The organism is Paenibacillus polymyxa M1 (assembly GCF_000237325.1).
Lineage (GTDB): Bacteria > Bacillota > Bacilli > Paenibacillales > Paenibacillaceae > Paenibacillus > Paenibacillus polymyxa_C.
The window spans coordinates 5,663,871-5,864,546 of the sequence record NC_017542.1; the positions used below are offsets into that span (position 1 = coordinate 5,663,871).

Sequence of the window (200,676 nt, forward strand, 5' to 3'; positions counted from 1 at the left end):
CAGCACTGGCTTTTTCCCGCTTGGATTGGATCAGACGTACCGTATCGCAGGGGAGGATCAATGGCTTGTAGGCACCTCGGAAGTTCCGCTGGTCTCGTATTACAGCGGAGAAATTGTGGACGTTACAGACCCGATTCGGCTGGCGGCGGTATCCGTATGCTTCCGCAACGAGGTCGGCTCGGCCGGAAGGGACGTTCACGGACTGTATCGTGTGCACCAGTTTGCCAAGGTGGAGCAGGTCATCATCTGTGAGGCGAGCTTGGACGCTTCAGAGCAGATGTTTCAGGAAATTACGCGTAATGCGGAAGATCTGCTTCAACTGTTGGAGCTGCCTTACCGCAAGATGGCTGTCTGTACAGGCGATATGTCGCAAAAAACCTACAAGCAGGTGGACATTGAGACATGGATGCCTAGTCGACAGGCTTACGGCGAAACACACTCGTCGTCCCAGCTGCTTGATTTTCAGGCGCGTCGTTCCAACATCCGGTACCGTAACGCGGACGGCAAGCTTCAATATTGTTACACACTCAACAATACAGCGGTCGCTTCGCCTCGGATCTTGATCCCGCTGCTAGAGCATCACCAACAAGAGGACGGTTCGATCCGCATTCCAGAAGCTTTACGCCAGTATATGCCGCAGCATATGGATTTTTTGCGTGTGCCCACGTCATGAAAATATGGGCACACTCTGAAGAAGCGTAGAGACAAATGAGTAGGATTTCCTCACAGTAATAAACAACAAAAAAGACGAAGGACAACGATCCTTCGTCTTTTTTTAATGTCTCACTGCGCTTCTGCTTCCCATGCACTGGCAGGACCAAAAAATTCATAGTGGATATCCGATGCAGGGATATTCCACTCCTTCAACAGGCCGTATACCGATTGCATGAATCCCACAGGGCCGCAAAAGTAATATTGGGCATTACGTTCCGGTATTACGGATTGCAGCCAAGCCAGATCCAAACGTCCTTCCTTGTGAAAAGCCTGGGCTAGACGATCCTGCTCGGTTGGTCTGCTGTAGCACCACCGAACGGCCGCCTGTGCATGTGTGGCGACCAGCTTTTCCACCTCATTACGCAGAGCATGGTTATCTCCGTTGACCGCTGCGTGGACAAAGGTGACGGGCCGATCTGGAGCAGACTTCACCAAGGAAGCCAACATACTGACCATCGGGGTTAGCCCGACTCCACCGCTAATCAATACAACAGGTCTGCGATCTGTCTGATCCAGCGTAAAATCACCCGCAGGTGCAGACACCCGCAGCACATCGCCCTCCTGCACCTGCTCATGCAGATACACAGATACTTTACCCGCTGGGCGAGACCCGACGGCGTCCTCGCGTTTTACGGATATCCGGTAGTAAGGTTGGCCCGGTGCATCGGAAAGGCTATACTGACGGATGTGGGTGTTATGTTCACCCGGGATCTGCATCTGCAGACTGATATATTGCCCAGGCTCGAATGCAGGCAGCACCTGTCCATCCTGCGGCACCAGATAAAAGGACGTAATCTGGTCGCTTTCCTTAACCTTTTTCTGCACAACAAAGTTCTTGAAGTCTGACCAGCCTCCCTGCTGCTGTTCAGCGTTCTTGTACATTTCAGCTTCCACATCTATAAATACATTCGCAATCACACCATAGGCTTCGGCCCATGCGTTGATGATCTCATCTGTTGCTGCATCCCCTAGCACGTCCTTGATCGCAGCGAGCAGATATTTCCCGACGATAGGATAATGCTCTGGCTTAATCCCCAAACTACGATGCTTATGTGCAATCTGACGTACCACCGGAAGAATTTCCTCCAGACGGTCAATGTGCTGTGCAGCCGCATATACAGCATTGGCCAACGCACCTTGTTGACGCCCTTGCTTCTGATTCGCGTGATTAAATATATTGAGAAGCTCGGGATGGGCCTCGAACATCATCTGGTAAAAACGCTTGGTGATCGTAGTTCCGTGTACCTCCAAAACAGGTACAGTCGATTTAATCGTTGCAATGGTTTGCTCACTTAACATCGTAGTATCCCTCTTCTCTCCAAAATAAGATGAACAATAGTTGTTATTAACATAGTTCCCTTTTGTTAACCCTCAATTAAAGCAAGTATACCCACATAAAGCAATCGTTTATGTGATTCCAGTCACTTTAAATTTGAAATAATTCATGAACGTGTCAATGACAAAGCGCACAATCACAAACAATTCTGATATAAGTGACGAGCTTCCCTATATACCTATTTCGTATGTAATGATCAAATTTGTTCTTTCTTCTAACAGCAGTTTACCATTCTAAAGACTTCAATTTATTCCACTTGTAAACGCTTCCAATTAAGATAAAATCAAAGATGAGGTGCCGGACAAGCCCTTCTGGCCCATCCTATCCGTGTTAAAGGAGGCAGATGATATCGTGAAGTGGATCAGCAACAGCAAATCGTTAGCCGCATGGATTTGTATTATACTCGCAGTGGTCGGTGCAGGTCTTCAACCTGATGCGGTACATGCCAATACTACAGGCGTTACGCAAGCAACCTATGGGAGCGAGATGAACCCATCGCTGAATGGTATAGACGCCGCTAATGCAGAACTTTCCTTGAATGCAATAGCAAGCACAGCCATTACGAACGGAACAGATTGGAAAGACACCGCAGGTAACCCGATTCAGGCAAACAGCGGAAATATCCTAAAAGTAGGCTCCACTTATTATTGGTACGGCGAGCATGCCGAAAACTGGAAATTTGAAAAAGTGAACGTATACACCTCGACCGATTTGAAAAATTGGTCCTTCCGCAGTAGTATTCTCACCAAAGATTCCGCCCCTGAGCTGAATTCAAGCAAAATTGAGCGTCCCAAAGTCATTTACAACAAATCCACCGGAAAATATGTATTATGGGCACACTATGAAAATGGCACGGATTACTCACTCGGTCGCGTAGCTGTCGCTACCAGCGATACACCCGACGGGAATTTTACTTACCAAGGCAGCTTCCGCCCGCTGAATTATGAGTCTCGTGATATGACGGTATTTACGGATACTGACGGTAGCGGCTACCTCATTACAGCTTCCCGTAAAAATGGCGGCGCCAACGATACGATGGCAATCTTCAAGCTGACGGCCGATTATACAGGTGTGCAGTCGTTCGTTGGCTGGATTTTTGAAAATGGCTATCGTGAAGCCCCCGCTGTTGTGAAAAAGAATAACACCTACTACCTGTTTACCTCACAGGCATCCGGCTGGTATCCGAATCAGGGTGCTTATGCAACCGCCAGCTCCATGACTGGAAGCTGGTCTGCTTTGTCGCCTTTCGGAGATCCGGCGGCTTATGGCTCGCAAATCCACTCCATCGCCACAATTACAGGCAGCACTGGAACCAGCTACATCTATATGGGCGACCGCTGGAACCCGCTCAATCTGAGCGATCACAAATTCATCTGGTTGCCACTGACCTTGAATGACTCCAATAAAACGGCTACTCTGAACTGGTACAGTAGTTGGGATCTGGATGCTGCCACAGGCAAGGTCATCCTGCCGTCTCTTGTGAATCACGCGCAAGGCAAAACGGCGACTGCCAGCTCAGCCGCATCCGCTTCTCCAGCTTCACTGGCGAACGATGGCAATCCCCAAACCTCATGGAAAGCTACATCTGCATCCTGGCCTGCATGGTGGCAGGTCGATTTGGGCAGTACCAAGACGATTAGCGAAGTGGATATTTCATGGTTTATGTACAAAGGATCTGAAGCATATTATAAGTATAAAATCGAATATAGTACGGATGGTGTTCATTATTCCACCATTGACCGCACAAGCAATACCACATATGGCTTTACCAGTGACAAAGTTAACTTCCAAGCCCGTTACGTGCGCATCAATCTTGTTAATGCGGTGTTATTTAATAATCCAAACAACTGGTACACCCCAACGGTGCATGAAGTCAGGTTGCTTGGTCATTAACTTGCTTCATTAAAAAAGAACAGGCAGGAGAATCCCATATTAGATAGGCTTCTTCTGCCATGTTTGCTTTACCACCTGTTTCGTACTCATTCGCTCAACGTATCCGATTTACTGTGGTAAACACAAATTTATCATACCGATGCCGTGAGAATGAGTATTCAAACGGTATACCCGTATCCAGATAACCTACCTGCTCAATTTCTAAAACCGGATCATCCGCACCACAATCCAAATGTTCCCAATCTAGCTCGGTCGACTTGGACGCACGGATGGTACGATGTGAACTGACAATATTAAGGCCCAGCTCCTCCTTAATATGTTTGTACACTGAGCCGTGCAACACCTGCTCGGTAATACCGCTGATCAGCTTGGTAGGCATGTATGTGCGCTCTATCACATACGGCTCTCCTTCTACAATACGCAGACGGACTACATGATACACAGGAGAATTGGCATCAATAAATAGATGCGCCGCTACCTCTTCAGATGGAAATTGAACGTCAAAGGCTATGATTTTACTTTTGATTTCTTTCCCGCGCAGTACGTTGGTCAGCCCCAGCATTTCATTCACAACGACATTAACCGGACCATTGTAGACCGATTTGACGATAAAGGTTCCGTGTCCTCTTTTACGATTCAACAGCCCTTCCGACACCAATGTATCCAATGCCCTCTTAATCGTCATCCGACTTACCCGGAACTCACTGGCCAGTGAAATTTCATCGGGGATCGGATCATCACTGCTATAGGTCTTATCTATAATACGCTTCTTGACCTCTTGTGCAATCCGTTGGTATTTATTCATCTGTCTACCACCTGTACTAAAATTTGTTTTATGTCAGCATTTTACCAAAAACATCGGTAGCGCTGGTTCTTTTGGTTCTGCAGGCGGGGACATCGAGGTATTATGGTATAAGTAAGTATACCGAACAATATACTTTCTCACCAGCAGTATACAGGGGAACTTGGCTCGGTGATAAAAAAAGGTGGTCCAGAGGACCACCCACCACCTTAGAATCCGTTATTTTCGATCACTTGCTTGAACCAGTGCCCACTCTGTTTAACGGATCTTTTGCCTTCGTTCTGAAGGTCGACAGATACGAAGCCATAGCGATTTTTATAAGCGTTCGTCCAGGACCAGTTGTCCATAAATGTCCATAAGTGATAACCTTTTACATTGGAGCCTTCTGAGATGGCACGTTGGACCCATTTGAGATGCTCACGGATAAAATCAATGCGATAGTCATCATGGATCATGCCGTTCTCATCCCTGAATTTTTCCTCGCCTTGAACACCCATTCCGTTTTCTGATATGAAGCATTCAATGTTTCCATAATTCTCCCTGACGTTGGTCAGAATGTCGTAAATGCCCTTCTCATAAATCTCCCAGCCTCGCATCTCATTCATCTTACGACCAGGCATGGCGTAATAATCGAAGAATCGTTCCGGCACAAAAGGCGCATCTGGATTCGGAAGACTTTCGCGAGCCTTGACTCTGCGCGGCTGATAATAGTTAATCCCCAGCAGGTCCACAGTGCCTTGACGTATAATCTCCCGGTCTCCGTCTTCCATGTTTGGTACGAATCCCTCTTGGCGTAACAACTTTACGAGCAAAGGATTAAATTCTCCCGTCACAGATGGGTCTAAAAAGGAACGGTTAAAGAACGCATCGCATATTTCAGCAGCCTGCACGTCTGCAGGGTGCTGACTACGCGGATAAGTTGGCGTCAGGTTCAAAATAATACCAATTTTGCCCTTATAACCGCCTTCTTTGTAAGCCTTAATGGCACTCGCGCTCGATAGCAGGGTATGATATCCCACCTGTACAGCTTTCCCGAAATCCACTTCATTTGGATAGTGGAAATCGTACAGATAGCCGCCTTCCACCGGGACAATCGGCTCGTTATGTGTAAACCATTTGGCTACACGATCCCCGAATAGCTCAAAGCAAGTGTTAGTGTAATCCACGTAAGCTTCGACCGTCTCCCGGTTTACCCAGCCTCCTTTTTCCTGTAAAGCCATCGGCAAATCAAAATGATACAGATTCACAAACGGCTCAATCCCCGCCTCATGCAACTCTGCAATGACGGCATTATAGAATTGAACCGCCTTCTGGTTCAATTCACCTCTTCCTGCTGGAAACAGGCGTGACCAGGAAATGGAGAACCGGAAGGAGTTATGGCCAAGCTCTTTCATGAGTGCAATATCTTCTTTGTAACGAGTATAGAAGCGGGATGTATCGCCAGGTCCCACCCCGTCATAAAAACGGTTTGGCTCCTGTTCAAACCAATAATCCCAGATGTTCGGTCCTTTTCCGTCTCCCTCCACGGTTCCTTCTGTCTGGGTCGCCGAGGCTGATGAGCCCCACCAGAAGTCGGATGGAAAACAGTATTGAATGGCTTGCTGCTCTGTATCTTTCATTTCGGTATGATTCACAGCTCTACTCCTCTCTCTTTTGCAATGAATAAGCCGCTAGTTCAGGCTCATTCACACTACATTCCAACAGTTTGATCCTTACCTGCAATGGCTGCTTGGTTAATCTCCTCTTCCTGCTCTTTACGGACGTTCATTCGATCAATAAATTTCAGGAATGGGAACCAAATGACAAAAACGACAGCCATATTAAACAACTGCAGTACGCCTCCCATTAGAGATCCCGTAGCCATCATTCCACTAAAGAACAACGGCATCGTCCAAGGGACCTGTATTCCGTTAGGCGGTGGTACAAGCCCGGTGGACATCGCGAAGTAAGTAATCAGCGTAACGATCATTGGAGCAATGACCCATGGGACAAAAATAAGCGGATTCATCACAATCGGCAAACCGAAAATGACGGGTTCATTGACATTGAATAGACCTGGTCCAATGGCCAACTTACTGACCTGCTTCAATTGCTTGCTCTTTAGAAAGATCAGAATCGTGAGCACGACTGCCAGTGTCATACCTGTACCACCGATACCTACGGTATAAATATCCACAAACTGCTTGGTGATAATATGCGGCAGTTCTGCTCCTTTGGAGTACGCTTCGTAGTTTTCAAGTGCCAGCGTATTCCAGATCGGTTCCATGACTGAGTTGATAATAATCTGACCATGAAGCCCAAAGAACCATAAAAGCTGAACAAAGAAAATAGCAATTAATGTAGGTATAATACCACTGCCCAAATGCACCAGAGGTGCCTGTACAGCATGATAAATCAGATCATGCAGGTTATTATGAAGAGTCAGTGTAACTACAACATTAACGATCAAAAATATGCCCAATGTGATACACGCCGGAAGCAAAGCGGCAAACGATTTGGCAACAGCTGGCGGAACGCCTGGAGGCATTTTGATAACAATGTTCCGCTGTGTCACTCTTCGATAAATTTCAGCAGCTATAAAAGCAACGATCATGCCAAGGAACATGCCTTTGGCCCCAATCCGATCCAACGGAATGACACCAGCAATCGTGGCACCGTTTTCTTGTGTCAGCACAAATGGGGTGAGCATCAAGAAGCTGACCAACGCGATCATGCCGCCGAATATAGGCTCGACCTTATAACTTCGGGATAAATAATAGCCGATCCCGACAACTACGAATAAGGTCATGATGTTCAGGGTGGCACTCGGCGCAATGTTCAGCAGACTGTTAAAAGTCGCATAATTACCGTCCCCCATCCACCCTTTGAGAAACGGCAGATTGATAATAACGACAATGATGGAGCCAAAAACTGTTAATGGAAATGACAACATAAATGCATCACGCAGTACAGTAAGATAGCGGTTGTTGTTCAGTTTACCGGCAATAGGTATCAGTATCCGGCTTAATTTTTCAAACAAAGCCTATTCCTCCCCGCGAAGTGACTTGCATCAATAGGGTTGCAAGCATTTCATGTCCCAAAATTCACAATTTTACAGGTCCTGCTATAAACTTCTGGATTTGAACAGCTCCAGCAGTTCTTTAACCAGATCCTTCATGGTCACCGTGGACATCAGATGATCCTCGGCATGCATCAGAAGGAGCGAGAAGGGAGTTTGAGTACCTCCCGCTTCCTTCTTAACCATTTGAAAATGGATATCATGTGCAGCACGTAAATCTTGCTTGGCTTCTTTGAGCAGTTCGTCCGCACCTTCTACATTTTCATTTCGGTATTCAGTCAGCGCTTGAATTACTTTACTGCGAGCGCTTCCACTGTGAAGAATAAGTTGGAAACTAATTTGCTCTTCCGTCAGTTCAGCTATATTGATCTTATCCATTTTTGCGTTCCACCAGCTTTACGGCCTGTTCATAGGCTTTCTTACCGTCAACCATTCCGTAGGCCATCATGTCGATCACTTCTACATGAATACCATATTGAGATGCTTCCTTTTCCAGTTGTCCTTTAAGAAAACTCATTTGCGGGCCAATCAATACCGCGTCAGCCTTAGCCATATCTTCTGCCGCCTGATCTTGACCTACTGCCCAAATTTCAGCCTCATCTCCAATGGACTTAGCATATTCCTGCATCTTGGTAACCAGCAAACTTGTAGACATACCTGAGCTGCACGCCAGTAAAATTTTCTTCATGATTATTCCTTCCCTTCAAGGTCTGATTGGATGATAACTACTAGAAAACGTTTACAGCGTAATTATAAATCCGCTTTTCGCATTTGTCTATACATTTAACATATATGTATAGACTTTTTTTAAAATGACACATTTTCTTCTTTTTTTGAAAAATGAACTGATATTATCTTAAATCTCTCAATAATAATCGTTTCTCACTATAAGAGATGTGCGAGGCTTAGCGAGCAGCGGCATCAAGCACTTCAGGATTGCACGCAGGATATATGAGGAAGCACCCAGAACGCTACGTTGCTGCGGTACTACCGGAGCTTCGCTTTGAGGATGAACAGTTTTGTCTGCCCAGTTTCTGTTTAGGTATAGTGATCGACTCGACTATGAGTTTTCATAAAAATACGGTACACGAACTGCTACGAGTGGCTTCAGAGGAAGTCCGCATTTTTCCTCTGACCGATTTAACAGGCACTCGTTACGATCTGCTAGATCGTTTGATTCTTGAGCTGGAGGCAGAAGGCTTACGGGTGACGGAGGCCAAGGTCCCGTATGAGTTTATGCGTAACGGCAACTCTCTGTTGAGCATCCGAAAGATGTAGGTCAGGTTTAGAGCTTTCACACACTGAAAATTAGAAAAAATTTGAATATCAAGAAACATTCCTACATTTTTATCGTCTATATTATGGAAGGCCTTACGTATGAGGGCAGAATTCTTTGAAGCCCGAAGTTAAAATCAACTCACAAAGGAGCTTATGCATGTTGAAAAAGTTAGGATTAGCTGCATTGATTCTGGTGACTAGCCTCTCCGTTATGGGAACAGGTTGGGCCGCATCCAGTACAACAACCATTGAAGTCTCTAAAACCGCTGTAGATTACAACATTGCTCGTCCTTCAAGCGATGGTGCTTTCCATGATGGCTTATTGGCCGCTGAAACATCTGCCGGAAACCTTGTGTATTACAATACCAAAGGACAAAAAGCTTTCTCTCTTCCCGCCGAGCTTAAACCTATTGGTGATTTTCAAGAGCAACGAGCTGTAGTCAAAAATACAAAAACCAATCTCTATGGATACATTAATACCAAAGGGACACTGGTTATTCCTTGCCAATATACCGAAGCCAATGTCTTTTCCGAAGGCAAAGCCAAGGTCACAATAGCAGACACCAAAGAAAATGCAATTATAGATCGAACGGGAAAAATCCTTTCTCATTTTAAAGAAAATGTGGATTCAGAATATGTATTTACAGAAGGTCTGGCTCTTGCCTATGCCCCTAACACTGGGAAGATTGGTTTTGTGAATGCTTCCGGTAAACTAGCGATTCCTTATCAATATAAATACAGCCGTAGTTTCTCGGATGGCTTGGCTATTGTTCAAAATAGCAAGGGGCTATACGGTTATATCAATACGGCAGGCAAAGAAGTCATTCCACCTCAATACAAATCCGGCGGAGACTTCTCGGAAGGATTGGCCCCAGTACAAAATGCCAAGGGTAAATGGGGATTCATCAATAAACAGGGAAAAGTCGTGATTCCCTTTAAATTTACGGATGCACAGGATTTTAGCGAGGGTCTGGCCAGTGTGAAAAATGCGAAAAATGAAGTTGGGTTTATTGATAAAACCGGAACATTGGTCATTAAATATCAACAAAAATATGACGTTACATCTCCATTCAAGGAAGGCATTGCTTTAGTCGGTAAACAAGCAAACTCATCCGTTTCGGACGGAAAATTCGGTTACATCAATCGCCAAGGTCAACTGCTGACCAAGCTTGAATACAGATCGGAATCTTCTTCCTTCTCTAATGGTTATGCTGTTGCTTTTATCAAGCCAGGCAAAGCCTTCATTGTATCTAAACATTCTGTTTCAAAATAAAAAACAACCCTGGAGGCAGATCGAATGGATCTGCTTCCAGGGTTGTTTAGATTGCCAATATCTCAAAACCACTTAGTCGTGTGTATAGAATTTTACGCCAGGCAGATCAGCTGCCACCCAAGAATAATTAATAGTATTACTGTTGTAATTTTTGGTCCCCGCCTGAGCGATCTGTACTTCCTTCAAGATCGTGATCGATGATCCCTTCGGTCTGACGACTACGACATGACCATGTCCGTCCGCTTTTTTGATCCCGATGGTAGGGTACCCGAGATTTGCTCTTTTTTGAGCATCCTGAAAAGTTACAGGGGACCAGCCCGGCACCTTTTTATTCAGTAAAGCATCAGCCATTTGATTGGCTAAGCCACCTGGCAAGGAAGCCGACATCGCAGCCATCACATCTTGCGCGAAAATATTACATTTTGTTCCACCTACCGGTGAATACTTTTTGTTCGTTTCTACCTTAAAACCATCGATTACAGATGCGTATGTGCTTGCACTTCTAGCCATTGAAAATTCCCCCTGAATATAAGTTGTAGAGGAAATGACGGAGTCGCTTGAACATCTGAATGGCTCCACATTCAATTGATGTTGGCCTCAATTCCCTCTCAACTATTAGGGTGATTTCCGGCTTACTTTAACAACGCAATACCACAGAAAATGAACTTTTTTTATATTTCCTATTCAGATTCCATTCACAGTGATAACCAGGGCTTTTGCTTGATTAATCATCACTTAGTTGAAGACTTTCTTCACTGATTACGGTTGGAACGATAAGCTCAGGAGTAGTCGCAGGCTTAGCGGGTGTAAAATAGTCTGCAATTCCCACCATAACAGCAATGCCAATAAACAGGACGATCCAATTACGATTCTTTTTCATCATCTGTACCTCTCATTCTTCACTGCGCCCGTTCAGCCACTTGAACCAGTGGAGCAAATGACTGAATCGGTATTCATGCTGGGAAGCATACGTCCATACCTCTGGCTCTTCACCAGGTTCCCTCCAGACGAGCATGGAAAAGTGACCTTCTTTCTCGCTTGCAACCGACAGCAGCGAAAGACGATCATCCCCGAATCGGTAAGGCGCCGATTCTACCCAGTAATTTCGCATATCGCTGATCCAGCTGCGAAAATGCTGTGTACCTGCGATTCGCAGCACTTCATCAGGAAGGAGCAGATGCTCATGGATGTCCTTCCAATCCCCTGCATATTGGTACCGCGCTGCCAACATTGGACTGAGCGGTCTCACTTTGCCTAGAGCCAACGTAGGGATGCAGGTGACGGGAACGACCGGGCCAATACGCTGGATAGCATAAGCACGGGCTTCCTCCTCACTCATCCCGTAGGACATAGCCTCCACGAGAAAATCATTCCGCCTTACACCAAATTGATACTGATACTGTGACATTTCATCCTGTAGCTCCAATACCATATCCTGTGTCGTATCTGTTCCGATCATTCCCAAACACCTCTCATTCCAAAATATAGTCGTGCAATTCCTGTTGCGCTCGATACTTAGCCCAATTGAATTCTGGCCAATTCGATTCTTCTCTCGTCATGCTCATCAAGCGGGCTTGTAAAAACTCATCCAGCGCTCCATGTTCCTTACGGCTAAAATCAATCAGCAGCGGAATCGCGTCCGCTGACAGCTCACTCAAATATTCCTTGTCTATCACCGATGTTGTACGATACCGTTCGAGATTATTTTCAGCTATCCGTACATCAATGCCCACATAGTTCACGACGACATAGGCGATTAGAGCGAGTACAATATAATATTTCGCCAGCGGAAGCTGGCGGACATGAATGCGCACAGCTGCAACGAGCAGCAGCAAGCCTAGAAAAATCATAAATGCGTGTACCAGATAGCGGATATACGTATAGCCGTATGCTTCTTCGTACATGACCAGCCGGGTATATCCCGAGTACAGCATCACACCCGAACAACCAACGAGTATGTACAGCAGGCCGCTGTTCAATGTTTGCACTATACCTGAGCCGAATTCAGTCCACTTCAATACACTGATCATCAGCACAAAGTTGATACCTGTTACCATAACCAGCTCCCCGAATCCTCTTCTCGCATATTCAGCATACGAGGTTCCTTCTGGCAAAGCCCCTTCCCATGCACCAAACAGATATCCGAACTGCAGCACGACGAACACAACATACACCAGATTCATGACAATCAGCACTGTAGCGGTAATGACAGGATCAAACTTGATCGCGACCGGCTCGTGGTAAGGTACTGCTACTGCTGGCTGAGCCTCTCTCTCCGTATTCCGCGGAGCAGGCTGTACAAATCCCCACAAGTAACAGAAAAAACAGAAGGTAAAAAAGCAGGTCCAAATCAGCCGCGGCAAACCACTCCCAAAGGTCAATGTACCAATCCATGCGGGTATGCCTGATAACAACTTTTCGAACATCCCGTCTGCCGAAGCCAGCAGAGATAAAATAATGAGTAGCAACGGCAAGGCAATAAGTAGACCGATTATCACTTTACCCAATACACGCTTACGCTCATCCTTTACATTCCGAAAGGCTGCCGTCTTAAACATCCGAAACGGGGTCACGATATGGCGAAAATTTTGATAAAACCAATGGCTTAGCGCCTGACCGATAATACCGACTTCCGACCAGCCATGCCTTTTTTCCCCGAACAGCAACACCATATGCACGCTAATCAGAGCAGCTATAGCCAGGGCATTTAACACATAGAAGATCGGGTTATCGAACAGCACATATGTCAGTGCCAGCATCATAATGACCACGAACAGCAGACGTCCTATCCATGAAACGGGCCGGCAACTATCTCGATTAAAGGAATACATATACACGTAAAATACAATAACAAAAATAGGCATAGACACGCCCAGCCCATGTCCGAAGAACAGATATTGATGAACCAGCGCCAACACAATAGCGCCAGCAAAGGCGGACAACAACGACGCTTTCGGCAAAGACGATCCACTCATCTTGTCATGCATGGTAAATACCTCCACAACTATGCTTTATAACCCTTATTGTAGATGATAAAATAAGAAGATAAAGAGAAATTAATTGAAATAAAATTTCCTATTTTATAAAAGCAGTTACGCTTTTACTCAAGCATAGGGGAAACGGAGCATTCCTGAATGAAACTTCACGCCCAATTTTTACGGCTTCACTCCCACGCAGCTGACGACAGGGACGAGAACCATGCCATAGAGACTACGCTGGATGAGCTGGCGGCTATTTTTGACTGCACCCACCGCAACGCCTTGATGATCATTCAGAAAATGGAGCAGCACGACTGGATACAATGGACTCCCCGCCGAGGCAGAGGCCGCCGTTCCAGTCTACGCTTCCTCATTCAGCCGGAAGACATTGCCGTGCAATCCATGATGCAAGCCATAGACCGCCATGATATCAAACGCGCATTGGATGAAATCCGAGCTCATTCACGCTCCTCCACCATGCAGGAGCATTTACAAGGCTGGCTGCTGAATTATTTCGGGCATCACGCAGAGGTGCGCAGTGATCAGCAGCAGATCGACACGCTGCGTTTGCCTATTCGCCAGCAGCTCTATACGCTGGACCCGTTGTACTTGAACTGGCTCGCCGAGTCCTTCGTATCCAGCCATGTCTTTGACGGGCTGGCCCGCCGGGCGAACGAGAGCGGCGAGATTTTGCCCGGACTGGCGCACGCTTGGGAAGTGGACACTACTCGTACGCAGTGGACTTTTTTCCTGCGTAAAGAAGTGCTGTTTCATAACGGCAAAATACTGACCGCAGAAGACGTCGTTTATACCTTTGAGCGACTGAGCCGGGCGCCGGGAAGGAGACTTTACCATTTTATCGTCCGGCAAATTCAGCACGTTCAGGCGTTGAGTCCGACGATGGTACGCTTTGTACTAAAGGAGCCGAACGAGCTATTTCTATCCTTCCTGTGTACCAGCCGGGCTGCAATTGTACCGCGTGAGCTTAATCAGGTGGGTGAAGCCGCATTTGGCGTCCGTCCTATCGGTACAGGGGCCTTCAAGGTCACGGAAATGAACGAAAGCCTGTGCCTACTTGAGGCTTTTGCACCTTATTTTCAAGGTCGTGCTCATCTAGATCGGGTGGAAATCGTCCAACTCCCGTGGGCAACTAAGCTGGAATCGTCGGATATGGAAGACACCGCTTCCTCTTTTCACATTATTCATAATCCTATCCTGGCAAGAGACACGGATACCGCATGGAGCCAGATTCACTCGGCAGCTTCGGTGCGCAAATTTATCACATGTAACACACACAAGGACGGACCGCTGCGCAACCCGGAAATACGTGCTCGGATTGTAGCATGTCTGGATCATCGCCCCCTTCCTTCAGCAGTGGATTCATCTAACGCTAACGATTCATGTGAACCACTGGCGGCGTTGCAAATTGCCACCATTCCTGAGTATAGAGCGGATGCAGAACGGGTCGCGGCCCAGCTCGAATCCTGTGGATATACCTGTAACATCGTGGCCGCATCCATGAATGAATTTAAAAGTTCATCGATTCGTATGGAGTCAGACTTAATCATCTTTTCTCTGTTTCGTGACCGTGATGAGCAATTGCGCCTGTTTGATCTGTATCTTAATGTATCCGGACATGTGGAGCCGCATAGCCGCGTGGATATCGAAAGACTGCTGCGCGAAATTGCACGGGAAGCTGATCATACCGTCAGAGCGCAGCAATTTGAACATATCGAAACTCGGCTCATGGATGAGCACCAGCTGCATATCTTATATGAAAAGCCCGTTCAAACGGCATATCTTCCTACTGTACGCGGCGTATCCTTTAACAGCCAGGGCTGGGTGGATCTGCGTCATGTATGGTTTCCGCCTGCCCAGCTCCCAACTCCTCTCACTTGACGGCAAGGAAGCTCCTTCAAATGCACTTCCAAATAAAAAAGGTATCCTCTTCTTCATAAGAGAATACCTTTTTTAATGTTATCCAGACCCTCTATGCGAATGGTTCAGGAGATGACAATGCCCATCCCCCCAGCCCATGACTGTGGACATCGCTTGGGTCTTCTATAGGAGGGGTGACGGGTGGAAAATGCAATAGGATAAAAACATTAAATGCGAGCAGAGAAAAAACGATCTTTTTTATCATGGATGTACTCTACCTCTCCAAGTAAGTTTTTATACTCCTCTTTGTCCTCAGAAGTGGCAGTATGCCGATACTTTTCAAATAGTCCTACACATTTGATGGTGACAGGATTACCATTCAGCACGACGGAATAGGAAAGGCTCTCGAGCAGGAATTTCATACCTTTGGAATAACGATGTTTGTTGAGATCGTAACAAGCCATCTCTGCCAAAAATCGTGCATAGAGATCTGCTGACATTTGCTCGGTATAGGTGCCTACCTTGGCATGCTGATCTGCAAATGCCTCAATTTGTTTTTCAAAGTGTTGCAGTACATGATCTACATTAAAATCATAACGGTTGGCCGCTACCATTATTTTATGTAACCCCACTAGAATTTCGCCTTCATTTTTTTCCAAATAATCTACATACTGTGGAATTACATCCAAGCTGCCGGACATCAACTGATACAAATACCCGTTGGCCTCAGCCCAGTTGCTACAAAGAGCCTTCAGACGCCGAGCTTCTTCCGTATCCTCTTGCACCCAGCTCAAATCCGAATACAGGGATACATATTCCAGCGCTTTCTGATAATCCCCGCGCTCATCCCACACCCCGGCACGCAGCACATAAGAGTATACAATATACATAAATAAAGGACCCTTAGGTTCCCTGCCACGCTCTGATTTTCTGGTATTTCCGTATTTTTGCTCGTATTGTACTTTGGCTTTTTGAGCCATTTTTTCAGCAAACCATTCTACTTTATCCCAACGCCGCAAGGAAGCATACGTATTAGCCAAGTCTCTTAAGGCATCTAATTGGTCTGCTTCGCCCAATCGCTCCACAAAGCTTTCAAAATGTGTAGCTGCCCATAAATTCTCATCCTGATCATCGCCAACGGTAATCGTAAATAAACGGTATTGGCAGAGCGCCAGCCGCTCCGAATGTTGATACTTCTCACTTTCCGCGACATTCTTGTAAATAATGGCCGCAGCCTCGAACCTACCTTCGCTGAACAATTCCTCCGCTGTCTCAAATAAAGCCGGGGCGTATATGAGATAGTCCATCATAAACTCCACGACTTGCTTAATACAATCCAATTTATTCAGCTCTGCACAGCGATGCAAAAAGGGACGAACCCGTCGCCAATTCGGTGCCGTATTCCGTATAAATTCATCAATGTATAGCTCATAGAGGCTCCCTTCTTCAAGCCCCATGCCTGCAGCAATCCGATCCAGCAACAGCATCGCAATTGGCCGGTTTCCGTTGATAATGGCACTAATCGTACCTGCATTAATACCTGTCTTCTCCCCAAACTTACTAATCGTAATTCCTTCTCGTCTGATGTACTGCTCCAGCTCTGCGCGAATAGTGGTTGTTTCCTTCAAATCAGGCACCCCCAGGGATAACTTGCATGATTTCAATACAAAAAAAGAAAATTCCCGTGAATATTCCCTTAATTATACAAAAGAAAGCCCACTTAGCCAACTGCATCAGTACATTTATATCAAAAAATTCAATAATTCTCCGAATTGCCGTATACTACAGAGGCGAGCTGAACAGCTACACCCAATCGGTCGCAGGAAAGGATACGACAAATGGACAACACCCCAACTATAGAACAACAAATTGCACAATGGATGGTCGCGCAGATCCGTGAAGTGGGCACTTTGAAACAAGAAGATGCCATTGCATATGTACGCTCTGAATATGGAGAGCAGTATGTGTTTATAAGCGAACATGGTCATGTCTCTTTGGAAAAAGAAATCAAAAAGGCATTTCGCAAGCTACATGGTGGCCGAATCGCCTGGGATCGTGATGCATTCCTCTGGGCCTGGACTTAACAAGCAAAAGCATCTGCTATCGGCAGATGTTTTTTTGATGATTTAACCGTAGATCCTCTGGAGTCGGCTAATTTCCTCCTTCACAAACTGTCGGAGTATTGCAGGCTCCACGATTTCAACCCGGCCGATCCAATCCATCGTATCGCGACAAGCCGCTTCATAGCTATACATGTTAACGGTTACAAGGAAGTGACTGCCCTCCTGCACAGACTGAATGATTTCCATCCTTTTCGCTAGTATTCCAGCTTGCTTCTTAGTCGTTCGGATCAGAACAGGATAGTATTTTTTCTCTCTACAAAGCTGCTTAAACGTGCTTTCTTGCCTCATCCAATAATGTTCCAGTGAGAAATCTCCAGGAACCTCAAAGACTTCGGCAGACGGCTGAATCTCTATAATTCGCTCACACTTAAAGGTCCGAATCTCCTGCCCGACTTCACAAAAGGCAATAAGATACCAATCTCCCTTTTTCACCACAAGTCCATAGGGATGTACATCGCGAGAAGAACAAGAGCCGTCAGCTTTCTCATACTGAATAGTTACTTTATAGGACCCCCACACTGCCGCTCTCACGGCTTCCAGGCAAGGAATCGCTACACGTTCCGTCCACCACGGTGTATCATCAAAATAAAACCGCGCTTTGGCTTTTTGAATATCGGACTGATATGGGGCCGGCATCGTCTGTTCCAGTTTGAGCAAAGTATTCTTTAACTTCAAACCCGATTCTGTGGACCCGCCCGTATAAATGCCCATCCCCGTTAAATACAACTGAATGACATCCCCGCCATTCAACTGTTTCAGATTCGCTGTATAACCGTCCATTAAATAAATTCCGCCCTTCGGGCCGGATGCGGTAACAATCGGAACTCCGGCTTCAGCCAGAAGGTCGATATCCCTGTAAATGGAGCGTACAGAGGTTTCCAATGCCAACGCCAATTCCCTGGCCTTCATTCTCCCTCTAGATTCGATACATAATAAAATCGCGATTAAACGATGCAGTCTCACAATCATACCTCCACAATAGATGGTTAACCCGAAATGAAAAGATGATGCAAAGATTGTTGACACCCTGTTGGCAACAATAGGTGTGTATCATAGAAGTAAAGGGGTGTAATGGATGATGAATATTGGAATTTTGGGGACGGGATTCGGCTCGTATCACGCCTCACTGTTAAACAACCATCCCAAGGTAAACAGACTCATTGTATTTGGAAGGAACGAAACCAAGCTGCAAAAATTGAAAGAGGAGCTAAACGTAGAAGTCACACAAAATATAGAGGATATTCTGCTGGATCCGGACGTGGGTATCGTCGATCTATGCCTGCCCTCCCACCTGCATAGGTCACATGCCATTGATGCGCTAAAGCACGGGAAGCATGTATTTTGTGAAACACCGGTTTGCTTTCATCTCGAAGACGCTCTTCTTATGCAACAAGCTGAGAAGCAATATGGCAAAAAAATTCTGGTCAACCAGTTCATTAAGTTTGATCCTGCCTATACCTATCTGTACGAGGCTTATCGCCAACAAAAATACGGAAAACTCATTTCCTTGTCCTTGAAAAGAGAAACCCCTCCCTTGTGGGGAGACCTTGGACTAAGCTCCATCCCTACGCAGTTCATGATTCATGAACTGGATTTATTCACCTGGCTATGGGGTCCCTGTGATCCATATACAGTGTGGGGCACAGAGGTAGTCCATCCCGAACAGGCACAGGTTCGGGCTTACTATCAGCATCGGGATGCCTTCACAGAAGTCAACGCTTCTTCCCATATGCCGAAAAGCTATCCTTTCACGGTAGCCTATGAGGCTTATTTTGAAAAAGCCAAACTGGTATTTCATGAGAGTGACGAAAACGATCCTTTACCCACCGCATTATTTGAGTATACCGCATCAGGACAGCAAAAAATCAACCTCGAATCTGCCAATCCATACGAAAAAAGTTGGGATCATGCACTTGAATGCTTTGGCGGACATGCAGAATGCCTCATTCCTCTGGAGTCGGCTGTACAAGCACTGGAAATGGCCATTGAGATTAAAAACTGGCTGGAGCAGGCTCGGCGTTAGCCGGTATGTAGCTGGCACCTACGGAAATCAGCTTCCTATCAGGAAGCTGTATCCGCAGGCAAGGACACTTCGTCCGCGTAGTTCGTTGCCATAATCTTGGCTACCCCGGCCGGGTCTGTCGTCTGTCCCAACGCCCACATCATTTTCGTCACCAGCGCTTCCGTTGTCATGTCATAGCCCGGAATAACACCCTTCTCCAGTACCTTCTGACCTACCTCATAAATCGTCAGGTCCCCGCCCTCATAAGGACATTGAGTTGTGACGACAATACTCATACCGTCCTTCATCAGCTCCTCAATTTTGCTAATGAGGCTTCTTTCTTTAAAAGGCACGCCCCCCATGCCAAAGCCCTCAATGACGATACCTTTATAGCCCAAACTCTGAATAGCATCGAAAATCGCGGGATTCGTACCTGGAATCAGCCTGAGCAGAAATACTTCAGCAGCATACCCGTCATTGTATGGGTGACGAACGGTATCACGATTTGCAAATACACCCTCCGTATAGACCACCTTGCCGTTCTCCACGAGACCTACGTACGGATAGTTAATACTCTCAAAAGCGTTATAGCTGCGTGTTCTGATTTTCGAGCTGCGACTACCGTTGATAATTTTGCCATTAAACACGACAAAAACCCCTGCCACCTCGCCACATGCGGTCAGGAATGAGTCAATTACATTTTTTTTGGAATCACTGTGCTCGGCCAATATGGATACCTGCGAACCTGTCACCACAACGGGTTTGTCCACAGTCCCCAACATGAAGCTCAGGGCTGAAGCTGTGTAAGCCATCGTATCCGTGCCATGGGCAATAACAATACCGTCGTATTGATCGAGCGAACGATGTACCATCCGAGCGATGGAAGCCCAATCCTCTGGTTGTGTATTGGTGCTATCAATGCTCATCAGATTGCAGGCATCAATCTCACATATTTCCTGAAGCTCCGGAATTTCAGCCAAAATATTTTCAGCCGATTGGGTTGGAGTCAGGCCGTTTTCCTGATAGGAGGAAGAAATTGTTCCTCCGGTATTAATGAACAGAACCTTTTTCATTTGCCAATGTTCCTTCCCGATTACAACTTCACTTTATTGTTCTTAGAATTTATCATGAATAAGGGTGATTAGCTACTTTGCAACGGAAAATAACTTCGAATGTAAGGCTAAAAAAGCACGACAAAACAAGCGCCGACTTTCCTGCCTACCGCGACTTGTTTAGCGTGCTTTTTACGATAGTTGCAATGAATCTACAGCACTGCACATACCTTTAACCCATTCACGTACTTTTATGGCGATGCTGGCTGGTCCTGTAACGTTCTTTGCCCCAAAGCTTTGCCCAAGAATTGTCGTGTCCGTTCTTCCTTCGGATGATTGAAAAACTGTACCACCGGCCCCTGTTCCACGATCGCACCATGCTCCATCAGCACGACCCGATCCGCTACATCCCTCGCAAAACCAAGCTCATGCGTAACAATAATCATCGTATTGCCTTCACTCGCCACCTTTTGAATTACGGACAGCACTTCATCCACCAGCTCAGGATCGAGTGAGGAGGTTGGCTCATCGAACAACAACACCTGCGGATTCAGCGCCAAAGCGCGGGCAATCGCAACACGCTGCTGTTGTCCACCCGAAAGCTGGGCAGGATAATAGGTCATACGATCCTTTAACCCGACCTTTTCCAAAATGCCTTCACTGATCTCCCTTGCCTGCTTGCGATCCATCTTTTTCACACTGGTCAGACCAATCATCACATTGTGGAGTGCATTCAAATTTTTAAACAGCTGATATTGCTGAAATACCATTGCCGTTGCCATCCGCAATCCGAGAATATCCTTTTTTCCTGCCTTGGCCGCATCTACCTTCAGACCGTCTATTTCAATGATACCGCTGGTCGGCTGTTCCAAAAAATTAATGCTGCGCAGCAGAGTAGATTTCCCCGATCCGCTTGGTCCCAGGATGACCACGACTTCTCCCTTGCCCACCGTCAGGTCTATGCCCTTTAACACATGATGCTGCCCAAAATGCTTATGAATTTGATGAAGTTGAATCATGCCCTTATTCACTTCTTTCGTATATTCGGATACGCTTCTCCAGCACAACAAGCCCGCGCTCAATAATGATGCACACCAACCAGTAGATCAAAGACACCGCAACATATACCTCAAAAAAAGCCAACGCTCGCGCGCCCATAATTTTGGCCTGTCCCATCATATCGACGACACCAATCATAAAAATAAAAGATGTATCCTTCACTGTACTGATCAGTGTGTTTCCCAAATTGGGCAAAGCCACCGTTAGCGCCTGCGGCAATACAATTTTGAGCATAATCTGTGTTTGGCTCATGCCGATGGAATTGGCAGCCTCAAATTGTCCCCGATCGACTGAATGAATCGCTGCCCGGAATGTCTCCGACAAATATCCTCCAAGGTTCAATGAAAATGAGAGCAACGCAAACAGCTCGGGCGGAATGACATAGACATTGAATTGCTGCAAGAAGCCATATTCGTTCTGAAAATAATACAAAAACTTGGGTATTCCGTAATATACGAGAAACAGCTGCACAATGAGCGGTGTTCCCCGGATGTACGAGACATACAACGTAGACAAGGGCGCCAAGACAGGCACCTTGTATATCCGGATTAAGGCCGTAGCCAACCCGATGATCGCACCCAGCAGCATGGAGACAAACGCAATCCATAATGTAACAGGGAGATACTCCACGATCTGGGGAAGGCTTTTCAGCATATAATCTAAATCAAACAGCTTTTCCATAGGAACCCCACTCTACTTTTTACATTGTTATTACTGAGGAATAAATTCTCCGCCTGTCCACTGTTCAGACAATTTTTTCAGTGTTCCGTCCGCTTTAAGTTCTTTAATAATCGGGTCGATTTTAGCTTTCAGCTCCTCACCCTGCTTATCCTTTTTGAACACCAGATTGATATTATCGCTTTGCACAGGCTCGCCCACAGCTTCCACCTGCAAGCCTTCCTTCTTGATCGTTGCTGCGGCCATCACTGGATCATTCACATAAGCATCCACTCGGCCATTTTGCACGTCTTGGAGGTTATCGGACGAAGTGCCTGTATCGTTATATTTTAAAATAATTTTGTTCCCGTTCTTCGCATTATACTGCTCTAGCAACTGCGTATAGGAATCCCCTACCGAGGCGGCTACCTTCTTGCCTTCCAAATCCTTGAGAGAATGGATATCCGTTCTACCCTTTTTCACAATAATAACCGACTGAGCGGAGAAATAGGACTCATCCGAGAACAGATATTTCTTTTCACGCTCCGGATTTTTGGCAACTTCATCTGCGATGATCTGAACTTTATTCGCATCCAGCGCAAGGAATATCGCATCCCAGCCAGAAGGTACAAATTCAATCTTATAGCCGTCCAGCTTCTTATCGATCTCCTTGACTACTTCCACATCGTATCCGGTCAGCTCGTTTTTATCATTCGTAAAAGCAAACGGCGGGTAGTCATTTTGTGTCCCCACATAGAGTACCTTATCCCCTGATGCCGCTTCCTTCGAGGAACATCCACTCAAAGCACCCGTTAATAACACAAGAGATAGGCCAATCGCTGCTACTAAAGCAGATTTCTTCATAAGTGATATCCCCTTTTGAAATCCAAGTAATTTACTATGATTTTATATTATAACGAGTTATTCAAATAATACAACTAGCAAATTTCATTTCGATTATCTAACCAGATATTGCACAAAAAAAGACCCTTGCGGGTCAGTTGTTATTCATGAAGTGGAAGACGGTCTGCAGGGTGCTCCGGCAAAATGGACGAAATTAAACGTTGCACAGCCGGGTGAGCAGATTCAAAAATCTGATCTTTCTTATCACAGTGCTCGATTAATCTCCCCTGTTCCATCACAGCGATGCCATCACAGACGGCGTAAGCCGCTCGAATATCATGCGTGATAAACAGATATGACAATCCAAATGAAGTTTTCAGCTCTTCCAACAGGGATAAAATGCGCATCTGATGAACCATATCCAGACTGCTGACGGACTCATCCAGCACGATCAGCTTGGGTCTGAGCGCAATCGCCCGTGCAATATTAATCCGCTGTAATTGTCCACCGCTGAATTGGTGCGGATATTTATTCCGATCCTCCGGCTTGAGACCCACCCGCTCCAGCAGGCCTTCTACCGTTCTTTTTTGTTCCTGCACTGATAACCGCTCGTAATTATCCAAAGGCTCTCCGACAATCTGTCCGGCGGTCATGCGAGGGTTTACAGCAGAATAGCAGTCCTGGAATACAACCTGCATATCCCGTCGCAATCCCCTGCGTACTTGAGGACTTCCATTATAGATGTCCTGACCCTGAAACAGTACCTGACCCTCCTGCGGCTTCTCCAGCCCCAGAATAACCTTGCCCAGCGTGCTCTTCCCCGCTCCGCTGGTTCCCAGCAGTCCCAGACAAAATCCGCTCTCTATGGTAAGCGACACATCAGTGAGCACAGGGAGACGTGATTCGGAGCGGCCCAGCCATTTGCGCTTTCTATAGCTATGAGTTACTTCCTTCACTTGCAGCACACGCATTCGCTCCCCTTTTGAAAGTATCCAACAGACAACTAATCGCCCTACTGATTTATGCCCTGAAGGGACAACTTAGGTCTGGCCTGCAGCAGCATTTTCGTATATTCATGCTGTGGCTGGTCGAACAACTGAAAAACCTCTGCCTGCTCAACAATACGTCCCCGCTGCATCACTGCCACTTCATCCGCCATTTGGGAGATGACACCCAGATCATGCGAGATCAGCAAAATAGACGTGTCATATTCCGTACGCAAGCGATCCAACTCTCTCAGCACCTGTAGCTGATTAACCACATCGAGTGCCGTTGTCGGTTCATCCGCAATAACCACTGCTGGCCGCAGGCACATGGAAATGGCGATCATGACCCGTTGCAGCATCCCGCCACTCAACTGAAACGAATAACGTTTCATCAGCTTGGCTGGATCAGGCAGATTCATATTTTCCAGAGCCATTATGGCAAGATCGCGAGCCTGCTGTTTGGTTAATCCGGTATGCGTGCGGATCGTTTCCATAAACTGATCCCCAATCGTATATACTGGCGTAAAAGCTCTCATCGGATTTTGCATAATAAAAGCGATTTCCTTGCCCCGAATGCGGCGCATCTCCTCAGTTGCCATTCCGTTCAACTCACGACCGTTCAGACGGACACTGCCTTCCACATCCATCGTCTGGCGATCCAGTAACTGGAGAAGCGCGTTACAGGTTACTGTTTTGCCGCTCCCACTCTCGCCGACAAGACCCAGAACCTGCCCCTTTTTCAGTTCAAAATGGATAGGTTCTAGTAGAGATACCGCCCCTGCATCAGTTTTGAGCTTTACCTGCAAGCCGCTGACCTCCAGCACCTGCGTCTTGGCCGTGTCATTCATCGTTGTCCCCACTCCTGTTTTACTGACGTTTGGCAATCCCGTATCGGTCGGACAGCGTCTCCCCCAATATATTGAAGGCCATCACCACCACCAGAATCATGATACCCGGATAAATCATTAATTCCGGATGACTGCGGATGTATCCCGTTCCCTCATGAATCATGGCTCCCCATTCAGGAGTCGGCGGCTGGATACCTAGACCAAGGAATGACAACGCGGAGATATCCATAATCGCCCAGCCCATCTCCAGCGTACCAATGATTACAATCGGCCGCAGCACATTTGGAATGATGTGCCGCCGGATAATGGCCCCTGAGGAGGAGCCGCTAATCCTTGCGGCCGCTATAAAATCCTGCTCTTTCAGACTGACAACCATATTGCGGCACATTCGGGCATAGTACACCCACTGCACCAGCATCAAGGCAAACAGCACCTGCATGAGACCCGGCCCAAAAATACCGACAATGCCGAGCACAAGCACCAAGTTGGGAAACGCCATAATGCCTTCGCAAAACCGCATCAGTACACTATCGACCCAACCGCCCAAATAACCTGCAATTGATCCGATTACAACACCGATGCTTAGCGAGGACAGGAAAATTAATGTCGCAAAGCCAAGCGAAATTCGTGCTCCATACAGCAGCCGGGATAGATTACACCGACCCAGATGATCCGTTCCCAGCCAATACTCTTTTGAAGGACCTTCCAGCTTATGCAGTAAATTGACCTTAACGGGATCATGGGGAGCCAGCCACGGAGCCAGCGCCATTATGATAAAAAGGGCTGCCAGCACGACAGAGCAAACCACGATTACCTTTTGATCCTTGAACATTTTACGCAACCTTATCATCACTGCTCTGCTCGTCCCTTCGAGGAAATTCGGGGGTCCATATACAACTGCACCAGATCAACGAGCAAATTGCATACGATGAACAGGCATGCCGCCAGAAACACATAGCATTGTATGACGGGAATATCCCGGTTAAAAATGGCTTCCACAAAATAACGGCCAAACCCAGGCCATGAAAACACCTGCTCCACAATAATCGTTCCAGTCAGCAACTTGCCCATATTCATGCCCATACTTGTTATTAGCGGAGTCATAGCCATTTTGAGTATGTGCTTGAGCATAATCACCCGCTCGCGTATTCCTCTAGTTCTGGCATACAGTACATACGTTTCCTGAAGCTGTTCCAGCACACTGGATCGCAACAGACGCGTATATAAAGCAATCAGAACCAGCGACAGAGTCAACGTCGGTAACACCAGATGCTGCCACGTTCCCCGACCCTCTACAGGTAGCCAGTCCAATCGGACAGAGAAAAAGAAGATTAACAAATATCCCAGCCAGAACTGGGGAATTGACGCCCCGAAATACGAAATCCCCCGACTCAGTATGTCGATCCAGCCATTTTTACGCATCGCCGCCAATACACCTAACGGGATGCTCACAACGATGGATAGTGCCATGCTGCTTAATGCCAGCTCAACAGTGGCAGGCAATCGAGCCTTCACCTCATCCCACACTGGCTTGTTGGTCAGATACGAAGTACCAAAATCCAACCGACTGATTCTTTGAATTGTATGCATATACTGTGTCAGCAATGGCTGATCCAGTCCGAACTCATGTCTTTTCTGCTCCAGAACTTCCGGGGTAGGATAAATATGAGCAGCCGTCAAATAAGCTTCAGCCGGATCAACCGGTGAAATGTGAATGAGTGCAAAGGTAACGAGGGTGGCAAAGAGAACAATAGGAATGACCGCTACCATTCGCTTCCCGATATAGCTAATCATAAGTTGTCCTCCTATCCTATAAATTAACGTTACCTCACCGTTTCAGTTGCTTTCCAATTTCAATTCCCTCAAATGGATTCTCATCCCGATTAGCTGGGAAAACAAAGTTAGTAATTTTTTTCTGATACACTGCCGTTTTCTTAATATACGAAATAGGCACAATGGCAGATTGCTCTTGGAGCGTCTTCAAAATCGAAGCATACAGTTCTTGACGCTTGGTTTCATCTGTCGATGAGAGCGCTTCGTGTACTTGCTGATCCAGATCCTTCTTCATGGGAAGGGCGCTCAGCACCTCAGAAATTCCGAAGCTCTTCTTGGCAATAACATTAATAAAGGAATGCGGATCATAAGGCGCACCATAGTTGTACCAGAAATACAGATCAAACTGGTTGGATCTAAGCCGCTTGATTTGAACCGTCAGCTCCAGTCCGGTCAGATTCACTTTGACACCCAGCTCTCCCCATTCGGCCTGAATGGTTTCAGCCATCGCCTTTTGGATCGGATCGGTCTTGTCGAAAATCAGCTCAAAATCCATCTGTTGTCCGTCTTTCTCCCGTACTGTGCCGCCTGCGGGCAGCTTCCAGCCAGCCTCATCCAACAATGCTTTGGATTTTTCCACATCATAGCCTATTGGCTGTAAGTCCACATTTGTATATGGGTAGTTTTTGGATAAAACCGTATCCGCTGTTTCCTCCAGCCCTGAGGTTACGCCTTCCACCATCGCCTGCTTGTTAAATCCATGCTGGAGTGCCAGACGTACCCGAAGGTCTGCCAGCTTGGGATTGGACGAGTTGAGCAACAGGCTTCTTGTGCCAACAGGCTCGGACAGCGTAGTAACATACTGATTCGTGTCGCGAAGCTGTTTGAAAGCATCCAGGCTAATAACACCCTCTCCATAAATCAGATCCAGGTCGCCTTTTTCAAAGGCCATTACACGTGTTTCACCATCGGGAATAATTTTGACCGTAATTTTGTCCACCTTCGGTGCAGTACCCCAATAATTCGGATTACGCTTAAAGGTTGCATACTCATCCTGCTTGTATTCATCCAGCATCCAAGGTCCTGTACCTACAGGTTTCTTAATTCCTTTGGACGTATCACCATCATCCGGGAACCCGGCTTCACCCAAAAAACGGAACGGGCGAACGACAGACAGATCTTGAAGAACCGGGTAGTATGGCTCTTTGAGCGTCATTCGGAATGTACTGTCATCTACAGCTTCAGTTTTGTCGAGAACGCCTACTATACCAAGCCAGCTATGCGTTTTCTCATTTTTCATAATAGCGTCAAAGTTCTTTTTGACAATCGCTGCATTAAATAGCGTTCCATCGGAAAATTTCACACCTTTACGCAGCTTAAACGTATATGTCTTGCCGTCCTTGGATATGGTCCAAGATTCAGCCAAAGCAGGCTCCAGCTTGCCTCCTTGCTTGTAGCTGACTAACGGCTCATAAATCATGGATTGTGCAAAAAGTTGGGAAGGGTTGTATACGTGAGGATTCATTGTACCAATGTCCCGTGGCCACGATAGCGTGATCGACTTTTCATTGGCAGCTCCGTTAGTAGAGGTGGATGCAGGTGTGTTCTCCTGCTTCGCGCAGCCCAGAATAACGGATAATAAGAGGAGTGTCACCAACATAAGGGTGGCAGTCTTGCGGTGTCGAACGGACATCAATGTATTTCCCCTTTTCTATATATGTGATAATGATTATCATAATCATATTTAGAATAGGTACCACATTATATTTTGTCAACAATATTCGGCAAGCAGAGCTATTATTTATTTTGAATTTTTATAATATTGAATTTATGGATTAATCCGCCAATGTTTGAAATAGGGCACGCGTGTATTCATGCTTCAATAGTTCTTCATCCCAATCCTCAAATATTTCCACGATCTCTCCCTGAACCATGACGGCAACACGATCACAGAACGTACGGGTGGACTGAAGATCATGAGTGATAAAAAGATAGGACAGCTGGCGTTCGAGTTGCATTCTTTTGAGCATGTCTAGCACGGAAGACTGGGTTGTCGTATCCAGATTGGCGACCGATTCATCGAACAGGATGATTTCTGGTTCAACCGCCAACGCCCGAGCAATGCACACCCGCTGTTTTTGTCCACCGCTTAGCTGTGCAGGGTATTTTCCCAGACTGTCAGCCTCCAACCCTACCGATTCCAGTAAGGAAAGGCAGATATCCAGCGCCCTTACCTTTCGCTTAGGAAAATAGTTACGGATCGGCTCCATCAAAATATCTTGAATGGTCATACGGGGATGCAGTGAAGAGGCCGAGTCCTGCGCAACCAACTGGATTCGTTTGTACAGATGAATATCCTTCATCCTTCTAGTATGTATGGGCCGGTGATCCAGCCAGATTTCCCCCGAGGTCAACGACTCCAGCCCCAGAATACACTGTGCCAGCGTACTTTTGCCACTTCCGCTTTCTCCAACCAATCCAAGGCATTCTCCCTGTCGTAATTCCAGACTCACTTTCTGTATAGCCTGCTGCTCACTCTGTCTCGTGTTGAACCAGCCTTTTCTCCGTCTGCGGACAGGGTAAGCTTTGGTGACGTTCTTCAATTCCAGTATCACGGTTGCATCCTTCCTTCCGGGGTCATCTCCAGCACCCGATCTGCTATGCGGCTTATCCCCTGACGATCATGTGAAATTAACAAAATCGTGAGATCGAAATCTTCCCTCAACTGTAGAAGCAAGGCCAGAACCTTGTCGCGGTTAATAACATCCAGCGCTGTAGTAGGCTCGTCGGCAATAAAGAGGCGCGGACCAGAGCTTAACATTGCAGCCAGCAGTACCCTTTGGCACATACCTCCGCTTAGTTCAAAAGGATATGATGACAGAATATGCTCAGGATCGGCAAAACCGACCTTGCGGAGCAGAGAACACAAATAGGATTCCTGCCCTGGAATAGTACGGCCTCCAGCCAGCTCTGTGACACGATTTAGCATCAGCCGCATCCGTGACAGCACACCCTGGGGCTGCGATGCAGTGTGGGACGGGGCAGCATCAGCTTGCCCCAGCTCCTTCTGGGCGCGCATCAGGCGCCCCCCGTTCAGTCTAAGCGTATCCGTCAGCTGGGCACGGACGGTACGGATCGGATTCAGCCCGCTCAGCGATTGCTGAATGAGCAGGGCAATTTCCCCACGGCGCAGTCTTTGCCAGCGCTGTTCATGGAACGGGATAATGTCTTCCCCGTTATAGTAGATGCACCCTTGCGTAACACCAACACCTGGGTCCAGCATACCCGCGATTGCGTGTGCGGTCAGGCTTTTGCCGCATCCACTTGGCCCAGTCAAGGCTACAATTTCCCCTGGGTAGACGGAAAAGTTCACATCCCGTAATAGCGGTTTGCTTTCGCTTCCGCTGGCTCTTACACCTGTACGGCAAATCTCCAAATGTTCCACGTGTAACAACGGTTTTTGCATGTATGCTTGCTCTATCGTGTCCTTTCGCCCCGTGACTGGTCGCTCCCCCACTATTTTGCCGCCTCCTTTTCCGAAAAATGATCACCCAGAAGCTGGCAGGCAAGCACAAATAGCATAATCGCCAAACCCGGGAAGATCATAACATGCGGAGCCACCTGAAAATACGAGGTTGCATCATGCAGCATCACACCCCACTCTGGCTTGGGCGGCTGTACACCCAGTCCAAGAAAGGAGAGCCCAGCGATCATTAACACCACGCGTCCGATATCCCATACCGTATAAACCAACAATTGCGGCCATACTTGTGGCAATACATAACGCCTTAGTATGCGCACGTGTGAATTACCGAACAAACGGGCATACCGTACATAGTCCTCCTGGCAAGCTTTTTGAACCAAACTACGGATATAGCGGACATAGCCCGCCCACCGTACCGCAATAATCGCTAGAGTCATGTTGACGAAACCCGGCCCCAAAATACCCACAATCGCTACCGTTAAAATAATATCAGGAAAAGCCAGTACGCCGTCGATTCCCCGCATAATCAACTGATCCACGCGCCCTCGCACATAACCAATGAGCAAGCCTGTGGGCAGACTGATACACAGCGTAGCTACCGTAATCGCACAAGCGATTAGCACACTCGTCCGAATCCCGTAAATGAGCCGTGACAGCACATCCCGACCCAGATGATCCGTACCAAAAGGATATTTCCGACTGGGTGGTGCCAAACGGTTCAGAAGATCCACATGCAGAGGATCATGAGGGGCGGCCCATGGAGCCAGCAATCCGAGCAGCACGATCAGGCCAAACAGTGCGCCCCCTGTCAGCAAGCTTCCTCTAAAGGAAAGCCGTATCTTTTTCATTTTCAGCTTCCCCCTTAACGCAAACGCAGCCTTGGATCTATCACCGTCTGGACCACATCCACCAAACACTGAACACCTACAATTAAAAATGCAGCAAACATAACATATCCCTGAATCACCGGGTAATCCCGCTGCGTAATTGCATCTATAAAATACTTGCCCAACCCTGGCCATGAAAAAATGGTCTCTACGATGACGTTACCTGCCAGCATAAATGATAGATTCGTACCTAACAGCGTAACCATTGGCAGAACGGCATGTTTAAATAGCTCAAAAAAGAGAATATGCATACGGGAAAAACCGCGAGCCCTCGCTGCCTTCACAAAATTGCGGTCACTCAGCTCCAGCATTTGAGCGCGCAATACACGAGCTTGCACCGTTCCCAATCCTGCACCAAGCGTCAGCGCTGGGAGTACTAAATGTGTCCAGTCCTCCCTTCCCATGGATGGGAGCCAGCCCAAGCGAACGGAAAATAGATAGATTAGCAGAAAACCAAGCCAAAAAGAAGGGATCGACGATCCTAGCAAAGCGAACAGCCTGCCCAGACGATCTAGTGGACCGCTGACTTTTAGCGAGGCAGCCAGGCCCATCCCAAGCGTAAGCACCGTCATGACGGCAAAGCCCGCCAAAGCTAGCTCCACCGTAGCGGGTAGTCTGCTCCACAGTTCGTTTAGCACCGACTCCTTGGACACATATGAGGTTCCCCAATGTCCCGTGAACACATCCCGCAGCCAGTTCATATATTGAATATGAAGCGGCTCATTCAAGCCCAGTTCGTTTCGCAGCGCGGTCAGCGCCTCCCCAGAAGCAGGAACATTATGCGCGGTGAGCAAAATGAGGGCAGGGTCACCAGGGGCCAGCCTCATCAGTACAAAAGTCAGCGTGGATACAACGAATACAATGATGGGCAGCTGCGCCACACGTTCCAGTATAAAACGAATCATAGGATACGTAGCTCGTTATTCCGCAATATCAGATTGCGCTGTAATGTAGTAATACTCGATCGGATGCGGCGTAAAGCCCTCTACCCCTTTTTTCACGCCAAACACATTGTCAGGGTGTACAATGAACGACTGCGGCAAGTCTGTATTGATGATATCCAGCGCTTGCAGTGTTACCGCATTACGCTGTGCGGTATCCTTTGCCAACTTCAGGCTGTTAAGAATATCCTCCAGCGGTTTGGAAGCATAACGGCTTACATTAGCTTCACTTGTAGAGGAGTAGAACATGTCCATAAAATACTGCGGTTCCCCTGTATGGGCCGTGAGCATGCTGTACATAGCAAAATCCCAATCGTTTTTGGTCAACGCCTCGTCGATATTTTCCACCTTGCGAATTTTGACCTGGATTCCCTCATTCAGCAACTGGCTCTGAATAACCTCAGCCATGACGGATAGCTCCGGACGCTGAGGGAAGGTCAGCAGCGTAACCTCGAATGGCTTGCCCTGCTTGGACCATGTGCCTTGGGCATCCTTTTGCCAGCCATCCTTCGTCAACAACTGCTCTGCCGTTCCGTTCAATGCTTTGCGCTCAATCTTACCGAAGGGAAGGATACTCGGAAACGGGCTGCTTGCCTCCGTACCGAAGCCCCTCATGACGGCGCTCACAATGGATGCGCGCGGAATCAGACTGTCCACCACCTTACGGTTGGTCGCATCCTTGAACACAGGCGATTCCATGTTGTACACAATCATATGGGTACGCAAGGACGGAGCCGACAGCACTTGTAGCTTGTCGTTCTTTTTTAATACCCCTGCGTTATCTACCGGAATATCCGTCGCTACATCTACCTCACCGGATTGCAACGCCATCAGGCGCGAATTACCGTCCGTAATGAATTTCATCGTTGCTTCAGCCAGTCGTGCCTTTTCGCCCCAATATCCGTCATAACGCTCTACGACCAAGGATTGATCCTTGTTAAAGGCTTTGATTTTAAAAGCACCTGTCATTGCAGGGTAGCTCTGCTCATCTTTCATGGATTCCACATCCAGCACGATTGTTGACGGATCAGCCAGATTGGATGCCAGCGCTGCATTCGGTTGGTTTGTCGTAATTTTCAACGTCAGCGGGCCATTTACATCAATGGACTTCACATCCAGTAAATCCTTCGCCAGGTGACTTTTCTCGATAGAGCGCAGCAAAGATGCTTTTACGCTTACTGCATCCATACTCTTTCCATCATGAAAAGTGACCTTATCCTGCAAGCTGAACGTCCACACGTTAGGACTGTCGTGCTTCCATTCCTTGGCTAGCCAAGCCACAGGCTCCAACTTTTCATTCAAACGAATGAGTGTCTCACCGGCACCGGAACGCATCACATCCCAGCTATTGTCTCCATGCGGATCGACGCCTGACGGTTTCCACGTATACGCCATCACCAGCTTTTTACCTGCTGGAGTCTGTTGTGCAGGCGTATTCTCACCCTTGCCTGAGCTATCCTCCGTCTTCGTGGCTGTGCCGCATCCCGAAAGAGCCATAACTGCCATCAGCAGCAGCAATCCTGTACATATGAACCATGAACGCCTATTACGATTGCCTATCATCCCACATGTCCTCCTCTATCTTGTAAAATATCGTATAAACCTAACGCAAAACGCGAAAAAAGCATTCCCAACCACTTGACCAGCAGTCAGAAATGCTTTCATTATAAAATGTCAAAACTCACCTCAAAGCCAACTCCAAAAACATAGAAGGGATCAGATCGGTTTCAGACATTCCGTATGCAGCACGCCTAACCACCTCCCCAGCATCCCGTGGGTCTGACAGTGATGTCAAAACAGGCAGGTCTCCTGACTCCAGGCTTATCTTTCAGGCCTTCCCGGTTCCTCACAGTTCCAGTGGCTATTCTGAAAGCTCCAGCAGTACCCTGCTGATGCCTGTTTACAGTGGCGGGTCCGTGTCGGAATCTACCGAACTTCCCTTTTAAGTGAACACGCTCAACAACTATCTACATCGTCTCAACAAAACCTCGTATATAGAGTTGTCCGGCTCACACCTGTTTTCTTCCTTTATTCCTTTTTATTACGAATTAGGATTATCTTATTTTGTTGCTACTGGCTTGTCAACAAATGCAGCGTAATATTTTAAATTTGAATGATACGATGAGAATCAAGGCTGTGACTATTCATTGCATGCACGCAATTCACGTGCTAAAATTAGGTATAGAGATATCCACCGTATCCGTATACTAAAAAGAGCCTTCGCCGCGCCAACGGCAAAGACTCCTAGGATTTGAAAGGCTGTGGATCACCACGGCGCGCTAAATGCTTAGCTAAACCCACCGTTAGGCGCCTAACCTAATCAAGCGGTGGGTTTTCGCTTGTTCCGAAATTTCCGACGCAGCCAGCGATAAAGTTTACGAATACTAAACACCAGGCTTAGTAACGTAACCATCCAACGCAACACATCGTAGCACGACACAAGTGTGACCATCGGCTTCACCCCCTTTCGGGAAGCTGCGCCATGGTCCGAAAACATCCACCACTATAATCCGCTCTGGGTAACCCCATGCCAAACAGCCGGAAAAGAGGCTACGTCCTCTTTCCGGCTGTTTTTATCTATTTCCTATTCATCAAACCTTCTGTGGAACCTCCGAGACATTTACGCCTTTGACCGATTCACCCTGTTTTCTTGCCAAAACGATGTTCAAGACAATTGCCGTAATCGAGCCCGATACAATACCATTTTGCAGCAGCATTTTGGCAAAGCTAGGCAGTTGGTCAAACATTTGCGGCAGAACAGCTGAGCCTAGGCCTACAGCAATACTGCATGCTGCGATCAGCAGATTGCTTTCCTTCCGCAGATCTACTTCTGACAAAATAGACATACCTGATGCAGCAACCGAGCCAAACATGACGATCATTGCCCCGCCCAGCACAGCGTTAGGAATCACTGTCGTCAAGGCAGCCAGCTTAGGCAGCAAACCGAGAACGACCATGATGCCGCCCGCAGCAAAAATAACGTTACGCGATTTGACGCGAGTTAGCGAGATCAGACCCACATTTTGCGAGAAGGCCGTGTAAGGGAACGCATTAAAAATACCGCCCAGCATAATCGCAAGCCCCTCCGAACGAAGTCCATTGACGATTTGCTTTTGTTCCACCTTCTGATCAATCGCTTTACCTACTGCCAGATAAACCCCCGTAGACTCGACCATGCTGACAATATTGACGATAATCATCGTGCATACCGCCATAATGCTGAATTCTGGCTTACCAAAATAAAACGGCTGCGCAATACTCACCCATGAAGCATCCGCTACGGGAGCAAAGTGCACCATTCCCATCACATAGGCGACTACAGTACCTGCGAACAGACCAATAAGTACGGAAATCGAGCGTAAAAAGCCCTTAGCTACTCGATTGACAAGCAGAATAACCAGTAGTGTAACCAGTGCCAGCAGCAAATTACGCGGCTGTCCAAAATCCGCGCTGCCCTGACCACCCGCTACATTGTTCATCGCCACCGGAATAAGGGATAGACCGATAATCGTAACGACCGAGCCGGTAACCACTGTTGGGAAAAAGCGTAACAGTTTGCCATATAGCGGTGCCGCAAGCACCACAAATATACCGGACAAAATGATGGCACCGTACGCTGTCGCCAGATTTGAGGTCGAAGCAATTGCGATAATGGGTCCTACTGCCGTAAACGTACAGCCCAAAATGACAGGCAATCTACTTCCAAAAAAGCGTGTGCCCATAATCTGTAATAATGTAGCAATCCCGCAAGTGAATAAATCAGCAGCCACTAGATAGGCCATCTGGGCTGGCGTCAGGTGAAGTGCTCCCCCTACAATCAGAGGAACAGCAATGGCTCCGGCGTACATCGCCATGACATGCTGGAAGCCCAGCGCAAATAATTTTTGTTTACTTAACATCCCACATTCTCCTTAACGGGAGGAATCACCATGCCAGCTTCCTCTATAAAATGGACTTCGCCCGGTGCCATGGAAGCGATACGCGCAAGAGAACGTACGGCAATGCCCCTTTGCTCCAACAACCCGCGGCCTTCCTGAAAGCTCTTTTCAATTACACAGCCGACTCCGGCCAGTTCCGCTCCTGCTTCCTTCACAATATCCGTAAGTCCGACCAAAGCTGCACCAGTAGCCAAGAAATCATCCACGATCAGTACATGGTCGCTAGCATCGAGATATTTTTGGGAAATGCTCACCTGATAGGTTTCCTGCCGAGTGAATGAATGAACCTCTGCGAAGTATACCTGTTCATTCAGCGTGATCGCCTTCTTCTTCTTCGCATAAATGAACGGTACCCCCAAGGCAATAGCAGTAGCCATCGCAAATTGAATACCACTAGCTTCAATGGTAAGTACCTTGGTAATCGGAGCATTGCCGAACAGGCGTGCGAACTCCTTGCCAATCTCCAATGCTAGTGCTGTATCCACCTGATGATTCAAAAATGAATCTACCTTTAACACCGTATCGGATAAAATCTGTCCCTCTTGACGAATACGTTCTTCCAAAGCTTTCATTATGCGAATATCGCTCCTCTGTACTTTAAATAGAATAAAACCTGCTAAAACCAAAAAAGGACAAGCTCCCTTGAGTCGTTTCTCAAGTGAAGCCTGTCCTTGGGGTCGTAATCCCTGACGGATTGGCGCACAAATAAAATGCCCGCATTCATCCGAAGCTGATGCGCTATCACTCATAGTCGGACGATTACAGTGGTCATCCGGTAGAAACTTTTGGGCCATATCCCCAATATTATACGAGTCATATGAAATTGATATCTTGTATACTACACCCTCTGGCGAGCGGTTTCAAGACTATTTTTCATACAAACAGCGGCATTTGGAGAACCTTCCACAATTTGAATATCGCAGCAACACACCGATCCCTGTTTGAGGTATATATATAGTAAAAAGCAGATGTTAAAAAACGCAAAACCACACAAAACAACATTTAATTTTATTTTTATTTTTAAATTCAAAATAAAAACCAAAAATACGCTTCCGTTTATGTTGACTACACAGACAAACGGAAGTAGTATGGAATTAGTTAAGAAACAAAAGGCAGACTTTCGGGCTGCCAGGACTTCACCATGCAAGGAGATTAGATATGAACAACTATCTTGCTGTTGATATTGGAGCTTCAAGCGGAAGACTCGTCAGTGCAACCCTACAAGGTGAACAAATTCACTTGCAAGAGCTTCATCGTTTCAACAACTCCTTTACTGAGAGGCACGGGCACAATTACTGGAATATAGACAATTTATTTGATGAGATCATTCAAGGACTGCAAAAGGCTAAGCAAAATGGGATTGAATCCTGTACGCTCGGCATTGATACATGGGCTGTAGATTACGTGTTACTTCATAAGGAAGGTCATCGCATCCATGAGGTGTACGCATACCGCGATGCACGCACTCTACAAGCCCCCGATAAGCTGCACCAGCTCATCAGCCGAGAGGATGTATATGAGAAAACGGGCATCCAGGAACTAAACTTTAATACCTTGTATCAGCTGTTCGTCCATGATCCAGAACAACTCGCCCAGGCAGATAAAATATTGATGGTTCCCGATTATCTGTACTATCGCTTGACTGGCATTATGGTCAATGAAATGACCAATGCATCCACGATGCAGCTTCTCAACGTAAACACCCGAGAATTTGATGAGGATCTGCTCTCCCTGCTCCAGCTTCGGCGCGATCAATTTTCGGAGCTGGCTGAGCCTGGACGCGTCCTGGGCCCCATTTTGCCGGAGCTTGTTCGGAAGTACGATCTTCCAGACTGCCAACTCATCCTTGTGCCTACGCACGATACCGCCTCAGCGGTTGCAGGTGTTCCATCACCGCGGGAAGAGTCTTGGGCTTATATTAGCAGTGGAACATGGTCGCTACTGGGTATGGAACGATCCCAACCCTTGAATACCAAGATAGCTATGCAGGCGAACTACACCAATGAGTGGGGCGCTTACGATATGTACCGTTTTTTGAAAAATATTATGGGCTTATGGATGATTCAGGAGGTTAGAAGAGAGGGAGGCTCTGCACATAGTTTTGCTGAATTGGCCGAATTGGCTTCAGCAGAGACACCATTTGTCAGTCTCGTCCTCTGCAACCAGTCCTCATTCTTAAATCCAGATAGTATGACCCTTGAGATTCAGAGGTTCTGTGAAGAAACCGGGCAGCCTATCCCGCACACACCTGGCGCGCTTGCCCGCTGTATTTTCGACAGTCTGGCCTTAAGCTACCGGGATGCCCTACATGAGCTACAACGTTTAACAGACGAAACGATTACCCGATTGCACATTGTCGGCGGAGGCGCAAACAACGAATTACTATGTCAGCTAACAGCCGACCTTTTAGAAATCGAGGTTCAGGCAGGACCTTCCGAATCGACGGCCATCGGCAATATTGTCGTGCAATTAATCAGCTCTGGTGCTCTTGGAGATCTGAAAGCTGCTGGCCGAACCATAGCTAACTCCTTCCCGACTCGGCTATATGAGCCGCAATCAGTGGAAGGCATGAAAGAGCTTCTGGATCGCTGGGAACGCCTCAAAATACAAGCAACATCCCCTACTCACATATCTCAATAAAGGAGTAAAGTCATGAACGAAGCCATTGAAGCGAGTTATAACGAAGCGAAAAAGCTGTATGCCCGCCACGGTATTCAGGTGGATGACGTTTTACGGAAACTCTCACAAATTAAAATATCACTACATTGCTGGCAGGGAGACGATGTGCAGGGTTTCCTGTTCAAAGATAAACAGCTTAGCGGGGGCATTGCCGTAACAGGCAGCTACCCAGGTAGAGCAGGCACGCCTAATGAGCTGCGTCAGGATTTAGAGAAAGCTCTATCGCTCATCCCCGGTAAACACAAGGTTAATCTGCATGCGATCTATGCGGATACTACAGAACAAGTAGATTTGGATCAACTGGAGCCACGCCATTTTCAGAATTGGTTAGACTGGGCCAAACAGCAAGAGCTTGGACTTGATTTTAATCCGACCCTGTTCTCCCACCCCAAAGCGGAGGATGGCTTCACACTAAGTCACAAGGACCCGGATATTCGCGATTTCTGGATCACACACTGTAAAAAATCACGCAGGATTGCAGAACATTTCGGTAAAGAACTCGGTCAGCCATGTGTCACAAACCACTGGATGCCAGATGGTTACAAGGATACCCCGGTGGATCGCTTGGCTCCAAGAGAACGTCTGCGGGACGCTCTGGACGAGATTTTCAGTGAGGAAATTAGTGAAGATTACAACATCGATGCAGTTGAAAGTAAACTGTTCGGCATCGGTTCGGAAAGCTATGTCGTCGGCTCTCGTGAGTTCTATATGGGTTACGCCCTGACACGGGGTAAATCTATCTGTCTCGATTCCGGTCACTTCCACCCGACAGAAGTCATTTCGAACAAACTGTCCTCTGTGCTGATGTTTACCGATCAATTATTGCTCCATGTCAGCAGACCTGTTCGTTGGGATAGCGATCATGTCGTGACAATGGACGACGAATTGCTGGACATTGCCCGTGAGCTGGTTCGCGGTGTGCTGCTCTCCCGCACTCATATCGGCCTTGATTTCTTTGATGGGAGTATTAACCATGTGGCTGCTTGGGTCATTGGAACACGCAACACCATCAAAGCGTTGCTTCGCGCCATGCTGGAACCGATTGAGGAACTGAAAAAGGCCGAAGAGGAAAGAGACTTCACGACACGCCTTGCCTTGGTCGAAGAGTTTAAATCCTATCCGTTTGGGGCTGTATGGGATTACTATTGCGCTCAAAACGGCGTTCCCGTTCGTGAGGAATGGCTAACCGAAGCTAAAAACTATGAACAACAGGTCCTGCTGAAACGATAAACTACTGCACTGATAATTTTATATTCATATCATCCAAAGGGAGAGATCATCCATGACTACTGTGCTGGAGAATCAAAAAGAACGAAAATCAGGACTGGATATTCCATTTGTTCGAGAGATGGCGGAAATTACGCAAAACATGTGGAAATTCGGCTGGGATGAACGCAATGGAGGCAATGTAAGTTATATTCTGGATGAGGCCGAGGTTGCCAAATATATTGATATTCAAAAAGTCATTCGAACGATTAAACCCGCTTTCCCAGTGAATGAACTGGCAGGCAAATATTTTATCGTCACTGGATCAGGCAAGTACTTCAAAAACGTTATTGCCGATCCGGAAGCCAATTTAGGAGTCCTGCGTGTATCCCAAGATGGTGAGCAGTTAGAAATTTTGTGGGGCCTCAAGCATGACGCGGTTCCTACCAGCGAATTTCCATCTCATTTTATGAGCCACATTGAACGCTTGAAGGTCGATCCTAACCATCGGGTTGTGATCCATAATCATGCCACTCATGTCATTGCCATGACCTTTATTCATAGTTTGGACGAAAACAAATTCACCAAAACGCTGTGGGAAATGTGTACCGAATGTATCGTAGTCTTTCCAGACGGTATCGGTGTAATCCCTTGGATGGTGCCAGGCTCCAGCGAAATCGGCCGCGAAACAGCGAAAAAAATGAAGGATCATCACGCTGTATTATGGCCTCATCACGGCATTTTCGGAACAGGTAGCTCCATTGATGAAGCGTTTGGCCTGATTGAAACAATTGAAAAAGCAGCACAAATTTATATGCTGATTGCTCAGCATGAGATCAAGCAACGGATTACAGATCAGGAATTGGCCGATCTGGCTAAAGCCTTTAATGTTACCCCAAAAGAAGGAATCCTGAACGTATAGATATAGGCTAATCGTATAGCACCGAACTCTATAAAGCTCCACGGCTCGTCTCTTACCAGCCATGGAGCCTTTATCATGCATATCTGAATGCTACTGGATTCGAATGTTTTACCCATGACACGATCCGACAGCAGGTATAAACAGTATCCTCTATAAACCGATTTAATTTTATAACCCCAAATTCCAATGAATTAACTTGTAATTACACTTTCCTTTATATACAATAAAATCAAAATTCCCTTATCTCCACCAAAGGAGAGGTGACAATATGAGAAGAACAAAGAATGAAGATCACTTCGACATCGTGGAAGACCATTATTTCACAACAACCGAACTGGAAAAATCCAGTGCTATTTGGCCGGTCAGACTGGGTATGGATATTTCGAAAACAAGCTGTCATGTCGGCCCCAAGGCTGTCCCTTATTTTTATTTTATTTTTGTACTTGAAGGGCAGGCTGAGTTCATTTATAAGGAAAAGAAGTATCGTGTCCAAAAGTCTGACTTATTCTGTTTCCCCCCCCATCTTGCCCATGAATATTACACCAACCAAGAGCACCCGTTACAAAAGGTATGGATTGCCTTTGAGGGACCAAAATCACTGGCGCTACTCGAGCGGATCGGGATTACCCCCTCTAAGCCATTTATAGCTAACGCAGTGAGCGAGGACATCCTCGAACTGATCTCCAACCTATTTTCCATCGTCAACGACCACAACAGACAGGGCAGCGATCTGGCCCGCTTAATTACACTACACCAGATCTTCGAGGAGTTGTCCCGCAACACATCTGGCGCTCTGCGCAACTCTGTATGCTCTGATTATTGGCTCCAGCAGGGGAAAGATTACATCGAAATGCATTATTGTGACCGTGTTACAATCGAGCAAATTGCTGAGCATGTAGGTGTGGATCGTGCGCATTTTTCACGTAAATTCCATTCCACCTTTCTCATATCCCCCGCCAAGTATTTGCAAACTCTCAAGATTAACGAAGCCAAAAGATTGCTGGAACAAACTACTTACAATTTGTCGATTATCGCCCAATCCATCGGATATACCGATATGTCCACCTTTTCCAAAGCATTTAAGAAAACAGCAGGAATCCCACCCCGAGAGTATCGCTTCCGGCATCAGTCCCGGCAAGAGATCCGCACTGCCAACGCTTAGTCGGAATCCAGTAATGATACAGGAGAACCACCATCATACGGCGGCTCTCCCTTTTTTATGACCTGATCCTAATTTGTACTTGGTTCTGAGCGCTATCAACGCTATAATAAGCATCAAACCAACAGGAAAGGTACGTGAATTCCATGCTGCGATTCAATGCTATACGTACAGGTTATCTGCTGGGCATCTCACTGATACTGGCTGCGATTATTTATTTTTTCGCCTCCAATTGGGGCGGACTGGATCGAACAGTCAAAATCGTGCTAGCTGTTGCGCTTATTGTTTTGTTTTATGGCTTATCTTTTGTATTTGCACGTATACGTGCTGTTCCCGGGCAACAAGCTTTTCTGTCCAATATATTTCTGGTGGCTGGCTGTGTAGCCTTCGGCGTTTCCGTGGCGTTGCTCGGTCAAATTTACAACTCCCATGCGGACAGCTACGGGTTGTTTTTCATTTGGTCAGTGCCGGCTTTACTGCTTAGCTGGATTACCCGCTACAATCCTTTATATATGCTGTCTTATGTACTGATTCATTTGGGGGTATGGCTTTACTTCTATCCAACGATGCAAAGCCCGTCTTATAGCCAACTGGAATCGTTGTCCATCGCTGGAGTGTTCGCAATATTCAATCTGGTGCTATTTCTATTGACGTTCCTTCATCGTATACATTCGGCTCCACTACAATATATGAGCTTTACTGTTCTCCATATAGCTATGTTGGCGATGACCAACTCCTTTGCATTCGATGGATATGGCCTGATCATGAATATACCGCATATCGCTGTGATTGCTTTAGGATTTTATATATTTATCAAGGTTCGGCTGAATAAAACGTTACTGACCTTGAATGCATTGGCGCTTTCGGCGTTTGCTGTCTTTAAATTTATAGAGCTGGCAGAGACGTACTCTTCATCACTATTCTTTGTTTTCGGGTTGATCTTTGTGGCACTGCTATTGACGGGTAACGTATGGTTTTTCCGTTATTTAAATCGTTTGGGAAAGCCATCTCCGGATGAGACAGCCGTCCCTGAGGAACATAGCAGTGAGTGGATCACCAAAACCGTATCTCGCATAATCAAAGTGGTTGGAGTGCTGATTGGCAGTATATCTCTCATCGGACTGATTATGATTAGCACGAACGTAAATCACACCGAATATGTACTGCTGGGCGTGTCTTTGCTGCTAATGATTACGATGATCGTCATACCAGAGTCCAAGCTGGATCCTGTAATCCGTTATACGCTGCTGACCATCAGCTATATTACCGGCCTGGCGGCCATTCTATGGTCAGATCAGACGCTACTTTCGGTATTATTTCTGATCGTTTCCATCGCCGGATGGTTTCGCTCCAAGGGGAAAAGGCAGCGATTTTTTGCCTATACTTTTGTAAACCTGAATATGGCAACTGTTTTGTTTCAACAGTATCAAGAGTGGGATGGCTGGAACTGGACCTATAAGTTCATCATCTTCGCCCTGTTCGCTCTCAATGCCGTCTTATACGGGCTAAGCTACTTTAGACCCAAGACAGAGCTAAAAGGACATCTTCGGGATAGTTCATTATTCTTCAGCTTATTGTTCCTGTTTTGGACAACGTTTTTCGAGGATGTCATTCCACACTCTTATATGTTCATGAACATTTTTTATTTTGTTATCGTTACATGGATGGTCTTTGCCTTTATCCGTCACAAACAAAAATCGGAGGCTATTACGAGCGTTGTATTCTGGTTTATTTTTATCGGCTTCAAATACTATGATTTATTGTGGACGCTGCTGTATAAATCTTTTACACTGGCGCTACTGGGGATCATTATACTGGGAATTACCTGGTGGTTCGATCGACGAATGGCCCATAGCGGCAAAACAGCGTTCGATGCCGACCACCGCAGCTTTAGCTTTATGCGCTTAAGCCCGTTACTCATTGCCATTGTCATTGTGCTACAGCTAGGAATTATCGGCTATCAGACGGCGAGAAGTGAAACCCTGCTCGCCACAGGTGCCTCCGTTAAGCTCAAGCTGGCTCCTATAGACCCGCGCTCCCTGTTGCAGGGCGATTATGTGGCACTGAATTACGATATTTCTACCCCTCCTTCCAAGAACCCTCTTCAGGAGAAGGATTGGAACCGAGGCAAGGTTAAAGTCGTTCTCACACCAGATAGCCAAGGAGTATACATTGCTGATCGTCTATATCAAGATGGCGAGAAACTTGCCCATCATGAAATTGTTCTCAATGGACAATGGAATGGTTCTCGTATTCTGTACGGTATTGAGAATTATTTCATTCCTGAAGGAACTGGACGTACTGTTGAACAGAACGCTCATTACGCCTATATTCGGGTCAGCCGCAATGGAGACGCGTTGCTGGAACGTTTGGTGGAAAGCTGATCTGGATTGGCAAAGAGGTGGAGAGGTAGAGGTATTGAACGAAGCGGGGCTTTAAAAATTTATTTGTACAAAAAGCAGGCTGAACCAGGTTGCTCCATTGCTGGAGCATAATTTGGTTCAGCCTGCTTTTTCTTTTTCGGCAATGGAGGAAAACTCAATGATAACCTTTCCCTAAAGTTTATCCTCGTTTATATCTCTCTCGACCATGCCACGATTTCTTTAATATCCTGCGGCTGAGTCCGACAACAGCCACCAATCATACGCGCTCCTGCTTTATACCACTGCCGGGCACTCTGTCCGAACGTTTCTGTACAAGTATGGCCCTGCCATGTCTTGGTGACCGGGTCATATTCCTCCCCCAGATTGGGATATACCACCACCGGCTTGTCCGTATGGCTGTGTATTTCGTGAATAAGAGATGGAATGAATTTGGGCAACGTGCAATTGATCCCTACCGCAGCTACCTGCTCATGCTCATTCAGCCACTTTGCACATGCGGCGACAGACTCGCCATTACTGATATGCTGCTCATCCTTTGCACTAAAGCTGATCCAGGCATACGTACCGGGGAATTCCTTCAGCAAGCGGGCAATAGCCTTGGCTTCCACCAGGCAGGGTATCGTTTCACAAGCTAAAATGTCTGCTCCCGCCTCGATCAGAGCTTTCATGCGCGGCCTGTGAAACTCCATAAGCTGCTCTTCGCTCAGCTTGTAATCACCGCGATACTCTGAACCATCAGCGAGAAACGCTCCATAGGGTCCGACAGAGGCCGCAACCAGCGGCTTGGGACGATGCTGCTGACTTGCAGTAGCCGTCACATCGGCCCAAAACTCATCTCGTGCCTGTAAAGCAATCTGCACCGATGACTGAATCAGCTTCAACGCCTCATTTTCGCTTAGCCCTCGTTGAACGTAGCCTTCCACAGTGGCCTGATAGCTCGCCGTAATCGCACAGTCTGCCCCAGCCTCAAAGTAATCTCGATGTACACGCTTGATCGAATCCGGATATTCATAGAGTATTTTGGCCGACCATAAGCTATCGTTCAGATCATGCCCATGACGTTCCAATTCAGTCGCCATTGCGCCGTCCAGCACGATCAGCTGAAATTTGTTCACTATACGTTGTATCGGATTCATGCGGCCCCTCCTGCTTGTCTAATCTATTTAACCCACTGACTAGGTTGGATTTAATTTTTTATATTATAGCATGTATGTTGATGAGCACCTTACATTTACATCCTGATGTGACGTATAAATTTTTTAAATTAGTTTCATAAGTTAAATTAATTAGATATTGTTCTTTTTTTCACAAAGTTTTTTTACTATAAAGGTGCAAACCAAACACTTTGGCCAAAAGATCAGGGAATTGCATTGTCACATTTTGCATCGGCATTTATGTGAAAAAAGGTACAAGAGAGGATTTTATCTATGTCTTTACTAGAAATGATTACAGCGACCTTAACAGATAACAGTATTGTCAGTTCTATCGCTTCTACCGTTTTTATTATCCTGCTCGGCTTCTTTTGCCGCAAGAAGGGGATTTTTACCGCAGCCGTAGGAAAGATGCTATCTAAGGTTGTTCTCACTGTGGCTCTACCAGCACTAGCCTTTAATTCTTTCATGCAGGATATCAATCCTACAATATTAAAACAGGGCATGAATGTTTTAATATGGGGGATTCTCATTTATATCATTCTCATCTTTATCTCCAAGCCGTTCTTCCTGAGCTACAACAAGGATAAGCAGGATGTTTTGCGGGTACTAACCATTTTCGGTTCTACTACTTTTTTCGGAATTCCCATTGTCGGTGCCATTTACGGTCCTACTGGAGTGATGTACAGTTCCATTTTTAATATAGGCTACCGCATTTTCTTATATTCTTATGGCTATATCAAAATGAGCGGCTTAAAAATGGAGCTTAAAAATCTCAAAACTATGTTTTTGAATCCGATTGTTATTGCGACTTTTATAGGCTTGTTTGTTTGGTTGTTCCAGGGTTATTTACCGCAAATGAGTGTGGCTACAGAGGATGGGACCATTCAGCAGTTTGCTTTTCTAAGAATTGATCAAACCGCTGTCTGGTTGTTCAAGCCCATGACCTACCTTGCCGGACTAGCTTCTCCATTGGCCTGGTTATCGATTGGTTCAACTTTGGGTGAAATCAGCTTCAAGTCGGCAGCTACAGACAAGACATCATGGTATTACAGCCTTGTTAAAGTTTGGCTGGTACCTATTGTGAACATCGTTTTGCTGGCTTTGTTGACCATATCTCATATTCTGTCGGTCGATACTGTCGCTTTATCTACCATTGTCATTATGATGGCTACTCCTACAGCTACCGTAGCCGCAGCCTATGCCATCAGTTTTGATAAGGAAGCTGTACTAACTTCTAATGCATCGCTTCTATCAACTATTACTTCCGTCGTCATGATTCCGGTGTGGATTATTACGCTCAATGTCATCGATAAAATTGGAATTTTCTAAATCAGGGGGAAAACAACATGTTAAAAATCATCTGCTATGGTGCCCGTTCATATGAGAAGCCCTATTTCCATGAGCTTAATAAATATAACTTCCAGCTAACGCTGGTAGAAGAGCTGCTGACCTCCAGCAATGCAGAACTGGCCCAGCATCACGATGCTGTTTTGTTAAGAGGAAACTGTGCTGCCAATCGGCAAAATCTCGCAAAATTCAATCAGTACGGCATTCAATATATTTTCACCAGAACCGTCGGAATCAACCATATTGATTTGGATGCCTGCAGCGAATTTGGAATGAAGGTCGCACGTGTGCCATCCTACTCTCCGAATGCTATCGCAGAGCTTTCCTTAACTCTTGCTATGATGCTGCTCCGTCACACTGCTTACATGACTACCAAAAGCTCTTTCAAAAATTTTATTGTGGACGAGCATACGTTCAGCAAAGAGATTCACAATTGTAAAGTTGGGATTATCGGGGTCGGTCGCATCGGCCTGACGGAGGCCAAATTATTTAAAGGATTAGGAGCTTCTGTTATCGGCTATGATGTGTACCAATCCGACGCAGCCAAGGCACTCATTCCATTCACAACCTTGGATGAACTACTGGCAGAGAGTGATATCGTCAGTGTGCATGTTCCTTACCTGCCGGGACAGAACGACCAAATGATTAATGCTAGCTTTTTAGCGAAAATGAAAAAAGGGTCTATTCTCATCAATACCTCACGTGGGGAATTACAAGATAACCAAGCCATTCTGGATGCTTTGCTCAGCAATCATTTGGAAGGGTTCGGAACAGATGTCTTTCCTAAAGAGGAAGAACTATTTTTTAAAGCATTTGACCCATGGCAAATGCTCCCGGACCCAACGATCCAGAAGCTTGTGGAGCTGTATCCAAGAGTGTTGGTCACACCTCATGCCGGCTCGAATACCGTTACTGCGTTATCCAACATGATTGAAACCAGCTACGCAAACTTCCATGATATCATTACAACTCATTCTTCGGACAATCTGGTCCCACTTCCTGTTCTCGCTATGAAATAGTGTAGGAAGCTTGGCACACTCATTGGACAGTAAAGAACCGCTATCTCCAGGTCATACTGGAAATGGCGGTTCTTTTATATCCGAATTGATCTGATAGAGCATTAGCGGCCTTCCAATCTTGTGGTATTCTATCGATTCAATCAGAAAGCCATCGTCTACCAGGAACTGAATATATTTTTTGACTGTAATACGGGACAAGTCCACTTCTCTGGCTAATGTTTCAACCGAAAAAGGTCCGTCCAGCTCTTGAATACTCTTCAGTATGGTAGTCATGGTCAGTTTGGACAAGTTTTTAGACAGATTTTTCGATAGATTTGGGGATAGTTGTTTAGCAGGTTTTTTCTTTTCTACACCCATAGGCTCTTCTTTATTAAAATATTGATCAATGACAGCTTGATTAATTCCGTTCCCTTCCTCCATCACCGTGGCCAAACGCTGGATTTTCTCAACAGCCAGCTTAAAGCGTTCGAATGTAAAAGGCTTAATTAGATAGTCTGCCACTCCATAGAAAACAGCTTCCTTTACCGTTTGGATATCTTTTGCAGCCGTAATTAAAATAACCGAAGCATGGTACTGCTGCTCCTGCATATGGGATAACAAGGTTAATCCACTTTTCCCGGGTAAATAAACGTCCAGCAATACCAGATCAGGTGTGAACTTCTGAAGACAATCCTGTGCCTTCTGGACAGTATCTGCTTTACATACCACATCCAAGTTGTCCATACGCTCAATAAACTGTTGATTGAGCTCAGCAACCATAGGATCATCCTCAACAATGAGTACCTTCATTCACTCGTCACCTCCAATGTACAGGGCAACTCTACATAGATACTTGTTCCCAGACCAGGTTGGCTGTCAATCTCAATGATGCCCTGGTGATTGTCCACCATGGTCTTAACCAGATTCAAACCGTACCCCCTGTCCTCTCCTTTGGTTGAGAAGCCATGCTCGAATATTCTTTGTTGCATTTCAGAGTCAATTCCCATACCATTATCCTTCACTTTCAAAATGAACACATTTCCCTCACACTCATAATTCAATTTCAATTCAATTTTGCCGGGTTGCCTTTTTTGTAAAATGGAGTCTATCGCGTTGTCAAAAAAATTGCCCAATATGTGTATGACATCATGAACAATGTCCTGCATCTCTAGATTGGATACATTCGAGCTTTCTTCCAGTAACACCGAAATATTCTGCTCGCGTGCTTCGTTGATTTTCCCCATAATAAAACCTGCTAAAGCCGGAACCTTAATCCTCTCTGTTAGAAAGCCTACTTCATTTTGATACCGGTGATTTAGCTGCTGAATATACTGACTGACTTCTTCATATTTCCTCATCTCAATCAGTCCGGAGATCACGTGCATTTTGTTCATAAACTCATGCGTCTGTCCGCGAAGAGAGTTAATATAATATTTTGTGCCACTCAACTGATTGCTAAGATGAATCATCTCGGATTGGTCGCGCAGTGTAGCAACTGCCCCAAAAAACTCATTTTCTACATGTATAGGGGTTACTGTCGCAATGACTTCTATACCATTCACATAAAACGAGCGGTCCTTGATCTTCTTCTTACTATCAAACACTTTCTTGAAGAGCGCGTTATAAAAGTTGGTATCGATCTGCTCGCCAATCGGGGCTTTTCTGTCTTGATTCGCCAGTTGGTACTTGGCCTGAGCTTCCTTGTTCATAAGCATAATTTTCTTGTCAGCCGAAATGGCTATAATTCCTTCAGCGACCTCATTTTCAATAATTACTTTTTCACGTAATCGTGTTGCTATCTCTTGTGGTTCCAGACCAAATAAGATCGTTTTGATTTTTTGTGCCAGAATGATCGCGCCCAGAACTCCACTAAAGAGTCCCAGCATCAGTCCTCCAAAAATGGTATACTGCGCCTGCATCAAATCATGATTTAGCGTTCTCATGGTCAGTCCTACACATACAATGCCAATGACCTCTTTCTGTTGATTAAATATCGGCGTAAAATAACGGTAGCCTTGGCCTAAAACACCGATATTTTCAGAAAAATGTCCCTGACCGGATAGTGCTTTTCTGGCATCGTCCAAATCAGAGAATGGCTTGCCAATCATGGTTTCATTCGGATGGGAAAGCCGAATTAAATCGTGGTTCAGTATGACTACAAAATCCACATTAACGTTATGCATTACTCCAAGAGAATAGTCTTGGATCTGCTTCACAGGGACTCCCTGCTCAACATTACGAATAACATCGTTGTCACTGGCAACCACCTTGGCAATACCTGAAAGTTTTTCCTTCGTATTATCAAAATGCTTGTTAATCACGAAATTACGAATGAGAAGCAAGGATATAATCAAGGAAATAATAATAACTAAAACAACCAAAATAATAATCATGAATTGTAGCGAAACTTTGAATTGTCTTCTCGGTTTCAACTTACCTTTTAACCGCAACCCTATCACCCAGCTTCTTTATCAAGCTCTCCAATGGGAAGAAGAGCCTATCTTGCCCCTATAACCCCTTTTTATTCGACATCGTTTGACAAAATCCCTTCTTATTTTACAAGCTTTACGCGCCCCATTAGTGGATAACGCAGCCTTTATCTGAAATAAAACAATATGCTGAATAAGGAAAGGTCAATTCTCCATAATAAGGACGTATACCTGACGAAAGGGAGGATAACGGATGATTGACAATCTCGAGAGCAATTACGACTGCGCTCATGCAGGAGAAGACCTTCATCAACTCAAGCAGGAGCTCGCTACGCTTCAGGCCCAAGGTGCCAATGACCAGGCATCCAAGGAAGCCATTCATCGGCTGGAAAATCAAATTTCGTTCATCTTGAACAAATGCGATATTAACCATTAGTCAAGTCTGTCTGGTTCGGTAAAATAAAATACAAAACCGGCTTGCCTTAGAAGACAAGCCGGTTTTGTATGCTCAAGTTTATACACATATGAGTGCTAAATTTACAAAATTCCTCGTATCTCATCCAACGACTGCACCTTTTCCTGCTGCATCCATTGTTCTAGCCCATATACCAACTCAGCCCCTGCATGTAAATGGACAAAATTATACGTTCCCACCTGAATGGCGGCGGCCCCTGCCATGGTGAATTCAATAATGTCCTCCACAGAGCTGATCCCGCCCATCCCGATCACAGGAATGGATACCGCCTGCGCCACCTGGTGAACCATGCGCAAGGCAATCGGCTTGATTGCCGGTCCGGAAAGGCCTGCATACGTGTTGGCGAACACACTGCGGCGCCGACGTATATCTATTTTCATTGCAGAAAATGTATTGATCAGCGAAACCCCGTCGGCGCCTTCTTCCTCGCACATAACCGCCATCTGCGTGATGTTCTCTGCATTTGGAGACAGCTTGACAACTAGCGGAAGCGCCGTCACATTGCGCACCTGACGCACCACCTCCCGCGCTACCTCTGTCTGGATACCAAATTGCATTCCGCCCTGCTTCACATTGGGGCATGAAATGTTCAATTCCAGCATGTCAACGCCTCTGCGGTTCATTGTACGGCGTTTTTGCGCGTTTTCCGTAATCATGGCTACGGCCTGTACGTATTCCTCCAGATTGGAGCCGCCCACATTGGCAATAACAGCCGTATTCCAGCGAGTCATGTCATCCAGTTCATCCTTCAAAAAAGCCGCCACACCCGGATTTTCCAATCCTACACTATTCAGCATACCGGATGCTGTCTCATGTATTCGTTGCCCCGTATTCCCCGCCTTCGGATGAAGGGTTAGTCCCTTGCCGACGATGCCGCCGAGTAGCTCAGGAGAATAGAATTCTGCATACTCACGCCCGAACCCAAACGTACCGGATGCCATGATAATCGGGTTTTTGAACGGTACACCTGCTATATTACACGCCATGGAGATCATCGAACTCCACCTCCTCCACCGGGAATACAGGCCCTTCCTTACATACCCTCCGATTGCCTCCACGGGTACGCATGGTGCAGCCCAAACATGCGCCAATACCACAGGCCATATGTCTTTCTGTTGAAATATATAAGCGGGACGCTGTACCCGCCGTTTTCAGCGCGAGTGCTTGCAACATCGGAGTTGGCCCGCAGGAAAACATATTCGCATAGCGAGCAGGTTCGACCTGTTCGACGATGCTCCCCCCTACCTTGACCTCTACAGATGCTGCCGCAGCCTCGAACGCTTCAACCCCGAAGGCCTGCTGTGCAAACCCCAGATAAACGTCTGCATGCGGGTAATATTTTGCAGCCAATAACAATGGTGCTGTACCCATGCCACCGCCGATTAAAGCCAAACTGCCCTCAACCTGCGGAAACCCGTTTCCAAAGGGTCCTTCCAATTGAATCTCCTGACCAGGCTGTAATTGGGAAAATAGATGGGTCCCCTCTCCAACAACCCGGTACAAAAAGGAAATGCTCTCTTCCCCAATATCATAAATGCTGATGGGTCTGGGCAGCAGTGGGTAACCATTCCCGCTGCGCAGCATGTAGAACTGACCCATCTTCCCCTTAAATTTCCCCTCTATCTTCATCACATAAATGCCCGGAACGAGCGCCACATTTGAAATTACGTTAGCCATATAACCCCTCCACTAACCACTCACTATAACGTAAAAGCAGCAACTATTACGTGACTATTTTCACATTTACAGTTGACGTTTTGTTCGATGGTTCATGTATACAAAAAGCGTACTCCTGTTAGAGAGTACGCTCGTATATTTTAACTAATAGCTTCGCGCTCCGCATTGCGGCTGCTATTGGCATCCTTGCGAATTTGCTTGCTGCGCAGCTGTCCGCAGGCCGCATCAATGTCGACTCCGTGCTCCAGCCGAACACTACAGCTAATACCTTGTTTTTTCAGAACATCATAGAAGCCAGTAATCGATTCCGACTCACTCCGCTGGTATTGACTATGCTCATCCACCGGATTGTATGGAATCAGGTTCACGTTCGCCAGATTGCGACGATGGCCCACCAGCTCAGCCAGTTCGAGCGCATGCTCCTTACCGTCATTAACATCCTTCAGCAAGATGTACTCCAGCGTAATCCGACGATTGGTTTTGTCCAAGTAATAATCAATTGCCTGCATGAGCTTCTCAATCGGGATCGCCCGGTTGATCTTCATAATGCGGGTACGAATCTCATTATTCGGAGCGTGGAGGGAGATCGCAAGATTGACGTGCAGATCGGAATCAGCAAATTCAATGATTTTATCGGCAAGGCCACTTGTGGACACGGTAATATGCCGCTGCCCAATCGCCAGCCCTTTATGATCCTTAATGACCCGAATGAAATCGGACAGGTTCACAAAGTTATCAAACGGTTCGCCAATTCCCATTACCACAACGTGACTGACCCGGTCGCCCGGACGTTCCTGGTCCAGATACAGCTGCACCTTCATAATTTGTCCTACGATTTCACCACTGGAAAGGTCACGGCTCTTCTTCAACAGCCCACTTGCACAGAAGCTACATCCAATGTTGCATCCCACCTGCGTCGTCACACATACGGATAATCCAAACTTATGCCGCATTAATACCGTCTCAATCAAATTACCATCCTGCAAACGGAACAAAAACTTGACCGTCCCGTCTGCTGATTGTTGCTTCACATGTTCTTCCAGGGTTTCAATAGAGAAGTTCTCTGCCAACAGGCGAGTACAATTCTCATGAACCTCTGTCATCGCCGCAAAATCAGTAATCCGTTTCCGGTACAATGCGTCCCATACCTGCAATGCCCGAGATTTTTTATATCCATGCTCCAAGAGCCATGCTGTCAATTGGTCTAGCGTTAATCCATAAATGGATTCCTTTTTCATGTTCGATCCTCTTTTCAGACGTTAAAATTCGTATTTCTATATATAAACCCTAGCCATCACGACTCGTCTCAACTATCATTGCATCATAGCATGTTTGAGCGCTCTGCGCTATTCAAACACTTCTTGTATTGTCCCAAATTTTAATTATGAACACAAGGGGCAGGCTGATGATATCCTGTTCGACAAAAGCACGCAAAGACAGGATGACGGACACCGTGAATGATATGATTACAACCAAGGAAGGTGATGTGGTTGGAATGGTTGCTTCGGATCAAGAACGCACTCGATCTAATGGAAGAAAGAATGCAGCAGCCCCTTGATATTGATGAAATTGCAAAGGCGGCCTACTCGTCGCCCTTTCATTTTCAACGGATGTTTTATATGCTAACTGGCGTTACGGTAGCAGAATATGTGCGCAAACGTCGATTGACCCTGGCTGCTCAGGAATTGAGTCTTTCTACCACCAAAGTACTGGATGTTGCGTTCAAGTACGGATATGATTCCCCCGAATCTTTTTCTAAAGCGTTCCGAAAGGTACACGGTATTTCTCCCTCTGAGGCCAGAAACCCGGGAGTGAACCTGAAAGCCTTTCCACGCATCACCTTCCATCTATCACTGAAGGGAGATCAGGAAATGGATTATAAAATTGTAGAGAAGGCGGCCTTTACGGTCATTGGGAAGTCCATTCAAGTTACTACTAAGAACGGTGAAAACCTTCGGGAAATCCCAAAATTCTGGGATCAACTTAACGCAGATGGCACATCGGATCGCATTCATGCCTTGGGGACAGGCGATGATATCCTCGGTATATGTCTGGACATGAAGCACGGTGAAGAAACGTTTAGCTACCTTATCGCCGCAGAGGGCAGTGAAGACGTAGCAGCCTCGAACGGATTAGAAGCCAGAACCATCCCGGCTGCAACCTGGGCCGTGTTTACATCCATCGGCCCTATGCCTCACTCGATCCAGAAGGTATGGCAAAGAATTTACCAGGAATGGTTCCCTGCCAGCAACTATGAGCACTCAGGCGGGCCTGAGCTAGAAGTATATACCATGGGAGATACTCATGCTGAGGAATACCGAAGTGAAGTATGGATTCCGATTACGAAAAAATAAACAAACGAACCGGCTGCCTATTGCAGTCGGTTTGATATCGTATGCTCACGACAATTGCCCAAGCTCCTGCTTTAACACAGAATATAGCCTTGAGCTTGCCAGCTTCAGCGGTGCCTCGTTTGCTTTACAAAGAAGACCAAAGGTCATATCGATCAAGCTGCCGCTTAATTGCCTCACTGCTGTTCCTGCCGGGACAGGATGGACTAGAATTTGGGGCACAAGGGCAATCCCTAATTCACATTCCACATAAGATTTTAGAGCCGTCATGCTGCCAATTTCCATCGTGTCTAACGTAGTTATTCCATGTTCCTTCATGACCATTTCAAGTTTGCGCCGATAAGGACAGATGGACGACGTAATAAGTAGGCGATGCCCCTGTAAATCTGCGGGTCCAATGCACTCCTTTTCTGCAAGAGGGTGATGTTCAGGCATCAAAACTACAAAATTCTCCTTAAATAAAGGTTCAAAATATAGCTCTGTACCCAAATCCGGGGCAGAGCATAATGCGATGTCCACATCCCCTTGGAGTATACGCTCGCTTAATGTAGGTGTATTCCCAAACTCAACAGAAACCCGAATGTGAGGGTAATGGTTTAAGAACCGCTTTAAAATTTCGGGTAGTCGGTAACTAGCGGTCGGTTCAGTCACTCCTATACGAATGTCACCTGCGGTTCCCTTTTGCAGGTTCTCCATATTTTCCTGCAGTTGCTCCATGTCTTTTACAATGGGCAAACTCTGCTCATAAAACATCCTGCCAGCTTCAGTTAACTTTATTTTCTTGCCCCGCTCAATTAGTTGAACTCCTAGATCGGATTCCAGCTTTTGTATTTGCATCGTCACAGTGGATTGCGCATAATTCAACGCTTCCGCCGCACGCATAAAACTCCCGTAATTCACAATCATCTGAAATGTTTTGAGTGCTTTAATATCCATTCTCCTACTCCCAAGTCGCTTGTTTAATTCAAGTTTATTGAATTACAAGTTCAGTTAATTCAATTATACAAAATATAATACATCCTCTACAATGATCCATAACAGATTATATTACTTTTCTCACACAACACTAACGAGTTGGCTAAGGAGCGGATATACATGGATTTACATCAAAAAGCAGCCCTAGTTACAGGCGGCGGTACAGGAATTGGGAGAGCCATATGTATGGAATTAGCAGATCGAAAGGCTACTGTAGTCGTAAACTATTCCCGTTCTAAAGACGATGCAGAGGAAACCGTACGTATGATACTTGAACAGGGAGGAAGTGCAATTGCATTACAGGCAGATGTTTCCCAAGATCGGGAAGTTCGGGATATGGTCGAGCAGATTGTTCAGCAATACGGCACGGTTGATGTACTGGTGAATAACGCCAGCATTACACATCATATTCCAATGGACGATCTAGAGGCCGTTACGGAAGAGGTGTGGAATGATCTCTTGGCTGTCAATGTGAAAGGCATGTTTTACTGTGCTAGAGCCGTAGCTCCTTATATGAAGCATCGTCAACAAGGAGCTATCGTCAATCTGGGAAGTATAGCTGGACAAACAGGGCTAGGTTCCTCACTACCCTATGCAGTATCCAAAGCAGCCGTCCACGGGCTGACCAAATCGTTAGCACGATCCCTGGCCCCTGATATTCGAGTCAATTGCATCGTGCCAGGCGCGGTGGCGACAAGATGGTGGGCAGGTAGGGAAGAACAAATGAAACAATTGGCTCCTCATCTGCTGCTACAGCGCATTTCCACACCTGAGGATATTGCCAGCATGGTCTGCTCTGCTTTGGAACAGGAAGCCATGACAGGCCAGATCATTACGGTAGACAGCGGACAAACGCTATAAAGGTACTGAGCTTCTGGGTAAAAAACAAGCCGCCTTCTCAGACAGAAGGCGGCTGTTGAGCTATCGAATACCGTCGTTAACTACGTTTTTGCCTAATGGCATCCCCATACTTGTACCTTTCACGAATCTAACAAATAAATAGCGAACAAGCGGCCCTACAATGCAGAGCTGTAGAGGAAAAGCAAACGCAAAATTCTTAACAACTAAAGATAAGTAATTTTTAAATAATGAGCCTTCTGAAAGACTATTAAAAAAGTAAGCCGTCCCCAAACCATAAAGTGACATACAGAGAACCATGCCAATGACCATACAACATGAAAGGGATAGAATTACAAATAGCCTTTTGGATTTGTCGTACGGTAATGAGAAGGCTATTTTCTTTGCTACTGGACCGACAATACATAATTCCAATACGAAAGCAGTGATAAAACATAAAATAAATTGAAGAAGCATTGCCTTTAGAGACATGGTGCCAATCAAGCCATTTGTATATAGATTATACAATGTCATGAATACGACCATCCCCAAGCACATCATTAAACCAAAATAAAAATTTTCCTTCTTCGTTGTTGGCAATTCCATCATCCCTTCTTTTGCTTTGCTAATTATATAAATAGTCGAAACCCTCACATAAGTGAACATTTTGTGAACAATTCGATAGACACTCTCTTTTAACACAAAAAAGGCATCGTTCATCTCAACGATACCTTGAAATGTTGCCGTTCTGATATTAGAGTGCTGCTTTAAAATACTTTATCCTAATGATGATGAATACGACGTTTGTTTCTCAAAATGTTGCGAATCATCTTATGATTAGGGAGCTGCCTGAATAACATATGTCCGGGATGCGGATTGGCCTCGATAATCCAGATTTGGCCACTCTTCTCAACAGCAAGATCAATGCCCAGCTCGCGAACCGGATGATTTTTGTCAATCGTGTCGGCAATAATTCTAGAAAGCTCGATGATCTGGTCCAAAATCTCTTTCATTTTTGCTCTGTCATTTTTAAAAACCCTTAAAAGCACTTTGGATAACGGCGCCGCATGTCCTCCCTTCCGATAATTGGTAACCACTTTTCGGGGTGCAGCGACACGACCGGTTACCCCTGAGATAACCCATTCCGAGTCTGGCTTTTGCATATACACTCTGGCATCAAAAATCGAACCTTTGTACTTGGCTAACTTGAGTCCTTGCTGTACCAAATAACGACGATGAGGTCTTCGGTAGCTTCTAATTGCTCTTCTTACGGCGTGGGATCTAACGACTCTGCGACTGGAGCCGCAACGAACTTCATATCTCCTCCCTACCTTTTTCGCGCGTATGATGCCGGTTCCCCCACTCCCATAATTAGGCTTGATGAAGACTGTGCGATAGGTATCCAGCATCCGTAAAGTCCTTGCATTCGTAATCCAGCGGGTTTCGGGCAAGTGCGAGCGTAAAATGGGATGTTGTTGCATTTCCTTGTATTGAATCATCTTTCCAATGGGCACGAATATCCCTCGATTCTGTTGGGTTTTTGCACACACTACATGAATATGCATCTATATTCTATCTTGGTAACGGCGAATGCCACAGTTTGCTATGTAAGAAGCGAATCTCCTATTTCCTATGTCGAGCCTCCTTTGATTTCAAAAGATAGATGGACAATGTATCTTTACATGACGGGGTTATTGTAAATGCCTATAAAGTTGATTCCAATAATATATTAGACCAATAGCAATTCTGGATATACGATGTGTATAAAATAACGTGAGGAGGAATGTTAACGTGTCTGTTTATGATTTTCAAGCAACCTTAATCAACGGGAAACCGATTGAATTCTCAAACTATAGAGGTAAGGTTCTCCTTATTGTAAACACTGCCAGCATGTGTAGCTTCTCCAGTCAATTCGCTGATCTGCAAAAGCTCTATGAAAGACGGAGGGAACAAGGTTTTGAAATCCTTGCGTTTCCTTGTAACCAATTCAATGAAAAAGAGCCGGGTAGCAATTCGGAGGTTCAGACATTCTGCCAAAATAACCATGGATTAACCTTCCCACTATTTGAGAAGACGGATGTAAGAGGTTTATCTGCTCATCCTTTATTTCAATATCTGACCCAACAGTCACCTTTTCAAGGCTTTGATACCCAGACCAAAGACGGTCAATGGATGGATGATTTCCTACGGGATAAATATCCAGAAATATACGTCGGCGACGGTATCAAGTGGAATTTTTCCAAATTCCTGATTAACCGTGATGGCCATGTAAAAGGCAGATTTGAAGTAACAACAGCGCCCTGTGCTATTGATCCTGTCATCGAATCGCTATTGTAGTTTTTCTGGTCACTTCTTTGGATTCTTTAAAAAAATGAGTATCAAATGACAAAAATGAATATTTGTCATTTGATACTCATTGTGTTATCCTGACTTCAAGGAGGTGACTCACACGGTAAGTTAACCGTGTCTCTATGGAAAAATCCTCAGATATACTGACCAAGGAACAGATTCTCATTGCTACAGAAGACACACTTAGGCGTTTTGGTGTAGCCAAGAGCTCCGTGACGGATGTTGCCAAAGTATTAGGAGTAAGTCACGGCACTATTTACCGACACTTTAAAAGTAAAGCCGAGCTTCTTGAAGGCGTGACCGAAAAATGGCTAAATGAAAAGATAATCGATCCGTTAACGGAGATATGCCAGGATTCATCTGTGCTAGGAATACCGCACTTAAAACGATATATACAGACCTTGATCGAGCTTAAGCAGTATTATGCCCGCGATGACGAGGAAATGTTTGGGATGTATACTCGGGTCACCGAGCAAGCCGCGGATTTAATCGACCAGCATATCGCCCACATTGTGGATCAGCTCGCTGACATTATTGCGCGCGGGGGCATCACAGTGGATCAACCCACCCAACTGGCACGTACACTTTTCTATGCCACAACCCGTTTCCATCATCCCGCACATGCTTACGAATGGAAAAGTCCGGCGATTGAGCGGGAGTTTTCGGAAGTGTGGATGCTTTTAGAAAAAGGGATATCTTAAACTATATAGAAAGAAGGCCAAACACATATGAAGCATTTGGATGGGAAAATAGCAATTATCACTGGCTCATCCAGGGGAATTGGACGTGCCATTGCTGAGCAGCTGGCTGATCTAGGTGCTGCTGTAGTTGTCAATTATGCCAACAGTCCGGATAGAGCTAAAGAAGTTGTAGCAGGCATTATTCAAAAAGGCGGAAAAGCCATAGCTCTCCACGCTGATCTGGGCAAGATGAGCGATATTGAAGCCTTATTTACCAATACGATTGCTGAATTCGGCAAAGTGGATATTCTGGTTAACAATGCCGGGCTGATGATTACCAAACCTCTGGCTGAGGTGACCGAAGCTGATTTTGACCAACAATTCGCGCTGAATGTAAAAGGTACCTTCTTTGCCTGTCAGCAAGCGATGAAATACATGGAGAATTACGGGAGAATCGTAAACCTCTCCACATCCGTGATCGGACAAATGTTTCCGGCTTATAGCGTATACGCGGGTACGAAAGGCGCGGTGGAGCAATTTACCCGTCAGCTAGCCAAGGAGTTCGGAAGCAGGCAAATTACGATCAATGCCGTGGCTCCCGGCCCTGTCAACACAGAGCTTTTTCAAGCAGGAAAAACAGAGCAGCAGATCGAAGGCATGAAGAAAATGAATGCTATGGGTCGTCTCGGTGAACCGGAAGATATCGCTGATGTGATTGAGTTTCTGGTCAGCGCTAAATCGCAGTGGGTTACCGGACAGACCATCCGCGTCAATGGCGGGTTCATCTAAAAGCTGGAATACATGAAATGGAGGCTATACACGTTCATGATATTACACAAAGGCGAGACCTTATTTCGACAAGGGGAAACTGGCCCTTTATATCACTTAAAAAGCGGCCTGTTAAAAATTATCCGAGTCCATGAAGACGGCTCGCAAATTTTAGTTAATGTAATTGTGCCCGATGAAATCATCCCGCACCACTCCCTCATCAGTCCCAATCCCTATTATGGTACCGCGATGGCGCTGGTCACCTCAGAGATTGAGGTTCTGTCGCAAAAAGAATGGTACCTGAAGCTGGAGCAGGACCCGGCTCAATGTCGAGCCATCGCTTTGCAGCTACAGGATAAGCTACGCATGATGCAACAACGAATTGACCAGCTCACAGAGGTATCGCCTGCCGAGAAGCTTCGGAAGCTTCAACGCTGGTTCCACTCCTACATCGCACCCGCTACGTTAACAGACGTACTGACGCAGGAGGAAATCGGGCAGTTCATCGGGCTACGTCGGGAGACGATCAACCGGCTATTGCGTGCTTCAAGCGCTCCATCTGCAAAAGATGGTGACGATAATGCATCTCGATGAGTCTAAACCACTCTCCCGCATTCAACGCGCCAAATCCGGGATGAGGAGAAGTAGACGACCCTGTTGATTTCTCAACGGTCGGCTCAATCTCTCTCATTTTACGGATCACCACATTCAATCCTTCTGCAATCTCTTCTTTGCTCGTCGGTTGGGGGGGAGTATACTGCGGAGATGGTGGGACTTGGATACGTATGGGTGGATAGCTTCCCAAGTTAAATGCGGCTGTGCCCGCCTCCGTTTTAGTCCCTTTTTCCCCATTAGACTGTAGACAAAGATCTATGTTCCTAAGATGCATATAAAGAGCAGAGTTCACCAAATGAAGATACATTTGTCCAAGCGACCATTGTCCCTCCTGCGGTGTGTACTGCAATTGCTCCAGGCTAAAGCTGTCCAATTCAAGAAGATAGTGCTGTACCGTTTCTTCAAAACGCTGTAATGTTTCGCTTGTATTCATATAGTAAATGCCCCTCTCTATCAAAGTAGCTTTACTATACAAGAATGCTACTGACAGCATTATGTCAGTAGCATTTCAACATTTTTTCCACTTCTGTCCGGACACGCTCGCGAAGCGATTCAGGCTCCAGCACTACCACATCTGCGCCCCAACCAAGTATCCATGATAGTAATTCCTCTGGGTGTCTAACACGGAAAAATACATGGATTCCATCCTCACGCTCCTCCATGGACTCCATGTAAAAATGGTTCGCTTCCTTCACTTTATCTACAATATCCGAACGGATTTGTATGTGAACATTTATGTGGCGGTCATCAGCTTGCTTATAATCCTGCAAATTAAAATCAATAGGCAACTGATAACCGTCCTCCAGCATGATCAGATCGTTCATACGCGACAAACGGAAATGGCGCAGCTGTTGCCGCAATTCGCATTGTCCAATCAAAACCCACGAACCATGCAGCAGTACAAGACCATAAGGAGCGACCACACGCACACTTTGGCGATTCCCGTCAGCCTCTGGCATTTTTTTGGAGTAACCAAACCGAACCTTCTGTTTAGCCAATACAGCGATGCGCAGCGTTTCCAAATAGGCTTTCTCTGTATGGTTTGTTCCTTTACCCACCGCCAGCAGTCTGATAGTCGTTCGCACCTGGGCAACTTCCCTGCGAACGCTCTCTGGTAAAATAGCTTCGATTTTTCTGCGTGAAGTTTGCGCCTTCATGCCATAGTCTGTATCAAATTTTTGTTCGACAAAATCTGTTCCGATTAGCAGCGCTACAGCCTCTTCTACAGTAAAGCTTACAGGAGGCAGGAAGTATCCCTCCATCAAAGAATATCCAATACCCGGTGCTCCTACAATCGGTACGCCCGATTCGCTGAGAGCCTGAATATCCCGATAGATCGTTCTCACACTCGTTTCGAAAATCGCCGCTAAATCCTCGGCCCGTATAATATCCTTACGTTGTAACTCTAGCAAGATAGCCAGCAAGCGGTCGGTTTTGTTCATACTATATCGCCCCGTCCTTGAGAGGATCTAAATGCACGAATTTAAAAGAGCAATAAGGGCAGTGCACTACTGCGGCTTATTGCTCTTTTTTTATAAAGTAGCTGCTTGTTGCTTTGTTACTTATAAAACACTTTTTCAACGTTATATTTAGCCTTTTGCGAATTGATGATGTAGGTTTCATAAATTTCACGATCTACCGCATCTTCCACAATACAGACCTCAATAATCGCCACTTCTTTCCGATTAGCCTTGATCGGCGATACGTTATCTTCAAAATGCTTTTTGATTCTGGGTCTTAACTTTCTTGCTTTACCAACGAACAGTAATTCCTCCTGTGCATTGTAGAACATAAAGATACCAGCCTTATCTCTAGGAATCAGGTGGAAATCTGTAAATCCATAAATATGGCTGAGCTCAGGGTTAACCTGTTTGGTAATTGTGATATCCGGAGTTGGAATCGTTATATTAATCACTATGTCACTTCCTCATTCTATATAGGTGTAAATATTACCACAAAGATGAAGGTAACACCATTCCATAAATTCCTGCCCCATTACTAACAGATCGGGAGGAATTTTATGATTTCCCTACTATGCGGAGTAGGTTGGTTTCCGTTACAATATGTCAGTGTGATTCTGGCATCGGCAGATTGACACGTACTTAAATATTATTGGAGGCTTCTATTTTTTCATGCAAAATGAATCTCATTCTAACGTAAAAATCATAACGGCCGATCCGAGCGCGATCGGCCTGTTTGGCTTGGCCATTGTAACGCTTGTAGCTTCATCCCAAAAGCTTGGTCTCACCGAGGGCTTGAGCTTTATTATTCCTTGGGCTATCTTCCTGGGTGCCTTTGCACAGCTGTTTGCCTGCATTCAGGATGCAAAGCATAACAACACCTTTGGCATGACGGCATTTGGCGCTTACGCCTTCTTCTGGTTAGCCGTAGCTAGTAGCTGGATGATTAAAATGGGCGTATTCGGCTCAGAGCTGGCATCAGCGGTGGATGGTAGGCAGCTCGGCGTTGCCTTTGCCGGCTATCTCATCTTTACGCTCTTCATGACCATTGGAGCAATGGAGACGCACAAGGTTCTATTTTTTATTTTTGTGTTGATTGATTTTCTGTTCCTCGGCCTTAGCTTCGATGCATTCGGCATCGCCCCAGAGGTGTTCCACACCATCGCCGCTTATGCTGAAATGGGCATTGGCCTACTCTCGCTGTACGGTACAGGAGCTGCTGTTCTGAATGCACATTTTGGCCGTACATTCCTGCCTGTAGGACGTCCTTTCGGCATCTTCAAACCACGTCCTTAGCTGCATATGTATGCCCCCCAAAGCCACCTTTCGCGCCGATCCGCGTTAAGACAGCTTTGGGGATATAAGGCTGGAATTACTCGGCTTGCTACTAGATGCTGCTTATTAAAGTTAACTTGAAGTCAAGTGCTGCCTTGTGTCGCTGTATCTGAACTAAACTGCCAAGTATAATATTGGTATAATAACAAAGTGAAAGGGGATGATATGGTTGAGAAAACGGCTGAACAATGGAGTTAATTGCACGCCGACTAAAGGCTGTCCGGTGGAAGTAACCTTAAGCATTATCGGCGGAAAGTGGAAAGGAATCATTCTGTACGAATTGCTGGGTGGAACTAAGCGGTTTCAAGATCTGCGGCGGGCACTTCCCACGGCCACTCAAAAAATGCTGACCCTCCAACTACGAGAGTTAGAGGCAGACAATCTCATTCACCGTGAAGTTCATCACCTTGTTCCGCCTAAAGTGGAATACTCGCTAACCCCGCTCGGAGCTTCGCTTGAGTCAATACTCACCCAAATGAAGGCTTGGGGAGAACGGTTTCAGGCCGAACATCATCTCTCACTTTTCAAACCTGAAATAACGAACCGGTGTAATAAATGAAACTGAGGATAAAAAAAGTGCCTAATTTACAATCTCCGCGTGTCGGATTAAGCTAAAGATGCTCGCCGGCGAAATCCTAGGACGTATGATCACCGTCCGACATACAGAGGAGAATAGATATGAGCGCATATGTTATCGTAGATATAAAAGTAGAGGAAGAAGCTGTTTTCAAACAATACGCAGAGCTAGCAGATGCGCTGCTGCAGGAAGTTCCGGGATTCCGCAACCTTACGCTAGATCCACAGCCCGAGACACTGGAAGGCACATGGAAGCCGTCAATAGTCGTAGTTCACGAATTCCCGACTTACGAGGCTGCCAAGCAGTTCTATTATTCCGATGACTACGCGCCCTTAATTAAGCTGCGTCAATCAGGAACTCAAGCTAACGTTATTCTGGTTAACGGAAGAGCATAAACTTCTGTTCTGCTACTTTTCATATACTAGGACAATTCGCACTCGAATTAGGTAACTAGCTTGTTTTATTTCATACTCATTAAATAAAACAAACTCCTACGTCCTATTAAGAACGTAGGAGTCTCTAGTACAATGGAAAGAATGTAACCGCAACCAATATATCAACCGCCTCCGCCAGCATCTTGTTCTCTCCCGGATGAAGGTAACACCATCCCATAAAATTATAGAGTGTCCCCTCCGACAGGCTTCATCGTTTTCTCCGCCATTCTGTCGAGTATCCAGACTAGTACCCCCACGGCAAGAGTGGCGATGACCGCCATAATTACTGTTCCGCCTACATGTAGCAGCAGCACGGGAACCCACAGCAGTCCAAGTATACGATGGACGGTTCGCATCCACTTGTTACGTACTTTATTAATATAGAAGCCGTATCCGGAGATAGCCAGCATAATGGCAAAAGCCGCCAGTCCGGAGTAGGTTTTGTGATCTTGAAGTTTGGTAATCAGGAAATAGACGCCATGAACGGCAATAAGAATCAAGGTCGCCCAACCCAGCAGTTTATGCAAGGAGTGAAACAACTTTCCGGCCTTTCGAACCAACATTGACGGCGATCTCAGTTGCTTCTTAAACCAGAACCAACAGAAAGGGGCCGCCCCAAGAAAAACGGAGATCGTGCCCAAGGTATTAAATATTTCCCCGTTGCCCCCACCACCTTTTCCGCCGGGACGTCCGCCCATGTGCTCTGGTACATTGCCGCCTCCCGGAGGTCGCATGCCAGGCTTGCCGCCGGAAACCGAGGACATGTAGTAATAGTAGATTACGAGTAGAGCCGCTACCGTAACTGCGATGATTGCCGGAATCCAAACCGTCTTTTTCATCTTTGTTTTCATTGTTATGCATCCTCCCCGGGAAAATTGCCTTGATTGTACCCGGTCAAGCTGAAAACAAGATGGAAGCTGGCTGAAAGTATCCCTTTTTTGGGTATATAAAATCATACAATGATAACAATGTATACAATAATTGTAATCAAAGGGGTGCTTGTGAAAATGAAACAAGACGAGTGTCGTACGACCTTCCCGCAATTTCCAGAATCGTATTGGTTAGCTTCAACTGACGTCCCCAATTTCCCCAAGCTTAATGAAGATATTCAGGTGGATGTTGCTATTGTAGGTGCGGGGATCACCGGTATTACCACTGCTTATTTACTTTCTAAAAAAGGACTACACGTCGCAGTCGTTGACGCAGGGCGGATACTTCATGGAACAACGGGCCATACCACCGCCAAAATTACCGCACAACATGATTTGATCTATAGCGAGTTCCTCTCACATTTTGGTAAAGAGAAAACCCGACTCTATTATGAAGCTAACCGCGATGCTCTTGAATTCATCAGACAAACGGTAGAAGAGTATCATATCGATTGTCAATTTACAGAAGAAGATGCCTACGTTTATACATGTGCGGATACGCATGTGGAAAAAATCAACGACGAATATAAAGCTTACAAGGAACTTGGCATCCCGGGAAGTTATGTCGAACAAACGCCTCTGCCCTTTTCAACTAAAGCAGCTATTATGATGGCAAACCAAGCTCAGTTTAATCCGATTCCTTTCTTAAGGTATCTAGCCAATCAAGTCATCCGGCAAGGCGGGAAGATTTATGAACAGACCACCGTTGTGGGTGTGGATAAAGGAACCCCCTCTATTATTAATACAAGCGACGGGCACAAGATTACCTGCAACTATGTCGTATCCTCCTCTCATTTTCCGTTCAATGATCCAAACAGTCTTTATTTTGCGCGATTGCATGCCGAGCGGTCTTATGTACTAGCGGTCAAGACGGACAAAACCTATCCGGGTGGTATGTACATAAGTGCGGAAACCCCTAAACGTTCGCTTCGCTCTGTACTAATAAACGGTGAACCGATGGTCATCGTCGGTGGCGAAGGCCACAAAACGGGTCAAGGAATCTGCACATTTCAATACTATGAAGCTTTAGAAAAGTTTGCAGAGCAAACATTTGGATTAAAGGAAATCGTCTATCGCTGGTCGGCACAGGACCTGTACTCGTTAGACAAGCTCCCTTATATCGGGCAGGAATTATCCGATGTTTCTAACATCCTCGTTGCTACGGGTTATAGAAAATGGGGGATGACCACAAGTGTCGCGGCGGCTTTATTAAATACGAATCTGATTACCAGAAGGGAAAGCCCGTATCGGGATCTTTTCTCCCCTTCAAGATTCCATGCAGACCCTGACATTAAAACATTTGTAACACAAAATGCGAATGTGGCGAAGCACTTGATTGCCGGTAAGCTGGAAATCAGCTATAAAAAAGCCGAAGAACTCCAGCAAGACGAAGGGGCAGTCGTCCGGGTAAACGGCAAAAGAGCGGGCGCCTATCGAGACCCACAAGGAGCTTTGCACCTGGTGGACACTACGTGCACCCATATGGGCTGTGAAGTTGACTGGAACGAGGCCGAAAGAACATGGGATTGCCCATGTCATGGCTCACGCTTTTCATATCAAGGCGAAGTAATTGAAGGACCCGCTAAAAAAGCACTTGGCAAGGTTGAAGCCGAATAGCACGATCCTTTCGGAATAAACCTAGTTATGTTCTGGACAACATACCTTCTAGAATCATAAAAGAAAGGTGAGCCTATGATAAGCCAACAGCCTACATTAGCGGCGCATGAGTCCCTAGAGATCCATGAAGTGCTTAACTTCAAAACGTTATGTTTAGCAAAGTCCAAATTAATGCAGGGCTTAGTATTCGATCAAGAGCTAAAGGATTTAATGGAAAAAGATGTTCAGCAATCTATTCAGGCTATTGCCGATTTGCAAGCAATCTATGCTAAAGCACCGTTTCAAGCGCCTGTTCCTGACTTCCGCCCAACACCAATTTTAAATTGAGGTGAATGATGTGACACCTAACCAGACCCAGTCCGCTAAAATGGATTATGTGGACCCAAAAAACTCATTAAATATGCCGGAAATGGCAGACACGACCCTTGCAATGGATTTTCTGGTTCGCGTCAAGGAAGGGGTTCGGAACACAGCAATAGCTTTGACAGAAACTGTCTCTACCGATGCCAGAACCCTATTACGTAATCAACTGCATCAAGGCATTGCGCTTCATCAGGAAATTACCGATCTTATGGTACGAAAAAAATGGTTTCATCCCTATGATCTGCAAAAGCAATATCAATTGGATCAACTGTCAGCCAATAAGACGGTGGACATCAGTAAAATGAAACTGTTCCCAGACGATACCACCCGCAAAGGTATGTTTGATCGCACGCCGGACGAACATATGGGAGGAAACCAGGCATGAAAGCAGTGACCTACCAAGGTATCAAAAACGTTGTGGTTAAAGATGTTCCGGACCCGAGTATTCAAAAAGCCGATGATGCGATTATTAGACTGACAACAACCGCTATTTGTGGTTCAGATCTGCATCTCATTCATGGAATGATTCCGAATCTACAAGAGGATTATGTAATTGGGCATGAGCCGATGGGGGTTGTAGAAGAAGTCGGCAGCGGCGTAACCAAATTGAAAAAGGGAGACCGCGTGATCATTCCGTTCAACATCGCGTGCGGTGAATGCTTTTATTGTAAAAACCAATTGGAAAGCCAATGTGATCATTCGAATGAGCATGGAGAAATGGGCGGTTTCTTCGGCTACTCCGGGACAACTGGTGGATATCCAGGTGGACAAGCTGAATATTTGCGTGTGCCTTTTGCCAACTTTACTCACTTCAAAATTCCGGAGAGTTGTGAACATCCTGACGAGAAGCTTTGCCTGATTGCTGATGCCATGACTACTGCATTCTGGAGCGTCGATAATGCCGGAGTGAAGGATGGGGATACCGTCGTTATTATCGGCTGTGGACCGGTAGGTCTGTTAGCGCAAAAGTTCGCCTGGTTCAAAGGGGCTAAACGAGTCATTGCGGCAGACTATCTCGATTATCGTCTGCAACACGCGAAGCGCACCAATCACGTGGAGATCGTGAATGTGGAATCGCAAGAAAACGTCGGCAACTACCTCAAGGAAATAACCAAAGGAGGCGCGGACGTAGTTATTGACTGCTCCGGCATGAGCGGCAAAATGTCTCCGCTGGAGTCCTTGGCTTCCGGACTTAAGCTTCACGGTGGAGCTTTAGGAGGATTGGTCATAGCTACACAGGCTGTCCGCAAAGGCGGCACCATTCAAGTTACCGGGGTATACGGCGGTCGATATAACGGTTTTCCTCTGGGAGACATTTTTCAGCGAAATGTTAATTTGCGTACTGGACAGGCTCCTGTGATTCACTATATGCCTTATATGTATGAGCTGATCGATACGGGGAAGGTTGACCCTGGGGACGTTGTCACACACGTTATTCCGCTAAGCGATGCCAAACGGGGGTATGAAATTTTCGATACCAGACAAGACAATTGCATCAAAGTTGTACTTAAACCTTAACTATCTATTGGACTGGAGGCAAATGTCGTATGGTGTATGGCCTGCACGAAACACTTGAAGTCCATGAATTGTCAGCATTCAAAACAGTGTGCCTTACCAAATCTAAAACAATGCAAGCATTGATCTCAGATCCGGTCCTCAAAGCTATATTGCAAAAGGATGTTGACCTAACAACACGGCAATTGCAAGAGTTGGGTAACATTTTAAATCAAGCCTCGTCATCACAGGAGGTAAAACAATGAACATACTCTTGGAGCATTTGACCGGACTAAATATTTTAACCGACCAAGTGATTGCTGCCGATTTCTTAAACACCGCCAAAAGCGGTGTGAGAAATTACGCCATGGCTGTAACGGAAGCGGGAACTCCAGAAATTAAGGCTATGCTTACAAAACAACTGGATGAAGCTATTGATATGCATGAGCAAATCTCAACGTACATGATCGAACGCGGCTGGTATCACCCATGGAACGTAAACGAGCAGCTGTCGATGGATCTGCAAAATATCAATACCGCATTGCAAGCTCCTGTTTTGTAAAAGGATGCCTTCGACATTATACGAAGCACGTTCTTGCGTATATATAAAGCCCCCAAAGCCGTCCGTTACGCTGATTGGCGTTAAAGACGACTTTGGGGGTTATTTCGTGGTCCTCATTATTCCGCTTGCCAATTTGGCATCCGCTCTGCCGGGTAACGAAGGCCCGCTGCCATTCCTTTGGGGATGATTGCGTTAATAGTCTCCATTTCCTCTGCGGACAAGCCCACATTCACTGCTCCTGCATTTTCCTCTAAATACGTGACCCGTTTAGTACCGGGAATCGGTACAATTCCCTCTTGCGCAAGCAGCCAGGCCAAAGCAAGCTGAGAAGGCTTGACTCCTTTTTGAGCCGCAAGATCCTTAACATGCTGCACGAGATCCAGATTCTTCTGGAAATTCTCAGGCTGAAAACGCGGCACCGTGCGACGGAAATCATCTTCTGCAAAATCATCAAACTTCTGAATTTGCCCACTCAAAAAGCCGCGGCCCAGTGGACTGTAGGCCACAAATTCGATGCCCAGCTCCTTACATGTGGGTATAACCTCATCTTCCGCTTCCCGGCTCCATAAGGAGTATTCTGTTTGCAACGCTGTAATCGGGTGTACCTTGTGAGCACGTCTGATCAGTGCAGGAGACGCTTCGGATAGCCCCAGATAGCGGACTTTACCCGCTTGAACCAGATCACTCATCGCCCCTACTGTTTCTTCAATAGGCACATTCGGGTCAACACGATGCTGATAGTACAAATCAATCACATCTACACCCAATCTTTGCAGGCTGCGATCACATGCCTGTTTTACATATTCAGGACGACCGCTGACACCCATGAATCCCCCATCCTCCCCGCGCATAATGGAGAATTTGGTAGCCAACACTACCTCATCCCGGTGGCTGCGCAGGACTTGACTGATCAGTTTTTCATTTTTCCCCACACCGTACACATCGGCTGTATCCCAGAAGTTGATCCCCAGCTCCAACGCACGATGAAGTGTTTTGATCGATTCCTGATCATCCAACTCACCATAATACTCGGACATCCCCATGCAGCCCAGACCCAGAGCAGATACTTGAAGCTCGCTGTTACCCAGTTGTTTCTTTTTCAATTCTATCACTCCCAAATTGTCAGAATAGTTACGTATTTCCTAATCACCACGTCACACCCAGTATGTTACTACTTAAAGTTAACTTTAAGTCAAGTGGTTTCTTGTATATGATGTTTCAAATTTTTTTAGAAAAATTTGATTTCCGGGTTGTAAAAGACAGCTGTAAATTTCCTATATATATGAGAAACGAATTATCGCGCGAGATTCTGTTTCAAAATCATCTAATTGGAGGTTTCCCATGCCAGCAAACTACTCTTACACCAAAACGTCTGATGGTTTCCATGTGATCATTACGCCAGCCTCGAATATTCAAAATAAAAATATTCGAAGCCGGATCACACAGCAAACCGATTACGGGATTAATGGGGGCTTCTTTTACCCTATCAGCACCACAAAACCACCAACTCAAGGTTTATCCATGGCGGTGACACCTAATAACACTCACGATATTAAGGCAAATGCCAAAGAGAATAGTCGAGGTACTGCATTTATTTTTACGGAAAGCAACAAAACAAAAATAGGGATTACCCGTACTTCAAGTCTGACGGATCTCAAAAAACAAATGGGAACGGCCATTAAGTACAAATCCATTATTAGCGGCGGTAGTCTGTCACTGAAGAATGAGGAAGAAGTATGGCTCAAGGAGCTGAAAGAGATTGAAAATTTCGATCTGAACGGAACCTTGCGATACACCGAATCCATCGGACGGACAGGCTTGGGCTTCAAAGTCGTCAATAACATTTGGCAGGTCTACCTGGTTGTTCATGAAAATGCGACGCTCAAACAACTTCGCAACTATTTTATCAAGCAGGATTGCTTCGAAGCCATTCTTCTGGATGGTGGAGGCTCGTCCGGCATTCAGGTCAAAAATTCTGCAGGCACTATGGTCAAATATGAGCAAACACGTTATATCTACAACATGGTAAAACTTGTAAACATCACCTAAGTCTTATGACGTGCTTCCATAAGAGTAAGGAGGCCTTACTGGCCTCCTCTACAAATTATCCAGCACGACCACTTCCAATGCTAGGAAAACAGGTGTTGCAGGGTACACATAGGAGATTTCAATGGATTGCCCCACCTGTAATTCTGCCGGACGGATTAATTGCCTCCGCTGACCATCCATCTGCTCATAAATATGTGTATCTGGAACGGATATATAGACCGATTGGATAGGCTTCTCCGTTGGATCTTCACTTTGAGATAGTTCTTGAGCAAATTGAACCGGCTGTTCAAATTGGATCAAATAGTCCATGCTGGGGGCTGCCAATGGTTGTTCGATCTCTTTATCCATTTTTTCGATGCTTTTAATTTTAGCACGCCCCGTGTATACCGTTGTGCTTTCCAGCCGTTCTAAATCAAAAATGGATTGAGCCACCACTTCATTTGTATGAGGTTGTTTAACTGGCGACGCCGATTCCGTTTTAGAACATGCCGACAATAAGGCTGATACAAGTAAGACTAGGACAAAAACTCCTTTTCTCATCAGTGATCCTCCCTAATCTGGTTTATCATTTGCGACTTACTAATAAGACGTGACAGGAACAATTTGGTTGCTTTCATCATGTATTCATCCATTACTATTTCGAAAGGTGTGTAGTTTATATGTTAAAAAAACTCGCTCTAACAGCTCTTGCCGCATCAACACTTCTAGTGGGGAGCTCCATTACGGCAAGCGCCGATTCTGCCGTGAATTACGACCATTTGCTTTCAGCAGGGACCACTAACGCTTACTTGGCTATGGAAGATGGATCTTCATTTTACGCAACGGGAAGTAACGGCAATGGCAAGCTCGGCGTGGGCGCTGGCGGAGGGAATAATAAAACAAGCCCGATGCAAGCAGATGTATCTGACATCGCTATGATTGATGCTGGTGATTTGCACTCAACCTTGCTCAAAAAAGACGGAACGATCTGGTCTTGGGGTTTTGCAAGTTACGGCGAACTAGGAACAGGGAACAAGCGGGATACGGCAAGAGTCCCTGTTAAAAACAAATATATTGATAATGTTAAGGAAGTGAGAGCAGGAGGTCAATTTACACTTGCCCTCAAAAATGACGGTACGGTGTGGGCTTATGGAGAAAACAACTTTGGGCAACTGGGCATTGGCACCAAAGGAGTTTCCGCCTTTTCCGTTAAGCCTGTCCAGGTACAAGGCTTAGAAGATATTGTAGCCATTGACGCTGGTGACAGTTTTGGCGCAGCTCTAGACAAAAATAATCAGTTATGGGTATGGGGGCGTGGTTATGATGGCGCTCTGGGACAGGACGATAAAGAAAACCAGCTTACCCCTGTTCAATACCGAATTGATGATATCAAAACCTTTACCGCTGGAGCTGACCGTATTTATGTATTAACGAACAGCGGGGAAGTATACGCTTCGGGTAGCAATACTTCTGGTAAGCTGGGGGATGGAACCTCTACCTTTAGAAGATCACCTGTATTGATCAACATTTCCGACGTAAATAGACTGAAAGCAGGCAAAACCCAAACTTTCGCGCTGAAAAATGACGGAACTCTTTGGGGTTGGGGAACTAATAATGAAGGACAGGTAGGTGACGGGACCGATGTATTTTCTGTTAAAGTCCCATCCCAAGTTGTAGATGACACTAACACGCCACTAACCGATGTAGTAGCATTCAGTGCAGCAGGAACCCACTCCCATGCTTTGACAGCCGATGGGACGGTCTGGTCCTGGGGATTTAATAGAAATGGTGAACTGGGAATTGGCAATACCAAGCAACAAAATGCAGCCACTAAAACCAACTTCCCGAATCCATTTTCAAAATAAGCATAGCTCTTCCGTGCTTCTCAATCTAAAAGAAGCCAAAGTAGCAGTTCAATCAACTGCTGCTTTGGCTCTTTAATTTTACTTAGGAGCTGCTTATTACAAATAAGCCTATGATTATGTATGAACAGAAGCGCTTCACAGCTTCTGAAAGATAGTAAGGAAATTCTTTTACAGAGCTAAAGCCTCTTCCGTAATCTTTTTGATATCAATGGATGAAGGCGTTTCTTCCTTTACCATATCTGGTAGGATATTTTCCAAAAAATATTCAACGCAGTGTAATTGAATATTCTTGATTTTTACAAGCGCATTACGGTACATCACGATAAATTCCTTTTCGGTATTCCCCCGCTGAAGCTCGGCAAATGCTTCATACACCTGATCCATTTTATCCGCTACTTCTAAAATTAAACCTTCAACAGAATCATCTTTACCTTCTCTTAGCTGTTTGCGGAAAATCGCTTTAAAATCCTCGGGAATATTCTCTTCAATAAAATACTCAATCATACCTTCTTCGACCTGCTGGATTAATAGCCGCAGTTCCTTGGAGGAATGCTTAACAGGCGTCTTAATGTCTCCAATAAAAATCTCCCCATAATCGTGACTGCTGGTAATCTCGTATAGTTTTTTCCAGTCAATGCAGACACCGTTTCTCTCTTCAATATCAGCTAGCGTTTTGGCATATTGTACTACTTTCCAGGAATGAGCCGATACACTATGTTCCTCGAATTTAAACTTGCCCGGACAACGGATAATTCTTTCCAACTCATTTAGCGATCGAAAATAGGTGTGAATCCCCATCCATGCATCCATCCTTTTAACGGTATGAGATTGTAGATATAAACCAACTATAAACCTCAACTATTAACAGCAGATTATCGCAATATCAAGTTGATTCAACCCCATATAGCACATAAACAAATTTTGCTATACACTTTATATAAAAAAATTAAAAAGTGGTGAAATCGTTGTTTAAAATCTTGCTGATTGAAGATGATGAAACTTTGTTCCATGAAATAAAGGACAGGTTAACTCAATGGGCATATGATGTGTACGGTATCCAGGATTTTAGTAAAGTCATTCAAGAATTCACAACGATAAAGCCTGATCTGGTCGTGATTGATATTCAATTACCGAAATTTGATGGTTTTCATTGGTGTCGAATGATTCGATCCCACTCTAACGTCCCGATCATCTTTTTATCATCGCGGGATCACCCTACGGATATAGTGATGTCAATGCAGCTTGGAGCGGATGATTTTATCCAAAAACCGTTTCATTTTGATGTACTGATTGCAAAATTACAGGCGACACTTCGCCGTGTATACAATTACAATACAGAACCTGTTTCCCTGAAAACATGGCGTGGAGCGACGGTCGATTATGAAAAAAATGTAGTAGCCAATGAGGCTGGCTCCATCGAATTAACCAAGAACGAGATTTTTATTTTGAAGCTGCTGATTGAACAAAAAAATAAAATTGTCGCACGAGAGGAATTAATTAAAAGCCTCTGGGATGATGAACGTTTTGTCAGCGACAATACCCTGACCGTCAATTTGAACCGCCTGCGTAAAAAATTGGACGAGCTGGATTTGGGCCGTTTCATTGAAACGAAAGTGGGGCAAGGCTACATGGCTACAGAAGAGGCACCTGCCTATGATTAAAAAATATCTGAGGGAAAGGTTGAGCTGGATTCTACTGTTTGTGTGTCAGCAATTCCTGATCCTGTTCATCGCTTATGTGGATGCAGCAATTCCATTAATGCCGATCCTTTATATCGTCTTCTTATCTATGATGATTTTCTTGGTTTTTTTAATCATTCGCTATCTCAAAGAAACTAAATTCTATACCACATTAGAAGAATGGGAGAGCCCTCTAGAACTAACAGGTATAGGCGAACCAGAGAGTCCGTTTGAGCAAATCATTGAACAAAAAATCACTGACCAGACCGAACGGTTACAACAGATCATCTCGCAAAATCAACTAACACTTGAACATGAAAAAGATGAACTACTATCCTGGATTCATGAGGTAAAAACACCTTTAACCACCATGCATTTGATGATTGAGCGGTTGGACGACAAGTCCCTAAAAGCTCAGTTAACCTATGAATGGCTACGAATTCACTTACTGCTGGATCAACAGCTCCATCACAAACGCATATCTTTTATTGAAAATGATCTATATGTCGAGCAAGTGGATTTAAAATCTCTGGTTTTTAAAGAAATCAAAGCATTACAGTCATGGTGCATCCAAAAAGGGATCGGTTTTGACATCCAACTTGAGCAAATGGAAGTGCTAAGTGATGCCAAATGGCTGGCTTTTATCATCAGACAGCTCTTAACCAATGCCATCAAATATAGCGATGCCAGCGATATTATCATTCACAGCTATGAACAAAGGGATCGAATACAGCTTGAGGTCCAAGACTTTGGGCGCGGTATTGATCCGAAGGATATACCTCGTATTTTCGAGAAAGGTTTTACATCCACGACCCAACATTCTGATCATACTTCGACGGGCATGGGGTTATATTTAACGAAAAAGGCAGCGCAGTCCCTGCTCATACATATAGATGTGCACTCCAAACCGAACATGGGTACTACCTTCACTTTAATTTTCCCCAAACGAAATGATTTCGTAAGTATGATGAGCATGTGACAGAGATGTCACATGCTTTTATATACTGTTCGCCCAATCAAAGGAAAATCATCGGCACGATTTTTATAATAAGGCTACAAGAACAATAAGGAGTGCATCGAAGTGAATATTTTAGAAGCCCATAAGATTCACAAAAGCTATGGTAATAAGCTAAATATGCAGGAGGTTTTGAAGGGAATAGATATCGTTATTGAAGAAGGTGAATTTGTCAGTATTATGGGAGCCTCCGGTTCAGGTAAAACCACACTGCTAAATGTCCTCTCCTCCATTGATAAAGTGAGCCACGGTTCCATTAAGATCAATGATATCGAAATGACGAAAATGAAAGAAAAGCAACTGGCTGAATTCCGCAAAAAGCATTTAGGCTTTATTTTTCAGGAGTATAATCTGCTGGATACGCTCACCGTGAAGGAAAACATCCTCTTGCCTCTATCTATCACTAAAACGCCTAAAAAAGAGGCTAACCGAAGATTTCAGGAAGTCGCTACAGAACTGGGGATTTATGAGCTCAAGGACAAATACCCCAATGAAATCTCGGGCGGGCAGAAACAGCGTACATCTGCGGCTAGAGCGTTTATTCATGAGCCTACTATTATTTTTGCCGATGAACCTACGGGTGCGCTTGATTCGAAGTCGGCATCCGATTTATTAAACAAGCTGGGTCAGCTGAACCAAAAGCGCAAGGCAACGATTATTATGGTCACGCACGATCCGGTTGCAGCCAGCCATTGCAGCCGCGTTATTTTTATTAAGGATGGGCAAATGTATACGCAGCTTCATAAAGGCGTGCAGGAGAGACAAAGCTTCTTCCAGGATATCATGAAAACCCAAGCGGTCTTAGGCGGGGTTCAACATGAACATTAATCTACTCATTCTTAAAAATCTGAAAAAAAATCTGAGCAATTATTATCTCTATGTTTTTGCTCTCATTTTCAGTGTTGCGCTCTATTTCTCCTTCGTCACATTACAGTACGATCCCTCCATGGATGAAGTGAAGGGTTCTGTTAAAGGTGCAGCCTCCATACGGGCAGCTTCTGTTTTACTGGTCGCTATTGTCTGCATTTTCCTTATGTATGCTAATAATATTTTTATAAAAAGACGTAGTAAAGAAATTGGCTTATTTCAATTGATTGGAATGACAAAAAACAAAATTTTTCGCATTCTAAGTGCTGAAAACTTAATTTTATACTTCGGTTCGCTTTTCGTCGGAATAGGGGTTGGATTCTCCTTTTCCAAACTAGTGATCATGATCTTATTTAAGACGACGGGTGTCGAAGCCATTGCCACTCTATATTTCTCTAACCAAGCACTGACTCAAACACTCATCGTTTTTGTTGTCATCTACTTACTGATCATGGTCATGAATTATTCTTTTATCAAAAGACAAAGTATTTTGTCCTTGTTCCGAGTGACCTCAACCACCGAAGGGAAAATCAAGAAAATAACGATCTTTGAGATGATCATCGGGATCATTGGCATCTCGCTTATCGCCTTAGGTTACTATGTTTCCTCCAGATTATTTGGTGGAGATTTTACATCCTTAAATGAACTATTTATGGCGATGGTGTTTATTTTGGGCTCTGTCATCATCGGGACATTTCTTTTTTATAAAGGATCCATCCGCTTTATCTCCAATATCATCAGAAAAAGCAAAGGCGGATATTTAAACATCCATGAGGTGCTGTCCCTCTCATCCATTATGTTCCGCATGAAATCCAATGCTTTGTTGTTAACCATTATTACGACAGTATCGGCACTTGCTATCGGTTTACTATCCTTAAGCTATATCGCCTATTATTCTGCGGATCAAGCAGCTGAGGACAATGTACCTTCCCATTTTGCCATGACGAATGTGCCGGATGCGGAGAAATTCAAAGCGTTACTTCATCAGCATGATATAAAGTATCGAGAAAAGAAAATTGAAGTCATTCAAGTCAGTGTGAAGACAGCACAAATTATGGAGACTCCTATGGAACCATTAAATGATGGTACGGATTCCATGACACTGCCTGTCATTAGCGACCAATCTGTGGAGGGTACGGATGTATCTCCAGGCCAAACGGTTTTAACGGGCTATAATGATATGTTACAGAAATTCATGTCCTTGAAAGACTTTGGACCCTTGGATTTGAAGGGAAAAACAGAAGTCATACCTCAACAATATGTGGGTCTAAAAAGGGATTATGTCATTCCTTACTATTTTACAGCCGGGGGGCTACCCACTGCCATTGTAGATGAAACCATCTTTGAGCGGTTAAAAAAAGACGTAAATCCTAAGATTCAGAAGAAGTCATCCCCATATATTGGAATTGATATACTAAATGAAGCACAGATCAAAGAGGCCGATCGACTGTTTGCAGCTGCGAATTTTAACGATCAACAAACATCACAGCTTGAAATGAGCAGCAATCAGAAGAGAAATATGGGAGTGATCATGTTTGTTGTTGGCTTTTTGGGACTGACCTTTCTCATTACATCAGGCTGTATTCTTTATTTTAAGCAGATGGATGAGAGCGAAGACGAAAAGGCCAATTATACTGTATTGAGAAAGTTAGGCTTCACCCAAAGTGACCTGCTGCGAGGCATTAAAATAAAACAACTCTTTAACTTCGGCATTCCGTTAGTGATTGGCCTATCACACAGCTATTTCGCCGTCCAATCCGGCTGGTTCTTGTTTGGAACCGAAGTTTGGATGCCTATGATCATCGTAATGGTACTGTACACTGCCCTATATTCCATTTTTGGAGTTCTATCCATTCTGTACTATAAAAAGGTCATTAAAGCAGCTTTATAATCAGTCATACGCCCAAAAGTCTCTGGCAAAAAAGTGCCAGGGGCTTTTCCAAATATTTGAGCATTTTCGTTCCTGCGTGTACAATAAAATAACTATCATCGTAGCCCCAAAGGGGGAGAGCATATTTTATTATTACTCATCAATGGCATCGGCATTATAGCGAATATTATACTCGGTTCCTCTGTAGGGGTGGCTATTATCGTAGGAATCGTCTTTTTCCTGATCGGCTTCCCTGAGTTTAAAAAATCGCCCAAACTCACGAAAAAGGCTAAAAAAGATATCACTTATATTATGTCAACATTATTAACGCTTGTGATATTCGTAGTTATCGTTTCTTGGAATATTCATACTTCAGGTGACCTGTTTCTTGAAGGTCCGCTAACACCGCAGATGAAGCTTCACTGGGGGCAAAAGGTATTGATATTGGGGTTGGTGGAAGGTCTATGGGCTGTCATCAGTCTAAAATGGCTGTTGCCCATCTTTTTTGATCCGCTAGATCTCAGTAAGAAGCAAATCCTTGTTTTAGTGAGCGGGATTGCACTTAGTATGATTTCAGGCATCTATGCGATGCTTGAAGCAAGTTAAAAAGTCTCGCCCTTCTCTGTTAAGGAACAGGAAGAGCGAGACTTTGTTATTGATGGCTTCCCTCTAGAGAGGCTCGTGTGAATGCTTAGCGCAAAGGCTCAAATCCCTCTGCTTGCTTCAGAATCTGCTCAATTTCCGCGCAGGTCTCCGGTTGCAGCGTCATCTCGACTGCTTTCACATTCTCTTCGATTTGTGCCGGTTTGGTAGCCCCAATCAGTGCAGCGCTGATACCCGGTTCTCTCAGAATCCAGGCAAGCGCGAGTTGTGACAGGGTGACACCCAAATCCTTTGCCAGCTTGTCCAGTTCCTGAACACAGTTGAGAACGGTATCGTTCATGTAACTGCTGATGACACTATTGACAGAGGCATCAGCCCCGCGACTCCCCGTCGGTATAGGTTGTCCCGGTTTGTATTTACCCGTGAGGATGCCTTGGGCTAGAGGTGAAAATACAATTTGGCCGATGCCTACCTGCCCGGATACGGGAAGGACCTCATGCTCGATATAACGCTCGAACATATTATAGATCGGCTGATTGGCAATCAGCGGCCGCAGATTCAGCCTTTTTCCGATACCATAGGCATCCGTGAGCTGGGCGGCACTCCATTCACTGACCGCAGCATACAAGATCTTGCCTTGAGCCTGAAGATCATCTAGCGCCCGCAGTGTCTCTTCCAACGGAGTATCTGGATCATAACGATGGCAGAAGTACATGTCGATATAATCCGTGCCGAGCCGCTTCAAACTCGCCTCACATTGCTCCATAATATGCTTGCGTGACAGCCCCCTGTCATTGGGACCGGAATCCATAGGAAAGAATACCTTAGTAGAAAGCACATAGCTCTCTCTCCGATAAGGCTTCAATGCGGCTCCCATAGCCTTCTCGCCTTCTCCACGGTTATACGCGTTCGCGGTATCAAAAAAATTAATCCCAAGTTCAAAGGCCTTGGCAATACAGGTATGAGCTGCTTCCTGTTCGGCGGCCGTACCGTACGTTAACCAGCTCCCCAGTCCGATTTCACTAATTTTAAGACCGCTGTTGCCTACATTTCTATATCTCATATCTACTCCTTCTTTCATAAGAAGCTTGCATTTTTATATATCTTAACATGTAAACCCTTTCATTAAAACAAATAATAAAGGACTCTTGGAGTTACATGAAGGACATCTACCACCCTACTTGTTAGGGCAGTAGATGTTTGTCACCTCATCATTTCAAATCATACCTACTCCATGCTTCCTTCAGGGAAAAGCGCATCATATGCAGGACAAGGCAGTTTGTCGAGAAACTCCTGAAGCTGCTTCGGCTTATTTTTGTAAATATCCTTTAAGGATGTTCCGTTATAGATATTACCGATGACTACAGGATGGCATAGTTCACAGATTAGGATGTCCCCGTTCCCGTGCAGATGGAGCTGTTTTTTACCATCAACACAGTTGGAAAAGTATACCCTCGGTTGCTCCTTGAAGCCCAGCGCCTCAGCAAAACGGTCCATACAGGTAAAATACAACACAGTATCGTCTTTTTTATGCGCAATCAGGTCATGAACGGAACGGACAAGTGCTTCCTTGGTGGAGATCGCGTTCCAATTCGTATGATCCATCACGATGCTGTTTTGGATTTCATGGATGCGTACACCGAGTTCGTAAACCTTTTCACTGATCGCTGGCATGTTGTTCTGCGTCTCTTCAAATAACAATGTCTCCAGCACCGTTTCCAGCTTGGCTTCGGTACACAAACGGATATTTTGAATGATTTTCTCATACATACGAGGGTGAACATGATAATAGGCTGCATATTTATCGGCATCCGTGAAGTTAAAGGAGATATGAATATTGGAAAGCCCTGCGTCACGCAGTTTCTCAATTCGTTCAGGGCTAAGCAAGCTCGCATTGGTATTAAGCTGGGTTGCAATTCCCTTGCTCGAACAGTGAGCCACGATGTCCAGACAATCGTCATACTTTAAGGTTACTTCGCCCCCGGAAAGTCGCACACGTTTTAACGTTGGAATGTCATCAATAATACCTATGACCTCTTTGCTGCTGATGCATTGTCCGTCGTTCCGCTGATATGCGCAGCAGTAATCACACTTGAAGTTGCAATTAGAGGTGACCCCGACTTCCAGTCCCTCCAGCTCGTAGATGCCCGGCTTTTCCAGTTCAAGTGCTTTATATTTGTTCTCTATACTCAATTTCTTATAATCCTCCCGATCTCAGGCTTGTGTCTTGAATTCCCTTGAGATTATACAGAATGGGATGGGTTTGTAGATATGACATTGGTAACGGCAGGAGTTTTAGAGTCTATTCTCATCACATATTGACATGTGGTATTGAATATCCCCAAAAAACATCCAAATTAGTGCAACAAAAAGGAAACTTATTCCGTCTCTTTATAATGTGCAAATAATAGTACTAATGAGGAGGATTTTTAAAGAAATGAAAAAATTGTACAAAGCAATCTCTACAGCAGCACTTGCAGGAATCATCGGCGCTCTTCCGGTAATACCGACTCATGTCTATGCAGCAAGCTCTTCTGTCAAGAGCACTACCACAAGCTCATCTACTGTAAATGCATCTACACCATCAGACAGTACAGTTATTAAAAATGCTCAAAAGAAATTACAGGAGATTACAGGTAAGAAACTGGAGCTCGTTTACAAGCAAGCTTCAGGAAATGAAATCGAATTAAGTGTTAAAGGGCAAGGATTTGATCAAGTTTCTACCGATAAAAATGGGAATATAACGGATGCCCATGTCGAAGTAGGTAATCGCACATTCATGATTAAAAATAACAAGTTAGATCATACCGTAGAGGACGTTGACACGAGCAAGGCAGACAAGACAGCTCTGAAAGCGGCAGAAGGCGTGTTTGGAGCTCTTGACGGAGTAACCAAAGGAAACCTGAAGCACATCTCCCTGATTGCGAAGGGAAATAAAAAGGTTTTTGAATTTATGTTCCAAAACGGTGATAAGGAAAGCCCTGTTTGGATTCAGGTCGAAAAGGGCTCCAATCAAGTGATGTCGATCAATACCAGAATTCTCGCAGACAAGCTTTTCGGAAAAGACAAAGCAGAAGTCGATAAAGTAGAGCAAAAACTGAAATCATTCTCAGAAGATCAAATTCTGGAACTGGCCCAAAAACAGGCTAAAGAACTGCTAAACGTTGATCTGACCGGATATAAAGTGATTAAGAATACGCAAATGCACGGCAGAGTCACTTTTGAAAAAGATCATTCACCTAAGCTGAGTGGAGACTTTAATTCAAAAGGTCAGTTTTACTCCCTTAAGGTAGAATATTGATTCTTAACTGGTGTAAGTGCCTCCTCAACAATTGTGATCAATATGTGAACTGGGCATAGTTCTCATTTCCAAATCCATACTGAATATATCTATTGGTAATGGAGGCGGAAGATCGTGAACAAAAGGATGAATCTGCTTATGTTCAGCGGCGATTATGATAAAGCAATGGCTGGACTGATTTTGGCCAATACAGCTCGGGAGTTGGATGTCGAGGTTACAATGTTTTTTGCATTCTGGGGATTATCATTGGTTCGTGATCCCGATAAAATGACGCTTGAGGACAAGACCATTTACGAGAAACTTATGGATTTGATGACTCCTAAAGGACCTGAGGCCTTACCGCTGTCCCATATGAATTTTAGCGGTCTGGGCAAGCTGATGCTGACGGAAATGCTGGAAGATAATGAGGCACCGAAGCTGATCCATTTCCTGAAGGGAGCCCGGAAGAAAAACGTCAAATTCTATGCCTGCAAGCTATCGGTGGATATTATGGGTTTTAAACCAGAAGAATTCATCCCTGAACTGGAAATTATCGAGGCCAAAACGTATCTAAAAGACGCCCTCGAGTCGGATATGCAGCTTTTTATCTAATATATACTCATGCCTTATCCTGCTATTGGATGAGGCTTTTTAATTTGACTAAATGATGACATTCGCCTAATTATTTTAACCTATCCTCGCCTACCTACGTACCCTAAGAAGACAGAACGACTTGGGAGGCGCCGTATGCTCATGGCTCGAATCGGAAGTAGTAACTGTAGGTATCAGCCTTCTAACGAGGCTCATTTCCAAAAGTATCGCGAGAATACAATCGGTTATCACCAGACCTTTGAATCTCCATATGGGCTTAAAAAGCTGATTTATGCGGATTGGGCAGCCAGCGGTCGTCTGTATGGACCCATCGAGTCGAAAATAGCTAATGAATTAGGTCCATTTGTGGCGAACACGCATACGGAGTCTAATTTGACAGGTACTCTGATGACCCAAGCCTATGAAAAAGCAAAACAAATCATTAAGAACCACGTTCATGCCAACGAACATGATATCATCCTATTCGCCGGGTCTGGGATGACAGGTGCGGTGAATAAGCTTCAGCGACTATTAGGATTAAAAATACATGAAAAATTAAAGCCCCTCTACCCCATCGCCGAAAAAGACCGCCCCGTTATTTTTGTTACACACATGGAGCATCATTCCAATCATATTTCCTGGGCAGAAACCATTGGAGACGTTGTGTGTCTCCCTCCGGGCCCCGGAGGAATAGTCGATCCAGCTCATCTCGAACGACTGCTGCATCAATTTCGGCATCGCCCGATCAAGATTGGCGCTTTTACCGCCTGCTCCAATGTTACAGGGTTCGAAGTGCCAATTCACCAACTATCCCGCAAAATGCATGAACATGGTGGCGTATGTTTCATCGATTTCTCGGCAAGCGCACCTTATGCGGAGATCGACATGCATCCTACAGATCCCCTTGAGAAACTGGACGGGATTGTATTTTCTCCTCACAAATTTCTTGGTGGCCCCGGTACAAGCGGCGTTCTCATTATGGATTCGCGGCTGTGTCTTCATTGTGCTCCCGATCAGCCCGGGGGCGGCACGGTAAGTTGGACCAATCCCTGGGGTGGATACGAGTATAAAAATAGTATTGAAGCCCGTGAGGATGGCGGGACCCCCCCTTTTCTACAGGCTGTTCGAACCGCGCTCTGTATTCAGTTGAAGGAACAAATGGGATACAGCCGCATGTGGGAGCGTAAAAAGGAGCTGACCTCATTATTGCTAAAAGGCTTGGGCATCATACCAGGTCTACACATTTTGGGAGGGAGCAGCCAAGATCGACTGGGAATCGTTTCTTTCGTTGTCGGCCATATTCACTATAACCTGATTGTAAAACTACTAAATGACCGGTTTGGCATTCAGGTCCGAGGTGGCTGTTCATGTGCTGGGCCCTATGGACATTATTTGCTGGGCATCGACCAGCAAGCTTCTAAGCAAATGACAGAGCTGATTCATGCGGGGAACTTATCTCGAAAGCCGGGCTGGGTGCGTCTGTCGCTTCATCCCATGATGACCAATCAGGAAGCCTCTTATATTGTCTCTTCCATACGGGCTATCGTGGAAAACATCATAACCTGGCAAAAAGATTATACCTATCAACCGGAATCTAACGAATGGCGATCTATGAATGAACATAACAAAATGGACATCAGCAAATGGTTCAACTTTAGCAATTAAGAGACTCTTGTCCGTTTCCTTCTTTCAAAATACTCATAAGCTACACTGTAAGATTACTATATGAGGAAAGAAGGGGCGACAATGGGTCTCAATTTTCGCAACAGCACCAATGCGGCTATCTTTGTAGTTTTTGCCTATCCGGACTTCAGCTGTACTCCTGTTAACTACTCCAAAGCAGGCTGGTATCGCGTGAACCCCGGTCAAACTATTCAAGTATGGAGCGGCTTCGCCGGAGGTAATACGTTTTTCTATTACGCCGAGGATGATTTTGGACGTACATGGCAGGGTTCATACTTCACTCAAGTTCCTGAGAATGCCTTCGATTGGTGCTGGGATACAGGCTGTACCACTTGTAGAAACGTGGGACTGCGGAGAATTGCGGTTAGCCCGTTCGTCTTGAACTATACTATCGACTTTATAAGAAGCAGCAGCCAAAGAAAACCTGCATCAACCACACTCCGCATGACGCTGCCTTCCAAAGCAACCCAAGAGAAACCTATCTTGCGCAGAGTTCCTGCCAAACCTAAGAGATTACAACAAGGGAAACCTCAATTACAGAAACGCATCACTCATAAAAAACGGACAAAATAAAGAATGATCTGAACTCACCTATACAGATTGTTTAGAACCCATACAGAATTATTTAGAACCAAAAAAGGAGCGACCTCCTTACACGGTCTGCTCCTTTCTCTTTTCTCTATGCTGAGGTCAATCCGCTTATTTGCTCTCAGATTCCCACTTGGATATCTCTTCACGCACCCGTGGCGCTACCTCTGTTCCCAATAACTCAATAGCTCTCATGACATCATCATGCGGCATCGTGCCGACGGGCACATGCAACAGAAAACGTGTAATGCCCACCTGTTTACGGAGATGAATGATTTTCTTGGCAACTGTATCGGGATCGCCTACATACAATGCTCCTTCAAAGCTGCGCGCGGCATCGAAGCTGGAACGAGTATAAGGACCCCAACCGCGTTCACGCCCAAGCACATTCATGCTCTGCTGAGTGGAAGGGAAAAACTTTTCAGCTGCAAGCTCGGTGGTCTCCGCGATAAAACCATGCGAGTGGGATGCAACTGGAAGCAGCGATGCATCATGACCTGCGTGCTTAGCTGCCTTTTTGTACAACTCCACCAATGGTGCAAACTGCATAGGACTTCCTCCGATAATGGCAAGCACCAACGGCAATCCAAGCAAGCCCGCACGAACCACAGATTCCTGATTGCCTCCACTCCCGATCCATACAGGCAAAGGATTTTGCACCGGACGCGGATACACGCCTAAATTGTTGATCGCAGGCCGATGTCCGCCTTTCCAGGTTACTTTCTCAGACTCCCGTATTTTCAAAAGAAGTTTCAGTTTTTCATCAAACAACTCATCGTAGTTATCCAGGTCATATCCAAACAACGGGAACGATTCGATAAAGGAACCTCGACCTGCCATAATTTCAGCTCGTCCATTCGAAATACCGTCCAGCGTAGCAAAATCCTGAAACACACGCACCGGATCATCCGATGAAAGCACCGTAACTGCACTGGTTAGGCGAATTCGTTGGGTCTGTGCCGCAGCAGCAGCCAGTATAACAGCCGGAGCAGATGCCGCATAATCTTTACGATGATGCTCTCCCACGCCGTACACATCCAGTCCTACCTGATCAGCAAGTACAATTTCCTCGACCACTTCACGTATCCGTTGTGCGTGACTGATAACCTCACCGGTTTGGGGATCCGGTGTTGCTTCTACAAACGTACTTATACCTATCTCCACTTGTCTTACCCCCTATTGTATGTTTCATTTTTCATTCGGTTGCTTTCGAAGCAATCATTTTAAAAACCGATATCTTTATATTGAACCTTTTTGATATCTTTTTCAAGCTCTCCTTTTCTGAGTTTGAAAATCAGGCGAGAGAAGTGTCGAGATCTGCGCAGGAAAAGCAGTCTCTTTGTCGAATTATGGTATGGAGTAAATAAGATTTCCATCCCCACACCATGAAAACAACAAGGAGGCGCATACATTTATGGCTTTTGTTATTAATAATTTAAAGGATAACAGCAATGTTGCCATCACTGACCAATTAGGTGGATTTACGGTACTGGAATACATAACAGATTTGAGTTGCACCTCGGTTGCGGCTGCGAAAGACAATTACTATATGAGCAAAAGTAACATGCGCCGCAAACAGCTCATGATCGAAATCAATAATAGTGAGATTATGATGAGGGCAGGTGCCATGCAATATACTGTAGGCAGCATGGAAATGACTACCGGTGTAAAAGGCGTCGGAGGCTTAATGCGAAACTTGGTATCCGGTGCTGTAACGGGGACAGGTGCCATTAAACCGCACTATAAAGGCACGGGAACCATCATGCTGGAGCCTACCTATCAATATATTTGGCTTATTGATGTCGATAATGATGACATTGCCATCGAAGACGGATTGTTTTTAGCTTGCGACGCCACACTGGACATATCCGTTGTTGCACGTAGTAATCTTTCCTCTGCTGCACTGGGCGGAGAAGGGTTATTTAATTTAAGCGCCCGTGGAAAAGGAGTACTGGCACTTCAAGCGCCGATCCCTTCTGATGAAGCGGTCGTTATAGAATTGCAAAATGATGTGCTTAAGGTGGATGGTAACTTTGCCCTTATGTGGTCCAACACCCTACAGTTTACCGTCGAAAAATCGGGGAAAACCAAAATGGGCTCGGCCGCTTCCGGCGAAGGGCTGGTTAATGTATACAGGGGAACAGGAAACGTGTGGCTGGCACCACTATGACATCTATATGGGCATGAGCATTGGAAGCCCAATGATGCCCAATGCTAATAAAAAAGGAGAAGCCCTCGGCTTCTCCTTTTTTAATCCTCATGGAACTGAACAGTTTCTCTGCTATATACTTTAATTCTTTTTAACAAACTCCGATTTTAGCTTCATTGCTCCAAAACCATCAATTTTGCAATCAATATCGTGGTCGCCTTCCACCAGACGGATGTTTTTTACTTTGGTGCCAATTTTCAAGACGGAAGAGCTTCCCTTCACTTTAAGGTCTTTAATGACAGTTACAGAGTCACCATCCTTCAGAATGTTACCATTCGCATCTTTGACGACTTTTACGTCTTCACTGCTTTCAGTTTCTGACTCGGCAGACCACTCATGGGCGCATTCCGGGCAAATGAACAGACTGCGGTCCTCATAAGTGTACTCTGAATTACACTCAGGACAATTTGGCAAATTAGACATGGTATTATGTACTCCATTCATTTTTTATTTCTATTCCAAGCCTACCTTGGAGTTCCCTACAAGTATATTGGATAATCAGTCGCGGTTCCACTTATGAATGTAACTAAAACGGATGCTAACCTTTCTAGGCAGCATCCGTTTTGTACGACACGTTTATTATGCTTGGATTTGCTTGACCAGTTCACTAATTCCTTGCTTAAGCGGCGTCAGGGGACGCTTCAACAGCTTCTCAAAATCGTTGCTTACGACATCCAAGGCTCCTTCACGAATCGCTTGTTGAATGCCTACCACAATAGGAATGGCACCTTCCGGTACTCCCGCACCGAGCATGATCTCGGCATACGCAGCATCGTCTACCTGCTGTACAGGAACGTCCTTACCCAGGACCTCAGCAAGTATCGCTGCCAACTCTTCTTGGGTAATCGGCTTACCAGAGAGCTCGTAGATTGTATTCTCATGTCCTTCGCCAGACAACACGGCTGCAGCCGCTTGCGCGTAATCAGCGCGGGCAGCCCAACCTACTCTACCGGACCCTGCTGAGGTTAACCATGGTGCTCCCGCGAGTACGGATTGGATCGTGCCTGCTTCATTCTCAAGATACCAATTATTACGCAAGAAGGAGTAAGGAATACCTGACTCACGAATGAACTCCTCCGTAATACGATGTACGGGTGCAAGGAATAGAGTGCTGTCAGCGGCATTGGCCGCACTGGTATACGCGATGAAGCCTACTCCCGCACGCACAGCAGCATCAACAGCCGCTTTATGCTGGCGAATTCTAGTATCATTATCCCCGTCTGCGGATATAATCAACAATCGATCTACACCAGCAAATGCCTGATCCAGCGTTTCTGGCTTGTCAAAATCGCCATGACGAACGTCAACGCCACGATTACGTAACCCCTCTGCTTTTTCCGGATTTCTTACGCTAACAATAAGGTCTTTTGCCGGGACGGATGCAAGCAATGTATCTACCACAATGGAACCCAGTTGCCCCGTTGCTCCTGTTAATGCGATTTTCATACGAAATCCTCCATTCGGTTTTTATTTACTTTTATATAGTAACTAAAAATATGATACATGTCTAATTTAGAGTCTAAAGGTATGCTTTTCGGGTAAGGGTTGGTAACCCGGACTTTCCCCAAAGAGAGGAATATGTGTATGAAGAAAGCTATGGTCATTGTAAATCCCTCTTCTGGCAAAGAGGAATCCCTCCAACATGTCAGAAAGGTAGAAGAAATTCTACGTGAGCAAGGATACGCCGTTACAGTCAAAGAGACGGCACAAGAACTTGATGCCACCCGTTTTTGCGTCACTGCATGTCAGGAGACTTATGATCTAGTCGTTTCCCTCGGTGGAGATGGCACGCTTCATGAAACCATTAATGGTTTCATGGATCAAGCCCATCGTCCAAAACTAGGGGTCATCCCGCTTGGGACCGTCAATGATTTTGCCCGTGCCTTACAAATTCCGCTAAGTCCTGAACTGGCGATCCGTACACTCACTTCTGCTCGCGTGAAAGCCGTAGATATGGGTCTCTTAAACGGTCGAATGTTTGCCAATGTTGTTGCCACTGGCTCGCTTGCCGAATCGCTATCCGCTGTGTCGTCAGACGATAAATCCATGTTTGGTACATTTGCCTACTTTAAAGAAGGTTTGAAAGAACTTATCAATCATCCTGTCCATCCGCTTATCGTCCGCTATGATGACAGGACTTGGGAAGGCGAATCCCCACTCTTTCTTGCTACTTTAACCAACTCAGTTGGCGGATTTGAGAAACTGGCGCCCGGGGCGGCTGTTGATGATGGCCTGCTTCACTGCTTTATTTTCAAAAACCTTAATATATTGAACACGGTGACGGCCAGCATAAGCTTATTTTTAGGCAACCTGAAAGATCATAGTGATATCGTTTACTTTACTGCAAAGCATGTAAGTGTCAGCTCTGCAGAACCGGTCAGTACGAATGTAGATGGTGAGGAAGGACCCTCTTTGCCTATCGAGCTTGGTATTCTGGCGCGTCACATCGAGGTAATTGTGCCTGAGGAGTCTGAGTAATACGGTGCTTATCCTCAGGCTTGAGGCTCATAATCGCTCAATTTCCCCTCGTAGATCAGATGGAATCGGTCACTTTGCCGAAAATCGTCTGGTGTAATAAGGGCGGGCAACTTGTTCCATATTTTGATGCCGGATCGCTGTAAAATTTCCGCGACAAATTGCGAACAAAAATAAGAATTACTGAACTCGACTGGTTCTTTGAGTGCAACGCCAATTAATCCCAGTAAGTTATACATATATTTTTGCCGACTTCGGATAAATACATGTAAAACTCTCTTCATTTTCTCGACTTCACGGTCGGTTACTTGAAGCTCGTAGATGACACATGTTGTATTCGGAAATCTGCTGTATGTACCTGTCTTAATATCCTCTTTCACGAAACCACCATCCAGAGGGTTAATGGGGGTCTTTCTCCCGAAGCTGTATAACTCCGAAAGTTCTCGGTTGAAGGAAATGGAGGCGTGATTGTATGGTGCTCTTGTATAGCTTTTAATGACTCTCGTCAGAAACGTTCCCGTATTCGTAAGCAAGATAAAAACCGATTGATCAGCTACCATTTACGAAACTTCCCCTTATCAAGTTTGAATTATTCCTTCATAATAACATAGGACCCCCTTCAGGGAATCCTATTTCGCTATAAGTTGGTGAGTCGCAATGGACAGTTCGTTATTAACGTTAACCCTTATTTGTATAGCCTTATTAATCATCCATCTAATTTATATAGTGGTAGTCAAAACACAGCCAAACAAAGACTATGCAGCTATTGGACTTCGCATTAAGACCTGGTGGGGCATGTTCTTTATCTTTTGCCTGGCAACACTTTTTAATCCGATCGTTTCACTGCTTTCCTTGATGGTGCTTACTTTCTTTGCGCTAAAAGAATACTTCTCCATGATTAGATCCAGAAAAGCTGACCGCAGGTTGTTTTTATGGGCATACTTGGCGATTCCTGTACAGTTTTATTGGATTTATATCGGGTGGTATGGGATGTTTATCGTCTTTATCCCTATCTATGTATTCTTGCTGCTACCGCTCCCGCGATTGATCAATAAAGGAACCGTTGGTTTCCTACGTAGTGTCAGCTCGACTCAATGGGGACTCATGCTGATGGTTTTTGGACTGAGTCACCTGGCTTATTTTCAGTTTGCTGCGCCGCAATACGGAGCAAAACTTGTACTTTTTCTAGTGGTACTGACACAGCTCAATGATGTCGCACACTATCTGGCATCGCTCTATTTCGGCAAGCGGAAAATCGTCCCGACATCCAATCCCAATATAACTTGGGAAGGCTTTGCATTCGCTTTTCCCGTAACCATAGCGGCTTCCTATCTAATCTATCCGTACCTGACGCCGTTTGATCTGAAATTTGGGATTATTTTCGGTATGTTGATTAGCTTGAGCGGTTTCTTCGGGAGCTTAACGGTTTCCGTGCTGAAGCGAGATTTATTAATCGGCGATGATAATAAGTTCGATGCTTTGAAAAAAAGCTACTTAAGCCGGGTAGATAGCTTGACCTACACCTCGCCCGTCTTTTTTCACGTGATTCGTTATTTTTTCGACTTTATGTAGCAATATGTTTTTCTTCATCGCTCCACGATACTCTGCTTGCTTCTCACCGTTTTCATTTTGGTTAGCCGGGGTAAGTACTACTGTACCGCAAGCGGTCCTTATCCTAGAAAACAATCTTGAGGAGGCGTTAGAAATGGCAGAGCATAATCATGTTGTGAATAAGGAAGGCGAAGTGGCCCTGAACAAGGTAGATGACGCATTAAATCGGATAGACGACAGCAAAAAAGATGACATCTTGGGCAGCTTTGATTCATTCAAAAGTTATTTGAGCGACAAAATTGAAATGGCTCAAAAAATCGGCTTGAATGAAGAAGTGATGGCAAAAGCAGCTGAGAAGATCGCAGGCTATCTGGCAGCCAAGGAAGAACCGCGCAATAGCGAGGAGAAGCTTCTTCAGGAATTGTGGAAGGTAGGGGACAAAGAGCAGCAGCACGCGCTTGCCCACATGCTAGTACGTGTGGCTCAATCCTCGTAGAAATATTTAATTTATGAAAAACAATATTTTACTATAAAAGAGCAGTCTATCCTTAGATGAGGATAGACTGCTCTTGCGTTTACTATCGTTGCAGCGCGTTCCGCTAATGATTACAATATGTTCTGCTTAACGCATGGAATTAATGCACCTGAGTCAGTAATTGATATGCATCTTCCTTGGTAGTAACCGCCAGAAGCGCTTCTCTAAAATGGTCGTCCATCAGCTTACGAGACAGCATTTGCAGCACCTTCAGATGGGCATTGTCCTTACTATTACGCGGAACAGCAATCATGAAGATCAGTTTCGCTTCACTTCCGTCCATACTTTTCCAGTCCACTCCGCTCCGCTTCACCCCAAAGACCACGCTTGGCTTCAGAACAGCTTCCGATTTACCGTGAGGAATGGCAATATTCATTCCAATGCCTGTGGAGCTTTCCTTCTCTCGGTCCAATATAGCCTGTTTAAAACCACTGGCAGAACTTACGGCTCCATTTCTCTCAAGTGCTCCGATCATTTCATCAATCACGGCATCCTGTGTCGTTCCTTCCAGATCCAGATTAATCAGATCCATCGTTACAATATCTGTCAACTTCTCAATGTGAATGGCTTGCGAAGATACCTCGGGCTCGTTATTTGCAATCGCTGAAGCTGATGACTCGGCGGCAGTCGTAGTCATCGTAGATTGTTCCGTTACTGCGGCAGAATTTCCAGATGTCTCTTCTCCAGCAACAGCCGGATTTGCAGTTGCAATATCCCTTTTCAGCAGACTCACCAGGATAACTGAGACGGCTGCTCCGACAATAACAGCAATGAAGAACATGAACACATTGTCCACTGCACCAAGAATGGCTACAATCGGTCCACCATGAGCTACCTTATCCCCTACATTTCCCAACATCGCAATGACTGAACCGACCATAGATCCTGCCATGATACTAGGAATAACACGCAATGGATCTTGTGCAGCGAAGGGAATCGCTCCTTCAGTAATACCGAATAATCCCATCGTGAATGTAGCTTTTCCGGCTTCGCGTTCTGCTGGTGCAAATTTACGCTTGTTGATCATTGCTGCAAGTCCCATTCCAATCGGTGGAATACAAATCGCAACGGCGATCGGTCCCATAATTTCGTAATTTCCTTCACCAATCATGGCCGAGCCGAATAAAAATGCTACTTTATTGACTGGACCACCCATATCAAAGGAGATCATCGCACCTAAAATCAGTGCCAATAGAATTGAACTTGTACCTTGCATACCTGCAAGCCAACCCGTCAAAGCTTCAAACAATTGTGCGACTGGAGAACCGATGATAAAGACAAAGATTAATCCTACAATTAAAGATGACAACACAGGGATAATAATAATAGGCATGATCGGCTGTAATGCTCGCCCAACCTTCATTTTCCGAATACCCAGTGCAACATAACCCGCCAGGAAACCAGCGATAATTCCGCCGATAAATCCGGCTCCCGCCTCACTTCCATAAAAACTGCCGTTCGCAGCAATGAATCCGCCAACCATACCCGGTGCAAGCCCCGGTCTATCCGCAATACTCATCGCGATGAATCCAGCGAGGATTGGTATCATAAAGGTAAACGAAGCCGAACCGATATCCTGAACCGTCTTCCAAAATGAACCGTCCGGTATAACCAGACCGCCTGGTGTCTTCTCACCGCCAATCGTCAACGCAATGGCAATGAGCAATCCCCCAATGACAATAAAGGGCACCATATAGGATACACCATTCATCAAGTGGCGGTAGATAGGATTCTGCTTCGGTTTATTCTCCTGTGAGCTAGCTTCGGAGGCACGTGACTCTGCCCGGTACACAGGCACATTCCCCTTCATCACCCGCTGGATCAATTCTTCCGGACGGCGAATCCCATCTTGTACTCCAACGACCAGCAATTTCTTGCCGACGAAGCGGTCTTTGACCACCGTCTTATCCGCTGCAATAATAATGCCATCCGCTTCACGGATCTCCTGCTCCGTTAGTTGATTTTCTACTCCAATGGAGCCTTGTGTCTCGACCTTCATCTCGATACCCAGTTTGGCTGCTGCCTTTTGCAGATTCTCAGCTGCCATATACGTATGTGCAATTCCGTTAGGACATGAGGTTATCGCTAATATCTTCATAGTCATTCCCCTTCTCTCTGATGTTTCCGCTTACATTGATAGTATAACCGCCTTTTTTGCTGTTATCGGGCGAACTTTTTACCGGAACTTTCGGAAAAATAGAATAATACGGACAAAAAAACAGGACTTATAGATAAGTCCTGCTCCTAAGCACGGCTTTTAATTTTAGTTTATCCCTTTAGCTTCCCTAATAGTCTCATCGCATCGGTCTCCTTAGATAAAGCATGAACTAGAGCTGGCTGCTCACTGATTAGGGACAATTCCTTAAATAACTGCCGCATTTCTTCCCGCCCATCCTGTTTTACCGCAAGCAAGAACACAAGCTCTACTTTCTCGGTTCCCCAAGTAAGTGGCTTCTTTAAAGTAGCGACTACAATGGAGGACTGCCTTATCCACTCTGAGCCGCCATGCGGGATGGCTATGCCTCCCCCAATCGTCGTAGCTGACATTTTTTCTCGCGCCAATACGCTGTCCACATATCCTGTCTCCACATATCCTTTGTCCTCCAGTATTTGCGCCAGCTTAGAAATCAATTGTTCCGGACGCTGCACTTCTTGCTGGGGAAATACTAAAAAAGGTGTTGTGTACTTAAAAAATACAGATTCATCTGCGACTCTAGGTTCCGGCTCATCCATTCGTCTGATCACTTGTTCCAGTTGACGCTCATCCTTGGCATCCAGCAATGGAGAGACGAGAATGTGCGGAACGCTCAGCTCTGGAAGAGCTACGGTTGTAATGATGAGATCCACCTCCTGGGTTGCCAGATAGTCCTGGACTTCTGCCTTAGAAAGGGTTGTCTCCACATGTACAGCCGGAAACTTACGTTCCACCTTTGTGCGCAGTAGCTGGGACATACCGATACCCATGTGACACACGATGATGGCTCTCTGAGGATGACTCTCTTTCTGGTGAAGTCGCTCCACAGAAGCCTGAAAATGTAGCGTTAAATACGCCGCTTCCTCCTCAGGGAACGATAACCGGACCAAATCCCCTACCTCTTCCAGCGTAATAATAACCCGGTCGAACATGTAAGGATACATCTTCTTAATCTCAGTCAGCATAGGATTGGACACCGTCAAACCATATTGAAGCCGGTTCAGGGTCGTATATAAATGGACCTTCAACCCTTTCAGCAACATCTTATCCTTGGAAAAGTCAATCATATTCAGCTCCGACATCCGCCGGACTAACTGCTCAATCAGCTTAGGCAAAAGCGGATGGCTGTCTGCCAGATCGCTTTGTTTGCCCTTTCTATCCTCTTGCTGGTAACGGAACTTTCCGCCCAGCAAATGCAGGGTTAGATAGGCCGTTTCTTCCTTGGAAAAAGGTACGGAAAACAGCTTTTGCAGCTGCCGTAAAAACGAAGTAGCCCATGTAAATTCGGCCTTCTCCTGCAAAAAGGCAATGTCTTTCTCGGAGAGAGAGATGGGCTGTCCCAGCTTGGTTCGTTTGACCATTAAGAGAATATGGAGCATTAAACCCTCAAAAGCTTCATCAGTAAAGCTGAGGTCATGATGCTTTTGAAATGCTTTTAATTCATAATTGATGGTTGCAATCTCGTGCGGCTCAAACTGCTTGCGCATCATCTGTCCTGTTAACTCAGGACTATCAATCAGCTGATTCATCCGCGCCAAAGCGATCCGCTTGTTTTTCTCTGTGCCTTGAATGGTCAAGCCTACGCGCTGCTTGGTAACCAAGGCAAGATCAAAGCTGTGCAGCCAGTCATCAATCTTCTCCATATCTCTACGGATCACCGTCTTGTTCACATAATACTGGGAGGCCAGATCTTGTATCGTTACAGGCTTGGCATCCATCAAGAGCCGATAAGCGAGATGCAGCACCCTCTCCTCATCCGATTCATGCTGGGCTGTACTCTCGCCTGCATACAGGCGGTGAAATAAATCAGCCTGCTCCGCTTCACTTATCTCCAAATAAATACCTCGTCCCGGTCTTCTCACCAGATTTGCATCGGAGTGCTTGACTAGATATTCTTCAATTACTTTTAGATCGTTTCGAATCGTCTTTTCTGAGCAATCCGTTTGATCGGCCAGATCCTGCACTAACCACAGTCGGTTCGATTCAGTTAACAACTTGCGGAAAATTTCTACTTGCCTTTTGTTCATTCCAATCTCCTATCTTCCAAAATAAAGAATGTTCAGGCATATCGGTTTATATTTCGTTAGCTTTATATTAGCTTATCGATATACTAATTGTAACCCTACAGCAACATACGGAGTGTATAATAAGACAATCCAAATATACTGGATTTTCAGGAGGAAGAACAGTGATCACCTATTTGAGATGCAATGAAGTCAGCATGGAGCACATTTCGCAGGCATTTTCGCTCGGATTCTCAGACTATTCCATTCGCCTGACCATGGAACAGGACGATTTCGCGGCACGTTTTTTCGGTCCAGAGGGTAATTCACGGAGCCACTCTTTCCTTGCCATGGATGAAGATCAGCCAATCGGCTTGATTCTCGGCGGTATCCGGCAGTTTGACGGGTACAAGACCATGCGTTGCGGTACGCTATGCATCGGTCCAGCTTACCGTGGCCAGGGTATTAGCAACAGGTTGCTCGAATTGCATAAACAAACGGCCATCTCCGCGGGCTGCCAGCAGCTATGGCTCGAAGTCATCAGAGATAATCATCGAGCTGTTCAATTTTATAAAAGGCACGGCTATCAGGCACGCTATACGCTGAAATATTATAACGCTATGCTCCCATCGGTCTCTCCCGCTCCTTCATCTTCGTACACTCTTAAAAAACTTATGTTTGATGATGTCGCAGATTTCCGTACAACCCTCACCGACTGTCACATCCATTGGCAAAGTGACACACCTTATTACGCCAACAGCACACAAGAAGTTTTTCTCGGCATCTATGCAGTCGATCAAACCCGACTCGGCATGATTGCTATGGGTGCTCAAGGTAAAATCAACTTTCTTTGGGTCGATCCCAAACATCGAAACCAAGGCCTTGGACGTACCCTACTTCATAAAGCGGCAGAAACCCAAAAGGTCGAGAAGGTATATATCTGCCTGTCCGACAATAACTCCCTTGAAGGCTTTATCCAAAAGGTAGGCTTCTCTAAGGACCCTATTGAGCAGTATGAAATGTATATACCCCTTCATAGATAATTGATATATTCTGATTTAACGAGTGCGCACATGCAAAGATCATCATATTTCCCCAACGTAAATTCATACTGGGACAGGATTCCTTCCTGCCGAAAGCCTGCTTTTTCAAGCAAACGCAAGGATTGCGTATTCTCCGGCTCTACTAGTGCCTGAATGCGGTTCAAGAGGAGGGTATTAAACCCATAGTCGATTACAGCTGCAAGTACCTCTGACATTAACCCTTGGCCCCAACAGGCTCTGGACAATTCATAACCCATTTCTGCTCGGTGATGACGTTGATCCCAGTTATGAAATCCGCAAGAACCGATGATTTTACCGTCCTTCGTTTGAAGAGCCCAGCGAATTCCCTGATCTGTCTCAAAAATCCGATCATACCAACGGATCTCTTCCAGTGCCTCTTCTTCAGACTCAAATGGGCTCACTCCATAAAACTTCATCACCTGTTCATCTGAAAAGTATTCCAACATGTCCTTGCTGTCCGTCGCTACCATTTTCCGTAATACAAGACGTTCGGTTGTTATAACCGGAAACTCACCTTTCATATTCTCACCCCTGTCCCCTTGTTCACTTTCGCCAGCTTTCCATTCATACCTACGCCTCCTAGTTCAATATTCGATTTCATTACTTTCTTCTTCCAATTATAAAGTAATTGAAAGAATACCTCTAAAGGGATATTTATAATTAGTTCTTTGTTTATAGAATGTTTTCCTAAAAATGGATGATAAAAAGACCGTTATATAAGGAGTGTGTCTTAAATTATGGAATATTAAAATGAGGTGTACGATTTGGAAGACCAGCACATATCACAGAATTCACAGGCAACAGCAAGAGAGAGGTACATTCGGCATGGGCAAAACTATGGAGAAACAAACAGAATGGCCGAAATATCAAAAACCTACGGTTCGTCTATTTTGTTTAGACGTTGGGGAGCAACGATTTTTGATTTCATATTTTTTATAATCGGTTATATTTGTTTTTTTATCTCGGTCATTCAGGTAACAGACAGATGGTTGTTGCCTTTAGCGATTGCTTCCCGTTGCATTCTGATTATAGCTTTCTTCTGCTATTATTTGCTTTTGGAAGGTTACACAGGCTATACGCTTGGCAAATTCGTTTTTCGTATTAAGGTGGTTAACGGAGAAGGAAACCCTCCTGGTTTTCTTAAATCACTCATTCGCACGCTGCTCAGGTTAATAGATACCAATCCATTGCTAATGGGTTCACTACCTGCTGGTATCAGCGTGTTAGTAACTGCATCAAGACAACGAATTGGTGATTTAGCCGCAGGTACATATGTGGTAAAGGTACGGGATTTAGAGCCGATTAGCAAAAAGGTAATGAGATGGTCGCTCTTTATATTTTTTACCGCAATGGTGATTTTGGGAGCCTCGTTTGTAAATGCTATTTTTGTACTGGCAAACAGTTACGAGTCCAATGAAGCTCCGGTAAGCAAGCAGGAACAGAGCTATGTAAGTAGAGATGGAAGATTTCAAATCTCAGCCCCGTTAGACTGGTCAACAGACCCGGACTGGGAAGGAAAAGCAGATATTGCGATATTCAATCCCTACATTCAAAAGTCTGTTATCGTACGATCCAATTCGAAGGAGAAATTGGGTAATGTAACGCGCCAGTACTACACAAAGAAAATCCAAAACAATATAACCAAAGAGTTTAATCTCTCTACGGTAGGACCTTCATCCAACACCACGATTCAAGGATATCCTGCCACTCAGTTCACGATTAAAGGACAGAAAGATGTAGACCGTTATGTCACCCATGTAGCTATTATTGAAACTGAAAATAATTTCTATCAGATCATCGGTTATACACCTGCATCAAAATATAGCCGTTTAAAGAAAGAACTTCATGACATTACCTATAGCTTTCGTGAGGTTCGACCATAGGCAACATGACTAGCAATGAGAGAATACGACGCAAAAAACAGGCGCTCCTTGGAGCCCTGTTTTTTTGCATACAACTACTCTTGATATCTATGATAAAATAGGCTGACACGTTCAGCGCCCTGCTCTATTATATTGTTCAGATGCACAACGAATTGAAAACCCTTTCAAAAATGCGATATAGTAAAACACCTTACATCACTAGATAAAGGAGGAGTCCTGATTTGTTTCCGCTCTCCGAAAGACAAGCCCAAGACATCGTAGACAAAATGATGAAGGATATTCCATACAACATCAATATTATGAATGAACGAGGCATCATCATTGGCAGCGGCGAGAGTGAACGAATCGGAACCATTCACCAGGGGGCTGTTCAGGCGCTCGAAACCGAGAAAATGATTGAAGTGTGGCAGGACGGACATTACGAGAAAAAGGGAACCAATGAACCAATTGTCATTCATCATGAGCTAGTCGGTGTCATTGGTATTTCAGGCAATCCTGACGAAGTGCGTCCTTTTTGCAATATTGTTAAAACTACGGTGTCTCTTCTGATTGAACAGCGCATTTCCTTGGAGCATTTGGCCCACGAGGCCAACCGTAAAAAATCCGTACTGGAAATGCTGTTAAATCATCAGGGAGCCTACACCCAAAAAATAAAAAAAGAAGCTGCTCAATATCACATTGATTTGCTTCTCAAAACTTCGGCTGTATATGTAAAGCATCTTCCTTCAGATCCTGCTCATTTGGCCGAGTTATCCAATATATTGATGCAGCACCCATCCTTTCGGATGGAGGAAGACAGTTATCTCATCCTGATACAAAATCAGGAACCAACCGCCAAACTGTTGGAACCACTTGTACGCAGCCATCCCGATGTGCTGCTTGCCATCAGCAGACAAGAACACAGCATTGCCAATGTTTATATGCAAGCCAAGTCCGCTATGAATGTTTTACTAGCACTGCGTCCGCCTGTGCAGATCGTTTCTTTTGTTGAAGTCGAATTTCTGGTCAAATTAAGCCAAACCAACCTGACCAACACGATTCATCTGGTTAGCAAGCTGGAAGATACCGTGGATTTGCTGGATACGCTGCGAAGCTTTATTAACCATAACGGCAGTGTCTCCTTCACCGCAGATGAATTAAACATTCACCGAAATACACTGCAATACCGCCTGAAGCGCATCCATACCTTAACTGGCAAAGATCCCCGGAATCTCCTTCAGCTTTTTGAGCTTACGCACGGCTTATTGGCGCTGTATCAATAAACTGCCGGATCACGCGAGAATCCGTTCATTTCTCATTGAATTGAAGTACTCTTGCGATATTCTCGCACGTACGCTCTACATTTTGCGGTCCTTCGGCCAGCAGCTTACCCAGCTCCGAGGCTCCCGGCACGATGCCAAACACTGCATCTATTCCTTCCTTGTACAGCGTGTCGATCCCTTCCCCGATATAACCTGCGACCGCAATGACCTTTTTGCCGGATTGTTTGGCTGCCTGAGCTACTCCGTACGGAGTTTTACCGAATTTGGTCTGAAAATCAATGCCGCCTTCCCCCGTCAATACGATATCGGCCGTGGCTAGCTTCTGCTTTAAGCCAGTGTATTCAATCACGATTTCAATGCCTTTTTGCAGCGTCGCCTGAGTAAAAATCAATAAGCCCGCACCCAAGCCACCTGCTGCACCTGCGCCCGGAAGATCGCGTACATCCTTGCCCAGCTGCTGCTTCACCATATCCGCATAATGGGCAAGATTGGCATCCAATTGCTGCACCATTTCTGGCGTTGCCCCTTTTTGCGGGCCGAATACACGGGATGCCCCATGCTCTCCGCAGAGCGGATTTGTCACATCACAGGCTACAATCAATTGCACCTGCTGCAAGCGGTCGTCCAGGGATGAAATATCAATACTAGCCAGCTCGCCCAGGCTGCCGCCGCCACGTGGAAGAGGATTGCCTGCTGCATCCAGAAATTTAGCCCCTAGCGCTTCTGCCATACCTGTACCGCCATCATTCGTTGCGCTTCCGCCAATGCCAATGATAATTTTCCGAATTCCCTGGTTCAGACACTCACGGATTAACTCTCCCGTGCCGTAGGTTGTTGTCTTTAACGGGTTTTTGTTGTCCTTATTAACCAGATGGATTCCGCTGGCAGATGCCATCTCGATTGCCGCAGTGGTGCCGTCTCCCAGCAAGCCGTATGCCGCATTTACAGGTTCTCCAAGCGGTCCGGTCACCTCCATGTAACGAAGCTGTCCGCCTGTCGCATCCACCAGTGATTGTACCGTTCCTTCACCGCCGTCTGCCATCGGAACGTGGACATAATGGGCTGTCGGATAGACCTTGCGCAGCCCTTTCTCCATTGCGATGCACACTTCCTTTGCCGTCATGCTTTCTTTAAAAGAGTCCGGTGCCAGTACAAATGTTTTCTCTCTCATTTTGTCACCCCATCGTGAATATTAAAGTATAAATCCATATATGATTGTTGCTACAATCGCCATAGTTCCGCCCACAATAGCCTCATAAGGGATCAATCCCATCCGTTGTTTAATGCTCATTTTCATGCTGTCTGCCGTAACGTGAAAATAGTTGCCCTGTGGTAAGGAATCAATGACGGTAGCTCCTGTATGCACCATTACAGCGGCGGCTAACGGGGCAGTCCCCATGTTCAAAATGGCTTCCCCAAACGAGCCAGTCGCCAAAATAACGCCCGTCGAGGTCGACGCTGTGGCAGCCGCCATCAGAATCCCTGCAAGCGGTGCCAAAAATGTGCCAGAAACTCCCGAAGCTTCAATCAAGCCAACTACCTGAGCAGATAAATTGGAGGCAGAGATCAGACCCGCAATCCCGCCTGCACCGATCAAGATAAGCACGGTTGCCGTCATTTTATTCAAACCGGAAGCCGAATACTTCAGAATATTGCGCCCTTGTCCCATGGCCAGCATACCCACAATCCCGGCAATCGGCAGAATGTACATTGCGTCGACCTTGAAATTCGACAGTGCTTCAATGCCAGAGATGGAACCAATCGGGTTAATCATCAGCAAAATAACGGCTACCACCGGAGCTACAATTGCCCGTCCCAATGCCGGGTACTTCGACGTATCGACATCACTATCCATAATATCCTGTTCGGATACCTTCACGCCCTTGTTTTTTAACATAGACGCCACCAGAACAGTCATGATTAATCCGCATATCGCGGGCACCACACCCGCCAACATAACGTGGCTTAAATCCAGATTAAACCCGCGTGCTGCCGCAATCGTATTGGGATTTGGAGAGATAATATTTCCCGCCTTTCCGCCTCCAGACAAGGCCAGCAGGAGAGCCAGCTTGGAAATCCCCATTTTGTTCCCAACCGACAAAGCAATAGGTGCCACGATTAGCACTGCGACGGGAATAAATACGCCTACTGCTGTAATAATCATCGTCGCTAACGCTAGGGCAAGGATCGCTTTACTGCCGCCAAACTTCTTTACAATAGCCTGTGCAATTGTCTCCGCTGCCCCAGACTCCATCATCACGCCTGCTAATACACCGGCCGCGAGCACACGAATGACCGTCCCCATCACACTTTGCGTACCACTAATTAACACGCTGATCGTTTGCTCCAGATTGGCTCCGCCCAATAAAGCGCCTACAATAGCTCCCAAAAATAAGGCGTAAACCGGATTCAGCTTTCTCAATATCAAAATAATTGCAATAGCCAGCCCTGCCAGAGCTCCTATCCAACTGATCGTTAACCCTTCCATCTGTCTAACCCCCCGGGCAATTTTTGATTACGCTTTCATTATATCGATTGCAGAGTGTGAATTATATTGAAGAACAGACGAAATTGATTGTGCATTTGCACAAAAAAACCGAACTGGCTTACAAAAATAATCTAATGAATACGCTTGCAAATTTAAAATTTTAGATTATAATACTTGTATACAAGTATACTTGATTGATGAGAAGGTGAATTTATGGTTCAGTCCAGTGAATTCTTATATCCCTCCAAATGGCTTCTAAAAGCCTCTGCTGGTGATCGTGTAACATCCGAGCTTAGAATGCGCATCATTTCTGGTGCAATTGAAAGCGGTACCATATTATCTGAAAATAAATTGGCTGCTGATTTTGCTGTAAGTCGCTCACCTATTCGTGAAGCGTTAAAAATACTGGCTTCCGAAAATATCATCCGCTTAGAAAGAATGGGTGCCGTTGTTATGGGGCTATCAGAGAAAGAAATAGAAGAAATTTATGATGTTCGTCTACTTATAGAATCCTTCGTATTTGAACGTCTTATAAAGATGGACACTCATGATTTAGCAAAGGAACTTAGTAAAATACTCGAAATGATGAAAGTAGCGGTCAAATACAGTGATGCCGATGAGTTTTCATATCAAGATGTCTTGTTCCATGAAACGATTATTCGTGCAGTTAATCATTCATACATCCTGATGATCTGGAATAATTTAAAGCCCGTGATGGAAAGCCTCATTCTTTTGTCCATGCGTATGCGCTTCAAAGAAAAGTATGAAGACTTTTCGCGGATTGTAAAAAATCATGAGCTTTATATTGAAGCAATCCAGGCAAAAGATAGAGACCTTATGATTAAGTCTTTACATGTAAACTTTGATGATGTTCAAGGTAAAGTAGAAGACTTATGGATGTCCCAACAACTGCTGTCCAAAGGAGTCGTGCCACCAAATGACTAACTACATGTTAGGTATAGATATCGGAACCACCAGTACAAAAGCTGTTTTATTTAGTGAAAAAGGCGAAGTTATCCAACAAGAAAATATCGGGTACCCGCTTTATACACCGGATATAGCTACAGCTGAACAAAACCCCGAGGAGATTTTTCAGGCAGTCCTACAAGCGACTTCGAATATCATGAAACATCACTCACAAAAAAAGCTATCGTTTGTTTCATTTAGCAGTGCTATGCATAGTGTCATTGCAATGGATGAACACGACCGCCCACTTACACCTTGTATCACTTGGGCAGATAATCGCAGCGAAGCGTGGGCACATCAAATAAAAGATGATTTGAACGGCCAAGAAGTCTATAGACGAACAGGAACACCCATTCACCCCATGTCACCCTTAACTAAAATAGCTTGGATTGTGAATGATCTTCCTGAAATCGCTATCAAGGTTAAAAAATATATCGGGATTAAAGAATATATTTTCAAAAAGCTCTTTGATCTATATGTTGTTGATTATTCCCTGGCTTCAGCCATGGGCATGATGAATCTCGAAAAGCTGGATTGGGATGAAGAGGCCTTAAAAATTGCGGGGATAACCCGTTCCCAACTATCTGAGCTCGTACCCACAACCAAAATATTTACCGACTGTAATTCAGTTTTAGCAAAAGAGATGGGTATCGATCCACAAACACCATTTGTCATTGGAGCCAGCGATGGGGTTCTCTCTAATCTAGGTGTCAATGCGATACGAAAAGGCGAAGTTGCCGTCACCATTGGGACAAGCGGTGCCATTCGAACCATCATAGACAAGCCACAAACAGACGAAAAGGGAAGAATATTTTGTTATGCGTTAACGGAAAAGCACTGGGTCATTGGCGGACCGGTAAATAACGGCGGGATGGTCCTTCGCTGGATTCGTGACGAGCTTGCCTCATCAGAAGTAGAAACAGCCAAACGACTAGGAATTGATCCATATGATGTGTTGACTAAAATTGCTGAACGCGTAAGGCCAGGATCTGATGGATTGTTATTCCACCCCTACCTCGCTGGTGAACGTGCACCCTTATGGAATCCAGACGTACGTGGCTCATTCTTCGGTTTAACGATGTCACATAAAAAGGAACATATGATTCGCGCAGCCTTAGAAGGAGTCATTTACAATTTATACACCGTATTTTTGGCCTTAACCGAATGCATGGACGGGCCAGTGACCCGAATCCAAGCTACAGGAGGCTTCGCAAGATCGGATGTTTGGCGGCAAATGATGTCTGATATATTCGCATCTGAAGTCGTCGTTCCAGAAAGCTACGAAAGTTCTTGTCTAGGAGCTTGTATTTTAGGCTTGTACGCCACCGGAAAAATCCAATCATTTGAAGTCGTCTCTGAAATGATTGGCAGTACCAACAAACATGCACCCAAAGAAGAAGCAACCAAGGAATATAGAAAGTTGCTGCCGATTTTCATTAACCTATCCAGAGTATTGGAAGACGATTATACACGGATTGCCAATTATCAAAGAAGCTTAATTAAACACTAAAAGGATAAATACAGGGGGTAATTACAATGCCATTAGTCGTTGTAGCGATTGGAATTTTAGCATTACTCGTTTTAATCATGGGCTTCAAATTAAACACCTTTATTTCCCTAATCATTGTATCGTTCGGCGTGGCCCTAGCCCTTGGAATGCCCTTAGAGGAAATTGTCAAAACCATTGAAGCCGGATTAGGCGGAACACTAGGCCACTTAGCGTTAATCTTTGGACTTGGGGCGATGTTAGGGAAGTTGATCGCTGATTCTGGGGGGGCCCAAAGAATTGCCATGACCCTCGTTGACAAATTTGGTGAAAAAAATATTCAATGGGCGGTCGTAGCCGCTTCATTCATTATCGGAATTGCGTTATTTTTTGAAGTAGGATTAGTATTGTTAATTCCAATCGTATTTGCCATTTCAAAAGAATTAAAGGTTTCTATCTTATATCTCGGTATTCCGATGGTCGCTGCTTTGTCCGTCACACACGGTTTCTTACCACCACATCCAGGACCAACCGTGATTGCTGGTGAATATGGCGCGAACCTTGGTGAGGTTTTACTTTATGGCTTCATTATTGCTATCCCAACCGTTATTTTGGCTGGTCCTGTATTTACGAAGCTTGCCAAAAAACTCGTACCTGCTTCATTTACGAAAACCGGTAACATTGCCTCTTTAGGTGAACAGAAAGTATTTAAGTCTGAGGAAACTCCTGGATTCGGAATCAGTGTATTTACTGCAATGCTTCCTGTCATTTTAATGTCGATTGCTACGATTATTACTTTGCTTCAAAAAACAATGGGATTTGAGGATAATAGTTTACTGGCAGCGATCCGTTTTATTGGTGATGCATCAACATCCATGTTGATTTCCTTGCTGGTTGCCGTCTACACCATGGGAATCGCAAGAAAAATTCCAATCAAAGATGTAATGGCATCTTGTACAACTGCTATTACTCATATTGGGATGATGCTCTTGATCATTGGGGGAGGCGGAGCCTTCAAACAAGTACTCATTAATGGCGGCGTAGGTGACTATGTAGCCGATTTATTCAATGGAACTACATTATCACCCATCCTGCTGGCCTGGATCATCGCTGCAATCTTACGTATTTCCCTGGGTTCTGCGACTGTTGCAGCTTTAACAACCGCTGGTTTAGTAATTCCGATGTTAGGACAATCCGACGTTAATCTTGCTTTAGTCGTGCTTGCCACAGGAGCGGGTAGCTTAATAGCTTCACATGTTAACGATGCCGGGTTCTGGATGTTTAAAGAGTATTTTGGTTTAAGCATGAAAGAAACCTTTGCCACATGGACATTGCTTGAGACCATTATTTCTGTAGCCGGATTAGGATTCATCTTAGTACTAAGTTTATTCGTATAAACCATGATTTCCGGGCGGTAGATCCCCCACTTATCTTTCTTAGAATCCTCTAAGTCGATAAGTGAGGATCTACTGCCTCTTTACAAACTGGAGTGATATTATACTTTTTCATTTTTGGACAATTGAACTGGTTACTTCTGTTGTTCCTTTGGCCTCACCATGTCCTGCACCAAATAGGTTCAATACCACCACGCCAATAACAATTAAAGCAATCCCTACGATACTCCCTGTATTGATTTTCTCCTTCCAAATCAATACTGAAATCACCGTTGTAGCAACAGCCCCCACCCCTGACCAGATGGCATAGGTCATATTAAGAGGAAGTGTCTTGAGGGTTAGTGAAATAAAGAAGAAAGAGATTACAAACGCGACAATCGTGAATAGAGTGGGATACAGTCTCGTAAAACCTTCTGAAGCTTTAAGCATTGAAGTACCAATAAGCTCACTAGCAATAGAGATTGCCAAGAAAAAATAAGCCATCATTCATTCTCCTTTATATATGTCTTTAATTCTTCTATAATTTTTTGCTTCAATTCTTCATTGGGAAGAGCAAGTCCAAACATTTCGGCAAACCACAAACCGTCTATAGCTAATCGGACAATCGTAGAACGGACCGGGTCCAATTCGTCGTTTTCGATTTTATTTTGGATATTTGCATACTCATCCTGAAGCAGCTTGAGCATTTGAGGGTTCGTAAATTGTGCTGCCGAGAGAGCGGTAAATAGGTCACTTGCGTCCTGATCCCCGGAAAATGACGTATTCATATAAGCACGAGTCCATCTACCTTGGGAATGTGTATCGTTTTCTGCCCTTTCATTAAATTCGGTGATAAAGCTGGTCGATAGCTGTTCAACCATCCCCAGAATCAATTCATCTTTATTCGGAAAATGGTAAAGCAATCCTCCCTTACTTACTCCCGCTTTCTTAGCCACCGCTTCTAACGTTAATTTTTCTACTCCTTCTTCTTGTACAATTATAGAAGCCGCTTTAAGGATTAATTCTCTTTTTAATGTTTTTTTAGTTGTATTCATTCTGATCACCACCCATTTTACTATACCGTCCAGACGGTTTTGTTTCAATCAAAAGATACGTTTAAGCTAAATAAAAAGAAGCCTTGGGCGTGTAACATTTCAGCCAAGACTTCTTCAAATAAACAACTACCCAGCCCGGATATTTAGCAAAAGTCCGCATCTGTTGGGTTTTAAGTGCCACCTATAGCTTATCTCTTCAGATACTGTCTCAGCCATTGGAGCGCAGGACGTTCCGTGCCGTTAGAGTTCAGCAGATGTGTACCATCTTTCCAAGTTTGTCCTTGGATATACCCCCAAAGCGTAACTCCCTTCACTGAGGGGTTTTGCCAAAGGACTGGAAACTTCTCTTTGTATCTGGCAAGTTGAGTATTATCATCCCCAGTTATATCCAGTTCCGACACATAGATCGGTAACCCGGTCGCCGACAGCTTATTTAGTACAGTATTCATCGTGTTGACTGAGACGTTGTCCATACTGAAATGGTGGCATTGAATGCCAATACCGTCAATCAGGCCTCTACTCTTGAGCTGATTAATAATATTGACATATTGGTCGGCTAAAGAAGGGTCGTTGATAATACCATAATCATTTATATGCAGTTTGGCATTCGGGAAAGCTTGTCTAGCCTGTTGAAACGACCATATGACCCAATCCCATCCGGTCGACCCGTCACCACCAATGGCATTGCGGTAGGACGGCTTCTGATGCAACGGCTCATTCACCACATCTACAAACGCCGCATTCGGATAGCGCTGACCTGCTGCTTTAATCCACTGAGTCACTTCCGCTTTCTGATCAGCAGCCGACAGTCCTTTAACCCATCCTGGCTCCTGGGCACCCCATACCAACGTATGGAACTTGAACGGGAAACCATTGCTACGGGCATAATTGTAGGCGGTATCCGCCTGCGACCAGTTCATGTTGTTACGACTGCCTTCAACCGATTCCCACTTAGTCGAGTTCTCCGGCGTCACTTGATTCCAGTATGTCCCGTAACTAGGAGGGACACTGCCCGCAATGATATTCCCCAGAAATTTGCTTCCATTTGCCAGGCCAGCATCAGCCTGGTTGACCAGAACAGATGATAACAACACACCCGCCAACGCCAAACTGCTCACCAGCTTGCCCACTTTAGTTCTTAACATAAAATCTCCTCCTCACACGTATAATTTGATAATACTCTTACTCAATAATTTAAGCGCTTACATTTCCAATTATAAGAATGAATAGTTGTTTTCTGCTACATGTGAAAGTATAGATTTTACCCGAAAAATCTTACATCATTGCAGAACAGCCACAACACGAATCCCAAACAACTCTGAAACGAAAAGAAAAGGCTGCTGCGAAAAGTGATATACCCCCTTCACAGTAGTAGGTTTTATTATTCAACCTGTCTATCTTCTTGGGAGCATATCACCTGAAGACCGCTCCTTAATTATTTAAGGATTAAGCGCTCTTGCAATCGCGTCTACATAACTTTGGCTGGCGCGTTGACTTACTTCTGCTTGAGGAACCATCCCTTCAAAATTGTGGAATGTGCCGGGATACAGATGAAATTCGACGTCAACGCCCGCTTGGGCAAGGCGTGCCACATATTCGATCGTCTCATCTCGGAATAGATCGAGCTGCCCTACGCACGTGTAGGTCGGCGGCAGACCAGCCAAGCTTTCTGCTCTCGACGGCACCGCATATGGGGAAACCTCGCTATCTTCGGTACGATTACCCAAGTACATGTTCCAGGCCGTCAAGTTGTTCTTCCGGCTCCATGGTGCATTATCGGCCGTAATTTCATGACTTGATGCCGTAACATTGCGGTCGTCGATCATCGGATATAGCGGCATTTGGAAGATAAGGGCTGGTCCGCCTTTGTCACGAGCCATTAAAGCAAGTGCTGCGGTTAGACCGCCACCCCCGCTTGCACCAGCAATTGCGACCCGGTCCAAGTCGATGCCCAGCAGCTCAGCTTCATCGGTCATCCACGTCAAAGCGGCATAACAGTCATCGATGGCAGCTGGGTAGGGGTGCTCGGGAGCAAGTCGATAATCGACCGATACGACGACGCAATTAGCCGCCTGCACGAAGCGTTCGCACAAAGCATCGTCCATATCAGGATGCCCCATTACATAGCCTCCCCCGTGAATCCACAGCATGGCCGGAAGCTTAACGTCAGTTCGCTGGGCAGGTTCGTAGATTTTGACTAATATCTCGCCTGCAACGCTCGGAATCATCCGGCTTGTCGTGCGTACGTGTTCCGACTGCTCAATAGGCGGACTCGACAAATAACTTCTGCTCAGTTCTAAATTCTCCTCCAGTTGAAAACCGGGGAATTGTGCAATTACTGACCTTAATTCTGGTAATAAACGATTTTCAAAATCCATGCGAATCACTCCTATGTTAGGTTATTTTATAGTCTTTTTTCCGTCTCCGCTTCCCACTTGGCTATTTCCTTCCGCACTCGGGGTGCTACCTCTGTTCCAAGTAGCTCAATGGCTCTCATCACCTCGGCATGCGGCATCGTGCTTAATGGAACATACAGCATAAAGCGTGTAACACCAACATGCTTGCGAAGATGAATGATCTTCTGAGCAACCGTCTCGGGATCGCCAACATACAGCGCACCTTCAAAGCTGCGCGCGGCATCATAGCTGGAACGATCATAATGCGCCCAGCCTCGCTCCCTACCCAATCTATTCATACCTGCCATCGTAGAGGGGAAATATGTATCTGCCGCTCGCTCATTATTCTCTCCGACAAATCCTATCGAGTGCGACCCAACCCTAAGCTGCGATTCATCATGACCAGCGTGCGCTGCTGCTTTCTTATAAAGCTGGACAAGCGGTGCAAAATTTATCGGGTTTCCTCCAATGATCGCCAGCATCAAGGGCAGTCCTAACAGACCTGCACGAATAGCAGAATCCTGCCTTCCCCCGCTGCCTACCCATATTGGTAAAGGGTTCTGAACTGGCCGTGGATACACGCCCAAATTGTTAATGGCTGGCCGATGACCGCCCTTCCAGATTACCTTTTCGGACTCCCGTATTTTAAGGAGAAGTTCCAAATGTTGTTCAAACAGCTCATCATAGTCATCCAAGTCATAGCCGAACAGAGGAAAAGACTCAATAAAAGAACCCCGACCCGCCATAATCTCGGCACGTCCATTTGAAATACCATCCAGCGTAGCAAAGTCTTGAAAAACGCGCACCGGATCAGCTGAAGAAAGCACCGTCACTGCACTGGTTAGCCGAATCCGTTGTGTCTGCGCTGCAGCCGCGGACAGCACCATTGCTGGTGACGATGCCGAATAATCCTTTCGATGATGCTCACCTACACCAAACACATCAAGTCCCACTTGATCAGCAAGGATAATTTCCTCGACAACTTCACGCAACCGCTGTGCGTGACTTATCACTTCGCCTGTCTGAACATCAGGCTTTGTCTCTACAAACGAGGTAATACCTATCTCCATGGTCTATCTCTCCCGTTCTAATAGCTTTCTTTGTGTGCCAATTGAATAACAATAAAATATCATACCAAACGGTATGTTATTTTCCCCAGTAAATATAACTCACAAAAAAGAATACTGTCAACAATCATAGTAAATCCACTTTGATTATTCTTTCATATGCACCTCCTCTTTTCGGGAAAGACCAACCTTCATTTGACAATTTTAAGGACTAATTATAAGATAATAACGTACCAATTGGTAATAAAATGAATGTCACTGAACATTATAATCAGATACATGGAGCCATTAAGAATAAAATCATGAGTTAACGAGAGGTATTGTTATGGGACGAATCCGCGAATTTGACGAAGAGAAAGTTTTAGATGCAGCTATGCAAATATTTTGGGAAAAGGGATATGAAGCCACCTCATTAAGTGATTTAACTTCCAGAATGGAAATTCAACGCCCCAGTATATATTCCACTTTTGGGGGCAAAAAAGAATTGTTCGAAGCCGCGCTACGCAAATACACGATGTCCCGTGCTTCTTTAATCCGAACCAAACTTCAAAGCATTCCATCTGTAAAAGAAGCATTTCGTACTTTTTTTGAGGGTGTGGTTGAAGAGGAGTATGCGGAAAATCCTAGAAAAGGATGCTTTTGCATTAATACAATGGTTGAACTTGCGCCCCATGATGAGAAGTTTGAAATTCTTACAAGGGAGCATCAAATGTACCTGGCGGTCATTTTTCAAGAAACCATTGAACGAGGGATACAATCAGGTGAGCTTGAGATCGGACTAGATGCGAAGGCTGTATCACAGGCATTAGTTGTATCGTTAATTGGTCTGACCGTCATGATAAAGTCTCGTCCAGAGCGATCATTTATTGATAATACAATAGAAGTAACACTGACACTGCTTAAGTAATTTGGAATGGATTCATTTTAGCGGATAGCAATCTCTATACGACAGTTTAAAGGGCACCCAGTCGGGTGCCCTTTGTGCGTAACACAAGTTTTCACATATGCCGAGATAAAACATGCGTTACAATTGCGGATAAGTATGGAGGTTTTATTAATGTCCGCGATGTTTTTCCTTCGCTTTTTTCTCCTTTAATTCCCTTATCCGTGCCTTCATAGATTCCCTTTGCTGTTTAGAGTAGGTACGTTTCTCCAACTTGCGCTTCTCATACTCTAACTTTAAGGCCTCTTGTGCATTGGAAGAGACTCCCTTCCGCCTTAATTCATACGCTGCCTGCCTTGCTAGCCGCTTTGGATTGACCTTCTTCGTTTCAGACCCCTTTACAGCCACCTCTTGTGACAGCCGACTAACAAGTTCACACATTTCCTCTCGGATAAAATGGAGAATTTCTTCGTCTTTAGGCTCTGTACCAAAAATGTACCTGGCTGCCTTCAATTTCCCTTGGTCCTGCTCCTCCACGACTCCAACCCAATACTGTCCATCATGATAAATCGTAAGCTTCATTTGAATCCCCCTCATTTTAAATCGAAACGATGGACATCCCGAGGGGGGAAGGTCACTGACACGGCACTCTTGCAGAGTCGTCCATGCGCCTGGACTACCAACCAGACTGTGTTTTTTCGTCTCAGAAAAAGTATAGTTGCCTTACTGGAAAACAGCAACTTAATCGCTGATATGTATTAGAGTGTAGCTGGAATAGAGTATACTGGTTGAGTATAAGTTCGATACACGATGACATGATATATGTAATGGTACTTAAATACAGCGCAGAAGAGGTTGAGAATGAGTCAAAAGCATTTTGCAGATTACCCATTAAGTGAAGAAATTGTGAGGGCTCTGAATAGCCTGGGCTATGAGACGCCAACAGAAATTCAAACGGAGGTTATTCCCGTTGCCCTTGAGAAGAAGGATCTTGTGGCCAAATCGCAAACAGGCAGCGGCAAAACAGCAGCATATGGTATTCCACTTTGTGAGCTAGTAGATTGGAATGAGAATAAACCCCAAGCTTTAATTCTGACACCAACCCGTGAACTCGCATTACAGGTTACTGAAGACATCACGAATATTGGACGCTTTAAGCGGATAAAAGCAACGGCTCTTTATGGGAAGCATCCTTTTCATATACAAAAGGCCGAGCTAAAACAAAGGACACATGTGGCTGTAGGTACGCCCGGACGTGTACTGGATCATATTGAACGAGGCACACTATCTTTAAATCGAATTACCTATCTCGTGATTGATGAAGCTGACGAGATGCTGAATATGGGCTTTATCGAGCAGGTTCAGTCGATTATTCAGGCACTGCCTAATGACCGGGTTACGATGTTGTTTTCCGCTACTTTTCCCGAAGATGTAGCCAAACTGTCACGTAAATATATGAACGATCCTGTGGAAATTGAGATTAAGGCGACAGGTGTAACCACAGCCACGATTGATCACTCTCTTATTCAGGTGCGGGAGGCGGACAAGCTGGCTCTGCTACAGGATCTGCTCATTGTTGAGAACCCTGACAGCTGCATCATTTTCTGTCGTACGCAGGAGCATGTAGATACACTATTCAGAGCATTGGCTGATCTCGAATATCCATGTGATCGCATCCATGGCGGCATGGAGCAAGATGAGCGATTTGAGGTAATGAACGCATTCAGAAGGGGACAATTCCGTTACTTGATCGCAACTGATGTAGCCGCCAGAGGGATTGATATCACGAATATCACCCATGTCATCAACTACGATATTCCCCTTGAAAAAGAAAGCTATGTTCATCGTACAGGACGTACAGGACGTGCTGGCAAAACGGGGAAAGCCATTACTCTAATCACTCCTAAAGATAGCAAAAGATTAGCTGATATCGAAGCATATATTGGATTTGCAATTCCGCAAGTAAAAGCCCCCTCAGAAGAGGCTGTAGATCTCCGCAGAGAAGATTTCGAGCGAAACCTACATGTAAAAACTGTACTCAAAAACGACAAACGCGAGCAATTAAACCAACAAATTATGAAGCTCAATTTTAATGGCGGTAAGAAGAAAAAACTTAGAGCTGTCGACTTTGTGGGCACCATCGCTAAGCTGGATGGGGTAACGGCAGATGATATCGGGATCATTACGATTCTGGATAATGTGACAGATGTTGAGATTCTGAATGGCAAGGGCCCACTGGTGCTTGAGATTATGAAAAATACTACCGTAAAGGGCAAGCTTTTAAAGGTACGCAAAGGGCATAAGTAGAAGGTACGCTGTATAAAAAAGAGTGAGGCAATCCCGTTCAGTACGGCCGATGGGTTTCGTAAGCTATACAGGCGGGATGGCCGAGTTCATCTCTTGCTCCTCTAATTCATCTTTCCATTTATCGATATTATAAATCACTTTGAATTTCTCTTTTAACTGAGTAACATCTTCAACTGGCACATAGCTGTCCAATTCCATATGGAAGTCCGAAACATCTTTTTCATGGTTATACATCTCTTTTAGAATATCAATGATTGTGGAAAGTCTAGATTTAAATGATAATTTACAATTATCTTCGTCCTCGTCGAGTATACATAGATTTTCTACCCCACTAAAAAAGGAATTTCCTTTAAAATATAGCTTGTTACAGGTCATATGGACCTGCATCAATGGTTCGCATATTTGCCAATCTGCCTCCAGCATAGCGGTTTTAAGCGATACATGTGCTCCACTAATGTAATAATAATCTCGATAAAAACACATTGAACAAGAGGCCTTCATTATTTTAATTTTTGAATCTACAGCAGGATACCCTAGTACAAATCCTTCAGCTAATAATCTCCTGGAGAAGTAATTCAACAATTTTACAAATAATTGGTATCCAAGCTCCTTACCTTCCTCATCGTCTTTATGACAGCAATAATGAATAATATCTTCTTTCACTTGTTTATTTTCATATTGATATCCCATTCCAGCCTCTAAATGATCAATATGAATTTCAACTCCAGCAAATAAGTCATTTAAACTTGTTATTCTGGAATGATTGCCTTTTAAATTTATATTCAAGTCAGTAGTACATTCTCTATAGAGTATACAGGTGTCTTTGATATCCAGTTTAATGTCTTGTCTTTTCATAAAATCAGCGATTTTCTTTAGATGCAAGTAATCCGTTCCTATAAAAACTATTTGGAATATCTTAATTTCATTTTACCATCCCCTCACTCCCACAATATACCTTTAACTCTATAAAACTAACCACGTGGGTGATAATCGTTCTGCTTTATCGTATTCTCTTAGAGAGTTGATAGAACACTTAAAAAAAATTTAGACAAAGTGTCCCTTTCGGTCATCTCCGTTTGTTATACAGATATAATTTTCTTTTTGATCAGAGGGGGTGCCTACATCTTTGAATGAGGAAATCGAATACAGAATCAAACAAGTTCAAGCTGGCGAGATCCAGGATTACGCCTACATTGTAAAGGAGTATCAGCGTCAGATTTTTGTGTACTGCTGGAGGCTATTAGGAAGTGAGCAGGAGGCGGAAGAGGCTGTGCAGGATATTTTCGTCAGTGCTTTTGAGAAAATTAGCAGGTACAAGCCGACAGTGGGCTTCTCCTCCTGGCTGTATAAAATGGCCTATCATCACTGCCTGAACCTGATTCGCAGGAAGAATCTACAGCGCAAATTTAAACTTAGCCTGTTCACCTCAACTAACATGACTTCAGACAGTGCAGCGCAGGTTATGGAACGTCAGCTTTTCAGTGAACCGCTGAGCCGGGCGTTGGACCAACTGAGCGCGGAGGAGCGTAACCTGCTGGTGCTGCGCATTTTTGAAGAGAGAACGTTTGGAGAAATCGGGGAAATCATGAACAAAAGCGAGGAAGCTATCAAGAAAAAATACGGCAGAACAAAAACAAAGCTCAAAAAAATAATGGAGCCCCTAAAGGAGGACCACAAATGCGTGAGTTACAAGACAGAACTCAAAAACAAAGCCTGAAATACACCGATCTGCAAGACAGGGGATTCAAAAACATGGACAAGCTAACCGAGCCAGAGAATGCCTTAAAAATCCAGGCTTTTGACGTTTCTGACAAAGTGATGGAACAGGTCTACCAAAAGGCGCCGCCCAAAAAGGGGAATATAGGAAAAATCCATTTCCAGCCTCGTATCACCGTCCCTATCATGATTTTGCTTTTTGTTGTAGGTGCCTCTGTGACCGGATACGCAGCTTCACAATATCTTGAATTCCGCAACAGTAAGGGCGACGTTGTATTAAATACCGCCAAAACACCTGCCGAAACGGACGCCTCCAAAACGTATTCCTCCACCTACACACGGTGGAACGAAGAGGTGAAGAACCGTTTGCAACCAGGAGAGTATGCCGCTTATTACGTCAAAGACGATTCTATGAACCAAAACAACCTATCTAATCTGGCCCTGTTTGCGTACAAACCGGCAGAACTTTCAAATTTTAACAGCTTACAAGATGAAATCAAGCGAACTGAGGCTCCATTATTCAGCAATCCCACTCATCTACCGGATGGCTATCAGTTTGAATTCGGATACGTCTATCCAATCGCTGCATATCCTGGGATGATGGATAAAAAGGAATATCGAGCTTTAACCGATAAACTGATGCAACAGGCCAAAGCTGCACCGAAGGGTGAAAATCTGTTTATTCAAAAGCTGAACTGGGACAAGTCAGACTCCTCCTTTGCCCGCTATGCGAGAGGAAACGACTATGTAAACATTACCGTCACCAAATACACTCCTGAAGTCACAAAGACAACCATCATGCAAAATGAACAGGATTCGGCTGAGCAATTGACAATCAAAGGAACCAAGGCCTATTACATCAGGGCAAGTGAAGCAAGCAGGCCCTTGGAAGCAGGAAAAAATCGACTGGGATGGATCGATGAAAAAAGACATTTACACTACAACATATCCGATAACCAGGACAGCCCGCTGACCAAAGATGATTTGGTTAAAATAGCTGAGGATTTGCTTAATGCTTCATCGTAATAGATGTTACAGAAAGGTTTTGAAGAGAGACTATCCTGTACTAAGGACGGTCTCTCTTTGAGCAACGTTTTCGTACCTATTTCTCCCGTAACATTACGGCGTATACCACAATCTTTTAACTTCTATTAACTCCTGACCGTTGAACTTCATTCTGTATACATCTGGTTTGGATGTGTGTAGTAGAAAATTCAAGTCGTACTGCTTGTCATAATACCCCATCATCAACGTCATTATCGCCCCATGAGTGCCTAATGCAACTTTCTGTCCTCGATAGGTTTTTAACAATTCTTTTAGAACTGCTATACTTCGGTTCTGACAAACCGTATTAGACTCTCCTCCCTGTAAAGCAAAGTTTGGATCAGAAAATGACTTATCTAACAAAGGAAATAATTCCGCATCGGGCATTCGGTGGTCTTCATTCAAAAAGATCCTTTCTTTAAGATCTTCGAATACCAAAACTTCTTGTCCTGAACGCCGAGCCAGCTCTTGAATGGTCAGAATTGCTCGTTGATATGGACTTGAAACGAAAACCTCGATCCCCTCTCCCTTCAATAATTCAGTTATTCGATAAGCATCTGATTTACCTTTATCCGTTAAACCTCTTGTTCTTTCATTTCCTTCCGTCTTTGGTGACTCGCCATGTCTCACCATGTAAATGAAAGTTTCCAAAATAGCCTCCTTAAAGGATATCGTTTTGTTCTCGTAATTCCTGAAACCGCCCATTAATTATAATTCTAGAGCAAATCTTTCGGTATGACCAATCAGTCTGCACTCACCATACACGAATTGATAATTGCTGTTACGATGTCATATAAATCTTTTTCTTTCAATACATAAAGCTTTACCACGGAAGCTGATCATCCATGTAATAGAATCCGCCTGTTGGACCCTCTTCCGGCAGGGTTGCCAGTCGGATCGCCGTTTTTGCTCCATCCTCCACCGACAGCTCCGCCTTTTCCCCACCCATTTGTGTTTTGACTAAGCCGGGGTGTACGGAATTGACCTTCAGATGTGTCCCGCTATTTTTTTGCGCCCAGTAGGCCGTCAGCATATTCAAAGCTGCTTTAGATGCCGCATAAGCCGGGGTAGCAAGACGCTGCACCCGTTCATTGGTCAACTGGAACTGAATCGAGCCTATAGCGCTACTTTGGTTGACGATTCTGCCTGCTTTGCTCTTTAGCAGTAACGGCAACAGTGCTTCTGTAATCAAATAGGGTGCGAACGTGTTCACCTCAAAAGTATCTCTGAAAGCATCCCCGTCATAACCCGCTTTTTCTGCCAAAATGCCCGCATTGTTGACCAATATGTCCAGCCGTCCGTAAGTATCTTCGATAAATTGGGCCAATTCTGCGATATGTGCAGAATTCGTCACCTCGAGCTTCACGCCGACTGCCTGAATGCCTTCTTGCAACAACCCGGCGGCTGCTTCATCTGCTGCTGTTTTCGTACGTGCAGCGACTAATACCGTTATACCTTGCTGCCCCAGTTGTCTAGCAACCTCCAGTCCGATCCCTTTGCTTGCTCCGGTAATTAACGCGATTTTGCTTGTCATGTTTCATTTCCTCCTCGTTTTTTATTTATTGATTGTGATCAAATCAGACGTTTGGACATGACGCACGGTCGCCAGATGCTGGACATATGCAGCCTGGCTCGCGGTAATCTGCTCACCCGTCACATGGTTCGCATTATGGATAGCAAAAGGCGGCAGGTAATGAGCACTCACATAGTTGGCCAGCGCCTCCATCGGCTTCGCGATGTCCCGAATCGTGAACAGGTTGTAGCCGCCGGGCTGATACGAGGCCGCAGTTCCTGCCGTCGAGATGGCGATGCCGATTTCCTTCCCTTTCAAATGCTCCCCGTCAGGACCAAACGCCCAGCCGAATGCCAGCACTTCATCAAACCACTGCTTCAATAATGGCGGCGTACTATACCAATAGAGCGGGTACTGGAAAATGATTCGATCATGGCTGTCCAACAAAGCTTGTTCACGGCTGACATTAATCTGCTGGTCAGGATAGGCTTCATACAACACATGTACGGTCGTTTCAGGCTGCTGTCTCATGACCTCCGTCCAGGCTCGATTCATTCGGGAACTTTGCAAATTTGGATGTGCAACGATGATTAATATTTTCATACTAACTCTCCTTTTCTATTTCAAAGTTTATGGGAATGATCGTTCTAGAAAAATGAAAAAAATTTGTTTTCGGTTATCGTCTATGTCTCTAAAATGCGTAGATTTAACTCAGCTATCCGTTGCAGCTTTTCTTTCGGAACGGAAGTCCGCACCATAACCCTTAGTCCCGCTAAGGCATTTTGCAGATACTCAGCCAACTCCTTCACTTCGTACTGTTGTGTAAACTCGCCGTTTTGCTGTCCCCACGTTACGATTTCTGCAAGCATTTTCTCCGATTTTGCAAAGGCCTTCGTCGCTATCTCGTCAATGTCCTCATCCCGAATCGCTAATTCAACAGCCGAATTCACGAACATGCAGCCGGGCGGTACGTCCTCTTCACCGTTAATGATGGAGTCAAAAATGAACTGAAGTGCCTGCTTAGCCGTCCGAGATTGCTTGATGCCTGCTGCCCACCTACCGTTAATACGCTCTCCGAATCGGTCCATCACTTTGAGGAACAAGGTATGCTTGTCGGTAAAGGTATCATAGATACTTCTTCGATGAATCCCCATATGTTCGACAAGATCATTCATCGAGGTTTTCTCATACCCCTGCTCCCAGAACAGCTTCATGGCCTTTTCCAGAACAACGTTTTCTTCAAATTCTTTGCTCCTGGCCATTCTATCTACCCCCTGACCATTTAGAATATGTCTGGATTAAATGGATCGACCTTTTGGAAACGATCGTTCTACATTGGTCATCGCATATGTTTTTCTTCTCTGTCTGGCTTTATCCTAACATATTGGGAACGGTCGGTAAAGAATTATTTGTTTTTCCCTTTATAACCCGTTCCATAATTACGGCAGTCACTATAGCAGACACCGATAAACACAGAAGCATTACAAAGTTTTGCACTCGTAAAATAATCATTTTAGCGGTGGGGAGCTTCCCACCGCTTGGCGTTGTCGCTTATACGACTTGAATACGTATCGTAAGATTACTGTGTATTTTATTAAAAATATTTGGATGATCGAATTTACTAGCCATGTAAAAATTAATGATGCAGCGGTTCTTTTTCGCCCAGACCCAGCGTCTCTGTTGTGGTATTATGGATTTCTTGGTAAAGCTCTGGGTTTTCCGCTAGTGACATCCCATAAGAAGGGATCATCTCTTTTATTTTCGGTTCCCACTCGTCCATATGCTGTGGGAAGCATTTTTCTAATACTTCCAGCATAACGTGCACAGCAGTGGAAGCACCCGGAGAAGCCCCAAGCAATGCAGCTACTGTACCATCAGCCGAACTCACCACTTCCGTACCAAATTGAAGGGTCCCTTTACCGCCCTCCGTATCTTTGATCACCTGCACACGCTGGCCTGCTACCACGATCTCCCAGTCCTCGATTTTGGCGTTGGGAATAAACTCGCGTAGTTCCTCCAGACGCTTTTCATTCGATAACATCACTTGCTGGATCAGGTATTTGGTCAATGCCATCTCTTTTGCCCCTGCTGCCAACATTGTAATGAGGTTATTGGGTTTTACGGAACCAATCAGGTCCAAGTTTGAACCCGTTTTCAAGAACTTTGGTGAGAAGCCGGCAAATGGTCCAAACAGCAGTGCTTTTTGGTTACCGATGTATCTTGTATCCAGATGCGGGACAGACATGGGAGGAGCACCAACCTTCGCTTTACCGTATACTTTTGCATGATGTTGGGCGACCACTTTAGGATTGTTACATACCATAAATAGTCCACTTACCGGGAATCCCCCGATATATTTGGACTCAGGAATGCCGGTTCTTTGCAGTAAAGGTAGACTTCCGCCACCACCACCGATAAAAACGAATTTGGCAGTATGATATTCGATTTTTCCGTTATCCAGATTATGCACTTTGACTCTCCACGAGCCGTCGCTCGCACGTTTAATATCCTTTACACTATGCTTGTATTTAATCTCGACATTTTTGCTTTTTAAATGGTCAAACAACATGCGTGTTAAAGCACCAAAGTTGACATCTGTTCCAGAGTCGATTTTGGTTGCCGCAATTGGTTCATTCAATGTACGACCTTCCATAATCAGCGGAATCCATTCCTTTAGCTTTTCAGGGTCATCGGAAAATTCCATGCCTTGAAACAGGGAAACACTTGAAAGCGCTTTAAAGCGCTTTTTTAAAAAAGATACGTTTTTTTCACCCATTACCAAACTCATATGGGGTATTGGCCTGATAAAGTCCTGTGGATTACGAATCAAATTACTGTTGACAAGAAAAGACCAAAACTGTCTTGAGAGCTGAAACTGTTCGTTGATATTAACCGCTTTACGAATATCTACAGATCCGTCTGACTTTTCGGATGTGTAGTTCAGCTCGCACAGTGCAGCATGACCCGTGCCTGCATTATTCCATTCGTTAGAGCTTTCTTCTCCTGCACTTGCCAGTTTCTCAAACACTTTAATTTCCCATTCCGGTGCTAACTCTTTCAGCAATGATCCCAGAGTCGCGCTCATGACCCCGGCACCAATTAAGATAACGTCTGTATTTTTCTGAATACTATTCATAAAAACCTTCCTTATCTCTTATATTTGCAAAAAAGAGCAGGCCCTCCTGCTTAACTGACTCAAGAAGCAAGGCTCCACTCAGGAACATACCTTTTCTATCTCCATTATAACTTAAATATAATCATTTAAAAATTATATCTACTTTATCTGATAATTATAAATCATTTCTGCTAAAAAGTGAGAATTTTCTTCGCGAAAATAAGAATTGAACTCAGTTTTTTTATAAGAAACCTAGCTGATTTTGTTACTCCCGTGGATTACAGCTTCCCAATAATTAAATCAACAGTTTATGTATATGAATAACCAGGAATTGTTATGTAGGATTTCAAGAATTAACACGTGATTCATCTAGGGCCTGTACGCCAACTGTACAATGCGTAGAAATCAAGTAAAATAAGGGACAGGTGGCGAAGATACCCCATGACCTGGACTATTTTTGAAACATTTTCATTTTGCCAGGTAAGAACGGCTTCCGGACTGAAATGCTAAAGAAGCGGAATCCGCAATGATTCTGCCATCCTTGTAGGAATGGAGACTAGAGTGCTATGAGGAGAATAGTAGTTAGTGGAAATACGTATTTGTGGAATTATAGAACGGTCAGAGATATTTACTGTAGATCCAAGTTGACTATTATTTCTGAAAATAAAGATATAAAATTTATAATTCTGTTTACTACTAAAGATACAATTGTCACTGGTAGCCCTTTGAATGAGGGATTACGGGTGATGAAAGAGGGTAAACAATATTCTATTAATCTTAACCAACCTAAGTATGTTGCTGAAGTGTTGCAGTATATACTTGGTATGGAGTTAGATGTGACAGTGAAGAAAGTGCATGAGCTAAATGGTAATGAATTGTTGGTTAGTATGGGGTATCAGGATGTGACCGGGCTTTTGATATGAACTAAGCCCGCTCTACATCCAGAACTTGTTGTCATTTATGATACGGTTCCGTATACACCAACTGGTTTCTCTCTGAATCCCAGCGCCATGCTAAATCACCTTGCAGCCACAAGCCGCCATACCACTCGTCTATTCCCTTCATCTTCACCCAGTCATGTGCCCCCGCCGTTATATTTCTCCCTACTTCCGTTAATGCAACAACACATTGGTCAAAGGATGGAGTTGTTTTCTTTTGATGATCAGGAAATGAGTGGGGCCCTTGAATCTCTAATAGTGCATGTGGTTGTTCCGACATATTCCTTAAACGATACCAAAACTCCAAATCACCCATTCCTAGACCACTCATTCGGTTCCCGATCTGCTTAAACAGCTCTTGTGGAGAGTTCACTCCTTGCTGGACGAGTTCCAGGGTTGTCTGCTCTACGATGCCCAGCCCATTCATGGTGGAAGGTAGACGAGATAGGTGCAGTTCAAGTGCCGCATGAGCAAAAGGCAGGGCAGATGTATCTTCACGTAAAATGTCAACATGCCGCGTTATATCCGGGGAAGCATATGTTTCCCAGATTCCTTTGCCCGTCTCAAGCTCCTGCTGACCGATCTGCTGCCACGTGCCTGACAATTTTTCTAACTGCTTCGTTGTAAGCTGTCCTAAGCCCCTAAACGGATCAATACCGGGGTAGTTGCCGATACACAGCAAGCTCAGTTTGGTTTGACCTAGGGTCTGCGTCGAAAACCAGTGCAACAAGTAGCTTAGCATCAGCTGGTCGAACAAATCGTGCTCGAACCATAGCACGACTTCGTCATACTTATGAAAGTTATGCAGAACCTGCTCCTGAGTCTTGCAATTGGACACATAGTCTTCCCCTGGGATACCGAGAGTTCTCTCCAAATATTCCACTCTAGCTGCTCTCGATGAGTGCTCGCTCATTTCAAGGGAAACTGGACCTACCGGATACACTTCTCTCCAGACCAAGATATCTCCACGAATGTTCCCTTTCCTCAGCTTGTCACCGACATGATCTCCATTAACTATATGTAGCATTGACTCTCCTCCTTCATAAATATCGTTAAACATGGATACAAAGTCGGTGACAAGTAGTGAAGCTCTCAGCTTATTGCGGGCATCAAACAACCGTTTTTTGAGCACGGATGGAGATACGCTTAGATAGCTTGATATTTCACCGATTGAGTACCCTTGAAAATAGTACAGCTGAACCGCCAGTTTTAACTTGTCAGATAAACCCTCGACGGATTGATGAAGCTTTTGATGCCATTCCCTTCTCTCTGCGATGAGTTCCACATCATATTTCTCTACATCCATTACTATAGTTTCGGCCAACGGCACCATCGTGGGCCTCTTCCGGCGCAGAATACGATGACATTGACGTTCGACAATGATCTTGAACCATCCAGGGAACGCCTCTGCTTCCTGTAATTTATGAAGATTGGCAAAAGCCTCAGCGAACCCCTCCTGAACTGTATCCTCTACCAGACTCCAGTCCCCCAACCTCGTATATGCTACTGAAAAAGCCATCCCACTGAAATGCTGCACGATCTGCTTCCAAGCATTTTGATCGCCTAGCCGAGCTTCCTCAATCCAACACTGCACCTCTTGCACCTCCTCTGTATGCAAATTCTATATATAAGTGCCGGTATTGCTGCAAATGGTTACTTTGTTCGATTGAAGTTGTGAAAAACCTATAGCAAGTTTAGAGCCATCCCTTATAGGATGGCCCTCTCTAATTAAACGATCGTTTCCCGTAATTATAAATACTTCATCATGATGTTCGAAACGATCTGTTGTTGATTCCCCCAATCATAATCGGAGTTATCCAGTATAAAGCATTGAAAAGGAAGCTGCTCAATAATACGCAATTCTAGCTCTCGTCGATGCTCAAGGAACTGAATATATCCTTCGTACCCGTGCAGCCCTTTATTCTTTCCATAATCCTGCTCTGTATGGTACCAAATCACAAAATCCAGCCACTCTGGAGACCTCATCGTTTTCACTCGCTCAATCGTCTCACGGACACTAGGTTGCCTTCAACGATAACCAATTTCGTTTTCGTAGCTGGTAAATTCGTCATAGTATCACGTCCTTATGAATTAAAAATCCTCTGAGAAACAATAAAAAGCATTGGGTCTTGAGGACTGACCCAATGCTTTTATCGATGAACTATAATTATTTAATTATTACGTATTCCAGGTTAACCAGTTTTGCATAAGTAACAATTTGGTCTGTGGTTAGATTCAAGGAAACCACGGTATGGTGACCGCCACCGTTCTCAATCCATGCTTTAACTCCATCTTGGAAGTTTGGCTTCACGTTCCACAGTACACGAGCCACTGGAAGTTTTGGAGCAGGAACTGTTGGTTCAAATGCAGTAACCTCATTGATCAGCAGTTTATAATGGGTGCCAAAGTCAGCCATGGAAACAACTACACCGTCCCCTGCCTTACCGTCAAATACCAGACGGGCTGGATCTTCACGATCGCCGATACCTAACGGAGACACGATGATTTTAGGCTTGTTGCTTGCCAACGTTGGGTCAACTTCAAGCATATGGGATTGAAGGATCGATTCCTGACCCGCTGCTAATTCATAGGTGTAGTCTTCCATAAAGCCAGTGGATTGGTTATGGCTCATGACTTTAAGCAAGCGATCGAGCGCTGCAGTCTTCCAGTCGCCTTCACCAGCAAATCCGTATCCTTGTGCCATCAGACGTTGAACGGCAAGACCAGGAAGCTGTTTCATACCATAGAGATCTTCAAAGTTTGTTGTGAAGGCAGTATAGCCGCCATCATCCAGGAATCGCTTAATAGCAATTTCATAGCTTGCTTGCACTCTTACGCTGGATTCCCAAGCTTCCTTGCTGTAAGTACCATAATCAAATTCATAGAGTTCGGAGTATTCCGCGAACAAAGCATCAATTTCTTCTTCCTTCACAGCATTGACGTACTGAACAAGGTCGCCAATTCCGAAGTAATCAACAGTCCATCCAAATTGGATTTGGGCTTCGACCTTATCGCCTTCCGTAACACCAACGTGACGCATGTTGTCGCCGAAGCGGGCAACTTTGATATTGAAGCTTTCGTTATAAGCAACCGCTACATCCATCCACTCTGCGATTTGCTTTTGCACTTCTGCACGTTCCCAGTAACCTACAACCACTTTATTCTGTTTCTTCAAGCGGGCGTTGATAAATCCATATTCACGGTCACCATGAGCTGCCTGATTGAGGTTCATGAAGTCCATATCAATCGTAGCCCAAGGAATGCTTTCATTATACTGTGTAGCCAAATGAAGCAGCGGCTTTTGCAGCAATTTAGTACCACGAATCCACATTTTTGCAGGTGAGAAAGTATGCATCCAAGTGATGACACCAGCAACCTCGTCACGATAGTTGACTTCTTTCATAAGGCTGGTGATTTTGTCTGCACTAACTGCCAGATCCTGCAATACAAGCGGATAAGGCAGAACGCCGCTCTTATTTAGGGCATCGGTCATTTCTTGTGCGTGTGCTTTGACTTCTGCTAATGCTTCTTCTCCATACAGATGTTGTGAACCTACGACAAACCAGAACTGTTTTGTACTTACTGTTGACATAACATTCATCCTCTTTTCTTCATTTGTTAGTTTAGTTGGTCTTATTTTTGTCCGTAGTAAGCGTCTTTCCCATGTTTGCGCAAATAGTGTTTATCTAGAATACGCTGCGGCAATTCTTCAGCAAAATGATTCAATTCCCGTGCGAATAAGTTCATTTTCGAAACTTCTTCCAACACGACACTATTCATAACTGCGGATTTCGCATCTTTCCCCCAAGTGAAGGGAGCGTGACCCTTAAGCAGGACACCTGGCACTGCTAAAATATCCAGCCCGCGCTGCTCAAAAGTTTCGATGATGACACGGCCGGTTTCGGCTTCGTAGCCACGATCAATCTCCTCTTGTGTCAGGAAACGAGCACAGGGAACAGAACCATAGAAGGTGTCTGCATGAGTAGTTCCCATTACAGGTACATCCAGGCCTGCTTGAGCCCAAATCGTCGCCCAAGTCGAATGCGTATGCACAATACCGCCGATCTCTGCGTAGTGCTTGTAAAGTACGGCATGAGTCGGTGTATCCGATGAAGGTCTCATCTCTCCTTCAACAACATTGCCGTCAAAATCAACAACTACCATATCGCTAGGTTTCATCGTGTCATAACTAACACCACTCGGTTTGATAACGAATAAGCCACGCTCACGATCAACCGCGCTGACGTTACCCCAGGTGTATTTCACGAGTCCATGTTTAGGCAAATCCAGATTGGCTTGAAATACTTCTTCTTTCAGCTGCTCTAACACGTCAATTCCTCCAGTTTTCCACTAGATTATCTACAGCAGCCTGCTCAATCGCCAGGCCTTGTGTGTAGCGTTCTAAGAATGTTTCGAATCCCTTAACATCGGAACCGTCAGGATGAATTTCTTGTCCCTCAACATCTCTGAATACTTTTTGGTCGAGGAAGTCTTCCAGACTTTCTTGTTGATCCTTGTTCATCATGTAAGAAGCCAGAATAGCCATACCCCACGCTCCGCCTTCTCCAGCTGTTGCCATCACGGATACCGGAACATCCATGGCTGCCGCAACAATTTTTTGTCCGACGATAGGGGTTTTAAATAAACCACCGTGAGCCAGAATGCTGTCAATTGCGACATTTTCCTTCTTCGTCAAAATATCCATCCCGATTTTCAAAGCAGCAAATGCTGTAAACAGATGGGTGCGCATAAAATTGGCCAAATTGAAACGGCTTTCAGGAGAGCGAACAAACAATGGCCGACCTTTCTCTATGCCGGTGATATTCTCTCCTGACAAATAGCCGTAGCTAAGTAAGCCGCCGCCATCTGGATCTGCCTCCAAAGCCTTGTTCAGCAACACACTGAATAATTGATTCGGGTCTGCTTTTTGCCCCATGGCCTCATAAAATTCACGGAACAAGCCCAGCCAAGCATTGAGATCACTTGAACAGTTGTTGGCATGAACCATTCCGACCGGATTACCATTCGGTGTGGTCACCAGATCAATTTCCGGATATACCGCTGAAAGGTCCTTCTCTAATACAATCATCGCAAAAACCGAGGTTCCCACAGACACGTTGCCAGTACGTTTTCTCACACTATTCGTAGCGACCATTCCTGTTCCCGCATCACCTTCTGGAGGACAAAGCGGAATACCTGGTTGTAAATCGCCAGATTTATCTAAGATTTTGGCTCCCGCTGCGGTTAGTACACCTGCCTGCTCGCCCGAGATATGAACTTTAGGAATAATGTCTTGTAATTTCCAATCGTAGCCTTTGGCTGCAATGAGTTCATCAAACTGCTTAACCATCGACTCGTTATAATCATGTGTAGTCTCATCAATTGGGAAAATACCCGAAGCGTCTCCGATACCAATTGCTTTGTTGCCAGTCAGCAGCCAGTGGATATATCCAGCCAACGTCGTCATAAAATCAATATGAGGAACGTGTTGTTCTTCGTTCAATATCGCTTGATACAAGTGAGCAATACTCCATCGCTCAGGAATGTTGAATTGGAATTTATCAGTTAAAGCCTTTGCTGCAGCCCCGGTTGTCGCATTCCGCCAAGTCCGGAACGGAACAAGCAACTCGCCCTTGCTGTCAAAAGCCATATATCCGTGCATCATTGCAGAGAATCCTATAGAACCAACCGTATGAAGGGTGACTCCATATTTTTGTTCAACCTCTTGTTTCATTTCACTATAAGCCTCTTGCAGACCCGTAATGATAGTCTCTAAGTTGTACGTCCAATATCCGTCTACCAAGAGGTTTTCCCACTCATAGCTTCCAGATGCGATTGTTTCAAAACGATGATCTATCAGCACTGCCTTGATACGTGTGGATCCAAATTCGATACCAAGTGAGGTTTCTCCCTTAGTAATCGCTTGTTTAATGTCTTGATCCATGCTCACGTTACTCCTCTCTCTGAACAACTGTTATAACTGCAATAATCAAAGAAGGCGCTTTCTTTTGTTTACAGCCTTAGTATATTTTTTGTGCGTACATTTGTCAATACGAAAACATAGTTATGCCTACAAATAGTATGATGAACCGAGTATTTTTCTATTTTATCTTTAGTATTTATACAGATAGGACAATAGATTATAATAAACTCATAATTATGCTAAAATATGTACATACAAATATTATGGATGCATCAATTAGTATTAGAACAACTTGGAAAGAAGGAATAAAGTGAAACCAAAGTATCAGGTTATCCTTGAGGATATAAAAAGCAACATTCTTTCAGGAGCATACAGCGTAGGAGAACAAATTCCAACGGAATTGGCTTTGCAGGATAAGTATAAAGTTAGTCGCCAGACGGTTCGCAAGGCTATTTTAGAACTATCCAACGAAGGTTTTTTAAGAAGTGAAAAGGGGTCGGGCACCTATGTCAGCAACCAATTTCGATCAAAAACCGGTGGGAATTCCAGCAATAAAACCATCGGAGTCATCACGACTTACATCTCTGATTACATCTTCCCCTCTATTATTCGCGGGATTGAAGCCAGATTAAATGAAGATAATTATTCATTACTATTAGCGAGCACCAATAATGATGTCGCACAGGAAAAGAAAGCTTTGGAGATGATGTTGTCCTTTGGTGTAGACGGTTTGATCATTGAGCCTACAAAGAGCAATCTATATAATCCCAATATCGCTTACTACCTGACGTTCAAGGAACAGGATGTTCCATTCATCATGATTAATGCTTATTATGAAGAGTTGGAAGTGCCCTTCTTTTGTCTTGATGACGTACAGTCCAGCTATCTGGCAACCAAAGAATTGATCGCTAACGGACACACACAGATTGGCATCATTGCCAAAATGGACGATTTACAAGGAAAGTATCGAATGAAGGGCTATATCAAAGCGCTTGGAGAAGCCAAATTACGGTTTCACCCAGAGCAAGTGCTCTCATTCTATACAGAGACAAAGCAGGACCTATCCACCAACTTGAAGAAATTCCTGACCGAACAAAGGGACGATTTAACCGCAATTGTCTGCTATAACGACGAGGTCGGATTAGAAGTTGTACATGTATGCAGACAACTTGGAATATCCGTTCCCGAAGATTTGTCCATAATTGGTCAAGATAATTCCTATATTTCCAAAAATGCGAACATCAAACTCACGACATTGACACACCCACAGGAACAAATGGGCCGTGATGCCGCCGATTGGGTAATTAAGAAACTGCAAGGGAAAAAGGATCTAAGCAACAACACCTATTACCAGCCCGTGTTAATCGAAGGAGAGACAGTAAAGAAGAAACTGAATTGAAAGGGTTCATAGCCCCTTTAAACCTAGTGCCTAATTGTCATATGACACTTTGGAGTGATTTGGTATGGTGGGTGACGAAATGTAACTTGTTGGTATGACAAATCCTTTGCCATACTGGGTTTTGCCGGACAATAAGGCAAAAATACATTTCAAGGAGAAACCATTCATGGAAAAAATGATTTACACCATTCTCGCGGTTCTACTATTATCTACTACGATAACTACCGCATGTATGGCACCCAATGGCGCGTCAGTTGCCGCACCCGTTAACATACCAGTTGCATCTGAAAAGGCTAGCTTGGAGGGGCCGCGAGATGCCAAGGAACTAGAGGCTTTTGCAGATGGTGTTTTTGCGAACAAGATGAAAAAGTTTAATACCGTGGGTTCTAATTTTGTGGTCGTCGCAGGTGGGAAAGTGATACTAAGCAAAGGTTACGGGTATGCCGACAAGGGCAAAAAAATCCCTGTTGATAAAAATACCGTTTTTCAAATCGGCTCTGTTACAAAGTCATTTACTGCATTGGCAGCTATGCAGTTGGTTGATAAAGGGAAAATGGATTTAAAACACGATATCCAAGAGTATTTAGGAGGAATAAAGGTTCCGAATAAAACAGGAAAAAAACTGACGATGTTTGATCTGCTTACATATTCAAGTGGATTTGATGAACCAGATATTCTCATGGAAATGCATCCAGAATACGCGGACAAATATTTTCCAATGAAGAAGTACATTGCATCAAATATGCCAACTGTGGTCAGGCCTCCAGGAGAAGCGTACACTTATGACAATTTTGGTTTCATGCTAGCGGGATATGCAGTAGCAAACGTAACCGGTATGTCATATTCCAAATATATGGAAAAGAATATTTTCAAACCGTTAGGCATGAATTCGACGAGTGTGCGGTTTACCCCCCAATTGTTAAGCAGAATGGCTGCTCACTATGGACCAACAGGTGAACTGATTCCCTTGGACGGGTTTAAACCAACGGAAAAACCTGAAGGCGGTATCGTTTCAACCGCAGATGACATGGCAAAGTACCTCATTATGCACCTGAACAAAGGCAAGTACAAAGGTAAAGAAGTGGTGAGCCCAAAGAGCATAGAGCAAATGCACACATACCAATTATTCCCTGACAAGGAGTTCCCGGTTACAACAATTGGATTCGAAGGCTACTTCAAAGAGAAGATGAATAATCAGCATGTGATTCTAAAAGGAGGGAATGTTACAGGGCATTCTTCCTTGATTGTTATTCTGCCTGAGAAGAATACAGCGATGTACATGTCCTACAATAACGACTCCATGATGAGTCTTGACGTGTATGAAGAATTTATGAATCATTATTATCCGAGAAAATCAGAGGTTCCAAAGTCAACCTACGCGACATTAAGTGAGCAGCAGGCCCAAGACTACGTGGGATTATACCAAAACACGCGTATCGCTGCCTTAAGGACGAAGGTTTCGTATTCGGACGGAAAATTAATAATGGAGACAGGAACATCAGGCAAACATACACTAAAAATGATCCACCCTTTATTATTTGAAGATGAATCAGGTAATAAATTGACGTTTAATAAAAATGAAGCAGGCCATATTGCATATTTGTATTACATGCAGCTCCCAGACCTCGTTGCTTATGCGCAAAAAGTAAACATTGATTCACCATTTTCTGATGTACCTGCGGATAGTAAATATATTTCATATATAAACAACCTTAATGCTTTGGAAGTCATGAGCGGAAAGTCAGCCAACCTCTTCGATCCGAAAGGAACGATGACTCAGGGAGAATTCTCAGAAGTGCTACTGCGCGCCCACGGGTGGTATAAACAACCTTTCATGATTGAACCGAATAAGAAGCAGATGATGGCCGGACTACGTAATTATCAGCCTAATTCTCCTATCACTAGACAAATGGCGGCGGTAATGATCCAGAACCTGAAACAGGTTGAGCCTGGAATTAAGGTTAAATTGAGTGGCGAAACGGATGCTTGGGCAGTTAAAGCAGTCACAGCTTTGGTTTCCCAAGGTATCATGGACCCGAATACCAAGATCAATGTAGACGGCTCCATAGACTTCCGCTCCAAACAGCTTTTGAAGCGTCAAGAAGCCAGTGCCTTGTTGGATCAAGCATTTAATTACTATACGTTGCCAATCAGTCACTAATTCAAAAGATTAAATAGAAAAAGTAAAATAATACTCCTAATATACAAAAACGCTACTGACAACGGAACATCAGTAGCGTTTTACATTTTTCGGATTCCTCGTAAATCCGATTTCGGAATGTTCAGGCTCTGCCACGCCATAATTAAATCAAAGGTGAGCTCGCAGGTGCCGATCATCTTTTAACCAACATATAGTGAGGGGGAAAATAATGAAAAGCCAATTAAGAAATATTACGGTTGACGGTTATGCATTCGTTTATTGGTATACAGGCGGGTCTAGCTTCATCTTAAACCTATCTCCGAAAGAAAATAAAAACATCAAAATTACGTTAATCTTCCAGGCAGACCCTCCTGAAGGAGAGCCTCACACTTCTTGGTCCTTTTATGACATTTCAGCACAAATTAATGGAATGGAAACTGTCATTCATCTGGGTAAACCCAAGCATATCGCTGAAATCATCTCTTACTTGATGGCAAAACGACAAGAGCTTTGGATTCAGGGGAGACCTCAAGTTCTGGATCATGCCTGGGATTTACTAAAAGAAATGGGTTATTGCGAGTTCAAGCCAATCTGGATTAGACAGTGGTAGTCGTAATGGTTTGTGGACTAGCCCCCTCTGACCACCCAAAGGGAGCTTAAAGCCCACAGGTTAACGATTATTCGTTATTCGGCGTGGTCGGACTAGCCGAGGGCATCAAGCCTTTAACGGCGCCGAGAAACGGGCGAATGGACTTGATCATACCGTAGCCCATCTTCACAACCGGGACAAATTTCTGGATCATACCGAACAGCCGTAGGCCGCCGCCGAGCATACCTCCAAGCCCTCCTGCGCCCGCAGTTGCACCGCCAAGTCCACCAAGTCCGCCGAACAGCGAGCCCATCATCGGTAGGAATGCCGACACCTTGGCATCCGGCTTGCGGGAGCGCGAACGGCCAGATGGTTTGCGTGCGCCGCTTCTCCGATTGCCGAGACGGATGCCTGGGGCATGCGCACCAGCTCTGCGTTTGAGAGATCGGGAATCTTGCTTTCCGGAAGAAGCACGTGGGGGAGCTCCAGCACTCGCAAGTACCAACCCACCACGATTAACGTCAGTGATGTAGCCGACGTAAGTCTCTCCGTTGTGCAGGGTGACACAGACCGGACGGCCTTGAAACTTCTTAGCCCGTGCACGCATCTCTTTCGATTGTGCCATGGAAGTTCACCTCGCTCACTGATTATAATTCAGTTTACGCCAGGGGCGGGCTGCCTGCTTGTGCGAATGGGGCATACGCACGCCGAAAATCGTTGGATGGGCTCACCGCCGTTCAAGTCCTCCCGAGGGTCCCTACGCTATATCAAGAGAATTGCCAAAAACCTGCTACTGGATGTTGTATCTCAGTCGTCCCCATTTTGGCGAAAATATATAGTGATCCAAAACCAAAAGGATAATTGTAATCCTCCTGAAGCAACGTTTCGGGGTAGCCATCTTCATCTACCTGAAATAAAAAAGAAAATGACTCCTCCCTCAGCTTCGTAAAATAATAGTCTTCATTTTGAATAAGTCTCGGGTTTCCGCCTACTTTGATCAAAAAAGGCTGATCCATCGATTTTTCGTCATGGCTTAGTTCCCCGTTTGAAATTGTATGCTTTATAAGTCCCGGGTTAGTAAACATATCTTTAACGCTTTCAGTCGAGATGGGATGCTCAATCACCTTGATCGAGCAATTAGGATAAATGTTATTTTCCAAATACTCCTCATAGTCTTCAGGGATGAAGATCGAAATCATGCTCTCAGGTTTAAAGGGATGGACGAGGCTCAAGTAAAAAACATATTTTGGGTTGCCTTCTTGGATGAGATCTTCTTGATCATCAAAGAATTCAGGTGCATTCCCGCCGATCCAGCCTGCACTATGTTCGTTCGATAGATCCGATCCCGCATAATAAAGAATACAATTTGTTCTCTCAACTAAAATATTCATTTGATTTTCATTAGACATTTTACAACTCTCCCTCAAGAAACGCGAATACCCTTACTCTGCCGCTTCCGCCAGCCATGCTTGCATAGCCGGAGACTCCGCCTGATTCAAACGTAGGGCGATTTCGGTATTGATCTCATCTGGCGGCATGACCTCGACAAGGACGCATACAGACTCTCGCGGTTGATTCAAGGCAAATATGCCTTCATCATCGAGCCTTTTCATCGCCAACTCCATGGCCTTCAGCCTCGAATCAAATTCACGATTCCATTCGTCAGCTTCAAGTTCCGCAATGGAAGGACGCTCCATAAACAATTGTTTAACATCATCGAAGTTCTCATCCCTGAAACAACAGTAGGGTGAATCGGCATAGGACCATTTGATGAGTTCCGCAATCGTTGATTCCGGTGTGTCGCTTTCTTCTCCTTGCCTGGCCGCTTCCCTCTCCAAGGCCTCCCATGACCAGGCGGAGATGCTTGGCGCATGTCCCTCTCCAGTCGTAAATAGCGTGCAGTAATAGTAACGTTCGCCATTTTCAAACAGAGTGCGAAAGGACGTCCTAGCCACATCGGCAATCTCTGCCGTCAGCGCCTCTATCTCTTGCGTCGGTTTCATGACTATCGCCCCTTAGTCCTATAAAATATACATCTTATTTCCATTATAAAGACTGTCCATCCTAAATCTACCTACTTCTTGCCTGAATCCTGGAAATAAGCGCTTAAAAACAGAGTTGGAGAAAAGGAAATGAAAGAGGGGCTGGCACAACCAGCCCCTCTTCTATAATGCTCTCGTCAATCTATATCCTGCTTGAGCTGAATCTCTTTCCACTTCTCCTTCAAAGCTTTTAAATCTTCTACGAAGAACCTAAGTAAATTGGCTCGTCTTCTTACTGCAAGCGGGTGATAGGTGAAGCTGATGGGCGTACCCTGCAACTCATACCAGCTGCCTCGTAACTCCTTGACACTGGCACCCTCCTTATTTGTAAATATGGCTCCCGCTACGACATTACCAAATCCAAATAATACAAGCGGCTGCTTCTGAAAAAGCTGTATCTGTAGATGAGGGAGACACGCCGCTCTAGCCTCGGGTTTATTATAGGCACGCATCGGTCGGCATTTTAGCAAATAGGTGACATAAACATCATTTACGTCTATCCCAGCCTCTCTCATGCCGTATTGTAGTGTTTCTCGGGTACCGCATAAAAACGAATTTCCTTCCCGATCCTCCCGGGCTCCGGGATTATCCAGAATCATCATAAGTGGAGCTTTCGGATTTCCTTCACCCCAGATGACACGATTCCGCTGCTTGGATAGCTCGCAAATTTCACAATGCTCTATACCATCGGGTGCTTGTTCTTCAGGTAAAATTACATAGGGATGATCCATTTCCTTGTCGTGTAGCCCCTTCCTTTCACACACAATGAATCTATTATGCCCACCTCAAGCAAAAACTTGCCTAAGGTTCAGCATAACGGGTCCATCGGAAAAAGTAAGGGCAGCTAAACTGGATCAAAAGAAGCGTAAAAAAAAATCGCGTCCTCCAGAGGAGAACGCGATATAAACCAGCTTGACTCCGTATTTCAACATCGTCATTTAAGCTTTCGGGCAACCACCGCTAACCGACCGTTTTCGGTCGAGTACTCACACGTAGACAGTACAATAAGCTTGTCGCCATAACGGGGGGTTATACCCGTTTCATATAGAGCAAGTTTTTGGATGTTCTGAACATACGAATCGAACTCGACGGGCGTACTTACTTTCTCAATCTGGTAGTATTTAAATACATCATCTGATTTGCGATAAACCTGTGACAGAATAACGGCAACAACCTCATACTCTTCCTTTTCATAAAGTGTACTGAACTGGAACGTAGCATGCTCCTTATAGAAGCTTTCTTGCTTATACTTCATCAAATCTTTGAACATCCAGCCGTTTTTCATATGATGTCCGTGAATCAGTAAAATATCGGAACCGTTGATCCGGCTGTGCTCGTCCAAAAAGGGGAGACCGAGTTTGCTCTTCTTTTTATCGAAATCATGATTGAGATAGTACTGCTCATCTTGTGGATTCTGCATAACCGGGTACTCAATTCGGGTGCCGTTAATCTTCAGCCAACCGACGATGTCCGGGTTTCTCTCGTAAAGCTCTCGAAATTCGGGAAGCATGACCGGCTCATTCGCTTTCGTAATCAAAGGGGAGGGGATCGCCTCCCCTCCTCCTTTGTCCGATTGTTCCTCCCAAACTTTTGCTAACTCTTCGATTTTCACTTGATCGGCATAACCCCACAGGAAAATTCTCGCTATATTGGCGAGAGAGAATACCAACACAAGGAAGGAAACGGCGATAAGAACTTTTTTAGTTTTACTCATTTTCTTACCGCCTTTCCGGTTACTGAATATGCTTTTTCTTCTTGCTGCTGAGTAAACAGAATCCAAGCGTAATCAAGGATATCAGCGCCAAAACCATATAGAAGATTGGCGATGGACTGCTATCCCCTGTTTTCGGAGCATCGTCCAGCTCGTAATCGCCATTGGCGACTTCATTGTCGACGCTACCGCTTGCGTTGTTGCCTTTGTTGATTTCGTTGTTCACGTTGCCTGCTCCGTTGTTCACGTTGCCTGCTCCGTTGTTGACGTCGCTTGCTCTGTTGTCGACGTTGCTTGCTCCGTTGTTCACGTTGCTTGCTCCGTTGTCGACGTTGCTTGCTCCGTTGTTCACGTTGCTTGTTCCGTTGTTCACGTTGCTTGCTCCGTTGTTCACGTTGCTTGCTCCGTTGTTCACGTTGCTTGCTCCGTTGTTCACGTTGCTTGCCCCGTTGTTCACGTTGCTTGCCCCGTTGTTCACGTTGCCTGCTCCGTCGTCGCTGTTATCGGTACCGCTACTGCCACTGCCGGACCCAGTTCCGCCGCCACTGCCGCCGCTATTGCCGCCACCACCGCCGCCGGAAATTATCGGTTTCAACTGTATATCGTGGCGTACGATGTCGCTTCCGACCGAGATAGTTGGGCTTGTATACGCATCATATCCGGCTTTGGTTACAACCAGATAGTAATCCGTGTTCGGGAATACCATGTATGCATATGCGCCGTTTGCGTCACTGTTCTGACTTGGGCTGGCGTTATCATTCGGTGCAAAGCCCGGAATCGCTGGCAGCGTTACTTTCGTGCCCGGCACGATGCCGCTCGCTGTGTTTCCTGGCGTATCAGCATAATATAGCGTCACTTCAGCGCCTTCAATCACCATGCCGGTTGTTGCATCCGTAATGATGCCATACGGGTCAACGAGCCCCTGGGAAATATTCAATTCCCCGTTGGCCTTCACATCCAGATCCGCTTGAAGGACCGTTAATTCTTGACCTGGCGCCACTTCGTAGCGCACTTCCATTTTGTAAGTCTTCGCGGCTAAACCGTCCGCTGAGAAGACGCCGTTCGACTCTAGGTTGAACGCTTTGGGAGCGCCATTCTTATCCACAACATACTGGTTGCTGGCATCCCGCAAGTAGATGTGCATCTTGCCAGCGAGCTTGCTGTCCAGCAGCGAAGTCTGCCCTTCAGGCTGCTTCAGAAGCACAATACCTACCGCCGTAATATCAGCCGGAACGGTCTCGTCCGTCACACTGCTGTCCACATTTGCTTTTTGCGTGAACTCGACAGGCACATCCTTTCCGCCTACCGGATACCACTTCGTAAATGTGATCGTGTAGTCGGTAGCTGCCTCGGCAATGACCGAATACTCACCCTTCTCATTCGTCTGAATCGTCTGCTTCTCGCCTGTCTTCAGATTGGTCACTGTGATGGACGCATTCGGAATGACTTCTCCTGTGTTGTTGTCACGCAGCACGCCTTCCAGAACTGGAAGCTGGCGGGTATTCACAAAGTGTGCTTCAGCCGCGCTTTTCACCGGAATGGTACCCGTGCGAATGAGACTAGCAGGATCTGTCACATAGCCGTCGTCCGTGTAATTATCTTCGGTCACCGTATATTGGAGATACGTAGGAAGTCCTTCCACAATGAACAGTTCCTCATCTTTAAGCTCAAAGGTATCCCCGCTTTTGATGGTGCCCTTACTGCCGTCCGACTTCTCATAGGAGTAGGAGCCGTTTGCTCCCTCGCCTGTGAAGGTGACCTTGTACTTGAACGCCTTCGTTTTGTTACCACCATTACCTTGAACCTTGTTGCTGATTAGCAGGCTCCCCGTCATGACTCGCATGTTCTTGAATGGGGCAACTTCATCCTTACCCTTCATGACTCCGGTATAGTACCGCTCCCCAGGAGTAGTCATGTATTCATCGGTTGTGTAGTCTTTCTGGGTAACTGTGTAAGTTAGATTCTTAGGCAGGTCCAAAACATCCAGTGTCTCTCCATCCTTGAGCCGGAGGGTACCGCCGGACTTGATCGAACCTTTGTCGCCGTCCGACTTCACGTAAGAGTAGCTTTCATCCTTACCTACACCCGCAAAGCTGACGGTGTATTCGAACTCTTTTGCCTTGTCGCCGCCGTTGCCCATGACCGTATTGCTGATGGTCAGCTTGTTGACAATTCGTTCATTAACAAAGTCCGCCTTGTGGTCACCTTTATTCACAATTGTTCCGGACCATTCTCTCGTCTCCGGATCAGTCGTGTAGCCGTCAACCGTCGTATAATCGCCCTCGGTTACGGTATAAACCAGACCCGCAGGCAATATCGGCAGCATCACAGTTTGTCCGTGCTTGAGGGTAATCTTGTCACCGCTTTTGATCTTGCCATACGTATTATCTGGCTTCTTATAGGTGTACTCTCCGTCCTTGCCTTCGCCGTTGAAGGTCACGGTGTACTCGAACTCTTTGTCCGGGTCGCTGCCGTTGCCTTCCACCTTATTGCTGATGGTCAGCTTGCCTTCGGCCGGTGTAGGAACGATCAGCGGATTGTTCGATTCCACCTTCTGTCCATCAACAAGGACAGGCTTGCCGGGCGCATCGATGACACGTACCCGGTATATCGTAGTCGTAGGCAAGTAAGTGAGGAGATCAATATATGTCTGTTTGAGCAAATAATCCCCTGGCACCTGAATAATGAAATTCGTTTTGCCGTCCGTGCCCGTCGTCTTTTCCACCATTACATTATTTTCTTTATCCCTAGCCGGTGTACCGTCAGGATTGAGCAACTGGAACTTTACATCCTTCAGCGGTGTTATACCGTCGGGACCGACTTTTTTAAGGAAGAGCAGGCCGTTTTCATTGGCACTTCCCGCTACATCGTTCGCGTCCAGCATAATACTGCTCTGCGCTCCGATCGGCGGAAGGGAATCATCGCCCATCAGCTTGATGGAATTCCCAGCTGTTCCCGGCTGCATGCCCTGGGATTCGGTCTGGTAAACGATCTGATAGAACTTGTTCGGATCGACAAAATCAAACCTAAGCGTCGATCCCCCGGTTACCGGGTCTGTGCCTATGGTGACTTTCACCTCACTATTCGGATCCGCAAGATTCAGCGGTCCTCCGTTACGCTCTAAAGTGCCATCCGGCTTCAACTTGCCGGGATAGACAGCGATGTCGGAAGGTTCGAGGGATAGGCCACCCTCCGCATTTTGGCGCAGCTTCAGACCTTTGGCGAGAGTATCCAGCAAATAAACGCCCGGCTTCATCTCGAACGGAGGTGTGTAATTCACCGTCCATTCCTGTACACCAGAAACAGGCTTTTGCACCGTCTTGCTCAGAGACTGCACAGGTACAATGATTCTGTGAGCTTCGGTAGCACTATACGGCTTGTCTCCCCATTTCATGGAGAACATAGCCTGATTCTCCCCGGCGTTATTATTGCCTAGCTTGTAATTGGCAAGCGCGGCGTTGGTTGGACGCGCCTTCACCAGAATGACGTAGGGGCTCTCCAGCTTGGAGAAGGTGAAGGTTCCTTCATTGCCATCCTTGGTAAAGCTCACCACATGCTGAGGCGTACCCGGCGCAATGACTGAAATGGCCTGTGCATATCTACCACTTCCGCCTTTACCATCGGTTCTATAGCCGGTACCACCTTTATAAAGTCTATAAGCCTCGCCCGGAGCATAATCTACAAACTCCCAGCCTTCCGGCAATACATCCACCAGCTTGATGTCGCTGGCTACACGGGTGCCGCCATCCTTGGCCATCTCCTCCGTATTGAATCCTGGCATGTTCACCGCCAGCCGGAAGGTGACCGTTCTATCCTTGCGGTCATAGCCTGCCAGGATGTAATTGTCAGGACGGGAGTTGTCCATATACCAATTCGGGTCGCTGGCCACGGGCGTTCTTTTCCATATGCTGTCGCTCCATTGGCCTGAATAGTTTCGGTTCCAATCGGCTGCAACCCCCTCTAAACCCGCCGTGTTCGCATACAGCATCTCCTTGTTCAGCATCCGCACAAGGTTCGAGGTGTTGGCTTCGGCGCGACTCACATAATCGTCACCGTCGAAGAGCAGTCCCCGGTTGCTCCATGTGTTTCCAGCGTTATCCTGGCGGAACAGGTTATCCGGGTTGGTAGTGACAGACTCAAAGGAAACGCTCCCTGGTACATCTCCTTTGTACCCGGTAACTTTGATAAGGTCCGCCACCCGCTCGCCGTTCACCGTCAAGGGGATCACTTCACCATTCAACCCATTGCTCACAGTCAACGTATTCTCGCGGTATTTTTGCCAAAGCTGCTTGGTGTCGATCTGGCTCTTGATTGCTTCTAGAGTTGTCGACGTTACCTTAGGATTGGCATCCAGATTATTCAGTACATCGAGAGAATCGCCGTGAACCAGCAAATCATAGACGACTGGAGCATCCAGATTGTACTGCAGCGTCAAGTTTATCGTCCACTTGGTGCCTGCGACGTTGTGCAGCGCGGTGGTTGTGGTCGCACTTTTTGTGAAGGCATGTGCGCCAATTCTAACCTGTGCAGTGTCCACAACGGCAGCAGGAGCGACCCAGCCGGTTGCATCGTTGTTCTGGATGGCAGTTCCTCCATCCTTCACATCCAATTCCCAGTTTGCGCGCGCTTTGTAATCGAAGATTAACTTGCTGCTGTCTGTCACCTTCGTCACAACTGTCATATAGAGGGGCCCGTCCAGATTCCCGCCGATGGCGGTTCCGATCTCGTACTCCCCTGCGGCGTTACGGGTAATTGGGGTATCCGTACCGCTGTCCCCATTCTTATAGGTTGCGGAAACAAACTCCGTCCCGTCGGGCAGGACGTCTGTAATCTTAACGTTCTGCAAGCCGGTTCTGGACAGTACACCGTTATTGTTAATCCTTTTGTTGACCTCAACCGTCCACGTGATGAGCGTATCGTTTCCACTCTTGCCCGGCTTGCCGCTCGCCGCAATCCAGTTGGGGCGTATAGCAATCCGATGGGTATTTGATGAAGCCTTCACATCGGTAGCGTCACCCAAAAGCTTTGCGGTATTATCAATGCGGTTCCATCCATACTGATCAGCAAAATTTCCATTCTTTTCGTAGTAATAACTATTCTTAGGAATCCACGTTTTGAAAGTAATAGTCGCCGTGCTTTTGACATTATCTACAGTGGATGCGTCTGGGAACTTATAGAAAAGTGTGCGATCAGCAGCATAATTAGGATCTGCCGCATTTCCATCCACAGTGAAGGACCCAGGCACATATACACCGACGTTCGCAAGCTCATCAGAGAAAGTCAACCCGTCCAGCCGCATGGGGATGGTCTTATCGTCCGTGTCAGTTGCAGTTACTACCGCTCGCCACGTAATGGTACCCTCTTGAAAAGAAGGGCTGTTAATCCCACTGTCATAGCCGCCGTTGCTTAAGGAGCTTACAGTAATGGTATACTCGGGCACCAAATCCGAGTTTTTAAACTTATAGCCATCTCCAAAAATGGTCGTATCCCCGCCACCGCCAGGGGTCTGATCTGCCGCTCTAGCAGCAGCGGAAAAGCCGATTTTGACGTCGCGCCTACTGCCGTCATATACCCCTGCGCCATCAAACGTAATTTTGATAGAATCGGCAAAAAACTGGACGGTAGCAATTTTCAGTCCGCCCTGATTGATTGGCATAGGACCTGTAGGCGCCAAATTCACACCAGGGAAGTAGGTTGCCTTATCCAGGACGGCATAATCTCCCTGCTGAATCACACTTTCGGGCGGAGCATTGAGATCGTCGCCCTTGGTCGGCACAGCGATACTATCCAGCTCAAGGGTAAAGTTCTCCCGGCCGTTAATCTCGCCCCCTGCCGGAACCACAGCTTCAGGGTTACCCTGCTTCACTGTAAGCTTGAACGTCGGATTGGCGTTCGCCAGCACCGCCGTTTTGTCCGTCAGATTTGCCGTCAACGCCGCGAAAGTGAGCAGCGGAGCGTACACCGCCTCAGTTGCCGACGACGGTTGGTCTGGCGCGCCGTACACCGCCTCAGATACCGAAGGCGATTCAGCCGCATTCTGCGAGCCGGATTCGTCATCCGCATATGCAGCAGCAGGGAATACCACTGTCTGCAAGACAAGCAAAACTGCCAGGCAGAAAGATAGCATAGTTTTACCTAAACTGCTTTTTTGTTTCAATACGAAAATCTCCTCCATTTCTAAATTTTTTTGGGAGCGGCCAGTAACTTTTTCCCTTCATCTTTGGTCATCTTCGCCGCTTACAACAGAAAGTTACCAAATTCGCCATATTTATATGGCGTGTCCGACCATTATAATATAGAGACCTAGACAAATTCTAAACAATTGCCAGACTTTAGACCCGATTTGATACCAAGTCTAAGGAACTATACATAGTAAGCTAGACATGGATTCCTCCCTTCTTCATTTCTCATATTACCTCCCTCTGATGCTGCATCCACCAGTACTATGAGATTTTTAATAGACTGCTTATGGTAAGATTGACCATTCTTATTTATCGGATTTTTATTAATTAAAATTTAATATTTTTAAGTTCAAGGATCCTTTCATTGTCTAAAAGCAATACTCTTGACCTAAGAGTCCTCATTCAAAAAATCTGTAAATAAAACATAAATATATTTATCATATACAAACTATGTAATCTTCCTTCTAAGTTGGTAAGTGTATTGGGAAATTACTTTTTCACATACCAAAGGAGTCTAAAATCGCTTGCGAAAGTTCAACTTTTTCGGCGTCTCTTAGGAACGGTTCAGCTTATCGTCGCTATCAGCTAAATTGCTAAAGGAGCTGCCGCCGGCAGCTCCTTGTTTTAATTCGATCTGGTGTGCGTATTGTTATTTTCTGACCTGTTTACCCACCGGAATACTCTGAGCAAAACGAAACACATTATGAGGATCGTACTTTCGTTTCACCTGCTTCAATCTGCCAAAGTTCTCGCCATAATACGCCTTGGGCCAGTTCTTAATCTGCAGATCGGGGAAATTCACATAATCCCCCCTATTGAACTCCATTCTGGCCGTATTGTATGACGGATTGCCCGGAAGTACGATCCTTCCGGTTAATCGTGTACTTTTCTTTTGCAACTTTTGTGCCATTTACTTTACACCATCCCCGCTCATGACATAAGCCTTTCTCATCAGCTTATTTCTATGTAGGGACACCTGTCCTAGTAACGGCAACTGCCCAGTTTGAATCGTAAAAGTAGTACATTATTAAATGTACTACTCTCGATAATTTCTTAGTTGCTTAGTTTCCTAATAAAGATCATTCAAGGTTCTAATTCAAGGTGCATCTTAGCTTCCGCCTCATCCCATGGCACCGAGTAACCCGCCCCTTTGGCGCAAAAGATGGAGGAGGAGGTATACAGTGGGTCTGCCTCTTTGCGGTAGCCCATCCGCTCTATAACTTCCTCCGTATTATGGCAGCGGTCGTAGCCGCTGAACACGCAGCGAATACTGCCTCGTCCATGCGTAAAGGATGCGAATTCGGCACTGTAGTTCATGAAAGTCGATACAGGCACCCTGCCCGTGACCACCGCTTGCGTTCCGATTGTCTGCGGTGGATTAAAAATACCTGAAGCACGCTGAATATCGGACAGCACCCTGCCCATTTCATCGATATTAACCTTGATTTTGAAATCGTAATAAGGCTCCAGCAGCACGTTGTCCGCCTTCTCCAGACCCTGCCGTAGTGCTCGAAAGGCAGCCTCACGAAAATCACCGCCATGGGTATGTTCTTTATGCGCGCGGCCCTTCAGTAGCGTAATGTTCACGTCGGTGACCGGCATGCCGGTCAGCAGTCCGTGATGCTCCCGTTCGTAGAGATGATTCCGAATCAGATTCTGATAGCTGACATTCAGATCATCGGCATGACATCTGCTATCGAACATGATGCCGCTGCCTCTTTCTCCCGGTTCAATCAGCAAATGCACTTCCGCATAATGCCTGAGCGGTTCAAAGTGGCCGTACCCTTTTACAGTCGATTGAATCGTTTCCTTATACAAGATTTCCGGTTGTCCAAAAGAGATAGCCAAGCCAAACCGCTCTCTAACAAGCTGCTCCAGCACTTCCAGTTGAATCAATCCCATGACGCGGATAGAAATCTCCTGCAATTTCTCATCCCAAACGACGTTCAGAGACGGCTCCTCCGCCTCCAGCGTGCGAAAGGCACCGAGCACCTTCTGTACATGTAGCGAATTGTCGAATAGTACCTTCGATTGTAACGTTGGCTCCGAATCGTAAGCTAACTTATCTGATATCGACCCCAGGCCTTGTCCGGCCTCGGCGGCGGACAATCCGGTAACCGCAAACAAATCGCCGGCTTCTACTTGTTCCACCGGCTGCGATTTAAGGCCATTAAACAAGAAGAGCCGCGTAATTTTTTCGTCATACTGAACCCCGCCGCTCTCGTAACTAAGCTGTTCTCTCACCTTCAGCCGACCCCCCAGCGCCTTAATGAATGTGAGTCTCGCTCCGCCTGCATCGTGCCGAATTTTATAAACCCGCCCCTGGAACGAAGCATTCTCATCATAAGTGGTTGTCGCCAGCAGATGCAGTTGATCCAGAAATTCAATGACGCCTGTATCCTGAAGCGCAGAGCCGTAAGCACAGGGGAAGAGAAGACCCGCCGCTATCATCCTCTGCAAAGCCTCCAGCCAGAAGCCGGAATCCTCTCTCCCCTCCAGGAATGCTTCTAGCAGGACTTCGTCCCGCTCCGCCATGGCCTCCCGCAGCGGCTCGCCGACTATGCCGTCAGCGAAGCTCTGTGTAATGCAACATACTTCCCTCGTCAATTGCTGACGGATATCCGCCTCGGTTCTGCCTGCATCCGCGCCGATCCGATCTGTCTTGTTGATAAAGAAGAACGTCGGAATCCGATGCTTGCGCAGCAGCTGCCAGACCGTCTCCGTATGACCCTGGACACCTTCAACTGCGCTTACAATCAGGATGGCATAATCAATGACCTGAATCGCCCGCTCCATCTCCGGGGAGAAATCGACGTGTCCGGGCGTGTCTATTATGTAATAGCTATCTCCCTTATATTCTATTACCGCCTGATCTGCGAACACCGTAATGCCCCTTGCCCGCTCGATGTCGTGGCTGTCCAGAAACGCATCCTGATGATCCACCCGCCCCCGCGACCGGATACTGTTCGTATGGTACAGCAGCTGTTCCGCAAAAGTTGTTTTGCCTGCATCCACATGGGCGAACAGGCCAATCGTTAGTCGCTTCATAGAATCCCACTTTCAACGCTTCTTGTTGATACTGCTCATTTTATTAAAGCATAGAAATCGGGAGAGTGGGTAGGAACACTCCAATTAAAATCGGAGAAGATTGGGGGCTTATCTGGCTGTGATGAGTGATACCGAATTACCTCCTTATCCGGCTGATTAGTAACGGTTCTGTGATGCGAAAAAGCGTTCAATCATTTGCTTCGTTTCGTTTGGATTTCTCAATTGAACTGCCTTTCCGTTTTCATCAAAGGTAAAATTCCCCCTAAATGCTTCTGGCATATCCTGATACTGTTTCTCGACTTGTTGAAGTACTTTTTCAAAACAGGGATATCCGTATTTTTTAATTAGTAGAGGCAATCCGAAGGCAGATCTTAAAAACTCAGAAAAGGAGCCATCCGTAGTCAGATAGCTCCTTTTCTTATTCTCAGTACGAATTATTCTTGTACAATTCGAAATCTGCTGATCATTTCGCTCACTTGTTGGCTTGATTGTTTCAATTGTTCAGCTGCACTATGCAGATGGGAATACGCTTGACTCTGATCGTTAGAAGCCGAACTTATCTCTTCTGTGGCAGAAGCTGCGTCTCGAGCTACATCGGATATCTTGATAATGGATGAGATGACCTGTTCCCTGCTAACATTCATCTGCCCTATATCCCCATCCATCTCTTGAATCGAGCTAATGATTTCCTTTAGCATATCCATAATCGATTCAAATACCGTTCCCGACTCCTGAACAATAAGAGATTGTTCGGAGATAATCACCTCTGTCTGATTCATGACCTGCAACGTTTGAGAAACTTCTGACTTGAGGCGTGCAATAGTTGTGTTAATTCTCTCTGTTGATTCATAAGTCATGGTCGACAGCTTGCGAATCTCTGTAGCGACAACTGCAAATCCTTTTCCGGATTCGCCAGCACGCGCCGCTTCTATGCTCGCATTTAATGCGAGGAGCTTCGTTTGCTCAGATACTTCATTAATCGTTTGTACGATTGTGGAAATCGTAAGCATCTGTTCTGCCAGTCCTTCAATATGTTGTACGACCAGTTGGTTTGCTTCTGTCGTTTGGAGATTGTGATCCTGTAATTTCTTTACTTTATCCATGCCGCCTCTTAAGACGATTTCAGCCTCTGAAGACAAGCTGGTCATTTTTTTGTTCCTTACATTTACCTTTTCAATCGTGTCCGATAGCGCCATCGTTTCACGGCTCGTTGCCTCTGTCAAGGATGCTTGCTCAGAAGCACCAACTGCAATTTCATTAATGCCTGACGTCATTTCCTCGCCGGTTGCCGTTGTTTGTTCCGCAATAAAGGTAAGTTCATGAGCAGAAGTATTTACATGGCCAATCGATTGGCTTACTGTCGAAATGAGTTCTTTCATACGAGATACCATTATATTAAAATCAGCGGTTAATTGCCCAAGCTCATCCTGGGAGAAAGTACGTATATCGACGGCCAGATTGCCCTCCGCAATCTCTCGCACACGTCCGCGCAAATAACGGATCGGATGATGGATGGATCGGATGATCAAATAACCAAGCAACGATGAAGCGATCAAGCCTGCCAATGTTAAGAGGATACTGACCAATCGCAGGAAGCTGTATTGTTTTTGTGTGCTGTCCAACATGATTTGATTATCATCGTAGTACAGATCGCCTATGTGATCCAAAGCGTCTTCCATCTGATCAAACTTTTCGCTGCCCTCCTGATAAGAAAGAAGATTCGCCCTTTCACGGACAGTTGAATCCTTTGACGATAATCCGTCAATCACTTTCTTGGAGACCAAATCATACGCTGCAACCGTTGCTTCGTAGTCTTGAATCAACTTTTCCTCATTATCAAAAATTGTTCCAATTGACTTATACTTATTAAGCTTCTTCTTTGCCGACTCCTTTTGTTTCTCGTAATCCTCCAGTTGTTTCGAAAATTGTTCCGACCCTGGTTCATAACTGTACAGCGATCGCTCTGCCAACAGCATCTGATATAGGTCGATATCTGCTGTACGAATGAGATCAATGACTTCCGCCCTAATACTAAGGCTCTCCTCAAGCGAGGATTGTACCCGCTTCAGATTGTAAATCCCAACGCCTCCGATCACAAGGCTAGTGATTACAGTAACGACGATCGTTAGAATTACCTTGTTCCTGATCGTCATCGTGAACTTCCTACCTCTCATTATGCCTCACTCCCATCTAGTCCCTCTCGAGGTAACATAAAATAATATTCGACATGGTTTGCTAAACACCTTTCTATACAGCAGAGTTATGACGAAATCGTGAAATTGTTAGAAACCAAGAGTCACACACATGGGATTACGTTTCCAAACCCCATTCTTCCTAGGGAGGAAATGCTTAATTTTTAAATCACAATCGAAATACTCTGACCCTTAATCCTTTTGCTTCATTTTGACAGCAAAGGACCCCTCTGCATGGATCGCAGAAGGGTCAGCGGTTAAAAAATGGCGTACTGTATTAGATTCTCTAAACAATGAGGCTTATAGATTTAATAAGTTTAGCCAAAAATTTAGCCATCATCGGCATAATGAAGAATACTGTCTATTGGCTAAACTAAAACTTTCATTTTATTGTCCAAAGAGATTCTACAACTCTCCTTCAAGAAACTTAATGAGGTACCGTCCAAGCTGCACAAGGAAATTTGCTATGTTTTCATATCATATTACAACCACTACTATCGCTAATTAAAAAATCTATTGATTCAGGTTCCTCAGCGACTACCTCTGTAGGTCCCAGACTATTTTTCCTCTTCTTGTAAGGTGGCTGCCCCGCCTATTAAACAGGGAATCTCAATATCATCAATGTCCATCATCTTATCTTTCTCTGCATCATAATATTCCCCGAATAAAAACAATGACTCATTTTTCCTATTCAATAAATAGGGGATAATTTTTTCACAAAATTCTGTAACACTTTTAAACATACACTCTGGAGCAATCCCCGATTCATCGATAACCAACAATTCCTTGTGTTCAATACGAGCAGGGTTGCGATTTAAATGATACAGTTGAAAAGAGGTACCCTCACGATACGCTTTATAAATTGGAACTTCTATGGTTTCGATGAAATCTCCATCCGTATAATTCAAAGTAAACTTTACGGTCATCTCTATTCTCCTTTCAACAAACCTCATCATTGTTATAGTCGTCGCTGCTTTTCAACTTCTTGGACTCAGCTTATCGAAGATTTCGTGATTCATAAAAACGATCTATCATTTGCTTTATTTTCATCGGAGTTCTCAACGAAACTTGCTTCCCATCTTCATCAAAGGTCAAATGCCCCTTAAATGCTTCTGGCATATCCTGATATTGTTTCTCGACTTGTTGATATACCTTTTCAAAACAGGAATACCCGTATTTTTTAATTAGAAGAGGAAACCCGAAAGCAGACCTTAGAAACTCATATTCATAGTAGTTATAAGGAGTAGTCTCCGGCCTCTTTATCAAGATCTTAAGAAAATGGTCCGTGACCTTTTCGATCTCTTCTTCTGGCGCATACTGTACTAATCCATGGATCGCGAGCAGCCTCATATCCAAATATCGTTCTTTTTTATAGGCTTTCTGAAAGAAATCCTTCAGTTCCAAATGTCTGCACCGGATTAAACCATACAGAATCTTATTTCGCAGGGCAATATTCTTCATTTTAAAATACAGCTGTACTATCAAACCTACTTCATCTGTTGTTAAAAACTCATAGGCTACATCACTTATTGCGCAGATAAACTTAGGATCATTTTCGCGAAGGGGGGCAGTCGTTAGGTACTTAATCGATTCCTTGTGAAGCTGTTGTTTATCATTTGGCATCTCTATCATCCTTTCTTCTAAATTATATCAAGCCATTTAAAATACTACATGCCAAGCATGGCCCCTTTGAAAATAGTACTCACATAAACTAGAACGCGCTTTCAATCTATGAATAGGCTTAAAAATTTGGTAGACTCTTCATATGATTGCCTGAAGTCAAAGACTGTGTCGAGCGCATTCGCTTCATATTCCCGCCTGATCATGGAGGAGAATTTACAGATCATATCATTTGGGCGATAGGCTATTTATCGGCAATACTGGACGCCACCATTTTTGATGAAAGCCAACAAACGATCATTGGCTAAAACTCCTTAATCCAATAGAACAGGAGAGATCACTTTGCAGCTCTCAGATTCCACTTATTCCGCAATTAGGGCTCTATGTAAACAAGGCGATGACTTAGTGAAGGCAGGCGATCTTGATGCCGCCAAGCAAAATTATATTGCCGCCCTCCGTTTATTGCCTGAAAATCATCAAGAATGGGAGGCCGCTACTTGGATATATGTAGCTATTGGGGATGTCCACTATCGTATGAAGAATTACGATAAGGCCTTCAAGTGCTTTTTTAATGCCGTACAGTGTCCGAAGGGGTTGGGTAATCCGTATATTCACCTTCGGCTGGGGCAATTATATTATGAACAGGAAAACTTTGAAAAGGCGGTTGACGAGTTAACCCGGGCTTACATGGGCGCCGGTATTGGAATTTTTTTGGAAGACGACCCAAAATATCTTGAGTTTTTGGAGACAAACATAGAGATTTGAAATTTCAGGCTACGCAAAAGATGATTACGGTATTTTTAATTTTTTTACCTTAAAACCATTCCATAATATTATTTTCGAATTCAACGGCGAAATCAAAAAAACTCACTCTCCATCGCTTTGGTAAAATTTCGCAGGTGCACGAATAAACATCCTGTATGCCATCCGGTGTAGACCTGTTGTATAAAAGTTCTGGTTAGCTATCGTATCCATTATTCTTCTGAACGGAGTTTCGCCCTATCGTTCTCTGGCTCTTTGCAAGGCGCTGTCAACAGCGGCTGGCGTCATTTCTAACGATTTCTACAATCTGTTTGGAGTCATGAATAAAAGGATAGTTAAGGCTGGTCAATGTGCCCTAACTGTCTTTTTACTAACTAAACCAAACTGTTACTGAAAATCCACCAACTAAGTATGTTATGTTCGTTTTTAGTAAGGTTGGCGGAGGCGTTGGGAGTCGACCCCCTGTCCGAAGATTAGGTCCCAAGTTTCGCATTATTTATGATACGGTTCACTCCGATTAATCTTCACCGCCCGATAAATCTGTTCCACTAGTACCAATCGCATCAGCTGATGTGGCAAAGTCATTCTTCCGAAGCTCAGCTTCTGCTGGGCGCGGCGGAGGACTTCGTCAGAGAGTCCATGGCTGCCGCCAATGACGAAGACAACATGGCTTGTGCCGTAGGTGCCGAGCTTGTCCAATTCCTCTGCGAGTTCTTCCGAGCTCCACAGTTTGCCGTCGATGGCAAGTACAATCACGTGTGCTTCACTTTTCACATGAGCAAGAATGCGCTCTCCTTCCCGTTCCTTAACCTGTCGGACTTCCGCCTCGCTCAGTGTGTCTGGAGCCTTTTCGTCCGCTACCTCAATCATTTGAAACTTGATGTATGGCCCCAGCCGTTTAGCATATTCCTGAATGCCCATGACCAAATATTTCTCTTTTAACTTCCCCACACCTATAAGCTGAATAAACAAATTCCATACCCCTATCTATGTCGAATGATAATGTAAATCGTAATTACGATCCCTAACTTAAAAACATACCTATAACATAGTTATTTTAGCACCTGAAACGCCTCTTACCTATCTATTTCCTCTCCACTACAAGCCTATCCCCTGTTCAGATCATAGCGGATCATTCATTTACGCTCATTACAATGAATTGCTATCAGTTTCGTATTCATCAAGACACTGCATTAGCATCTGTCGATATTGGCTGATTTGTTCCGCTGTCGCTGACTCCCGTATTGATTCGAACAATGCTGTACATCTCTTGAAATTACGATCGTTACCTGGCTGATCGACTAGTTGCATCGCCCGCACAGTAAGTCCCACTGCATCCTGTAATCTGCCACATTTCCGATAGTACAAAGCCAAATGATAGCAGTAACTATAATAGTAAGATATGTTCTCTGCGTCTTCATAACTCCCGAATTCATCAATCTGCTCTGCAAACGTATGTAAAATATCTCCTACATCCAAATGATACATAAGCGCTGCCTGTAATATGGTATTCAGCCCTGGTAGTATTTCCTCTAGATTATCCTGCAAAAAGGCTACGTATTCCTCGATCAGCTCTATATTGCCAGACAAAATATTCACTGCATATAAATTAGTCTTAGCTAAAAACCTGAACTCCTCGACAACCTGATTGTCTTCTTCCTCTAAATCCTCCATCCACCCTAGCTCAGCATACTTATAGATGCACTCCCTTGCCTGTTCATATGCACCCTGGTGCTGGTGAGCCATTCCACACATCAGGTGACTGAGCCCAAAATAATATACCAACGGACGTTCTAAATTGACAAGCGGGATGGGTAATTTCATTGCTTTATGATACTGCCGTTCTTCGTAGATACGCTGGACACATTGATACAAAATACCCGCCGTCTCCATTACCTTTTTCCAATTTTCAAAAGCCACAGCCATCCCCAACATTTCAACAATGATATCCGGTTTGAGTGATTTCAGGATAGAAGTTTCCAAGAGTAGCCTCTCCTTATATTTCCATTTACATCCAATTGTATAGAAAGTGAAAAAGGAGGTCAATATAAAAGGTACTTAAAAGTACAGTTTTTCGTATTTTTATTTTGCATAAGATGGTCTGTAACCATATTCTCTCCTCTTCTAACCTTAAGTGGAGGTGATTACATGAGTTTACCAGAAAGTGTTGGAAATCGGATACGGGAGCTAAGAAAGGCTAAAGGATGGACACAGGAACAACTGGCAGAAGCCGCAGGACTTCATTACAGTTATATTGGTGGAGTAGAACGTGGGGATCGAAATATTTCATTGGAGACGTTGGAAAAAATAATTCTAGCGTTAAAAGTTCCGCCTTTTGAACTTTTCCAATTCGATGAAACTACGGATCGAAAACAAATTATAAATGAACTTATGTTACTCATAAATTCAAGAGAAACAACTGAACTCGAAATTCTGACTACTATAACTAAAAATATTGTTGGTTTAATTGAGCTTCAGCAAAAAAAGAACTGAACTATTCCCTTCTACCTGACTTTTACACTTCATCTTCCATAAGCTTGTTATGAGGTGGTAGTATGGCTGAATTACGCAAGCAAATCGGTACAAGAATCCGGGCTATTCGAAATGCAAAGGGACTTACACAGCAAAAACTAGCTGACATCGCAAGCTTGGACTATAGATATATTGGTGCATTAGAAAGAGGAGAAAGAAACTTTTCGATTGATACCTTGGAGAAAGTGCTAACCGCCTTAAACGTGTCTATCAGTGAGTTGATGTTTTCCGAAGAACATATGACTACAGACGAAATGATTCGGCAAGAGGCGATAGATGAGTTTGTAGCGTTGACCAGCAGATTAAATGATGAGCAGATCAGCATTCTTAGACGTGTTAGTAAAGAAGTTTCACGCGCGTTCGACTAAGTCATTTCACCCTAAAAAGCCTTGAATAAAACCAAAAAAGAGCACCCAACAGGTGCCCTCCAAACCTTTTTATATAAAAATACTCAAGCATACAACATAAAAAAGCTCACTTCATGTCCCAGTTGCTTTAGATAATTATAGATCAACGAGCGGTGATGGAATACGTGGGTCACGGTCTCAATCTGCCATTGAACCTGTAAATGCCCATGCTCCATATAAAAGGCCTTCGTTGAACGATTCAGATAATCGTCCTCGCTGAGCGAAAGAATGTAAGCCTTATAAGCCTCAAAATTCTGCCTGAAGGTCGCAGCTAAACGCTCGGGATCTTCCATTCCGGACAGGCTATTTTCGATGCTTCCCACTTCTGCCTCGGACTTCTCCTGCATAATCGCAAGATCCGAAGCCGGAATAAGCACAAAATGATGCACTAACTCCAGCAACGAGCGGAAATTGTCCTGTGGGCGAAAGCTCCAATCCTCTGGGCGTATTTTACGAATCAAGGCTTCCCCCGTCCGTACTCCGGTCTCCAGCTCATTCAGCAGATGATCGCGAACTTGCAGTGTTCCACTCATATTCTCATCTCTCCTTTGCTATTCTTCTTCATATTTTGAGTATAGCCGGGGTCCCTGAACGTGTATTGTAAAAATCGGACAACTTCCGAAAGTCTTTAGCCGCAGTAAGCGGAGAAGCTCCATAAAATCTACGAAAATCACGGATCAGATGCGCTTGGTCAAAAAAGCTGTGCTTTAATGCCAGCCCCGTCCAATCGACGGAACCACCACTCTGAATACTGTGGAGAACGCTCTGAAAGCGGACGACTTCACTGAACTTCTTGGGGCTAATCCCGATCCATTGTCCAAATTTGCGGTTGAGCTGTCTTTCACTGATCGCCTCACGCTCAGCAAGCTCCTTAACCCCCACACTCCCACCGCTCATAAAGATGCGATGCAGCAGGTTTTTCATCAGGTCACAATCGCTTGTCCTACGACTCAGTAGCAGCTGGTTGAGATACTGATCCATTATACGCACCCGTTCATTAAAGTCTCGTGCCTCCAAAATACGCTCACCTATGATCTCGACATTCTCAGGCCATATTTCTTCCAAGCGATAATTACCACCTGTAAACAAATGAGTCGGCATGCCGTGAAAATAATGTGCTCCACCGGGGAAAAATCTTACTGCAAAAATACGTGTCTCGGACCCTGCTTGTCTGGTAGACACGAACGGATGCGTAAATGCCCCGCAATATGAGAGTTCCTGATGCTTACTCACCGGGTCGTATTCTAATAGAATATCCGTACAACCGTCAGGTAATACTCGGTCCACTGCCTCTCTACCCGATACTCTCATATTCCCTTCAGGGACTTCTTTAGTAACCGGGCCAGACTCCCAATAACAGGCTACGTAGGCTCTCAGCGCAGCAGACGGTTCTTGCTCAATATAATATGTATAGGGGTCACTTCCATTGACTTGAAGCGGACGAAACAGTGAATGTAGCAAAGGGTCCATCCATCGTTCACTCCTGTCTCAGATGTGGTAGGAATAAATACAAAAAGGACGTTTCTCCCCGAAACGCCCGTGCTTGTTTTTTAGACGACCAAAAACTCTGCTTTCTTCTCACATTCCTTGCACTTCACTGGAGGGTCCCAATCCGAAAATTTCGTTTCTTTGAGATCGACGACATCCGGTGCATCCTCGTATTCATCGACGAACATATCAATTGCCAGTTCCACATGCTCTTTACATACCACGTACATTCCAGTTGCATCCCTTTCCGTTTGAAGCTCTTCCTGTTGTAAGTGTGTCAAAACTGCCTTCTTTTGTTCTACCACACTTGACGCGGAAAGGAAAGGGCTTGCCCACTATCCCTGACGTTGGGTCTTAAAAATGAGGAAATTACTGACGTTCAGGTCTTCACGGAAATGGGGATATTTCTCCAGCATGTCAGCAGACGGCTTCGGTTCGATCATCCCATCCAACAACAAGCCTGCCTCAACAATGGTCTGTACATAGCTGCCCAGCGTACGGTGAAAGTACAAAAGCTTTTCCTCCTGATCATAAGGGATCGCTTGCTCCAATGGGCCTTCGTTGAAATATTGATCCACTTTCCAATACAGCTTTTTCCCTGTCTCATCCTTCACCCAGCCACTCTGCGGTGTCAGAAAGCACGGATGCAGAATAGAAAAAATAAAGCTGCCCCCTGGAACTAATAACCGCCGCATTTCGGCAATCGCCAGCTCATAATGAGCCAAATCCTGAATGACCATATTGGATACGATCAGATCAAAACTCTGGTCTTCGAACATCTCCAGCCTCTCCAGATTGCCGTGGTGATATGTAATTCCCATTGCTGACGGTGTCCGCTCTCTTGCAAGCTTCAGCATCTCTGTCGAGTAATCGACAGCTTCCACCAACGCGCCCTCCTGAACCATTTTCCGGCTCAGGTAACCTTCGCCACACCCGGCATCAAGCACTTTTTTACCTGCGATCAGTCCCATACACTCTTGCAAAGCAGGATTTAGCAGCACTTCACGAGACCGATCCCCTTCTTCGGTGTACTTGGCAGTAAAGTTTTCTGCATGCATGTTCCAGCGTCGAATGGCCTCTTCGGTGTTCCACTTATTCATATTCATCTCCTTCTTTCTTTTGGTATTTGAGGGGGCCATAGATTCTACACTCATTTCTGTATTTTTTCAATAATAACGCTTACAAAATTAAAATATCTAATTAGCACATGATTTTTACATGAATTATACAGGTATTCCATATTAAAATAATATGATAGTGTTTAATGGAAAGCGCTTTCAAAATTAACTTTGTAAAGGGGCCTGTTATGTTAAAACGAAGACCCATTTCATTGCTGTCGTTGACGCTTGCCATTACCTTATTGTTATCCACGTTCGCATCCGTTGCCGCTGCTGCTGAAACGGACGGACAAGCACAGCCAGCCGCTGCCATCGGCAATATGCAGTCATATGTGGAAGCCATGCAGCCCGGATGGAATTTAGGAAATTCGCTGGATGCTGTCGGGGCGGACGAGACCGCCTGGGGCAATCCGCGCATTACCCAAGCTTTGATTCAGCAAATTGCTGCCCAAGGGTACAAAAGTATTCGCATTCCCGTCACCTGGGATAAGCACATTGGAGCCGCACCAAACTATACGGTTGAGTCTGCCTACATGAATCGTGTGGAAGAGGTCGTTCGCTGGGCACTGGATGCCAATCTGTATGTCATGATTAATGTCCATCATGATTCATGGACGTGGGTAAGCAGTATGGAACCCAAGCATGATGAAGTGTTAGCTCGCTATAACGCATTATGGACACAAATTGCCGACCGCTTTAAAGACCAGTCTCACAAGCTGATGTTCGAAAGTATTAACGAGCCCCGGTTTTCTGAAGGGGGAACCACGGATGAAGCGAAAATGAATCAGATGCTTCATGAGCTAAATGTATCCTTCCACAAAATCGTTCGCGCCTCCGGTGGTAAGAATGCCACTCGTCCTCTTGTTCTATCCGGTCTGGATACTTCACCTGCCCAAGCCAAGATCAGCCAGCTTTACAACACAATTACTGGGCTGAACGATCCCAATCTGATTGCGACCGTTCACTATTATGGCTTTTGGCCTTTCAGTGTAAACATTGCCGGGAATACAACATTTGATAAAGTTGCCCAAGATGATATTATTCAAACGTTTGATAATGTCTATAACACCTTTGTAGCCAAGGGAATTCCGGTTATTGTCGGTGAATATGGCCTGCTCGGCTTCGATAAGCATACAGGTGTTATTGAACAGGGTGAAAAGCTGAAATTTTTTGAGTTTGTGACCCATTACATGAAAGAGAAGAAAGTAACAGGTATGCTCTGGGATAACGGCCAGCACCTGAACCGGACAACGTACAAGTGGTCTGATCCTGAACTCTTTAATGTTATTAAGGCCAGCCTGAAAGGACGTTCCTCCAATGCAGCTAGTGATCTCATTCATTTGAAGAAAGGCTCTCCTGTTCAGGAAACCAAGGTCACTCTAAACCTGAATGGCAACCAGTTAAAATCACTCCATGCCAACAGCAAGCAACTGAAACAGGGGACCGACTACACGCTGAGTGGAGACACATTAACCTTCAAAGCCAGCTTGCTCACCAGCCTAATAACTTCCGGTAAATATGGTGAGAATGCCGTAATGACCGCCAAGTTTAATAAGGGGGCGGATTGGAATTTTAGAGTCGTTGTGTATGATACACCAAAATTAAGTGCTGTCGAAGGGACTACTCAAGCCTTTACCATTCCAACAGACTTCCGTGGTAGCCAGCTTGCGACGATGGAAGCCGTGTATACGAATGGTGGCAATGCCGGTCCACAGGATTGGACACCTTATAAAGAATTTGGCAATACTTTTGCCCCTGCCTATGATACCCATGGCATCAAGCTGCTGCCTGAATTCTTCAACAGTGTGAAGGATGGCGAAGTCACACTGAAGTTCCACTTCTGGAGCGGAGATGTGGTGACATACAAAATCACCAAGAGCGGAACCCGTGTGACGGGCGTGACGTCTTAATCTAAGGCACAGCACAAATCGAAAAAAGGCGTTCCCGGAATAAGCCGGAGAGCGCCTTCTTTATAGTTAAGCCTATCATTCAACCTTAGCCTTCCGGCTTATCTGTTAATTTTAACGTCACCGACTCTTCCTTGCCTGCCCGGTAAAAGGTAACTTTCAGCTCATCGCCAATCTTCTTGTTATCGTACAGGTAACGACGCAAATCAAGCGTAGAGTTAATCGGTTCGCCATCAAACGCCGTAATGACATCGTTCAGCTTCAAGCCGCCCTCCTTGGCAGGACCATGGGCCTCCAGAACAACGGCCCCATCTTTCACACTGTCAGGCAGCTTGAGTTCCTTGCGCTGAGTTTCATCCAGCGGTGCATATTCATTATTAAGATCCACCGTGTACACCCCCAGATAAGGGCGGGTGATCTTGCCGTCCTCAACCAGTTCATTCACCGTCTTCATTACTTCATTGGCGGGAATGGCAAAGCCCAATCCTTCCACACCTGTATCGGCGATTTTCATCGTATTGATGCCAATCACGCGTCCGTCCAGATCGACCAGCGCTCCACCGCTGTTTCCTTCATTAATCGCTGCATCGGTCTGAATCACATGCTGCTCCCAGTCATATACACCATCCTGATTGATGGAAATCGGAATAATTCGATTCGTATAGCTCACAATGCCAGAGGTCAGCGTGTCTCCCAATCCGAGTGGATTGCCAATCGCAATGACCGTCTCGCCCAGACGAAGTTTGCTGGAGTCCCCGATATCCGCTACTGTGCTAATGCCTTTATCATCAACGGCCAGTACAGCGATATCACTAATGCGATCCTTTCCGACCAGCTTCGCTTCTTTTCTGACACCGTCTACGGTTACAATATCCAGATCATCCGATCCCTCAATGACATGGTTGTTCGTCATAATAAAGGCTTTGCCTGAGCTCACACGGAAAATGACGCCCGATCCAAGCGCTGATTGTTCCGTACTGTTACCGTCTTCCCCTTTTAGGTTTACGATGCTGACGACAGCTGGGCGTATCTTGGCTGCCGCTTGCACAATCCGGTCATACGGATCGCCCGCTGCTTGCCGCAAGGGATAATGACTTGCTCCGGTTACTGCTGTAGTGGAGGGAAGACCTGTAATAAAGCTGAACAGCAGCACGGCAACCACTGCACTAACCGCACCGCTGATGACAGCAGCCTGCACCGGACTTACCCGGCGATTCCTGTGCGGCCAACGTCCCCGTCCTCCGCGACGTGCTTTAAATGCTGTTTTTTTAGCCGCACGTGTGGACACCTTCGTTGAATAAAAATCATCTTCAAACAAGCCCATGCTAATCCTCTCCCCTTCGTTGTCATGCACCGACACTCACTAAAAAATTAGGGCTATTCGGGCTTGCGCCAACCTATGCTACAGAGAACCTGCTCCGTTGAACATCACAAATGGATTGAATATCCCCCACCATCGGAATTCAGCAACTAATCGTTTTGGTCTACTTATTAATCACCACAAATAGCACTTTCCTAAGCAACCAAATCTCATAAATTAGCATACACGCCAAATTTGACCCCGAATAGAGGGAAAAAGAGGAATGATTTCCAAACCAATGGACTACAATAGTAACAAGTCTTCTATTCTATTACAAAATGATCGTCTCATAGAGACGTTCTGGCTTGTTCCCGTCCGCTTAAAGCAGCCTATACTTTCGATGAGAGCCTTCCTTCAGAAAGCTTTCTGTTGTTAGCTTTATTGTATCACAGCACCTGGCAAAACCACAGGCAGAACCAAGCTTATTGCACGCCATTTTAAAAATATTTTTACAGGAGGAATATAAGATGAATTCCCATCGTTCCGCTATGGATGAAGTTCGCATGGCTGCCAAGCTTGCGGATTTGAAAGACGAGCACTACCGGAATACACTGGCACTAAGTACATTGATTGAACTACTGGTAGACAAAGGCATAGTGACCCGTGAAGAGGTCGAGCGCAAAGCCGCCGAGCTGGACAGCTTTATGGCTCACTTACCTTATCCCAAGGTGTAGGACGATCATAATACGTATCACACAATCGAAACTCACTATCCCTGTAAAAACAGCCGCGGTCTTCCATCGCATCGCGTACAGTCATCTTCGCAAGTTCCATCATATTGTGGTCGCGGCTCAAGTGTGCCAGATACGTTCGCTTTGTCCGTCCGGTCAACAGCTCGCTAAGAATCGCTCCTGCCATCTCATTGGATAAATGGCCGATATCACTGAGAATACGGCGCTTGATGTTCCAAGGATAACGACCCATACGCAGCATTTCTACATCATGATTAGCCTCCAGCACCAATACATCTGCATCTGATATCGCTTGTTTTACCTTATCACTGACATAGCCGAGATCGGTTGCTACGCTAAGCTTCTCTGCCCCATCATAAAAGCTGTACCCTACGGGCTCAGCCGCATCATGGGAGATGCCAAAAGACTCTACACGCAATGACTCAAATTCCCTTGTCGCGCCTGTCTCCAATATTCTGCGGTTATCATCCGCGATTTGCCCAACAGCGTTGCTGATGGCAAACCATGTCTTCTCGTTAGCATATATAGGTAAATTATATTTACGCGCCATGGCGCCTAGTCCTTTAACATGATCGGAATGCTCATGTGTGACCAAAATACCATCCAACTCTTCTCCGCTCAGATCGCGTTCTTTCAGCAATTCGTCAATACGCTTTGCGCTGAGACCTGCATCGATGAGCAATGTCGTGTCTTCGTTCCGCACAACGGTAGCGTTGCCGGTCGAACCGCTCGACAGCACGGTAAAAGAAATCCCCATATCTGTTCAAGACCCTTCTGTATGTTCTGTCTTTGGACTAATGACATCTCCGTTCATCTGTACATAATACACACCTTTTCCGTTGTCCAGCATAAACCGCCACACCGGGGCAGCCACCTGGCTATCGGAGTTAAAGGTCTGTCCGTAATACCCTAGCCGGATATCCTTCACTACGGAGTCACGCGGCAAATAGCCGTCGATCAACCTCGCCAATGCTTTGGACGCAGGCAGCATTTTCTTTGCCTCATCCGAGGGCTGGAGCTCCACCTGAATTTTGCGATACCCTGTAATCTTCTGATTGCTGTAAAACAGAGCCAGCTTCACATTAAAGAGCGGCCACTTGCCCTGTACCAATGGATGCAGTACAAAAGCATCTGCCTGTCCGGATACGAGCTCCTCCTGAACATCCAGCGGATCATACTGATAGCTATCGATATCCTTGATTTGCGGCTCCAGTGCCTCCACTAGCGCATCATGAGTGAATACCAGCTTGCTGTCCACCGGTCTCAGCAACTGCACAAGTTCATCCTTCTCTCCACTATGGACATAGGTGTAAGACAGCTTGGGCAGCTGTGGGGTATCTCCGGGAATCGGAGCCAACACCTGAATGCTTTTCTCTTCCATTAAACGCTGCGTGTTTTCATCCAGTGAAGTAAAATCTAGATTCGGCCCGGCCGTTTCCTGCGCATCATGCCACAGTTGATAACCCAATACCACATTGAGCAGCAAAAATGTACAGATCAGTACGTTTTTAGCGCGGCTCCAATCCATTCCCGTTCCCCCTTCCTATCATCGCTTTGTCTCTTGGTCTGATTTCGTTGGTGTTGTATTGGATGCTGTCGTTACAGGAACAGCATGAATCTCTGCCGCAGAACCATCGCTGAACGTAACACGCCACTCAGGGACAAGCTTCAATCCGTCATTGATCAGCTCCGGCTGATATACAGGAGTCAGATCCCTAATCGACTTGCCATCGCCTACCATTTGCAGTTGCTTCTCCAAGGCTTCGCCACCTGGCAGCAACACCTTTCTCGAGGATTGCTCCCCGCCCTTGAGATACAGCAACGAACGATCATAGACAGATGCCGTTTCCTGCTGGATTTGCAATGAAATCGTACCAAAGCGGAACGATGGCGTGTCCAGCACCGGATAAGCACCATAATACTGCTGGAACATCACACTTGTGCGATTTTCATCGCTGCTCCTCAATTTCATCTGATATGAAGCATCCCAACCGCCATGCTGATTTACAAAATCAACTGCGGCCAATACGTCCCTAATCGGACTGCTTCCATCTGCCCCTGGTGCACTGGGATCGGTATAGCTCATCCAACGTTGATCCTGCTTGATCTGTAGACTACGCTTGCTATCTGTATAAATTTGGGAACCATCTTTTTCCTGAATATTGCGCGTAATGCCTGGATCGAAAAATAAATTTCGCTGCATCTGTTCCGTCGTAAACAACCCGGCATATACCACAGGCTGTACAGTCTCCAGGTTATTCACGGGAATGTAGTACTGATTATTCACCAGCTTGTACAACGGAGCATTTTTCCCAAAATTCACATGCTGCCGAATGTCTTCTACCGTCATATCGAACTGGTTCGCCTCATACACCACATCGCCTCTGGCACTAAAAAAAAGCGCGTGCGGCTTGGCATTCTTTTCGTCGATATAGATCCAGATGCGGTTAATCGTCTCTCCCTGAAACACCGAATCCGGCGTCAGACGCATAACCCGTTCCAGTAATGAAACCGGAACTCCGCCTGAAAATGATAGTTCGATCCCCTCATTCTCACTGCGGATCCGTGCCCAGTCCGCTGATTGGATACTCCGACGTTGGAAATTGTTAAAACTTCGACTTTCCAGCCGTGTATAAATTAAATCGTAAAAAGTAACCCCCGGATAAAAAACGGTATGTTTCTTCTCACCTTGATGAATTAGCATCCTATCAGGGAATACAAGATTTTCAATCTTTTTCTCCTGCCCCATGCTTTCGGTTTTGACATAGTTCGTTTCTGAGGTGATTACAGAATCACTGCCCGGAAGACGGTAGATCAAAAAATAAGTCTGAACCAGGCTGGAAGCCACCAGCAAAACAAGCGTCCAGGACTTCAAACGTTCCTTCACTGTGCTTCCCTCCCTTCACCCGACATAGGCAGCGTAAAAGTCGTACAAGTTCCCTGACCATATTCGGACTCTAGGAAAATCTGGCCTCCATGGGCCTTTACAATTTCCCGGGCAATCGACAGCCCCAGTCCCGTGCCACCCATATTGCGCGATCTCGCCTTGTCCACACGATAAAACCGTTCAAAAATCCGGTCCAGATCTTTTTTGGGAATACCAATTCCAGTATCCTGCACCGAAATAGCCAGCATGCCCTCATTGTTGCGGCGAGCCTCGATCCGAATACTTCCACCTTCTGGCGTATATTTCAATGCATTGGACATCAGATTGTCCAGCACCTGATCAATCTGATCGCGGTCGATTACGACCTTGCCAATCCCCTGCTCTACGAACATGCCTGAGCGAATGTGATTTTCCTTCATCTGAAAAGAAAACCGATCCGCGACCTCGTCCAGCATCTCCATCACATCGGCAGGCTGCATCCGCAAAGGCGCTTCATTGGAATCGAGCCGCGATAGATGCAGCAAATCTGTAACCAACCGGATCATACGCTCCGTCTCATTGCGTATAACACCCACAAAACGCTCTGCGAGCTGCGGCTCAGCCATCGCGCCGTCATCCAGCGCTTCAGCGTAGCTGCGGATCGTCGTCAGCGGTGTGCGTAGCTCATGGGATACATTAGCTACGAATTCCCGTCGCGTCGTCTCCATTTCCTCCTGCTCTGTCACGTCCTGGAGCACGGCAATCGTACCAGTAATGCCAAATTCCCGCCGATGAATTGGCGTAAAGGTCACACGGATGACGATGGGTTCATCCTGACCGGCTGGCTCCAGCTGCAAGAGCGTAGAAGCGGACGAGCCGCTATACAGAGCCTCGGTTTCCTCCGGATCGATCCCTAGCAGTACCGCGATATGTCTGCCAGTCATTTCATTCTCGTTCACGCCCAGCATGGCACTGGCGCGGCGATTGACCAGAATGACCCGGCCATGATCGTCGGTAGCGACCACACCGTCGCTCATATTGGTCAAGATGGAGGAGAGCTTTTCCTTCTCCTCCTCATTCTGCGACAGTGCCTCACGCAGACGTCCTGTCATATAGTTAAAGGCCACGCTCAGCCTACCGATTTCATCTTCGCCAAACACCGGCATCTGCTGGTCAAATTTGCCCTCAGCGACCTCTGTTGCATGACGTGTCATCACTTTGATCGGATGCGTAATCGTGTGGGCCAATACCACGCCCAGCACAGCCGTTAATGCGAGCGCAATCAGCATACCTGAGAGAAACACATTGTTAATGCGTTTCATCGTATCGTACAGCTCAGCCATGGAAGCAGCGATGTACACTGCGCCGACGATTTTGCCTTGGCTGATGACAGGCTTGGCGACGACTTTCTTGCGGACGTTATCCTCGTCCACCATATATTCCTCGTTATCACGGATTCCTTGAAGTGCGCGGCTAACCACTGTCTGCGTATTTTTACGTCCGACATAGTCAGCGTGGGAGCCTTGAGAAGTAATCAGTACTTTGCCGCTGGCATCCAGCACCTGAATTTCCGCGCCGCTGAAATCAAACAAGTTATTTACGCGTGCACGCAGACTTTCGACGCTATCTTCTTCCATTTTGCCATCACTGCCGCTCAGATCCTGCTCCGCCAGCACGGACAGCATCTCCGCCCGTGCTTGCAAATCCTGCGTAAAATTACTCGTCAAAGAGTTCTTCATCGAGCTGACAAAATAGACTCCAATCAACTGCATGGCCACCAAAATAAGTAGTACATAGATAATAATCAACTTGGCATGAATGGTGCGAAAGAAAGACAGCCATCTCATGCCCGCAGGCCACCTTTGCCCCCGCTAACGATATATCCGAGGCCACGGCGTGTCAGGATGGTCTCCGGCTTGCTCGGGTTTTCCTCAATCTTCTCGCGTAGCCGCCGGATCGTCACGTCTACCGTCCGCACATCCCCGTAGTATTCAAATCCCCATACCGCTTGAAGCAAATGCTCGCGAGTCATGACCTTGCCTGCATTTTTCGCCATATAATATAGAAGTTCATACTCGCGATGCGTCAGGTCAAGTGGAGTTCCGTTTTTATAGGCTGTATACATATCCGCATCAAAAAAGAGATCGCCTACGCGCAGCCCCTGCTTATCCTCCTGTGGGCGGCTTTCCGGCGTGCCCGCCACGCCGCGTTGCTGTCTACGCATCTGTGCCTTCACCCGTGCCAGCAATTCCCGTGTGCTGAACGGCTTCGTCACATAATCGTCCGCGCCCAGCTCCAGCCCTAGCACTTTGTCGATTTCCCCGTCCTTGGCAGTCAGCATAATAATTGGCGTCTGAAGCTGATGTCCGCGTACCTCGCGGCATACATCCATACCATCCATGCCCGGCAGCATCAGGTCCAGCAAAATCAGGTCTGGCTGTTGCTTAACCGCAATATCCACTGCACTGATTCCATCGAAGGCGCAAATGACCTCGTAGCCCTCTTTTTCCAAATTAAATTTCAAAATATCAGCGATAGGTTGTTCATCATCCACTACTAGAATCGTCCCCTGCATACAGCGTTCACCTCTTCTCACGGATCATCATCTATCATTAACTTTTCGTTTGTTAGCGCCCATAAGATGCTTATTCTATTCTATCATACCCGTACGCTATTCCATTACTTTTCCAGACCCTTTTTCTTTACGCAGAAAAAAACCATGCCTGCACCTGCTGTTAAGCATGCAGAAAAACATGGCCTTTCTCCTTGTTCTTCGTCAATCATGTAGCTAACGATATAAGCATCAAATCTATCTTAAATACGTCATGGGATTGCGTGCCGTATTATCCTTGCGAATTTCAAAATGAAGATGCGTTCCTGTTGAGCGTCCTGTGCTCCCCATAACTCCGATCGACTCGCCTTGTTGAACAACCTGTCCTACATGAACGCCAATGCTGCTCAAATGCCCGTACACCGTCTGATAGCCGTTGCCATGATCGATCATAATAACATTGCCGTATCCATTCTGCTGACCTGCAAAAGACACCACACCCTCATCAGATGCGTGAATGTCAGGACTGCCGACCAAGTCGACCCCCTCGTGCATACGTCCCCAACGTGCGCCAAAGCTGCTCGACATCGTAGCACCGGACACTGGCCAAGCGAACTGTCCAGAGCCCTCTCCCATAACCTTCGTTCCTCTAAGAACCACCTCGGTTACAGACGGTTGCAGTACCTTTTGGCCGAGCCATTCCTCTTGTATAACTTCACCGTTCTCTTTGGTCAAACGATAGTCCATCTCTTTAAGACCTGCTTGTCCCGGTCTAACGACTTTCGTAACCCCTGCCTTCAATTCATCGCTCTGGCGAATCTCCACCTCAGGCTCAATAGCAATCTGCTCAACGACCTTTTCTACCGTTCGTACCGTGACAGGTACCTTTGGAGCCGTGACCTTTAACTCGTCCCCAATTTGCAAATACAACTCACGCAGACCGGGATTGTTCTGCTTAATCTCCCAAGCCGTCGTATTGAACTTGGTGGCAATCGACGACAATGAATCGCCTTCCTGCACCGTATAGGTTGTAGGAGCTTCACGCCCTTCGGTCAACACTTTAACCGCTTCTTCCTCCGTCAGCACCTTGTTGGGATCTGCTTTTACTGGCTCATACGCAATTTTTTCTCGGATACTGGCAGACTCCAGCCATGCCTTAGGCGTTTTAGTGCTTGCGCTAGCATGACTACTACCCACAGATGTTTTGCGAACCAGCCCCTTGATGCCTGTAGCCGTGCCTTCACCCGCAGGTATGTATTTCTTCTGCACTTTCTTTAAAACCGCTTGTGCTGTCGCTTTATCCTTTACAATGCCAACCGTCTGTCCGTTGACCTTCACTTCTACTCCTTTGGCATAGGCAGTCAGCATACCATCCAGCTTCTTCAGTGTGGCTGCGCTGTCGATATCCGCCTTATAAGCCTTTTCCGTGCTCGTCGTTACCGCACTCGTATTGAGCACCATTTCCACGTCAGGATATTTGTCTTTATACTGTTTGCTCTTCGTTGTATACAACTGCTTAAGCTGCTGCTCATTCAGGATACCGCCGACCTCAACGCCTTTAACATACACTTTATAATAAGGAACCATATTGGCTCCAACATACTGATTGCTAGCAAAAATAAGACCGCCAACAATCACAATGCCGCCTGCCGTCCAACTTAACCATCTTTTCCGTCCGCTCCACCATGTTGCTATTTTCCCTGCTTTATCAGCAGAATTGCCCTCAACACTTGAATTTCCACTCCTGTGGTCTGGTGATAACTTCCCCTTAGAAACCTCCATGGTTCTCTCCTTTTCAGCATATCCTATCTCTATTAAATGCGTTCATTATTGTTTTTTTACATGATAAAAGTAGCCCTTTTACAAGCTTATCTATGATAATAGTCGCTATCTAGCATTGCATAGTTACGTAAAAGGTTTCAAAAATTTAACCTTTTCACAACACAGTTTACTTTAACATAGCTTTTACAAAGAATTCAACTACACCCCAATTACTTCCTTGAACGCAAAAAAATCCGCGCCTAGCGCGGATTCTACAGTCCTGTTTTGAGCATTAACACTGCCCATACATTCTTGTGTTTTATTCATGCATTATTTAAGCATACCCATCAGCTTGTTATATTCCTCTTTGGTCAAATACTTCGCAAGCACCTGCTGAATATCTTGCAGCTCCTGCTCGGTGAGGCCGCCTTCCATCGCGGCTGATATTTTCTGCATCTCCTCCGGCGGTAGTTTACTCATGAGAATCGTAAAAATCTCCTGCTTCTGAGCCGCCGGTAAATTGTTCTTTTTCTCTGTCAGATGGTCGGGCGTAATGACCAAATCATGACCTTCGATACTCGTTTCGGGAGTAGCTGTACCTTCTGCCTGCTGACGCGACTCGCTGCCTGATGTTCCCGCCGACGTGGCCCCTTCCTGGGATACCGTTCCATTGGATGAGCCTCCAGCTTCACGTCCGCTTTCCTCTAAGCCCTGTCCCATGACAGGCAAAGCATTATCAGGCGGTGTTACACCTCCAGAGTCGCTCCCTGTCGTCTTGCTCTTCCCTGTGCCTGTACTTTGGTCAGTACCAGCGCTGCCTTTTAGCCAACTCCATCCCCATGTCGGCTGGTGATCAAGCTGAATGTTAAACTGCCGCAGCAGTGATTGAACATAGGCATTCACGACCACACCGGTCACTGCCAGTGTCAGCGCGCTGACCAGCACCACCGTCATTCCTTTTTTAAGCAGCCATCCAAGCCACCTCATATCCCGTTACCTCCTTATACGCATCTTGCCATGTGTACATCATGAAGTGCATATAGACCAGTATTGACGAGATATGACGATTTTTAACCCTTGGAATATATAAAAATAGCACAAACACAACTACACAGAAAAAAGGAGAGAAAGGAATTAACCACCTCTCTCTCCTAATCGTACAGGAATAGCTATATTTTAGAACAGGCATGACGCCTTCATAGAATCCTATAGATGTCTTACAAATAAATCGGAAGCACTTGGTTCGTTTGATCGCGGTTACGACCAACCGAGAAAATAGCGATTGGAATGCCTGTCAGCTCGGATACGCGTTGTACGTATTTGCGTGTATTTTCAGGCAGTTCCTCCAACGTTTTTACGCCAGTAATATCTTCGCTCCAACCTGGCAATTCCTCATATACCGCTTCGCATTCCGCCAGCATTTTCAAGCTAGCTGGATAATGCGTGATGATCTCACCGCGATATTTGTAGCCTGTACAGATTTTGACTGTTTTCAGGCCTGTCAAAACGTCCAACGAGTTCAGGGAAAGACCCGTTAATCCACTGACACGACGGGCATGACGGACAACGACGCTGTCAAACCAGCCAACACGACGAGCACGTCCTGTAACCGTGCCGTACTCATGACCTGTTTCACGAATGTAATCGCCGACTTCATCGTTCAACTCCGTTGGGAAAGGTCCATCACCTACACGAGTTGTGTACGATTTAGCTACACCGATCACTTGTTGAATTTTGGACGGGCCTACACCGGAACCGATACATACGCCGCCAGCCGACGGGTTAGAGGACGTAACATATGGATACGTACCTTGGTCGATATCGAGCATAACGCCTTGCGCACCTTCAAACAACACCTTACGATTCGCGTCGATTGCATCGTTCAGCACAACAGACGTGTCCGCTACATAAGGACGGATAAACTCAGCATATTCCAGGTACTGTTTCAATATTTCTTCAACATCCAGCGGCTCGCCGCCGTATACTTGCTCAATCACTTGATTCTTTTCCTTCGTTAGATGGCGCAGTTTCTTTTCGAATTCTTCTGCATCCAGCAAATCAGCAATACGAATACCGTTACGTGCAGCTTTATCCATATAAGCAGGGCCGATCCCTTTACGGGTAGTACCAATTTTGTTAGGACCTTTGCGGTCTTCTTCCAGCACGTCCAACGTCATATGGTAAGGCATAATGACATGTGCGCGGTCACTAATGACCAAATTTTTTGTGGAAAATCCATTATCATGAATATAAGTAATTTCTTCAATAAGAGCGGCTGGATTCACTACCATGCCGTTGCCAATAACACACTTTTTATCTTCATAAAAAACGCCGGATGGAATCAGGCTCAGCTTATACTTTTTACCGTCAATGAGAATCGTATGACCAGCATTGTTTCCGCCTTGGTAACGGGCCACCACTTCAGCGCTTTCCGCCAGATAGTCCGTGATTTTACCTTTGCCTTCGTCTCCCCATTGTGTTCCCACAACGACTACAGTTGACATGTTTCATTCCTCCGTGGAGTGCCCACAGACACTCTGATTTTGAGCTGACGCGCTAACACATATCTGGCTTCAACCGCCTCAGCGGGCAGATATGAAGCGTTCTCGGACAGCAGGAAAAAACGTCCGTCGCAGACATTCCGCAAGTTCGGAAAGCCCCGGGCGTAATGATCTCCCACTGCGTTGAAGCAGCACTATAAGTGTACCAGTACCATTTTTCAAAGTCAAATAAAAAGCGAACATTATATTACATGAAAATAGTATTGTTCGTAATTGAGAGTTTCAATCGTTCTATGAAAATATATGAATTCTATAAAAAAGACTCTCTCGAAACCGCGATACCCGCGTCGAAAAAGCCTTTTCTAAACATACTAATATATTAACCGGCGAACGCATCCGAATGGGCACGCTCGTAATTAGCGAATTTATTATAATTTTTAAGAAATACCAACTCTACCGTACCGACCGGGCCGTTACGCTGCTTGGCAATAATAATTTCAATAATATTTTTCTTTTCTGTTTCCTGATTATAGTAATCATCCCGGTACAGAAACGCAACGATGTCAGCATCCTGCTCGATGGAACCCGATTCCCGCAAGTCACTCATCATGGGCCGCTTATCTTGACGCTGCTCTACACCCCGACTCAGCTGGGAAAGGGCGATTACAGGCACTTCAAGTTCACGGGCGATTTGTTTCAATGTCCGTGAAATTTCGGATACCTCCTGCTGCCGGTTCTCGCCCGCTTTGCCGCGTCCGTGAATGAGCTGCAAGTAGTCAATAACGATCATACCCAGTCCCTTTTCCGCCTTGAGACGGCGGCATTTGGCGCGGATATCAGCCACAGTGATGCCGGGCGTATCATCGATATAGATTTCCGCCTCTGACAAGGCTGCAATGCCCATCGTCAGCTTTGCCCAATCGTCATCGCCTTTAAATTCACCTGTCCGCATGACGTTCGCGTCCAAGTTAGCCTCGGCACAGATCATCCGCTGCACGAGCTGAGCCGCCGACATTTCCAGACTGAAGATGGCAACCGTCTCTTTTGCCCGTACTGCAACGTTTTGTGCAATATTCAGGGCAAATGCCGTTTTACCTACAGATGGACGAGCAGCCACAATGATCAAGTCATTGCGCTGGAAACCCGCTGTCATCTTATCCAAATCAACAAAGCCGGACGGAATTCCGGTCGTGTTGCCCTTGTTCTGATGCAGCAATTCAACGCGGTCAAACACTTCCATCACGACATCGCGGATGGCAATAAAGCCACTGCCTGAGCGCCCGTTGGAGATTTCCATAATCTTGCGCTCGGCATCGCTCAGCATACCGGCGACATCCTCGCCACTGCTATAGCCTTCGCTCACAATCTGTGTAGCTGCACGAATCAAGCGACGAAGCATCGCTTTTTCTTCAATGATCTGGGCATAGTAATCCACGTTAGCCGCTGTTGGCACCCCGTGAGCCAACTTCGCCAGATAACTGACACCACCGATATCCTCTAGCTGTCCCTTGTCTTGAATTTTCGAGGTCAGCGTAACCAAGTCAATCGGCTGTCCGGATTCACCCAGCTCAATCATTGCTTCGTAAATCATCTGATGAGCTTTATCGTAAAAGTCCTCGGTCTGCACCCGCTCCATTGCGGTAATCAGTGCTTCGGACTGAAGCAAAATAGACCCGATAACCGCCTGTTCAGCCTCCAGATTTTGCGGAGGAATCCGATCAAAAAATTCGCCGCCCATAATTATTCTTCAGTCACCTGTACTTTCAGCGTAGCTTTGACCTCAGGATGAAGCTTGACGGTCATTTGAGTCACGCCCAACGTACGAATCGGTTCTTCCAGCTCGATTTTGCGTTTGTCCAGCTTGATGCCTGTTTTAGCAACAGCCTCTGCGATTTGCTTGCTTGTAATTGCGCCGAACAGACGTCCACCTTCTCCAGCCTTTGCTTTGAGCTGAATTGTAGTCTCTTCCAGCTTTTTGCCGAGTACTTGTGCCTCTTCCTTTTCCTCTTGCTTGCGTTTTTCCTCAGCAGCGTTTTGGTTTTCCAGCGTCTTCATATTTCCTTCCGTTGCTGGGCGGGCAATCCCACGTGGCAACAGGAAATTCGCTGCATAACCGTCCGACACTTCCTTAATCTGCCCCTTCTTACCTTGGCCCTTCATATCTTTAATGAATATTACTTTCATTCAAATAACCCCTCTTCCCCATCAATTTCGGCCAGAACGTCGACCACTCTGCGCTTAGCTTCCTCCAGCGAGCAATCCAGCTGAACCGCTGCGTTTGTCAGATGTCCTCCGCCGCCTAGCCGTTCCATGACGACCTGTACGTTCATGCGTCCGAGTGAACGGGCGCTGATCCCCACCAGGCCGTCAGGACGTTCACTGACCACAAAGGAGGCCAGTACATCCGTCATATTGAGCAATGAATCCGCCACCTGAGCAATCAGGAGCTGCGGTATTTTTTGTCCGGGCTCGGTCACCGCAATTGCGATATGCCCATATATCATTTTAGCATGCTTAATAATTTCCGCCTTAGCAATATATTCATCCAGGTCCTCTTTTAACATGCGCTGGATCATGACTGTATCTGCTCCACTACGTCTTAAGAAGCCAGCAGCCTCAAACGTACGTGAGCCTGTATGCAGGGAAAAATGCTTGGTATCCACCGTAATCCCCGCCAGCAGTGATGTTGCCTCCAGCGGTGTCAGCTGGACCTTCTCATGGATATATTGCAGCAGCTCGGTCACCAGTTCACAGGCCGATGACGCGTATGGCTCCAAATAGATTAGAACAGAATCATTAATAAATTCCTCGCCCCGACGGTGATGATCCACAACCACCACCCGGCTGGCCGTCTGCACCAGACGAGGCTCAATCGTCATTGAAGCCTTGTGCGTATCCACCACAACCAGCAGGCTGTGCTCGGTCATCACCTGAAGCGACTGCTCCGGTGTCATGAGCGCTTGCGATAGCTTCTCATCCTTGTTTACCTGCTCCATCATTCGGTCAATAGACGGATTGGATTTGTCCAGTACGATATGGGCCTCTACATTGTAAAGTGCCGCGGCCTTCCATACACCGATAGCTGCTCCTATTGCATCCATGTCCGGTATTTTGTGTCCCATAATCAGCACGCGGTCGCTCTCCTGCATCAGATCACGCAGCGCATGTGCAATGACTCGGGCTCGCACCCTGGTACGCTTCTCGACAGCATTGGACTTGCCTCCATAAAAGGACAGACGCTGTCCCGCTTTCACTGCTGCCTGATCCCCCCCGCGTCCAAGCGCCATATCTAGACTGGACTGGGCCAACTCGCCCAGCTCCTTGATACTCTCTGCGCCGAAAGACAAGCCAATGCTCAATGTCATCGGTACTTTCAAATCCGCCGTCATTTCCCTCACGGTATCCAAAATGACGAATCGGCTCTGCTCCAGTTCTTGGAGTGCTTTATGATTCAGCATAATCAGATAACGCTCAGATGACAACCGGCGCAAATAAATATTGTACTGATTGGCCCAAGACGTAATCTCGCTGGAAACCTTCGCAATAAGCGCGGTGCGCTGCTGATCGTCCATTCCCTGAGCAGCCTCGTCCATATTATCAAGCATGACGATACCAAGCGCCAACCGCTCGTTCTCATACTGCTTGCGCAGTACCGCGAGCTCCGTCACTTCATACAAATATATCAGACGCTCATCAGGCACGATTAGAAACTGATAATGACGCTCATCATGCTGTAATTCAACCTTTAGTTCACGAGCAGGTTCTTTCGTTTCTTTTTTAGTGCTTAGAGCATTTGCGAGTTGAGGAAACAAATCTTGAAGAGGCTCTCCAATCAATGATTGCTCCTCGAACATCTCACTGGCAAAGCGATTGTGCCATTCTACGGTTCGATTTTCACTGTATAAAATGATACCGAACGGCAGTGTACTGATCGCTTCTCCCTCCACCCGCTTAATCCGGAAGGAAAGACCACTGATATATTGATTCAGTTCCCGACGAAAATCCAGCTCCGTCTTCAGCATCAGTCCGCCGAGCAAGAATGATAGCAGCAGTCCTATCACACCCAGTTCCCAGTTGTACATGGAAATACATATGACAAGCACCAGCAGCAGTAAAAACGCCCAGACCGTCTGATAGCCGTGCCAGCGTTTTTGTAGAAATTTAGGCATGACTGTTCACCCTATTTCTTTGATCTTGTAATAGCTTCACGCAGCGGAAAGGCCAAATCAATAATACCTATAATGCGGAGCGGCTGGAACACCAGAACGACGAGCGACAGCAGCAACGCAATCACCGGGCTCTTTTTACGGCTATGCGTCCAGAAGTATACAAAACCAATTGTCTGGATAATAAAACATGCATGGATCAGCGGTAGCATACTAATGGAGACCGTTTGAATCCAGCTGCTATCGGAAGAATCCGCTATCCATCCAATTACAATTGCCAGCAGATAGTACCAGATCAGCGTACGCGGTAGCATCCACTCGCGGGCAGGCTTCATTTTACGTACCGGCACATCGAGACTACTCAACGCTGGACGTGCCAAAGCATGTGTGATCACTGCCAGTATGAACGAGCTGACAATCATCACATATGGAACTTTACCAATCAGCATTGTACCGAGTTTCTGCGTATCTTCAGCTGTCCAGCTCATATTCGCAAACATCGGATTCGCACTCAAAATCTGCTGTACAATACTGGCCGACATCTCAGCCTGATCACGAAGGGACTGTGAAAGATCAAACCCGAAGGAATACGTAGCGATAAACAGTACAAACAACAATTCGGCTAAAATAATGCCCGTTCCGGTCACCAACGCCTGAAAGGCAGATCCTCCCTTTTTATATACCCGTCCCATCAATATAGAAGGAATCAGAAAGTAAATCGCAGGAAGCAGCGAATACACATCGAGTAGCGCTATAATTAAAAGCACCGGTATGACGTGAACCAGAAAACCTTTGAAAGGCAGCGATGAAAACAATACAGCGCCAGGCACAATCAGAAAAAATACGGTAATAATTCTAAATGGTGTCAATAGAGTCAGCAGCAGAAGCAAATAAATAACGCTCCATGCTACAGTGGCCAAGCGGAATTTCAACGTTTTCACCTCTTACGCATATGTTCTTCCAGTGCGGAAATGTCTTGATACCAATCCTCCAACTGGTGTCCTTCTTTTCTGTGCTTTCTTAGCTTGTCGATGAGTAGATCATCCAATTCACGGTAAGACACCCCAAGACGCCTCCCCAGAATATAACTGCTCATCACCAGGCTGGCCAAACAATCACCAATACGGACTGTACTGCCTTCCCACATCGCCTTAAACAGACGGGAGACTTGGTCGAGCACCTCTGTTTTAAGCCATTCAATAACCTTGGCTCGTTTAACTACATCCATTTCTTTAGGCATATGATGAAGAGTCACACCCCTCTGAAAAAGCTTTATTCTCCATTATAGCATATCCTATTTTGAAAATAACTGTTACCCCATAGGGTAAATCGTTATTTTCAAAGCAGCTCTGCTGCTTATTTTAGCTTGAAGTATTAAGCGATTCCTTAGACACAAATTTCTCACAATACTCAATAATTTGGCTGCGGCGCACGATACCGATAAACCGTTCCATATCATCCACGACGGGCACAAAGTTTTGTACCTTCGCCAAATTAATCAGATCCTCCATATTGGCATCAATGGATACAGGTTTCATCGAAACCCGCAGCGGAACGTCCTTGAGCATAAACTTAGAAGCGTTTTCAAAGGTGATTTTCCCCTCAGACTCTTTCATATGCCACAATAGGTCGCCCTCTGTAACCGTACCCGTATATCTACCTTCCTTATCCAAAATAGGAACCGCTGTGAACCGGTGATATTCCATTCGTTCCAATGTTTGCCGTAGAGTAGCATCCGCCGTTACACAAGCGACCTCTTGTTTGGGAAGCAAGAAAAAAGCGATATTCATGAGAAACGAATCCCCCTCAAAATCAAATATAAATCAATTGATTACTCACTGAATGTCCTGCTTGTCGGGAAGCCTCAGCGTCTGCGGGGTTGTATCAGAGTCTAGCCAGTTCGCAATCATAAGTCTGGCATATTCAAGCTCCTGTTCATTAGCCCGGTCATAGTACAGACCCTTTTTCTTGAACCCTTCCCCCGTAATCGTAAAACTTGAAATTTGTGGATTCCCCTGTGAAATAGCTTGCTTGCCAAGCCTAGTAATAAAGGCAGGTTCCATATCCGTTGTGAAATTGGCCCCCATAATATCGAGCAACTCCGGGATCTTGGTGATTCCATCGATATTCAGCAGCCTATCGGCCATAGCGTTCAAAAAAATTTGCTGACGTTTTGTACGGTTGAAGTCGCTATCTTCCCGATACCTAACATAATACATGGCTTCTTCACCATTATAAAGCGGCTTGCCCGCCTCAATACGGAACTTGATATGCAGCGGGTTTTTATTCTCGATGGGCTGATCGATAGGAAGCACAACTCCACCCACTGCATTCACGGCATCCTGAATCCCCTGGAAATTAATCGTAGCATAATAATCGACCTTATGCTCCATCAGCTTCTCTACGGTGGCCATGGACATATCCTCGCCTCCGAACGCATAAGCATGCCCTAACTTATCAAAATCATCCTCGCCATCTCGATTGGAGTCATGTCCGGCAATCTGTACATACGTATCCCTTGGAATGGAGACCAAGAGCACACGCGATTCTGCGGGCCGTACAGCAGCATATATCACCGTATCTGAGCGACCACGTGCCTTTTCGTTTGGCCTTTGATCCGTTCCCAGTAGCAACACCGAAAAAGGCTCCTTTTGGTAAGCCACCTTCTCTTGCGGCTGCTGTTCCGCGGATTGACGAGGCTGGTAGGATTTCTCCAGTTTGCTTTCCAGCGTCGGTGACACAAACCAGTCGAAAGCCACGAGCGTCAGCTGTTTGCGGAATAGATAGCCTCCCACTGCAACTAAAAGCAAGACAATACATGAAATATATAGAGCGGTAAACCTCTTTTTCTTTTTGGGCTTTCCACGGGTCCTTCTCTTATGTCTTCTCTCCATCATGGCTTCCTTCCTTCTTTCGTCCACAAATCCCATCTCTTCATTAAACCGGATGGGTCCCTCATGAAGCGGAAACTTCCCCTCAAAGCATAAAAGGTCAGCTACCTTGTTGTCAAAAGTGCCATGGCATGGTCAGTTCCTCAATTCATGACAAAAAAGGCTTCGCCCTTACGGTCAAAGCCCTCAGTAATGTATATATAAGTATTCTATGTAGCCTTCAAAGTTATCTTTTATTTTTAATGCGGAGCCAATTTCACCAAATTTTGCAAACGCACAGGGAAAGAGGTGGACAGAGAAAAACCATAATCGAACAACTTCCGTGTCTGCTCGAAACGCTCCTCCTTGCTCGGTGCACCCAGTACTACAGCAACTAACCGTTTGCCATGCTGCTCAGCTGTACCCGTGAAACAATATCCAGCATCGCTTGTGTATCCTGCTTTCAATCCGTCCGTGCCCGCATAAGAGTACGGTCCAGCCAAGGAAGGCAACATCCAGTTCGTATTGCTGATGTAAATGCCCTTATCCTTCAATTCCATCTGTGTACGGCTGGACGTTCTGAGAATCTCAGGATGTGATGTAATCAAGTAAGAGGCCAACTTTGCAGTGTCGCTTGCCGTCATCTTCGTTTCTCCGCGAATGTCCTTAGGATGGTTCGGCCCTAATTCACTCTGACCTGCCCCAGAGGCATTACTAAAGCGACTATCGGGCGACAACCCAATTTGGGCAGCTTTTTCATTCATGCGCTTTACAAAAGCGTACTCATTCCCTGATGAACGTTCCGCCAGTGCCACAGCTGCGTCATTCGCTGAATACACTACCATACTTTGAAACAATTCAGATACGGTCATTCTTTCTCCATACCGGAGGGATAGATTCACACCACCCACCGTACTGGCATAACGACTAATGCGCACCTCATCATTCCAGCCTAACCGTCCGGTCCGAATATCCTCCAGTACCAGTAGCTCGGTCATGAGCTTGGACATATTTGCGGAGGGCATAGGCTTATCGCCATTCACATCCATTAGTAATTCCCCGGTATGCATGTCCATTAGCACTGCAGCGTCTGCATCCACATTCGGCTTTCCGATCAACAAGCGGGGTCCAAGTGTAATAAAAATCAATATAATAAGTACCGGGACGACAATAGCCCAACGTAACCAATGTTTTTTCATCATCGTAATAACCTCCATACCTTATTAGACGATGAAAAATCCATTTTGTCTGCAATTTTTCGAAAAAAAGATACAATTTTTTTACCTTTTTTTATTTCACAACAAAATACCCGCCAATCCCTGTTACAGGAAGGCGGATATTTTGCTTCTTCAGTATGACGTATTAAGCAAAATGACAGGCTACAAAATGCTGGTCGCCCGCATCTCGATATACCGGAGCCTCTGTTTTACAGCGTGCTTCTGCCATAGGACAACGTGTATGAAACTTGCATCCTGACGGCGGATTAGCCGGAGACGGGATGTCCCCTTTTAACACAATCCGCTGTCTTTTGATCGTCGGATCTGGAATCGGTACTGCTGATAGCAAAGCCTTGGTGTACGGGTGAAGCGGATTGCTGAACAGCTCCTCCTTGGAGGCCAACTCTACCATTGAGCCCAGATACATCACACCAATCCGGCTACACAGATGCTCGACCACACTCAGATCATGCGAGATGAACAGGTACGTCAGTTGGCGTTCCTGCTGCAAATCGCTTAACAAGTTAATGATCTGGGCCTGAATCGATACATCCAGAGCAGATACCGGCTCGTCAGCCACAATAAAATCAGGATTCAAAATCAAGGCCCGTGCAATCCCGATCCGCTGCCGCTGACCACCTGAGAACTCATGCGGATAACGATCATAGTGATACGAGGATAGACCGCAAATATTCAGCGTTTCGTTGACCTTTTGCCGCAGCTCATTACGATCAATCAACCCGTGATCCAGCAAAGCTTCTCCGATCGCCTCACCAACCTTAATTCTCGGGTTCAGTGAGCTAAAGGGGTCCTGAAAGACGATTTGCAGCTTCGGACGAAGCGCACGAATCTGCTCCTTGTTTAACGCGTGCAAGTCTTCGCCCTTGTACCGTACTGATCCCTCTGTCTTATCCATTAATCTGAGAATCGTGCGCCCAATCGTACTTTTACCGCAGCCAGATTCTCCTACCAGACCAAAGGACTCACCCTTATGAATATGAAAGGATACATCATCGACCGCCTTTACATATCCGACCGTACGCTGAAAAACCCCGCCTGTGATCGGGAAATACTTTTTCAGCCCTTCCACTTGAATCAAAGGCTCGCTCATACCCGTTGCCCTCCTTCTTTCTCATATAGCCAGCAGGCAACCTTATGACCATTCTCCTTTTCATTCAAGGGAGGAGCCTGATCCTTGCATATTTGCATGCAATGTGCGCAACGATCATGAAAATGGCAATTTTCACCCAGCTCAATGGGGTTTGGCACCTGTCCTGGGATGGAATACAGCCGATCCATTTTCTGATTAATGACAGGTTTAGCCTTTAATAGCCCTTGAGTATACGGATGCTGCGGATTTTTGAACAGCTCAATGACAGGAGCCTCTTCAATAACGTTCCCGGCATACATAACGACCACATAATCGGCCATTTCTGCCACGACACCCAAGTCGTGCGTAATCAGCATAATGGACGTTTTAAGCTTATCCTTCAAATCCCGCATTAAATCAAGAATCTGCGCCTGAATTGTTACATCCAGTGCCGTTGTCGGTTCATCCGCAATCAACAGCTTCGGATTGCAGCTTAAAGCAATAGCAATCATAATCCGCTGGCGCATACCGCCACTCAATTCATGAGGATAGGAATGGAATATTTCCTCCGATCGCGAAATGCCCACCAAATTAATCAGTTCAATTGCCCGGGCGCGTGCTTCTTTTTTACTCATTAATGTATGCATCAGCAACGGCTCCGTAATCTGTTCTCCAATCGTAAGCACTGGATTCAGCGAAGACATCGGTTCCTGAAAAATAATCGAAATGTCATTGCCGCGAATTTGCTGCATTTGACCTTTATTGAGTTTTAGGAGGTCTTTGCCCTCAAACCAGATTTGTCCGTCGGAGGTGTGGGGAGAATCAATCAACCGCATCATCGTCATCGCAGTTACACTCTTACCACAACCAGATTCTCCTACCACACAGAGCGTTTCACCCTCACGAATTTTAAAACTGACGTCATTGACCGCTTTGACAGTTCCGTTAGAGGTATGAAAGTGGGTTTTCAGGTTACGAAATTCAATCAAAGCATTTTCCATAAACGTTCGTCTCCTACTTCTTCATTTTAGGGTCCAGCGCGTCACGCAAACCGTCGCCAATCAGATTAATCGCTACAACAGTAATTAGAATACACATTCCCGGTGGTACCCATATCCAGGGCCGTTTGCGGAAGTCAATCAGGTTATTCGCAGCCGATATCATGTTCCCCCACGAAGGTGTGGGCGGCACAACGCCAATCCCCAAGTAACTGAGCGCAGATTCTGTAATAATCGCACCAGCCACTCCAAGCGTAGCCGTAACAATAATAGTAGGAATCGTGTTCGGCAGCAGATGTCGGAATATTTTACGGCGGTCTCTCAACCCCAGTGCTTCCGTCGCCTGCATGAACTCCTGTTCACGCAGCGTAAGAATCTGCCCTCTGACCAGACGGGACAAGCTCGTCCAGCTCAGGATTCCGATAATAAGCATCAGAAAATAAATACGGTTCGACGGATCAACCTTCAAATCCGACAGAACAGCACCTAAAATAATAAGCAGCGGCAATGTAGGCAGCGCCATGAAAATATCGGCAATCCGCATAATAACCGTATCCACGCCTTTACGATAAAACCCTGCCAGCGCACCCAACGTCGCCCCGATCATGACCGAAATAAACGTGGCGACCAGCCCCACTGTCAAAGAAATACGGCCGGCCAGCATCGTACGCAGTAAAATATCTCTACCAAACTTATCCGTACCAAGCCAGTACTTCGCATTAGGGGATAAATTTTTGTCAGATAGCTTGTAATCATCTAAATGATAAGGTGAAATCATGGGGCCAAATACACAAATGATAACCATGAGAATTAATATAACGAGACCTGCCAAAGCCAGGCGGTTTTGGTTAAAACGACGAATGGCGATTCTCCATGGAGACGCTTCAGGACGGATCGCCGCCTTTTGATTCGTTTCAATCGTGACTGTTTCCGCGGACAATAGTATCCCTCCTATTTCAAGCGAATTCTTGGATCGGCCATGCCATACAATACATCAGAAAGTAAATTACCGAGGAGCGTAAGAATGGCCAGGAAAATCGTGAAGCCCAGCATAAACGGATAATCCCGCATACTAATAGACTCCAGATAAACCTGCCCCACACCCGGCCATACAAATACCTTTTCCAGGATCATTGCCCCACCAAATAAGGCTGGAAGCTCGAACCCGAGCAGTGTGATTGCTGGAATCAGAGCATTGCGCAGTGCATGCTTGAAAATAACCGTCCGCTCCTTCAAGCCCTTGGCACGTGCGGTACGGATATAATCCTGCCGGATGACCTCCAACATGCCTGTACGGAAATAACGAGTCAGGCTTCCTGTACTCAGCATCGTAAGTACGAGTGTCGGTAGGAACATATGCTTGAGGACATCCACCATATAATCCCACGAGCCTGCTTCCACCCCTGCTGTGGTCATGCCTCCGACGGGAAGAATCCCCCATTCAAGAGCAAATATTTTGATGACCAATAGACCAATAAAAAATGAAGGCAGCGACATACATAAGAAAATAAATAACGTAACAAACTTATCGAATAAGGAATATTGGAACTTAGCTGAAAATACCCCTGCAACAATGGCAATGAGCCAGCTAAAAATAAGACTAAAAAAAGCGATAATAAAAGAGTTCCATACATAATTGCTGATAACCTTCGTTACCGGCTGCTTATGCTGCAATGAATCCCCCATATTTCCCTTTAACATATTACCGGCCCATATAAAATAACGTTGGTATTCCGGTTTATCCAGCCCGTAGATATGTCGTAGCTGCTGCGCCTTCTCGGCGGTCATATTCGGGTTCTGCTTGGCTGTAATATAATCACCCGGCACCATGGCTGAAATCGCAAAAACGATAATGGATATGCCAATAAGTGTGGGGATGAGTTGCAGCAGTCTTCGAATAATGTACTGCTTCATATTCATTCCTCCAGACGAATAAAGTGATATGCCCAGCTCGTGAGAGCTGAGCATACAATTGGCAACCCTTATTGAGCGATTTGAGCGTTATGCAGAGTGAACTCAAAATCTTTGTATGGTGTAATTTCTAAGCCGGATACACGTCCATTCACTGGCCACATATCTCTGCGTTGGTACAAAAAGATAGTTGGCAGATCTTTGTTCAGCTCTTGATAGAGCTGTTTGTAAATCTGTTTGCGTTTTTCTTGATCCAGTTCATGCTTACCAGCAAGTGTTAATTCATCAACCTTTTTATTGGAATAGCCGATATCATTTTGTGCACCATTCGTAATAAAAGTCGTTGTGTCCGGGTCTGGAGTTAAGCCCCAAGCCGCAAAGAACATATCAAACTTGCCCGTATCCTTTTTATCCATAATGGCGTTAAAATCTAAAGTTTCAGAAGTTAGCTTGATGCCGAGCTCCTTATAGTTATTGGACATGATCGGTAGCAAGGCCTCTACTACTGGATTATCAGCAGTTGCGGAGAAGTTAATGGTCAGCTTTTCTCCGTCCTTTTCGCGAATTCCGTCAGCCCCAACCTTCCAGCCTGCCTCATCCAGCAAAGCCTTCGCCTTCGCTGTATCAAACTCATATTTATTGATACCTTCATCCGTGTAAGACCAAGATTCTGTAGACTGTGGAATATTAATGACATTCGCATATGGCCCATACACGCCCTGCACAATCTCTTTACGGTTTAAACCAATAGTTAAAGCTTGACGTACTTTAGGGTCTTGAAATTTCTTTTCCTTGTGATTAAACGCAATATATCCATAGCCATTTGTCGGCATAATATTCACGTCCAAGAAGCCTAGAGCCTTTAATTCCTCTACATTGTCTTCCGTAACTGTGATATTGTCCATGTCCGTTTCGCCTGTTTGCAGCATAGACAGGTTTGTTTCTTCTGTTGTCGTTTTGAAAATAACTGATTTCACCTTTGGTGCACCTTTGAAGTAGTTTGGATTCGCTTCAAGTACGACTTGTTGACCTGGGGAAAAGCTCTTCAGCACATACTGCCCGGAGCCGATTGGTTTATTATTAAGCGCCTTGATGCTGTCCAGGTTACCCTTCTTGAACCCTTTTCCGTAATAAGCTTCTGGCATGAAGTATTGCTCACCCAGATAATCCTTCGTATAAGCTGTTGCTTCTGTAACGGTTACCTCTACTGTGTTATCATCAATGACCTTGATACCCGAGATATCATTCGCCTTGCCATCGTGGTATTCCTTACCGCCTTTAATCTTAAAAGATAATATATCGCTTTCTCCATCATAATTCGGATCATGCAGCACTTTGAGAACAAAAGCATAATCCTTTACGGTTACTGGAGTGCCGTCACTATACTTCACACCTGGTTTCAGATGGAATGTGTATTTTAGACCATCCGGCGATACATCAACCTTTTCAGCCAAACTATTTTCATATGTACCATCTGCCTTCACCTGTAAGAAGGAATCAAATACTGTTCTGACTACATATAAATCGTAAGTTGTTTGCCAGAATAGCGGGTTAAATACCCCTTTAGGTGACGTCATACCTACTACAATGTTATCTTTCCGATTCGTTGCTCCTGGAGGATTTTGCGACAAATCCGTCGCTTTAATAACACCCTCTGTAACTGGTGCGCTTGCTTCATTTCCCTCTGTTTTATTATCCGCATTGCCTTGCTGCGGCTGTGCCTCATTAGCACCTCCACTACATCCTGCAAACAGAACACCAACGATCGTAAGCACCATAAGCAAAGAAACCCATTTCTTCGTTTGCACCATCCTGTTAATCCCCCTTGTCGGTTCTTTATTTAACAGCCTGTCTCATTCCTGCGGTGATTCGTTAAAGCTTGAGGTTCAAAAATGAAGTTTTGCACACCCTCCTTACTGTTCCTAATGATAGTGTAGAACACATGTTTTAGACCCTTGGTCAATTTTGTGCACTGACAACCATTACATTTTTATTAAGGTTTATCTTAAGTGTAAAATAATATCACGTCAATATCTTTTTTTATGTAAAATGCAATTGCAAAACATCTATTTTTGTAAAGTTTATGAAATTTACTTGTGGAAAATGACAGAAAACTAAGTGTTATGTAATATAAAATAACATTTCGAATGACCGAAATGTGTACTCTGGCGAGTTGGGGAGCTTGTAATTTCTTAAGCCACTAAAAGGTGATTTATACTTAATGGGTAAACATGGATTGTATTATTAGTAAGTTACAATAGATGGCACTTGTTGTCAATAAAAAAAATCATAAAAAAGGATGTCCCCAGAATTGGGGACATCCTTTTTTTCCACCCACTACTATTCAGTAGTGTAAGGAAGCAATGCGATTTGACGGGAACGTTTAACAGCGATTGTCAACATACGTTGATATTTCGCGCTTGTTCCAGTCACACGACGAGGAAGAATTTTTCCACGTTCGCTGATGAATTTTTTAAGCAGGTCTGTATCTTTATAGTCAATGTGAGTAATTTTGTTCACAGTGAAGAAACATACTTTACGACGTTTGTTGCGACCACCACGACGAGCTGGTCTTTTGTTATCGTCTCCGCCTTCTCTTTGTCTGAAGCCCATTCTTTGTCAGTCCTTTCCCAATTAAAATGGTAGATCATCATCCGAAATATCGATCGGTTTTCCGTCATCGGAAAAAGGATCCTGATTGTTTCGCGAGTTATTATTCCCGCGCCCACTATTGCTGTTACCGCCTCCGAAAGGAGACTCCTCACGCATACCTCCACCGCTATTGCCGCCACCGTTGCCGCTATCGCGGTTAGATTCCAAGAAACGTACATTATCAGCAACAATTTCAGTCACGTATACACGTTTTCCTTCATTGTTCTCATAATTACGCACTTGTACACGGCCTTCAACAGCCGTCAAACGACCTTTACGAAGATAGTTAGCGCATGTTTCAGCAAGCTGACGCCAGGTTACGATCGGCAAGAAATCCGCTTCCCGTTCGCCGCCTTGACTTGTAAACGGACGGTCTACAGCCAGGGTGAACTGGGTTACTGCTACACCAGACGGTGTATAGCGCAGCTCTGGATCTTTGGTCAAACGACCGATCAGAATGACACGGTTCAACAATCCAATCCCCTCCTTTGAGCGTTGTTCATTACATAATCACGTACAATAATTAAGCTACGTCGTTCGTAATGAGATAACGAATTACTTCGTCAGAAATTTTCATGATACGCTCAAGCTCAGTAACAACAGCAGGTTCTGCTGTGAAGTTTACCAGAACGAAAGAACCATCACGGAATTTCTTGATCTCATACGCAAGACGGCGTTTAGTTACATCGTGATTCGTAATTTCGCCACCGCCGTTAGAGATGATACCTTGGAATTTGTCGACTGTCGCTTGAACAGCTTCTTGTTCAATGTCAGGACGAATAATGTACATCACTTCATATTTGCGCATTCTTTACACCTCCTTATGGACATAAGGCCCTCAATCTCAGTTGAGAGCAAGGAACGAGCCTAAACTCGCACTAAAACAGTTTATCAAATCGAGCACCTGAATGCAACCTGCAATTTCGAGCATAAGGCTAAAAACTGCTCACACACATCATATCACTGGTTTTATACAATTTTATATCACACCACAAATTTTGCATATATAAAGGAAATAATTTTTGATTAACTACTATCTGTGTACCCTAATTTCGCATGTTTCTGTTTAAGACAGCGCACAATAACCGTTGCAGTCCAAATTCATTATCTAAGGAGGCACAACCGTATGGGTGAAAAGACTGAGTTCGTACCCGGGGATAAGGTCCCAAACGACGGCGTATATATGGAGGTTGGAGAAAAAAGCTTTCATACTGAAATCCAAAACCCGCAGCAAATAACGTTGGAAAGAGGCGATTCTTTTCCGAAGACCACCAATCATAATCGCAAGTGGAAGAAAAAAACGAAAGCTCGCGTCCACTAATGTATATTTCTTCGGAATCCTGGCCATATTATGATTAGGCGATACAACAGAGAGGTGTGGTTCCGTTGGACAACGTAGCCTTACAAACTGTTAGGAGATCCATTCCGGGCATTAGAAGCGTTAGGTTTGTGTAAAAGGACACTGTCTTTTCAACACGGTATTGCTAGTCAGTACACCGAGTTTCATGATGTGATTGGACAGATCGTATCCTGTTAAAAATGTATCGCCTACGATGGAGGACCTTTGTGGTCCTCCTTTGTTGCATTATCGGACTTTTTGCATATACTGGTAAAATGCAGATTAATTCAGCTCCTTCTGCTAGAATATATCCAAGTACAAAGACCTACTATTTACGGAGGTTTAAAGATGAGCTATTCTCGTATATTAAAGTGGATATCAGGTATATTCGAATTGGTGCTGGCTGTACCGATTGTGGGAGGAGCTATTGTCATGGGGACTGGCTACTCAGCTTTAGGGTTTATGCTTGTCCTGCATGCAGTAACACTTATCCTGTCGTTACGCAATCAGGAAGCGATCTACGGTTCTGTCTGGGGAGTAATCACTTCCTTGCTAGCCTGGATTCCTTTTGTAGGCTGGGCACTCCATTTGATTGCAGCCATCCTTCTGATGATCTCTGGCTCAAAGAGAACCAAACGCTATCATTACCCGCCTAATCAGCTATAACAAAAGAAAGCTCCTGACAGCAATTATTTCAAATGCTGTTAGGAGCTTTCTTTTGCTCTAACGCCTTATTCATTCACCAAAAGATTCTTAATCATTTTTTCGATATCGTTACATTCATTTTTAGTAATCTGATTTATTTATTGCCATAAAACAAAAAATCCCCTACGTCAGCAGACGTAAGAGATTGATTTAGTTCATAAAGTTAGTGGCGGAAAGAGTGGGATTCGAACCCACGCACGCCTTGCGACGCCTAACTGATTTCGAGTCAGCCCCCTTGGACCTCTTGGGTACCTTTCCGCAGCAAGGATAATTATATCATCATTGCTTTCATGACGCAAGCTGATTTCTTGTTCACCATGATCCACTTTCTCTGCTCAAATGGTTTCCGAATTCTGCTCGTCACCACTGGACTTTGAGCGCAGCACTTTTTTCATATTCTTTTCGAACTTGGCACGCGGAATCAGCACACTATGCTGGCATCCGACACATTTGATTCGAATATCCATCCCCATCCGGATGATTTCCATCTCGTTCGTTCCACACGGATGAGGCTTCTTCATCTGCACAATATCCCCTAGTTCAAACGACTTACGCTCCACCCTTCTCTCCCCCTTTTCTTCCTGGCTCATCTTCTTTTTCAAGGGTGATCGCCGTTTCCAGTGCGGCCTGACGATGTTCCTCGTCCTCCAGAGCCCTCTTGATATTATTCTGAATATCACGCTCTACCAAGGCCCCTGTGTTCGGCATACATTCCGCCACAACACGTACGATATACTCTGATGTAGTCATGGACTGAACGCCTAACACATCCGGCATATTAAGTATCTGCGCATTGGACTCTTCAATGCCTTGGATCGCCTGTTTTACCAAGCTGACGGCTTCCTCCAGACTACGCTCCGCCTTCATTGGCACATCTACCACCGCCAACGCGTTGGACATGGAGAAGTTCGTTACTGTCGTAATGGAGCCGTTCGGTAAAATGTACACCTCACCTTTCCAGCTCACCAGCCTGGTTGTACGCAGCCCAATCATTTCTACCGTCCCCTTGAAAGTTCCCGTCTGAATGACGTCTCCTACGGCAAATTGATCCTCAAATATAATAAAGAATCCGGTAATTACATCCTTAACCAAGCTCTGTGCCCCAAAACCTACAGCCAACCCAAGCACTCCAGCTCCAGCAATCAGAGGGCCTAGATTTATACCCATTTGCGATAGCACCAGCATAATTAAGATGAAATTGAATACAATATTTGTTACATTTTTTAGCAGTTCCCCAACAGTCGTTAACCGTCTGGTATTCAATCGGAATCTGCCGTTATCTCCCTTTTGCTCCATCGACTTATCTATAATTTTATTAATAACTCGAATAAAGATACGTGTAATGATGAAAATAATTACAATTTTCAAAATCACAAACAAAAAGGTCGACCACATCGCACTATCTGTAAGCCATTTCCATACAGCATCCTTCCAATGAATCGCACCTTGCACTACGTCATCCGTGTCTAAATTACCGGCCAACCAATGTATAAAGGTCATGCTGTACTCCTCCTCAAACCAGGGAAATACTCTTTCTATTTCCCACATTCTATTTCCTATCTATATAAGCATATCTCCCGACTTCAAACAAATGGCTATGAATAATCTACTTTTCCCGAGTATAAAAGCACAAGTTTATCCATATACTAGCTACTATCTTGAGAATAATTGTTACCCGCAGGCCAAGTATATTCTTAAAGGTAGGCGAGCATAACCTGCACACTCCATTACAGGACGAAAGGAAGATTCCATGACTTATCCATCTGACTTCATTCCGGGGCAAGAACCCCTAAGCTTAAAAATATCACACACCGATCCCGGGATCCAATCAGCCATCATCCATCGTTTGCTGTTCCATCTGCATCAGGCGCGGAGTCTACAAAATATCGTCATCATTTGCATCGGCACCGACCGTTCTACTGGAGATTGCCTTGGCCCGCTTGTGGGTACCCATTTGTCCCGCTACAAAAGCCCCCTATTTAGTCTGTATGGAACATTAGATGAGCCTGTACATGCTATGAACCTGCAAACCACACTGAACGGCATACATGACCGATACGAACAGCCTTATATCATTGGCATAGACGCATGTCTTGGACAAACCTCCAGTGTTGGATGCATTCAGGTTGCAGAGGGTCCTCTCAAGCCTGGAGCAGGTGTAAATAAAGAATTACCGCCGGTCGGCGATATCCATTTGACTGGTATCGTTAACGTCGGCGGCTTCATGGAATACTTCGTGTTACAAAATACGAGACTAAATTTGGTAATGAAGTTATCAGATATCATAGCTAGTAGCTTATACTCCGCAATTAGGGAGTGGCATTACCGGTCTGTCCTACTTGCTGCGCAAGAGTAATAGCTTCTTTCTCTTCAGGTGATAAGGAATAAGCGGATTGTCCCGCTTCCAGAGGCTTGGCATACACATATGAGCCATCCCGGTTATAAATACCGGTCAATACTATTCCGTCCTGATTATCGTCTACAATAGCCAGAGAGAAGCTTAAATCGCTCCCTCTCTCACCAAAGGCATTATAACGTTTGATGCCTATATGTCCCTTCAAGCCAGTCAGTTTGCTGCGTAGTGATTTCATACTTGCACGGTGGGCTTCCTGCTCATCTTCAATCGTATCCATCTGCACCTTTAAATCAATCAGCAGCGTTTCCAAATTCTCTACACCGCTGCCTGCCATCATGGTTTCATACTTTCGCCGTATCTTCTTCAGCTTTGATCCCTGTACAATAATAACAATCAACAGGATAAGCAAAATAAGCACGATCCCTGCAACAATTCCAGCAAGCTGCTCCATGATTAGTCCATTCAATTCAGCCATATGTTTGTTTCTACCCCTCTACCTCAAAAATCATGTTACTGCTTTGCTTACCTTTTATTTTAAACGTTTGAGAACAGCGAGACAAATAACACAAGGCTATTAGTTTATCCATCAAAACCATTCTGATTCCTGCAATTCCAGACAAAGCAAAGACATATCTCACTTTCCATTTCACTCAAGGAGACATGTCCATATTTTTACGGACTACTGTAATAGCTCCAGTAATCTTTCCAAATCCTGCTGGCTGTAATAATTCAATTCGATTTTGCCTTTATCTTTATTGTGCTTGATCTTCACAGTTGTTTTAAAACGCTCGCGTAGGGACTCTTCCATATGGTCAATATAGGGGTCCTTTTTTCGTACCTTTGCTTTAGCTTTTGTTTCTCCAGGCTTATGATCCAACTGCTGTACGGCTTCCTCGAGTTCACGAACACTCCACTGTTGCTCAATGCATTGCAAGGCTAGTTGTTTTACCATGTCTGGATCTTTGAGCCCAACAATTGCTCTAGCATGCCCCATAGACAATGTTCCACGTGAAACATGATCTTTAACCTCTTCAGGCAATGCGAGCAAGCGAAGGAAATTGGCAATGTGTGAACGTGATTTTCCCACTTTCATGGACAACTCTTCCTGAGTTAAGGAGAATTGATCCATTAACCCCTGATAAGCTACTGCTACTTCCATTGCATTTAAGTTTTCACGCTGCAAATTCTCAATCAAGGCAATCTCCATTACCTGCTGATCTGTAAAATTGCGAACAACCACGGGTATGGTCGGATTCCCACAAAATTGAGATGCCCGAAACCGCCTTTCCCCGGCTATAATCTCATATCCTCTCAAGACACTACGCGCAATAATGGGTTGGATAACACCGTGCTGACGAATGGATTCCGCTAATTCCTTAATAGACTCCTCATCAAACGTTTTCCGAGGCTGGTATGGGTTCGCCCGCAACTGGCTGAGCGGAATGTCAACAACCTTATCCTCTTCACTGACTGTAAGGGAGGGAATAAGTGCATCCAGTCCCTTTCCCAACCGTTTACTCATAAGATACCACTTCCTTTGCCAACTCAATATATACCTCTGCCCCACGAGAACGGGGATCATACGTAATAATGGACTGGCCATGTGATGGTGCTTCGCTGAGTCTCACGTTGCGTGGAATAATCGTCTGATAAACTTTGCTTTGAAAGTACTTTTTCACTTCTTCAATGACCTGAATGCCCAAGTTTGTGCGAGCGTCAAACATAGTTAGCAACACACCCTCAATTTGCAAAGAGGTATTTAAATGTTTTTGTACTAATCGCACGGTATTCAACAATTGGCTTAATCCTTCCAGCGCGTAATATTCACACTGGATCGGAATAATGACTGAATCGGAAGCCGTCAAGGAATTGAGCGTCAAAATACCCAGCGATGGAGGGCAATCTATTAATATATAATCATAATTATGCTTGACGAGCTGAAGTGATCTTTTTAATCTCAATTCGCGAGAAATAGTTGGTACCAGTTCGATTTCAGCACCTGCTAATTGAATAGTTGCCGGGATAATATCCAATCCCTCGACCTGTGTACTGATAATCGCCTCGCTAGGGTCAACCTCATTAATGAGTACATCATAAATACAATTTGCCACATCCGCCTTATTGATACCCACACCGCTGGTTGTATTACCTTGCGGGTCGATATCCACGAGCAATACCCTTTTGCCGAGGGAAGCAAGTCCGGCGCCCAAATTCACGGAAGTAGTCGTTTTGCCTACTCCGCCCTTTTGATTGGCTACGGCTATTATTTTTGACACTTCATTCACCTCATAATTTAATCGGAATCCTGCTACGTTCCATGATTGCAAAAGCTCTATGAAGACGTTACTTAGTCCTTAACTTACGGATAACGGCAATTTTCAAAATAGAATACGAGTATGCTGCGGTTTTATGTTGGCGTTAGACAGAAAAAGCGGCAATTGCTGCCGCTGTACGCTTCATCCCTTACTTACGTTTGGGAATTTGAATGACAATCTCATAGTGATCCTCATGATCAGATTCCTTTGTTTTGATATCCAACCCTGAGCCAGACACCATATCAATGGATTGACGAATCGTATTCAGCGCAAGCCGGACATCCTTAGTAAAGGAAATCCGCTTTGATTTCTTAATCGTGGATACTTGTTTATAAAAGGCAACTCGTGCCTCTGTCTGCTTCACATTGAGTTCCTTAGCAATTACTTCATCTAAAACCTTGTACTGTAATTCTTCGGTCTCTAACGACAATAATGCACGGGCGTGACGCTCGGACACCTTCCGTTCCATTAGGGCCTCTTTCACTCTCTCCGGCAAATGAAGCAGCCGTATTTTATTAGCAATAGTGGATTGGCTTTTGCCAAGTCGCTGAGCGAGGCTTTCCTGGGTAAGTTGATGCAGGTCAATCAGCTTTTGATAAGCTACAGCCTCTTCAATCGCAGTTAGACCCTCACGCTGAAGATTCTCAATCAACGCGATGGATGCAGCTTGTGAATCATTAAACTCACGAACAATGGCTGGAATCGTCTCCATACCCAGCTTGGTGACAGCTCTCCAACGACGTTCCCCTGCTATAATTTCATATTGTCCATTACGGAAACGAACGACAATCGGTTGAATTACACCATGCGTCTTAATAGTCTGGCATAGCTCATCAATCTTCTCGTCGTCAAATATGGTGCGGGGCTGATAAGGACTGCTGACAATATCCCGAACTGGAATTTGTTTTATTTCGTCCCCATTGGATCGCTCCGTCAAACCAAATAGCTTGGAAAATTGTTCTTTCATTCCGTATAATACCACCTAATTTCATAATAGCACCATACAAACAGCGCTTCGTGAAAAACAGTTCCTTACGGGGATTGTAGACCCTTCTATATGAAACAGCGCCGTAAGCGGGTACACTCCACGTACTCCCCTGACATTTGTTGTCCCACTTCCCTATATGTATATCTGAAATCATGAGTACGGGAAGCAGCCAACTTACACTAAAACGATTATCTCTATTCTATCACTTTTCCAGTCATAATCCTATCGTCTCTACCAGCTTTTCGAAAGGATAAAAGAATAAAATTATGTAGAGGGTATTACGCAAGGAGTCTTCTTAAGCAAAGATCTATAAACCATAAAAAAAGTGAATGTTTCACGTGAAACATTCACTTTCTTTCAAACATTTACACTAACGGAGCCTTCAAAGGAGTACCTGGCTTACGCGGGTATTTCCGTGGTGTAGCTGCTCTTTTTTCAATAATAATCATATGTCTAGCTGCATCCTCAACAGGTAGCTGGAAGGCCTGAACATGCTTAATTCTCCCCTTCAGCTCTTTCAAACTGTAGGAAGCTTCCATGATTTCTTCGGTTGGATCGCTACCCTTCATCGCTGCAAAGTGCCCTCCTTCACGGACAAAAGGCAGACAAAATTCATTTAGTACCGCGAGACGGGCAACGGCTCGGGCTGTGACCAGATCATAGCTATCACGATATCCTGCTTTGCGTCCCAATTCCTCTGCCCTGCTGTGAATCAGTTCGACATTTTCCAGTCCCAACTGCTCTACAACATGTGCTAAGAATTGTATCCGTTTGTTCAATGAGTCTACGATGGTCAATTGAATATGTGGAAAACATATTTTCAAAGGGATACCAGGGAAACCTGCGCCTGACCCAATGTCAGCCAGGCTCTCCACATCATTTAACGGAACATAAAAGGCAAGTGAAACAGAATCGTAAAAATGCTTGGTGTACACCGCTTCTCGCTCAGTAATACCCGTCAGGTTCATTTTTTCATTCCATTCAACCAGCACACGGTAATATGTTTCAAACTGCTCTAACTGACTGTCATTAATCACAATGCTATGCTCTGCCAGCCGCTGCTTGAACTGCTGTTGTATCGCGTCCATTAAGATCCCCTCGCTGCCGTTACACGGTTATAGTGCTCCAAATAAACCAGCAAAATGGAAATATCCGCAGGAGTTACACCGGAGATACGGGATGCCTGACCAATGGACATCGGACGAATCTTCTCAAGTTTCTGCTTGGCTTCAATGGCCAAGCCTTGAACTTCATTGTATGCGATATCCTCTGGAAGCTTCTTCTTCTCCATCTTTTGCAGGCGTTCTACATGCATCAACTGCTTTTCAATGTAGCCCGCATACTTAATTTGGATCTCCACCTGTTCTTGCTCTTCCTCAGTAAGGGCTACAGGTGAAGGTGAAATTTGTGCCACTTGTGCATAGCTAATCTCAGGTCGACGCAGTACCGTTAACAAATTACTGCCGTCCTGTATCGGTGCAGATCCACCTTGCTCCAGCATCTCATTTACATCAACTGGACGAACTTTAGCTAAACGCAAACGCTCAATTTCTTGCTCTACCTTTTGTTTTTTATCCAAAAAGCGCTCGTATCGTTCATCTGTAATCAGGCCAATATCATGCCCAATCGGAGTCAATCGCAGATCCGCGTTATCATGCCGCAGCAACAGACGGTATTCTGCACGGGAGGTCAGCAAGCGATATGGCTCATTTGTACCCTTCGTCACCAGATCGTCAATCAGAACCCCAATGTAGCCTTGAGAACGATCCAGTACGACGGGCTCTTTGCCCTGCACCTTACGAGCTGCATTAATCCCAGCCATAATTCCTTGACCCGCAGCTTCTTCATAACCAGATGTCCCGTTAATTTGACCTGCCGTGAATAAGCCAGGTACTTTTTTCGTTTCCAAAGTAGGCCACAATTGAGTTGGTACCATCGCATCGTATTCAATAGCGTAACCGTTACGCATCATTTCTACCTTTTCCATCCCTGGAATGGTACGTAGTACTGCTAATTGCACGTCCTCTGGCAAGCTTGTCGACAAGCCTTGAACATAGTATTCAGATGTGTTTTTACCCTCAGGCTCCAAAAAGATTTGGTGCTTCGGCTTATCACTGAAACGCACCACTTTATCTTCAATAGATGGGCAATAACGTGGGCCCGTTCCTTCAATCAGACCAGAGAACATCGGTGCACGATGTAAATTATCATTAATGATCTGATGTGTTTCCACTGAAGTATACGTCAGCCAGCAAGGAAGCTGCTCATTATCCGAGGACTTCGTTTCATAGGAGAAGAACTTCGGCTGATCATCGCCTGGCTGTATTTCTGTTTTACTAAAATCAATTGTATCCTTATGCACACGTGGTGGTGTTCCTGTCTTAAACCGAACTAGATCAAAACCAAGCTCTCTCAAATGTTCAGAAAGTCTCAACGAAGGCTGCTGATTGTTCGGACCACTCTCATACATCAGCTCACCCATAATGATTTTCCCGCGCAGATAGGTGCCAGTAGTCAGGACAACTGCTTTACTACGATACTCTGTGCCCGTCTTCGTAATTACACCTACGCATTTACCGTCTTCTATAATCAGTTCTTCAACCATACCTTGGCGTAAGGTCAGATTCGGTTCCTTCTCCATCGTTTCCTTCATCGCATGCTGATAAGAAAACTTGTCTGCTTGCGCACGCAAGGCATGCACGGCAGGACCCTTACCAGTATTTAACATTCTCATTTGGATAAATGTCTTGTCGATATTCCGACCCATTTCGCCGCCCAATGCATCAATTTCCCGTACTACATGACCCTTTGCGGGACCACCAATAGACGGGTTGCAGGGCATGAATGCGACCATATCCAGGTTAATTGTGATCATCAATGTACGACAGCCCATCCGTGCTGCTGCCAAGGCGGATTCTACGCCCGCATGGCCCGCACCGACGATAATCACATCATAGTCGCCTCCTTGATATCCCATACCTCTCTTACCTCCTTATACATTCGAGTCTTCACCCCGAATATGTTCTTGTGTATCTATAACGATAGCAGGCTTAAAACAGCCATGCTTGAATGTTCTACTTACCCAGACAGAATTGTGAAAATATTTGATCTATTAACGCATCATGCGCAGTATCGCCTACAATCTCACCCAACTGCTCCCATGCCAGCCTTACATCAATCTGGATCATATCAATCGGAACTAATTGATCAGCGGCTTCATAGGCATCTACCAATGATTGGCGCGCTTTCTTCAGCAAAGCAATATGCCGTACATTGCTGACATACGTCATATCCGCTGATTCCAGCTTGCCGCTAAAGAATAAATTCGATATAGCCTGCTCCAGCCGATCTGCTCCCTCATTTTCCTTCACAGACATCGGCACAATAAGCTCTTCAGGAACATAGCGCAGCAACAAATCCCGGTCTATTTGGGCCGGTAAGTCCATTTTATTCATAATAACAATCGCTTGTCTACCGCGGATTTGTTCCATTAATGCCATTTCATCCTCGTGCAGTGGTTCGTTGGCATTAATGACGATGAGCAGCAGATCCGCTTCACTCACTGCCGTTCTCGAACGCTCTACCCCGATCCGTTCCACGACGTCCATCGTTTCCCGGATTCCAGCTGTATCCAGCAACTTGAGCGGAATATTATTAATCGTCACATACTCCTCAATAACGTCACGGGTCGTACCCGGAATATCGGTCACAATCGCCCGTTCGCCCTGAGCCAGTGTGTTTAGCAGTGACGATTTGCCTACATTCGGCCTTCCGACAATCGCTGTAGTCAGCCCTTCACGCAAAATTTTCCCCTGCTCCGCTGTATGCAACAGCCGATCAATTTCCGCCATGACCTGGCTGCTTTTATCCTTGATTAACTCAGACGTAAAGGATTCTACATCATGCTCAGGGTAATCAATGTTTACTTCGATATGAGCAAGTGTCTCGACCAAAACATGACGCAAACGACGAATATTCTGGGACAGTTGCCCATCCACCTGCTTCAAAGCCATCGAAAAGGCTTTATCCGATTTGGAGCGAATTAAGTCAATGACGCCCTCCGCTTGACTCAGATCAATACGACCATTCAAAAAAGCACGTTTCGTAAATTCACCTGGCTCAGCCAGACGTATATTTTGCAGCAGTAACAAATCCATCACTCGTTTAACGGCTACCACCCCGCCATGAGTGCTGATCTCTACCACATCTTCTGTTGTAAAAGAGCGTGGTGCCCGCATCACTGTAACTAAAACTTCCTCCACCTTCTCTTGGCTTTGAGGATCTATAATATGTCCATAGTGTACCGTGTGCGTCGGAACCTTACTTAAGGGCGTTTTACTACGGAACAAAGCCTCCACTTCCGTGACCGCTTCTGGACCGCTGACCCGCACAACTGCAATGCCGCCCTCGCCGACAGCCGTTGCAATGGCAGCTATAGTATCGCTCAGCATATCGTTTCTACCTCCTATCAAGTAAAAACGGCATTGCCGCCCTTCATCAAGGACGGCACCCGTTTCAGTGTGAAATATAAGAAAAAAAGCAATGGCTTCTGCAGCTTGCAGAGAGCCATTGCGTCGGATTATTTCTTGGCAATGACAACGCGCCGATTAGGCTCGTCCCCCTTGCTGTATGTTCTAACCAGCGCATGCTGCTGGAGCTTGGCGTGAATCAGCTTCCGCTCCTGGGACGGCATTGGCTCCAGTACCACTTCCTTGCCATAGCGAACAGCTTGGTTCGCTAATCGTTCCGCCAAATCCTCCAGCGTTTTCCGCCGACGTGCACGAAATTGCTCGGCATCCAGCACAATTCGGATAAATTTATCAGAATGACGGTTAGCAACAATATTCGTCAGGTACTGCAAGGCATCTAATGTCTGTCCTCTGCGGCCAATTAGCATACCGAGCGATGGACCGGAGATATCCAGAGTACTTTCATCCTTGCGATGACGGACATCGACTTCGACGTCCAGTCCCATGCCTGCAGCAGTTTCACGGATGAAACGCACCGCCTCTTCATAAGGATCTATATGTCCCCTGGATGCTTCCATGTTCCTCTGCGCTTCCTGCGCAACAGACCCAGCTTGTGATACAGCCTGTCCCACGTCAGAAGGTGCTTGAGCCGATACATGAGGTTCAGCCGTGTGTGTGGTTTCAGGAGACGGCTCAGAAAGCAGCGTAAGCTCCACCTTCGCCTTTTTGACCCCTAGCCACCCCAGGAATCCTTTTGACGGCTGTTCCAACACGTTTACGGTTACCCGTTCACGGCTTACTCCCAGCTGGGAGAGTCCTTGTCTTACAGCATCTTCAACGGTTTTTCCTGATGTCACGACTTTGGTCATCTCGACTTTTTAGCCCCCTTCGTGTTTTTACCACTTTTTTTCTTACTATTAGAGGAACCTGTTTTCGTGAGACTGGCTGTTTTCACATTAGCCAATGCTGCGTCCTTATCATTATTCCGATAAAGGAAATAGTTTTGAACAATCGTGTAAATATTACTGAAGAACCAGTACAACGGCAAAGCAGACGGGAAGTTATACGACATGAATAGAATCAGCACCGGATAGACATACAGCAAAAATTGCATTGGTCCTTGCTGCGGTGTCGGATTCATTTTCATCATCATCCAAGTTTGGATAAAGGTCGTAATCGCTGCTAGAATCGGCAGGATAAAGAAGTGATCCGGTTTACCTAACTGGAGCCACAAAAAGTCATGATCCCGCAATGCCGAGTTATAATAAATGGCATTATAAAGCGCGATAAAAATGGGCATCTGTACTAACAAAGGCAGACAGCCCGCCATTGGGTTAACCTTGTTTTCTTGAAACAATTTCATCGTTTCTTGCTGGACTCGCTCAGGTGTATCCTTGTATTTCGCTTGAATTTCTTTTAATTGCGGCTGAATAGCCTGCATTGCTCTGGAACTGCGTACTTGCTTGAGTGTAAGCGGCAAAATAATAGTACGCACGATGATCACCAGAATCAGTACGGCCAGGCCATATTCTCCAGAGAACCATTGGGCAAATGTATCCAGCGCATACGAAAACCAGTAAACGACATATCTTTGCCACCAAGATCCATTGGCCAAGTCTGCCGTCGTGTAAGAATTGTGAGCCGCCTGGGTACATCCAGACAGCACAGCAACAAGTGCCAATAAGGCAATCAGGAGGAACCATTTTCCCCGTTGAGTCTTCAAACGCGACACTTCATAACCCCTTTCTTAACCAATCCATTCCAACGTAAATCATACCATATCCTGTAGGACAAAGATACTGATTATCGGCGCGTAGACTTGAGCAGCGAGGCTTTGCGCAAAACGTGCAGCACGCTTTTCTCCAGCTCTTGATACGACTTTGTAACCGCACCCTTACGAACGATAAAAATCAGGTCAATCTGCTCCACCAATTCCTGCTCATGATGGCGCACGATTTCCTTAACGATCCTGCGCATCCGGTTGCGGACAACTGCATTGCCGATCTTCTTGCTAGCCGAAATTCCGACGCGGAACTGCTCCACCTCTCTGCGGCGGAACCAGTACACCACAAACTGATGGTTGGCAAAAGATTTGCCATGGCGGTATACGCGCCCAAAGTCCGCCCGGTTTCGTAGACGCAATTTTTTTTGCACGGCGCTTCTCCTTGCTCATCTCTTTTACACATATCGGTAAGCAACCCTTACCTCTTATATAGTAAGAAGTATGGACAATATTCCAACATGGTAATCTCGCTTATTTTATATCCGTTTTCAAAAACTTCATCTAATATAGAGCAGGATGCAGGACTTATCCCTCTTTTTACACTACATTTCTACAATTAGAAGAAGCAATCCGATCCATAAATACTTCAATTATGAAAAAAAAGACCACCGTAGTGGTCTTTATGCACGCATTACGCACTCAATACTTTTCTACCTTTTTGGCGACGAGCTGCCAAAACTTTACGGCCATTCTTCGTGCTCATTCTTTTACGGAAGCCGTGAACTTTTTTACGTTTGCTGACATTCGGTCTGAAAGTCGGTCTCATTGTGCTGCACCTCCTTACAAGGAATACGTTTTATATGGAATATACCTAACATAGCAATCTCCACAAAAAACACCTTTGTACATTTAACCACAAATAGCGGCCAAAGTCAATGTACTTCTGAATTCTCTCCCTCTTTTTCACATTCAGAAACCCTCTCCGTCTTTCCCCATCATTCACTCTACTCTTTTCTTCCCCTTTATCCCTGATTTTTCGCTTCTTCTCCATGATCAAGATTCATCAACATTTTACTGTGAATTTCGTCCCTCACATATACTGCTCTTTTAACTGCTTTTTTTTCATTTATTTATTTCCGCATTTGAACCCACGTCGTTTCAGATCCCCACCATCTGATTTGCCAAAAATAATGTCGGAAACGTTACCGGAAATTTTCAACACAAAAACAAGCCGCTGTAACCAAAAGGCAACAGGTGTTATACACAGATCCACAAAAAGAATGGAATTGTGATTTAAATGGTCATAACCTGTGCATAACATTTTAGAGTGAAAAAGAGTTATTGTCGAAAACTGAACAAATTATAAACAATATCTTGTGTTGTGAATAAAAATTGTACACAACAGATTGAATTTGTGGATAAATAACCACGAGTCATTGAAATACAAGGCTTCTTTTGCTATGATGATATTACTTTTGAATGTGAATATGTTGTTTTACCCTCCATATTATCAACACCCTGTGGATAAAGTTGTGAACAAGTTCAATTTATCCATCTTTTTATTTTTGTGCGGATTCGGGATTCTGGGGATATATTCTACATTTTTCATTTGATTTCGACATATTGCAGTCCCGTTTTGGCCTGCGGGATCAAGAGAACGGATCGTGCCGCACATTCCCTCCTGAGAAATATCGCCTTTCTTCTGCTGATCAGCAGTGGAATTTTCCATTACTATTTTTCAGGGCATTTTGTGCTGCGTTCTCTCACTACACTGCCGCATGATTTAGGCGGCGGTATGTCTTTTTATGGCCTTCAAACAATATTTTTGTGATTTTAGGCGTTTTGCCGAAGCGCCGAGAGCTGCTCTCTGCAGCTTAATTCGGTAAAATGTCAGGATTTAAAAGGAGTGACGTCT

192 protein-coding genes, 1 tRNA gene, 2 pseudogenes and 2 riboswitches (1 of these 197 cut by a window edge) are annotated in these 200,676 nt (G+C 45.4%); of the genes and pseudogenes, 67 read left to right on the top strand and 128 right to left on the bottom strand.

What is annotated here, in order from left to right:
- Positions 1–673: the 3' portion of a serine--tRNA ligase gene (serS, locus tag PPM_RS25425; RefSeq protein ID WP_013373711.1), read on the top strand. 617 nt of this gene lie to the left of the window's left edge; the window shows 673 of its 1,290 coding nt (coding positions 618–1,290); the start codon falls outside the window, past its left edge; its stop codon occupies positions 671–673.
- 110 nt (positions 674–783) lie between these two features.
- On the opposite strand, the gene hmpA is transcribed toward serS, so the two are convergent.
- Positions 784–2,013, bottom strand: a complete 1,230-nt coding sequence (gene hmpA, locus PPM_RS25430) for an NO-inducible flavohemoprotein (protein WP_013373712.1) — start codon at positions 2,011–2,013, stop codon at positions 784–786.
- Positions 2,014–2,401: 388 nt separating this feature from the next.
- Between hmpA and PPM_RS25435 the strand changes: the two genes are divergently transcribed.
- Positions 2,402–3,943, top strand: coding sequence for a family 43 glycosylhydrolase (locus PPM_RS25435; protein ID WP_016324892.1), 1,542 nt, complete (start codon positions 2,402–2,404; stop codon positions 3,941–3,943).
- A gap of 94 nt (positions 3,944–4,037) precedes the next feature.
- Here PPM_RS25435 and PPM_RS25440 read toward each other — a convergent pair whose 3' ends face one another.
- The 5 genes from PPM_RS25440 to PPM_RS25460 all read right to left on the bottom strand — a co-directional run bounded on the left by PPM_RS25440 (position 4,038) and on the right by PPM_RS25460 (position 8,491).
- Positions 4,038–4,748 carry a GntR family transcriptional regulator gene (locus tag PPM_RS25440; protein ID WP_013373714.1) on the bottom strand — a complete coding sequence of 237 codons (711 nt, stop codon included), beginning with the start codon at positions 4,746–4,748 and terminating at the stop codon, positions 4,038–4,040.
- 206 nt (positions 4,749–4,954) lie between these two features.
- Positions 4,955–6,364 carry a glycoside hydrolase family 1 protein gene (locus tag PPM_RS25445; RefSeq protein WP_043886151.1) on the bottom strand — a complete coding sequence of 470 codons (1,410 nt, stop codon included), beginning with the start codon at positions 6,362–6,364 and terminating at the stop codon, positions 4,955–4,957.
- Positions 6,365–6,435: 71 nt separating this feature from the next.
- The gene (gene celB, locus PPM_RS25450) at positions 6,436–7,764 is read right to left on the bottom strand and encodes a PTS cellobiose transporter subunit IIC (protein WP_013373716.1); all 1,329 of its coding nucleotides are present in this window, start codon (positions 7,762–7,764) and stop codon (positions 6,436–6,438) included.
- A gap of 84 nt (positions 7,765–7,848) precedes the next feature.
- Positions 7,849–8,181, bottom strand: a complete 333-nt coding sequence (locus PPM_RS25455) for a PTS lactose/cellobiose transporter subunit IIA (protein WP_013373717.1) — start codon at positions 8,179–8,181, stop codon at positions 7,849–7,851.
- Positions 8,174–8,491, bottom strand: a complete 318-nt coding sequence (locus PPM_RS25460; protein WP_013373718.1) for a PTS sugar transporter subunit IIB — start codon at positions 8,489–8,491, stop codon at positions 8,174–8,176. The genes PPM_RS25455 and PPM_RS25460 overlap by 8 nt, the downstream gene beginning before the upstream one ends.
- A gap of 263 nt (positions 8,492–8,754) precedes the next feature.
- Between PPM_RS25460 and PPM_RS25465 the strand changes: the two genes are divergently transcribed.
- A complete protein-coding gene (locus PPM_RS25465; protein ID WP_013373719.1) occupies positions 8,755–9,081 on the top strand; it encodes a hypothetical protein in 327 nt (108 codons plus the stop codon).
- 157 nt (positions 9,082–9,238) lie between these two features.
- Positions 9,239–10,354 carry a WG repeat-containing protein gene (locus PPM_RS25470; protein WP_013373720.1) on the top strand — a complete coding sequence of 372 codons (1,116 nt, stop codon included), beginning with the start codon at positions 9,239–9,241 and terminating at the stop codon, positions 10,352–10,354.
- Positions 10,355–10,426: 72 nt separating this feature from the next.
- On the opposite strand, the gene PPM_RS25475 is transcribed toward PPM_RS25470, so the two are convergent.
- The 4 genes from PPM_RS25475 to PPM_RS25485 form a co-directional block, all read right to left on the bottom strand.
- On the bottom strand, positions 10,427–10,864 hold the full coding sequence (locus PPM_RS25475) for a hypothetical protein (RefSeq protein WP_013373721.1): 438 nt from the start codon (positions 10,862–10,864) through the stop codon (positions 10,427–10,429).
- A 214-nt stretch (positions 10,865–11,078) separates the two neighbouring features.
- Entirely contained in the window at positions 11,079–11,237 is a 159-nt protein-coding gene (locus PPM_RS29735) for a hypothetical protein (protein ID WP_013373722.1), read from the bottom strand.
- Between the two features lie 9 nt (positions 11,238–11,246).
- Complete coding sequence (locus PPM_RS25480; RefSeq protein WP_013373723.1) at positions 11,247–11,813, bottom strand: hypothetical protein; 567 nt, start codon at positions 11,811–11,813, stop codon at positions 11,247–11,249.
- A gap of 13 nt (positions 11,814–11,826) precedes the next feature.
- A complete protein-coding gene (locus PPM_RS25485; protein ID WP_013373724.1) occupies positions 11,827–13,341 on the bottom strand; it encodes a DUF4153 domain-containing protein in 1,515 nt (504 codons plus the stop codon).
- A gap of 147 nt (positions 13,342–13,488) precedes the next feature.
- On the opposite strand from PPM_RS25485, the gene PPM_RS25490 reads away from it, so the two are divergent.
- Entirely contained in the window at positions 13,489–15,231 is a 1,743-nt protein-coding gene (locus PPM_RS25490) for an ABC transporter substrate-binding protein (protein WP_013373725.1), read from the top strand.
- 206 nt (positions 15,232–15,437) lie between these two features.
- Here the strand turns inward: PPM_RS25490 and PPM_RS25495 are convergent, their stop codons facing one another.
- Positions 15,438–16,838 (bottom strand): helix-turn-helix domain-containing protein, encoded by a 1,401-nt coding sequence (locus PPM_RS25495; protein WP_043886072.1) that lies wholly within the window; start codon positions 16,836–16,838, stop codon positions 15,438–15,440.
- 210 nt (positions 16,839–17,048) lie between these two features.
- Here PPM_RS25495 and PPM_RS25500 point away from each other — a divergent pair, with 210 nt between their 5' ends.
- Positions 17,049–17,294 carry a DUF6953 family protein gene (locus PPM_RS25500; protein WP_013373729.1) on the top strand — a complete coding sequence of 82 codons (246 nt, stop codon included), beginning with the start codon at positions 17,049–17,051 and terminating at the stop codon, positions 17,292–17,294.
- A gap of 42 nt (positions 17,295–17,336) precedes the next feature.
- Here PPM_RS25500 and PPM_RS25505 read toward each other — a convergent pair whose 3' ends face one another.
- Complete coding sequence (locus PPM_RS25505) at positions 17,337–18,296, bottom strand: helix-turn-helix transcriptional regulator (protein ID WP_013373730.1); 960 nt, start codon at positions 18,294–18,296, stop codon at positions 17,337–17,339.
- 112 nt (positions 18,297–18,408) lie between these two features.
- On the opposite strand from PPM_RS25505, the gene PPM_RS25510 reads away from it, so the two are divergent.
- Positions 18,409–19,356, top strand: coding sequence for a Gfo/Idh/MocA family protein (locus tag PPM_RS25510; protein ID WP_013373731.1), 948 nt, complete (start codon positions 18,409–18,411; stop codon positions 19,354–19,356).
- Positions 19,357–19,394: 38 nt separating this feature from the next.
- Here the strand turns inward: PPM_RS25510 and PPM_RS25515 are convergent, their stop codons facing one another.
- From PPM_RS25515 to PPM_RS25590, 16 genes are all read right to left on the bottom strand, one after another.
- The gene (locus PPM_RS25515; RefSeq protein WP_013373732.1) at positions 19,395–20,408 is read right to left on the bottom strand and encodes an asparaginase; all 1,014 of its coding nucleotides are present in this window, start codon (positions 20,406–20,408) and stop codon (positions 19,395–19,397) included.
- Positions 20,409–20,638: 230 nt separating this feature from the next.
- Complete coding sequence (locus PPM_RS25520; RefSeq protein ID WP_013373733.1) at positions 20,639–21,406, bottom strand: amino acid ABC transporter ATP-binding protein; 768 nt, start codon at positions 21,404–21,406, stop codon at positions 20,639–20,641.
- A 4-nt stretch (positions 21,407–21,410) separates the two neighbouring features.
- Positions 21,411–22,127 (bottom strand): amino acid ABC transporter permease, encoded by a 717-nt coding sequence (locus PPM_RS25525; protein ID WP_013373734.1) that lies wholly within the window; start codon positions 22,125–22,127, stop codon positions 21,411–21,413.
- 30 nt (positions 22,128–22,157) lie between these two features.
- Entirely contained in the window at positions 22,158–22,967 is an 810-nt protein-coding gene (locus PPM_RS25530) for a transporter substrate-binding domain-containing protein (RefSeq protein WP_013373735.1), read from the bottom strand.
- Positions 22,968–23,107: 140 nt separating this feature from the next.
- A complete protein-coding gene (gene nikE / locus PPM_RS25535; RefSeq protein ID WP_013373736.1) occupies positions 23,108–23,917 on the bottom strand; it encodes a nickel import ATP-binding protein NikE in 810 nt (269 codons plus the stop codon).
- Positions 23,918–23,958: 41 nt separating this feature from the next.
- Complete coding sequence (gene nikD / locus PPM_RS25540; protein WP_013373737.1) at positions 23,959–24,780, bottom strand: nickel import ATP-binding protein NikD; 822 nt, start codon at positions 24,778–24,780, stop codon at positions 23,959–23,961.
- Between the two features lie 19 nt (positions 24,781–24,799).
- Positions 24,800–25,630: a nickel ABC transporter permease subunit NikC gene (nikC, locus tag PPM_RS25545; RefSeq protein WP_013373738.1), complete on the bottom strand. Its 831-nt coding sequence runs from the start codon at positions 25,628–25,630 to the stop codon at positions 24,800–24,802.
- Entirely contained in the window at positions 25,630–26,574 is a 945-nt protein-coding gene (gene nikB / locus PPM_RS25550; RefSeq protein ID WP_013373739.1) for a nickel ABC transporter permease subunit NikB, read from the bottom strand. The genes nikC (PPM_RS25545) and nikB (PPM_RS25550) overlap by 1 nt, the downstream gene beginning before the upstream one ends.
- Positions 26,575–26,608: 34 nt before the next feature.
- On the bottom strand, positions 26,609–28,246 hold the full coding sequence (nikA, locus tag PPM_RS25555; protein ID WP_016324897.1) for a nickel ABC transporter substrate-binding protein: 1,638 nt from the start codon (positions 28,244–28,246) through the stop codon (positions 26,609–26,611).
- A gap of 142 nt (positions 28,247–28,388) precedes the next feature.
- Positions 28,389–29,168 (bottom strand): ABC transporter ATP-binding protein, encoded by a 780-nt coding sequence (locus tag PPM_RS25560; RefSeq protein WP_013373743.1) that lies wholly within the window; start codon positions 29,166–29,168, stop codon positions 28,389–28,391.
- On the bottom strand, positions 29,165–30,070 hold the full coding sequence (locus PPM_RS25565; protein ID WP_013373744.1) for an ATP-binding cassette domain-containing protein: 906 nt from the start codon (positions 30,068–30,070) through the stop codon (positions 29,165–29,167). The genes PPM_RS25560 and PPM_RS25565 overlap by 4 nt, the downstream gene beginning before the upstream one ends.
- A complete protein-coding gene (gene nikC / locus PPM_RS25570) occupies positions 30,070–30,885 on the bottom strand; it encodes a nickel transporter permease (RefSeq protein WP_013373745.1) in 816 nt (271 codons plus the stop codon). Before nikC (PPM_RS25570) ends, PPM_RS25565 begins: the two co-directional genes overlap by 1 nt.
- Before the next feature lie 14 nt (positions 30,886–30,899).
- The gene (gene nikB / locus PPM_RS25575) at positions 30,900–31,829 is read right to left on the bottom strand and encodes a nickel ABC transporter permease (protein ID WP_013373746.1); all 930 of its coding nucleotides are present in this window, start codon (positions 31,827–31,829) and stop codon (positions 30,900–30,902) included.
- A gap of 15 nt (positions 31,830–31,844) precedes the next feature.
- Positions 31,845–33,428: an ABC transporter substrate-binding protein gene (locus PPM_RS25580; protein WP_013373747.1), complete on the bottom strand. Its 1,584-nt coding sequence runs from the start codon at positions 33,426–33,428 to the stop codon at positions 31,845–31,847.
- A 218-nt stretch (positions 33,429–33,646) separates the two neighbouring features.
- Positions 33,647–33,851: riboswitch (cobalamin riboswitch) on the bottom strand.
- A gap of 605 nt (positions 33,852–34,456) precedes the next feature.
- The gene (locus tag PPM_RS25585; RefSeq protein ID WP_013373750.1) at positions 34,457–35,764 is read right to left on the bottom strand and encodes a nucleobase:cation symporter-2 family protein; all 1,308 of its coding nucleotides are present in this window, start codon (positions 35,762–35,764) and stop codon (positions 34,457–34,459) included.
- Positions 35,758–36,375 carry a xanthine phosphoribosyltransferase gene (locus PPM_RS25590; RefSeq protein WP_025675736.1) on the bottom strand — a complete coding sequence of 206 codons (618 nt, stop codon included), beginning with the start codon at positions 36,373–36,375 and terminating at the stop codon, positions 35,758–35,760. The genes PPM_RS25585 and PPM_RS25590 overlap by 7 nt, the downstream gene beginning before the upstream one ends.
- 156 nt (positions 36,376–36,531) lie before the next feature.
- A riboswitch (purine riboswitch) is annotated at positions 36,532–36,635 on the bottom strand.
- 326 nt (positions 36,636–36,961) lie between these two features.
- Here PPM_RS25590 and rhaB point away from each other — a divergent pair.
- The 5 genes from rhaB (at position 36,962) to PPM_RS25615 (ending at position 44,153) form a co-directional block, all read left to right on the top strand.
- Positions 36,962–38,443, top strand: coding sequence for a rhamnulokinase (rhaB, locus tag PPM_RS25595; RefSeq protein WP_013373753.1), 1,482 nt, complete (start codon positions 36,962–36,964; stop codon positions 38,441–38,443).
- A 12-nt stretch (positions 38,444–38,455) separates the two neighbouring features.
- On the top strand, positions 38,456–39,712 hold the full coding sequence (rhaA, locus tag PPM_RS25600) for an L-rhamnose isomerase (RefSeq protein ID WP_016324899.1): 1,257 nt from the start codon (positions 38,456–38,458) through the stop codon (positions 39,710–39,712).
- A gap of 52 nt (positions 39,713–39,764) precedes the next feature.
- Complete coding sequence (gene rhaD, locus PPM_RS25605; RefSeq protein WP_013373755.1) at positions 39,765–40,610, top strand: rhamnulose-1-phosphate aldolase; 846 nt, start codon at positions 39,765–39,767, stop codon at positions 40,608–40,610.
- A gap of 268 nt (positions 40,611–40,878) precedes the next feature.
- Entirely contained in the window at positions 40,879–41,772 is an 894-nt protein-coding gene (locus PPM_RS25610; protein WP_013373756.1) for an AraC family transcriptional regulator, read from the top strand.
- A gap of 143 nt (positions 41,773–41,915) precedes the next feature.
- Positions 41,916–44,153: a GDYXXLXY domain-containing protein gene (locus PPM_RS25615; RefSeq protein WP_016324900.1), complete on the top strand. Its 2,238-nt coding sequence runs from the start codon at positions 41,916–41,918 to the stop codon at positions 44,151–44,153.
- Positions 44,154–44,341: 188 nt separating this feature from the next.
- On the opposite strand, the gene mmuM is transcribed toward PPM_RS25615, so the two are convergent.
- Positions 44,342–45,289 (bottom strand): homocysteine S-methyltransferase, encoded by a 948-nt coding sequence (mmuM, locus tag PPM_RS25620; protein WP_013373758.1) that lies wholly within the window; start codon positions 45,287–45,289, stop codon positions 44,342–44,344.
- A gap of 291 nt (positions 45,290–45,580) precedes the next feature.
- Between mmuM and PPM_RS25625 the strand changes: the two genes are divergently transcribed.
- Together PPM_RS25625 and PPM_RS25630 are read left to right on the top strand one after the other, a co-directional pair.
- Positions 45,581–46,636, top strand: coding sequence for an AEC family transporter (locus PPM_RS25625; RefSeq protein ID WP_013373759.1), 1,056 nt, complete (start codon positions 45,581–45,583; stop codon positions 46,634–46,636).
- A 17-nt stretch (positions 46,637–46,653) separates the two neighbouring features.
- The gene (locus PPM_RS25630) at positions 46,654–47,673 is read left to right on the top strand and encodes a 2-hydroxyacid dehydrogenase (RefSeq protein WP_013373760.1); all 1,020 of its coding nucleotides are present in this window, start codon (positions 46,654–46,656) and stop codon (positions 47,671–47,673) included.
- A 51-nt stretch (positions 47,674–47,724) separates the two neighbouring features.
- Here PPM_RS25630 and PPM_RS25635 read toward each other — a convergent pair whose 3' ends face one another.
- Both PPM_RS25635 and PPM_RS25640 read right to left on the bottom strand, forming a co-directional pair.
- Positions 47,725–48,462 (bottom strand): response regulator, encoded by a 738-nt coding sequence (locus tag PPM_RS25635; protein ID WP_013373761.1) that lies wholly within the window; start codon positions 48,460–48,462, stop codon positions 47,725–47,727.
- Positions 48,459–50,111 carry an ATP-binding protein gene (locus PPM_RS25640; protein WP_144399881.1) on the bottom strand — a complete coding sequence of 551 codons (1,653 nt, stop codon included), beginning with the start codon at positions 50,109–50,111 and terminating at the stop codon, positions 48,459–48,461. Before PPM_RS25640 ends, PPM_RS25635 begins: the two co-directional genes overlap by 4 nt.
- 223 nt (positions 50,112–50,334) lie before the next feature.
- Here PPM_RS25640 and PPM_RS25645 point away from each other — a divergent pair, with 223 nt between their 5' ends.
- Positions 50,335–50,517, top strand: coding sequence for a hypothetical protein (locus tag PPM_RS25645; RefSeq protein ID WP_013373763.1), 183 nt, complete (start codon positions 50,335–50,337; stop codon positions 50,515–50,517).
- Positions 50,518–50,618: 101 nt separating this feature from the next.
- On the opposite strand, the gene PPM_RS25650 is transcribed toward PPM_RS25645, so the two are convergent.
- From PPM_RS25650 to rlmN, 3 genes are all read right to left on the bottom strand, one after another.
- A complete protein-coding gene (locus PPM_RS25650) occupies positions 50,619–51,551 on the bottom strand; it encodes a dihydroorotate dehydrogenase (RefSeq protein WP_013373764.1) in 933 nt (310 codons plus the stop codon).
- Positions 51,532–52,233 (bottom strand): dihydroorotate dehydrogenase electron transfer subunit, encoded by a 702-nt coding sequence (locus tag PPM_RS25655; RefSeq protein WP_013373765.1) that lies wholly within the window; start codon positions 52,231–52,233, stop codon positions 51,532–51,534. The genes PPM_RS25650 and PPM_RS25655 overlap by 20 nt, the downstream gene beginning before the upstream one ends.
- A gap of 140 nt (positions 52,234–52,373) precedes the next feature.
- Entirely contained in the window at positions 52,374–53,471 is a 1,098-nt protein-coding gene (rlmN, locus tag PPM_RS25660; RefSeq protein ID WP_013373766.1) for a 23S rRNA (adenine(2503)-C(2))-methyltransferase RlmN, read from the bottom strand.
- A gap of 246 nt (positions 53,472–53,717) precedes the next feature.
- Here rlmN and PPM_RS25665 point away from each other — a divergent pair, with 246 nt between their 5' ends.
- Positions 53,718–54,587, top strand: a complete 870-nt coding sequence (locus PPM_RS25665) for an AraC family transcriptional regulator (RefSeq protein WP_013373769.1) — start codon at positions 53,718–53,720, stop codon at positions 54,585–54,587.
- A gap of 45 nt (positions 54,588–54,632) precedes the next feature.
- Here the strand turns inward: PPM_RS25665 and PPM_RS25670 are convergent, their stop codons facing one another.
- A complete protein-coding gene (locus PPM_RS25670) occupies positions 54,633–55,520 on the bottom strand; it encodes a LysR family transcriptional regulator (RefSeq protein WP_013373770.1) in 888 nt (295 codons plus the stop codon).
- A gap of 159 nt (positions 55,521–55,679) precedes the next feature.
- Between PPM_RS25670 and PPM_RS25675 the strand changes: the two genes are divergently transcribed.
- Complete coding sequence (locus tag PPM_RS25675; RefSeq protein WP_013373771.1) at positions 55,680–56,420, top strand: SDR family NAD(P)-dependent oxidoreductase; 741 nt, start codon at positions 55,680–55,682, stop codon at positions 56,418–56,420.
- Positions 56,421–56,480: 60 nt separating this feature from the next.
- Here the strand turns inward: PPM_RS25675 and PPM_RS25680 are convergent, their stop codons facing one another.
- Positions 56,481–56,996, bottom strand: a complete 516-nt coding sequence (locus PPM_RS25680) for a hypothetical protein (RefSeq protein WP_025675731.1) — start codon at positions 56,994–56,996, stop codon at positions 56,481–56,483.
- Between the two features lie 182 nt (positions 56,997–57,178).
- A complete protein-coding gene (locus PPM_RS25685; protein ID WP_025675730.1) occupies positions 57,179–57,910 on the bottom strand; it encodes a YheC/YheD family protein in 732 nt (243 codons plus the stop codon).
- A 277-nt stretch (positions 57,911–58,187) separates the two neighbouring features.
- On the opposite strand from PPM_RS25685, the gene PPM_RS25690 reads away from it, so the two are divergent.
- From PPM_RS25690 to PPM_RS25705, 4 genes are all read left to right on the top strand, one after another.
- Positions 58,188–58,733 carry a glutathione peroxidase gene (locus PPM_RS25690; RefSeq protein ID WP_013373774.1) on the top strand — a complete coding sequence of 182 codons (546 nt, stop codon included), beginning with the start codon at positions 58,188–58,190 and terminating at the stop codon, positions 58,731–58,733.
- Positions 58,734–58,867: 134 nt separating this feature from the next.
- Positions 58,868–59,446, top strand: coding sequence for a TetR/AcrR family transcriptional regulator (locus PPM_RS25695; protein ID WP_013373775.1), 579 nt, complete (start codon positions 58,868–58,870; stop codon positions 59,444–59,446).
- 27 nt (positions 59,447–59,473) lie between these two features.
- Positions 59,474–60,214 carry an SDR family oxidoreductase gene (locus PPM_RS25700; protein WP_013373776.1) on the top strand — a complete coding sequence of 247 codons (741 nt, stop codon included), beginning with the start codon at positions 59,474–59,476 and terminating at the stop codon, positions 60,212–60,214.
- A 36-nt stretch (positions 60,215–60,250) separates the two neighbouring features.
- Complete coding sequence (locus PPM_RS25705) at positions 60,251–60,787, top strand: Crp/Fnr family transcriptional regulator (protein ID WP_013373777.1); 537 nt, start codon at positions 60,251–60,253, stop codon at positions 60,785–60,787.
- On the opposite strand, the gene PPM_RS28895 is transcribed toward PPM_RS25705, so the two are convergent.
- The 3 genes from PPM_RS28895 to PPM_RS25715 all read right to left on the bottom strand — a co-directional run bounded on the left by PPM_RS28895 (position 60,720) and on the right by PPM_RS25715 (position 62,723).
- Entirely contained in the window at positions 60,720–61,241 is a 522-nt protein-coding gene (locus tag PPM_RS28895; protein WP_013373778.1) for a DinB family protein, read from the bottom strand. The genes PPM_RS25705 and PPM_RS28895 overlap by 68 nt on opposite strands.
- Positions 61,242–61,305: 64 nt before the next feature.
- Entirely contained in the window at positions 61,306–62,250 is a 945-nt protein-coding gene (locus PPM_RS25710) for a helix-turn-helix transcriptional regulator (RefSeq protein ID WP_013373779.1), read from the bottom strand.
- A gap of 116 nt (positions 62,251–62,366) precedes the next feature.
- On the bottom strand, positions 62,367–62,723 hold the full coding sequence (locus PPM_RS25715) for a nucleotide excision repair endonuclease (RefSeq protein WP_013373780.1): 357 nt from the start codon (positions 62,721–62,723) through the stop codon (positions 62,367–62,369).
- Between the two features lie 217 nt (positions 62,724–62,940).
- Here PPM_RS25715 and PPM_RS25720 point away from each other — a divergent pair, with 217 nt between their 5' ends.
- The 3 genes from PPM_RS25720 to PPM_RS25730 all read left to right on the top strand — a co-directional run bounded on the left by PPM_RS25720 (position 62,941) and on the right by PPM_RS25730 (position 64,575).
- Positions 62,941–63,564 carry an acetate uptake transporter gene (locus PPM_RS25720; RefSeq protein WP_013373781.1) on the top strand — a complete coding sequence of 208 codons (624 nt, stop codon included), beginning with the start codon at positions 62,941–62,943 and terminating at the stop codon, positions 63,562–63,564.
- 199 nt (positions 63,565–63,763) lie between these two features.
- A complete protein-coding gene (locus PPM_RS25725) occupies positions 63,764–64,162 on the top strand; it encodes a winged helix-turn-helix transcriptional regulator (protein WP_016324903.1) in 399 nt (132 codons plus the stop codon).
- A 119-nt stretch (positions 64,163–64,281) separates the two neighbouring features.
- Entirely contained in the window at positions 64,282–64,575 is a 294-nt protein-coding gene (locus PPM_RS25730) for a DUF1330 domain-containing protein (protein WP_013373783.1), read from the top strand.
- Positions 64,576–64,796: 221 nt separating this feature from the next.
- On the opposite strand, the gene PPM_RS25735 is transcribed toward PPM_RS25730, so the two are convergent.
- A complete protein-coding gene (locus tag PPM_RS25735; RefSeq protein ID WP_013373784.1) occupies positions 64,797–65,465 on the bottom strand; it encodes a hypothetical protein in 669 nt (222 codons plus the stop codon).
- Positions 65,466–65,621: 156 nt separating this feature from the next.
- Here PPM_RS25735 and PPM_RS25740 point away from each other — a divergent pair, with 156 nt between their 5' ends.
- From PPM_RS25740 to PPM_RS25765, 6 genes are all read left to right on the top strand, one after another.
- Positions 65,622–67,160 carry an FAD-dependent oxidoreductase gene (locus tag PPM_RS25740; protein WP_013373785.1) on the top strand — a complete coding sequence of 513 codons (1,539 nt, stop codon included), beginning with the start codon at positions 65,622–65,624 and terminating at the stop codon, positions 67,158–67,160.
- A 75-nt stretch (positions 67,161–67,235) separates the two neighbouring features.
- Positions 67,236–67,487, top strand: coding sequence for a hypothetical protein (locus PPM_RS25745; protein ID WP_016324904.1), 252 nt, complete (start codon positions 67,236–67,238; stop codon positions 67,485–67,487).
- 40 nt (positions 67,488–67,527) lie between these two features.
- Complete coding sequence (locus PPM_RS25750) at positions 67,528–67,908, top strand: spore coat protein (protein ID WP_043886153.1); 381 nt, start codon at positions 67,528–67,530, stop codon at positions 67,906–67,908.
- Entirely contained in the window at positions 67,905–69,041 is a 1,137-nt protein-coding gene (locus PPM_RS25755; RefSeq protein WP_013373788.1) for a zinc-dependent alcohol dehydrogenase, read from the top strand. Before PPM_RS25750 ends, PPM_RS25755 begins: the two co-directional genes overlap by 4 nt.
- A 29-nt stretch (positions 69,042–69,070) precedes the next feature.
- Positions 69,071–69,283 carry a hypothetical protein gene (locus tag PPM_RS30315; protein WP_013373789.1) on the top strand — a complete coding sequence of 71 codons (213 nt, stop codon included), beginning with the start codon at positions 69,071–69,073 and terminating at the stop codon, positions 69,281–69,283.
- Entirely contained in the window at positions 69,280–69,579 is a 300-nt protein-coding gene (locus PPM_RS25765) for a spore coat protein (protein ID WP_013373790.1), read from the top strand. The genes PPM_RS30315 and PPM_RS25765 overlap by 4 nt, the downstream gene beginning before the upstream one ends.
- Positions 69,580–69,695: 116 nt before the next feature.
- Here the strand turns inward: PPM_RS25765 and PPM_RS25770 are convergent, their stop codons facing one another.
- Positions 69,696–70,682 carry an aldo/keto reductase gene (locus PPM_RS25770; protein ID WP_013373791.1) on the bottom strand — a complete coding sequence of 329 codons (987 nt, stop codon included), beginning with the start codon at positions 70,680–70,682 and terminating at the stop codon, positions 69,696–69,698.
- 238 nt (positions 70,683–70,920) lie between these two features.
- Here PPM_RS25770 and PPM_RS25775 point away from each other — a divergent pair, with 238 nt between their 5' ends.
- The gene (locus tag PPM_RS25775; protein ID WP_016324905.1) at positions 70,921–71,628 is read left to right on the top strand and encodes a phosphodiester glycosidase family protein; all 708 of its coding nucleotides are present in this window, start codon (positions 70,921–70,923) and stop codon (positions 71,626–71,628) included.
- Between the two features lie 48 nt (positions 71,629–71,676).
- Here PPM_RS25775 and PPM_RS25780 read toward each other — a convergent pair whose 3' ends face one another.
- Entirely contained in the window at positions 71,677–72,168 is a 492-nt protein-coding gene (locus tag PPM_RS25780) for a hypothetical protein (protein ID WP_016324906.1), read from the bottom strand.
- 119 nt (positions 72,169–72,287) lie between these two features.
- On the opposite strand from PPM_RS25780, the gene PPM_RS25785 reads away from it, so the two are divergent.
- The gene (locus PPM_RS25785) at positions 72,288–73,472 is read left to right on the top strand and encodes an RCC1 domain-containing protein (protein ID WP_016324907.1); all 1,185 of its coding nucleotides are present in this window, start codon (positions 72,288–72,290) and stop codon (positions 73,470–73,472) included.
- 168 nt (positions 73,473–73,640) lie between these two features.
- Here PPM_RS25785 and PPM_RS25790 read toward each other — a convergent pair whose 3' ends face one another.
- Positions 73,641–74,270, bottom strand: a complete 630-nt coding sequence (locus PPM_RS25790; protein ID WP_013373797.1) for a YfbR-like 5'-deoxynucleotidase — start codon at positions 74,268–74,270, stop codon at positions 73,641–73,643.
- Positions 74,271–74,437: 167 nt separating this feature from the next.
- On the opposite strand from PPM_RS25790, the gene PPM_RS25795 reads away from it, so the two are divergent.
- From PPM_RS25795 to PPM_RS25815, 5 genes are all read left to right on the top strand, one after another.
- Positions 74,438–75,133, top strand: coding sequence for a response regulator transcription factor (locus PPM_RS25795; RefSeq protein WP_016324908.1), 696 nt, complete (start codon positions 74,438–74,440; stop codon positions 75,131–75,133).
- Positions 75,126–76,130, top strand: a complete 1,005-nt coding sequence (locus PPM_RS25800) for a sensor histidine kinase (protein ID WP_016324909.1) — start codon at positions 75,126–75,128, stop codon at positions 76,128–76,130. Before PPM_RS25795 ends, PPM_RS25800 begins: the two co-directional genes overlap by 8 nt.
- 102 nt (positions 76,131–76,232) lie before the next feature.
- Positions 76,233–76,994, top strand: coding sequence for an ABC transporter ATP-binding protein (locus tag PPM_RS25805; protein ID WP_013373800.1), 762 nt, complete (start codon positions 76,233–76,235; stop codon positions 76,992–76,994).
- The gene (locus PPM_RS25810; protein ID WP_016324910.1) at positions 76,984–78,924 is read left to right on the top strand and encodes an ABC transporter permease; all 1,941 of its coding nucleotides are present in this window, start codon (positions 76,984–76,986) and stop codon (positions 78,922–78,924) included. Before PPM_RS25805 ends, PPM_RS25810 begins: the two co-directional genes overlap by 11 nt.
- A gap of 189 nt (positions 78,925–79,113) precedes the next feature.
- On the top strand, positions 79,114–79,509 hold the full coding sequence (locus tag PPM_RS25815) for a hypothetical protein (RefSeq protein ID WP_013373802.1): 396 nt from the start codon (positions 79,114–79,116) through the stop codon (positions 79,507–79,509).
- Between the two features lie 85 nt (positions 79,510–79,594).
- Here the strand turns inward: PPM_RS25815 and PPM_RS25820 are convergent, their stop codons facing one another.
- Together PPM_RS25820 and PPM_RS25825 are read right to left on the bottom strand one after the other, a co-directional pair.
- Entirely contained in the window at positions 79,595–80,569 is a 975-nt protein-coding gene (locus PPM_RS25820; protein ID WP_013373803.1) for an aldo/keto reductase family protein, read from the bottom strand.
- Between the two features lie 164 nt (positions 80,570–80,733).
- A complete protein-coding gene (locus PPM_RS25825; protein WP_013373804.1) occupies positions 80,734–81,699 on the bottom strand; it encodes a radical SAM protein in 966 nt (321 codons plus the stop codon).
- Positions 81,700–81,943: 244 nt separating this feature from the next.
- On the opposite strand from PPM_RS25825, the gene PPM_RS25830 reads away from it, so the two are divergent.
- The 4 genes from PPM_RS25830 (at position 81,944) to PPM_RS25845 (ending at position 85,633) form a co-directional block, all read left to right on the top strand.
- A complete protein-coding gene (locus PPM_RS25830) occupies positions 81,944–82,807 on the top strand; it encodes a hypothetical protein (protein WP_013373805.1) in 864 nt (287 codons plus the stop codon).
- A 114-nt stretch (positions 82,808–82,921) separates the two neighbouring features.
- Positions 82,922–83,398 carry a DsrE/DsrF/DrsH-like family protein gene (locus PPM_RS25835; protein WP_013373806.1) on the top strand — a complete coding sequence of 159 codons (477 nt, stop codon included), beginning with the start codon at positions 82,922–82,924 and terminating at the stop codon, positions 83,396–83,398.
- A 135-nt stretch (positions 83,399–83,533) separates the two neighbouring features.
- Entirely contained in the window at positions 83,534–85,042 is a 1,509-nt protein-coding gene (locus PPM_RS25840; protein ID WP_013373807.1) for an aminotransferase class V-fold PLP-dependent enzyme, read from the top strand.
- 81 nt (positions 85,043–85,123) lie between these two features.
- The gene (locus PPM_RS25845) at positions 85,124–85,633 is read left to right on the top strand and encodes a DUF1036 domain-containing protein (protein WP_013373808.1); all 510 of its coding nucleotides are present in this window, start codon (positions 85,124–85,126) and stop codon (positions 85,631–85,633) included.
- Between the two features lie 126 nt (positions 85,634–85,759).
- On the opposite strand, the gene PPM_RS25850 is transcribed toward PPM_RS25845, so the two are convergent.
- A complete protein-coding gene (locus PPM_RS25850; RefSeq protein ID WP_013373809.1) occupies positions 85,760–86,812 on the bottom strand; it encodes an LLM class flavin-dependent oxidoreductase in 1,053 nt (350 codons plus the stop codon).
- Between the two features lie 250 nt (positions 86,813–87,062).
- Between PPM_RS25850 and PPM_RS25855 the strand changes: the two genes are divergently transcribed.
- The gene (locus PPM_RS25855) at positions 87,063–87,818 is read left to right on the top strand and encodes an AIM24 family protein (protein WP_013373811.1); all 756 of its coding nucleotides are present in this window, start codon (positions 87,063–87,065) and stop codon (positions 87,816–87,818) included.
- Positions 87,819–87,938: 120 nt separating this feature from the next.
- On the opposite strand, the gene PPM_RS25860 is transcribed toward PPM_RS25855, so the two are convergent.
- Positions 87,939–88,280, bottom strand: coding sequence for a zinc ribbon domain-containing protein YjdM (locus PPM_RS25860; RefSeq protein WP_013373813.1), 342 nt, complete (start codon positions 88,278–88,280; stop codon positions 87,939–87,941).
- Positions 88,281–88,436: 156 nt separating this feature from the next.
- Positions 88,437–89,303: an SDR family oxidoreductase gene (locus PPM_RS25865; protein ID WP_013373814.1), complete on the bottom strand. Its 867-nt coding sequence runs from the start codon at positions 89,301–89,303 to the stop codon at positions 88,437–88,439.
- Between the two features lie 138 nt (positions 89,304–89,441).
- Here PPM_RS25865 and PPM_RS25870 point away from each other — a divergent pair, with 138 nt between their 5' ends.
- Positions 89,442–90,335: a diacylglycerol/lipid kinase family protein gene (locus PPM_RS25870; protein ID WP_013373815.1), complete on the top strand. Its 894-nt coding sequence runs from the start codon at positions 89,442–89,444 to the stop codon at positions 90,333–90,335.
- Between the two features lie 14 nt (positions 90,336–90,349).
- Here PPM_RS25870 and PPM_RS25875 read toward each other — a convergent pair whose 3' ends face one another.
- Positions 90,350–90,892, bottom strand: a complete 543-nt coding sequence (locus PPM_RS25875) for a hypothetical protein (RefSeq protein WP_013373816.1) — start codon at positions 90,890–90,892, stop codon at positions 90,350–90,352.
- Positions 90,893–90,989: 97 nt separating this feature from the next.
- Between PPM_RS25875 and PPM_RS25880 the strand changes: the two genes are divergently transcribed.
- Positions 90,990–91,904: a phosphatidate cytidylyltransferase gene (locus PPM_RS25880; RefSeq protein ID WP_013373817.1), complete on the top strand. Its 915-nt coding sequence runs from the start codon at positions 90,990–90,992 to the stop codon at positions 91,902–91,904.
- Positions 91,905–92,037: 133 nt separating this feature from the next.
- Positions 92,038–92,379, top strand: a complete 342-nt coding sequence (locus PPM_RS25885; protein WP_013373818.1) for a DUF3243 domain-containing protein — start codon at positions 92,038–92,040, stop codon at positions 92,377–92,379.
- Between the two features lie 139 nt (positions 92,380–92,518).
- On the opposite strand, the gene PPM_RS25890 is transcribed toward PPM_RS25885, so the two are convergent.
- Both PPM_RS25890 and PPM_RS25895 read right to left on the bottom strand, forming a co-directional pair.
- A complete protein-coding gene (locus PPM_RS25890; RefSeq protein ID WP_013373819.1) occupies positions 92,519–94,516 on the bottom strand; it encodes a PTS fructose transporter subunit IIABC in 1,998 nt (665 codons plus the stop codon).
- A 170-nt stretch (positions 94,517–94,686) separates the two neighbouring features.
- Positions 94,687–96,639, bottom strand: coding sequence for a BglG family transcription antiterminator (locus tag PPM_RS25895; RefSeq protein ID WP_013373820.1), 1,953 nt, complete (start codon positions 96,637–96,639; stop codon positions 94,687–94,689).
- A 161-nt stretch (positions 96,640–96,800) separates the two neighbouring features.
- Between PPM_RS25895 and PPM_RS25900 the strand changes: the two genes are divergently transcribed.
- Positions 96,801–97,658 carry a GNAT family N-acetyltransferase gene (locus PPM_RS25900; RefSeq protein ID WP_013373821.1) on the top strand — a complete coding sequence of 286 codons (858 nt, stop codon included), beginning with the start codon at positions 96,801–96,803 and terminating at the stop codon, positions 97,656–97,658.
- On the opposite strand, the gene PPM_RS25905 is transcribed toward PPM_RS25900, so the two are convergent.
- A complete protein-coding gene (locus PPM_RS25905; RefSeq protein WP_013373822.1) occupies positions 97,649–98,200 on the bottom strand; it encodes a GNAT family N-acetyltransferase in 552 nt (183 codons plus the stop codon). The two genes, PPM_RS25900 and PPM_RS25905, sit on opposite strands and share 10 nt — an antisense overlap.
- 243 nt (positions 98,201–98,443) lie before the next feature.
- Between PPM_RS25905 and PPM_RS25910 the strand changes: the two genes are divergently transcribed.
- Together PPM_RS25910 and PPM_RS25915 are read left to right on the top strand one after the other, a co-directional pair.
- The gene (locus PPM_RS25910; protein ID WP_043886074.1) at positions 98,444–99,562 is read left to right on the top strand and encodes an RDD family protein; all 1,119 of its coding nucleotides are present in this window, start codon (positions 98,444–98,446) and stop codon (positions 99,560–99,562) included.
- A 221-nt stretch (positions 99,563–99,783) separates the two neighbouring features.
- Positions 99,784–100,824: a CdaR family transcriptional regulator gene (locus PPM_RS25915; RefSeq protein ID WP_013373824.1), complete on the top strand. Its 1,041-nt coding sequence runs from the start codon at positions 99,784–99,786 to the stop codon at positions 100,822–100,824.
- A 25-nt stretch (positions 100,825–100,849) separates the two neighbouring features.
- Here the strand turns inward: PPM_RS25915 and PPM_RS25920 are convergent, their stop codons facing one another.
- Complete coding sequence (locus PPM_RS25920) at positions 100,850–101,995, bottom strand: glycerate kinase (protein WP_013373825.1); 1,146 nt, start codon at positions 101,993–101,995, stop codon at positions 100,850–100,852.
- 21 nt (positions 101,996–102,016) lie between these two features.
- Positions 102,017–103,312, bottom strand: a complete 1,296-nt coding sequence (locus tag PPM_RS25925) for a GntP family permease (RefSeq protein WP_013373826.1) — start codon at positions 103,310–103,312, stop codon at positions 102,017–102,019.
- A 213-nt stretch (positions 103,313–103,525) separates the two neighbouring features.
- Between PPM_RS25925 and PPM_RS25930 the strand changes: the two genes are divergently transcribed.
- From PPM_RS25930 to PPM_RS25940, 3 genes are read left to right on the top strand one after another with little or no spacing between them, the layout of a single operon-like run.
- Positions 103,526–104,257: a GntR family transcriptional regulator gene (locus PPM_RS25930; protein WP_013373828.1), complete on the top strand. Its 732-nt coding sequence runs from the start codon at positions 103,526–103,528 to the stop codon at positions 104,255–104,257.
- The gene (gene gntK / locus PPM_RS25935; RefSeq protein ID WP_013373829.1) at positions 104,250–105,788 is read left to right on the top strand and encodes a gluconokinase; all 1,539 of its coding nucleotides are present in this window, start codon (positions 104,250–104,252) and stop codon (positions 105,786–105,788) included. The genes PPM_RS25930 and gntK overlap by 8 nt, the downstream gene beginning before the upstream one ends.
- A 26-nt stretch (positions 105,789–105,814) precedes the next feature.
- Positions 105,815–107,161: a GntP family permease gene (locus PPM_RS25940; protein WP_013373830.1), complete on the top strand. Its 1,347-nt coding sequence runs from the start codon at positions 105,815–105,817 to the stop codon at positions 107,159–107,161.
- Between the two features lie 108 nt (positions 107,162–107,269).
- Here the strand turns inward: PPM_RS25940 and PPM_RS25945 are convergent, their stop codons facing one another.
- From PPM_RS25945 to PPM_RS25965, 5 genes are all read right to left on the bottom strand, one after another.
- Positions 107,270–107,641 carry a DMT family transporter gene (locus PPM_RS25945; protein ID WP_019689038.1) on the bottom strand — a complete coding sequence of 124 codons (372 nt, stop codon included), beginning with the start codon at positions 107,639–107,641 and terminating at the stop codon, positions 107,270–107,272.
- A complete protein-coding gene (locus PPM_RS25950; protein ID WP_016324912.1) occupies positions 107,641–108,192 on the bottom strand; it encodes a TetR/AcrR family transcriptional regulator in 552 nt (183 codons plus the stop codon). Before PPM_RS25950 ends, PPM_RS25945 begins: the two co-directional genes overlap by 1 nt.
- Positions 108,193–108,380: 188 nt before the next feature.
- On the bottom strand, positions 108,381–109,337 hold the full coding sequence (locus PPM_RS25955; RefSeq protein ID WP_013373834.1) for an endo-1,4-beta-xylanase: 957 nt from the start codon (positions 109,335–109,337) through the stop codon (positions 108,381–108,383).
- A gap of 294 nt (positions 109,338–109,631) precedes the next feature.
- On the bottom strand, positions 109,632–110,570 hold the full coding sequence (locus PPM_RS25960; RefSeq protein ID WP_016324913.1) for an alpha/beta hydrolase: 939 nt from the start codon (positions 110,568–110,570) through the stop codon (positions 109,632–109,634).
- Between the two features lie 26 nt (positions 110,571–110,596).
- Positions 110,597–111,658 (bottom strand): LLM class flavin-dependent oxidoreductase, encoded by a 1,062-nt coding sequence (locus PPM_RS25965; RefSeq protein ID WP_016324914.1) that lies wholly within the window; start codon positions 111,656–111,658, stop codon positions 110,597–110,599.
- 322 nt (positions 111,659–111,980) lie between these two features.
- Between PPM_RS25965 and PPM_RS25970 the strand changes: the two genes are divergently transcribed.
- Positions 111,981–112,562: a TetR/AcrR family transcriptional regulator gene (locus PPM_RS25970; RefSeq protein ID WP_016324915.1), complete on the top strand. Its 582-nt coding sequence runs from the start codon at positions 111,981–111,983 to the stop codon at positions 112,560–112,562.
- 147 nt (positions 112,563–112,709) lie between these two features.
- Here PPM_RS25970 and PPM_RS25975 read toward each other — a convergent pair whose 3' ends face one another.
- Positions 112,710–113,120 carry a YjdF family protein gene (locus PPM_RS25975; RefSeq protein ID WP_016324916.1) on the bottom strand — a complete coding sequence of 137 codons (411 nt, stop codon included), beginning with the start codon at positions 113,118–113,120 and terminating at the stop codon, positions 112,710–112,712.
- 279 nt (positions 113,121–113,399) lie between these two features.
- Here PPM_RS25975 and PPM_RS25980 point away from each other — a divergent pair, with 279 nt between their 5' ends.
- Entirely contained in the window at positions 113,400–114,845 is a 1,446-nt protein-coding gene (locus PPM_RS25980; RefSeq protein ID WP_016324917.1) for a DEAD/DEAH box helicase, read from the top strand.
- 63 nt (positions 114,846–114,908) lie between these two features.
- Here the strand turns inward: PPM_RS25980 and PPM_RS25985 are convergent, their stop codons facing one another.
- Complete coding sequence (locus tag PPM_RS25985; RefSeq protein WP_016324918.1) at positions 114,909–115,727, bottom strand: hypothetical protein; 819 nt, start codon at positions 115,725–115,727, stop codon at positions 114,909–114,911.
- Positions 115,728–115,971: 244 nt separating this feature from the next.
- Here PPM_RS25985 and PPM_RS25990 point away from each other — a divergent pair, with 244 nt between their 5' ends.
- Positions 115,972–116,562 carry an RNA polymerase sigma factor gene (locus PPM_RS25990; RefSeq protein ID WP_016324919.1) on the top strand — a complete coding sequence of 197 codons (591 nt, stop codon included), beginning with the start codon at positions 115,972–115,974 and terminating at the stop codon, positions 116,560–116,562.
- Positions 116,523–117,587, top strand: a complete 1,065-nt coding sequence (locus PPM_RS25995; protein ID WP_013373843.1) for a DUF4367 domain-containing protein — start codon at positions 116,523–116,525, stop codon at positions 117,585–117,587. Before PPM_RS25990 ends, PPM_RS25995 begins: the two co-directional genes overlap by 40 nt.
- Positions 117,588–117,680: 93 nt before the next feature.
- On the opposite strand, the gene PPM_RS26000 is transcribed toward PPM_RS25995, so the two are convergent.
- The 5 genes from PPM_RS26000 to PPM_RS26020 form a co-directional block, all read right to left on the bottom strand.
- Entirely contained in the window at positions 117,681–118,256 is a 576-nt protein-coding gene (locus tag PPM_RS26000; protein WP_013373844.1) for a histidine phosphatase family protein, read from the bottom strand.
- A gap of 172 nt (positions 118,257–118,428) precedes the next feature.
- Entirely contained in the window at positions 118,429–119,139 is a 711-nt protein-coding gene (locus tag PPM_RS26005) for an SDR family oxidoreductase (RefSeq protein ID WP_013373845.1), read from the bottom strand.
- A 21-nt stretch (positions 119,140–119,160) separates the two neighbouring features.
- Positions 119,161–119,721, bottom strand: coding sequence for an NAD(P)H-dependent oxidoreductase (locus PPM_RS26010; RefSeq protein ID WP_013373846.1), 561 nt, complete (start codon positions 119,719–119,721; stop codon positions 119,161–119,163).
- Positions 119,722–119,801: 80 nt separating this feature from the next.
- A complete protein-coding gene (locus PPM_RS26015; RefSeq protein ID WP_013373847.1) occupies positions 119,802–120,380 on the bottom strand; it encodes a TetR/AcrR family transcriptional regulator in 579 nt (192 codons plus the stop codon).
- Positions 120,381–120,754: 374 nt separating this feature from the next.
- Positions 120,755–122,254, bottom strand: coding sequence for a malate:quinone oxidoreductase (locus PPM_RS26020; RefSeq protein WP_013373848.1), 1,500 nt, complete (start codon positions 122,252–122,254; stop codon positions 120,755–120,757).
- Between the two features lie 545 nt (positions 122,255–122,799).
- Here PPM_RS26020 and PPM_RS26025 point away from each other — a divergent pair.
- A complete protein-coding gene (locus tag PPM_RS26025) occupies positions 122,800–123,156 on the top strand; it encodes a hypothetical protein (RefSeq protein WP_016324920.1) in 357 nt (118 codons plus the stop codon).
- A gap of 31 nt (positions 123,157–123,187) precedes the next feature.
- Here PPM_RS26025 and PPM_RS26030 read toward each other — a convergent pair whose 3' ends face one another.
- From PPM_RS26030 to PPM_RS26050, 5 genes are all read right to left on the bottom strand, one after another.
- The gene (locus tag PPM_RS26030) at positions 123,188–124,765 is read right to left on the bottom strand and encodes a sigma-70 family RNA polymerase sigma factor (RefSeq protein WP_013373850.1); all 1,578 of its coding nucleotides are present in this window, start codon (positions 124,763–124,765) and stop codon (positions 123,188–123,190) included.
- A gap of 155 nt (positions 124,766–124,920) precedes the next feature.
- Positions 124,921–125,166: a hypothetical protein gene (locus PPM_RS26035; RefSeq protein WP_013373851.1), complete on the bottom strand. Its 246-nt coding sequence runs from the start codon at positions 125,164–125,166 to the stop codon at positions 124,921–124,923.
- Positions 125,167–125,338: 172 nt separating this feature from the next.
- Entirely contained in the window at positions 125,339–126,763 is a 1,425-nt protein-coding gene (gene araA / locus PPM_RS26040) for an L-arabinose isomerase (RefSeq protein ID WP_013373852.1), read from the bottom strand.
- A 41-nt stretch (positions 126,764–126,804) separates the two neighbouring features.
- Positions 126,805–127,500: an L-ribulose-5-phosphate 4-epimerase gene (locus tag PPM_RS26045; protein WP_013373853.1), complete on the bottom strand. Its 696-nt coding sequence runs from the start codon at positions 127,498–127,500 to the stop codon at positions 126,805–126,807.
- Position 127,501: 1 nt separating this feature from the next.
- Positions 127,502–129,115, bottom strand: a complete 1,614-nt coding sequence (locus PPM_RS26050) for a xylulokinase (RefSeq protein ID WP_013373854.1) — start codon at positions 129,113–129,115, stop codon at positions 127,502–127,504.
- Between the two features lie 289 nt (positions 129,116–129,404).
- Between PPM_RS26050 and PPM_RS26055 the strand changes: the two genes are divergently transcribed.
- From PPM_RS26055 to PPM_RS26065, 3 genes are all read left to right on the top strand, one after another.
- Positions 129,405–130,493, top strand: coding sequence for a GntR family transcriptional regulator (locus tag PPM_RS26055; RefSeq protein WP_013373855.1), 1,089 nt, complete (start codon positions 129,405–129,407; stop codon positions 130,491–130,493).
- Positions 130,494–130,659: 166 nt separating this feature from the next.
- On the top strand, positions 130,660–132,654 hold the full coding sequence (locus PPM_RS26060) for a serine hydrolase (RefSeq protein ID WP_016324921.1): 1,995 nt from the start codon (positions 130,660–130,662) through the stop codon (positions 132,652–132,654).
- Positions 132,655–132,862: 208 nt separating this feature from the next.
- On the top strand, positions 132,863–133,243 hold the full coding sequence (locus PPM_RS26065) for a hypothetical protein (RefSeq protein WP_013373857.1): 381 nt from the start codon (positions 132,863–132,865) through the stop codon (positions 133,241–133,243).
- 67 nt (positions 133,244–133,310) lie between these two features.
- Here PPM_RS26065 and PPM_RS26070 read toward each other — a convergent pair whose 3' ends face one another.
- The 11 genes and pseudogenes from PPM_RS26070 to PPM_RS26120 form a co-directional block, all read right to left on the bottom strand.
- Complete coding sequence (locus PPM_RS26070; RefSeq protein WP_016324922.1) at positions 133,311–133,847, bottom strand: hypothetical protein; 537 nt, start codon at positions 133,845–133,847, stop codon at positions 133,311–133,313.
- A 142-nt stretch (positions 133,848–133,989) separates the two neighbouring features.
- Complete coding sequence (locus PPM_RS26075) at positions 133,990–134,631, bottom strand: hypothetical protein (protein WP_013373859.1); 642 nt, start codon at positions 134,629–134,631, stop codon at positions 133,990–133,992.
- A gap of 33 nt (positions 134,632–134,664) precedes the next feature.
- Positions 134,665–135,225 (bottom strand): DUF4303 domain-containing protein, encoded by a 561-nt coding sequence (locus PPM_RS26080; protein WP_013373860.1) that lies wholly within the window; start codon positions 135,223–135,225, stop codon positions 134,665–134,667.
- Positions 135,226–135,401: 176 nt separating this feature from the next.
- Positions 135,402–135,995, bottom strand: a complete 594-nt coding sequence (locus PPM_RS26085) for a uracil-DNA glycosylase (protein WP_013373861.1) — start codon at positions 135,993–135,995, stop codon at positions 135,402–135,404.
- Positions 135,996–136,198: 203 nt separating this feature from the next.
- Positions 136,199–136,978: a class B sortase gene (locus PPM_RS26090; RefSeq protein WP_043921436.1), complete on the bottom strand. Its 780-nt coding sequence runs from the start codon at positions 136,976–136,978 to the stop codon at positions 136,199–136,201.
- Between the two features lie 19 nt (positions 136,979–136,997).
- Entirely contained in the window at positions 136,998–143,132 is a 6,135-nt protein-coding gene (locus tag PPM_RS26095; RefSeq protein ID WP_043921437.1) for a carboxypeptidase-like regulatory domain-containing protein, read from the bottom strand.
- 674 nt (positions 143,133–143,806) lie between these two features.
- Positions 143,807–143,971: pseudogene (locus tag PPM_RS30320) on the bottom strand (BBE domain-containing protein); the annotation flags it as partial.
- Between the two features lie 269 nt (positions 143,972–144,240).
- Complete coding sequence (locus tag PPM_RS26105; protein WP_013373866.1) at positions 144,241–146,205, bottom strand: elongation factor G; 1,965 nt, start codon at positions 146,203–146,205, stop codon at positions 144,241–144,243.
- Between the two features lie 434 nt (positions 146,206–146,639).
- Positions 146,640–148,379 (bottom strand): methyl-accepting chemotaxis protein, encoded by a 1,740-nt coding sequence (locus PPM_RS26110; RefSeq protein WP_230493888.1) that lies wholly within the window; start codon positions 148,377–148,379, stop codon positions 146,640–146,642.
- A 575-nt stretch (positions 148,380–148,954) separates the two neighbouring features.
- Positions 148,955–149,323, bottom strand: coding sequence for a hypothetical protein (locus PPM_RS29525; protein ID WP_013373869.1), 369 nt, complete (start codon positions 149,321–149,323; stop codon positions 148,955–148,957).
- A 70-nt stretch (positions 149,324–149,393) separates the two neighbouring features.
- Positions 149,394–150,020 (bottom strand): hypothetical protein, encoded by a 627-nt coding sequence (locus tag PPM_RS26120; protein WP_013373870.1) that lies wholly within the window; start codon positions 150,018–150,020, stop codon positions 149,394–149,396.
- A 339-nt stretch (positions 150,021–150,359) separates the two neighbouring features.
- Here PPM_RS26120 and PPM_RS26125 point away from each other — a divergent pair, with 339 nt between their 5' ends.
- A complete protein-coding gene (locus tag PPM_RS26125; RefSeq protein ID WP_016324926.1) occupies positions 150,360–150,782 on the top strand; it encodes a tetratricopeptide repeat protein in 423 nt (140 codons plus the stop codon).
- Between the two features lie 489 nt (positions 150,783–151,271).
- On the opposite strand, the gene rlmH is transcribed toward PPM_RS26125, so the two are convergent.
- Both rlmH and PPM_RS26135 read right to left on the bottom strand, forming a co-directional pair.
- Positions 151,272–151,751 (bottom strand): 23S rRNA (pseudouridine(1915)-N(3))-methyltransferase RlmH, encoded by a 480-nt coding sequence (gene rlmH / locus PPM_RS26130; protein ID WP_013373873.1) that lies wholly within the window; start codon positions 151,749–151,751, stop codon positions 151,272–151,274.
- 177 nt (positions 151,752–151,928) lie between these two features.
- Positions 151,929–152,762: a hypothetical protein gene (locus PPM_RS26135; protein ID WP_013373874.1), complete on the bottom strand. Its 834-nt coding sequence runs from the start codon at positions 152,760–152,762 to the stop codon at positions 151,929–151,931.
- Positions 152,763–152,927: 165 nt separating this feature from the next.
- Here PPM_RS26135 and PPM_RS26140 point away from each other — a divergent pair, with 165 nt between their 5' ends.
- Positions 152,928–153,272, top strand: a complete 345-nt coding sequence (locus tag PPM_RS26140; protein ID WP_013373875.1) for a helix-turn-helix domain-containing protein — start codon at positions 152,928–152,930, stop codon at positions 153,270–153,272.
- Between the two features lie 62 nt (positions 153,273–153,334).
- Complete coding sequence (locus tag PPM_RS26145) at positions 153,335–153,679, top strand: helix-turn-helix domain-containing protein (RefSeq protein ID WP_013373876.1); 345 nt, start codon at positions 153,335–153,337, stop codon at positions 153,677–153,679.
- Between the two features lie 83 nt (positions 153,680–153,762).
- On the opposite strand, the gene PPM_RS26150 is transcribed toward PPM_RS26145, so the two are convergent.
- The 4 genes from PPM_RS26150 to PPM_RS26165 all read right to left on the bottom strand — a co-directional run bounded on the left by PPM_RS26150 (position 153,763) and on the right by PPM_RS26165 (position 156,306).
- Positions 153,763–154,251: a DinB family protein gene (locus PPM_RS26150; RefSeq protein ID WP_013373877.1), complete on the bottom strand. Its 489-nt coding sequence runs from the start codon at positions 154,249–154,251 to the stop codon at positions 153,763–153,765.
- A gap of 28 nt (positions 154,252–154,279) precedes the next feature.
- Positions 154,280–155,188 carry an AraC family transcriptional regulator gene (locus PPM_RS26155; protein ID WP_013373878.1) on the bottom strand — a complete coding sequence of 303 codons (909 nt, stop codon included), beginning with the start codon at positions 155,186–155,188 and terminating at the stop codon, positions 154,280–154,282.
- Between the two features lie 80 nt (positions 155,189–155,268).
- Positions 155,269–155,436, bottom strand: a complete 168-nt coding sequence (locus PPM_RS26160; protein ID WP_013373879.1) for a CxxH/CxxC protein — start codon at positions 155,434–155,436, stop codon at positions 155,269–155,271.
- 105 nt (positions 155,437–155,541) lie between these two features.
- On the bottom strand, positions 155,542–156,306 hold the full coding sequence (locus PPM_RS26165) for a class I SAM-dependent methyltransferase (RefSeq protein ID WP_013373880.1): 765 nt from the start codon (positions 156,304–156,306) through the stop codon (positions 155,542–155,544).
- A gap of 206 nt (positions 156,307–156,512) precedes the next feature.
- On the opposite strand from PPM_RS26165, the gene PPM_RS26170 reads away from it, so the two are divergent.
- Positions 156,513–158,234, top strand: a complete 1,722-nt coding sequence (locus PPM_RS26170; protein ID WP_013373881.1) for a cellulase family glycosylhydrolase — start codon at positions 156,513–156,515, stop codon at positions 158,232–158,234.
- A gap of 85 nt (positions 158,235–158,319) precedes the next feature.
- Here PPM_RS26170 and PPM_RS26175 read toward each other — a convergent pair whose 3' ends face one another.
- Positions 158,320–159,555, bottom strand: coding sequence for a S1C family serine protease (locus tag PPM_RS26175; protein WP_013373882.1), 1,236 nt, complete (start codon positions 159,553–159,555; stop codon positions 158,320–158,322).
- 503 nt (positions 159,556–160,058) lie between these two features.
- Here PPM_RS26175 and PPM_RS26180 point away from each other — a divergent pair.
- On the top strand, positions 160,059–160,265 hold the full coding sequence (locus PPM_RS26180; protein WP_013373883.1) for a hypothetical protein: 207 nt from the start codon (positions 160,059–160,061) through the stop codon (positions 160,263–160,265).
- Here PPM_RS26180 and PPM_RS26185 read toward each other — a convergent pair.
- The 24 genes and pseudogenes from PPM_RS26185 to rpsF all read right to left on the bottom strand — a co-directional run bounded on the left by PPM_RS26185 (position 160,234) and on the right by rpsF (position 185,674).
- Positions 160,234–161,040 (bottom strand): MBL fold metallo-hydrolase, encoded by an 807-nt coding sequence (locus PPM_RS26185; protein ID WP_013373884.1) that lies wholly within the window; start codon positions 161,038–161,040, stop codon positions 160,234–160,236. The two genes, PPM_RS26180 and PPM_RS26185, sit on opposite strands and share 32 nt — an antisense overlap.
- A gap of 6 nt (positions 161,041–161,046) precedes the next feature.
- On the bottom strand, positions 161,047–161,811 hold the full coding sequence (gene yycI / locus PPM_RS26190) for a two-component system regulatory protein YycI (protein WP_013373885.1): 765 nt from the start codon (positions 161,809–161,811) through the stop codon (positions 161,047–161,049).
- 18 nt (positions 161,812–161,829) lie between these two features.
- Positions 161,830–163,170: a YycH family regulatory protein gene (locus PPM_RS26195; RefSeq protein WP_013373886.1), complete on the bottom strand. Its 1,341-nt coding sequence runs from the start codon at positions 163,168–163,170 to the stop codon at positions 161,830–161,832.
- Between the two features lie 65 nt (positions 163,171–163,235).
- A pseudogene (gene walK, locus PPM_RS26200) lies at positions 163,236–164,996 on the bottom strand (cell wall metabolism sensor histidine kinase WalK); the annotation flags it as partial.
- The gene (gene yycF / locus PPM_RS26205; protein WP_013373888.1) at positions 164,993–165,724 is read right to left on the bottom strand and encodes a response regulator YycF; all 732 of its coding nucleotides are present in this window, start codon (positions 165,722–165,724) and stop codon (positions 164,993–164,995) included. The gene yycF and the pseudogene walK, both read right to left, overlap by 4 nt.
- Before the next feature lie 234 nt (positions 165,725–165,958).
- The gene (locus tag PPM_RS26210) at positions 165,959–167,482 is read right to left on the bottom strand and encodes a M23 family metallopeptidase (RefSeq protein WP_013373889.1); all 1,524 of its coding nucleotides are present in this window, start codon (positions 167,480–167,482) and stop codon (positions 165,959–165,961) included.
- A 309-nt stretch (positions 167,483–167,791) separates the two neighbouring features.
- A complete protein-coding gene (locus PPM_RS26215) occupies positions 167,792–168,448 on the bottom strand; it encodes a hypothetical protein (RefSeq protein ID WP_013373890.1) in 657 nt (218 codons plus the stop codon).
- Positions 168,449–168,678: 230 nt separating this feature from the next.
- Positions 168,679–169,965, bottom strand: coding sequence for an adenylosuccinate synthase (locus tag PPM_RS26220; protein WP_013373891.1), 1,287 nt, complete (start codon positions 169,963–169,965; stop codon positions 168,679–168,681).
- A 376-nt stretch (positions 169,966–170,341) separates the two neighbouring features.
- A complete protein-coding gene (gene dnaB / locus PPM_RS26225) occupies positions 170,342–171,700 on the bottom strand; it encodes a replicative DNA helicase (RefSeq protein WP_013373892.1) in 1,359 nt (452 codons plus the stop codon).
- A gap of 2 nt (positions 171,701–171,702) precedes the next feature.
- Positions 171,703–172,146, bottom strand: a complete 444-nt coding sequence (rplI, locus tag PPM_RS26230) for a 50S ribosomal protein L9 (RefSeq protein ID WP_013373893.1) — start codon at positions 172,144–172,146, stop codon at positions 171,703–171,705.
- Positions 172,143–174,131 carry a DHH family phosphoesterase gene (locus tag PPM_RS26235; RefSeq protein ID WP_013373894.1) on the bottom strand — a complete coding sequence of 663 codons (1,989 nt, stop codon included), beginning with the start codon at positions 174,129–174,131 and terminating at the stop codon, positions 172,143–172,145. Before PPM_RS26235 ends, rplI begins: the two co-directional genes overlap by 4 nt.
- A gap of 11 nt (positions 174,132–174,142) precedes the next feature.
- The gene (locus PPM_RS26240) at positions 174,143–175,060 is read right to left on the bottom strand and encodes a DUF2232 domain-containing protein (protein WP_013373895.1); all 918 of its coding nucleotides are present in this window, start codon (positions 175,058–175,060) and stop codon (positions 174,143–174,145) included.
- A gap of 5 nt (positions 175,061–175,065) precedes the next feature.
- Complete coding sequence (locus PPM_RS26245; protein ID WP_013373896.1) at positions 175,066–175,368, bottom strand: MazG-like family protein; 303 nt, start codon at positions 175,366–175,368, stop codon at positions 175,066–175,068.
- A gap of 121 nt (positions 175,369–175,489) precedes the next feature.
- Entirely contained in the window at positions 175,490–175,918 is a 429-nt protein-coding gene (locus PPM_RS26250; RefSeq protein WP_013373897.1) for a CBS domain-containing protein, read from the bottom strand.
- Between the two features lie 45 nt (positions 175,919–175,963).
- Positions 175,964–177,025 (bottom strand): LCP family protein, encoded by a 1,062-nt coding sequence (locus tag PPM_RS26255; RefSeq protein WP_016324927.1) that lies wholly within the window; start codon positions 177,023–177,025, stop codon positions 175,964–175,966.
- Positions 177,026–177,258: 233 nt separating this feature from the next.
- Complete coding sequence (locus PPM_RS26260; protein WP_013373899.1) at positions 177,259–178,200, bottom strand: D-alanyl-D-alanine carboxypeptidase family protein; 942 nt, start codon at positions 178,198–178,200, stop codon at positions 177,259–177,261.
- A 160-nt stretch (positions 178,201–178,360) separates the two neighbouring features.
- Positions 178,361–179,326, bottom strand: coding sequence for an ABC transporter ATP-binding protein (locus PPM_RS26265; protein WP_013373901.1), 966 nt, complete (start codon positions 179,324–179,326; stop codon positions 178,361–178,363).
- Positions 179,323–180,306, bottom strand: coding sequence for an ABC transporter ATP-binding protein (locus PPM_RS26270; protein WP_013373902.1), 984 nt, complete (start codon positions 180,304–180,306; stop codon positions 179,323–179,325). Before PPM_RS26270 ends, PPM_RS26265 begins: the two co-directional genes overlap by 4 nt.
- Positions 180,307–180,319: 13 nt before the next feature.
- Positions 180,320–181,243 carry an oligopeptide ABC transporter permease gene (opp4C, locus tag PPM_RS26275; RefSeq protein ID WP_013373903.1) on the bottom strand — a complete coding sequence of 308 codons (924 nt, stop codon included), beginning with the start codon at positions 181,241–181,243 and terminating at the stop codon, positions 180,320–180,322.
- Positions 181,244–181,254: 11 nt separating this feature from the next.
- Positions 181,255–182,217 (bottom strand): ABC transporter permease, encoded by a 963-nt coding sequence (locus PPM_RS26280; RefSeq protein ID WP_013373904.1) that lies wholly within the window; start codon positions 182,215–182,217, stop codon positions 181,255–181,257.
- A gap of 68 nt (positions 182,218–182,285) precedes the next feature.
- On the bottom strand, positions 182,286–184,025 hold the full coding sequence (locus PPM_RS26285; RefSeq protein ID WP_013373905.1) for an ABC transporter substrate-binding protein: 1,740 nt from the start codon (positions 184,023–184,025) through the stop codon (positions 182,286–182,288).
- 529 nt (positions 184,026–184,554) lie between these two features.
- On the bottom strand, positions 184,555–184,827 hold the full coding sequence (gene rpsR, locus PPM_RS26290) for a 30S ribosomal protein S18 (protein WP_013312800.1): 273 nt from the start codon (positions 184,825–184,827) through the stop codon (positions 184,555–184,557).
- Positions 184,828–184,848: 21 nt separating this feature from the next.
- Entirely contained in the window at positions 184,849–185,340 is a 492-nt protein-coding gene (gene ssb / locus PPM_RS26295; RefSeq protein ID WP_010346813.1) for a single-stranded DNA-binding protein, read from the bottom strand.
- 49 nt (positions 185,341–185,389) lie between these two features.
- Positions 185,390–185,674 (bottom strand): 30S ribosomal protein S6, encoded by a 285-nt coding sequence (rpsF, locus tag PPM_RS26300; RefSeq protein ID WP_007433230.1) that lies wholly within the window; start codon positions 185,672–185,674, stop codon positions 185,390–185,392.
- Between the two features lie 318 nt (positions 185,675–185,992).
- Here rpsF and PPM_RS26305 point away from each other — a divergent pair, with 318 nt between their 5' ends.
- Both PPM_RS26305 and PPM_RS26310 read left to right on the top strand, forming a co-directional pair.
- The gene (locus tag PPM_RS26305) at positions 185,993–186,187 is read left to right on the top strand and encodes a YjzC family protein (protein ID WP_013373906.1); all 195 of its coding nucleotides are present in this window, start codon (positions 185,993–185,995) and stop codon (positions 186,185–186,187) included.
- 366 nt (positions 186,188–186,553) lie between these two features.
- Positions 186,554–186,871, top strand: a complete 318-nt coding sequence (locus tag PPM_RS26310) for a hypothetical protein (protein WP_013373907.1) — start codon at positions 186,554–186,556, stop codon at positions 186,869–186,871.
- Positions 186,872–187,077: 206 nt separating this feature from the next.
- Here PPM_RS26310 and PPM_RS26315 read toward each other — a convergent pair.
- The 3 genes from PPM_RS26315 to PPM_RS26325 all read right to left on the bottom strand — a co-directional run bounded on the left by PPM_RS26315 (position 187,078) and on the right by PPM_RS26325 (position 188,410).
- Positions 187,078–187,168, bottom strand: a tRNA-Ser gene (locus tag PPM_RS26315).
- Between the two features lie 77 nt (positions 187,169–187,245).
- Positions 187,246–187,470 carry a DUF951 domain-containing protein gene (locus tag PPM_RS26320; protein ID WP_013373909.1) on the bottom strand — a complete coding sequence of 75 codons (225 nt, stop codon included), beginning with the start codon at positions 187,468–187,470 and terminating at the stop codon, positions 187,246–187,248.
- Positions 187,460–188,410 (bottom strand): mechanosensitive ion channel family protein, encoded by a 951-nt coding sequence (locus PPM_RS26325; protein ID WP_013373910.1) that lies wholly within the window; start codon positions 188,408–188,410, stop codon positions 187,460–187,462. The genes PPM_RS26320 and PPM_RS26325 overlap by 11 nt, the downstream gene beginning before the upstream one ends.
- Positions 188,411–188,660: 250 nt before the next feature.
- On the opposite strand from PPM_RS26325, the gene yyaC reads away from it, so the two are divergent.
- Entirely contained in the window at positions 188,661–189,266 is a 606-nt protein-coding gene (gene yyaC / locus PPM_RS26330) for a spore protease YyaC (protein ID WP_013373911.1), read from the top strand.
- Here the strand turns inward: yyaC and PPM_RS26335 are convergent.
- The 11 genes from PPM_RS26335 to rpmH form a co-directional block, all read right to left on the bottom strand.
- Entirely contained in the window at positions 189,220–189,741 is a 522-nt protein-coding gene (locus tag PPM_RS26335; RefSeq protein ID WP_013373912.1) for a DUF4446 family protein, read from the bottom strand. The two genes, yyaC and PPM_RS26335, sit on opposite strands and share 47 nt — an antisense overlap.
- Before the next feature lie 204 nt (positions 189,742–189,945).
- Positions 189,946–190,788 carry a ParB/RepB/Spo0J family partition protein gene (locus PPM_RS26340; RefSeq protein ID WP_013373914.1) on the bottom strand — a complete coding sequence of 281 codons (843 nt, stop codon included), beginning with the start codon at positions 190,786–190,788 and terminating at the stop codon, positions 189,946–189,948.
- Positions 190,781–191,542 carry a ParA family protein gene (locus PPM_RS26345; RefSeq protein ID WP_013373915.1) on the bottom strand — a complete coding sequence of 254 codons (762 nt, stop codon included), beginning with the start codon at positions 191,540–191,542 and terminating at the stop codon, positions 190,781–190,783. Before PPM_RS26345 ends, PPM_RS26340 begins: the two co-directional genes overlap by 8 nt.
- Positions 191,543–191,729: 187 nt before the next feature.
- Positions 191,730–192,548, bottom strand: a complete 819-nt coding sequence (gene noc, locus PPM_RS26350) for a nucleoid occlusion protein (protein ID WP_013373916.1) — start codon at positions 192,546–192,548, stop codon at positions 191,730–191,732.
- 386 nt (positions 192,549–192,934) lie between these two features.
- Positions 192,935–193,657, bottom strand: coding sequence for a 16S rRNA (guanine(527)-N(7))-methyltransferase RsmG (rsmG, locus tag PPM_RS26355; protein ID WP_013373917.1), 723 nt, complete (start codon positions 193,655–193,657; stop codon positions 192,935–192,937).
- A complete protein-coding gene (mnmG, locus tag PPM_RS26360; protein ID WP_013373918.1) occupies positions 193,657–195,546 on the bottom strand; it encodes a tRNA uridine-5-carboxymethylaminomethyl(34) synthesis enzyme MnmG in 1,890 nt (629 codons plus the stop codon). Before mnmG ends, rsmG begins: the two co-directional genes overlap by 1 nt.
- Before the next feature lie 97 nt (positions 195,547–195,643).
- Positions 195,644–197,020, bottom strand: a complete 1,377-nt coding sequence (gene mnmE, locus PPM_RS26365; protein WP_013373919.1) for a tRNA uridine-5-carboxymethylaminomethyl(34) synthesis GTPase MnmE — start codon at positions 197,018–197,020, stop codon at positions 195,644–195,646.
- Positions 197,021–197,148: 128 nt separating this feature from the next.
- A complete protein-coding gene (jag, locus tag PPM_RS26370) occupies positions 197,149–197,907 on the bottom strand; it encodes an RNA-binding cell elongation regulator Jag/EloR (protein WP_013373920.1) in 759 nt (252 codons plus the stop codon).
- Positions 197,904–198,770: a YidC/Oxa1 family membrane protein insertase gene (locus PPM_RS26375; RefSeq protein ID WP_013373921.1), complete on the bottom strand. Its 867-nt coding sequence runs from the start codon at positions 198,768–198,770 to the stop codon at positions 197,904–197,906. Before PPM_RS26375 ends, jag begins: the two co-directional genes overlap by 4 nt.
- 71 nt (positions 198,771–198,841) lie before the next feature.
- Positions 198,842–199,192 (bottom strand): ribonuclease P protein component, encoded by a 351-nt coding sequence (gene rnpA, locus PPM_RS26380; protein ID WP_013373922.1) that lies wholly within the window; start codon positions 199,190–199,192, stop codon positions 198,842–198,844.
- A 260-nt stretch (positions 199,193–199,452) separates the two neighbouring features.
- Positions 199,453–199,587, bottom strand: coding sequence for a 50S ribosomal protein L34 (gene rpmH, locus PPM_RS26385; protein ID WP_007433250.1), 135 nt, complete (start codon positions 199,585–199,587; stop codon positions 199,453–199,455).
- Positions 199,588–200,676: the final 1,089 nt, after the last annotated feature.

Excerpts from the sequence above, each read along its gene's own strand:
- hmpA (WP_013373712.1), bottom strand. The coding sequence starts at position 2,013 with ATGTTAAGTGAGCAAACCATTGCAACGATTAAATCGACTGTACCTGTT.
- PPM_RS25440 (WP_013373714.1), bottom strand. The coding sequence starts at position 4,748 with ATGAATAAATACCAACGGATTGCACAAGAGGTCAAGAAGCGTATTATA.
- PPM_RS25445 (WP_043886151.1), bottom strand. The coding sequence starts at position 6,364 with ATGAAAGATACAGAGCAGCAAGCCATTCAATACTGTTTTCCATCCGAC.
- PPM_RS25455 (WP_013373717.1), bottom strand. The coding sequence starts at position 8,181 with ATGGATAAGATCAATATAGCTGAACTGACGGAAGAGCAAATTAGTTTC.
- PPM_RS25460 (WP_013373718.1), bottom strand. The coding sequence starts at position 8,491 with ATGAAGAAAATTTTACTGGCGTGCAGCTCAGGTATGTCTACAAGTTTG.
- PPM_RS25465 (WP_013373719.1), top strand. The coding sequence starts at position 8,755 with ATGAGGAAGCACCCAGAACGCTACGTTGCTGCGGTACTACCGGAGCTT.
- PPM_RS25470 (WP_013373720.1), top strand. The coding sequence starts at position 9,239 with ATGTTGAAAAAGTTAGGATTAGCTGCATTGATTCTGGTGACTAGCCTC.
- PPM_RS25475 (WP_013373721.1), bottom strand. The coding sequence starts at position 10,864 with ATGGCTAGAAGTGCAAGCACATACGCATCTGTAATCGATGGTTTTAAG.
- PPM_RS29735 (WP_013373722.1), bottom strand. The coding sequence starts at position 11,237 with ATGATGAAAAAGAATCGTAATTGGATCGTCCTGTTTATTGGCATTGCT.
- PPM_RS25480 (WP_013373723.1), bottom strand. The coding sequence starts at position 11,813 with ATGATCGGAACAGATACGACACAGGATATGGTATTGGAGCTACAGGAT.
- PPM_RS25485 (WP_013373724.1), bottom strand. The coding sequence starts at position 13,341 with ATGCATGACAAGATGAGTGGATCGTCTTTGCCGAAAGCGTCGTTGTTG.
- PPM_RS25490 (WP_013373725.1), top strand. The coding sequence starts at position 13,489 with ATGAAACTTCACGCCCAATTTTTACGGCTTCACTCCCACGCAGCTGAC.
- PPM_RS25500 (WP_013373729.1), top strand. The coding sequence starts at position 17,049 with ATGGACAACACCCCAACTATAGAACAACAAATTGCACAATGGATGGTC.
- PPM_RS25510 (WP_013373731.1), top strand. The coding sequence starts at position 18,409 with ATGATGAATATTGGAATTTTGGGGACGGGATTCGGCTCGTATCACGCC.
- PPM_RS25515 (WP_013373732.1), bottom strand. The coding sequence starts at position 20,408 with ATGAAAAAGGTTCTGTTCATTAATACCGGAGGAACAATTTCTTCCTCC.
- PPM_RS25520 (WP_013373733.1), bottom strand. The coding sequence starts at position 21,406 with ATGATTCAACTTCATCAAATTCATAAGCATTTTGGGCAGCATCATGTG.
- PPM_RS25525 (WP_013373734.1), bottom strand. The coding sequence starts at position 22,127 with ATGGAAAAGCTGTTTGATTTAGATTATATGCTGAAAAGCCTTCCCCAG.
- PPM_RS25530 (WP_013373735.1), bottom strand. The coding sequence starts at position 22,967 with ATGAAGAAATCTGCTTTAGTAGCAGCGATTGGCCTATCTCTTGTGTTA.
- nikE (WP_013373736.1), bottom strand. The coding sequence starts at position 23,917 with ATGCGTGTGCTGCAAGTGAAGGAAGTAACTCATAGCTATAGAAAGCGC.
- nikD (WP_013373737.1), bottom strand. The coding sequence starts at position 24,780 with ATGAATGACACGGCCAAGACGCAGGTGCTGGAGGTCAGCGGCTTGCAG.
- nikC (WP_013373738.1), bottom strand. The coding sequence starts at position 25,630 with ATGATAAGGTTGCGTAAAATGTTCAAGGATCAAAAGGTAATCGTGGTT.
- nikB (WP_013373739.1), bottom strand. The coding sequence starts at position 26,574 with ATGATTAGCTATATCGGGAAGCGAATGGTAGCGGTCATTCCTATTGTT.
- nikA (WP_016324897.1), bottom strand. The coding sequence starts at position 28,246 with ATGTCCGTTCGACACCGCAAGACTGCCACCCTTATGTTGGTGACACTC.
- nikC (WP_013373745.1), bottom strand. The coding sequence starts at position 30,885 with ATGAAAAAGATACGGCTTTCCTTTAGAGGAAGCTTGCTGACAGGGGGC.
- nikB (WP_013373746.1), bottom strand. The coding sequence starts at position 31,829 with ATGATTCGTTTTATACTGGAACGTGTGGCGCAGCTGCCCATCATTGTA.
- PPM_RS25580 (WP_013373747.1), bottom strand. The coding sequence starts at position 33,428 with ATGATAGGCAATCGTAATAGGCGTTCATGGTTCATATGTACAGGATTG.
- PPM_RS25585 (WP_013373750.1), bottom strand. The coding sequence starts at position 35,764 with ATGTTAAGTAAACAAAAATTATTTGCGCTGGGCTTCCAGCATGTCATG.
- PPM_RS25590 (WP_025675736.1), bottom strand. The coding sequence starts at position 36,375 with ATGAAAGCTTTGGAAGAACGTATTCGTCAAGAGGGACAGATTTTATCC.
- rhaB (WP_013373753.1), top strand. The coding sequence starts at position 36,962 with ATGAACAACTATCTTGCTGTTGATATTGGAGCTTCAAGCGGAAGACTC.
- rhaA (WP_016324899.1), top strand. The coding sequence starts at position 38,456 with ATGAACGAAGCCATTGAAGCGAGTTATAACGAAGCGAAAAAGCTGTAT.
- rhaD (WP_013373755.1), top strand. The coding sequence starts at position 39,765 with ATGACTACTGTGCTGGAGAATCAAAAAGAACGAAAATCAGGACTGGAT.
- PPM_RS25610 (WP_013373756.1), top strand. The coding sequence starts at position 40,879 with ATGAGAAGAACAAAGAATGAAGATCACTTCGACATCGTGGAAGACCAT.
- PPM_RS25615 (WP_016324900.1), top strand. The coding sequence starts at position 41,916 with ATGCTGCGATTCAATGCTATACGTACAGGTTATCTGCTGGGCATCTCA.
- mmuM (WP_013373758.1), bottom strand. The coding sequence starts at position 45,289 with ATGAATCCGATACAACGTATAGTGAACAAATTTCAGCTGATCGTGCTG.
- PPM_RS25625 (WP_013373759.1), top strand. The coding sequence starts at position 45,581 with ATGTCTTTACTAGAAATGATTACAGCGACCTTAACAGATAACAGTATT.
- PPM_RS25630 (WP_013373760.1), top strand. The coding sequence starts at position 46,654 with ATGTTAAAAATCATCTGCTATGGTGCCCGTTCATATGAGAAGCCCTAT.
- PPM_RS25635 (WP_013373761.1), bottom strand. The coding sequence starts at position 48,462 with ATGAAGGTACTCATTGTTGAGGATGATCCTATGGTTGCTGAGCTCAAT.
- PPM_RS25645 (WP_013373763.1), top strand. The coding sequence starts at position 50,335 with ATGATTGACAATCTCGAGAGCAATTACGACTGCGCTCATGCAGGAGAA.
- PPM_RS25650 (WP_013373764.1), bottom strand. The coding sequence starts at position 51,551 with ATGATCTCCATGGCGTGTAATATAGCAGGTGTACCGTTCAAAAACCCG.
- PPM_RS25655 (WP_013373765.1), bottom strand. The coding sequence starts at position 52,233 with ATGGCTAACGTAATTTCAAATGTGGCGCTCGTTCCGGGCATTTATGTG.
- rlmN (WP_013373766.1), bottom strand. The coding sequence starts at position 53,471 with ATGAAAAAGGAATCCATTTATGGATTAACGCTAGACCAATTGACAGCA.
- PPM_RS25665 (WP_013373769.1), top strand. The coding sequence starts at position 53,718 with ATGTGGTTGGAATGGTTGCTTCGGATCAAGAACGCACTCGATCTAATG.
- PPM_RS25670 (WP_013373770.1), bottom strand. The coding sequence starts at position 55,520 with ATGGATATTAAAGCACTCAAAACATTTCAGATGATTGTGAATTACGGG.
- PPM_RS25675 (WP_013373771.1), top strand. The coding sequence starts at position 55,680 with ATGGATTTACATCAAAAAGCAGCCCTAGTTACAGGCGGCGGTACAGGA.
- PPM_RS25695 (WP_013373775.1), top strand. The coding sequence starts at position 58,868 with ATGGAAAAATCCTCAGATATACTGACCAAGGAACAGATTCTCATTGCT.
- PPM_RS25700 (WP_013373776.1), top strand. The coding sequence starts at position 59,474 with ATGAAGCATTTGGATGGGAAAATAGCAATTATCACTGGCTCATCCAGG.
- PPM_RS25705 (WP_013373777.1), top strand. The coding sequence starts at position 60,251 with ATGATATTACACAAAGGCGAGACCTTATTTCGACAAGGGGAAACTGGC.
- PPM_RS28895 (WP_013373778.1), bottom strand. The coding sequence starts at position 61,241 with ATGAATACAAGCGAAACATTACAGCGTTTTGAAGAAACGGTACAGCAC.
- PPM_RS25710 (WP_013373779.1), bottom strand. The coding sequence starts at position 62,250 with ATGAACAAAACCGACCGCTTGCTGGCTATCTTGCTAGAGTTACAACGT.
- PPM_RS25720 (WP_013373781.1), top strand. The coding sequence starts at position 62,941 with ATGCAAAATGAATCTCATTCTAACGTAAAAATCATAACGGCCGATCCG.
- PPM_RS25725 (WP_016324903.1), top strand. The coding sequence starts at position 63,764 with ATGATATGGTTGAGAAAACGGCTGAACAATGGAGTTAATTGCACGCCG.
- PPM_RS25730 (WP_013373783.1), top strand. The coding sequence starts at position 64,282 with ATGAGCGCATATGTTATCGTAGATATAAAAGTAGAGGAAGAAGCTGTT.
- PPM_RS25735 (WP_013373784.1), bottom strand. The coding sequence starts at position 65,465 with ATGAAAACAAAGATGAAAAAGACGGTTTGGATTCCGGCAATCATCGCA.
- PPM_RS25740 (WP_013373785.1), top strand. The coding sequence starts at position 65,622 with ATGAAACAAGACGAGTGTCGTACGACCTTCCCGCAATTTCCAGAATCG.
- PPM_RS25745 (WP_016324904.1), top strand. The coding sequence starts at position 67,236 with ATGATAAGCCAACAGCCTACATTAGCGGCGCATGAGTCCCTAGAGATC.
- PPM_RS25750 (WP_043886153.1), top strand. The coding sequence starts at position 67,528 with ATGGATTATGTGGACCCAAAAAACTCATTAAATATGCCGGAAATGGCA.
- PPM_RS25755 (WP_013373788.1), top strand. The coding sequence starts at position 67,905 with ATGAAAGCAGTGACCTACCAAGGTATCAAAAACGTTGTGGTTAAAGAT.
- PPM_RS30315 (WP_013373789.1), top strand. The coding sequence starts at position 69,071 with ATGGTGTATGGCCTGCACGAAACACTTGAAGTCCATGAATTGTCAGCA.
- PPM_RS25765 (WP_013373790.1), top strand. The coding sequence starts at position 69,280 with ATGAACATACTCTTGGAGCATTTGACCGGACTAAATATTTTAACCGAC.
- PPM_RS25775 (WP_016324905.1), top strand. The coding sequence starts at position 70,921 with ATGCCAGCAAACTACTCTTACACCAAAACGTCTGATGGTTTCCATGTG.
- PPM_RS25780 (WP_016324906.1), bottom strand. The coding sequence starts at position 72,168 with ATGAGAAAAGGAGTTTTTGTCCTAGTCTTACTTGTATCAGCCTTATTG.
- PPM_RS25785 (WP_016324907.1), top strand. The coding sequence starts at position 72,288 with ATGTTAAAAAAACTCGCTCTAACAGCTCTTGCCGCATCAACACTTCTA.
- PPM_RS25790 (WP_013373797.1), bottom strand. The coding sequence starts at position 74,270 with ATGGGGATTCACACCTATTTTCGATCGCTAAATGAGTTGGAAAGAATT.
- PPM_RS25800 (WP_016324909.1), top strand. The coding sequence starts at position 75,126 with ATGATTAAAAAATATCTGAGGGAAAGGTTGAGCTGGATTCTACTGTTT.
- PPM_RS25810 (WP_016324910.1), top strand. The coding sequence starts at position 76,984 with ATGAACATTAATCTACTCATTCTTAAAAATCTGAAAAAAAATCTGAGC.
- PPM_RS25820 (WP_013373803.1), bottom strand. The coding sequence starts at position 80,569 with ATGAGATATAGAAATGTAGGCAACAGCGGTCTTAAAATTAGTGAAATC.
- PPM_RS25830 (WP_013373805.1), top strand. The coding sequence starts at position 81,944 with ATGAAAAAATTGTACAAAGCAATCTCTACAGCAGCACTTGCAGGAATC.
- PPM_RS25840 (WP_013373807.1), top strand. The coding sequence starts at position 83,534 with ATGCTCATGGCTCGAATCGGAAGTAGTAACTGTAGGTATCAGCCTTCT.
- PPM_RS25845 (WP_013373808.1), top strand. The coding sequence starts at position 85,124 with ATGGGTCTCAATTTTCGCAACAGCACCAATGCGGCTATCTTTGTAGTT.
- PPM_RS25855 (WP_013373811.1), top strand. The coding sequence starts at position 87,063 with ATGGCTTTTGTTATTAATAATTTAAAGGATAACAGCAATGTTGCCATC.
- PPM_RS25860 (WP_013373813.1), bottom strand. The coding sequence starts at position 88,280 with ATGTCTAATTTGCCAAATTGTCCTGAGTGTAATTCAGAGTACACTTAT.
- PPM_RS25865 (WP_013373814.1), bottom strand. The coding sequence starts at position 89,303 with ATGAAAATCGCATTAACAGGAGCAACGGGGCAACTGGGTTCCATTGTG.
- PPM_RS25870 (WP_013373815.1), top strand. The coding sequence starts at position 89,442 with ATGAAGAAAGCTATGGTCATTGTAAATCCCTCTTCTGGCAAAGAGGAA.
- PPM_RS25875 (WP_013373816.1), bottom strand. The coding sequence starts at position 90,892 with ATGGTAGCTGATCAATCGGTTTTTATCTTGCTTACGAATACGGGAACG.
- PPM_RS25880 (WP_013373817.1), top strand. The coding sequence starts at position 90,990 with ATGGACAGTTCGTTATTAACGTTAACCCTTATTTGTATAGCCTTATTA.
- PPM_RS25885 (WP_013373818.1), top strand. The coding sequence starts at position 92,038 with ATGGCAGAGCATAATCATGTTGTGAATAAGGAAGGCGAAGTGGCCCTG.
- PPM_RS25890 (WP_013373819.1), bottom strand. The coding sequence starts at position 94,516 with ATGAAGATATTAGCGATAACCTCATGTCCTAACGGAATTGCACATACG.
- PPM_RS25895 (WP_013373820.1), bottom strand. The coding sequence starts at position 96,639 with ATGAACAAAAGGCAAGTAGAAATTTTCCGCAAGTTGTTAACTGAATCG.
- PPM_RS25905 (WP_013373822.1), bottom strand. The coding sequence starts at position 98,200 with ATGAAAGGTGAGTTTCCGGTTATAACAACCGAACGTCTTGTATTACGG.
- PPM_RS25920 (WP_013373825.1), bottom strand. The coding sequence starts at position 101,995 with ATGAGAGAGAAAACATTTGTACTGGCACCGGACTCTTTTAAAGAAAGC.
- PPM_RS25925 (WP_013373826.1), bottom strand. The coding sequence starts at position 103,312 with ATGGAAGGGTTAACGATCAGTTGGATAGGAGCTCTGGCAGGGCTGGCT.
- PPM_RS25930 (WP_013373828.1), top strand. The coding sequence starts at position 103,526 with ATGGTTCAGTCCAGTGAATTCTTATATCCCTCCAAATGGCTTCTAAAA.
- gntK (WP_013373829.1), top strand. The coding sequence starts at position 104,250 with ATGACTAACTACATGTTAGGTATAGATATCGGAACCACCAGTACAAAA.
- PPM_RS25940 (WP_013373830.1), top strand. The coding sequence starts at position 105,815 with ATGCCATTAGTCGTTGTAGCGATTGGAATTTTAGCATTACTCGTTTTA.
- PPM_RS25945 (WP_019689038.1), bottom strand. The coding sequence starts at position 107,641 with ATGGCTTATTTTTTCTTGGCAATCTCTATTGCTAGTGAGCTTATTGGT.
- PPM_RS25950 (WP_016324912.1), bottom strand. The coding sequence starts at position 108,192 with ATGAATACAACTAAAAAAACATTAAAAAGAGAATTAATCCTTAAAGCG.
- PPM_RS25955 (WP_013373834.1), bottom strand. The coding sequence starts at position 109,337 with ATGTTAAGAACTAAAGTGGGCAAGCTGGTGAGCAGTTTGGCGTTGGCG.
- PPM_RS25960 (WP_016324913.1), bottom strand. The coding sequence starts at position 110,570 with ATGGATTTTGAAAATCGTTTATTACCAGAATTAAGGTCAGTAATTGCA.
- PPM_RS25965 (WP_016324914.1), bottom strand. The coding sequence starts at position 111,658 with ATGGAGATAGGTATTACCTCGTTTGTAGAGACAAAGCCTGATGTTCAG.
- PPM_RS25970 (WP_016324915.1), top strand. The coding sequence starts at position 111,981 with ATGGGACGAATCCGCGAATTTGACGAAGAGAAAGTTTTAGATGCAGCT.
- PPM_RS25975 (WP_016324916.1), bottom strand. The coding sequence starts at position 113,120 with ATGAAGCTTACGATTTATCATGATGGACAGTATTGGGTTGGAGTCGTG.
- PPM_RS25980 (WP_016324917.1), top strand. The coding sequence starts at position 113,400 with ATGAGTCAAAAGCATTTTGCAGATTACCCATTAAGTGAAGAAATTGTG.
- PPM_RS25995 (WP_013373843.1), top strand. The coding sequence starts at position 116,523 with ATGCGTGAGTTACAAGACAGAACTCAAAAACAAAGCCTGAAATACACC.
- PPM_RS26005 (WP_013373845.1), bottom strand. The coding sequence starts at position 119,139 with ATGACAAGCAAAATCGCGTTAATTACCGGAGCAAGCAAAGGGATCGGA.
- PPM_RS26010 (WP_013373846.1), bottom strand. The coding sequence starts at position 119,721 with ATGAAAATATTAATCATCGTTGCACATCCAAATTTGCAAAGTTCCCGA.
- PPM_RS26015 (WP_013373847.1), bottom strand. The coding sequence starts at position 120,380 with ATGGCCAGGAGCAAAGAATTTGAAGAAAACGTTGTTCTGGAAAAGGCC.
- PPM_RS26020 (WP_013373848.1), bottom strand. The coding sequence starts at position 122,254 with ATGAATAGTATTCAGAAAAATACAGACGTTATCTTAATTGGTGCCGGG.
- PPM_RS26025 (WP_016324920.1), top strand. The coding sequence starts at position 122,800 with ATGAGGAGAATAGTAGTTAGTGGAAATACGTATTTGTGGAATTATAGA.
- araA (WP_013373852.1), bottom strand. The coding sequence starts at position 126,763 with ATGTCAACAGTAAGTACAAAACAGTTCTGGTTTGTCGTAGGTTCACAA.
- PPM_RS26050 (WP_013373854.1), bottom strand. The coding sequence starts at position 129,115 with ATGGATCAAGACATTAAACAAGCGATTACTAAGGGAGAAACCTCACTT.
- PPM_RS26060 (WP_016324921.1), top strand. The coding sequence starts at position 130,660 with ATGGAAAAAATGATTTACACCATTCTCGCGGTTCTACTATTATCTACT.
- PPM_RS26065 (WP_013373857.1), top strand. The coding sequence starts at position 132,863 with ATGAAAAGCCAATTAAGAAATATTACGGTTGACGGTTATGCATTCGTT.
- PPM_RS26070 (WP_016324922.1), bottom strand. The coding sequence starts at position 133,847 with ATGGCACAATCGAAAGAGATGCGTGCACGGGCTAAGAAGTTTCAAGGC.
- PPM_RS26075 (WP_013373859.1), bottom strand. The coding sequence starts at position 134,631 with ATGTCTAATGAAAATCAAATGAATATTTTAGTTGAGAGAACAAATTGT.
- PPM_RS26080 (WP_013373860.1), bottom strand. The coding sequence starts at position 135,225 with ATGAAACCGACGCAAGAGATAGAGGCGCTGACGGCAGAGATTGCCGAT.
- PPM_RS26085 (WP_013373861.1), bottom strand. The coding sequence starts at position 135,995 with ATGGATCATCCCTATGTAATTTTACCTGAAGAACAAGCACCCGATGGT.
- PPM_RS26090 (WP_043921436.1), bottom strand. The coding sequence starts at position 136,978 with ATGAGTAAAACTAAAAAAGTTCTTATCGCCGTTTCCTTCCTTGTGTTG.
- PPM_RS26105 (WP_013373866.1), bottom strand. The coding sequence starts at position 146,205 with ATGAAGCGACTAACGATTGGCCTGTTCGCCCATGTGGATGCAGGCAAA.
- PPM_RS26110 (WP_230493888.1), bottom strand. The coding sequence starts at position 148,379 with ATGAGAGGTAGGAAGTTCACGATGACGATCAGGAACAAGGTAATTCTA.
- PPM_RS29525 (WP_013373869.1), bottom strand. The coding sequence starts at position 149,323 with ATGACCGTAAAGTTTACTTTGAATTATACGGATGGAGATTTCATCGAA.
- PPM_RS26120 (WP_013373870.1), bottom strand. The coding sequence starts at position 150,020 with ATGCCAAATGATAAACAACAGCTTCACAAGGAATCGATTAAGTACCTA.
- PPM_RS26140 (WP_013373875.1), top strand. The coding sequence starts at position 152,928 with ATGAGTTTACCAGAAAGTGTTGGAAATCGGATACGGGAGCTAAGAAAG.
- PPM_RS26145 (WP_013373876.1), top strand. The coding sequence starts at position 153,335 with ATGGCTGAATTACGCAAGCAAATCGGTACAAGAATCCGGGCTATTCGA.
- PPM_RS26150 (WP_013373877.1), bottom strand. The coding sequence starts at position 154,251 with ATGAGTGGAACACTGCAAGTTCGCGATCATCTGCTGAATGAGCTGGAG.
- PPM_RS26155 (WP_013373878.1), bottom strand. The coding sequence starts at position 155,188 with ATGGACCCTTTGCTACATTCACTGTTTCGTCCGCTTCAAGTCAATGGA.
- PPM_RS26160 (WP_013373879.1), bottom strand. The coding sequence starts at position 155,436 with ATGTACGTGGTATGTAAAGAGCATGTGGAACTGGCAATTGATATGTTC.
- PPM_RS26165 (WP_013373880.1), bottom strand. The coding sequence starts at position 156,306 with ATGAATAAGTGGAACACCGAAGAGGCCATTCGACGCTGGAACATGCAT.
- PPM_RS26170 (WP_013373881.1), top strand. The coding sequence starts at position 156,513 with ATGTTAAAACGAAGACCCATTTCATTGCTGTCGTTGACGCTTGCCATT.
- PPM_RS26175 (WP_013373882.1), bottom strand. The coding sequence starts at position 159,555 with ATGGGCTTGTTTGAAGATGATTTTTATTCAACGAAGGTGTCCACACGT.
- PPM_RS26180 (WP_013373883.1), top strand. The coding sequence starts at position 160,059 with ATGAATTCCCATCGTTCCGCTATGGATGAAGTTCGCATGGCTGCCAAG.
- PPM_RS26185 (WP_013373884.1), bottom strand. The coding sequence starts at position 161,040 with ATGGGGATTTCTTTTACCGTGCTGTCGAGCGGTTCGACCGGCAACGCT.
- yycI (WP_013373885.1), bottom strand. The coding sequence starts at position 161,811 with ATGGATTGGAGCCGCGCTAAAAACGTACTGATCTGTACATTTTTGCTG.
- yycF (WP_013373888.1), bottom strand. The coding sequence starts at position 165,724 with ATGCAGGGGACGATTCTAGTAGTGGATGATGAACAACCTATCGCTGAT.
- PPM_RS26210 (WP_013373889.1), bottom strand. The coding sequence starts at position 167,482 with ATGGAGGTTTCTAAGGGGAAGTTATCACCAGACCACAGGAGTGGAAAT.
- PPM_RS26215 (WP_013373890.1), bottom strand. The coding sequence starts at position 168,448 with ATGAGGTGGCTTGGATGGCTGCTTAAAAAAGGAATGACGGTGGTGCTG.
- PPM_RS26220 (WP_013373891.1), bottom strand. The coding sequence starts at position 169,965 with ATGTCAACTGTAGTCGTTGTGGGAACACAATGGGGAGACGAAGGCAAA.
- dnaB (WP_013373892.1), bottom strand. The coding sequence starts at position 171,700 with ATGGGCGGCGAATTTTTTGATCGGATTCCTCCGCAAAATCTGGAGGCT.
- rplI (WP_013373893.1), bottom strand. The coding sequence starts at position 172,146 with ATGAAAGTAATATTCATTAAAGATATGAAGGGCCAAGGTAAGAAGGGG.
- PPM_RS26235 (WP_013373894.1), bottom strand. The coding sequence starts at position 174,131 with ATGCCTAAATTTCTACAAAAACGCTGGCACGGCTATCAGACGGTCTGG.
- PPM_RS26245 (WP_013373896.1), bottom strand. The coding sequence starts at position 175,368 with ATGCCTAAAGAAATGGATGTAGTTAAACGAGCCAAGGTTATTGAATGG.
- PPM_RS26250 (WP_013373897.1), bottom strand. The coding sequence starts at position 175,918 with ATGAATATCGCTTTTTTCTTGCTTCCCAAACAAGAGGTCGCTTGTGTA.
- PPM_RS26255 (WP_016324927.1), bottom strand. The coding sequence starts at position 177,025 with ATGATGGAGAGAAGACATAAGAGAAGGACCCGTGGAAAGCCCAAAAAG.
- PPM_RS26260 (WP_013373899.1), bottom strand. The coding sequence starts at position 178,200 with ATGATGAAAAAACATTGGTTACGTTGGGCTATTGTCGTCCCGGTACTT.
- PPM_RS26265 (WP_013373901.1), bottom strand. The coding sequence starts at position 179,326 with ATGAGCGAGCCTTTGATTCAAGTGGAAGGGCTGAAAAAGTATTTCCCG.
- PPM_RS26270 (WP_013373902.1), bottom strand. The coding sequence starts at position 180,306 with ATGGAAAATGCTTTGATTGAATTTCGTAACCTGAAAACCCACTTTCAT.
- PPM_RS26280 (WP_013373904.1), bottom strand. The coding sequence starts at position 182,217 with ATGAAGCAGTACATTATTCGAAGACTGCTGCAACTCATCCCCACACTT.
- PPM_RS26285 (WP_013373905.1), bottom strand. The coding sequence starts at position 184,025 with ATGGTGCAAACGAAGAAATGGGTTTCTTTGCTTATGGTGCTTACGATC.
- rpsR (WP_013312800.1), bottom strand. The coding sequence starts at position 184,827 with ATGGGCTTCAGACAAAGAGAAGGCGGAGACGATAACAAAAGACCAGCT.
- rpsF (WP_007433230.1), bottom strand. The coding sequence starts at position 185,674 with ATGCGCAAATATGAAGTGATGTACATTATTCGTCCTGACATTGAACAA.
- PPM_RS26305 (WP_013373906.1), top strand. The coding sequence starts at position 185,993 with ATGGGTGAAAAGACTGAGTTCGTACCCGGGGATAAGGTCCCAAACGAC.
- PPM_RS26310 (WP_013373907.1), top strand. The coding sequence starts at position 186,554 with ATGAGCTATTCTCGTATATTAAAGTGGATATCAGGTATATTCGAATTG.
- PPM_RS26325 (WP_013373910.1), bottom strand. The coding sequence starts at position 188,410 with ATGACCTTTATACATTGGTTGGCCGGTAATTTAGACACGGATGACGTA.
- yyaC (WP_013373911.1), top strand. The coding sequence starts at position 188,661 with ATGACTTATCCATCTGACTTCATTCCGGGGCAAGAACCCCTAAGCTTA.
- PPM_RS26335 (WP_013373912.1), bottom strand. The coding sequence starts at position 189,741 with ATGGCTGAATTGAATGGACTAATCATGGAGCAGCTTGCTGGAATTGTT.
- PPM_RS26340 (WP_013373914.1), bottom strand. The coding sequence starts at position 190,788 with ATGAGTAAACGGTTGGGAAAGGGACTGGATGCACTTATTCCCTCCCTT.
- noc (WP_013373916.1), bottom strand. The coding sequence starts at position 192,548 with ATGAAAGAACAATTTTCCAAGCTATTTGGTTTGACGGAGCGATCCAAT.
- rsmG (WP_013373917.1), bottom strand. The coding sequence starts at position 193,657 with ATGGACGCGATACAACAGCAGTTCAAGCAGCGGCTGGCAGAGCATAGC.
- mnmG (WP_013373918.1), bottom strand. The coding sequence starts at position 195,546 with ATGGGATATCAAGGAGGCGACTATGATGTGATTATCGTCGGTGCGGGC.
- mnmE (WP_013373919.1), bottom strand. The coding sequence starts at position 197,020 with ATGCTGAGCGATACTATAGCTGCCATTGCAACGGCTGTCGGCGAGGGC.
- jag (WP_013373920.1), bottom strand. The coding sequence starts at position 197,907 with ATGACCAAAGTCGTGACATCAGGAAAAACCGTTGAAGATGCTGTAAGA.
- rpmH (WP_007433250.1), bottom strand. The coding sequence starts at position 199,587 with ATGAGACCGACTTTCAGACCGAATGTCAGCAAACGTAAAAAAGTTCAC.